This is a genomic window from Pseudoalteromonas sp. NS-SX12, assembly GCF_057367955.1.
On the sequence record NZ_CM170635.1, the window covers coordinates 1153431 to 1384116 of the forward strand.

At 41.2% G+C, this 230686-nt stretch carries 213 protein-coding genes, 2 pseudogenes and 1 riboswitch (2 of these 216 only partly in view); of the genes and pseudogenes, 123 read left to right on the forward strand and 92 right to left on the reverse strand.

Annotation, left to right across the window (positions count from 1 at the left end; translation table 11 throughout):
• Positions 1-447: the 5' portion of a peroxiredoxin-like family protein gene (locus AC2IOM_RS19465; RefSeq protein WP_486359839.1), read on the reverse strand. It extends 204 nt beyond the left edge of the window; only the first 447 of its 651 coding nucleotides appear in the window; its start codon is at positions 445-447; the stop codon falls past the left edge of the window.
• Between the two features lie 106 nt (positions 448-553).
• On the opposite strand from AC2IOM_RS19465, the gene AC2IOM_RS19470 reads away from it, so the two are divergent.
• Complete coding sequence (locus AC2IOM_RS19470) at positions 554-1435, forward strand: LysR family transcriptional regulator (protein WP_486359840.1); 882 nt, start codon at positions 554-556, stop codon at positions 1433-1435.
• A gap of 49 nt (positions 1436-1484) precedes the next feature.
• Here the strand turns inward: AC2IOM_RS19470 and AC2IOM_RS19475 are convergent, their stop codons facing one another.
• The 4 genes from AC2IOM_RS19475 to AC2IOM_RS19490 form a co-directional block, all read right to left on the reverse strand.
• Positions 1485-3134 (reverse strand): NHL repeat-containing protein, encoded by a 1650-nt coding sequence (locus tag AC2IOM_RS19475; protein ID WP_486359841.1) that lies wholly within the window; start codon positions 3132-3134, stop codon positions 1485-1487.
• Positions 3135-3433: 299 nt separating this feature from the next.
• Positions 3434-4696: a peptidoglycan DD-metalloendopeptidase family protein gene (locus tag AC2IOM_RS19480; protein ID WP_486359842.1), complete on the reverse strand. Its 1263-nt coding sequence runs from the start codon at positions 4694-4696 to the stop codon at positions 3434-3436.
• Position 4697: 1 nt separating this feature from the next.
• Positions 4698-6008 carry a M23/M56 family metallopeptidase gene (locus AC2IOM_RS19485; RefSeq protein ID WP_486359843.1) on the reverse strand — a complete coding sequence of 437 codons (1311 nt, stop codon included), beginning with the start codon at positions 6006-6008 and terminating at the stop codon, positions 4698-4700.
• A 3-nt stretch (positions 6009-6011) separates the two neighbouring features.
• Positions 6012-6386 carry a BlaI/MecI/CopY family transcriptional regulator gene (locus AC2IOM_RS19490; protein WP_010558299.1) on the reverse strand — a complete coding sequence of 125 codons (375 nt, stop codon included), beginning with the start codon at positions 6384-6386 and terminating at the stop codon, positions 6012-6014.
• Between the two features lie 382 nt (positions 6387-6768).
• Between AC2IOM_RS19490 and AC2IOM_RS19495 the strand changes: the two genes are divergently transcribed.
• The 3 genes from AC2IOM_RS19495 (at position 6769) to AC2IOM_RS19505 (ending at position 9181) form a co-directional block, all read left to right on the forward strand.
• Positions 6769-7107 (forward strand): hypothetical protein, encoded by a 339-nt coding sequence (locus AC2IOM_RS19495; protein WP_486359844.1) that lies wholly within the window; start codon positions 6769-6771, stop codon positions 7105-7107.
• A gap of 103 nt (positions 7108-7210) precedes the next feature.
• Entirely contained in the window at positions 7211-7663 is a 453-nt protein-coding gene (locus tag AC2IOM_RS19500) for a GNAT family N-acetyltransferase (protein WP_486359845.1), read from the forward strand.
• Between the two features lie 393 nt (positions 7664-8056).
• Positions 8057-9181 carry a hypothetical protein gene (locus AC2IOM_RS19505; protein ID WP_486359846.1) on the forward strand — a complete coding sequence of 375 codons (1125 nt, stop codon included), beginning with the start codon at positions 8057-8059 and terminating at the stop codon, positions 9179-9181.
• A 60-nt stretch (positions 9182-9241) separates the two neighbouring features.
• Here AC2IOM_RS19505 and AC2IOM_RS19510 read toward each other — a convergent pair whose 3' ends face one another.
• Together AC2IOM_RS19510 and AC2IOM_RS19515 are read right to left on the reverse strand one after the other, a co-directional pair.
• Positions 9242-10006 (reverse strand): substrate-binding periplasmic protein, encoded by a 765-nt coding sequence (locus AC2IOM_RS19510; RefSeq protein WP_486359847.1) that lies wholly within the window; start codon positions 10004-10006, stop codon positions 9242-9244.
• A 124-nt stretch (positions 10007-10130) separates the two neighbouring features.
• Positions 10131-10439, reverse strand: a complete 309-nt coding sequence (locus tag AC2IOM_RS19515; protein WP_486359848.1) for a hypothetical protein — start codon at positions 10437-10439, stop codon at positions 10131-10133.
• A gap of 483 nt (positions 10440-10922) precedes the next feature.
• On the opposite strand from AC2IOM_RS19515, the gene AC2IOM_RS19520 reads away from it, so the two are divergent.
• Positions 10923-11981: a zinc-binding metallopeptidase family protein gene (locus AC2IOM_RS19520; protein WP_100914701.1), complete on the forward strand. Its 1059-nt coding sequence runs from the start codon at positions 10923-10925 to the stop codon at positions 11979-11981.
• Positions 11982-12039: 58 nt separating this feature from the next.
• Here the strand turns inward: AC2IOM_RS19520 and AC2IOM_RS19525 are convergent, their stop codons facing one another.
• Positions 12040-13422, reverse strand: coding sequence for a Na+/H+ antiporter NhaC family protein (locus tag AC2IOM_RS19525; RefSeq protein WP_486359849.1), 1383 nt, complete (start codon positions 13420-13422; stop codon positions 12040-12042).
• 392 nt (positions 13423-13814) lie between these two features.
• Between AC2IOM_RS19525 and AC2IOM_RS19530 the strand changes: the two genes are divergently transcribed.
• The 4 genes from AC2IOM_RS19530 to AC2IOM_RS19545 all read left to right on the forward strand — a co-directional run bounded on the left by AC2IOM_RS19530 (position 13815) and on the right by AC2IOM_RS19545 (position 16809).
• Complete coding sequence (locus AC2IOM_RS19530; protein ID WP_486359850.1) at positions 13815-14846, forward strand: NAD(P)H-dependent flavin oxidoreductase; 1032 nt, start codon at positions 13815-13817, stop codon at positions 14844-14846.
• Positions 14843-15418 (forward strand): Crp/Fnr family transcriptional regulator, encoded by a 576-nt coding sequence (locus tag AC2IOM_RS19535; RefSeq protein WP_486359851.1) that lies wholly within the window; start codon positions 14843-14845, stop codon positions 15416-15418. Before AC2IOM_RS19530 ends, AC2IOM_RS19535 begins: the two co-directional genes overlap by 4 nt.
• Positions 15419-15488: 70 nt before the next feature.
• Complete coding sequence (locus AC2IOM_RS19540) at positions 15489-15992, forward strand: YgjV family protein (RefSeq protein WP_486359852.1); 504 nt, start codon at positions 15489-15491, stop codon at positions 15990-15992.
• A gap of 163 nt (positions 15993-16155) precedes the next feature.
• Positions 16156-16809: an XRE family transcriptional regulator gene (locus tag AC2IOM_RS19545; RefSeq protein WP_486359853.1), complete on the forward strand. Its 654-nt coding sequence runs from the start codon at positions 16156-16158 to the stop codon at positions 16807-16809.
• Positions 16810-16817: 8 nt separating this feature from the next.
• On the opposite strand, the gene AC2IOM_RS19550 is transcribed toward AC2IOM_RS19545, so the two are convergent.
• Positions 16818-17594: a substrate-binding periplasmic protein gene (locus tag AC2IOM_RS19550; RefSeq protein WP_486359854.1), complete on the reverse strand. Its 777-nt coding sequence runs from the start codon at positions 17592-17594 to the stop codon at positions 16818-16820.
• A gap of 184 nt (positions 17595-17778) precedes the next feature.
• The gene (locus AC2IOM_RS19555) at positions 17779-18978 is read right to left on the reverse strand and encodes a PQQ-dependent sugar dehydrogenase (protein ID WP_486359855.1); all 1200 of its coding nucleotides are present in this window, start codon (positions 18976-18978) and stop codon (positions 17779-17781) included.
• Here AC2IOM_RS19555 and AC2IOM_RS19560 point away from each other — a divergent pair.
• Positions 18963-19406: a hypothetical protein gene (locus AC2IOM_RS19560; RefSeq protein WP_486359856.1), complete on the forward strand. Its 444-nt coding sequence runs from the start codon at positions 18963-18965 to the stop codon at positions 19404-19406. The genes AC2IOM_RS19555 and AC2IOM_RS19560 overlap by 16 nt on opposite strands.
• 28 nt (positions 19407-19434) lie before the next feature.
• Here AC2IOM_RS19560 and AC2IOM_RS19565 read toward each other — a convergent pair whose 3' ends face one another.
• Positions 19435-19731 (reverse strand): DUF6482 family protein, encoded by a 297-nt coding sequence (locus AC2IOM_RS19565; RefSeq protein WP_394224789.1) that lies wholly within the window; start codon positions 19729-19731, stop codon positions 19435-19437.
• 327 nt (positions 19732-20058) lie between these two features.
• The gene (locus AC2IOM_RS19570) at positions 20059-21303 is read right to left on the reverse strand and encodes a hypothetical protein (protein WP_486359857.1); all 1245 of its coding nucleotides are present in this window, start codon (positions 21301-21303) and stop codon (positions 20059-20061) included.
• 213 nt (positions 21304-21516) lie between these two features.
• On the opposite strand from AC2IOM_RS19570, the gene AC2IOM_RS19575 reads away from it, so the two are divergent.
• From AC2IOM_RS19575 to AC2IOM_RS19640, 14 genes are all read left to right on the forward strand, one after another.
• On the forward strand, positions 21517-22239 hold the full coding sequence (locus AC2IOM_RS19575) for a hypothetical protein (RefSeq protein WP_486359858.1): 723 nt from the start codon (positions 21517-21519) through the stop codon (positions 22237-22239).
• Between the two features lie 125 nt (positions 22240-22364).
• Complete coding sequence (locus AC2IOM_RS19580; protein WP_486359859.1) at positions 22365-23912, forward strand: hypothetical protein; 1548 nt, start codon at positions 22365-22367, stop codon at positions 23910-23912.
• 152 nt (positions 23913-24064) lie between these two features.
• On the forward strand, positions 24065-24895 hold the full coding sequence (locus AC2IOM_RS19585) for a DUF3626 domain-containing protein (protein ID WP_486359860.1): 831 nt from the start codon (positions 24065-24067) through the stop codon (positions 24893-24895).
• An 81-nt stretch (positions 24896-24976) separates the two neighbouring features.
• The gene (locus tag AC2IOM_RS19590) at positions 24977-25822 is read left to right on the forward strand and encodes an alpha/beta hydrolase (RefSeq protein ID WP_486359861.1); all 846 of its coding nucleotides are present in this window, start codon (positions 24977-24979) and stop codon (positions 25820-25822) included.
• Positions 25823-26039: 217 nt separating this feature from the next.
• Positions 26040-26306, forward strand: a complete 267-nt coding sequence (locus AC2IOM_RS19595; RefSeq protein ID WP_486359862.1) for a hypothetical protein — start codon at positions 26040-26042, stop codon at positions 26304-26306.
• A complete protein-coding gene (locus tag AC2IOM_RS19600) occupies positions 26306-26845 on the forward strand; it encodes a hypothetical protein (RefSeq protein ID WP_486359863.1) in 540 nt (179 codons plus the stop codon). Before AC2IOM_RS19595 ends, AC2IOM_RS19600 begins: the two co-directional genes overlap by 1 nt.
• Positions 26846-27489: 644 nt before the next feature.
• Positions 27490-29112: a chitinase gene (locus AC2IOM_RS19605; RefSeq protein ID WP_486359864.1), complete on the forward strand. Its 1623-nt coding sequence runs from the start codon at positions 27490-27492 to the stop codon at positions 29110-29112.
• A gap of 131 nt (positions 29113-29243) precedes the next feature.
• Positions 29244-29732, forward strand: coding sequence for a hypothetical protein (locus AC2IOM_RS19610; RefSeq protein ID WP_486359865.1), 489 nt, complete (start codon positions 29244-29246; stop codon positions 29730-29732).
• 289 nt (positions 29733-30021) lie between these two features.
• Positions 30022-31314: a methyl-accepting chemotaxis protein gene (locus tag AC2IOM_RS19615; protein ID WP_486359866.1), complete on the forward strand. Its 1293-nt coding sequence runs from the start codon at positions 30022-30024 to the stop codon at positions 31312-31314.
• A 491-nt stretch (positions 31315-31805) separates the two neighbouring features.
• Positions 31806-32153, forward strand: coding sequence for a hypothetical protein (locus AC2IOM_RS19620; RefSeq protein ID WP_486359867.1), 348 nt, complete (start codon positions 31806-31808; stop codon positions 32151-32153).
• 147 nt (positions 32154-32300) lie between these two features.
• Positions 32301-32555, forward strand: coding sequence for a hypothetical protein (locus tag AC2IOM_RS19625; protein WP_486359868.1), 255 nt, complete (start codon positions 32301-32303; stop codon positions 32553-32555).
• Between the two features lie 136 nt (positions 32556-32691).
• The gene (locus AC2IOM_RS19630) at positions 32692-33117 is read left to right on the forward strand and encodes a nuclear transport factor 2 family protein (protein ID WP_486359869.1); all 426 of its coding nucleotides are present in this window, start codon (positions 32692-32694) and stop codon (positions 33115-33117) included.
• A gap of 136 nt (positions 33118-33253) precedes the next feature.
• Positions 33254-33610 carry a hypothetical protein gene (locus AC2IOM_RS19635; RefSeq protein ID WP_486359870.1) on the forward strand — a complete coding sequence of 119 codons (357 nt, stop codon included), beginning with the start codon at positions 33254-33256 and terminating at the stop codon, positions 33608-33610.
• Positions 33611-33632: 22 nt separating this feature from the next.
• A complete protein-coding gene (locus tag AC2IOM_RS19640) occupies positions 33633-34004 on the forward strand; it encodes a hypothetical protein (protein WP_486359871.1) in 372 nt (123 codons plus the stop codon).
• 293 nt (positions 34005-34297) lie between these two features.
• Here the strand turns inward: AC2IOM_RS19640 and AC2IOM_RS19645 are convergent, their stop codons facing one another.
• Entirely contained in the window at positions 34298-34747 is a 450-nt protein-coding gene (locus tag AC2IOM_RS19645) for a hypothetical protein (protein ID WP_486359872.1), read from the reverse strand.
• A gap of 137 nt (positions 34748-34884) precedes the next feature.
• The gene (locus AC2IOM_RS19650; protein ID WP_486359873.1) at positions 34885-35655 is read right to left on the reverse strand and encodes a hypothetical protein; all 771 of its coding nucleotides are present in this window, start codon (positions 35653-35655) and stop codon (positions 34885-34887) included.
• 210 nt (positions 35656-35865) lie between these two features.
• On the opposite strand from AC2IOM_RS19650, the gene AC2IOM_RS19655 reads away from it, so the two are divergent.
• Together AC2IOM_RS19655 and AC2IOM_RS19660 are read left to right on the forward strand one after the other, a co-directional pair.
• The gene (locus AC2IOM_RS19655) at positions 35866-36663 is read left to right on the forward strand and encodes an ion transporter (RefSeq protein ID WP_486359874.1); all 798 of its coding nucleotides are present in this window, start codon (positions 35866-35868) and stop codon (positions 36661-36663) included.
• 132 nt (positions 36664-36795) lie between these two features.
• On the forward strand, positions 36796-37263 hold the full coding sequence (locus tag AC2IOM_RS19660; RefSeq protein WP_138630656.1) for a YHS domain-containing (seleno)protein: 468 nt from the start codon (positions 36796-36798) through the stop codon (positions 37261-37263).
• 3 nt (positions 37264-37266) lie between these two features.
• On the opposite strand, the gene AC2IOM_RS19665 is transcribed toward AC2IOM_RS19660, so the two are convergent.
• Positions 37267-38172, reverse strand: a complete 906-nt coding sequence (locus tag AC2IOM_RS19665) for an AraC family transcriptional regulator (RefSeq protein ID WP_486359875.1) — start codon at positions 38170-38172, stop codon at positions 37267-37269.
• Positions 38173-38255: 83 nt separating this feature from the next.
• Here AC2IOM_RS19665 and AC2IOM_RS19670 point away from each other — a divergent pair, with 83 nt between their 5' ends.
• Together AC2IOM_RS19670 and AC2IOM_RS19675 are read left to right on the forward strand one after the other, a co-directional pair.
• Complete coding sequence (locus AC2IOM_RS19670) at positions 38256-38492, forward strand: glutaredoxin domain-containing protein (protein ID WP_486359876.1); 237 nt, start codon at positions 38256-38258, stop codon at positions 38490-38492.
• A gap of 255 nt (positions 38493-38747) precedes the next feature.
• Positions 38748-39806, forward strand: a complete 1059-nt coding sequence (locus tag AC2IOM_RS19675; RefSeq protein WP_486359877.1) for a Kelch repeat-containing protein — start codon at positions 38748-38750, stop codon at positions 39804-39806.
• Positions 39807-39907: 101 nt separating this feature from the next.
• Here the strand turns inward: AC2IOM_RS19675 and AC2IOM_RS19680 are convergent, their stop codons facing one another.
• Positions 39908-41533 (reverse strand): endonuclease, encoded by a 1626-nt coding sequence (locus AC2IOM_RS19680; RefSeq protein WP_486359878.1) that lies wholly within the window; start codon positions 41531-41533, stop codon positions 39908-39910.
• A 193-nt stretch (positions 41534-41726) separates the two neighbouring features.
• Between AC2IOM_RS19680 and AC2IOM_RS19685 the strand changes: the two genes are divergently transcribed.
• From AC2IOM_RS19685 to AC2IOM_RS19700, 4 genes are all read left to right on the forward strand, one after another.
• The gene (locus AC2IOM_RS19685) at positions 41727-42356 is read left to right on the forward strand and encodes a Crp/Fnr family transcriptional regulator (protein WP_486359879.1); all 630 of its coding nucleotides are present in this window, start codon (positions 41727-41729) and stop codon (positions 42354-42356) included.
• Between the two features lie 82 nt (positions 42357-42438).
• On the forward strand, positions 42439-43065 hold the full coding sequence (locus AC2IOM_RS19690) for a nitroreductase family protein (protein ID WP_486359880.1): 627 nt from the start codon (positions 42439-42441) through the stop codon (positions 43063-43065).
• Positions 43062-43514, forward strand: a complete 453-nt coding sequence (locus AC2IOM_RS19695; protein ID WP_010558267.1) for a DMT family transporter — start codon at positions 43062-43064, stop codon at positions 43512-43514. The genes AC2IOM_RS19690 and AC2IOM_RS19695 overlap by 4 nt, the downstream gene beginning before the upstream one ends.
• A 4-nt stretch (positions 43515-43518) precedes the next feature.
• Positions 43519-44172 carry a GNAT family N-acetyltransferase gene (locus AC2IOM_RS19700; RefSeq protein ID WP_486359881.1) on the forward strand — a complete coding sequence of 218 codons (654 nt, stop codon included), beginning with the start codon at positions 43519-43521 and terminating at the stop codon, positions 44170-44172.
• On the opposite strand, the gene AC2IOM_RS19705 is transcribed toward AC2IOM_RS19700, so the two are convergent.
• From AC2IOM_RS19705 to AC2IOM_RS19725, 5 genes are all read right to left on the reverse strand, one after another.
• Positions 44078-44635: a DUF2938 family protein gene (locus AC2IOM_RS19705; protein ID WP_486359882.1), complete on the reverse strand. Its 558-nt coding sequence runs from the start codon at positions 44633-44635 to the stop codon at positions 44078-44080. The genes AC2IOM_RS19700 and AC2IOM_RS19705 overlap by 95 nt on opposite strands.
• A 139-nt stretch (positions 44636-44774) precedes the next feature.
• Positions 44775-46112, reverse strand: a complete 1338-nt coding sequence (locus AC2IOM_RS19710) for a DUF3526 domain-containing protein (RefSeq protein ID WP_486359883.1) — start codon at positions 46110-46112, stop codon at positions 44775-44777.
• Complete coding sequence (locus AC2IOM_RS19715; RefSeq protein ID WP_486359884.1) at positions 46109-47509, reverse strand: DUF3526 domain-containing protein; 1401 nt, start codon at positions 47507-47509, stop codon at positions 46109-46111. The genes AC2IOM_RS19710 and AC2IOM_RS19715 overlap by 4 nt, the downstream gene beginning before the upstream one ends.
• A gap of 3 nt (positions 47510-47512) precedes the next feature.
• Entirely contained in the window at positions 47513-49528 is a 2016-nt protein-coding gene (locus tag AC2IOM_RS19720) for a TonB-dependent receptor (protein ID WP_486359885.1), read from the reverse strand.
• Positions 49529-49550: 22 nt separating this feature from the next.
• Positions 49551-50255: an ABC transporter ATP-binding protein gene (locus tag AC2IOM_RS19725; RefSeq protein ID WP_486359886.1), complete on the reverse strand. Its 705-nt coding sequence runs from the start codon at positions 50253-50255 to the stop codon at positions 49551-49553.
• Positions 50256-50502: 247 nt separating this feature from the next.
• Here AC2IOM_RS19725 and ltaE point away from each other — a divergent pair, with 247 nt between their 5' ends.
• Positions 50503-51504: a low-specificity L-threonine aldolase gene (ltaE, locus tag AC2IOM_RS19730; RefSeq protein WP_486359887.1), complete on the forward strand. Its 1002-nt coding sequence runs from the start codon at positions 50503-50505 to the stop codon at positions 51502-51504.
• A 91-nt stretch (positions 51505-51595) separates the two neighbouring features.
• On the opposite strand, the gene AC2IOM_RS19735 is transcribed toward ltaE, so the two are convergent.
• Positions 51596-52657 carry a hypothetical protein gene (locus AC2IOM_RS19735; protein WP_486359888.1) on the reverse strand — a complete coding sequence of 354 codons (1062 nt, stop codon included), beginning with the start codon at positions 52655-52657 and terminating at the stop codon, positions 51596-51598.
• A 114-nt stretch (positions 52658-52771) separates the two neighbouring features.
• On the opposite strand from AC2IOM_RS19735, the gene AC2IOM_RS19740 reads away from it, so the two are divergent.
• The gene (locus AC2IOM_RS19740; protein ID WP_486359889.1) at positions 52772-54733 is read left to right on the forward strand and encodes a methyl-accepting chemotaxis protein; all 1962 of its coding nucleotides are present in this window, start codon (positions 52772-52774) and stop codon (positions 54731-54733) included.
• Between the two features lie 84 nt (positions 54734-54817).
• On the opposite strand, the gene AC2IOM_RS19745 is transcribed toward AC2IOM_RS19740, so the two are convergent.
• Positions 54818-56011, reverse strand: coding sequence for a helix-turn-helix domain-containing protein (locus AC2IOM_RS19745; RefSeq protein WP_486359890.1), 1194 nt, complete (start codon positions 56009-56011; stop codon positions 54818-54820).
• 148 nt (positions 56012-56159) lie between these two features.
• Here AC2IOM_RS19745 and AC2IOM_RS19750 point away from each other — a divergent pair, with 148 nt between their 5' ends.
• Positions 56160-56828, forward strand: coding sequence for a DUF2306 domain-containing protein (locus AC2IOM_RS19750; protein WP_486359891.1), 669 nt, complete (start codon positions 56160-56162; stop codon positions 56826-56828).
• A gap of 208 nt (positions 56829-57036) precedes the next feature.
• Here AC2IOM_RS19750 and mtnK read toward each other — a convergent pair whose 3' ends face one another.
• A complete protein-coding gene (gene mtnK / locus AC2IOM_RS19755; RefSeq protein ID WP_486359892.1) occupies positions 57037-58239 on the reverse strand; it encodes an S-methyl-5-thioribose kinase in 1203 nt (400 codons plus the stop codon).
• Between the two features lie 121 nt (positions 58240-58360).
• On the opposite strand from mtnK, the gene mtnA reads away from it, so the two are divergent.
• Entirely contained in the window at positions 58361-59383 is a 1023-nt protein-coding gene (mtnA, locus tag AC2IOM_RS19760) for an S-methyl-5-thioribose-1-phosphate isomerase (RefSeq protein WP_486359893.1), read from the forward strand.
• Positions 59384-59409: 26 nt separating this feature from the next.
• On the opposite strand, the gene AC2IOM_RS19765 is transcribed toward mtnA, so the two are convergent.
• The 3 genes from AC2IOM_RS19765 to AC2IOM_RS19775 are packed head-to-tail and all read right to left on the reverse strand — an operon-like array spanning position 59410 to position 61246.
• Positions 59410-59952 (reverse strand): 1,2-dihydroxy-3-keto-5-methylthiopentene dioxygenase, encoded by a 543-nt coding sequence (locus tag AC2IOM_RS19765; RefSeq protein ID WP_486359894.1) that lies wholly within the window; start codon positions 59950-59952, stop codon positions 59410-59412.
• Complete coding sequence (mtnC, locus tag AC2IOM_RS19770; RefSeq protein WP_486359895.1) at positions 59949-60635, reverse strand: acireductone synthase; 687 nt, start codon at positions 60633-60635, stop codon at positions 59949-59951. The genes AC2IOM_RS19765 and mtnC overlap by 4 nt, the downstream gene beginning before the upstream one ends.
• Positions 60632-61246 carry a methylthioribulose 1-phosphate dehydratase gene (locus tag AC2IOM_RS19775; RefSeq protein WP_486359896.1) on the reverse strand — a complete coding sequence of 205 codons (615 nt, stop codon included), beginning with the start codon at positions 61244-61246 and terminating at the stop codon, positions 60632-60634. Before AC2IOM_RS19775 ends, mtnC begins: the two co-directional genes overlap by 4 nt.
• A gap of 154 nt (positions 61247-61400) precedes the next feature.
• Between AC2IOM_RS19775 and AC2IOM_RS19780 the strand changes: the two genes are divergently transcribed.
• The 3 genes from AC2IOM_RS19780 (at position 61401) to AC2IOM_RS19790 (ending at position 63910) form a co-directional block, all read left to right on the forward strand.
• Positions 61401-62495 (forward strand): methionine aminotransferase, encoded by a 1095-nt coding sequence (locus AC2IOM_RS19780; RefSeq protein WP_486360695.1) that lies wholly within the window; start codon positions 61401-61403, stop codon positions 62493-62495.
• A complete protein-coding gene (locus AC2IOM_RS19785) occupies positions 62483-63274 on the forward strand; it encodes an amidohydrolase (RefSeq protein WP_486359897.1) in 792 nt (263 codons plus the stop codon). The genes AC2IOM_RS19780 and AC2IOM_RS19785 overlap by 13 nt, the downstream gene beginning before the upstream one ends.
• Before the next feature lie 105 nt (positions 63275-63379).
• Positions 63380-63910 (forward strand): CIA30 family protein, encoded by a 531-nt coding sequence (locus AC2IOM_RS19790; RefSeq protein ID WP_486359898.1) that lies wholly within the window; start codon positions 63380-63382, stop codon positions 63908-63910.
• A 197-nt stretch (positions 63911-64107) separates the two neighbouring features.
• On the opposite strand, the gene AC2IOM_RS19795 is transcribed toward AC2IOM_RS19790, so the two are convergent.
• The 3 genes from AC2IOM_RS19795 to katG (AC2IOM_RS19805) all read right to left on the reverse strand — a co-directional run bounded on the left by AC2IOM_RS19795 (position 64108) and on the right by katG (AC2IOM_RS19805) (position 69881).
• Positions 64108-66474, reverse strand: coding sequence for an EAL domain-containing protein (locus AC2IOM_RS19795; protein WP_486359899.1), 2367 nt, complete (start codon positions 66472-66474; stop codon positions 64108-64110).
• Positions 66464-67423, reverse strand: coding sequence for an ABC transporter substrate-binding protein (locus AC2IOM_RS19800; protein WP_486359900.1), 960 nt, complete (start codon positions 67421-67423; stop codon positions 66464-66466). Before AC2IOM_RS19800 ends, AC2IOM_RS19795 begins: the two co-directional genes overlap by 11 nt.
• A gap of 190 nt (positions 67424-67613) precedes the next feature.
• Positions 67614-69881, reverse strand: coding sequence for a catalase/peroxidase HPI (gene katG, locus AC2IOM_RS19805; protein ID WP_486359901.1), 2268 nt, complete (start codon positions 69879-69881; stop codon positions 67614-67616).
• Positions 69882-70211: 330 nt separating this feature from the next.
• Here katG (AC2IOM_RS19805) and AC2IOM_RS19810 point away from each other — a divergent pair, with 330 nt between their 5' ends.
• Both AC2IOM_RS19810 and katG (AC2IOM_RS19815) read left to right on the forward strand, forming a co-directional pair.
• Positions 70212-71120, forward strand: coding sequence for a hydrogen peroxide-inducible genes activator (locus tag AC2IOM_RS19810; RefSeq protein WP_105172142.1), 909 nt, complete (start codon positions 70212-70214; stop codon positions 71118-71120).
• 359 nt (positions 71121-71479) lie between these two features.
• A complete protein-coding gene (gene katG / locus AC2IOM_RS19815) occupies positions 71480-73639 on the forward strand; it encodes a catalase/peroxidase HPI (RefSeq protein WP_486359902.1) in 2160 nt (719 codons plus the stop codon).
• 132 nt (positions 73640-73771) lie between these two features.
• Here the strand turns inward: katG (AC2IOM_RS19815) and AC2IOM_RS19820 are convergent, their stop codons facing one another.
• From AC2IOM_RS19820 to AC2IOM_RS19835, 4 genes are all read right to left on the reverse strand, one after another.
• A complete protein-coding gene (locus AC2IOM_RS19820) occupies positions 73772-73906 on the reverse strand; it encodes a hypothetical protein (protein WP_267884436.1) in 135 nt (44 codons plus the stop codon).
• 26 nt (positions 73907-73932) lie between these two features.
• Positions 73933-74073: a hypothetical protein gene (locus tag AC2IOM_RS19825; RefSeq protein ID WP_157813533.1), complete on the reverse strand. Its 141-nt coding sequence runs from the start codon at positions 74071-74073 to the stop codon at positions 73933-73935.
• 955 nt (positions 74074-75028) lie between these two features.
• Positions 75029-75163: a hypothetical protein gene (locus AC2IOM_RS19830; RefSeq protein WP_267884436.1), complete on the reverse strand. Its 135-nt coding sequence runs from the start codon at positions 75161-75163 to the stop codon at positions 75029-75031.
• A gap of 25 nt (positions 75164-75188) precedes the next feature.
• Positions 75189-75329 (reverse strand): hypothetical protein, encoded by a 141-nt coding sequence (locus AC2IOM_RS19835; protein ID WP_157813533.1) that lies wholly within the window; start codon positions 75327-75329, stop codon positions 75189-75191.
• Positions 75330-76218: 889 nt separating this feature from the next.
• Here AC2IOM_RS19835 and AC2IOM_RS19840 point away from each other — a divergent pair.
• Positions 76219-78108 (forward strand): methyl-accepting chemotaxis protein, encoded by a 1890-nt coding sequence (locus tag AC2IOM_RS19840; RefSeq protein ID WP_486359903.1) that lies wholly within the window; start codon positions 76219-76221, stop codon positions 78106-78108.
• A gap of 292 nt (positions 78109-78400) precedes the next feature.
• On the opposite strand, the gene AC2IOM_RS19845 is transcribed toward AC2IOM_RS19840, so the two are convergent.
• From AC2IOM_RS19845 to AC2IOM_RS19880, 8 genes are all read right to left on the reverse strand, one after another.
• Positions 78401-79072, reverse strand: coding sequence for a hypothetical protein (locus tag AC2IOM_RS19845; RefSeq protein WP_395389724.1), 672 nt, complete (start codon positions 79070-79072; stop codon positions 78401-78403).
• 189 nt (positions 79073-79261) lie between these two features.
• The gene (locus AC2IOM_RS19850) at positions 79262-82372 is read right to left on the reverse strand and encodes an efflux RND transporter permease subunit (protein ID WP_486359904.1); all 3111 of its coding nucleotides are present in this window, start codon (positions 82370-82372) and stop codon (positions 79262-79264) included.
• A 16-nt stretch (positions 82373-82388) separates the two neighbouring features.
• Positions 82389-83633 carry an efflux RND transporter periplasmic adaptor subunit gene (locus AC2IOM_RS19855; protein WP_486359905.1) on the reverse strand — a complete coding sequence of 415 codons (1245 nt, stop codon included), beginning with the start codon at positions 83631-83633 and terminating at the stop codon, positions 82389-82391.
• A 7-nt stretch (positions 83634-83640) separates the two neighbouring features.
• A complete protein-coding gene (locus AC2IOM_RS19860; protein ID WP_486359906.1) occupies positions 83641-84918 on the reverse strand; it encodes a TolC family protein in 1278 nt (425 codons plus the stop codon).
• 83 nt (positions 84919-85001) lie between these two features.
• Positions 85002-85964: a M56 family metallopeptidase gene (locus AC2IOM_RS19865; RefSeq protein WP_486359907.1), complete on the reverse strand. Its 963-nt coding sequence runs from the start codon at positions 85962-85964 to the stop codon at positions 85002-85004.
• A 3-nt stretch (positions 85965-85967) separates the two neighbouring features.
• Positions 85968-86354, reverse strand: coding sequence for a BlaI/MecI/CopY family transcriptional regulator (locus AC2IOM_RS19870; protein WP_010558239.1), 387 nt, complete (start codon positions 86352-86354; stop codon positions 85968-85970).
• 157 nt (positions 86355-86511) lie between these two features.
• Entirely contained in the window at positions 86512-86994 is a 483-nt protein-coding gene (locus AC2IOM_RS19875; RefSeq protein ID WP_486359908.1) for a hypothetical protein, read from the reverse strand.
• A gap of 225 nt (positions 86995-87219) precedes the next feature.
• A complete protein-coding gene (locus tag AC2IOM_RS19880; RefSeq protein ID WP_054981094.1) occupies positions 87220-87570 on the reverse strand; it encodes a hypothetical protein in 351 nt (116 codons plus the stop codon).
• Positions 87571-87870: 300 nt separating this feature from the next.
• Here AC2IOM_RS19880 and AC2IOM_RS19885 point away from each other — a divergent pair, with 300 nt between their 5' ends.
• Positions 87871-88386, forward strand: a complete 516-nt coding sequence (locus tag AC2IOM_RS19885) for a M23 family metallopeptidase (protein ID WP_486359909.1) — start codon at positions 87871-87873, stop codon at positions 88384-88386.
• On the opposite strand, the gene AC2IOM_RS19890 is transcribed toward AC2IOM_RS19885, so the two are convergent.
• Positions 88383-90128, reverse strand: coding sequence for an MFS transporter (locus AC2IOM_RS19890; RefSeq protein ID WP_486359910.1), 1746 nt, complete (start codon positions 90126-90128; stop codon positions 88383-88385). The two genes, AC2IOM_RS19885 and AC2IOM_RS19890, sit on opposite strands and share 4 nt — an antisense overlap.
• Positions 90129-90354: 226 nt before the next feature.
• Here AC2IOM_RS19890 and AC2IOM_RS19895 point away from each other — a divergent pair, with 226 nt between their 5' ends.
• The 3 genes from AC2IOM_RS19895 to AC2IOM_RS19905 all read left to right on the forward strand — a co-directional run bounded on the left by AC2IOM_RS19895 (position 90355) and on the right by AC2IOM_RS19905 (position 93287).
• The gene (locus AC2IOM_RS19895; RefSeq protein WP_486359911.1) at positions 90355-91161 is read left to right on the forward strand and encodes a class I SAM-dependent methyltransferase; all 807 of its coding nucleotides are present in this window, start codon (positions 90355-90357) and stop codon (positions 91159-91161) included.
• A 147-nt stretch (positions 91162-91308) separates the two neighbouring features.
• On the forward strand, positions 91309-92829 hold the full coding sequence (locus AC2IOM_RS19900) for a tryptophan halogenase family protein (protein ID WP_486359912.1): 1521 nt from the start codon (positions 91309-91311) through the stop codon (positions 92827-92829).
• Positions 92829-93287, forward strand: a complete 459-nt coding sequence (locus tag AC2IOM_RS19905; protein ID WP_486359913.1) for a GNAT family N-acetyltransferase — start codon at positions 92829-92831, stop codon at positions 93285-93287. The genes AC2IOM_RS19900 and AC2IOM_RS19905 overlap by 1 nt, the downstream gene beginning before the upstream one ends.
• Position 93288: 1 nt before the next feature.
• Here the strand turns inward: AC2IOM_RS19905 and AC2IOM_RS19910 are convergent, their stop codons facing one another.
• The 3 genes from AC2IOM_RS19910 to AC2IOM_RS19920 form a co-directional block, all read right to left on the reverse strand.
• Positions 93289-93534 carry a TIGR03643 family protein gene (locus tag AC2IOM_RS19910; RefSeq protein ID WP_486359914.1) on the reverse strand — a complete coding sequence of 82 codons (246 nt, stop codon included), beginning with the start codon at positions 93532-93534 and terminating at the stop codon, positions 93289-93291.
• A 156-nt stretch (positions 93535-93690) separates the two neighbouring features.
• On the reverse strand, positions 93691-93990 hold the full coding sequence (locus AC2IOM_RS19915; RefSeq protein ID WP_486359915.1) for a hypothetical protein: 300 nt from the start codon (positions 93988-93990) through the stop codon (positions 93691-93693).
• Positions 93991-94106: 116 nt separating this feature from the next.
• On the reverse strand, positions 94107-94460 hold the full coding sequence (locus tag AC2IOM_RS19920) for a MerR family transcriptional regulator (protein WP_486359916.1): 354 nt from the start codon (positions 94458-94460) through the stop codon (positions 94107-94109).
• A 90-nt stretch (positions 94461-94550) separates the two neighbouring features.
• Here AC2IOM_RS19920 and AC2IOM_RS19925 point away from each other — a divergent pair, with 90 nt between their 5' ends.
• The 3 genes and pseudogenes from AC2IOM_RS19925 (at position 94551) to AC2IOM_RS19935 (ending at position 97582) form a co-directional block, all read left to right on the forward strand.
• Positions 94551-95354: an aminotransferase class IV family protein gene (locus AC2IOM_RS19925; RefSeq protein WP_486359917.1), complete on the forward strand. Its 804-nt coding sequence runs from the start codon at positions 94551-94553 to the stop codon at positions 95352-95354.
• 1285 nt (positions 95355-96639) lie between these two features.
• Positions 96640-97211 (forward strand): annotated as a pseudogene (locus AC2IOM_RS19930) (sensor histidine kinase).
• Positions 97212-97333: 122 nt separating this feature from the next.
• Positions 97334-97582, forward strand: coding sequence for a hypothetical protein (locus AC2IOM_RS19935; protein WP_486359918.1), 249 nt, complete (start codon positions 97334-97336; stop codon positions 97580-97582).
• A gap of 62 nt (positions 97583-97644) precedes the next feature.
• Here AC2IOM_RS19935 and AC2IOM_RS19940 read toward each other — a convergent pair whose 3' ends face one another.
• On the reverse strand, positions 97645-98034 hold the full coding sequence (locus AC2IOM_RS19940; RefSeq protein ID WP_486359919.1) for a hypothetical protein: 390 nt from the start codon (positions 98032-98034) through the stop codon (positions 97645-97647).
• A 397-nt stretch (positions 98035-98431) separates the two neighbouring features.
• On the opposite strand from AC2IOM_RS19940, the gene AC2IOM_RS19945 reads away from it, so the two are divergent.
• On the forward strand, positions 98432-99046 hold the full coding sequence (locus AC2IOM_RS19945) for a flavin reductase family protein (protein ID WP_486359920.1): 615 nt from the start codon (positions 98432-98434) through the stop codon (positions 99044-99046).
• Between the two features lie 30 nt (positions 99047-99076).
• On the opposite strand, the gene AC2IOM_RS19950 is transcribed toward AC2IOM_RS19945, so the two are convergent.
• Together AC2IOM_RS19950 and AC2IOM_RS19955 are read right to left on the reverse strand one after the other, a co-directional pair.
• Complete coding sequence (locus AC2IOM_RS19950; protein WP_010558227.1) at positions 99077-99502, reverse strand: response regulator; 426 nt, start codon at positions 99500-99502, stop codon at positions 99077-99079.
• Positions 99503-99537: 35 nt separating this feature from the next.
• Positions 99538-100485, reverse strand: a complete 948-nt coding sequence (locus AC2IOM_RS19955) for a glycosyltransferase family 2 protein (RefSeq protein ID WP_486359921.1) — start codon at positions 100483-100485, stop codon at positions 99538-99540.
• Positions 100486-100683: 198 nt separating this feature from the next.
• Between AC2IOM_RS19955 and AC2IOM_RS19960 the strand changes: the two genes are divergently transcribed.
• From AC2IOM_RS19960 to AC2IOM_RS20035, 16 genes are all read left to right on the forward strand, one after another.
• Positions 100684-101847 (forward strand): glycosyltransferase, encoded by a 1164-nt coding sequence (locus AC2IOM_RS19960; protein ID WP_486359922.1) that lies wholly within the window; start codon positions 100684-100686, stop codon positions 101845-101847.
• Positions 101837-103228, forward strand: coding sequence for a lipopolysaccharide biosynthesis protein (locus AC2IOM_RS19965; RefSeq protein ID WP_486359923.1), 1392 nt, complete (start codon positions 101837-101839; stop codon positions 103226-103228). The genes AC2IOM_RS19960 and AC2IOM_RS19965 overlap by 11 nt, the downstream gene beginning before the upstream one ends.
• Positions 103215-104609 (forward strand): O-antigen ligase family protein, encoded by a 1395-nt coding sequence (locus AC2IOM_RS19970; protein ID WP_138628214.1) that lies wholly within the window; start codon positions 103215-103217, stop codon positions 104607-104609. Before AC2IOM_RS19965 ends, AC2IOM_RS19970 begins: the two co-directional genes overlap by 14 nt.
• Positions 104599-105300, forward strand: coding sequence for an acyltransferase (locus AC2IOM_RS19975; protein WP_138628215.1), 702 nt, complete (start codon positions 104599-104601; stop codon positions 105298-105300). Before AC2IOM_RS19970 ends, AC2IOM_RS19975 begins: the two co-directional genes overlap by 11 nt.
• A 10-nt stretch (positions 105301-105310) precedes the next feature.
• Positions 105311-106420, forward strand: coding sequence for a glycosyltransferase (locus tag AC2IOM_RS19980; protein ID WP_486359924.1), 1110 nt, complete (start codon positions 105311-105313; stop codon positions 106418-106420).
• A 122-nt stretch (positions 106421-106542) separates the two neighbouring features.
• Positions 106543-108579: an LruC domain-containing protein gene (locus AC2IOM_RS19985; protein WP_486359925.1), complete on the forward strand. Its 2037-nt coding sequence runs from the start codon at positions 106543-106545 to the stop codon at positions 108577-108579.
• A 9-nt stretch (positions 108580-108588) separates the two neighbouring features.
• Positions 108589-109026 (forward strand): hypothetical protein, encoded by a 438-nt coding sequence (locus AC2IOM_RS19990; RefSeq protein WP_486359926.1) that lies wholly within the window; start codon positions 108589-108591, stop codon positions 109024-109026.
• A 173-nt stretch (positions 109027-109199) separates the two neighbouring features.
• Positions 109200-110666: a GumC family protein gene (locus AC2IOM_RS19995; protein ID WP_486359927.1), complete on the forward strand. Its 1467-nt coding sequence runs from the start codon at positions 109200-109202 to the stop codon at positions 110664-110666.
• Between the two features lie 11 nt (positions 110667-110677).
• A complete protein-coding gene (locus tag AC2IOM_RS20000; RefSeq protein WP_486359928.1) occupies positions 110678-111754 on the forward strand; it encodes a glycosyltransferase in 1077 nt (358 codons plus the stop codon).
• Between the two features lie 10 nt (positions 111755-111764).
• Entirely contained in the window at positions 111765-113558 is a 1794-nt protein-coding gene (locus AC2IOM_RS20005) for a sugar transferase (protein WP_486359929.1), read from the forward strand.
• A gap of 148 nt (positions 113559-113706) precedes the next feature.
• Complete coding sequence (locus AC2IOM_RS20010) at positions 113707-114030, forward strand: STAS domain-containing protein (protein ID WP_105172114.1); 324 nt, start codon at positions 113707-113709, stop codon at positions 114028-114030.
• 15 nt (positions 114031-114045) lie between these two features.
• The gene (locus AC2IOM_RS20015) at positions 114046-114888 is read left to right on the forward strand and encodes an OmpA family protein (RefSeq protein WP_336436586.1); all 843 of its coding nucleotides are present in this window, start codon (positions 114046-114048) and stop codon (positions 114886-114888) included.
• A 5-nt stretch (positions 114889-114893) separates the two neighbouring features.
• Positions 114894-116981 carry an SLBB domain-containing protein gene (locus tag AC2IOM_RS20020; RefSeq protein ID WP_486359930.1) on the forward strand — a complete coding sequence of 696 codons (2088 nt, stop codon included), beginning with the start codon at positions 114894-114896 and terminating at the stop codon, positions 116979-116981.
• Positions 116978-117688 carry a P-loop NTPase family protein gene (locus tag AC2IOM_RS20025; protein ID WP_105172111.1) on the forward strand — a complete coding sequence of 237 codons (711 nt, stop codon included), beginning with the start codon at positions 116978-116980 and terminating at the stop codon, positions 117686-117688. Before AC2IOM_RS20020 ends, AC2IOM_RS20025 begins: the two co-directional genes overlap by 4 nt.
• 2 nt (positions 117689-117690) lie before the next feature.
• Positions 117691-119160, forward strand: coding sequence for a SpoIIE family protein phosphatase (locus tag AC2IOM_RS20030; protein WP_486359931.1), 1470 nt, complete (start codon positions 117691-117693; stop codon positions 119158-119160).
• A gap of 37 nt (positions 119161-119197) precedes the next feature.
• Positions 119198-120631, forward strand: coding sequence for a sigma-54-dependent transcriptional regulator (locus AC2IOM_RS20035; protein ID WP_486359932.1), 1434 nt, complete (start codon positions 119198-119200; stop codon positions 120629-120631).
• Between the two features lie 17 nt (positions 120632-120648).
• Here the strand turns inward: AC2IOM_RS20035 and AC2IOM_RS20040 are convergent, their stop codons facing one another.
• A complete protein-coding gene (locus AC2IOM_RS20040) occupies positions 120649-121656 on the reverse strand; it encodes a glycosyltransferase family 4 protein (RefSeq protein ID WP_486359933.1) in 1008 nt (335 codons plus the stop codon).
• A 25-nt stretch (positions 121657-121681) separates the two neighbouring features.
• Here AC2IOM_RS20040 and AC2IOM_RS20045 point away from each other — a divergent pair, with 25 nt between their 5' ends.
• A complete protein-coding gene (locus tag AC2IOM_RS20045) occupies positions 121682-121999 on the forward strand; it encodes an Hpt domain-containing protein (RefSeq protein WP_054981063.1) in 318 nt (105 codons plus the stop codon).
• On the opposite strand, the gene AC2IOM_RS20050 is transcribed toward AC2IOM_RS20045, so the two are convergent.
• The gene (locus AC2IOM_RS20050) at positions 121996-122886 is read right to left on the reverse strand and encodes a gluconeogenesis factor YvcK family protein (RefSeq protein WP_105172107.1); all 891 of its coding nucleotides are present in this window, start codon (positions 122884-122886) and stop codon (positions 121996-121998) included. The two genes, AC2IOM_RS20045 and AC2IOM_RS20050, sit on opposite strands and share 4 nt — an antisense overlap.
• Positions 122887-123358: 472 nt before the next feature.
• Between AC2IOM_RS20050 and AC2IOM_RS20055 the strand changes: the two genes are divergently transcribed.
• Positions 123359-125362 carry a response regulator gene (locus AC2IOM_RS20055; RefSeq protein WP_486359934.1) on the forward strand — a complete coding sequence of 668 codons (2004 nt, stop codon included), beginning with the start codon at positions 123359-123361 and terminating at the stop codon, positions 125360-125362.
• A 256-nt stretch (positions 125363-125618) separates the two neighbouring features.
• On the opposite strand, the gene AC2IOM_RS20060 is transcribed toward AC2IOM_RS20055, so the two are convergent.
• The 3 genes from AC2IOM_RS20060 to AC2IOM_RS20070 form a co-directional block, all read right to left on the reverse strand.
• Positions 125619-125831, reverse strand: a complete 213-nt coding sequence (locus AC2IOM_RS20060; RefSeq protein WP_054980830.1) for a hypothetical protein — start codon at positions 125829-125831, stop codon at positions 125619-125621.
• Positions 125832-126010: 179 nt separating this feature from the next.
• The gene (locus AC2IOM_RS20065; protein ID WP_486359935.1) at positions 126011-127519 is read right to left on the reverse strand and encodes a sensor histidine kinase; all 1509 of its coding nucleotides are present in this window, start codon (positions 127517-127519) and stop codon (positions 126011-126013) included.
• Positions 127509-128057: a heme NO-binding domain-containing protein gene (locus tag AC2IOM_RS20070; protein ID WP_010558203.1), complete on the reverse strand. Its 549-nt coding sequence runs from the start codon at positions 128055-128057 to the stop codon at positions 127509-127511. The genes AC2IOM_RS20065 and AC2IOM_RS20070 overlap by 11 nt, the downstream gene beginning before the upstream one ends.
• Before the next feature lie 115 nt (positions 128058-128172).
• On the opposite strand from AC2IOM_RS20070, the gene nosR reads away from it, so the two are divergent.
• The 3 genes from nosR (at position 128173) to AC2IOM_RS20085 (ending at position 133894) form a co-directional block, all read left to right on the forward strand.
• A complete protein-coding gene (gene nosR, locus AC2IOM_RS20075; RefSeq protein ID WP_486359936.1) occupies positions 128173-129459 on the forward strand; it encodes a response regulator c-di-GMP phosphodiesterase, NosR family in 1287 nt (428 codons plus the stop codon).
• 278 nt (positions 129460-129737) lie between these two features.
• Positions 129738-132833, forward strand: coding sequence for an efflux RND transporter permease subunit (locus tag AC2IOM_RS20080; RefSeq protein WP_486359937.1), 3096 nt, complete (start codon positions 129738-129740; stop codon positions 132831-132833).
• 2 nt (positions 132834-132835) lie between these two features.
• The gene (locus AC2IOM_RS20085) at positions 132836-133894 is read left to right on the forward strand and encodes an efflux RND transporter periplasmic adaptor subunit (protein WP_486359938.1); all 1059 of its coding nucleotides are present in this window, start codon (positions 132836-132838) and stop codon (positions 133892-133894) included.
• A gap of 50 nt (positions 133895-133944) precedes the next feature.
• On the opposite strand, the gene AC2IOM_RS20090 is transcribed toward AC2IOM_RS20085, so the two are convergent.
• On the reverse strand, positions 133945-134169 hold the full coding sequence (locus AC2IOM_RS20090; protein ID WP_486359939.1) for a hypothetical protein: 225 nt from the start codon (positions 134167-134169) through the stop codon (positions 133945-133947).
• Between the two features lie 148 nt (positions 134170-134317).
• On the opposite strand from AC2IOM_RS20090, the gene AC2IOM_RS20095 reads away from it, so the two are divergent.
• The 3 genes from AC2IOM_RS20095 to glnD all read left to right on the forward strand — a co-directional run bounded on the left by AC2IOM_RS20095 (position 134318) and on the right by glnD (position 139028).
• Positions 134318-135244 (forward strand): AEC family transporter, encoded by a 927-nt coding sequence (locus tag AC2IOM_RS20095; protein ID WP_486359940.1) that lies wholly within the window; start codon positions 134318-134320, stop codon positions 135242-135244.
• A 354-nt stretch (positions 135245-135598) separates the two neighbouring features.
• Entirely contained in the window at positions 135599-136438 is an 840-nt protein-coding gene (ablB, locus tag AC2IOM_RS20100; RefSeq protein ID WP_010558197.1) for a putative beta-lysine N-acetyltransferase, read from the forward strand.
• 43 nt (positions 136439-136481) lie between these two features.
• Complete coding sequence (gene glnD, locus AC2IOM_RS20105; protein WP_486359941.1) at positions 136482-139028, forward strand: [protein-PII] uridylyltransferase; 2547 nt, start codon at positions 136482-136484, stop codon at positions 139026-139028.
• Here glnD and AC2IOM_RS20110 read toward each other — a convergent pair.
• The gene (locus AC2IOM_RS20110) at positions 139025-139519 is read right to left on the reverse strand and encodes a MarR family winged helix-turn-helix transcriptional regulator (protein ID WP_105172097.1); all 495 of its coding nucleotides are present in this window, start codon (positions 139517-139519) and stop codon (positions 139025-139027) included. The genes glnD and AC2IOM_RS20110 overlap by 4 nt on opposite strands.
• Positions 139520-139756: 237 nt before the next feature.
• On the opposite strand from AC2IOM_RS20110, the gene AC2IOM_RS20115 reads away from it, so the two are divergent.
• From AC2IOM_RS20115 to AC2IOM_RS20130, 4 genes are all read left to right on the forward strand, one after another.
• Positions 139757-140152 (forward strand): DUF2391 family protein, encoded by a 396-nt coding sequence (locus AC2IOM_RS20115; RefSeq protein WP_054980875.1) that lies wholly within the window; start codon positions 139757-139759, stop codon positions 140150-140152.
• A 150-nt stretch (positions 140153-140302) separates the two neighbouring features.
• Positions 140303-142954 carry a PAS domain-containing sensor histidine kinase gene (locus tag AC2IOM_RS20120; RefSeq protein ID WP_486360696.1) on the forward strand — a complete coding sequence of 884 codons (2652 nt, stop codon included), beginning with the start codon at positions 140303-140305 and terminating at the stop codon, positions 142952-142954.
• Positions 142955-142956: 2 nt separating this feature from the next.
• The gene (locus tag AC2IOM_RS20125; RefSeq protein ID WP_105172095.1) at positions 142957-143355 is read left to right on the forward strand and encodes a response regulator; all 399 of its coding nucleotides are present in this window, start codon (positions 142957-142959) and stop codon (positions 143353-143355) included.
• The gene (locus tag AC2IOM_RS20130; protein ID WP_100914800.1) at positions 143352-144263 is read left to right on the forward strand and encodes a two-component system response regulator; all 912 of its coding nucleotides are present in this window, start codon (positions 143352-143354) and stop codon (positions 144261-144263) included. The genes AC2IOM_RS20125 and AC2IOM_RS20130 overlap by 4 nt, the downstream gene beginning before the upstream one ends.
• A gap of 122 nt (positions 144264-144385) precedes the next feature.
• On the opposite strand, the gene AC2IOM_RS20135 is transcribed toward AC2IOM_RS20130, so the two are convergent.
• From AC2IOM_RS20135 to AC2IOM_RS20145, 3 genes are all read right to left on the reverse strand, one after another.
• Positions 144386-144586: a hypothetical protein gene (locus tag AC2IOM_RS20135; protein ID WP_010558190.1), complete on the reverse strand. Its 201-nt coding sequence runs from the start codon at positions 144584-144586 to the stop codon at positions 144386-144388.
• A gap of 64 nt (positions 144587-144650) precedes the next feature.
• On the reverse strand, positions 144651-144962 hold the full coding sequence (maoP, locus tag AC2IOM_RS20140; protein ID WP_010558189.1) for a DUF413 domain-containing protein: 312 nt from the start codon (positions 144960-144962) through the stop codon (positions 144651-144653).
• Positions 144962-145222, reverse strand: a complete 261-nt coding sequence (locus tag AC2IOM_RS20145) for a hypothetical protein (RefSeq protein ID WP_010558188.1) — start codon at positions 145220-145222, stop codon at positions 144962-144964. The genes maoP and AC2IOM_RS20145 overlap by 1 nt, the downstream gene beginning before the upstream one ends.
• Positions 145223-145510: 288 nt before the next feature.
• Between AC2IOM_RS20145 and AC2IOM_RS20150 the strand changes: the two genes are divergently transcribed.
• Positions 145511-146338 carry a LysR family transcriptional regulator gene (locus tag AC2IOM_RS20150; protein ID WP_138628244.1) on the forward strand — a complete coding sequence of 276 codons (828 nt, stop codon included), beginning with the start codon at positions 145511-145513 and terminating at the stop codon, positions 146336-146338.
• Between the two features lie 9 nt (positions 146339-146347).
• Here AC2IOM_RS20150 and AC2IOM_RS20155 read toward each other — a convergent pair whose 3' ends face one another.
• The 5 genes from AC2IOM_RS20155 to rimK form a co-directional block, all read right to left on the reverse strand.
• Positions 146348-147295: a zinc transporter ZntB gene (locus AC2IOM_RS20155; RefSeq protein ID WP_486359942.1), complete on the reverse strand. Its 948-nt coding sequence runs from the start codon at positions 147293-147295 to the stop codon at positions 146348-146350.
• Between the two features lie 14 nt (positions 147296-147309).
• Positions 147310-148191, reverse strand: a complete 882-nt coding sequence (locus AC2IOM_RS20160; RefSeq protein ID WP_105172092.1) for a mechanosensitive ion channel family protein — start codon at positions 148189-148191, stop codon at positions 147310-147312.
• 129 nt (positions 148192-148320) lie between these two features.
• A complete protein-coding gene (locus AC2IOM_RS20165) occupies positions 148321-148752 on the reverse strand; it encodes an ATP-dependent zinc protease family protein (protein ID WP_010558184.1) in 432 nt (143 codons plus the stop codon).
• Complete coding sequence (locus AC2IOM_RS20170) at positions 148749-149783, reverse strand: succinylglutamate desuccinylase/aspartoacylase family protein (protein WP_486359943.1); 1035 nt, start codon at positions 149781-149783, stop codon at positions 148749-148751. Before AC2IOM_RS20170 ends, AC2IOM_RS20165 begins: the two co-directional genes overlap by 4 nt.
• Before the next feature lie 20 nt (positions 149784-149803).
• Entirely contained in the window at positions 149804-150709 is a 906-nt protein-coding gene (gene rimK / locus AC2IOM_RS20175) for a 30S ribosomal protein S6--L-glutamate ligase (RefSeq protein WP_274763026.1), read from the reverse strand.
• 137 nt (positions 150710-150846) lie between these two features.
• On the opposite strand from rimK, the gene AC2IOM_RS20180 reads away from it, so the two are divergent.
• The 4 genes and pseudogenes from AC2IOM_RS20180 (at position 150847) to AC2IOM_RS20195 (ending at position 154169) form a co-directional block, all read left to right on the forward strand.
• Positions 150847-151689: a LysR family transcriptional regulator gene (locus tag AC2IOM_RS20180; RefSeq protein ID WP_486359944.1), complete on the forward strand. Its 843-nt coding sequence runs from the start codon at positions 150847-150849 to the stop codon at positions 151687-151689.
• Positions 151690-151882: 193 nt separating this feature from the next.
• Positions 151883-152764, forward strand: coding sequence for a diguanylate cyclase domain-containing protein (locus AC2IOM_RS20185; RefSeq protein WP_486359945.1), 882 nt, complete (start codon positions 151883-151885; stop codon positions 152762-152764).
• Between the two features lie 577 nt (positions 152765-153341).
• Positions 153342-153713, forward strand: a pseudogene (locus tag AC2IOM_RS20190) (methyl-accepting chemotaxis protein); the annotation flags it as partial.
• 93 nt (positions 153714-153806) lie between these two features.
• Positions 153807-154169, forward strand: a complete 363-nt coding sequence (locus AC2IOM_RS20195; RefSeq protein ID WP_267894220.1) for a CZB domain-containing protein — start codon at positions 153807-153809, stop codon at positions 154167-154169.
• Positions 154170-154231: 62 nt separating this feature from the next.
• On the opposite strand, the gene AC2IOM_RS20200 is transcribed toward AC2IOM_RS20195, so the two are convergent.
• The 7 genes from AC2IOM_RS20200 to AC2IOM_RS20230 are packed head-to-tail and all read right to left on the reverse strand — an operon-like array spanning position 154232 to position 161587.
• Complete coding sequence (locus AC2IOM_RS20200; protein WP_486359946.1) at positions 154232-154837, reverse strand: Tll0287-like domain-containing protein; 606 nt, start codon at positions 154835-154837, stop codon at positions 154232-154234.
• Positions 154838-154849: 12 nt separating this feature from the next.
• Entirely contained in the window at positions 154850-155479 is a 630-nt protein-coding gene (locus tag AC2IOM_RS20205; RefSeq protein WP_486359947.1) for a hypothetical protein, read from the reverse strand.
• Positions 155472-157112, reverse strand: coding sequence for an ATP-binding cassette domain-containing protein (locus AC2IOM_RS20210; RefSeq protein WP_486359948.1), 1641 nt, complete (start codon positions 157110-157112; stop codon positions 155472-155474). Before AC2IOM_RS20210 ends, AC2IOM_RS20205 begins: the two co-directional genes overlap by 8 nt.
• On the reverse strand, positions 157102-158763 hold the full coding sequence (locus tag AC2IOM_RS20215; protein WP_486359949.1) for an ABC transporter transmembrane domain-containing protein: 1662 nt from the start codon (positions 158761-158763) through the stop codon (positions 157102-157104). Before AC2IOM_RS20215 ends, AC2IOM_RS20210 begins: the two co-directional genes overlap by 11 nt.
• Entirely contained in the window at positions 158756-158872 is a 117-nt protein-coding gene (cydX, locus tag AC2IOM_RS20220; protein WP_010603848.1) for a cytochrome bd-I oxidase subunit CydX, read from the reverse strand. The genes AC2IOM_RS20215 and cydX overlap by 8 nt, the downstream gene beginning before the upstream one ends.
• 10 nt (positions 158873-158882) lie before the next feature.
• A complete protein-coding gene (gene cydB, locus AC2IOM_RS20225) occupies positions 158883-160016 on the reverse strand; it encodes a cytochrome d ubiquinol oxidase subunit II (RefSeq protein ID WP_235368478.1) in 1134 nt (377 codons plus the stop codon).
• Positions 160013-161587, reverse strand: a complete 1575-nt coding sequence (locus tag AC2IOM_RS20230; RefSeq protein WP_486359950.1) for a cytochrome ubiquinol oxidase subunit I — start codon at positions 161585-161587, stop codon at positions 160013-160015. Before AC2IOM_RS20230 ends, cydB begins: the two co-directional genes overlap by 4 nt.
• Before the next feature lie 259 nt (positions 161588-161846).
• On the opposite strand from AC2IOM_RS20230, the gene AC2IOM_RS20235 reads away from it, so the two are divergent.
• The 11 genes from AC2IOM_RS20235 to AC2IOM_RS20285 all read left to right on the forward strand — a co-directional run bounded on the left by AC2IOM_RS20235 (position 161847) and on the right by AC2IOM_RS20285 (position 179545).
• Positions 161847-163181, forward strand: coding sequence for a sigma-54 interaction domain-containing protein (locus AC2IOM_RS20235; RefSeq protein WP_486359951.1), 1335 nt, complete (start codon positions 161847-161849; stop codon positions 163179-163181).
• Positions 163182-163875: 694 nt separating this feature from the next.
• Positions 163876-164895, forward strand: a complete 1020-nt coding sequence (gene trpS / locus AC2IOM_RS20240) for a tryptophan--tRNA ligase (RefSeq protein ID WP_486359952.1) — start codon at positions 163876-163878, stop codon at positions 164893-164895.
• Between the two features lie 312 nt (positions 164896-165207).
• Complete coding sequence (locus AC2IOM_RS20245) at positions 165208-165507, forward strand: isoamylase early set domain-containing protein (protein ID WP_010558178.1); 300 nt, start codon at positions 165208-165210, stop codon at positions 165505-165507.
• A 5-nt stretch (positions 165508-165512) separates the two neighbouring features.
• Positions 165513-167519, forward strand: a complete 2007-nt coding sequence (malQ, locus tag AC2IOM_RS20250) for a 4-alpha-glucanotransferase (protein WP_486359953.1) — start codon at positions 165513-165515, stop codon at positions 167517-167519.
• Positions 167506-169704, forward strand: a complete 2199-nt coding sequence (gene glgB, locus AC2IOM_RS20255) for a 1,4-alpha-glucan branching protein GlgB (RefSeq protein ID WP_486359954.1) — start codon at positions 167506-167508, stop codon at positions 169702-169704. The genes malQ and glgB overlap by 14 nt, the downstream gene beginning before the upstream one ends.
• Entirely contained in the window at positions 169704-171830 is a 2127-nt protein-coding gene (glgX, locus tag AC2IOM_RS20260) for a glycogen debranching protein GlgX (protein WP_486359955.1), read from the forward strand. Before glgB ends, glgX begins: the two co-directional genes overlap by 1 nt.
• 1 nt (position 171831) lies before the next feature.
• Positions 171832-174342, forward strand: a complete 2511-nt coding sequence (locus AC2IOM_RS20265; RefSeq protein ID WP_486359956.1) for a glycogen/starch/alpha-glucan phosphorylase — start codon at positions 171832-171834, stop codon at positions 174340-174342.
• Positions 174335-175654, forward strand: a complete 1320-nt coding sequence (glgC, locus tag AC2IOM_RS20270; protein WP_486359957.1) for a glucose-1-phosphate adenylyltransferase — start codon at positions 174335-174337, stop codon at positions 175652-175654. The genes AC2IOM_RS20265 and glgC overlap by 8 nt, the downstream gene beginning before the upstream one ends.
• 9 nt (positions 175655-175663) lie before the next feature.
• Positions 175664-177211 (forward strand): glycogen synthase, encoded by a 1548-nt coding sequence (locus AC2IOM_RS20275; protein ID WP_486359958.1) that lies wholly within the window; start codon positions 175664-175666, stop codon positions 177209-177211.
• 84 nt (positions 177212-177295) lie between these two features.
• On the forward strand, positions 177296-178213 hold the full coding sequence (locus AC2IOM_RS20280) for a polysaccharide deacetylase family protein (protein WP_486359959.1): 918 nt from the start codon (positions 177296-177298) through the stop codon (positions 178211-178213).
• A 147-nt stretch (positions 178214-178360) separates the two neighbouring features.
• Positions 178361-179545, forward strand: coding sequence for a hypothetical protein (locus AC2IOM_RS20285; RefSeq protein ID WP_486359960.1), 1185 nt, complete (start codon positions 178361-178363; stop codon positions 179543-179545).
• A 110-nt stretch (positions 179546-179655) separates the two neighbouring features.
• Here the strand turns inward: AC2IOM_RS20285 and rimI are convergent, their stop codons facing one another.
• The 3 genes from rimI to AC2IOM_RS20300 all read right to left on the reverse strand — a co-directional run bounded on the left by rimI (position 179656) and on the right by AC2IOM_RS20300 (position 183726).
• Entirely contained in the window at positions 179656-180759 is a 1104-nt protein-coding gene (rimI, locus tag AC2IOM_RS20290; protein ID WP_486359961.1) for a ribosomal protein S18-alanine N-acetyltransferase, read from the reverse strand.
• A 2-nt stretch (positions 180760-180761) separates the two neighbouring features.
• On the reverse strand, positions 180762-182204 hold the full coding sequence (locus AC2IOM_RS20295) for a RimK family protein (protein WP_486359962.1): 1443 nt from the start codon (positions 182202-182204) through the stop codon (positions 180762-180764).
• A gap of 325 nt (positions 182205-182529) precedes the next feature.
• On the reverse strand, positions 182530-183726 hold the full coding sequence (locus AC2IOM_RS20300; RefSeq protein WP_486359963.1) for a helix-turn-helix domain-containing protein: 1197 nt from the start codon (positions 183724-183726) through the stop codon (positions 182530-182532).
• Between the two features lie 181 nt (positions 183727-183907).
• Here AC2IOM_RS20300 and AC2IOM_RS20305 point away from each other — a divergent pair, with 181 nt between their 5' ends.
• From AC2IOM_RS20305 to AC2IOM_RS20325, 5 genes are all read left to right on the forward strand, one after another.
• Complete coding sequence (locus tag AC2IOM_RS20305; RefSeq protein WP_486359964.1) at positions 183908-184339, forward strand: DUF6326 family protein; 432 nt, start codon at positions 183908-183910, stop codon at positions 184337-184339.
• Between the two features lie 387 nt (positions 184340-184726).
• Entirely contained in the window at positions 184727-186922 is a 2196-nt protein-coding gene (locus AC2IOM_RS20310) for a TonB-dependent receptor (protein ID WP_486359965.1), read from the forward strand.
• Positions 186923-187742: 820 nt separating this feature from the next.
• Positions 187743-189599, forward strand: a complete 1857-nt coding sequence (locus AC2IOM_RS20315) for a S8 family peptidase (protein ID WP_395387944.1) — start codon at positions 187743-187745, stop codon at positions 189597-189599.
• Positions 189600-189789: 190 nt separating this feature from the next.
• Positions 189790-190029, forward strand: coding sequence for a hypothetical protein (locus AC2IOM_RS20320; RefSeq protein ID WP_336436636.1), 240 nt, complete (start codon positions 189790-189792; stop codon positions 190027-190029).
• 97 nt (positions 190030-190126) lie between these two features.
• On the forward strand, positions 190127-190921 hold the full coding sequence (locus AC2IOM_RS20325; protein WP_486359966.1) for a substrate-binding periplasmic protein: 795 nt from the start codon (positions 190127-190129) through the stop codon (positions 190919-190921).
• Positions 190922-190986: 65 nt separating this feature from the next.
• Here the strand turns inward: AC2IOM_RS20325 and AC2IOM_RS20330 are convergent, their stop codons facing one another.
• Entirely contained in the window at positions 190987-192114 is a 1128-nt protein-coding gene (locus AC2IOM_RS20330) for an MBL fold metallo-hydrolase (RefSeq protein ID WP_486359967.1), read from the reverse strand.
• Between the two features lie 123 nt (positions 192115-192237).
• On the opposite strand from AC2IOM_RS20330, the gene AC2IOM_RS20335 reads away from it, so the two are divergent.
• The 3 genes from AC2IOM_RS20335 (at position 192238) to AC2IOM_RS20345 (ending at position 194073) form a co-directional block, all read left to right on the forward strand.
• On the forward strand, positions 192238-192837 hold the full coding sequence (locus AC2IOM_RS20335) for a TetR/AcrR family transcriptional regulator (protein WP_486359968.1): 600 nt from the start codon (positions 192238-192240) through the stop codon (positions 192835-192837).
• A 75-nt stretch (positions 192838-192912) separates the two neighbouring features.
• On the forward strand, positions 192913-193641 hold the full coding sequence (locus tag AC2IOM_RS20340) for a hypothetical protein (RefSeq protein ID WP_486359969.1): 729 nt from the start codon (positions 192913-192915) through the stop codon (positions 193639-193641).
• Between the two features lie 126 nt (positions 193642-193767).
• Positions 193768-194073: a hypothetical protein gene (locus AC2IOM_RS20345; RefSeq protein WP_394224619.1), complete on the forward strand. Its 306-nt coding sequence runs from the start codon at positions 193768-193770 to the stop codon at positions 194071-194073.
• A gap of 165 nt (positions 194074-194238) precedes the next feature.
• On the opposite strand, the gene AC2IOM_RS20350 is transcribed toward AC2IOM_RS20345, so the two are convergent.
• Together AC2IOM_RS20350 and AC2IOM_RS20355 are read right to left on the reverse strand one after the other, a co-directional pair.
• Positions 194239-195729 (reverse strand): dipeptidase, encoded by a 1491-nt coding sequence (locus tag AC2IOM_RS20350; protein ID WP_486359970.1) that lies wholly within the window; start codon positions 195727-195729, stop codon positions 194239-194241.
• Positions 195730-195807: 78 nt separating this feature from the next.
• Positions 195808-196527 (reverse strand): lipoate--protein ligase family protein, encoded by a 720-nt coding sequence (locus tag AC2IOM_RS20355; protein ID WP_486359971.1) that lies wholly within the window; start codon positions 196525-196527, stop codon positions 195808-195810.
• A 132-nt stretch (positions 196528-196659) separates the two neighbouring features.
• Positions 196660-196849: riboswitch (cobalamin riboswitch) on the forward strand.
• A 184-nt stretch (positions 196850-197033) separates the two neighbouring features.
• Here AC2IOM_RS20355 and AC2IOM_RS20360 point away from each other — a divergent pair.
• The 4 genes from AC2IOM_RS20360 (at position 197034) to astB (ending at position 201278) form a co-directional block, all read left to right on the forward strand.
• Positions 197034-197660 carry a hypothetical protein gene (locus AC2IOM_RS20360; RefSeq protein WP_100914844.1) on the forward strand — a complete coding sequence of 209 codons (627 nt, stop codon included), beginning with the start codon at positions 197034-197036 and terminating at the stop codon, positions 197658-197660.
• Positions 197650-199017, forward strand: a complete 1368-nt coding sequence (locus AC2IOM_RS20365) for a cobyrinic acid a,c-diamide synthase CobB (protein WP_486359972.1) — start codon at positions 197650-197652, stop codon at positions 199015-199017. Before AC2IOM_RS20360 ends, AC2IOM_RS20365 begins: the two co-directional genes overlap by 11 nt.
• Complete coding sequence (locus tag AC2IOM_RS20370; protein WP_237129283.1) at positions 199010-199828, forward strand: cobalamin-binding protein; 819 nt, start codon at positions 199010-199012, stop codon at positions 199826-199828. Before AC2IOM_RS20365 ends, AC2IOM_RS20370 begins: the two co-directional genes overlap by 8 nt.
• Positions 199829-199940: 112 nt before the next feature.
• Complete coding sequence (gene astB / locus AC2IOM_RS20375) at positions 199941-201278, forward strand: N-succinylarginine dihydrolase (RefSeq protein ID WP_486359973.1); 1338 nt, start codon at positions 199941-199943, stop codon at positions 201276-201278.
• A gap of 68 nt (positions 201279-201346) precedes the next feature.
• Here the strand turns inward: astB and ppc are convergent, their stop codons facing one another.
• Complete coding sequence (gene ppc, locus AC2IOM_RS20380) at positions 201347-203908, reverse strand: phosphoenolpyruvate carboxylase (RefSeq protein ID WP_486359974.1); 2562 nt, start codon at positions 203906-203908, stop codon at positions 201347-201349.
• Positions 203909-204071: 163 nt separating this feature from the next.
• Here ppc and AC2IOM_RS20385 point away from each other — a divergent pair, with 163 nt between their 5' ends.
• The 3 genes from AC2IOM_RS20385 to rimJ all read left to right on the forward strand — a co-directional run bounded on the left by AC2IOM_RS20385 (position 204072) and on the right by rimJ (position 206542).
• Positions 204072-205007 (forward strand): LysR family transcriptional regulator, encoded by a 936-nt coding sequence (locus tag AC2IOM_RS20385; protein ID WP_486359975.1) that lies wholly within the window; start codon positions 204072-204074, stop codon positions 205005-205007.
• A 72-nt stretch (positions 205008-205079) separates the two neighbouring features.
• The gene (locus AC2IOM_RS20390) at positions 205080-205994 is read left to right on the forward strand and encodes a hypothetical protein (protein WP_486359976.1); all 915 of its coding nucleotides are present in this window, start codon (positions 205080-205082) and stop codon (positions 205992-205994) included.
• A complete protein-coding gene (gene rimJ / locus AC2IOM_RS20395; protein ID WP_486359977.1) occupies positions 205991-206542 on the forward strand; it encodes a ribosomal protein S5-alanine N-acetyltransferase in 552 nt (183 codons plus the stop codon). Before AC2IOM_RS20390 ends, rimJ begins: the two co-directional genes overlap by 4 nt.
• Positions 206543-206545: 3 nt before the next feature.
• On the opposite strand, the gene AC2IOM_RS20400 is transcribed toward rimJ, so the two are convergent.
• Positions 206546-206950, reverse strand: coding sequence for a hypothetical protein (locus AC2IOM_RS20400; RefSeq protein ID WP_486359978.1), 405 nt, complete (start codon positions 206948-206950; stop codon positions 206546-206548).
• A 262-nt stretch (positions 206951-207212) separates the two neighbouring features.
• Between AC2IOM_RS20400 and AC2IOM_RS20405 the strand changes: the two genes are divergently transcribed.
• Entirely contained in the window at positions 207213-207761 is a 549-nt protein-coding gene (locus tag AC2IOM_RS20405; protein WP_010559542.1) for a YbhB/YbcL family Raf kinase inhibitor-like protein, read from the forward strand.
• Between the two features lie 78 nt (positions 207762-207839).
• Here the strand turns inward: AC2IOM_RS20405 and AC2IOM_RS20410 are convergent, their stop codons facing one another.
• On the reverse strand, positions 207840-209135 hold the full coding sequence (locus AC2IOM_RS20410; RefSeq protein WP_486359979.1) for an MDR family MFS transporter: 1296 nt from the start codon (positions 209133-209135) through the stop codon (positions 207840-207842).
• Between the two features lie 466 nt (positions 209136-209601).
• Here AC2IOM_RS20410 and AC2IOM_RS20415 point away from each other — a divergent pair, with 466 nt between their 5' ends.
• Positions 209602-211095 carry an arylsulfatase gene (locus AC2IOM_RS20415; RefSeq protein ID WP_486359980.1) on the forward strand — a complete coding sequence of 498 codons (1494 nt, stop codon included), beginning with the start codon at positions 209602-209604 and terminating at the stop codon, positions 211093-211095.
• Positions 211096-211197: 102 nt separating this feature from the next.
• Here the strand turns inward: AC2IOM_RS20415 and AC2IOM_RS20420 are convergent, their stop codons facing one another.
• From AC2IOM_RS20420 to AC2IOM_RS20430, 3 genes are all read right to left on the reverse strand, one after another.
• On the reverse strand, positions 211198-211497 hold the full coding sequence (locus AC2IOM_RS20420; RefSeq protein ID WP_486359981.1) for a DUF1330 domain-containing protein: 300 nt from the start codon (positions 211495-211497) through the stop codon (positions 211198-211200).
• Positions 211498-211541: 44 nt separating this feature from the next.
• On the reverse strand, positions 211542-212393 hold the full coding sequence (locus AC2IOM_RS20425) for a hypothetical protein (protein WP_486359982.1): 852 nt from the start codon (positions 212391-212393) through the stop codon (positions 211542-211544).
• Between the two features lie 67 nt (positions 212394-212460).
• Complete coding sequence (locus AC2IOM_RS20430; protein ID WP_486359983.1) at positions 212461-213285, reverse strand: trypsin-like serine protease; 825 nt, start codon at positions 213283-213285, stop codon at positions 212461-212463.
• Between the two features lie 401 nt (positions 213286-213686).
• Between AC2IOM_RS20430 and AC2IOM_RS20435 the strand changes: the two genes are divergently transcribed.
• Positions 213687-214853 (forward strand): GGDEF domain-containing protein, encoded by a 1167-nt coding sequence (locus AC2IOM_RS20435; RefSeq protein WP_486359984.1) that lies wholly within the window; start codon positions 213687-213689, stop codon positions 214851-214853.
• A 36-nt stretch (positions 214854-214889) separates the two neighbouring features.
• Here the strand turns inward: AC2IOM_RS20435 and AC2IOM_RS20440 are convergent, their stop codons facing one another.
• A complete protein-coding gene (locus AC2IOM_RS20440) occupies positions 214890-215966 on the reverse strand; it encodes a type 1 glutamine amidotransferase domain-containing protein (RefSeq protein ID WP_486359985.1) in 1077 nt (358 codons plus the stop codon).
• A 131-nt stretch (positions 215967-216097) separates the two neighbouring features.
• On the opposite strand from AC2IOM_RS20440, the gene AC2IOM_RS20445 reads away from it, so the two are divergent.
• Entirely contained in the window at positions 216098-216532 is a 435-nt protein-coding gene (locus tag AC2IOM_RS20445; protein ID WP_010559535.1) for a GNAT family N-acetyltransferase, read from the forward strand.
• A 22-nt stretch (positions 216533-216554) separates the two neighbouring features.
• Positions 216555-216863, forward strand: coding sequence for a DUF6419 family natural product biosynthesis protein (locus AC2IOM_RS20450; RefSeq protein WP_336436659.1), 309 nt, complete (start codon positions 216555-216557; stop codon positions 216861-216863).
• Here AC2IOM_RS20450 and AC2IOM_RS20455 read toward each other — a convergent pair whose 3' ends face one another.
• A complete protein-coding gene (locus AC2IOM_RS20455; RefSeq protein ID WP_486359986.1) occupies positions 216864-217391 on the reverse strand; it encodes a DUF2799 domain-containing protein in 528 nt (175 codons plus the stop codon).
• Between the two features lie 274 nt (positions 217392-217665).
• On the opposite strand from AC2IOM_RS20455, the gene AC2IOM_RS20460 reads away from it, so the two are divergent.
• The gene (locus AC2IOM_RS20460) at positions 217666-218985 is read left to right on the forward strand and encodes an NAD(P)/FAD-dependent oxidoreductase (protein ID WP_486359987.1); all 1320 of its coding nucleotides are present in this window, start codon (positions 217666-217668) and stop codon (positions 218983-218985) included.
• A gap of 100 nt (positions 218986-219085) precedes the next feature.
• Positions 219086-219337: a DUF2999 family protein gene (locus AC2IOM_RS20465; RefSeq protein WP_054979264.1), complete on the forward strand. Its 252-nt coding sequence runs from the start codon at positions 219086-219088 to the stop codon at positions 219335-219337.
• 257 nt (positions 219338-219594) lie between these two features.
• Here the strand turns inward: AC2IOM_RS20465 and AC2IOM_RS20470 are convergent, their stop codons facing one another.
• The 4 genes from AC2IOM_RS20470 to AC2IOM_RS20485 all read right to left on the reverse strand — a co-directional run bounded on the left by AC2IOM_RS20470 (position 219595) and on the right by AC2IOM_RS20485 (position 222500).
• The gene (locus tag AC2IOM_RS20470) at positions 219595-219921 is read right to left on the reverse strand and encodes an Imm58 family immunity protein (RefSeq protein WP_486359988.1); all 327 of its coding nucleotides are present in this window, start codon (positions 219919-219921) and stop codon (positions 219595-219597) included.
• A 29-nt stretch (positions 219922-219950) separates the two neighbouring features.
• On the reverse strand, positions 219951-220349 hold the full coding sequence (locus tag AC2IOM_RS20475) for a hypothetical protein (protein ID WP_486359989.1): 399 nt from the start codon (positions 220347-220349) through the stop codon (positions 219951-219953).
• A gap of 131 nt (positions 220350-220480) precedes the next feature.
• Positions 220481-221962, reverse strand: coding sequence for a methyl-accepting chemotaxis protein (locus tag AC2IOM_RS20480; protein WP_486359990.1), 1482 nt, complete (start codon positions 221960-221962; stop codon positions 220481-220483).
• A 10-nt stretch (positions 221963-221972) separates the two neighbouring features.
• The gene (locus AC2IOM_RS20485) at positions 221973-222500 is read right to left on the reverse strand and encodes a PAS domain-containing protein (RefSeq protein ID WP_486359991.1); all 528 of its coding nucleotides are present in this window, start codon (positions 222498-222500) and stop codon (positions 221973-221975) included.
• 300 nt (positions 222501-222800) lie between these two features.
• On the opposite strand from AC2IOM_RS20485, the gene AC2IOM_RS20490 reads away from it, so the two are divergent.
• Positions 222801-223136, forward strand: a complete 336-nt coding sequence (locus tag AC2IOM_RS20490) for a zinc ribbon domain-containing protein YjdM (protein ID WP_010559526.1) — start codon at positions 222801-222803, stop codon at positions 223134-223136.
• A gap of 138 nt (positions 223137-223274) precedes the next feature.
• On the opposite strand, the gene AC2IOM_RS20495 is transcribed toward AC2IOM_RS20490, so the two are convergent.
• The 3 genes from AC2IOM_RS20495 to AC2IOM_RS20505 all read right to left on the reverse strand — a co-directional run bounded on the left by AC2IOM_RS20495 (position 223275) and on the right by AC2IOM_RS20505 (position 227084).
• On the reverse strand, positions 223275-225545 hold the full coding sequence (locus AC2IOM_RS20495; RefSeq protein WP_486359992.1) for a tetratricopeptide repeat protein: 2271 nt from the start codon (positions 225543-225545) through the stop codon (positions 223275-223277).
• 255 nt (positions 225546-225800) lie between these two features.
• Positions 225801-226085: a hypothetical protein gene (locus AC2IOM_RS20500; RefSeq protein WP_010559524.1), complete on the reverse strand. Its 285-nt coding sequence runs from the start codon at positions 226083-226085 to the stop codon at positions 225801-225803.
• Positions 226086-226184: 99 nt separating this feature from the next.
• Positions 226185-227084: a LysR substrate-binding domain-containing protein gene (locus AC2IOM_RS20505; RefSeq protein WP_486359993.1), complete on the reverse strand. Its 900-nt coding sequence runs from the start codon at positions 227082-227084 to the stop codon at positions 226185-226187.
• Between the two features lie 173 nt (positions 227085-227257).
• Here AC2IOM_RS20505 and AC2IOM_RS20510 point away from each other — a divergent pair, with 173 nt between their 5' ends.
• The 6 genes from AC2IOM_RS20510 to AC2IOM_RS20535 all read left to right on the forward strand — a co-directional run.
• Positions 227258-227884, forward strand: a complete 627-nt coding sequence (locus AC2IOM_RS20510) for a sortase family protein (RefSeq protein WP_486359994.1) — start codon at positions 227258-227260, stop codon at positions 227882-227884.
• Between the two features lie 39 nt (positions 227885-227923).
• Positions 227924-228337: a hypothetical protein gene (locus AC2IOM_RS20515; protein WP_486359995.1), complete on the forward strand. Its 414-nt coding sequence runs from the start codon at positions 227924-227926 to the stop codon at positions 228335-228337.
• Positions 228338-228343: 6 nt separating this feature from the next.
• Positions 228344-228811: a GNAT family N-acetyltransferase gene (locus AC2IOM_RS20520; protein WP_486359996.1), complete on the forward strand. Its 468-nt coding sequence runs from the start codon at positions 228344-228346 to the stop codon at positions 228809-228811.
• A 118-nt stretch (positions 228812-228929) separates the two neighbouring features.
• The gene (locus AC2IOM_RS20525; protein ID WP_486359997.1) at positions 228930-229283 is read left to right on the forward strand and encodes a GFA family protein; all 354 of its coding nucleotides are present in this window, start codon (positions 228930-228932) and stop codon (positions 229281-229283) included.
• 347 nt (positions 229284-229630) lie between these two features.
• Complete coding sequence (nth, locus tag AC2IOM_RS20530) at positions 229631-230299, forward strand: endonuclease III (protein ID WP_395388553.1); 669 nt, start codon at positions 229631-229633, stop codon at positions 230297-230299.
• A gap of 354 nt (positions 230300-230653) precedes the next feature.
• Positions 230654-230686, forward strand: the 5' portion of a protein-coding gene (locus AC2IOM_RS20535) for a methyl-accepting chemotaxis protein (protein ID WP_486359998.1). It continues 1923 nt past the right edge of the window; the window shows 33 of its 1956 coding nt (coding positions 1-33); it begins with the start codon at positions 230654-230656; the stop codon falls past the right edge of the window.

Sequence of the window (230686 nt, forward strand, 5' to 3'; positions counted from 1 at the left end):
AAGGGTAAATACTAAACCACAGGCTTTTGCTAAGGTATTTTCCACATCCGAAAGTACAGTATACGCAAGCTTATTTTCGTTTTGAGTAGAAAGTGAATTGTCTGGTAACTGTGGAGAAACAGCAACTAACTGTGCGTTATGTGCGGCAAATTCAGCTGAAATTACATTAAGCGCACGAAGCTCTAAATTACAATAAGGGCACCATCCACCGCGATAAAAACTAAGCACCAATGGGCCTTTTTCTAGTAACGCGTGTGAACTTACCAAAGTGCCATCGCTATTCGGTAAGATAAATGCTGGCAGCGTATCACCCACTTTAAGTGCATGCTGGCTTAACTGCGCCGCAATTAGTTTATCTGTAGTGATATCCATTAAATCTAAAATATCGCTGCTAAGGTTGGCTTTCTTTTCGATTTCAAACGCGTCGATTTGGCTTTTTAATGTCATGTGTCTTTCGCTTCTTGAGTAAACAATGTGCTCAGTATAGAGTTTTAATTTTTTAGATATACAATAGAAAAACGAAACCTAAATTCGAAAATATTAAATCAACGCTATGTACAGTTTATGTGATTTAGAAACCTTTATTGCCATTGTTGAAAATCAAGGCGTAGTGGTTGCTGCAAAAGCACAAGGCCTTTCGCCTGCAACGGTCAGTCATCGTTTAAATAAGCTAGAAAAAGCGCTTAATACGGTGCTTATTTTTAGAGATAGTCGGCGTATGCGGTTATCACCTGCTGGAGAGGTGTTTTATTTGCGTGCGGTGGCAATTCTAGAGGCGCTATACGATGCAGAGCATCAAATTGGTGCTAGGGGCTCGGCCATTTCGGGTGTGCTAAGAGTCACTATGCCACCGTGGGTGTTTTCTAAATTTGTATTGCCTGCACTTGCAGCGTTTGAATCACACTACCCCGATTTAAAACTGGATTTTATGATCACTGATCAATTTGTGAATGTAGTGGATGACGCGCAAGATGTGGCGATTCGAGTAGGGCAATTGGCAGACTCTAACTTACTTTCGCGCAAGATTGCCCGTAATTCACGTATTTTGTGTGCATCACCTACTTATTTGGCAAAGCATGGCATACCAAAATCGATAACCGATCTTAGTAATCACCAATGGGTGTGTTTACCATGGCAACGGCAGCTTAAATTTAAAGATAATGACCGCGTTATTAACCACAGTGTAACCACTCAACTGACTATCTCTAACTCAGATAATATGACACAAGCGGCGGTTGCTGGGCTGGGTATTGCGATTAAATCGCGCTTGGCAATTCAGGATGAATTAGCAGCTGGACAATTAATTGAGATTTTACCAAATACGTTAATGGATGATGACGCGCCAGTCTGGTTTTTAAAACCGCAAAACAGTTTAGTTACACGAAAAACGGAGGTGTTTTATGAATTTATGAAGTCGTTGTTTGAAAAAACTTAGGGTATATATTCAACGGCAAGGGCTAGCTGAAATGCTAGCCCTTGGCATGTTAAAGCGGTGAAACGATTAGCCCCTTGGTTAAGCTACTAAAACTGTAGGTTCGACTGCCACCTAATCGTTGCCCCCCGTTTTTAGCGTCGTAATAACCACCTAACTCAAGTGTTGAGCGTTTGCTGCAGTTGAAGCAAGATGCCGAACGGTGACGCACAGTAATTAAATCTCCATTTTGTACGAACCCTGGCGATGTTGTGTAAGGTTCATTATTTATGGAGTATTCGCCTTGTTCAATTGTTGCCATAACTTTGGCACCAGACGTTAAGTCACTTACAGTAAATGGAATAGAGTATGTCCAAGTATTAAGTGCGACAGACATTCGGCGTCCAATTCTTGCTGGACGCGGGGATACATTAAGAGCTGTATCTTCAATAGCTGTCACAGCAAAATTGTTTAAATAAGGGCGTTCGGTAGTGGCTACCTGAATGTGTCCATTTGATTGTAAAACTGAAAAGGCTGCGCCATAAGCATTCACGATTCCGGCAAATGGCGGTTGACCAACGATAGCAACACCGCCGTTTGCAAAGTTTGCTACTGGTTGACCTGAGTTATCAAAGCGTGCGACTAAAAGTTGATGGTTATTATTTTGTTGAATACTTCCTGTAACGATAGGTGCTGAAGTTGGTCTCAATGTAAGACCTAAGCATAGTGACGAACTGCCATTAGGCACAACAACGTTTGCTGCTCCGTTGTTGCCAAAAGAAGTATCTAACATACCATTTGCCGTATATCGTGACAAAACGCAGTTTTTGGTAAGCAATAAAGTGCGGTTATTTACATCGCGCTTTACACTGACTAACTCTTCACCATTTGCAGCGGGTACAATTATATGGCCTGAGTTACCAAAGTTAGTTACGAGGTTTCCGTTAGGATCTAATTGTGTCACTACTTTGGTTGTTACCGCAGTTGATGAACCAGTAAGCACCCAATAGCCATATGTAATAATACCCAGCGGATCTATTTCTAAACTAACAGGCATATGAGGAAATTGGCCACCAAGTGGGTATGAAACGGCCAATACTCCGTTATTTGCAAAGCTATTATCAAGTGTGCCAGATGGCGTAAAGCGCGCAACTAATGTGCCATATAAGCATCTTGTGGCAACCAAAATGTGGTTATTTGCATCAACAGCAAGAGCATAAGGAATTATATGACCTTGACCAGTAAACGGTGCGAAACTTCTTAATGTTAAGGCTCCTACACCATTGGCAAAAGTGCTATCTAAGTTACCGTTTGCATCTAACTTAGCAAGTACGCCATCGCCACCAATAGAGCCAAGGTTATATCCTGTAATAATTGTTTCTTGATTATTGGTGCGCGCCATATCGGTTAAATTGAAGTTACTAATACCGAGTACTGAGGGTAGGTTTATTTCAACATGCCCAGAACTGCCAAAGCTTGCATCCTCAGTTCCGTCACTTAATAGTTGGGTTATTCTAAAGTCGCTCGGATGATGGCCTATTCCTGCAACGATAATCCCATTATTTGAAGTGGCAGATGCAGCAATAACGTTAGCACCCGACGGCGTATGAACTATGCCTCCAACACCATAATTAGTATCAACATCCCCTTGAGCCGCTTTTGCATTCCCAGAGAACAAAAATACAAAAATGATCAGGTGACTTAATAGATTATGTTTTTTCATATTGAATTCCTTTTAATTAATTCCTTGCTCGGGAGTGTCCCGCGTTTAAAAAGTAGTCAATCTGCGCTTCTTTGCGTACAGACAAATGCCTAAAATTGGACGCGTTATCTCTTAAAAATCAGGAGGGATTTGCGATGTTTCAACAAAGCACTAAATACTCTTCTAAAAATTAGTTAGTTACGTTTTTTTATTGCATTTTTAGATTAAAAAGGCACTCCGTTTTTTGAAAAAATCAAAATAAATTTTGTGGTGATAGATAGAGTTGGAACCAGTCAGAATTTACCTGACTGGGTTTTTGATTAGTCTAAAGCGCTTTTATTATTGCTATCGTAAACTAACGCCGCGTAACGTTTTTCAATATCATTAATATGCATTTTGAATGCGTGTAACTCGTCGCTCGTTAATTGAATATTGCTTGGTTGCTTCATTTTTAATGGGTTAATTACCTTACCGTTTTTATGCACTTCATAATGCAGATGGCGTGCGCTAGAAAGCCCTGTATTGCCTAAAAAGCCAATCGTTTGCCCTTGGCTTACACGAGCACCATGCTTGATACCTTTAGCAAAGCCTTTTAAATGTGCATACAAAGTGCGATAGCCGTTGCCGTGTTCAATTAGCACACGATTACCAAAGCTTCTGCTGTAGCTGGCTTTTAGTATTTTGCCTTTACCCGCTGCCATAATTGGCGTACCAATTGGTGCGCTAAAATCAATGCCTTTATGTTGCCTTGTGTAGCCTAAAATAGGGTGTTTTCTTTTCCCAAAGTTTGATGACAATCGCGCGCCATTAAGTGGCGTTTTCATTAAAAAGCTCTGTGCTAGCTTGCCATCTTTAAAGTAAAAAGTGTCTTGGTAATGGTAAAGTTCGTAATGTTTACCTTGATTGATAAAGGAAATCGCAACCAACTGTTGTGGATTACTAAAGGTGCTAAATAAATGTGCATCTTGCGTGAGTTTTACGCTATTAAAATTTAAGGTAATTTGATCGCCTTGTCGAACCTCCCTTTGAAAATCAACAAAATGTGACATCGCTAATATCGCGCTGTTAATCACATTATTGGGTACTTCAGCATCGCTCGCCGCTTGATAAAGGCTGTGATTAATTGCAAAAGAACGACTTATTTTCTCCGTTTGGGTTGTGATTGCATTTTGCGTAATTTCCCAATTTCCTTTTACTAATTTTGCGTTAATTACTTGTGCGAAACTCGCTGCAAATCGAATGGTTTTACTGTTTGGCGTTTCAATTACATCAAACTGAGTGTGCGACTGAATTTTCTTAAAATCATAGAGTGGTTTAATCGCATCGGCTAAGGCGTAAATCTCTGAAAATGAAAACCCCGCCAAACGTAATAAATGGGTCAGTGTATCACCTTTATTTAGGATATAGGTTTGACGTGTTATCTCAGTGTTATGCGTAGCTGTGTTGTCTTTTTCCTGCGAACTTACCTGCCTACGTGTGTCTTCTTTGGTGATGTTTTTGTTTTGCGTTTCATCGTTACATTGGCTTTGTTCATCGCAGCCTACGAGTAATAATGCTACTAAAATAATACGTGAAAAATGCATGTTATTTCTCGTTTAAATAAATGAGTGGATCAACTGTTTGGCCATCTTTTGCTAGTTCAAAATGCAAATGTGTGCCTGTTACCTTGCCGCTATCGCCCATTTTTCCTATCAGCTCGCCGCTTTTAACCCACTGACCTTTAGTAACTGAAATTTCGTCTAAATGCGCGTAGAGCGATTGCCAGCCATTGCTGTGTTGGATCACAATGGTGTTACCAAATGCAGCTGCCATAGTTTTGTTGTCGGCAATAATCACTTTGCCAGTTTTTGCGGCAACAATGGATGAGCCTTTTGCATCAACTAAGTCCACGCCGCGATGAGGCCGGTTTTTGCGAAACGAAGTAACGTGGCCATAATGAGAGCTGATATCGATATTTGCGACCGGATACAGCCACTTATCTTGTCCTGCATATACTTGCGATATTGCGCCTTTTGCCAGTACAACAATTAATAGAGCGCAGCTGAACACATAAAGTGATTTTTTAATTTGGACTGGCGCGTGGCTAAAAATAAACGTAAAGCGTTGCTTGTAGTCGGCTACCTTGATGGTTTGCCCTGTAAAATGAGCAGCAAATGGGTTTAACGCGCCTTGCTGTGATAATTTAATACTGAGCAACAAGGTATTAGCGTAATCTTGCGGCATATAGCGATGGCGCGAGATTGTTTGTAAATCACAGCGTTGTTCCATTGCATTTACATACAATTCGCTGAGACGTTTTATAGCGGGATTAAACCAACAGATTTCAACCAAAACTAACCACAGCCAAGTATGAAAATGATCTCGGTTAGCAATGTGCATCTCTTCGTGGGCGAGAATAATATCCTGCTGCTGTTTGCTCAAATGCATAAAATACTGAGGTAACACAAGCGTAGGTTTATGAAAACCAATAACAAATGGCGATTGATTCATCGGCATCACCATACAAGGCACAGTACTTAAGTGATACGGAGTTCCCGTCGCAATCAAGGCCTTAGCGTTACGATACCGTTTAGTTAGTCTCATTAGGCGATATGCAGATGGGATAAAAAGCCCGCCAAAAAGCAACCAATTAATGTTAAAGCCGTTTTGACTGGTGGTTTGCTTCGCCACTTCACCAACAAATTGCATTTGTTGTTGCGCACTAGAGTTAAGCCAAATAAAGTTGACTTCTGTCACCTTAAAAACGTCGAAATTTGGTAAAAATACGGCACATGGAAGGATGAGTGCAGCCCAACAAAAGAGCGGTGAAAGGCGCTCTTTTTGCGCTATTTTTTTTAATAAAGCAGCAAGTAAAAAGCTAATTACTAGCCAACATAAAAATGAGATTAACCACATAACTTAGTTGTTTTTCTGTTGTTGTAATGTATTTAAATGAGCCTCCAATTCAGAGAGTTCATCTTGTTCAAATAACTGGCTGCCAGAGAACATGGCAACGGGTAAATTGCCGTCTATTTCAAGTACGCGTTCAGAGAAGTCTTTTACAAATGCGGCGAGCGTAGGCACTTTATCAAGTAATGCTGAATAGATTTTTTTATTCCCTTGCGTTTCTACACTGACATAGTTTTTTTGCGCCATGCGCTCTAATGTTTTGCGGGTAGATGAATAACTCCAACCGTAGAGTGACTCCATCCGTTGGTGAATTTCTTTACCCGTTAGCGGCTGTTGCTGCCATAAAGACTTGAGTATTTCGAGTTCTGGGCCGGTAAGTTGCAAAACAGTTTCCTTTTAATGTTTATTCGAATATGGAAAATTACAATGTGTGTGACAGATGTCGCAATTTAACAGTGTTTTTAGTGTGACACAAGTCGCAGTTTTGGTTTTATTTGTTGGCAAACACCAAAATAGGGCTTTTATAGATAAGATGATTCTGCATGTTAGTTGTTTGAATTAATGATTTTTTTTTAAGGAGTTGCTGAGCGTTAGGTGGAGGATAACTTCGGTTTACGTAAAAAACTTGTGATAAATTAGTTGTTAAATATCTGACTAGTAACAATTAATTAATATTGTTATATGTTACGTTAAAATATAAATAGGCGAAGTTACATTAGAAAGAAGGCGGCTTGCCTTTGATTAAGCTGCTAGGTGTCGAGGAAATATGGCTACCATTAAAAGGATTCGAGCAGGTCAATATTTAGTTTCAGATGGCCGGTATATTGTAAAAGATGGCTCGAACTGGTTTGTGTTAAATTGCGACGGCAATCACGACTTCGGTCCATTGCCCACTCTTACTTTAGCCAAAGAGTATGTCACAAATGGTGTAACTACACTTGGTAATAACAATCTTGCATCTAAATATGGCCGTACGCAAAGTAAAAAGGAATTTAATGTATATCTAGCATCCGAAGCGAAAAATGGAAATTATGTGCCAATTATTTTATGGTTTGTCGTTCTGGTTGTTATTACTATTTTTGTGTTGGCTGTACGTGGTTATTAAATTACACCTCAAAAGCAGTGTAAGCGGAAATGGCCAAGCTCAGCCTCATTGTCTTAAAAAGTTGAGCCGAGCATCATCAGCCTTTTTTTGGAGCTAGCTTGATATGCATATTAGAGAGTTTAACGAGAAAGACTTCCCAAGTGTTTTGCAGATTTATGCGAAATCCAAATTGGATGAGCTTCGCTTTGAGCAAAGAGCGTTTAAACTCTTACCGTTAGAGAACGATGAAAAGAGACTGTCAGCGTTAAAAGAATCAAAGATATATGTTTTTGATAATGGTGAGATTCTCGGTTATGGGGCAATATTCGAGTCCGAGATCAGAGCGTTATTTGTGTGCCCTAGTGCAAGAGGAAAGGGAATTGGAAAACAAATTTTCGAATTTCTATTGTCACAAATAAAAGGCAAGGCTAGCCTATTTGTCGCTAAAACAAATGAGCCCGCAAAGGAGCTCTACAAAGCATATGGATTTAAAGTGTCTGCTGAGTTTCTTACTGAATATAATGGTGAGCCAGTGTATGCAAATGAAATGATTCGTAATAAGGTGTCGCGCAAATAAAGCATGGTTACTGACCGACTAATCTATACCTAATCCCATATTTAAATTTCTCTTAACCTGAAATTATTTTCTTATAGAAAAAGTCATACAATGCTTTAAGCAAATTAAGAATTTGATTTATACAGCACTGTCAAAAATTCAAGCATATTCAGTAAGTTAGATTTAACTTGATATGGTTAAAAATGCTAACTTTTGGTTTTTTTGTTTGGTATATTTCACCGTGTATATTATTAAATAACTAAATATCATAGGGTTACACTTTGGTATGCGCCTTGCCTTAAAGCGAATATATTCTAAAAACAATAATGGATTACAATCTTATGCACACATCTCTTTTTAAATCGCTTCACCTTGCAAGCTTAGCTGCCGCCGTTCTTATTGCGTCAGGGTGTAGTGGCGTTCAAAACCAACTCAAATGGCGCAATTACCGAAATTAAAAAAAATTATCAGCAATTTGGTGATGAATATCAGGTTATTACAGAAATTAGCGAACCAATCATCTTAAGCCCAGACGCGGTAACGATAGCAAGTATGAGTGAAGGCAGTTTTGTTAAGATTAAGCATTTCAAATCAGATGACGTTTTGATGATCAGCGAGAAAAATGGTGAAGTGACGTATGGTGATCAAAAAGGAAATACGCCAAGTAAAAACGAAATTGAACAGTTTATGTCAAGCGTGTTTGATAATACTCCATTATTTGCTGTTGAGCGCACGAAGGCGTTAATTGAACAGCAGGGAATATCTGCAGCACTTAACCAAATGGAACGGGCAAATAACGACGATACAAAATCGGCGTATATCACAGCAATTAGCGCCAATAAATTAGACTTACCGGCTCAAAAGCGAGTGTTGACAATACTTGCTCAAATAAATAGTGATTACAGTCAAAGAGTGACGGCAGAGCGTTTTTTAGATAAGCAAAAGCTGCTTCCAGATCAAGCATGGCTTACGTTTTTACGTGGATTAAATGGCATGAGTTCAGATTATGAAACATGTGTTTTGCTCAGCAAGCTAGCACCACAACTGCCTAATACGCAAACGATTCATCAAGCTTATTTTGATGTGTCAAAAACCATTGATAGTGATTATGAAAAATTCAGATTAATAAGTGAAATATCATCACAATCAACACACTTATCAATTGCTGATATGTTTACTGCAAGCGCTGATATTGGTTCAGATTATGAGGCTTATCGCGTCGTAAATGCATTAGCGAGTGAAGTTAAAACACCAAATGATTTTGAAGCGATGCTAACTTTTATGCAGCAAATTGATTCAGATTATGAAATGAAAAGGGCTTTTCTTTCGCTGCCGTATCAAACAATGGACCGCGCAATTACTGCTCAGTCGATTGAATTAGCTAGCAAGTTTATTGACTCCGATTATGAATTAAGCAAAACGCTGATCCATATTTGTCAAAAATCACCTCATAAAGCGCAACTAACTGAAACGGTTAAATTAGCCCTGCAATCTATCGGTAGCGATTCTGATAGAGTGAAAGTGTACGATGTCTTGTAAATAACCTTGGCTCAGGTTAAATCGTTAAAAGGCGCGTATTCACGTAATTATTAAGTGAATTTAATGCGCCTTTTCGTTTAGGTTCCATTTCGCTAACAACATTTGGTATTGCCCATTGTGTTTAATGGCGTTGAGCGAGTTTGTTAGTTTTATCGCGAGCGTATTCTCTAATTTTTTGTTCGCTGTGATATGCAGTTCATTTGGAAAGTCAGGTAAATGCAGTTTTTTCTCAATTTTTGTTGGATCAAGGCCAATACTGGTAAGTTCTTTATCGAGATGTAAGGTGTTAGTTAGCACCAAATCGGTACGATTTTTATAAAGCATTTTCATTAAGCTTTTAGGCTCTGGTGCAAGCACTAAATCGCGTTCAAGTGAAAATCCAGCGTTTTCTAAATAGCGTTGACTAAAATACCCTCGCACTGTGCTAACACGTAACCCTCGTGCACTGTGTAAGTTAAATAACTCAAATTGATTGCTTTTTAAACCAACTAAATAAGCGTGGGCGTTAAATACTGAACCTAGAAATAAGTAATTCTTTTCACGACCGGGCGTTTTAAGCAGCGACATCATAACTACATTCGGCTGCGACTGTAGTTCGCGAAACGCTCTTGCTTGCGGCATGATTTCAATTTTGCCAGCGCACGCGCAGTCTTCAAGTACCGCGTTAACGACATCAACTAAAAAGCCGTCTGGCTGGTTATTTTTATCTTTAAAATGAAGCGGGTACAAGTCTTCAGCGACAAAGCGAAGTTGTGTAGCAGAGCAAGTGACACTGGAAAAAAGAGTGACGATAAGTATGACAGATACAAGAACTGAGTTTTTCATAAAGAACACACAACAATTACAACCCATTGCACACATTGCCTAAATGTATGCGCTTTTTCCAGCCATCTAGCCTGATATTAATCTTGCTTTAATTGTAGCTCAATGCAAATTAGTACCAAGTAGCTTAATCGTCAGGGCCTTTTAAGGTAAACACTAAGTGTTTGCGCATATCTTTTAGCACTACACCTTTTTTTACCAGCGCTGCACTTAAGCGTTTTTGCCAACTGAGCAGATTAGGCTCAGCAGCGGCTAAGGCTTGCTCATTTTCGAATTGAAAGCACAGTAACAGCGAACCTGGAAACAAGTGATATTCAACATCAAACCAGCATTGCACCATGCCAGGAATTTCAGCTAAGGCTTTTGCCTCTAGCGCATCGGCAATACTAAGCACCAAAGCTTGTTGTTTTAGTTGAACTTTTGAGAGTTTTTTCATTGTTTTTTGATGCTCACTACGAAAATATCAAATGGGGAAAGCAGGGCGTTCAGCCTACGAAACGTCAATTATACCAATTCTGTTAAGTATGTGATCAACTACTTAAGTGAATTGGTATTATAACCAAGGATTTAATGGGCTACCAATGTTGAGTATTTTGATTTGCAAGAAGCAGTAATTATGATGCCTAAATGTGCACAAAAAAGCCTTTGCTTTTCGCTACAGCTAGGTAGCTATTCTAAAATTGGGCGATAGATTTTTGTGGCAGAAGTGGGCAGATTACCCCAATAATTTAGTGTTTATTTTGGCTTTGATTTTACTTGCTAGTTTGTAGATTCAGGCAGATACTTGCAGTTAATTCGGTGCTTTAAATTTAGCCATAAAACGCTTGTGCAAAGATATCGAACTAGGCAAAAAATGACGGCTTCTTGCTAGGCTTTTAAACTTAGTAGGGGCTATTTAGCGTGTTTTAGAGTGAAATTAATGAGCACATTAAGCCAAGAGTATATCGATTTATTAAAAGAAATTATTCGTCATCCGAGTGTAGTCGGGGCGGAGCATTCGTTTTTTCGTGTATTGCAGCGCGAGCTTGAAGAGCGAGGAGCCACCGTAACTTGGTACGAAGGACTATTAGTTGCGCAGGGTAAAAAGCCGTTCAGTGCAATGTTTTCTGCACATATCGACCGCCATGGTTTAATTTGCACCGGGCCGAACGAATTTCAATATGCAGCATTTATTGCTGCAAACCGCACTGATTTGCTCAATAACTCAGTGTCTGAAGAACTCATGACTAAAATCACCGAGCGCTATAAGTCTACCCCGGTGTATGCTTATGAACCTTGGTCTGGTGCGTATCGCGGGCAAGGCATGATCAAGCATTCTTATGTGTGTGAGTATCGAAATAACCTTATTTTTGAAATTGACGGCCTTGAAAGTGCCGTTGCCGGAACACCGGTTGCGTTTAAAGACAAACTGCGTATTTCCGAAGAGCGATTAACCGGTCAGCTCGATAATGTGCTGTCGGCGGCAGCGCTCGTGCATTTATTTAGTTTGGGCTTTGAAGGCACAGTGTTTTTCACTGCGCAAGAAGAGGCAGGTAAAAGCTGGCGCTATTTATTGGAATGGTTTCGTCGTTTTGGTGGCTCAACTAACCGCTTATTTGTGGTAGATACTAGTCCGTTTCCCGATGTTGAATCGGCCAATAAACAACATTTAGTGCTGCGAAAAAAAGATGCCAACGCTTCGTTTAATTCAGCGGCAACTAAGTTAGTGGAAAAAATCTGTAAAGAGCAGCAGTTAAGCTACATCTATAAAGATGAATATATGGAAAAAATAAATAAAGAGCTTGCCGCGCGGGGGGAAGCGCCACGCTCTATTGGTAGTACTGAGCTTGGTCGTATTATCGCCAGTTCGAATGGTTTAGTGGATGGTACTACTATTCAAGTGCCAACAACCAGCTACCACACAATGGATGAATCAGGCTCAATCGCATCGGTAGAAGCCTTTTTGAATGTGTTAATGGCCCTCTCTAAAAGAGGCTAATTACCAATAAAAAAGCGCCAGCATATGCTGGCGCTTTTGTTTTATCAGGTTATTGAGTTTATGCCAGTAGCAAAAAGCCAATAAATGCGATTGCAGCTGCAAGCAGTGCGTAAGGTAATTGGGTTACAGCATGGCTGACTAAGTTACAATCTGAGCCTTGCGCTGCCAGTACCGTTGAATCAGAATAAAAACACGCTTGGCTACCAAAAGATGACGCCGATAATAGCGCGCCAATCACCAGCGGAATGTTCGCATCAACCGCAACCGCAAGTGGCATTACAATTGGGATTGTTACTGCAAAAATACCCCAACTCGAACCCGTAGCGAACGCTAAAATAGCCATTGATAAAAACACCATCGCAGGCAGTAATTGTGCTGTCATATACGGGCTTAGCGTGTCCATTACATATTGTGGCAATAGCAATTTGTCACACACATCTTTAAAAATAAATGCAGCGATAACCGTACCAATGGCAGGTAACATGCATTTAAAGCCATCAATCATTTGCTCCAACATATCGGCCAACGGCATTAAACGCTGCGCCATATAAAATGGAATGGTCACAGCCAATGTTGCCAGTAAGCCTTTCCACACATCAATATCAAAGTACACGGTAAAGCCTACAAGGAGCACGATCGGCACTAAAAAGTTGTAGAGCTTACCGCTATTATCGGCATTTTCGAATTCTTGCTCGATTGCTTTTGCAGCGTATTCATCGGGTGTTTGCACTTCGCTTAAATCGACTTGCTCAAGTGCTGGTTTACCCGCTTTTGCTGCAAGTTCGGCTTTTTTCATAGGGCCAAAAAGTGGGATCACCCCTAAAATAACCAATGGCACCATAAACACGGCAACCCAGGCATACAGCATGTAGGGGATCGCGTCGATGTAAACGCTAATGCCTTGTCCTTCTGCGGCAACACCGTTATCAACTAGTAAGCCACCAAAAAACACCGCCCAAGTAGACAGAGGTACCAGCACACAAATAGGTGCGGCGGTTGAATCAACCACATAGGCCAGCATTTCGCGGGAGATTTTAAATTTATCCGTAACGCGGCGCATAGTTTCGCCTACAGTTAAAGCGTTTAGGTAGTCATCAATAAAGATCACCACGCCCAACAAATAGGTCATAAGCAGTGACGACTTGGCGCCTTTGGCAAGTTTGAGTGCGCTGCGACCAAACGCCAGTGCGCCACCAGTTCGCACCAATAGCGCAATAAGTGCACCAAAGCTACCGCATACTAAAATTAGCCAACCTATGGTTTCGTCGGCCATCACTTTTAATGATGCCTCGGCAAAATTACTTAAAATGGTCGTAAAATCAAGCAGGGCTAAGCCTACTAACGCACCTAACACAAGGGCTAAAATAGGACGGCGAAGTACTACAGCAAGAATCAGTACAACAATGGGTGGAATTAAGCTGATAACGCTCGGCTCGGTCATTCAAATGGTTCCAATATTATGGTTACCTTTAAAGGTGTAAATCGCAGCAGTAGGCATGCGGATATCTGCTTAATATTGGGTTGACCAGCGCTTAGTATGGCCCTTCTTGAAACATCAGGGCGAAAATAAACAGGATTGTGTTTTGCGTCAATTTAAAATTTTTGTCTTATCAAAAAATAGTTTTAATCAATGGGTTTAATTATTAAATTTCAATAGGTTATTAACCATTAATTGTGAGTATGCAAAATGTGCTGCTACGGAAGTTTTATTTTTCACTTAACAAAAACAGTGTAATTTAAACACCTTAACGCAAACTCAGTTACTTTAATTTATTTGAATAGCATAATGCGCTAACACTTTGGCTCTTCTTCATTACAACAGGGACTGTAACAATGACAAAAACGTTTTTTAATACTGAGCTTGCGCTTATTCAAGCGCCGATGGCGGGAGTACAAAATGCCAAATTGGCGGTTGCGGTTTGCAATGCAGGAGGGCTTGGGTCGTTGCCATGCGCCATGTTGACAAAAGAGCAGATTATTAGCGAATTAAACTACCTAACCAGCCATACAGATAAGCCCTACAACTTGAACTTTTTTTGCCACACCACGCCAAGTTATAGCAAGCAACAGCAAATGGATTGGCATCAATTACTTTTACCCTATTTTGCCGAGTTTAATATTGATGCATCAGGGTTTTCAACTAGTGCATCGCGCACGCCAATTGATCAAAGTGTATTGGAGATTATCGCGCCATATAAACCGCCAATAGTGAGCTTTCATTTTGGCTTGCCAGCCAAGGAGATTGTGTCGCAAATTAAAAACTGGGGTGGGCAAGTATGGTCATCGGCGACTACGTTTGAAGAAGCGTGTTTTTTAAAAGAAAACGGTGTTGATGCCATTATTGCACAGGGCATTGAAGCCGGTGGTCACCGCGGCCATTTTTTATCGACTAACATCATGCAGCAGCCAACAACCAAGCAATTGGTAAAACAATGTGTCACTTTAGACGTGCCAATTATTGCCGCTGGTGGTATTAGTAAACCTGAAGACGTTACGGCATTTCAGCAGCTAGGTGCTGGTGCGGTACAAATTGGTAGTGCCTATTTATTAAGTAATGAAGCCACAACAAGTGAGCTCCATCGCGCGGCACTAAAAAAGCCGCACCAAACAGTGCTGACGACTATATTTTCTGGTCGCCCTGCGCGCGGAATAGTCAACCGTGCGATAACTGAGCTTGGCAGCATGCCGTCACATGTGCCGCCATTTCCGTTTGCGTCAATTGCGATGACGGCGCTCCGTGCCCGTGCAGAAGCCGCTGGAAAAAGTGATTTTTCGCCACTTTGGTGTGGTCAGCATTTTGTGGTGCGTGATGGCGTAAATGCAAGTGAGATTACTCAATTATTAATGCGAGGTTGGCACAATTGAATACGCCAAAAATCCTTGAGCTAGGTGATAGTTACCAACAACTTGCAAGCTTATTTGAGCAAAAATTAGCGGGGCAATTTGATATTAAAACCTATGCCAAAGGCGAGGTGCTATTACAACAAGGCGAAACGCAACAGGCGGGGTTTTTAATTTTGTCGGGGGTGCTGGGGGCTTTGCATGCAAGTTTCGATGGCGGGCAAAAATGCAAAGAGTTTTATTTTAAAGATGAATTTGCACTTTTGTATGGCAATTGGCTAACGCACAGCCCTGCGCTTTATCAGCTCAAAGTAATACGTCAGGCTCGCGTAATTAAGGTGCCATTATCGTTAATGGAAAATGCAGATTGGCAGCCAATAAAACAACAGCTTATAACCCAACAGTTATTATTTAAAGAAGCCAAAGAGGCCTTTTTATTGCTCAATACGCCCGGACAACGCTATCAATATTTGCTAGACAATAAACCTCATTGGTTAGAAACGCTCAGTTTGAACGAAGTGGCAATGTACTTAGGAGTGTCGGCAATATCATTGTCGCGCATTCGTCGTCGTTTAAATTTAACCAAATCATTTTAGCGGCAATTAACTTAAGTTAAGGTTTTTACATTCGCGCCTGATTAGACTGCCCCTTTTTACAGGAGCCGTTATGTTTATTGTGTCGCAGTGTTTGGTAGCAATCGCTACTTTACTTGATTTAGCCTCGTTTCAATTTAAATCGCGCAGTGCGATTTTAGCCTGCTTATTTACTTCGGTATTGTTTACCGCAGTGCATTTTTTCTTGCTCGATAAAATAAGTGCTGCATGTTTAATGCTGCTGGCAGCATTACGTTATGGCTATTGTATTTTTGCGCGAGATCCACGTGTAATGCTTGGCTTTATGGCGATGAGTATTGCTGCGGTTTATATTACTTGGCATAGCTGGATAAGCCTAATTGCGCTGCTTGCGGCTTTACTGCAAACCTATGCGTCGTTTCAAGCAAATGATTTTACTTTGCGTTGTTTTATGATTGTTGGCACCTTATGTTGGATTTCGCACAATGTCTTGGTGTTTTCGCCAGTAGCTGTACTAATGGAAAGTGTTTTCTTAATGAGTAACCTTATTGGCTTGTGGCGTTTTTATGCCAAAAAGCGATTATCTGCTAGCGCGTAGTTAAGTTGAGGGGATTCGCGTCTAAGCTCAGGTTTATTGACTGCAAATCCAACGATGTGTTTAAAAATAAGGCATACAGCGTAGAGTTTAGCTTGGTTACGTTGAATTTAGTGTGAATATCGGTAAAGTCAGCCTCCACTAAAATTTTGGAGCTGAACTTACCATGAGCACTGCCTTTTCTCGCCGCTTTCTTTCGTTAATTGATCAAATCACAGAAGGCAACAAAAAGCGTTTTGCTGAAGTAACCGGGCGTTCGGCTTCAACTATTTATCGTTTGTGTCGTGGTGGCAGCCGCCCGTCGCTTGCTTATTTAGAACAATTAAGTGAGCAATTTAGCATTGATTTAAATTGGCTAATTACAGGCCAGCGCGCTATTGACGACGTTGCCAATAACACTAAACCCGATATGGTACTTGCACCTAAGTTTGATGTAGAAGCCAGTGCGGGCTTTGGCCAAGTTGGCGCAGGGGAAGAAATTTCTGACCATTTTGGTTTTTCGAAACAGTGGTTATCATCGCAATTAGGTGTGCATTCAGAGCAGTTGGCGTTTGTTTCTGTACGCGGAGACAGCATGCAACCAACCCTAGAACACGGTGATATGATTTTAGTGGATATGTCGCAAAAACAAGCGAATAAAGAAGATATTTATTTAGTACACACCGAAGATGGTTTGCTAACTAAACGCTTAAAACCATTTAGTGGCGGCGTAAAAGTAATAAGTGACAATCCAGAATACCCAAGCTTTGAAATCACCCATGCCACGGGTGAACAAGCACGTATTGTTGGTCAAGTTGTGTGGTTTGGTCGCGATATTTAATTTAACCTTTAGTCGTGTGCTAAGATTTGCTCACGGCTTAATTGCATGTGGTGCCAAAAACGCGCCACATCGTCTTTATTCTTGTTATAAAAATCCCGATTAAACGGCACGTACCAATAGGTGCGTTTTAACACTCCCTGACTGCTGATAACAATGCCTTGTTTGTTGAGTGCTTCAACACGTTTTAACCCTGCGCGTTTTTCAACTACATAACCGTCAAGCCTGCCATTAGCGACTTGGTTGATGCCCAAATCTAAATCATAGTTATCGTTAGCGGCAACGTTATGCTGTTTTAAAAATTGATGTAATACATAGCCTGCGGGTGCTTGTAAGCCAAATTCTTGTATGCGTTTGTAATAATTAAAATTAAACTGACCTTGTTCGTTAAACAGTTTGCCGTTCGATTCGGCACGATGTAGCGGCGAGCCTTTTTTATACAAAATTACATAATCTACTTTATTTAAGTAGTGCTGCTCATTTGTTGGATATGCAAATTGCTCTGTGCGTTTAGGCGTTCTAAGCATTACAAACAAGCCATCATATGTACCATTTTTAACGCCTTGCTTGCAGCGTTTCCATGGACGAGCAACAAAAGCAATCGGTGTATTAGCGTGTTTTGCTGCCCCCGATAACACGTCAATTACAAGCCCTTCAGGCTGAGTGTTTTGCACGGAATTAGTCAGATAAGGCGGGTACTCTTTATCTTCATGACAAAGTCGCCAAGGCTTAGCATTAATACTAAAGCTAACTACAAGCAAAAATGTGAGTAAGGCGTTTAAAAGCATAGTATTTCTTTGTCGTTGAGTAGTGGTAATTATATGTGACTTGCCTGAAATTGCTATGCAAAAAAGCAGCTTACAAAACGCATTTTGGTCAACATTTGGTTAACTGTGTAAAACATAGCTAAGCAATATGTTTTGCGTTGCTAACATCAATCATGTGTGACAATGCCTATCGAATTTAGTTTAGTTACTTAGCCGCAGAAACAAGTAGCAATTTGGCATCTTTACCATCGGTTAAAATGGCGATATTACCGCTATTGCTAACAAATACGTCGCGCAAGCGGCCGGTTATTTCGGGGAATACAGCGGTTTGTTTAAAGCGATTATTGTTAATATCAACTGCGTACAGTTTTCTATCAACGAGCGTGGTAATAAATAGGTGCTTTTGCAGTGATGGGAACGCGCTATCTCGTGTGCCATAGTAAGCCATGCCAGAAGGGGCGATAGAGGGTGTCCAATTAATGCTTGGTTGTTTCATACCCTTGTATTGAGTAAACGGCGAAATTCGCGCTTGTGAATAGTCTTTACCGTAGGTGATCACCGGCCAACCGTAATTTTCTCCAGCGCTTAAAAAATTTAGCTCATCGCCGCCAGCAGGGCCATGTTCATGACTTACAATGCGTTTTGCATCGTAATCGTACACAAGCCCTTGTGCATTGCGATGGCCAAGAGAAAAAACCGCATGAGCGTTTGGGTTTGTGTGATCTTTAAATGGGTTGTCGTTAGGTATGCTGCCATCTAGGTTTATGCGTAGCATTTTTCCTAATTGACTCGTTACAACTTGTGCTTGTTCACGATAATCAAAGCCGTCGCCACTTGAAAACAGCAAGGTATTGTCAGGCAGTATTAGTGCGCGACCAGCATAATGTTGAGGTGTGCCTTTATCGGTAGCCACCGTATACACAATTTGAGGTTTTGAAAATTCTGTGCCATTAAACTGTGCTTTTGCGATGACTAAGCGGTTAGCGCCTAAGTTGCCTTGAGCGTAGGTAAAATAAACGGTGTTTGATTGCACATAATCAGGTGCAAGCAGTATATCAAGTAAGCCGCCTTGCCCTGCAAGGTACAGGCCTTCAAAGTTAACGTTTAGCCGTTTTTGGCTGTTGCCTTTTACCATTACTACATGGCCGTCTCGTTCAGTAATTAGCCAAGTTCCATCGGATAACTCCACCATGCTCCAAGGCGCGTTTAATCCGGTTGCAAGGGTATGTATGTTGTAAGTTTCTAACGGTAAGGTGGTGTCGCTTGCAATGGCGTTTTTTGAAACACCTACAGATGTGACAAAACTAAAGGCGATATAAAGCAACCATTGTTTACAACTTAAGTGTTTGCTAGTGTGAGGGAATATACCTTTGTTGAGTTGCGCTAACCTTGTTATTTTTAACACGTTTATTACCTTCGTTTTTAGTTGCATGGCTGCTGAGCTTTACCATAGCTAGCTTGTTCCATAGCCAATATGTTGTCAATCAGTTAGTAAATGTTGGGGTGGTGGTACCATTAGGTGATCGTCTTAATGTAATGGCGCAAGATTGGCTTGGCATGATCACAACCTATGGCGTGATCATCGCAGTTGCATTAGCAATCGCGTTTACGGTTGCAAATTGGCTTAGCAAAAAATACGCTATTTCGCGCGATGTATGGTTTATCTTTGCAGGTATTGCAGCGCTTGCAACTGTGTTAATCGCGTTTGAACTTATTATGAAAATTAACGTGATTGCGGGCGCAAGAGGCTGGGGATTTTATACCCAATTACTCGCTGGTGCCGCAGGTGGTTTTGTGTTTTCAAAAGTAAGTGCTGCGCTAACACGTAAATAACAAGCTGTTAGCTTTAAAGTAAGCTTATTTAGTACAGCTTATTATCTCCTAGCGACACTTCCATTTCATTACTACCTTTAACTGGGCCGCCAATCATTTCATCGTAGGCGCTGCTTTGACGTACCACCTGTTTTTTAGCTTTGACATTCTGAAAACGCTGTTGTAATGCTAATAAATTATGGTGTTTTATGCGTTCACCTCGCTCGTCAGTAATCATGTATTCCTGCCCTTCAACCACGGCACTTACGTTGTAAAGCGCTAAATCAAGGCTATTAAAAACAAGTTTTTCAACTTCAAAGTACTTTTCTAATTTGCTCAGTTTCATTGTTGTATTCTTATTTAAATCATAACTTTATTTATTACGTAAACTATTTCAAATTAGATTAACTAGTAGCGTTAATTTTTATGTGTTAAACAAGCTAATAGTTTGTTCTATTTACATATTTATTAAAGCCAATAAAATAGGCAAGGCAACAACGGAATCGCCGTTAATTAGAGAAAAACATCACGTGCTTATTTCGAGCAATTTAGTATTGATTTAAATTGGCTTATTACAGGTCAGCGCGTTATCGTTTCGTTAGGTGTGCGTGGTATTTGATATTTATTTGTAAAACGGGCATTAACGCCCGTTTTTTCAAGCAAGCGCAAGCGATTAATAGGTGGCCGTTACTCTAAGGAGCGAGTAGTTAGTGAAGTCAGTGGTTGCTGCTGCTAGGTTAGAGCGTTTTTGTCGCGCAGTTTGTGCGCGCCTAAATTCACTATAGTTGCCATTAAACTGAAATGCGTACATTCGCAGGTTCAGTCTGAACTGATTAGCCTGCAGAGCGTCAATTGCAAAGGTATCGTTAAATTTAAAGTCTGGGATTTGTGCTTTGACAGGTCCTACAATCTGCCAATATACCTCGCCATAATTAGACTCTGGCAGGTATAGTGAAAAATCGACCTGATCAAGCTGCTCTGACACCGAACTAAAATCGTAATCTGCCAAACCGTTTTCATTATTTAACGATTGAGAGAACGCTTGAAACGCATTGCTAAAATTCGCGTCTAAATCCAAAATCGTGAATTCTTCCAGCACACCGTTGTCGGGTACCAATTGGTTCGCTAATGTCAGAAATCTAACCTCAATCCCTGCCTGCGATTGTGATTGATAACGGTAAATTGACGCTATCGACTTTTCAGCGTGGTCGTTAAAACTATAAAGCGGTTCATCATCAAAGGTGTAATTGACAAAGCGTCCTCTGTTTACATTTTTGACAATACCCGACACTTGCTTGGTAAAATCGTCATAAAGATATGGAAACTCAATGAGTGTTGAACGACCTGAAAACATATCCTCGGTCACATCAACCTGTGATGTATTTCTAACATCAATTAATGCACTTCGAATATCGCCAGTTGAATCGTTTGCTAAAATTACATCAACCAGACCTAATTCTTGACAAACTTCGATGGGAAGACCTCCGTTGTCATAACCATTGCGCAAGATGCGATAATCATCATAGCTGGTGGATAAGTTATCAAAATTTAATGTGACATCTGTGCAGCTGCAGCCACTTGGTGCAGCTAGGTAGAACTTACCATAATCGATATCTTCAGCGTTGAGCATTGTGATAATATCAAGTTCTGAATTTGCGTTAGCGCTCATGATACTAAAATGTTGAGCATTTTCTGGTAAAGCGGTTTTTAAAATGCCTTGATTATCGGTTTTATGGTGAGCGATAACATCGCCATTGCTGTTATGAAAGAGTACTTGAGCGTTACTGTATACTTCTTCTTGAAGGCAGCTGGTGTAAGTTTGCAGCTGAAAACTTTCGCTTTTTTCTGCATCATCAGAACTGCCACAGCCAACTAGTACCGTACTCGTTAGCGCGGCTAAAAGCGTTATTTTTTTCATCTTAGTATATCCCTATAATAATTATACAATAAGTATTATAATATTTATTTGTTATATATTTCAATTGGTTGTGCTATTACGTGGATTTCAGATTATTTTCGTAAATTAGCATTATGGATGATGTTGTTTACTTAAATTTGGGAACGAATAAAATAGGCAACAACGGAATGGCCGTTAATCAAAACAACCATCGCTAGAACAAATGGATTTAATATGCGCTCAATTGCAAAGCACTCGCTCGACCTTGATTTAACCGACAAAGATTGGTTTAGATACGCTTCCTTTCAGGGTAAATCATCGCTACAAGCAGATTCAGTAACGCGACTTCAGTCTTTGCCTGCATTAGCTGTGTTATCAGGTTGGGCTGAAGTGTTTTTTGCCCTTTTGGTAATGGCGATTGCGCTATCAAGTTTGTATTTAGTAGAACATTATCCACGCGGCATCGCTTTTTTACTTTGTTTTGGCAGCTTTTTAACGGTATTCATAATTAAGCGCTTAGTGACAATTAAAAAGTATGGTTTTGGCAGTAAAAAAGTAATGACCATTAGCCAAAATCACATCGAAATTGAAGAACTTGCTAAAAAGGTCAAAAAAGGTGGCAGTGAGTTAGTTAATAAAAGCGATATAAGCGAAGTGGTTTTTAACTACACCTATATTCGCAAAAACAAGCACCGAGTCGGTGGCGTTGCCAATAAAACACGTGCTGTTTTGCATACTTGTGATATTCATTTAAACGACGGTAAAACCATCTCCCTCGACGCTATGCGTGTTGGGTTATTTAACGTTTTGTACTTATTAGTATTTCATCAGTACCCATTGAAATTTAGAAACACCTCAGCCGGTGGTATCGGCACCATGTCGATTATTTTACTGCGATTATTCGCACTCGGCGCAATTGGCAATGCGTTAATTTTGTTGGGTAATAAGTTGTTTTAACTTATTAATATTTCACATTGATTTACATTTACTACAATGAATATAGATATTTTGATTGCAGGGTATTTACATTCAAAATAAAGTCGCGGGCGATAATTATAATAAAACTCGCTTAAGGAAAAAGAGTGAACTTAAAACACCTATTTTGCGTTGCAATCATCTTCTTTTTGGTTGGTTGTCAAAGTACACAGAAAGACCAAAACGCCCAATTTCTCTCAAACTCACATGGTTATTTAGTTGTAAATTTGCCACGTTTTCATCCCAATGTGGAAGTTACAAATATAGCTACTAAAAAGAAGTACACTCTCACCACGCGTATCAATAACACTTCAGGTTTATGGCTACCTGAGGGTGAATATGCTATTAGCAAAATGGGTATGCAGTCCAAGATAAAAGGGTTTCCAACAATTAACGTAAAAACAGGTACGTTAACTGATATGGGTTCTTTGATTTACTTTGATTTAGGGGACGATCAAGAAATTTGGATTCCAAAGCGTTTAGGTAACGAAGAACAATTAATAGCCCCACATATTGCAAAATATTCTCCTTACTTGTCGAACCAAAATAGTATTGTTTGGCAACCAAAAAAAATGCCTTTACCTAGCAAAAGTGTAATGACAAGTTCAGGACAAGGCTTAGTGGTTGATCTTATAAGTGTTTATGTACACAGTGTTCAAGAAGGTGCGTTAAAGATAGGTTTGTCAGATGAATTGGATGCTGATCAATTTTATAATTTAGCAATCAAAGCGTTACCACCAATACAGTCGCAAATTCCGGCAAGTGATAATAATCAAAACTTATATTATGGTGCCGAGCTGGGTGTAATCAAAAAGCGTGATGCAAAAGGGCAATGGGACATTATTCAAACAAATCAAGTGAGCGATATTCATATTGTTCGAACGCTTTCAAATGGAAAGCTATTAGCGGCAAATGAAGCGCAGCAAATAATTGTTGAAGCGCCAGAACAATGGCAAGTGGTAAGCCAGTTTGAAAACAATGAAAAAATTCAAGATATCGATATTTTAGGCGACAAAGTTTATGTAATCACAGCTGATTATGAAGATGTAAACTATATCCCATTCGGTGGTAATAACTATACATTAAAAGTTTATGAGTTTGACGCTGGCAATTTCGCATCCAAAAAAGAAATTTATTCTAATTTTAGAAAATGGGGTGCAAGAGCACACGGCAAAATTTCAAACAATAAATACTATATTGGCTTATCGCCAGAGCTACTCGATGTTATCGACTTGAATACGCATCAGTTAGAAAATTTAAACGTGCCTCAAAAATTCACAAATTTTAATGTGTTAGGTGAAGTAATTACGCTATACAACCAACAAGGTGCATTTTCTGATTTATTTGTTTCAAAAAATTTAGGGCAAACATGGCAAGAACTTAGCACACCACCATACACCATTGGCAGTATTTTGTTCGAATCACCAACTAATGGAACAGCATACCGCATTGCTGCTAATTTAGCTGATGTGAGCTTTTTCTTGCAAAAATATGATGCGCAAAAGAACAAATGGCATAACTTTTCTGAAGCGCCACGTGAGTGTAAATTTATATTACACGATGCAGAATATTTCCCTCGTTTTTGTGTGACTAAATCAGATGAAATTATGTCATTCCAGAATAAGCAATGGGTAAAAGAATCCAGCTTTCTTTAACCCACTATTTTCCAAATAAAGTACCCTTGCTGAAAATGAGTAAGGGTACTGCCTTTTTTAGGGAAGTATTGTATTTGCTGCCTCTTAATCTATTGTTTCTATTAATAATCCGTTAGAGTGGTAACAGTTATTTTTAGCCAAAGTAATTAATTATGGAAAATGCTGTTGAACAAGCAATTGAAAATATTCGCTTAAAGTCAAAAGGGGGGTTGAGCGTTGTTGACTGCCCCGTGACGATTAATTTTCACCCAGATCGTTTTACTAATCGAAATGAACCGCTGTTGCTCGCAATGCAAAAAGCAGGTCACTTACAATCGCAATTTGAAACAGGCACCAGTAATGGCGGTTTAACAGCGTATGCTGGCGGAGAACGCTGGCTTTGGGAGCAGCGCGTATTTGATGGCGCATACGATAACGCTGCAAACACATTAAGGCCAAAGTATGGCGCGCTTAACTTTCGCAAGTATGAATTTGGTGCATCACCGCGTTTTGGCTCTGCGTATTTTCAGTTAAAACCACATATACTCACCCGCACTACTTTCTGTTATCCAGATAGTTATTTTGAACCTGAAGACTTTGCCGTATTTAGTCATGTTCAATCACTAATAGATAAAGCAACAGTAGCAAGTGAAGACTTACTTGATGACTACATTGAAGCGCATATTCATGGTGAAATTTCGCTACAAGACGATGTTGAATGTGTGGTACTCGATCCTATCTTTCGCGGTACTGAAATTGAGCTGCAAGCAAACGCATTATATGTGCCTGTAAAGTGGCACCAAGGTTTTTCGCTTAGTATAGAGGCGATGCAGCAATACCCAGATTATCGCGGCTTGCAGTTTATTGAATTGGCAAAACGGCTTGCTATAAACGGCAAAATTAATGCAAAAATAGTGGGCGAAGCAGTAACAAAACTTGGTTATGATGAACAAGATATCAAAAAAATATGGCACTATTTAGCAAGGTTTGGTTATCCGTCGTGATGTTTTAATTAAATACTTTTGACTCATTTTTATAAATTACTTTAGCTCGCTAAAACTAGAACAAAAACCAGGGAAGTGAAAATGAAAAGCGTAATTTCGATTATCTTAATGCTTTTGTTGCAAGCATCAGTATATGCTTCGGAAATCATCGAGTTAGGTATTGCGACATCTATAAAATCTGAGGTGATGAATGAAAATAGACCTTACATGGTTTATTTGCCGCCTTCGTATGAAAAAAACAGTAATACTTATCCGGTTATTTATCTTTTAGATGGTGATATTCATAGGTTTAAAGGTTTTGTTGGAGTACTTGAATCGCTAAGTAGCCAAACGTTAGACAATCAAGTCAAAGAAGCCATCGTAGTTGCAATACCTAATACAAATCGCTCACGAGACCTTACACCTTCTACTTTAAAGAAGTGGACGTTCAAAGGCCGCGTTTTAGATGCGTTTGAACAAACTGGTAATGCGATTAACTTTACTACTTTTCTTAAAACAGAGTTTATCCCGCATATTGAAAAAACATATCGAGCGTCTGAAAAACGTGTGTTAGTGGGAGAGTCATTTGGTGGTTTATTTGCATCTAATGTGATTGTATTTACGCCAACTATGTTTAGCGATTATTTAATTATTGACCCTACCGCGCTTTGGGATAACGACTATTTAAATAGAGCTTATTTAGCTAATCCTAAAAGTACAAAGCTTGATATCAATGTGTTTTTTGCTTTTGCAAATAATAGCCACCTTGGTGATATAGGCTTAACAAATTATGCGTGGGGTTCAGCCTTTGCCACTTCAATAATTAAGCATTCAAATGGTATTGCTAAGCAGCAGTATTTTGAAAGCGAAACCCATGGCACTGTTGCTTTGCTGGCTTGGTACAATGGCCTTAAAACGCTTTTACCATCAGAAAAAAATGAGCATTAGATAAGTATCATATTAAAAGCTTGTTACAAAGTAAGGAAGAACAAAAGCTGGAGTAAGTTGACATAACTTACAACACGTCTTAGCATGCGGTTAAGGTTTTAGAGACGCCTTCTCCGCTAAAGACGATGTCACTCTCATCAAAATACATTCAAACATTCGAAACAAATAAGTTTGGTAATCGCGGAACACCAAAAGAACTTAGGAGTTTTGATTTGTTATGAATCTGCAATCTTACCCCCGTAATTTTGGGTTGTTATCTGCCAAGTTACATGAATCTTTTCGAGCAGCACTGCCGTTAGCGGTATTACTATTTTATATTTATTCCTTTAATTACTTTGGCTTTGTGGCGTTTTTAGAATTGCCATTTGTCACTTTATTTTCAATATTAAGTGATTATGGCCTTACATTTTTAGTGTTTTTAACGGCTGTTTTAGGCGCGATGACGATTTGCCAAATGGCGCAAGCTCGCAAGGAGGTGCTTTAATGGAATATGCATTAAAACACGCCAAATCATTAGCGAAAACGCTGCTAAAAGAGGCAAAAAGTGGTAACACAAATGTATTAAAACGGCTAAAAAAGTATTACAGGTTAGATGAAAATCACCCGACAGAGTTAAAGCTAAAAATGTGTCAGCACCTAGTTGCGAAAGACGCGGGGCTATTTGATTGGCAACAGCTGCATCAGTTGTTATCGGCAGAAATCGCTGATAATACTGGGCAAACTAATTTTGGTAGTGTGTTGCATTCAAGTGCATGCGACCGTTTTTTAAATAAATGGTTTGCAAGTTACCAAGAGGCGCAGCAGGCATTAACGAAACACAGTTATTTAGTGCCGTTTAAGCATCAATTTATGGTGGTAAAAGGTCATTATTTCGCTGAAATAGGTATTAGCAATATGCCAGAACTTAGAGAATTTAATAATGACTTGGTAAAAGCGTATCCAAGTGAAACATGGGATAAACTGGTAGCGCAGGTATTTGCCGCTAAGCGCTCAAAGTTGAAGCAAACAGCTAACCAAACTTAGTTTGTTAACTGCCAGCACTGAAATTAAGTGAGAGACATAAAACACTCATGTGTAATTTGCATGAGTGTTTTTTATGGTATTTTTAGCTGTTGATTATGAATTCCCTATAATCAAACAAGGTACCTTTTCAAAACGCATACCTTATTGTTTATTAATTACTTTTTAACGCTGTTACCTTATGCGCTTTTGCTGCAGCGCGAAAACCCAAAACTAACAATGTTGCGTGTAACTGCCCATACTCATTTTACCGTTCGTGATAACGATAAGGCTTGCCCGAGTCTGTAAGCCTTTTTTATGGTTTTGCTAAACCAATACTACTGATAAGGCCCTTATTAAAAACAGCGTTTGACAACGCTGTCAAAAAGTACCAGTATTCGGTACGTTAATTTATTGTTAACGTTTCCAAGAATAACTAATCTCAGGCTCAGATAACAAATAGTGAAAGTACATAAGTTTGAAATAGATAAAGTCGTTTTAATGCGCTTGCGACAAGTGTTTTCAAAGTTCAAGGTATAGCCCTTGAAACAATAGCGCGCATTAAGAGTGAATTTATTGCCAACACCTTTTACGGTTAAGCCAGTAAAAGTAACCGTTAGAAGCACATTCGTTATCTCCACTTGAGGTTAACCAATAAGGGCAGAAAAATGAAAAGAACACAGTTAGCGTTGGCGCTAAATTTAGCGCTGTTAACGCCACTTGCGACGCACGCACTTAATGTGCAACCCGACCCACAAAACCCCAATGGTTATGTGCTATTAAAAAGCGAAGTAGCGACTGCGGCACAAACTAAAACCGCAAATCCAATGTACGCAATTTGGTCAGATGCGCTGCGCACCGCTGATAACACGTTAGTTGAGGCGATTGTGCCAAATGCCGCTAGCAACCCCGCCAATGTAAAGCGTGCAGAGCGGGTTTTTGGTCAAGCGCAATGGGACTTTTTAACTCAAATGGCTGCACCTGAGTATACCTACACGCGTTTTTTACGCGCAATTGGTAAGTTCCCAGCGTTTTGTGGTGATTATAGCGATGAACGTGATGCCGATGCGATTTGTCAACGATCAATCGTTACCGCATTTGCCCACTTTGCCCAAGAAACGGGCGGCCATATTGCAAAAGATAATACCTCAGATAACCCGCAAGGCTTGGAAGAATGGCAACAAGCGCTTGTACACGTAAGAGAAATGGGCTGGTCTGAGGGGCAACCTGGTTACACCACGGGCTGTGGTCAAAATGACTGGCAAAATCGCCGCTGGCCATGTGCACCAAATCAAGGGTATTTTGGTCGCGGGGCAAAACAGCTGTCGTATCATTTTAACTATGGCGCTTTCTCTGAAGCAATGTTTGATGGTGATGCCACGGTATTGTTAAATAACCCAGCACTGGTTGCAGACTCATGGTTAAACTTAGCCTCGGCGATTTGGTTTTTCTTAACGCCACAAGCACCCAAACCGGCAATGTTACATGTGATAGATCGCACATGGACGCCGTCAGAGCGCGAAACATCTGCAGGGATCGGGTACGGTTTTGGCACTACCATCAATATTATTAATGGTGGCATTGAATGTGGTGCACAAAATAAAAATAAAGGCCAGCCGGTAAATCGTATTCGCTACTGGGAAGGGCTTTCAGCGCATTATCAAATACCGATTGAAATGGATGAAGAAAATACGTGTTGGCAACAAACCCCGTATGGCAGCTTAAATTTAGAAGGCGCAACCGACGTGCTTTACACTAACTGGGAAGGCGACTGGGCGTATTACGCAGATAGACCCGGTGGTTATGCATTTGAGTGTAAATTAGTGGCATATCAAACGGCGTATTCGGCGTTGGTACCGGGCGATTATGAAAAATGCGTTACTAATTTCTATGCCTCACACGCAAATTGGCCTGAAGTAAGGTTAGTTGATACCTTGCCCGATCCCGTCGAACCGCCATCAACAGGCAACGCTTGGTCTGCGGATAAGGTTTATGTGCAAGGCGATAAAGTGGTGTATCAAAACGCTGAATACCAAGCAAAATGGTGGACACAAGGTGATATACCAAACGCGGGTGGTCCATGGCAATTAATTGGAGAGGTAACTCCGCCAACAGAGCCACCTAGCGAACCGCCTGCTGAGCCGCCAGTCGAGCCACCAACAACGGTTGCACAGTGGCAATCAACAGCAGTTTATGTTGGCGGCGATAAAGCGGTGTTTGAAGGCAAAACCTACATGGCAAAATGGTGGAATCAGGGCGAACAACCAAATACCAGTAATGCATGGCAGTAATTAAACCGGCTTGTAAGCAATTAGCCGATTTAAATTAACCACAAATGAAAAAGCGCACATACATGAGTGCGCTTTTTTTGTTCACATGGCGAAGGGGTAATTAATTTGGCTTTGATGCGTCAGAAGGAGCGATGATCACTGCGTTTTTTACGACACAAGCAGAGCGCTTTTCTCCACAAGTGTATATTTCAAATGCCGATGGCTTGGTTATCGATAGCTATGTTATGAAGCCCTTTTCAAAAGATGGCACTTATGTTGTTCACTTTCAATTGTTTAAAGCGGGTCGTTATCAGCTAAGCGTAATGGATAACAACTATGCGGGTGGCGATGATTTAAGCTATAAAATTACCGTATTCCACGACACGGATGTCGATGCCTTTGACGACCGAAAAGAGCGCAGGCTATTGAGCGATGTAAATAAAAACGACCAAGATAACGATGGCATTATTGATGGCTTAGAGTATTTGTTAGCGCGCTCAGTAAAGCTGCTTGATGCTGATAATGATGGCCAATTTAACTGGCAAGATGACGACTCAGACGGCGACGGCACTGCCGACAAGCAAGAAGGTAAACAAGATAAAAATAATAACGGCCAACCAGACTTTTTAGAGAAAAATTAACACCAATTCGCAATAACACCTAACTGTTTCAAGGGATTGATATGGAATATCTGCTCAGACAGTTTAGGCTAATAGGTTTAAATGTCCCTGACAAACCAATATGAGCGTTTAAGAGGCGGTAAGTAGACTCCTTAGTTTTTATTACATTGTTTCAAATCAGGCTTATTTCTACCTTAGAACACGTTAAAAAATTTTGCTTAATATATAAACGATAGAAAAGGCTTAAAAAAATAAAATGCTGCTAATATTAAGTTAACCAGTTTGATCCTAACTTATTATAGGGAACTATATGTTTTGGAACAAAAAAGAAAAAGCCAAACAAACTAACATTACGCCAACTTACCAACATGACTTTAATGTTATGACGTCAATTAAACGAGTGTTTGCCTATATTGAGTTTACCCCGCAAGGTAAGATCATTACTGCTAACGAGCTATTTTTATCTACTCTTGGCTACGAGCTGAGCGAAGTTGTTGACCAGCACCACCGTATGTTTTGTTCACCTAACGAAGTCAGCTCAAACGAGTATCGAGAATTCTGGGATAAATTAGCACGAGGCGAATCATCTTCAAATAGATTCGAGCGCATAAAAAAAGATGGCAGTTCAGTATGGATTGAAGCTTCTTATACTCCCGTTTTAGATGGACAAGGTAAAGTTACAAGTGTAGTTAAGTTAGCGACTGATATTACAGAGCTACAAAAAGCGGAAATGAAAAAAGCAGGGTTATTAGAAGCGATAGAGAGAGCGATGGCAGGGATCTCTTTTGATGTAAACGGCCACATACTAGAAGTAACAGAGGCTTTTTTAAATGTTGTTGGATATCGCGAGCAAGACATAATTGGTAAACACCATCAAATATTTTGTCCCAAATCAATTAGCTCATCGCCAGAATACAAGCAGTTTTGGAACGAGTTAAGAGAAGGTAAAATTCAACGTGGGTTGTACGAGCGTGTAGATTCTAATGGAAACACCCTTTGGTTAGAAGGCGCTTATCACCCAATATTCAATAGGGATGGTAGTGTCAACAGGGTTGTTAAATTTGTGTCAGATGTAACCCAACAAACTCAAAGTATTAAAGATACAATTGAAGCAGTTCAATCAACATCTACAGAAACTGAACAAGTTAGCGCCGAAGCGACGCAAATGTTACAGCAAACCGTTGTTACAATGGACGATATTTCTAACGATATCGATGTCGTCTTCATTGATATAAAAGAACTTAATAATGAGTCTGAAAAAATTAATGCGATTGTGAGCACTATATCCGCTATTGCAGAGCAAACCAATTTACTAGCACTTAACGCAGCGATTGAGGCGGCTCGTGCTGGAGAACAAGGAAGAGGTTTTGCGGTAGTAGCTGATGAAGTTCGCACTCTTGCTGCTAGAACATCTAACTCCACCTCAGAAATCGCCAATGTAGTAAAAAGTAATACAGAGTTAACCCTCCGTTTGAGTGATAACATCGAAGCAGCACAAGAAAAATCCAAAAAAGGTGTTCAACTTATTAGCAGTGTAGATGGCATATTTAAAGAAATAAACCAGGGAATGTCTGGAATAGTTGAAGTGGTCAAACGCTTGTAGCTGTAAGGTAATACTATTTGGTTGAAGCAAAAAATAACGTCGTCGCGTCGAGGACTTTTAGCTAACCTTTGTCGTAAATATGAGTTCGATTAAAGCCTATTATTTAGGCTTTATTGGCAATTTTAAACCGTAGCAGAATCACTCAAGTTAGTACTTAGCAGAAGCAGCCCTTTGAACTTAATCATGTACTCGGTAGCAATGAGCGAACAACGGCCGTTGAATTACTTACTCCATGCACATATCAAACTCTTCGTTTTTAGAAGTAAAAATTATGCGTATTTCATTTATTAATAATTATTCCCCCTTAATTTAATTAACAGGCAATTTGCCTGTTTTCTGCAACTTATAAAATGTTAATTTCCAAATAACTACCTGACTAGTAACAACTAATTATTAGTGTTATAAATTGCTTTAGAATGTAAACAGGCGATGTTGCGGTAGAAAAAGAGGCAACTTGCCTCTTAATAAACTGTTAGCATTCAGGGAAGTTTGTGAGAATAATTCTAGTTTTGGTGGCACTAACTCTCATTGGTTGCTCCCCAGTTTGGGAAGAACCGCCGTATGAAGTCTATTACATTGATGGTGCAAAAACGTTAGGCTATAGCATTGGTGAAGGTTCATATATTGGGCGTATTGATGAGCCTGTAAATATGAATGCTAATAAAAAGTACATATCAGTTTATGCTTGCCCATATAAAACGTGTTCTTTTTATTACATCGATAAAACCAAAGACCATAAGTTTGCTGAGCACGACGAATTTGTGTTTGGGCCATATACAAAAGAACAGTTTACAACGTTAGTTAAAAAGTTAGGTTTACCGAGTGTTAGCTCGGAGTAAGCTGAATGCTAACAAACGCTTTAACCAAGGGACGCAAAACAGCAGGCTTGCGCTCCTTCGTCGCTAATTTTAGCCTGCTATTTTGCGCCGGTTAAGCGAGGCGTTAGGTATAAAATCAAATTTTGTCACAATTAAAAGGAGTTAAAATTGAAAATTCAAAAACCTCATTTCGTAGAACTACCTAAAGGCTATTCAGTGGAAGTTGTCGGCCACAAAAAGAAAATATGGATTAAGCCAAGTGGTATTCACATGACCTATGATTCCTCAAGTGCTTATATACAATACGGCGGTGAAGATGCAGATAAATCATATGCAAAGATTGAAGTTCCGTCAGACCCTGATTTTTTAAGAAAATTATCTAGAAAAATAAATAAAATGGCTAAAGAAATCGAGGGTAAATAAATTTATACCTAACAAGTGCATTAATGAATGGACGTCAAAAACTTGGCTGACGCTCATTCTTCGCTATTATAGCCAAGCTTTATCCGCCCATTATGCGGGCGTTATGCGTCAGAGTAATATGGATGTAAGAATAATTATGGAACAAGACGATTTAGTAGAGCTAGTAGTTAAGTATTTCGAGAAAGTAGATGCGGGTGATCCTAGTTATCTGGATCTATTTTCAGAGGATGTTGATTTTTTCTTTCCTAAATTTGGACAGGCGAAAGGAAAGAATGCCTTAGTGGAGTTTGGTAATAGAATTGGTAGCTCATTGAACAGTATCTGGCACGACATAGACGGTTTTCAAATAACAACAGCTGGAAACAAGGTAATTGTTGAAGGACAGGAAGGAGGTGTAATGAGTGACGGTACTTCCTGGCCGGACAATAATGTATCCACTGGTCGTTTTTGTAGTGTATTTGAGTTTAGTGGAAAATTAATAAGTCGCATGTACGTGTATGTAGATCCTGATTTCCCGAGCAGAGATTTACAAAGAATTTCTGTGCTGTCAGAGGTAAAGTAACGCATAACAAACTGTTCAAGAGGGATTCGCAACGCGTGACATTTTTACCATGCGTTGAGTTCAGTGTTTAAGGTGGTGTGCGGCGGCTTCGGCATTGCGTTGCTCACCCCTTAACAGGGCGTTATATGGCACAAATATGGTTCGGTGTTTATTTTTCATCATAGTGTTCTTTTCAACTCAAATTGACGCAAATGAAATTTGTGATACTGAGTCTGGAAAATGTGGAAAAGTTGGTACTGGTGGAGCCTGGATGCTATCGATAATTGAAACATCTGTAATTCCTTGTGGTAACCCAACTGAAATTACAAACTGGTTAGCCGAGCATGACTGGTTACTTGATAGAGTTAAAGCTAAATCAACAGAATATGATCACTTATTAAAAATGCAAAAAAGGTTATTTTGGAATGCTGAGAATAAAGATAAAACTCAACATTGCTCAAAACTCATTACATTAATAAAAAATGGCAACCCGTTAAATTCAAATCTAAGGTAAGTGCCATATAACAAACGCATTAATGAATGGACGTCAAACGCTTGGCTGGCGCTCATTCTTCGCTAATTATAGGCAAGCATTATCCGCATTTTATGCGGGCTTTAGGGTTACATCGAGAATCATCATAATGAGCAAATTTAAGAGGTTTATTTCAATTGTCACATTAATTTGTGTCGCCGTTGTAAGCTCTCTTACGATAACCCTATGTGGCGGTACATTTACTCAGAATAATTTAGGAACTGGTGCATGTTCTTTTGCACAAAATAGCTTTAATGGTTTTGGGCGTTTTAACCAACTACATCTAGAGCTTGGATCTGTATTTATTATTGTTGTTTTAATCGCACTTTTGTTGTCTTGCCTGTGGGCAATTAATAAATTCATTTTCAAAAAGTAACCCTAACAAGTTACTTAAAAGGACGCTAAACGCTTGGCTTGTGTTCCTTCGTCGCTAATTTTAGCCAAGCATTTATGCGCCAATTAGTAAGGCGTTACGAATGACAGCTTGTGGCACATATGCAACTGTCAGAATTGATTTTATTATCTTATTCTAGGCAAATAGGCCAAGTGAAGGCTTAGTTAGACAATTGATTTTTATTGCTCTCAAATACAACACGTTACCAGGCGGGCTGACTTAATTCGCCGGAATAAAAACGGATAAACCTTTGCTTTAAACTCGGTTAATTTTTGTTATGAGTTTATGGCGCTTGGTAAATTTAGCTTTTGGCTTATCTCAGCGATGTGTTGTTCGATAATGGCTATGTTCTTTTTGCTAAACGACATAAGCGGTATTTTCTCGTTTACAGGTTCTTCGTGTTTAATATGGGTGAAATGTAATTCTTTAAGGCCAGTATCGGTTTCAACTACTTTTGCACTGCGTAAATCCGCATGATTTATTCTAATACGCTTTGATATAACACTCTTTTTCAGCTCAAAAGCGTCAGCGTAAAAATGCCATGCATTAAAACAGTAGCTAATCATGCACATGGCGATGAATATTAAGCCCCATACAGCAACCTCCATTTTAAGATAATAAATACCCAAGCCTATCAGTAAAGAGCCTAGCAGCATGGTGGGAATCTGTTTTACTATGCTAACTTTTATACTGTGTTGTGGCTTGTCCGTAAGCGTATTTGTCACCGTTACTATCCTTAGTTGGTTTTGTATAGGTTAGGGGTATCAACCTTGTGCGAGCCGCAGTAATTCCTTTAAAGCGACTTAATTTTGTTTATAGAGCTGGGCCAAACTATGCGTTGGCCCTTTCGCTGCCTGATTCTCTAAAGTTGAGCTGGCTTTGCTGCTGCAAGTTTGCTCTCTAAGCGTTGCAATTGCTCTGCGAGTGTATTTTGCGTCATTTCTAATTCAGCTATGCTGCCACCAATTTCAACTTGTTTGGCGTCGCGGCCTTGTGATTTAGACTTTATTTGGTCAAGTTCGGTATTCACTGCAGCTAATTGATTTTTAAGTGCTTTAGTTGCTTGCTGCTGCTCTTCAAGTACCGAAAGCTTTAATGTGAGTTCAGTATGGTTTTGCGACAGTGTTTTAAGCTCAGAGCTAACATTTGCTTGCGCTGTTTTTTGGTTTTTAGTGATGTCGCTAGCTTGATCTTTTAACTGTTTAATTTCAGATTGGTTGCGTCGCCACGCAGATGCCCAAAGCTTGTCCATTTGTGTCCAAAGTTCGTCGGTACGCTTACTAAGTGCGCTTACCTTGGCTTTAATGGCGCCTGCCGATTCACCCATTTCTTCGCCTGTTGCTGAAAGTGCGCTTTCTAATTCAGCAATGCGTTGATTTGATGCAGCAAGCTGAGCTTGGGTTGCAAGATTTTGTTGGTAAAGTGTGTATCCACCTGCTGCTAACGCAATGATGGAAATAGCACCCAGCCAGGTAAATACATTGGTACTTTTTTTAACGGCAGGTGTGTCAGGTACGTTTTGCGGCGCGCTTGGCGCTTGCTTACTCGATTGTGCAATCGGCTCTTTTGATTGCGCAACCTGACCTAGGTCGGGCGTACTACCAAATAGTTCAGGTTCAATTCGTTTATTCAACACGTACTCCTAATGTTGTTACTTATTTCTGGCGTTGAAGCAGCTTACTGCAAAATGCTGAAAGATGGAATTACTATACCTAAAATGTTCGGCATACTTAAGCTGGTGGCAATGGTTGTATTTGTTTGTTATTGCTAGATTGAGGCTTGAAAAACGTCTTTTAAAACCAGATTATGCAAATCATAAATTAGTTTATAAATTTACACTTAAATGGAATCAACAAATCCCTTTCTTTCTAAGTTAACAACCTTAGTTGAAAATAAGCTGTTCAATAACTTTTTAGTGGCGGTTATTTTATTTAATGCCGTTACGTTAGGTTTGGAAACCACACAATTTGGTAAGCAAAACGCAAACATACTGCACGCGTTAGATTTTATTATTTTAATCATATTCACCATAGAGCTGGCACTTAAACTGATTGTGTATCGGCTGCGCTTTTTTAAATCCGGCTGGAATTGGTTTGACTTCTTAATTGTGGCCATTTCGTGGGCGCCAACCAGTGGGGCGTTATCGGTACTGCGTGCGTTTAGGATTTTACGGGTTTTAAGGCTGTTTTCGGTGGTGCCACAAATGCGCCGTGTAATTGGTGCGTTGGGTCACTCACTGCCTGGTATGGCGTCGGTAATTGGTGTACTGGGTATTATCTTTTATGTTTACGCGGTACTTGCTACTAAGCTGTTTGGCCAACACCCAGATGCGAACATGCAAGAATGGTTTGGCAGTATTGGTGCGTCGGCGTACACCTTGTTTCAAGTAATGACGTTAGAAAGCTGGTCTATGGGGATTGTGCGCCCAACTATGGAGCTGTTCCCGCAATCTTGGCTGTTCTTTGTGCCGTTTATTATTATCACCAGCTTTGCGGTGCTTAACTTGTTTATTGGTATTATTGTTGATGCAATGCAAGTAATGCACGAAGAAGAAGGCAAGCCAGAGCAAACCTTTGCCACTAAAGAAGATATATTGCGCCTTGAGGCAAAAATTGATGCCTTAATCAACAATAAACAGTAACCACCCGCCAAAAAAGCTGAAAGTGAGGTTCGGATTTTCGGACATAATTTCAGTTTTTTTGGATATAGTTTGACTAAATGAGTGCACGTATCATTTCTATGCATTAACAAAAACGCATTAGGAGCACGTGTTATGACATTTTCTCATTCATTAAAAACTATTTTGGCGGTGGCTTTTATTGGCCTTTCTGGCTTTGCTGAAGCAGGCTACGACACAGAAACTGACAAAAACGGCGTAATTTTAGCGGGTCACGATGTGATTGGTTATTTTACTGAAGGCAAGCCGGTATTAGGTAGCGCCGATTTTACAGCCGTTTATAACGATGCAATTTATCGTTTTAAATCTGCCGAAAATCGTGATTTATTTACACAAAACCCAGAAAAATACGCACCACAATATGGTGGTTTTTGTGCCTACGGCATGACCTTTGGTAAAAAGTTTGAAATAGACGGAAAGGCATTTGAAATTGTTGATGGCAAATTGTTTGTAAATAAAAACCAAGATGTTTACAAAGCATGGGCGAAAGCCGTACCTAAACATATTTCCGAAGCGAATAATTTATGGCCAACGGTTGAACTAACTAACCCTAGTGAGCTGTAATCGTTAATGGGCACCACTTCGCACACTGCCAGGTGCGTGCCCTTGATGTTGTTTATACGCTTTACGAAATGCGGCTTCCGATTCATAGCCGCTTTGCTCTGCAATTTGGGCAATGGTCAAATCGCTCGTGATCAGTAATTTTCGCGCGTTGATCATCCGCCATTTTATTAAATAATTCATCGGGCTACTGCCTACTAACTTGCTAAACTTATCGGCAAAATTAGAGCGACTCATGGCGGCTTTTTCTGCAAGCTGTGCCAAATTCCAGTTATACTCTGGCTGTTGGTGAATAGCGTTTAATGCGTTACCAATACGTGAGTCAAAAAGCGCAACCAATAAGCCGCTTTGCAGTTTGTCGCTTTCTACTTGTACGCGTAACACTTCAACAAACAATAAATAGGCAAGCTGATCAACAACCGTGTAGCAGCCAGCGCGTGATTCACTTAATTCAACAATCATTAAATCAATGAGGGCAAGGGCTTTACTGTTATTGGGTGTTGCAGGCAAGTGAATAACACTTGGCATTGCATCTAATAATGGATTAATAAGGCTGTTTTTAAACTCGAAAAAACCGCACACCATATTGGTGGTTTCGCCATCATTACTCATTGGCGCATTGATTAAATGCGGCTGAGGTTTTGCTGCACTGTTGGCAATAATATGCTGATGATCATGAGGAAAAATAACCAAATCGCGGGCGTTTAACTTGTGCTTTTCATCGCCCATATGTAGCCACGCTTCACCTTTACCAATCAGGTGAAATGGTATTCGCCGACTGCCTGATGTATCGACCGCCCACGTGCCACAAAAATCACCGTTTACATACACTTCGGCGTTTAACGACAAACGCTTTAGCAATACGCTGAGCGGATCGGGATCATTTAGGTAAATATTCGGACTTTCAGACATAAATTAAATCAGATGCGACATGTTCTTAGAGTAAGCCTCTATTTAAACTTGGTATTGAAATTTAATCAAACAGGAATCCTCCAATGAACAAGATTAAGATTTATGCAAAAGATTATTGTCCCTACTGTAAAACGGCGAAATCATTGATGGATGGTTTAAATTGGCAATATGAAGAGATTGATGTCACTCACAATTCGCATGAGTTTAAGCAAATGGTGTTGTTAAGTGGTCGTAAAACGGTTCCCCAAATTTTTATTGATGGTGAGCATATTGGCGGTTGTGATGACTTTAAAGTCTATCTTACTAAACACGCGTTGTAGGTTAATGTGTAATTGGACGGCAATATTAGTGAGCTTCGCACTCGCTAATATTGCCGTTTTTGTGTTTATTGAGTACCTAACTGATGACCTTTCTTTAGTGGGTTTAGATTTAGCTAGATCTCAATTACGGCTTAATATAAAGTGACAAATATCTGTATTTTAATAACTAATTCTAGTTATTAATCATTTGATTACAGATGAACTTGTAGTTGGTTGCTTACGTACAAACTACAGAATACTTTTTAAGGAATTTAGATGCGTCTTTTTTCTGCCGGTCACATGTTATTACTACTTACTTCTATGGCTTTATTTAGCAGTTCACTTGCTGCAAACCAAGCCGATTCTCCAACTGGAACTACGCAGCAAATACAGTGGCTTGATGCGCCTGAATTACCGATTGCGTTACAAGAAATTTATCCCGCGGTATTTGAAGAACGTATTGTGGTTGGCGGCGGTTTTACGCCTTCTAAAACACCCTCTTTTTTTGGTTTAGGGCCAAGTGATAAGGTATTTATTTTAAATCCTGCTCGAGCGCGTTGGCAAAATGCCCCAGATTTACCTGAGCCCAGACATCACCTCGGTATGGTAAGTAATCATCATTACTTATATGCCATTGGTGGTTTTACTGGCAATAAAGAAAACGCTTGGCAAATTCAGAGCTCGGTATTTCGCCTAGATGGTAACTTGCAGCGTTGGCGCAAGAGTGCGTCACTGCCGATCCCATTGGCTGAGTCGGTTTATGCTAATGTTTCGCAAAATATTCATGTAATTGGTGGTAAAACGCTGTCACCTGACACTGGCAAACACATCAATAGCACATCGCATTACGTGTTAGTGAGTAATGCGTATTGGCGACAAGCAAAACCGCCCACGATAGCCAGAAATTCGGCCGCAAGCGCGGTAATTGGCGATAGAATTTATGTGATTGGTGGGCGTACTTCAGGGCAAGATGCGAAAGCACTAAGTAATGTAGAAGTTTACGACGCAAGCACCGATTTGTGGTCTGAGGTCGCGCCGTTACCCGTTGCTGCTGCTGGGCTTTCGGCAAGTGTGGTAGATGATAAAATTATTGTTACAGGTGGTGAAGTCTTTGCAAATAATGGTGATTGGCGCGCTGGCAAGGCGCTCGATTCTGTATGGCAATACGACCCAGCTCTTGATAGGTGGACGGCGCTTGCTAGCTTACCGAACACACTTCATGGACACGGTAGCGTTACGCTAAAAGGTAATCTCTACATTCTTGGTGGTGCAGCAAATGTTGGGCCACAAGAAACAACAAATAAAGTGATGACAGCAGTGCCTGTAGTGCAGTAAAAGCGGCGGATGCAAGCTGCTAGTGCTCATACTTTAAAGAAAAAAGCTAACGGAATACGTTAGCTTTTTTTGCTTTTACTTGTTGCGTGAAAAATGGCGTTTTACCAAATCATATCAACAAATTCAGGGTGGTCGACAAATGGGTTGCGGTTACCTTGGTAATCATAAGCCGCTTGGTTGCGGTCGCGCTCAAGTTGGCTTACAGGGTCATTGTTGTGCCATTTTAATAAAAGTGCCACTACCCAGTTTTCAAATACCTGATTAGTCGTACCATTTAGCACATCATTGGCGCTGCTGCTATTTCCTTGCCATGAGCCAATCACGTTTTGATAACGCGTTGCCATGTAAAAATAGGCGCGTGCAAAGTCACCTTTAAATTCGTCAATCGGTTCAAACACAGTACCGTTATAGCCTGTTGATGAGGCTGCGCTACCGAGTTTACTGCCATTGTTTGACACAAAACTAGCGCTACTGACTTCACCAAATGGATAGCTGCCACGTTTTGCGTTGACATAACCATCGGTTGCAAAAATATGGTGAATATCCGAATTCATTGGCTCTACTTTGCCACCAAACCAGCTTTTCGGGAAAGAGTGTTCGCGGTTGTAGCAATCGGCTTCGCTATTGTAGGTGCCGCATTGATTGGTAACAGCAATGTAATTGTAGCTATCTTGCCCAGTTGGGTTTTCTGAGTATCTATCGAGAATGGTGTTGTCGTTCTCGAAATATTTATCGCGTGATGCGCTATCGTAAAATCCCCAAATAGCTGAGTAGCCACGTGAATTATGATTTTTGATAATATTGTGTAGCTCGGTTTTTAGCGCAAAACCTGTTAGCCCTTGGGTTGATGCATAATAACCTGTTGGCGTTGTTGGAGGTTCAGGGTCGGTTGAGCCGCCAAGTGTAAACGCTGTTGTTTGTGAACTTTGAAAGCTTGCGCCACTTGCTAACACAGTATTTGCATTGGTTAAACTGTAACTGCCGCTACCGTGGTTGCAGCAAATGCCATCGCCATAGCTATCAAAAATGGTGAAGCTGTAGTCGCCTGATGCTAAACACATATCTTGGTTGTATTGGGTGTTTGCTTGATACCCGTTACCAGATTCAACTACATTGTTTTGGCTATTGGTAATTTGCCAGCTTGTTTCTTCACCGTAACTGTCGGTTTGTAGCGACAGTGACACGCTATGATCATTACAGCCAGTACTTGGTGGCGGTGTGCTGCCTGAAGAAGGTAAAAAGGCATCAACATAAACCACTTCGCTGCCATCGAACCCGCTTACATCATAAAAACGCAAACCCACATCAATGTTTGTGGTTGTTGATGCAGTATATTGGTAGCTTATTTGCTGCCATTGTTGTGTAACGGCTGCATTAGAATAATTTTGATATCCATCAACAACTAAGCGTGCTTTTATGCCGCCTTCAGTGTGATAAACCCAAGTAGAAAATTGATAGGTTTGACCCGCTTCAACAGCAACGCTTTGACGTATATCTGTGCTACTTTGCGATGCGGTATTTACCGTTACTTTTGCGGCATAACTGCCCGATTTTACAATATTGCTTTCTGGTGCAAGTGTAATACCGCTATCAATAGTAGACCAAGCACTTGGTGTGTTACTTGTCCAAGTTTCAAAATCACCATTGTTTACAGTAGCGAAACTCGCCCCTGTAACACTCATTAGGCTACTTGCAAGCAGTAGCTTTTGCCATTTTCCGTAAATCATAGTGTGTCCTTTAAACGTGTTTTTGACGATAAATCAACCAGCAGTATAAGCTAAATGAAATTTGTTACAATAATGTTAAGAGTGGCGTTGGGGAGTGATGCGAATTGAGATGGTTTAATGCATTGCTAACAAGTAACGGAACCACAAATAAATAAGCGTCATTTATTTATAAACAATGGCTTAACGCTCTAGTGTGAGTGCGTTAAACTGGCGTTACTATTTCGATTTGGCTGTATTTGTTTTGGATGCAATATCTCACCTTAAAACCACGTTAAACAACTATTATCCTCTTAGCGAAGAAGCGTTTTTAGCTTATAAAAATTGCACGCGATTACGCACGGTAGAAAAGGGCGAAGTATTGTATGAAATTGGCCAAACTCCTAGCCACTTTGCGTTTTTGCACCGTGGCTTGATGCGCGCATATGTTATTGACGAGCAAGGCAATGCATTTAATAAAACCTTTTTTGCTGAAGGGCGCTTTCCCGGCAGTATGACGGCTTTACTTACTAATAAGCCAAGCTTTATGGCAATTGATGCCCTCGAAAAAAGCGAGATTTTAGAAATAGGCTTTAAGCAGTTTCGTCAGGCGCTATTTGAAAATAATGAGTTGATGGCATTTCATATTAATTACCTTGAAACCCATTGGTTACTTGAAAAAGAGCCAAAAGAAATCGGCTATTTGCAATTTGAAGCAAAACAACGTTACTTAAATTTCTTGGAAGAGTTTAACCCAATAATCAACCGCTTAACGCAGTATCATATCGCCAGTTACTTAGGTATTACGCCGACTCAGCTAAGCCGCATTAAAAAAGATTTAAAATAATGATGGGTTATCAACATATGTAAAGGAGATAAGAATAAAGAGAGCGTAACCTCGCCTTATCAATTTAAACAAGGGCAAGGCAATGGACTTTATTAATTCACTCAATTGGCGTTACGCGGTCAATAAATTTTCTTCACAACAACTCTCACAAGCGCAGTTGCAACCACTTATCGATAGCGTACATTTAAGCGCTAGTTCTTATGGTATGCAGCCCTATGAGTTACTTGTGATAAGCAAGGAACACATTAAACAACAGTTAGTGCCGTTTAGTTACGGGCAAGATAAAATTGCACAGTGCTCACATTTATTGGTGTTAGCAAACCGTGTTACCACTTCACAGCATGATATTGATAGCTATATTTCGGCGCTGGCAGAAAATCAGCAAATTGATGTTGAAAAACTAGCGGGCTACAAGCAAACCATTAGTGGTGATTTGCTATCGCTCTCACCATCTGAGCAACAAAAATGGAGTGCCAACCAATGTTATATCGCGCTTGGCAAATTGCTTAGTTGTGCTGCAATCAATCACATTGATGCGTGCCCAATGACAGGCTTTGATCAAAAAGCAGTAAGTGATGCCCTTGGGCTGACAAAGCGTGGGTTAAACGCTGAAATATTATGCCCTGTAGGCATTCGTAGCATAGACGACCACAGTGCGCTGAGAGCAAAATATCGTAAGCCAATAAATCAATTAGTGAGTCTATTATGAACGCCCTTTGGCCTGTCGCTTTTATCGCAGGCGCGTGTATTGCAATGCAAGCTGCGATGAATGCGCGCTTAGGGCAACTATTAAAAAGCTCATGGTTGGCAACGAGTTATGCTTTTTTAACCAGTTTTATTTTGGTTTCGCTGGTGCTTTTGGTTATCAATGCAAAAACGCTCTCGGTCACGTTGCAAAATGTACAACTGAGCAATGTGCCTTGGTACTTGTGGGGGTCATGTGTATTAAGTGTTTTAGGCGTTGGTAGCATGTATTGGCTTATTCCCAAAATGGGCGTAGGCAATTTAATGAGTTACGCGTTAACCGGGCAAATTATCTTCGCTATGTTAATTAGCCACTTTGGCTTATTTGATAGCCCACAAAAGCTCATTAGTATTACCAAAGCGTTGGGCACAGTGTTGTTGATTGCTGGCATTGTATTGATAAATAAGGATTAAATTGATGACGTTATTAGATAGGAACCTCGCAAACTTACACCAGTTTTGGTCAACATTAGCGCATACTAAAGCTTCGAATGTGCATCGTCACACTAGCTGGCCAAATAAAGTATGGCGCAGCGATTTTAAGGCAATTGACCAAAATGCGTGGCAGCAACATGTATGTGTAACCATTGAACCTAATGATTTTCAACGTGAGAACTACCGTAATAAACTGATTGCCATGGGTCTTGAAGGTACGCAAAAACTCGCTATCTCGAATAAGTATATTGAACGCATAACGTCAGAAGAGAGTTTAAAACAGTGGGCCAACATATGCGGTGAGGCTTTTGGTTATTTGATTGATTATAAAACCTTACGGCCATTACTTTGTGATAGCAATGCAACAATTTTCGCCTACATTGAAAATGGTGAAATTTGCGGAACAGCCATCGCCTATATCACTAATCACACGCTAGGTGTTCATCAAGTTGGCGTGCCAAAACGTTACCAAGGCAAAGGCATTGGCAAGGCAATAATGCAGCACTTACTGTGGTTTGCAGAGCAAAATAGTTGCGATTTTATTAGTTTGCAGGCCTCGCAAGCTGGCCTGCCAATGTATCTGTCAATGGGGTTTCTAGAGTTAGGTGCTTGCTACCATTTAGCCGAGCAGCAATAAGAGCATAATGTAAAGCCCAGCACCAAATGACAAATGTGCAAGCAGGCAGTCTGACTTGCAGCGGGTGTGGTGTTTTACTGGCAGCGATGCCAAAACCAAAACACGGTTGCATAATAAAAAAGGGCATTACCAGTGTTGAGAGCGTAAACAGTAATAATAACGCTATATTACTAGTGTTAAGCGTGAGTATGTTCGCCAGTATCAAATACATATATGCGTAAATAATCCCAATTGCATAATGGCAAAACCAACCAATGGCAAATTCATGCTTTTCACTTGGTGATGCCATAATCGGATTATGACGCAGTTTTCCACGCGTGATACCGATTAACCAACGCCCGACAAAAGCAAAATTTAATGGCTGAATAGCGAATAATCGCAAACATAACCAAGCGGCTAAGTCCATTACAAGCGTAGCGCCTACACCAATTATCAGGCTATTTAATAATATTGAAGTCATCATTTTATCCCTAATTTTCAACAAAAAAGGAATTTTGCAACTTCAAGTCAGCTTTAAGTCAAGGTTTAAGTGCAATAAAAAAAGGAAGCAAATGCTTCCTTTGGGTGTGACAACAGAATCCAATTTTTGGCTAGAATTGGAACTAGGATTTGCGTTTGTAACTTAGCGCAATTAAACACGCAGTAAGTAACAACAACCACAGCAATTGCAGCGCATCTTTAGCTGTATTTGCCAAATAGCTAAACTTTGGTGCATCGGTAATGGCTTGTGGCGAATACGTTTTATTAAAAAATAGGTAAGGGTACCAGTGGTCTTTTAGTGCGTTATACCAATCGGTTACTTGCGCTTTCATATCTAAATCACTTTGCCTATCGGTATTGGCAAGGCGGGTTAGCAATAAATCCACATTCAGCACAGGCGATAGAGCCCTAAAAACAGGCGCTTTGTTGGCGTTTTCAATATGGGTTAGATAATCATTTGCCATTGGTTTGGCGGCATCGTCACTTAACGTTTGCATGGCGTAATACCATTTCCAGTCGAATGCTTCGCCTAGCTTACTGGTTTCTTGCCATTTTGGATAAGCCGCTAAAAAGGTATCGAGATCTGCTTGCTTATCTCGGTCCCAGCTATCGTTAATACTTTGGCGCTGCGTCATTAATAGTGATACGCCAGTATTACTTTGGCTTACGTCTAGCTGGCTTGAAAAGCGCGCAGAAGGTATGGCAATTGCGAGTACCAGCCAGCTCACAACAAAAGCCAACACCGATAAATTAGCTTGTTTTACCAACTTGCTAATGAAATAACTGACACTTGCCCAAAACAGCATATAGCAAAACAAAATGGTCAGTAACCACACGGTATCGAGCGATAGCGTAATATCCGTAAAAGCAGTAGCCGCTAATAGTACCAATACATTTAAGATAAACAGCACACTTACGCTAATAGCGATACGTGTTATTAATAATTTACTGCCAGTTGATAGGTTGGCAGAAAATAACTGCCAGCGCCCAGTTTGTTTATCTTCAGCAAGTCGCGTTACGGTGATAAAGCCAATCAGCAATGGCAATAAATAAACCCATACAAAGCCTAAATCTAACCATGTAAGACGCAAATGTTCGCTGTTATTTATTGGTTCGTTGTAGAGCTGCCCTTGCAGTGCTAATAAACGAATGCGATTGATGGTGAGTAACTCTTGGCTTTCACCTTTAAATAAAATTGACCATGGGCTCGGTGTTTTAACCGCAGGGCTATGTAAATAGTAACCAAGTCCACCTGGTGTTGCTTTATCGCCAGCGGCTTGCCACTGAGCTATGTCTGCCGCAGCAAACAGATGTTGTTTTTCGATTTCGCTAAGTTGCTTGTTGTAATGATTAAAGCCAATGACAACCGCACCAAGCGATAAAACAAGGTATACCGCCAGTTGCAAAAGAAATCCACGATTTCTAAATAGCAGCTTTAGTTCTAAGTTAACTAAATTCATGATTGCTTTGCTCCTACACGGTAAAACAGGCCAGCGATAAGCACTAGCCAGACTAAAAACGGCAGTAAGTTTATAAGCGGGAGCTGAGCAGGTTTCATTTCAAACTCAAACAGCGCCATATCACGCCATACATCGCCACTTATTTTTTGCGCGCGATCGTTATGGTGATCAATTTGCTCAGTATGTACTTTATTGAGCGCTTGGATCAGTGATAAACGATAGGCCTCGGCTTGTTTTGCAAACTCATCAATACTGGCGCGGTCGTTACCGCTTAGTAATACCGATACTTTGCTTAACACTAGGGTAGGAGAAAGCCATGATAACCATTGATGGGTGCGTTCATGTTCTGCGAAGGTTTGCTCTAACGTGTGTAAATGACGCTGGTAAATATCGCTTGTGATGCGTTCGCCCTCGGCCATGACTAAACCGTTGTAATTAACGGGCAGTTCTTCAATCGTCTCTACGCCATATTGATCAAGTACGGATTGTTTAAAACTATTGAAATATGGGTCGTTTGGATTGTGTGAGTCGCCGACTGCCTTAACATCTTTTTTCAGCTGACTGACAAAGTTAACGTGCTCAGGAACAGGTGCTAAGCTTTGCCCAATTGGTGCAGCCATTTTTGGCACGAGCACACAAATAAATAGCCAAACTGCTAAGCTGCTTAACAAGCTTTGCAGGTTGTTTTTGGCAACTGCCGACACAGTAACGATGATCAGCACCCACATAATGCTGTATAACCAAAAACTTACCATCATTGCTGCAAAAGAGAACCAATGCTGGGCAGATACATGTACGGTTAATGCAATAAACAGTGCAGCAACACAGGCAATAAACGCCACAATAATCGTGCTTAATACGATGTAAAACACCGCTTTGGCAGACATTAATGTACGTTTTGTGAGGCCAAGGCTTAACAGCCAAGTGTAGCGATTCATTTGTTTTTCGTCGCTAATTGCGCCGTACGCCAAGATAATTAATACCAATGGCCATACAAACCAAAAGAAGGTGGCAACAGACGGAAAACCTATTGCGAGGCTAGAGGCGTTTACCGGGTAACTTTTGATTGCGCTGGCATTTTGTTTGTGTGCTTCTAAAAATAAGAAGTTGCCATTAAATGGCGCTACACCAACATCGAGAAAGCTAAGCGGTGCGTGTTCGCGAAATACCACGTGGCCATAGTGTGCAACGCGGTGCGGATGGCGCTCAGGTTGTGCTTGCCAAAATTCATCGGCGGTTTGCTGCCATGTTTGTTGTGCATCAATGGCATTTTGTTGTAGTTGCCAATGACTCAGTACGATGACACTTACCAATACAACAACCAGAGTTAACACGGCTTGTGCTAAACGGTGGCGACGTAATCGCCGCCATTCTTGTTTGACTATTGTTGTTAACATAATTTAGAAACTCATAGAGAGGGAAAGGCTGGCATTACGGCCATCGCCAGGTGAATGAACGGTGTCAGTTTGGTACACGCCGTTGCTATCTACACCACCAAAATCGTATACATATTCGTAGTACTCATCAGTGAGGTTATTAAGCTGCAATTTAATGGTGGCCCAATCTAGGTGGTAATCGGCGCTGGCATTGAGCAAAGTGTAATCACCGTATTTTTTGCCGGCATTTTCTTCATTAACGTAATAATCGCCTTGGGCATCTAAGTGAACGCGTAAAACGAGTTTTTCTGTGGCGTCGAAACTTGCGCCAAGCGATGCGGTAAAATCAGGAATACTTCTTAATTGATTGCCTTTAGTTACGTTTGCGGTATCACTTGGCGTGACAATTTCAGTATCGATATACGAGTAGTTTGCCCATACGGTAAATGCGTTAGATACCTGCCAGTTACCTGCTAAATCAATACCGTTTCGCGTTGTTTCGCCAACGTTCTTTTGCTCGCCATCGATTAATACAAACTCGTTTTTGGCTTTTTGCACCCAATACGATGCGCGTAGTTCAACAGCATCTACACTCCACTGCGAGCCGATTTCTGCACCGTCATTGTGTGTCATTTCGCGGGCGTTAATATCGCCACTGGTAAACGCGGCTTTACCAGTTGGGTGTTGAAAGCTTCTGCCAGTATTGAAAAATACCGCTGTGTTATCGGTAAGTGCGTAAATCACATTAAGCTTAGGTTGGACAACTAGGCCAAAATCATACATTTCACGGTCGCTGCGTGTTCCATCGGCGGCAAACTCGCTGTAATCACCCGAAAGGTCATCAACACGTAATGCTATATTCCAGTTTAGTTTATCGTTTGGCTGATGCTGAAGTTGCAGGTAACTGCCTTTTGTGTCGTAACTAAACTGACGGTTACGCTTAACAACTTGATCATCACGCTCTCGCGTTTGACCAACTGTGCCAAAACGTTGTTCAATAATCTCTTCGTTTTGTAGGTCAACGCCCCATAGCAGCGCCCAATTTGGGTCAATTTGCCATGTTAACGTTGAAATTGCGCCGAGCATATCTTGATCATCAAAGCGGTTTTGAATATCACTGTGCGCTGAAAAACGAACCCAACGATTACGCTGAAAGTTTTGGCTATAAACTTTTACTGCCCAATCAACTTGGTTGTTAATGGCGGTATCGTAATGCAGGCTAATGTGATGATTTTCTTTAACGCCACCATCTTGGCTCGCATAATCAGCCGACATGGTTGGGTTATCTCTTGCTTCTTGTTCGCTCAAATAACCTGGAGCCGAACCTTCATATCGGCTATAGCGCGCGATTGCGCCAAGTGTTGAATCGCTATTTAATTGCCAGTCCCACCGGCCCGAAATAGCTTTTTTGGTAATATCGGTATGGTCACGATAGCCTTCATTTTTACGATAACCTAATGAGTAGCTATGTGATAACGTATCACCTTCTTGGCCAAAATAACCTTGAATTTCACGGGTATTAAAGCTGCCTAGAGTCAGCTCTAGGTCGGCACTGCTGTCGCTACGCGATTTTACTTGATAGTTACCGGCAATATTAAATAATCCATAACGGGGATCGCTGGTGGCACGAAACATTTCGATATGATCAATGGCAATCGGGAATAACTGATCGAGTTCACCGTAACCTGCGTGCATATTTGCTGGAATGCCGTCGATCAATAATTTAGCGTGAGGACTGGCTCCGTCTCCGGCAAAACCACGAATTGATAAAATGGTATTCACAATGCCTTGGTTAAAACGCGACAGATAAACTCCTGGCACTTTGGTAAATAATTCTTTTAAATCATCAATATGTTGATAACTAATTTCTTCACGGCCCATATAATCAAATGAACCCGCAAGGTTAGATGAGCTAACCGATGACGATTTACCAATTACCACAATTGATTCAAGTGACTTGTCTTGATTTGCTACAGCGAATTGAGCGCAAAGTGCAATCGATATAGCGCTCAGAGATAAAGGAAGGCGGCTGATTTTCACAAACTACTCCGAAAATAAACAGTTAAACAAGGGATAAATAGGTGCTTTCAAGTGACTCGAACGATTCGCTTTGCGGCAGTTCGGCAACTTGTTTACCTTGGTGCAAAATACTGATGCGATCTGCAAGTAAATGAGCACAACTGAGATCGTGTGTGATCATCACGGTCATTACCCCTTGTTCGCCAAGTTGTTTAATTAAGGCGACAAATTCGCGCGTAGCAACCGGATCAAGGCCGCTAGTTGGTTCATCAAGTAGCATTAGGTTGGCATTTTTTAATAGCGCCAATGCGATAGCGGTTTTTTGGCGCATGCCTTTTGAGTAAAAACGCGTTGGTCTATCGAGCGCTTCTTGATTTAAGCCACATTGGATAAGTGCATCGCACAGGGTGCGGTCATCAACATCAAGCGATGCTAATGAGGCAAGGTATGCAAGATTTTCTACTGCTGAAAACTCTGGGTATAAACTAACGTTTTCAGGTAGATAAAAGATATGCTGATCTAATTTGAAATTGCTGGCAAAAATTGAGTCGCCGTTAAGCAGCACTTCACCTGCATCGGGATGAGTATTGCCCAAAAGCATATTAAATGTTGTTGTTTTACCGGCGCCGTTGGAACCAAGCAGGCAGTAAACCTCGCCTGAATGTAAGTTAAAGCTTAACTCGCTCACTGCGGTTTTGTTGCCAAACTGCTTGGTTAAGGCCGAAACACTAAGAGTGTTGTTTTGCATAATGCTTGTACAACCAAAAGTTATTAATGAATGAAACAGCACTAAAACGGGACTGAAGATAACAAGTGTTTTAGTGTTACTGAGAAAAATCTAGGTATGTTATATTATAACATTAAAGTAAAGTAAACATTTGTGCGATGAGAATCGCTCGCATTACGCTTTGTGTGATTAGCGCAATGTAATTGTCTTTGTTGTGTTGCCACGCTACAGTGAAGCCTTCTCTAAACCAGTTTAAAGCAATGAAAATATGATAGATTTACGCAGTGATACCGTAACCACACCGTGTGCAACAATGCGCGAACTGATGGCCAGTGCTCCTGTGGGTGACGATGTGTTTGGTGACGACCCAACGGTAAATGCGTTGCAGCAAAAAGCCGCAGAATTAACCGGCCACGAGGCCGCATTATTTGCGCCAAGTGGCACGCAAAGTAATTTATTGGCTCTTATGGCCCATTGTCAGCGTGGTGATGAATACATTGTTGGTCAAGACGCCCATACCTATAAATATGAAGGTGGCGGTGCAGCAGTGCTTGGCAGCATTCAGCCACAGCCAATAGAGTTTGAAAAAGATGGCAGCTTGTCACTCGAATTAGTTAAACGAAGAATTAAGCCGAACGATCACCATTACGCGCGCACGCGTCTTTTGTCGATTGAAAATACGGTTTCGGGTCAACCGCTGCCAATGGCTTATTTATCTGACGCCCGCAAGTTTTGTGACGAACATGGTTTAGGTTTGCACTTAGATGGCGCGCGGGTATTTAACGCTGCGGTACATCATCAAGTTGCGATTAAAGACATTACCTCGCAAATGGACTCGGTATCGATTTGCCTATCGAAAGGCCTCGGAGCGCCGCTTGGTAGTGTGCTTTGTGGTTCAAAAGCCTTTATTCATGAAGCACATAAGTGGCGTAAAATGCTTGGTGGCGGCATGCGCCAAGCAGGTATTGTTGCAGCTGCAGGTTTGTATGCCCTAGAAAACAATATTGACCGTTTGGTTGAAGATCATAAAAACGCCGAGTTCTTAGCAACAGAGCTGTCTGATATCGACGGTATAAGTGTTGTTTTGCAAGCAACCAATATGGTGTTTTTGCAATATCAGGCAAGTAAGCCAGTTACTGAATTTGCCGACGCGCTTTATCGTCAAGGCGTTAATATTTGCCCTGGTGAGCAAATTCGTTTGGTACTTCATAAAAATGTGACACGTGAAGATTGTGTTTCAGTGGTTGCCGCAATAAAGAACGCACTTTAGTTTTATTTGCATTGAATTGTTAAAATAAACGCTGAGGCAGATATTGGTTATCTGCCTTGGTGTAATTTGGTACTAAGTTACGCTCTAGTATTTACCAGTAGTAATCGAAGGTGAGGTACCACGCCGCAAAGTCCCCTTGATTGATTTGCATATTGCGGTCGAAATACGCATCTTGATTTAGGTATTCAAGGTACAGCCATCCCGGGCCATAGTCGTAGCGCACGCCCGGCGCAAACGCATAAACTGTGTCACTGTCTACACCATTGGTGTTTGATTTAGCTAAGGTCACATCTATTACAAAATACCAATCACCCAACGTATAACCAAGTTCACCTGCGTAACGGGTGTTGTCGATTGTGCTAGCGACATCGGGATTTGCCGCAAGATAGGCTTGTGGCAAATCGCGCTTACCGTCAATGTAACTGAGCTTAGTAGTAAGCTGGTCAAATTGGCCTTGGTAATAAATTACATAAGCGCTGTGATCGCCATCGGTACGTCGGTCTCCTGTGATAAGCTCCTCTAATTTACCGTTTTGGTAGGAGGCGGCAAAGGTGTGTTGTTTGTTAAACGTGTAAGAAAAATCAACAACGGCGGTGTCTACCTTTCGGTAGGTTGAGCTGCTGCCCCAGTGGCGGTTGTCATCGGTGCTGTCGGTTGATTTACTTGCCCAGTCATCAGCCAAATAATAGGCAAGTTGGTAATTGAATTGGTTAACGCCGCCTTGGTATTTTACGCCGACATCCATTTGGTCGCCGTAAGCGGCTAAAAACATATCCCCTGGCCAAAAATTAGCGGTTTTCCAGCCAAATGGCACTTGGCTTTTGCCAAAGGTCAGTGAGTTATTGTCATCGATAGCATAACCTAGCCATGCTTTGTGCATCACGTATTTTTGCCCGCTTGAATTGTTATCAACGTCGGTAAAACTGCCGGGCCCTAGGCGAAATTCTGCAGAGTAAAACCAAGGTGACTGATCTGATTTTGCACCATCCAAGTAACCAATAATTGCTTGGTCGCCAAAGTCGGTTTCGTGGGTGTCTTCGTTAAAGCTATAGTTAACCCAAAAGCCGCCTGCCAATGAGGGCGATGCTGCGAGCTGCGTTGAAATTGTAAGTGCAAACAGCGAGGTAAATAAAAGGGGTTTAGAGTTCAACATAAATACCGTGTAAATAGATGACTTTAAAATAGCTTAGACCATAACTTATGAAGTTGACTAGCACTAGATTGCAAACCATATTTAATTCAATACTAGCCATATGTTGTTAGCTCAATGTCCATTTCAAAAAAACTCATCATTGCCTTTTTAGTCACTATGACACTGCCAATTATTGTGATTGCAGTGATCATGATTAACCAGACCCGCAATTTAGCGCACGATAATTTTACTATTGCCAATACGCGAGAAGTTACGCAGATAGATAAAGCGATTTCGCTTTTTTTCGAGGAGATCAGTAAAGACGTTGTGTACATAGCGAAACACCCCGATTTAGTGGCGGCCAAAAGCGGTATTAAAACATATATGAATAGCGCATCCGCCAGTCAAATTACGCCAGAACAAAACGACGTAATTGAACAACGGGTATTCGATTTGTTTTCGCAATTTGGTGAATCACACGAGGGCATTTCTTATATCTACATGGGTAATCAACAAGGTGGTTATACACAATGGCCAAAAGGCAGTGTAAGCGCCAACTACGACCCACGACCGCGTCCTTGGTTTAAAACAGGCACAGGCGCGACAACTAAACCGATTCGTACTCAAGCGTATTATTGGGAGCCAGATGACGCGGTTATTGTTTCCACCGTAATGTCTATTAAAGATAGTGCGGGTAGCAATTTTGGTGTAACGGGCATGGATGTGTCGTTAAAAGGGTTAACGAGCATGATCCAAAATATCAAAATGGGTGAGTCGGGCTTTTTAATGTTAATAGAAGATTCCGGCAAAATTTTGGTTGATGCCAAACACCCTGAAAATAATTTTAAAGAATTTGCGAGTGTTAAAAGCAATCTATACGCTGGATTAAGCCGCATAGAATCTGGCGATACCACCATTGAAATTGATGGCGATGTTTATCTTGCCAATGTGTATACCTCGCCCAAACTCAATTGGAAGTTTATCGGCCTGCTTAAAAAATCGGAAGTAATGGCGAAAGCAAATACGCTGATGGTGATAATTATTGTGGTGAGCTTAATTCTGATTGGTACCTTCTCCGTACTCTCGGTGTATATTTCAAAATTAATATCTCGTCCGATTGTTGAGGTGACCCGTGGTCTTGAAGATATTTCGCAAGGTGAAGGCGATTTAACCCAACGTTTAAAAATTCGTACGCAAGACGAAACTGGACAACTGGCTAATAGCTTTAATCAATTTTTAAATTCGATTGCTGATTTGGTGCGTGAGATTAATGGTTCTTCTGCTAATGTAAGCAACGCATCGGAAATTAGCTCACGTTTAGTTACGTCGATGAATTCATCGTTAATGACGCAACAATTAGCACTTGAGCAAGCTTCTACCGCTATCAATGAAATGGCGGCAACCGCCAACGAAGTTGCATCAAGTTGCGCATCGGCAGCAGATTCAGCCAATTCAACTAAACAATCAGCTATTGAAGGGCAATCGTTAATTAATAAAACGGTATCAAGTGTGTCGGGACTGTCAGACACTATCGCAAGTACAGAGCAAAATGTGCGTGATTTAGACAGTGAAAGTGAAAGCATTACCACAATTTTAGATGTGATCCGTGGCATTGCTGAGCAAACAAATTTGTTAGCACTTAATGCCGCAATTGAGGCAGCGCGCGCAGGCGAGCAAGGCAGAGGCTTTTCGGTGGTAGCAGACGAAGTACGGGCGCTTTCACAACGTACATCCGAATCAACAGAAGAAATTGCACAGCAACTTGGTAAGCTTAGAAATATGACCCAAGCGATTTCAAAAGAGATGTCACAAAGCCTCGATATATCCTCGCAAACCGTTGAGTTCACAAAACAAGCGCAAGCCAGTTTTGATTCCATTACGCATTCGGTTGACCTTATTAGTGATATGAACTCGCAAATAGCGACCGCAGCAGAAGAGCAGCAACATGTAGCGGAAGAGATTAATCGCAACGTTGTGGATATTAAAACCGGTGCGGATGAAATTTCAGGGCTTGCTAATGACGCCGATGAAAATGCCAATAGCCTGGCATCGCTTTCAGCCGCTTTAACTGCGTTGGTTAAAAAGTTTAAAACCTAATGCTTGTTTGTCAGTTATGGTGAGAAGGGCAGCAGCGGGTGGTAAAATAGCACGAGCTAATCTAAGCACTACAGCCTCGATGCGTTAGAGGCTAGTGTGCTGCTTGCGATATTGCATTGGAGTGCTCCCGGTGTATTTTTTAAAGGCGGTGTAAAACGCCGACTTAGAGTTAAAACCTGCATCCATTGCAATATCGAGTACCGTTTTATTGCTGTTTGTGAGTTCATTCTTAGCGTGTTTTACACGGTAGCCATTTACATAATCAAAAAAATTTACTTTTAAACGCTCGTTCAATGTTTGAGAAATATAGTTGGAAGAAGTATTGATACTTTTTGCAAGTATAGGCAGTGACAAGGCGGCGTTTAAATAGATTTGCTCTTGCTGCATTGCGTTTTCCAATTTGTTTGCAATGTGCTGTAAATTATCTTCACTTAATGCCGAGGTTTTATATTTATTCTGCGTTGCTGACAACACTCTAGGTTCATCATCTTTATTATCATCAAATATTTCTTCAAAACCGGGCTTTTGGCGAAGCGCCCAAGTCGCTAAAAAGGTTACTGTAATCAGTAATAATAAACTTGAAAAAGGCGTATACATTTCACTTGGGAACAGCAAATTATTGAGTGTTAAATTGATGGCAAATAATCCCCAAGGAATACCTACTAAAAGTGCTAGCGCTGTAAGCCAACCCATTTCTTTTTGTTCTGTTGTAGCAAAGATGTCTTTCAAATGTGTGCGGTAGCGGTTTAAACGAACGATGGTTTTAACCACATAAAATGCCGATTGTAATACCCAGCCTATCACCAATAAAAAGGTGATAATTAGCCCAGCATACACACTATATCGCAAGAAGGGTGATGCGCTTTTAAGCACCACATCATCACCGTCGACCAAAAGTCCGTGTTGAATTTCGTTAGGTAAAACTAATGTGAAAAGTGAAATAAATAGTCCGATTGCGGGCAGTGCAAAATGCCATTTGTCGTGTTTGGTAAGCGTCCATTTTGATTCTGCTGTGAGGCTTTTAATGTAAAACCAAAAGCTTGGGGCGATCATTAATAATGCAGGTAACGATACGATAAGTTGCGTTTGCCGCCACTCTGGCGCGAGCAATTTTAAGCTGGGTTGGCATATCACAATTGCAATGGCAATAAAGCAGCAAGAAAGGGAAAAATAGCCGAAATTTTGGCCTTTTTTAGTAATAAGTAAACTTGCGTTAAAGCCTAATAAGGTCATTGTTGCAATGTTAATCGCAAATAAGCAAATCTCTGATGGTTGCAAGTTAAATCCTTTTATTTCTTTATAAACAATATCTTATTTGTTTTTGTTGTTTCTTTTTGGTTCTGCTCAACAGATTAGAACGATATTGCTTTAGGTATTTTACATAATCGTTTCTAACTTAACTAGCGTATGGCGTAAGGATTAAAAAATGACATACCAAAATGCAATGATGATAGAACCAAATGAATTAAAAACACCATTTAATTGGGCTGGCGTTAGCTTTTTACTCATTATGATAGGTATTCCTGCAATACCAGCAGTATTTATTGTTGCCTTAGTTGTAATGGGTAGTGGTGTTGAATCACCGCTCAGTGAAATAATTAACGCGCGCTATTTTGATTTGCCACTTGTGATTATTTGCCATGGCATATCAGGTATTGTATTTTTTTTAACAATGCCATTTCAGTTTTCACCAAAGTTAAGACAAGCAAAACCGCGCTATCATAAAATTAATGGCTACTTTGCTTTTGTTTCTGCGTGTGTGATGGCGGCGTCTGGCGTGTGGATGCATCATGTATTTTCGCCTAGTGAATTTGGCGCGCGCTATGTGAGTTTGGTGATAGTTGCGATAGCTATTTTCTTAACGTTTGTTATTGCTGTTAAGTATGCAATTAAAAAGGATTTCAAACAGCATCAGCGTTGGGTGTATTTTGCAGCAGCTGCTAGTTTAGCGGTTGTTAGCCCACTATTTTTAGAAATTATTGCGATGTTAATGGGTAATGTGGGAGCTGAACTTATGCACGGTTATGGGCGTTTAATCGGCTTGGTTTTGAATCTTCAAATTGCACATTGGTTATTTAAAAAGAACCATAGCTAGCGATTATTTGGTAAACGTTGAGGTATTTAAGGAACATGAAGATGTTTAGAGTTAGGTACTAAAGTGTGAAGATACATCAATTAAAGCAGTTTAGAAAAAAGCCAGTAACACGGTTACTGGCTTTTTAGGCTGAAATTTATAGAGCTGATTTTATTACAGCTAGTTTACTACGCTTAGTTTATTAGGCTTATTTTCACTGAGCTTCTTTTTACTGAACGAGGCTAATGATCAGATTAAATGCTGATTCTTTATCGTGAGCGGTCTCGGCATGTAAAATAAGTTGCTCACCCAGTATTAATGTTTGCTGCTGGACTTGCAGTCGTGCAGCATCATCTTCAATACCATCAATATCTGACACATGGGCAAGGCCAATGGTGCGGCGAACAAGCTCAGTGCCGGCAAAACCAAGTGCATCTTTAATGATTTGGTTTACAAAATACTCTGCATAGCCTGGTGCCTGAAGCGATAAATCACGGGTTTGCTCTTTAGCAAGTGACAGCCAAGATTCTGCAAATTCGTTGATCACTTGCTGAATCGTCGTCAGCAAGTAGGTTTGCATTTGGCGGCGTTTAGGAATTTCACTAATACGGGCATTTTGCGCACAATAATTAAGTAAAAAGTTACCGATAAACGAGCCTAAATCAAAACCAATTGGGCCAAAAAAGCCAAACTCTGGGTCGATCACCTTAGTTGATTGCGCATCAACAAAAATACTACCTGAATGCACATCACCGTGTAATAAGCTTTGTGGCGACGATAAAAATAGTTGCTTTAATTTAGCCACTTTAATGTGAAGTTCGGTGTTTTGCTGAAGCTTCTCTACCTCACCTTCAAGTGTCGCCGGGTAGTTATTGCGCAGAGATGTGCGGTACGGATCATCAAAGAATAAGTCTTCAGTGATGGCGCACAGCTCAGGGTTTGTGAACTCAATGACCAAGGCTTTCTTTGCTGCAGGTGTTAAATAAAAGTCTGAGTAATAAAAGCTGGTGGTTGCCAGGTAGTTTGCAAGTTGGCTGCCTAAATTTGGAAAGGTTGTTGCCTGGTTTAGTTCACCACGCAAAATCGTCATATGGCCTAAATCTTCCAAAATGGTTAGGGCAAGTTCGGTATTTTTGTGCAGCACTTTTGCTGTGTATGGTTCGCACACCGCACCATGTTTTTCAAGCACCGCCGCTTCAATGCGCGCTCTATCAAGGGTTAAAGGCCACGACTCACCAACACAACGGGCATAGGGTAATGCCTGCTTTAAAATAATGCTGTTACCGTTTTCATCAGCAATGCGAAAGACTAAATTGAGATTGCCATCACCAAACTCATTACAGGTTAATTGAGCATTAGGGGCAAAAAATTCGTTTAACTGTGCAACATAGTTAAGTGCACGCTCATTATCAAAAGCAATATAGTCAGCCATGGTGTTCGCTATTCAAAAATACAGATAATTACGGAATTCTATACCGATGAATGTTTAGATGTCTATACTTCTTTGTGTCTTGGTGTAAAATGATCGCGTTAATAGTTTGGAGTTTCACAGCATGCAAAATTTGCTCGCACGCAGTCTTAAATATCAAGGCGGACAGTTATTCGTTTTAGATCAGTACCTTTTACCACACCAGCAGCATTGGCATGTGTGTAACAGTGTACCTGAGATGCAAGAATTGATTTTGACGTTAAAAGTGCGTGGGGCGCCGCTAATTGGTTTAGCTGCAACCCTGCTAGTTGCTCATTTAGCTGAGCAAGGTCTATCGCATAGCCAACTTGCAGAGGCAATAAATGATTTAGAGGCAACGCGTCCAACTGCGGTTAATTTAATGCACTGCATGAAGCGTATGCGCCAAGCATTAGCTCAAGATAATTTTGTTGACGCATTAGTAGTAACTGCAGAGCAGCTATTTAATGAAGATGTTGCGCTGTGTGAATCCATGGCAACCCTAGGTGCTGCGCTTGTAAAACCGGGCGATAATATTTTAACTCACTGTAATACGGGTGCATTAGCAACAGCAGGGGTGGGTACAGCACTGGGTGTTATACACCACGCCCATCAAAAATACGGTGATATTCATGTTTGGGTGGATGAAACACGCCCATTACTGCAAGGCGGTCGTTTAACGGCATTTGAGCTTGAAAGTTGGCAAATTCCGTACACCCTTATTTGTGACAATATGGCCGCAAGTTTAATGGCTGCGGGTAAAGTCGATAAGATTTTTGTGGGTGCAGATCGCATTGCAGCTAATGGTGATTTCGCCAACAAAGTTGGTACCTATAATTTAGCTGTGCTGGCACATTTTCATAATGTAGAGTTTTATGTGGTTGCGCCAATCACCACCTTAGATATTGACTGTGAAAGTGGCCAACATATCCCAATTGAAGAGCGTGCTGATGCTGAAGTAAAAGGTGTCAGTGGCAGCTTTGGTGAGTGTCAATGGGCACCAAACAATGCCAAGGTATTTAACCCTGCCTTTGATGTAACGCCAGCACAGCTAGTAACTGGTTGGGTACTTGATACGGGCGTTTACAATTTACAGCAAGTAAAAGATGGCGCGTTAAAAGCGCTCTAAATATAAGAAGAGCACCATTCGGTGCTCTATTCCAATATTGGAAATTCATTGGCAATTTTGCTTTCGGTGCTTTGTGCCACCCAACCCGCTTCGTTATTGAAAAAACGAATTGCGGTAAACTCAGGATCGCTGCCCATATCAAACCAATGCTTAGTGTTAGCCGGCACTGAAATTAAATCACCTTGCTGGCAAAGCACTTGATACACTTTGTCGTCTAAATGCAGGCAGAATAAGCCTTGGCCCTTTACAAAAAAGCGTACTTCGTCTTCGCTATGCGTATGCTCAAATAAAAATTTCTGTCTTAATTCAGCCGCCGCTGGATTACCTTTAGCAAGTGAAATTACATCCACCGTTTGGTAGCCGCCGTCGTGCTGCACACGTTTAATATCGGCGTCATAGGCGTTTAAAATATCATCTGAACTGTGGCTTGCGTCAATTTCAAATGCTGCTTGCCAGTTCTCAAATACCACACCTACTTGATTAAGTTGTTGCTGAATTTCAGTAAAGTTTTCGCTCTGTAGCAGCGTGCTTACTGCATCGTCGTGACGGTAAATAGTTAGTTTGCTCATACAAATAATGCTTCATCAAATTGGTTAAAATCGTCAATTGCTGGGTGTTGGTCGCTTTTTTCTTGGTTATCACGCCATAACTGCAAGGTGTGCATGCCCGCACTTTTAGCGGCATCAAGCTCTTCAACGATGTCGCTTAAAAACAACACCTCAGAGCCTGCAAAACTAATCTTTTCTAGAATATTGGTGTACGAACTTGCGTCTTTTTTACCGCCAACATGGGTATCAAAATAATCGCTGAACAGTGGGCGAATATCACCATAGTCAGAATGTTCAAACAACAAATGCTGTGCTTTTACCGAGCCAGACGAATAAACAAAAAGGCTTATGCCCACGTCTTTTTGCTGGTTTAAAAAATCATAGGCATCTGGGTAAATGTGGCCTGTAAAATCACCTTGTTGATAACCCGTTTGCCATATTAGGCCTTGCAATTGTTTAAGTGGGGTAATTTTTTGATCCGTTGCAATCCAATGTTGCAGCGCATCTATGACCTCAGTAAGGTTGGCATCTGGCTTGGCAATTTCCGCTTTTACTGCATCAATTTGCGCTTTTACCGTGGCATCGTTTTGGTTTTCTTCAACAAACGCAGCAATATGTTTTGCCGCATACGGAAACAAAATATCTTTTACAAATGAAATGCGGGTAATTGTGCCTTCAATGTCGGTAATGATGGCTTTAATCATAGTGATGACTCCAACTTAATGCGCTCAAGCTCGCATGCGAATAAAAACTCCAACCCTTCAATGTGGCGACGTGTTTCAGCCACACTGTTGCCCATAGCATATAAACCATGACCGCGAATAAGTACACCGTGAATCACTGGCTCTTGTTCGTGGCGTTTTGCAACAAGCTCTGCCAAGCGGTCAATATCTTGGTCATTATCAAAAATGGCAATAGTAAGCGTACTTTCGTGACTGGTGATGCCGCGTAATGATTTTTGCATTTCATAGCCTTGAATTGCCAAGGTATCAGCTTTTATAAAACGCGATAATACCGTGGCGGCAACAGAGTGAGTATGTAATACACATTCAGTGCTTGGCTGAAGTTGGTACAATTTTAAATGAAGTGCCGTTTCGGCAGATGGCTTTCCTTGACCTTTGCAAATAGCGCCTTGCTGATCGAGCTCTAAAAAGTGTTCAGGGGCAAGGTATCCTTTATCATGGCCACTTGCGGTGACAACAAAACCTGTGTCTGTTTTAATTGAAAAATTACCACCCGTTGCTGGTACCCAGCCTTTATCGCTGACCCAACGACCCGCTTCAATCAATGCACTTTTTGCGGCATCATTATGCATAATAGGTTACTCAAAAATAAAAACTCAAAACATTTAGACGGCTATACATCCGTTTTGGGCAATGATAGCATCGCTTTTGTCAAAGCACCATCAAGATTAGAGGTATCGTGTGCAAAGTAAATTACCAAATTTAGGTGTCAGTATTTTTTCGCAAATGACCGCATTGGCAAATGAGCACCAAGCGCTTAATTTATCACAAGGTTTTCCTGAGTTTGATACGCCTGAAGCGCTAAAAAACAAACTTAACTTTTACAGTGCACAAGGGTTTAACCAATATTCGCCATCCAGTGGTGTACCCGCATTACAACAACAAATTGCTGATTTGGTATTGCGTAAATACGCTTTAACTATTTCACCAGAGGCATCGGTAACCGTTACATCAGGTGCAACAGAGGCGCTTTATGTCGCAATTCAAGCACTTGTAAGCCCAAATGATGAAGTGATTGTGTTTGACCCTGCGTATGATTCTTACCAGCCAGCGATTGAACTTGCTGGTGGTAAAGCGGTTCATATCGCATTAACGGCACCCAATTACCAAATAGATTGGCAGCAAGTCGCCAACGCAATTACCGATAAAACCAAAGCGATTATTATTAATTCGCCACATAATCCAAGTACTAAAACGCTAAAACAAGCAGACATTAATGCGTTAAAGCTACTGCTTGAACAGCATGATTTGTATCTCATCAGCGATGAAGTGTACGAGCATATTTGCTTTGATGGTGCCACACATTTAAGCGCACTTGGCGATGACGCACTGTTTGCCCGCAGTTTTGTGGTATCGAGTTTTGGTAAAACCTTCCACTGCACGGGGTGGAAAATGGGTTACTGTGTTGCCCCTGAAAAGCTGATGGTGGAGTTTCGTAAAATTCACCAGTATGTGACGTTTTCTAGCTTTACACCTGCGCAATTAGCATTAGCCGATATGCTTAAAGAGCAGCCAAACCATGTTGATGAATTAAGTGCGTTTTATCAGCACAAGCGCGATGTGTTAAGTAATGCATTAGCAAATAGTCGTTTTACAGTGTTACCAAGTGAAGGTACCTATTTTTTACTGCTTGATTATTCCACCATTTCTGAATTAGATGATGTGGCATTTTGCGAGTATTTAGTAAAAGAGGTTGGCGTTGCTGCCATTCCTCTTAGCGTGTTTTATGAAAATGCCCCTGGCGACCGTGTGATTCGTTTATGTTTTGCTAAGGAAGACGTCACCCTAATCACTGCTGCGGAGAAGTTATGTCAGTTATAAATAGCAGCTTAAAAGTCGCCTTAGTGCAAAGTGATATTGCATGGCTAGACGTTAATAAAAATTTAAATAGCTTAAGCGAACAGCTGAGCAATCTAGATTCGGTTGATTTAATTTTACTGCCTGAAACATTTGCTACTGGTTTTGCCATTAATTTAGACGTGGCAGAGCCAAAGAAAGGGCCAATTTTAGATTGGATGTTGGCACAAGCAAAACGCTTAAATGCGGTAGTAGCGGGCTCAGTGTTAGTGAACCAACAAGGCAAAAAAGCGAATCGCTTTTACTGGTGTTGGCCAAATGGCACGGTGGAATTCTACGATAAACGCCATCTGTTTTGTTTAGGTAATGAAGGCGATTTTGTAAATGCGGGTGTTGAGCGCAAAATCATTACAATAAATGGTTTTAGGTTTTTACCTCAGGTGTGCTACGACTTACGTTTTCCAGTATTTCAACGAAGTCGCAACGATTATGATGTGATGGTTAATGTGGCAAATTGGCCTGCGGCACGCCGCCGCATTTGGGATACCTTATTGCAGGCGAGGGCAATTGAAAATCAATGCTATGTGCTTGCTGCTAATCGGGTGGGTGATGATGGCAATGGTGTTGCTCATAACGGCGGTACAGCTGCCTATGATTTTACGGGTGAAACGCTCGTTGCCGCCGAGGATAACCAAGCGCAAATAATCACAGTTGAACTGACGAAATCGGCGTTAACTCAGTTTAAAGAAAAGTTTCCAGCCCATCTCGATGCGGACCAATTTACACTGCCTAATATCAAATAGACAAATTTAGCTTGGTTACTTCTTGCTAGGTAATGTTTGTTTTATTAAACCTAAAAGCTGTTTTAAGCGTATTACTATTTACCCTTAAAACAGCTTAGGTGTTTAATGAAATCGTCTCTTGTTACTGGTTTGTTTGTTATGGCAGCAAACGCTCACGCTAATATTAATCTTAACCAACTTGAATGGATGGTGATAAACGACTCAGTAATGGGAGGCGTTTCAAATAGCCGAGTTATTGTTGGTGATAACAACTTAACCTTTACGGGTGAGGTATCACTTGCCAACAATGGCGGTTTTGCATCATTTCGAGCGCCTATTTCGTTTGAAAATACTAATACAGATTTACTCAGCTTTAAGGTTGTAGGTGATGGCAAACAATACCAACTGCGCTTGCGAGTGGATGGGTATTATGATGGTCCTGCGTTTGTTTATCACTTTAAAACTGAGGCAGGTATTGAGCATACCTTTAATTTATCTGAACAAGACTTTGTTTTAATGTTTCGCGGTAGGCAGTTTGAGTCGGACTATCAATTTCGTTTTGATGATGTGCGCTCGCTTGGTTTTATGATTAGTAATAAACAAGCGGGTGATTTTAGTCTGCAGGTAAAGCACATAGCACTATTACAAAAAGTGTAGTGATCGGAGAGCCGTTAATTTTAGGTTAAGTTTACTATCGGCATACTAGCCCCAACTTCAACGAATTGTTTTTTAGAATTTGTTCAAAGTTAGTTTTCCCAAGTAGTTGTTTTACACAAGTACACTATTTGCCCACAACCTTTTGTGGGCTTTTTTTTGGCTTATAAAAACGTATTGGCTTGAAATAGGGTTAGGTATTACCTTTGCAATATCGTTGTATTAGCTTTTTCACTGTCACAGATTAACGCTTCAAACGCTTCGAGAGGCAATGGTTTAGAAAGTAAAAAACCTTGAATATCATCGCATTGTGCTTCTTTCACGTAGTCCAGTTGCTCTTGGTTTTCTACTCCTTCTGCGGTGGTTTTTACTTTTAACGACTTGGCTAATGAGAAGATGTTTTCGAGTACCACTTTGCCTTTATCTGTTTTCATACCGAGTTTAATAAAGCTTTGGTCAATTTTAAGGTGTTTGATCGGCAGCGATAATACGGTTTCTAAGTTGGCGTTGCCTGTACCATAGTCATCAATCGCCACCTCTATGCCTGCTTGCTCTAATCGCATCATATTGATAGCTGTTTTTTTGTAGTCTTTTATAAGCCCGTACTCAGTAACTTCTATCTCAAGAAAGTTATGAGGAATATCAAATTCGCCCACTTTTTGAAAAATGTAAGCGATGGTAGTCTGCTCAAATAAATGGCGCGCCGATAAGTTTATTGAAATGGGCACTATGGGTTTACCAAGGTTTATCCAGCTGCGGATCTGTTTGCACACGCTGTGAATAACGTATCTATCGACTAATGGCATTAGCCCTTTTTTCTCGGCAATTGGAATAAACTCGGCGGGTGAAATAAAGTTGCCGTCGAGTGTCCATCGGATCAAGGCTTCCGCTGATTTTATTTTAAGGGTCTTAGCGTCAAATTTAGGTTGATATTGAAAGTATAAACCGTCGTTTTCAAGCGCATTTATCAGCTCGCGTTTTAACGTTGCTTCTCGTTTTACGTTTTTATGGAATTCTGGGTCGATTCTTACTACTTTGTTTACTTCACCATTGGCGCCTCGCAGCGATAGCTCGGATTGTTCGACAATTGAATCAAAACTGTCGGCACAATCTAGCGAACTAATACAGCGATTAAATTTGGCTTTTAGCACCATATTTTGAATCACTAGTTCTTTATTAATTAAACTACGCATTTGCTTTATTTCTTCTTTGCCACCGGCGTGATGGCATACGAGAAATTTAGATGTGCCTATTCGTGCAAGTTGCATATTATCAAGCGCTATTTCTTTTAATGCTTTTGTAAATGCTTGCAAATAGCAATCGCCAATATGCTGTCCGTGAATATCATTAATATCGCGAAGGTACAGTAATTCAATTACGCTAATTTGCATTGGAAAGTAGGCACTTTTTAGATGTGCTTTTATGCCATTGCGATTGTAAAGCTCAGTAAGCTGGTCAAAATAGGCAAGATGTTCGATCGCTTCTTTATCGGCAAACTCTTGGGTTCTATCGCGAATAAATGCAACAAAGTGATTGTTTTTTAACGTGTGATAGCGCGAAATGGTAATTTCTACAGGAAATACAGTGCCGTTTTGTCGCATTGCTTCTACATTGCGAATAGTTTTGAGTACTGATTCTAAATTATGCGATTGCATAAATGAATCATGGTGCATTTTTTGATACTTAGGAGGAATAAAGATCGCGATATTTTGGTCAATAAGCTCTTCTTTGGTGTTGTAACCAAACAAAGACAAACAGCTATTATTAACTTTTATGATAGTACCTTGTTCGTTGGTTTCAATTACCGCATCAGGTGCAAGATCACTTACTAAATTTGCTAAATTAGCCTTTTCGTCAAGCATTTCACCTAAATGCTCATTTAGTGCAAATGAGTCATTGAGTGTGCAGGCTAAACGATAAAAAATATCTTTATCTTCACTAATTCGAATTGCGGTTTTTCCATCGTTAAAGCCCGTAATTGCGGCGCAAAATTGTTTAAGTTTAAAAATGTAGCCGTTGCGCATCACAACAAAATAGGAGGTTGAAAAAACTAAAAAAATGATTGTTGCGATTAAGGTTGTGTATTGCACCTGCACGGCGAAATGATGCAGCTCAGGGTAAATGTATTTTTTTAACACTAAATAGTGCGATGCGTTTTTAGTGCCTTTTTCAAGCACTGGCGCAGCTAAGTACAACACATAATCCTCAATTTTATACAGCTTATCGCTACCTAGAAAAATAAACGTGGCGCTATCAATATCGAGCAATTGCTGTCCTTCGTGCGAAATCGTATTTGATGCAATAACCGCTTTGTCGTGTGAGACAACATAAGTCGAACGTACATTTTGCAGCTCTGCGGTTAATGTAGCCCAGTTTTTTACTTGTTCAATGTCGCCATGACTCAGGTTTGATGCCATCAGTTCAGCCTGATGTTCTAGTAAGGCTTGCTCTTGTTCTACTATGTTCTTAATTGCCACTTTCTCAACAACGGTAAGAAAAAATATGCCAACGACTAGCATCGAAACTGCAATGCCGATTAATGCAAATAACCAGAGTTTAATTCTCATTTAACACCTGTTTAGCATAATCTGGATTGATTAATGTGCGGCAATGACACGGCTTGTCGATTTTTCCTTGTGTAAGCAACACTGAATTGTAGCTACTAATGAGTTGTTGATGTTTGTCTTTGTCTTCCAACCAATCAATGACGTCTTGCCCATAGAGTAATGAAATGCCCGAATAACCTTGAATGAGCTGTGTTTCACTTAAATGAAGTCGTTGGTTTAAGGAGTTGATATAGGGCATGATATCTTTACTGATATGCATCACTGTGCGGTTGTTTAAGGTTAAAAACGAGTTTAAATAGCGCTTTTTTTCTTCAGATATCGTACTTTTGTTTAATACTAATACATCAACTATTTCGCCTGGTATTTGGCTGCTATCAAATAATTTATTTGCGCCTAATTCGAGTAACTTACTGCTGCTGGGTTCAAAGGTAAAAACCGCATCAATTTCATTGTTTTGATAGGCTTGCACATGACGATTAGCCTCTAAGTTAACAATGTCGATATCATTAATTGTTAAGTTGTTAAGCTCTAAAAAACGAGATAGAAAATACAACCCCAACGCGGATGTTTCGGCACCAATGCGTTTACCGCGTAATTGATTTACATTGGTAATGCTTGGTTTAGCAATCAAAGTATCTGCGCCATTGGAATAATCGACTATCCAAATCACTTCAATATCAAAGCCGAGCGCTTTTATTTTAACGGCTTCATCTAACGTAACAGCCGCTACGTCTATCGAGTTATTAATAATGCCATTAAGCACTTGAGACGCATTGCGGTATTCAATGAGTTTAATGTGCTTCATTAGATCTGGGTATTTATGACGTGTGATGTAAAAAGGCTCGTAGCCTAACCAAATATTGGTGCCAATTCGCAGTATTTGCGTATTTTGTTCGTGGCAAGAAACTAAGAAAACGCAAATTGAAAATATTAGTGCTAACCGTTTCATTGTAAGTAGAATTTTATAGCTCGTTACATTTGAGTTTAGCCATATTTATTAAATTTGCTGAGTAAGGTAAAAAATATCTTTAAGTCGTTATATTTAAAAATCCATAGGGGCTGTGTTGTTATCAGAATCCTGTATTTTAAGCATGAAAAAAGGCGCTAAATGCGCCTTTGTTTGATTGTAGCTTCACTCGTTATTTAATATCAAAACGGTCAAGTTGCATTACTTTTGTCCATGCTTTTACAAAGTCGTTTACAAAACGTTCTTTTGAATTATCAAACGCATATACTTCAGCAACAGCACGTAACTCAGATGAAGAACCAAAGATTAAATCAACCGGTGTTGCTGTGTATTTTAAAGCGCCAGTTTTACGGTCTTTACCTTGGTACACATCGCCTGCTTTTTGCCACTGAGTAGACATATCAAGCAAGTTGACAAAAAAGTCATTGGTTAAAGTGTCTTTCTTATCTGTAAATACACCGTTGCTTGAGCCATCTGTATTGGTATTTAACACGCGCATACCGCCAATTAACACCGTCATTTCAGGCACCGTTAGAGCGAGTTGATCTGCTTTATCAACCAAAGCGTCGGTTGGTGATTTGTAATAACCTTTTTCATAGTAGTTTCTAAAACCGTCAGCACTTGGTTTTAGTAGCGAAAATGAGTTTACATCTGTTTGTGCTTGGGTCGCATCACCACGCCCCGCAACAAATGGTACGCTTACTTTAACCCCAGCATTTTTAGCTGCTTTTTCAACTGCAGCTGCGCCGCCGAGTACTATCATATCAGCAAGTGAAATTTTGCTGCGACCAAAAGTACGGTCATTAAATTCATCTTTAATTTCAGTCAGTTTGGCAATAACTTTCGCAGTTTGTGCTGGATTATTTACTTGCCAATCTTTTTGTGGCGCCAGTGCGATACGTGCACCGTTTGCACCGCCGCGCATATCAGAATCACGGTAGCTTGATGCTGACGCCCATGCTGTTGCGACGAGTTCAGATACTGAAAGACCTGAATCTAAAATTTGCGCTTTTAGCTTTTTAACGTCTTTATCACTTACTAGCTTGTAATCTGGCTTGTCGATAGGATCTTGCCAAATATGCGCTTGTTTTGGATATTCGTCACCTAAGTAATTATCAAGTGGACCCATATCGCGGTGGGTTAATTTAAACCATGCTTTGGCAAATGCAAGGCGGTACTCTTCAGGATCTGCCAAGAAGCGCTCTGCAATTTTGCGATATTCTGGGTCAAATTTTAAAGCCAAATCTGCCGTATTCATCACAGGTGGATTGTACTTGCCCTTAACGTGCGCATCCGGAACTGATTTATGTAACGACTCATCGGTAGGTACCCAAATAATCGCACCAGCAGGGCTACGTGATTGTTTCCACTCAAAATTAAGTAAGTTTGATAGGTATAGTGATGTCCATTTGGTTGGCGCTTGTGTCCACGCACCTTCTAATCCACTGGTAACTGTGTCTTCTGAATGGCCTTTACCGCATTTGTTTTTCCAGCCAAAACCTTGTTGCTCAATTGGCGCTGCACCTGGTTCTTTCTCTAAACACTTATTCGCTTTGTGAGCGCCGTGCATTTTACCAAAGGTGTGGCCACCTGCGATAAGTGCAAGTGTTTCTTCATCGTTCATTGCCATACGTGCAAATGATTCGCGAATATTTTTAGCTGAGCCAAGAGGATCGGGTACGCCACCTGGGCCTTCAGGGTTTACGTAAATTAAGCCCATATGAACTGCAGCCAGTGGGCGCTTTAATTTGCCATCGCTATCGCGACGATCGCTAGCTAGCATTTCAACTTCTGGACCCCAATAAACCATATCAGGTTCCCAGTCATCATCACGACCGGCTGCAAAACCGTAAGTTTTGAAACCCATGTTTTCTAATGCTACGTTACCCGCAAGTACAATTAAGTCACCCCAAGAGATAAGCTCACCGTATTTTTGTTTAACAGGCCACAGTAAGCGACGTGCTTTATCTAGGTTACCGTTATCTGGCCAGCTGTTTAATGGGTTGAAGCGTTGTTGACCACCGCCCGCGCCACCTCGGCCATCAAGCGTGCGGTAAGTGCCTGCGGCATGCCACGTCATACGAATAAAAAATGGGCCATAGTTACCCCAGTCGGCAGGCCACCATTCTTGTGAGTCAGTAAGCACAAAATCGATGTCTTTTTTAAGCGCATCCATATCAAGCTGTGTAAACGCTTTTTTATAATTAAAGTCTTCACCTAATGGGTTTGAGCGTACATCGTGATCGCGAAGTGGTGTTAAATCGAGTTGGTTTGGCCACCAAAATAGGTTTGATTTCGCTTGGTTAGGCATTACTTTGCCCATGCCAATCGCGCCTTTTGGCTTACTCATTGTGTCTTTAGCGATTGCAGATGTTGCGCCTAAAGATAGTGCTACAACAGCGGCAATAGAAGTATATTTTAATATCTGAACGGATTTCATTTTTGAATTCCCCTTATGATTTATGGGTGTATTAACGCAGCTAAGTATAGAAGGGAATTTAAATAACTAAATTTGATAATAACTAAGTTGATATTCGTTTTTTTAGATTGTTGTTATGTAGACATTTTTCCTGCCATATTGGCTATGAAAACGCTAATCAAAAAAACATATGATCACCATCGGTATTTTTGAATAATAGCTTAAACTTTTGATTTTTAATTGCTTTTATTCTTATTTGGTAGTGAGTGAAGGAAACGACTGAGTGAGTGATATGGTCATTTCGTATAAATTGATTATTATTAAAAAAACATTCGATTTATAAGAACTATAATGATTTCACTAAAACAGCTTCATTACGCCTTAGCCGTTGAAAAAACGCTTCATTTTAAAAAGGCCGCAGACAATTGCCATGTTTCGCAATCAACGCTTAGTACCGCGGTACATGAGCTAGAAAAACAATTAGGTGTGGCTATTTTTGAGCGTAACAATAAACATGTGTTTATTACTGACGAAGGCAAGCTAATTCTTGAAAAAGCCAAGCGCATTAAGCTTGAAGTAGACGAACTGACGTTGCTGGCAAAGTCCAATAAAGCGCCGCTAGCAAGCCCAATGACAATTGGTGTAATACCGACAATTGGCCCTTTTTTACTGCCAAAGGTATTGCCGAAAGTGCGCACTGAATATAGCGACTTTAAGCTGAAAATCGTTGAAGACCAATCACATGTATTGGTTGAAAAACTGCGAGAAGGTGAGCTTGACGCAGCAATTTTAGCCCTGCCATACGATATTGATGGTTTAATGGCGTTTAATTTTTGGCAAGAAGACTTTTACTGGGTGAGCCACAAAGACGAATGTGCACTAAATTTGCGTGAAATTACCACCAATGAGTTCGATCTCGACAAATTAATGCTGCTTAAAGATGGTCACTGCTTAAAAGAGCATGCGCTTGCTGCTTGTAAATTAGAAAATACCAACAATGACAATCAATTAGACTCAGCCAGTTTACACACATTAATTCAAATGGTTGCCGGCAAACTAGGTACAACCTTAGTACCACAGATGGCACTTGATCAACTCGTTAAAAATGAAGGTGAGCTTGCTGCGGTACATTTAAATGAGCCAGGCCCACATCGCACCATAGCGCTTGTGGTTCGGCCGAATTATGTAAGAACCAATGATATTGTGTTGCTACAGCAGCTTTTTGAAAATGAATTAAAAGACAAGTGCTATGCGGGTTAAGGCCGTAATTTAAGTATTTGCTAGATTATGAATTTTGATGTTTTTTTGATCTTGGCACTGCAAAACAGCATTTGATCCTGTATAACTAATTGAGCGTATAAATATTTTTACGTTCACCGACATGAATTGTTAACTGATTTTAACGAGCGAAATAAAGTCATTTTGATGCGTTTAATTGAGGTATGAGTGGTTCGGTTATCTCAATTAAGAATGCTTCCCCTGCATTCTTGCCTAGCACTTTTTCATATAGGCAATTGGCACACAGTTTCTTTTAAGCGTGAAAAAAACGCTGCTCGTTAGTCGTTTTAATAAAAAATGTCGTCTCAATGAACCCGTCAGACAAACAAAGGAGATGCGCGATGTCATCAAGTAAATGCCCATTTACATCAGGAAGTATTACGCAAACTGGAAAATCGAACACAGATTGGTGGCCTAATACCCTCAATCTCGATATTTTGCATCAACATGATTCAAAAACTAACCCACTCGGTAGCGACTATGATTACCGCGAACAATTAAAGCAGCTTGATTTTGCTGCACTGAAAGCCGATTTAACCGCACTTATGACTGACAGCCAAGATTGGTGGCCTGCTGATTGGGGCCACTATGGCGGTTTAATGATCCGTATGACATGGCATGCTGCGGGAAGTTATCGCGTTGCCGATGGTCGCGGTGGTGCGGGTACTGGTAATTTGCGTTTTTCACCGCTTAATTCATGGCCAGATAATACCAACCTAGACAAAGCGCGCCGTTTACTTTGGCCTATTAAGAAAAAGTACGGTAATAAGTTAAGCTGGGCAGATTTAATTGCGTATGCTGGAACCATTGCATATGAGTCGATGGGACTTAAAACCTATGGCTTTGCGTTTGGCCGCGAAGATATTTGGCACCCAGAAAAAGATACCTACTGGGGCGCTGAGAAAGAATGGCTTGCTCCATCAGAAAATGACAACAGTCGTTATTCAGGTGAGCGCGACTTAGAAAACCCATTAGCCGCAGTAATGATGGGCTTAATTTATGTTAACCCTGAAGGGGTTGATGGTAAGCCAGATCCACAAAAAACAGCCCACGATGTACGTGAAACCTTCGCCCGTATGGCAATGAATGATGAAGAAACTGTGGCGCTTACCGCAGGTGGTCATACCGTAGGTAAATGTCATGGTAATGGCGATGCCGCGAAACTTGGCCCTGAACCAGAAGCTGCTGATATTAATGAACAAGGCCTTGGTTGGAATCATCAAGAAGGTAATGGCTTAGGTGCAGATGCAATAACCAGTGGCCTTGAAGGTGCATGGACAACTAATCCTACTCAGTGGGATAACGGCTATTTCGAATTACTACTCAACCATGAGTGGGAGCTTAAAAAGAGCCCAGCAGGCGCATGGCAATGGGAACCTGTCGCGATTAAAGAAGAGGATAAGCCGCTCGCGGTTGATGGCAACGGCAAACGCAATAATCCCATTATGACCGATGCTGATATGGCGATGAAGGTTGACCCAGAATATCGCAAAATTTCAGAGCGATTTTATAACGACCCAGCTTATTTTTCTGAGGTGTTTGCACGTGCATGGTTTAAATTAACACACCGTGATATGGGGCCAAAAGCTTGTTATATCGGCCCTGATGTGCCAAAAGAAGATTTAACATGGCAAGATCCAATTCCAGCTGGCAATACGGCTTATGATGAACAAGCGGTAAAAACGGCAATTAAAGCCAGCGGTTTATCTATTGCTGAAATGGCAACAACGGCGTGGGATAGTGCGCGCACTTTCCGTCATTCTGATAAGCGGGGTGGTGCAAATGGTGCACATATTCGCTTGGCACCAGCAAATAATTGGCAAGGCAACGAGCCTGAAAAACTTGCTAAGGTGCTAAGCGTGTATCAAGCAATATCAGATGAACATAATGTGAGTGTTGCTGATGTGATTGTACTTGCGGGTAATGTTGCAATTGAACAGGCGGCAAGTGCAGCCGGCTTTACAGCAAGTCTAACCTTTAACAAAGGCCGTGGTGATGCATCTCAAGAGATGACCGAAGTAGATTCGTTTGCTTATTTAGAGCCTGTACATGACGGTTTTAGAAATTGGCAGCAGCAAAAATTTGCAGCAAGCCCAGAAGAGTTATTACTTGAACGTGCTCAACTACTCGGATTAACAGCACCAGAAATGACGGTATTGGTGGGCGGTTTACGGGTATTAGGCTGTAATTATGGTGATTCTCAAGCCGGTGTGTTCACCGATCGCGTTGGACAACTTACTACCGACTTTTTTGTCAATCTAACAGACATGCGTTATGAGTGGCAGCCAACAGGCGATAATCAATACGTACTGCGTGATAGAGCGACTAAAGAAGATGCTTGGCAAGCTACGCGCGTTGATTTAGTGTTTGGCTCAAACTCAATTTTGCGTGCGTATGCAGAAGTGTATGCACAAGATGATAATGGTCAGAAGTTTGTAGATGACTTTGTAACGGCATGGAATAAGGTAATGAATGCCGATCGCTTTGATTTAGCAAGCTAGCATTTCGCCAAATAAAAAAGCCTTTCTATTTAATTGAATAGAAAGGCTATTTTAATTGTTTTTTGAAGATATAAATTAACTTTTTTGTTTTTACCATAGGCATGTTTCCTTAAATTTTGGTTTCACTTTATTTTATTTAAATAACAAGTAGCTTCCACCTACAGCAACACCCGTTACAATCGCCGCTGTCATACCTGCGGTTACTAAACCAACTACCACAAACGCGGTTAAAGCTGCTGTCATTACAATATCAAATACGTTGTTCATTTTTTTATCTCCGAGTAGTTTTAAAGTTATTTAGTTAACATGTATGTGCCGCCAATTGCTGCACCTGCCATAATTGCGGTTGTCATGCCTGCTGTTACAAGACCAGCTACTACAAATGTTGTTAAACCAGCTGCCATTAAAATCTCGATTGCGTTTGATGTATTCATTGTTCAATTTCCTTTAAGTTTGAGTAAAGCGTGTTGCTTGAGTTAAATAATAGGCAATTGAGGAGAGGATTCTTTTGCTTTGTGATGTTTGGTCAATCGCGGTGATATTTGGTTTTATTAAGTGATGAATGATTTTGAATTGAAGGAGAGTTGCTATGTTGCGATACTTTTTCAAAAGGCAAGTCACAATAAAAAGGTGCTCTAAAGCACCTTGTTGCGTTTTATAATTGCGCTAAACGTAGTTAGTTTTAGGTTCATTCAAGCATGCTCGCCAGCCACGGAGGTTGCGAGTGCCAGTGATATGTTATTTTTATGTGGCGTTAGACCGCTTTTATGTTTTTTGTTTATTAACGCATTGCAAAGTTTACAAACACGGCTGTTAGCATAAACCCCACACCGACAAAAAAGCCTATTAACGTAGCTTTTACTAAGGTCGACTTTTTGTTTTCTTCTGTTTTATCGCTCATAGTTACATTCCCTATTTAAATTAAAAATGTAGTGTTAGGTGTTTTAGTATTTATTTGAGTGTAAAGATCAACACGTTCTAAAAATCATCAATATTTTGTACACGATTTTGTGTGTTTTGTAACCTAGCATATGCTGCTTTTTCAACTTTTTGTATCGGGTTTTAAAGCGAATGAAGGTTAAGTTTTGCTTTATGGAAGAGAGACAACTCTTATGGTTAAAAACAGGCCGTCCGCAGTTTAGTTAACGTGACACCTTACCAAATCGCATCCGTGTATTTAAATTAACAATGATAAAACAATTGCTCAGTGAATCATCTCACATGGTTTCACTTATCAGCTTGCGCTTTTACGTTCGGAAAAAGCAAACAAAATAGCCTTTCTATGTAATTGTATAGAAAGGCTATTTTGTTTGCTTTTTGAAGGTATAGAACATTATTTGGGTTTTTGTCATAGGCAAATATCCTTTAATTATTATGGCTTAGATTAAATTACTTAAATAATAAGTAACTACCACCCACAGCAACACCCGTTACAATCGCCGCTGTCATACCTGCGGTTACTAAACCAACTACCACAAACGCGGTTAAAGCTGCTGTCATTACAATATCAAATACGTTGTTCATTTTTTATCTCCGAGTAGTTTTAAAGTTATTTAGTTAACATGTATGTGCCGCCAATTGCTGCACCTGCCATAATTGCGGTTGTCATGCCTGCTGTTACAAGACCAGCTACTACAAATGTTGTTAAACCAGCTGCCATTAAAATCTCGATTGCGTTTGATGTATTCATTGTTCAATTTCCTAGTTAATACCAATTCACTTAAGTAGCTGATCATCCTAGCGGACTAAATATCATGCTAACTGCGTTAGAATTTATCAATGTAGAACAACTACATAAGAAAAATTCCGCCTTGTTACCATTTCATTTATCCAGCGCTATCCCTGATCACATACTTAACAGAATTGGTATAAGTTTGAGTAAAGTGTGTTGCTTGAGTTAAATAATAGGCAATTGAGGAGAGGATTCTTTTGCTTTGTGATGTTTGGTCAATCGCGGTGATTTTTGGCGTTATTTAGGGATGAATGTTGAGAGTTTTGCAGATGAATTGCAGGCATTACCTGAGATTACAATCAATGATACTGAATCTGTGTCTTTATTTGCATTCGTTTTTAATTACTTCGATAAGCGTTATTAAGTAATAATGTTGAGTACTGTTAGTGAATAAGTGCATCAAGTCCTAGTCTGTTAAAAGTTACATTTAAGCCAATAAAACGTATGTATTAGTTTGTTTTTTAACACAAACTTTATTTCTTATTTCTTATTTCTTATTTCTTATTTCTTATTTCTTGCTTTTAAGCATATTTATGATTTTTAGACTTTAAAGTACTAACTTACTTGTTCACTCTTACAGATACAATATTCACTTATAAGAAATAATTGCATTCCTTGATTTAAAACAATAAATACAAACTCAACCCATCAAAAGAGGTCTAACCATCTGATTTAAAATGGATTGGAACGTTCTTATTTGATATCTTCCAAACCGTTTTAAACCGCGAGCATCGAATTTTATTGAGTTTATTAAAATTGTTTTTATTTAAGGTTTGGTGCTTTTCTCCTCTGTTTTATTAATCAGTATTTAAAACGGAATTTACTTTTTCAAATACAAGAAGGTTTTATGAGTGCTAGAAATAAATTGCTAGTGTTAATTGGCATTTTGATCTCATCAATCGTATTTTTAATTTCCATTTTTGGTTACAACCAGCTTAATACTTATTCCACCTCTGATTATCGAAATCGTATGTCAAATCAAACCTTCCTCGTGTCAAAAGCATTGGAAGAGAAAGTTGAGCGATACTTTACCGCGCTAGAAGGAACTTCATTGATTTTAAACATCGATAAAAATCAAATTTTACTTGATGCAAAAACGTATGCTCATTTGGCTGATTTACAAGACAAAATGAAGAGCCTAAATGTGTTTGTCGGCCTTCCTGATGGCTCAACATTTGATACGCAAAACGTTGGGAAAATACCTAATTTCAATGCTAAGCAAAGTAATCGAGAATGGTTTGTTAAGGGAATGTCGGGACAAAATCGTATTGTAACGACTCCCTTTATGGCAACAACAGGTGACTTAAGTATGGTGTTGGCGATTCCTATACGACATCAAAGCAGCGTCGTAGGTGTGCTATCTATGAGCCTAAAAGTGAGTGATATTAGCGACTATGTTAAAGCGCTGACAAACAAAGATAATGTGTATGTTTCCCGTCAAGATGGTTTTTTAATGGCGGCAAGCTCCGATGATTTGGTGGGGGAGAATGTATTTTCTTTGTACCCGAGTTATCAACCTTATGCACGCAGTATTAAAAGTGAACACACGTTCACATCGGAACTTGGTAAAGAATTCTTTGTAGTGTCGAATAAAATTGAGGGATTGAACTGGTCTGTGTGGGCTTGGACAAGCCTGGATAATATTCACAAAATTTCTAATGCAGCAGTTAAAACTAACTTAGTTGTAGGACTAATATTTATAATTGTGGGCATTGTTATTACGTATTACCTAATTACCAAACTTATGTATTTCCCGATTGGTGGTGAGCCTAAAAAAATAGAAGCGTTAGTTAATACAATTGCTAACGGGAATCTGACCCAAATACCCAAACTAGATAATACCAGCACTGGGATCTACCGTTCGATAATGCAAATGGCGCATAAGCTTAGAGATGTAATTACTGAAATAAATCATTCATCTAATGAGTTGCTAAATGTATCTAAGAAACTAGGCTGCGCGTCAGAGCAGGTTGCACGTTCTTCGAATGAGCAAACTGTTCAGCTAGAGCAAGTTGCAACAGCAATGAATGAAATGACAACAACTGTTTCTGAAGTGGCAAGGCATGCAGTTGAAGCGTCAATTTCATCGAATGGCGCAACTAAAAGCTCTCAAAGTGGCTTAGATGTAGTAGCCCAGATGAATGATAATATTACTAATCTTGTTGAAAACATTAACCAAGTTCAACAGGTAATTACTGGTGTTTCAAACGAAGCAGAAAATGTTGGTGGTATTTTAGATGTTATTAGAGGCATTGCTGATCAAACTAACTTATTAGCGTTGAATGCAGCGATTGAAGCGGCAAGAGCGGGTGAAAATGGTAGAGGCTTTGCGGTAGTTGCAGATGAAGTAAGGACATTGGCATTGAAAACGCAAGAAAGCACAAATGAAATTCAATCGATGATCGAAGCGTTACAATCGCAAGCAAATCGCTCTGTGATTTTAATGAAGGAAAATGCATTAAGCGCAGATTTGACGTTAGAAAAGTCGGATGAAGCACGCGCATCACTAGTGCAAATTGAACAAGAGATAAGCTCGATTGAAGATATGAATACGCAAATTGCAACGGCAGCTGAAGAGCAATCACAAGTGTCAGGCGATATTAATCAAAATATTGTAACGATAAATGACCTAGCGATTGATAACGCGGAAAGTGTTAAGAGTAATTCTGAAACAGCGGAGCAGTTAAATGAAATGGCGGTTAAACTGAGTCGGGTAGTGCATACGTTTAAAATTTAGTATTGCGCGAGAGTATGTGATTTCTGTGCGCGGTTAGCGCTAAAGTGTAAGCTTTAAGAAACGCCATGTGATGACTGGACGTTTTAGTTAGTAATCAATATATGGGAGCTTTTACGTGTCTTATGCGTGAAATTATTGTGTACTTATCACTGCCTATTTAATTAAGGCATCACTACTTTCGATGGCGGCACTTGCCATACGTGCGGTTACTAAACCTGCTACTTTAAATGTTGTATCAATTAAAAACCGATGCGGGTGCATCGGTTTTTTCAGCGCTTATTTATTCGCGTCGTTATTCTTCGACTAAAACTTGCTTGCCTTCGCTATTTACAACCAGTAAGTAAGACTCACCAAAGTCGCCGGTGCATAAATCGATTGCGCGGCCATTAATGGTTAAATCTAGGGCACAGTTATCAAGAGTTAAAAAGTCAGATACTTTGCCGCGTTCAGTGGTCATCACTTGGCTACCTTTTAATGTAACGGGGTAAACACCATTAGCGAAAATGCGTACGTTGAAGGTGTTGGCGTTATCACGTTCTTTTTTCTTAAGTAAGGTGATGTGTTTTTCAACACCATTTTGCCAAGCAATAACCCAATGTTCGTCATCGTCGCTTAGTGTTGTATGCATTTTTACTTCATTTTGACTGCTCATAGCTGAGCGCATACCAATGTTTACCATGTTCATTACCGCTGGGAAGTCATAGTTGTATTCGCTTGAATAACCATTAACTTGAACATTACCAGCCACGCGGTTTTTACTATCAAATAAGCCGCTTGAACCTGCGGTGATGGTGCGTTTTTGCAAATGAAAGTCGACACTGTAATCCATTGCATTGATAAACGAAAACTCTGCTTCATGGGTTAATGCATCGTCTAAATCATCTGTGATTGAATCACTACAGCCAATTGCGCCAAAACACAGCGCACTTACAATAAGTGCTACCTTCCCTGAATTTTTAATCATAATATGCCTACTTTCAATCTACCCCAAAAAAATCTAGCGCGATAATAACATAGTACTAGTTTAAAAAGCGTGAAGATGGCAATAAACACGTTAGTCTTGTGTAAGAAAGTATTTAAATTTATTACAGATTCTTACGTTTATAGGCTAGGCGCAAAGATGCCCCCAATAGAGGGCATAGCATATTTATAGTCAGTCCTTGTTGTGCAATATGCGATAAAGCGCTGGCAAAACAAAAAGTGTTAGCAAGGTGGATGAAATCACCCCGCCAATAACCACAGTCGCAAGCGGCCTTTGCACTTCTGAGCCAATGCCAGTGTTTAGAGCCATTGGAATAAAGCCAAGTGAGGCAACAAGGGCGGTGGTAAGTACCGGGCGTAATCGCGTTAGCGCCCCGGTAATAATGGCGTCATTTAAGCCAAGTTGATTGGCTCTTAATTCACGAATAAACGATACCATTACTAAGCCATTTAAAATCGCAATACCAGACAGGGCAATAAAGCCCACAGCAGCCGAGATTGAAAATGGAATATCTCTAAGGAATAGCGCGAAAATACCGCCCGTAAGCGCCAGTGGTACACCGCTGAAGATAATCATTGAGTCTTTAAATGAGCCAAGAGCGATTAACAACAGCGCCACAATAATCGCCAAGGTTAACGGTACAACTAAGGTTAAACGTTTGGTTGCTGATTGCAGTTTTTGGTAAGTACCGCCGTATTCTACCCAGTAACCTGCGGGAATATCTGCATTTTGTTCAATCGCCATTTGCACATCTTTAACAAATCCGCCCAAATCGCGGCCACGCACATTGGCTGTTACCACAATGCGGCGTTTACCATTTTCACGATTAACCTGATTTGCCGAGTTAACTTTTTCAATGCTTGCTACTTCTGACAACGGAACATAATCGCCGTTAGCTAAGGTTATTGGTAGGTGTTTTAGGTTATCGATATCACGGCGTTTATCATCGGGTAAACGCACAACTATATCAAAACGGCGATCGCCTTGATAAAACTTACCAACATCCACCCCGCCCATGCTAATGGCGATTTGCTGTTGTAAATCGGCCTTGGTTAAAGCATAACGCGCTAACATGTGATCAATTGGATTGATGGTTAAAATGGGCAAGCCTTTAATTTTTTCAACTTGCACATCGCGAATACCAGCAACGCTTTCAATTGCACTTTCAATGCGCTGGCCAACAATCGCAAGGGTATCAAAGTCATCGCCAAAAACCTTAATCGCAAGCTCTGAACGTACCCCTGAGAGCAGTTCATTAAAGCGCATTTGAATCGGTTGCAAAAACTCATAACGGTTACCTGGAATGGTTTCAACTAGTTGCTCAAGCTCTGTTACCAATTGGTTTTTTGGCTTAGTTGGGTTTGGCCATTCAGCACGCGGTTTTAGCATAATGAAGACGTCCGCAACGCTTGGTGGCATAGGATCGGTGGCCACATCGGGTGTGCCAATCTTTGAAAATACACTTAACACTTCGGCTTTTTCAGCAATTTTTTGCTCTAGTAGTTCTTGCATTTTTATCGATTGAGTAAGCGAGGTGCCTGGTATGCGCATCGCATGCATAGCAATATCACCTTCATCTAAATTAGGCACAAATTCACTGCCGAGTTTGGTACTCATAGCGCCAGCAATTGCCATTAGCGCAATGGCTACAGCAACAACTAACCAGCGCATTTTTAGCACAAAGGTTAAGATTGGCTGATAAAGTGCAGTGCTTGCCTTCATTACGATATTTTCTTTTTCTTGTACCGGCTTTTTAAATAACAGAGCAATACATGCAGGCACAAACGTAATTGATAAAACCATGGCACTCACTAGGGCAATTACGACTGTCATTGCCATCGGGTGGAACATTTTGCCTTCCACGCCGGTTAGGGCAAAAATCGGTAAATACACTGCGGTTATTATAAAAACACCAAACAGGGCAGGGCGGATCACTTCACGGGTGGCATCAAATACCAAGGCTAAACGCTCGTTTAATGGCAAGGTTTGCGCTTGGTTTTGACTTTTATGAGCTTGGCTTAAGCGGCGCATACAGTTTTCTACGATAATAATTGCGCCATCAACCAGTAGGCCAAAATCGAGCGCGCCTAAACTCATTAAGTTAGCACTTACTTTACTTTGTACCATGCCTGTAATGGTCATTAACATGGCAAATGGGATTACCATCGCGGTGATAAGTGCTGCTCTAAAATTACCGAGCAATAAAAACAAAATCACAATGACGAGCAGTGCGCCTTCAAGCAAATTGGTTTTAACGGTATCGAGGGTTTTATTCACCAGTTTTGTGCGATCGTACGCAGGGTTAATCACCACCCCTTGCGGTAAACTTTTACTTATTTCTGTTAAGCGTGCGCCTACCTCTTTTGCCACTTTTTGACTGTTTTCACCAATTAACATAAAGACGGTACTGAGCACCACTTCATGGCCATTTTGCGTTGCTGCACCTGAGCGTAACTCTTTACCTTCAATCACATCTGCCACATCTTTAATGCGGATCACCGCACCTTGCAAATTCGTAACGGGTACATTTTCAAGCTGGGTTAAATCGCTTAATTGCCCAGGAATGCGCACTAGCCACTGCGAACCATCACGTTCAATAAAACCCGCGCCTCGGTTTTGGTTATGGCTACCAATAGCATCAATCACATCTTGTTGTGATATGCCAAATGCCAACAGTTTTTCAGGTTTTATGGCAATTTGAATTTCGCGCTCAAAGCCGCCAATGGGGTTTACTTCGACAACGCCTTCTACTTGCACAAGTTGTGGGCGAATGATCCAGTCGTGCACGGTGCGTAAATCGGTTGCGGTGATTGGGCTACCATCGGGGTTAGTTGCACCTGGCAAGGCATCAACCGTAAACATAAAAATTTCCCCCAGCCCAGTTGAAATCGGGCCAAGCTCTGGCTCTACACCAAAGGGCAACTCTGATTTTGCCGAAACCAAGCGCTCATTTACTAATTGGCGGGCAAAATAGATATCGGTGTCATCACTGAATATGGCAACCACTTGCGATAAACCATAACGTGAAATAGAACGTGTGTAACTTAAGTTGGGCACGCCAGCCAGTGCGGTTTCAAGCACGTAAGTAACGCGTTGCTCTACTTCCAGCGGAGTGTAACCGGGCACTTCGGTATTGATAACGACTTGAACATTGGTAATGTCGGGCACGGCATCGATGGGCAGTTTGGTAAACTGCCAAGCCCCTAGTGCTGCAACTAACATTACTGTGGCAAGTACTAACTTACTTCGCTCAATCGCGAATTTTAAAATGGACTCTAGCATAAGTAATTACTCACTTTTAGTGGTCGTGTGACGCGCCTGACTTTTCAATGTCGGCTTTTAAGATATAACTGTTGTCGGTGGCATATTCGCTGCCTACATCAATGCCACTTAACACTTCAACCCACTCACCGCTGCTGCGTCCAAGGGTCAACATGCGAACCTCAAATTGGTCGCCAAATTTGGCAAACACCACATTAAAATCACGAAATGCATGCAGTGCTTTTTTCTCAATTGCCATTGGTACTGTAAAGCTTTCAAGGGTGATGTCGGCGCTAACAAATTGGCCTACTTGCAGTTGGTTATTGGGGTTGGGGATGAAGGCGCGATAGGTTTTTGCTTGATTGCCTGCAACTGAAAAAAGGCTGTCTTTAATGGTGGTATTTATTGGCGTATTTAAGCCATTTACATTAACGCTTACTGCTGCGCCTTGGCTGATATTTGCTGCGTCGTTTGGAAAAACCTGTAACTCGGCAACAAGCTCAGTCATATCGGTAATTTCTATTAAGCTGCGCCCAGCCGTTTGCTCACCAAGCCCAACGTTTTGTTTAGTTACAATGCCATTAATCGGGGAAATAACGCGGTAGCTTTGTAAGCTGTCGTTACTTTGAATGGTCATTATGTGCTGACCTTTTTTCACCTGCATACCCAATAGCGCAGTGAGTTTGGTAATTTCACCATCAAAACGCGCGCTTATTTGGCGCTTAGCTCCTGCTGGCAGGGCGAGTTTGCCATACACCGTCAAAGTTTTTGTCAGGGTTTTTGCTTGCACGGTATTGGTGTTAATGCCCAGTTGCTTAACAATGGGGGCAGCAATTTGAGTGCGTCCTTCAAAATTATCAAAATGCCACTCATAGACTTCACCTTGATAAGTGGCGCTTATTTCAACGCTAAATGAGTGAGGTTCGTTAATCGGTGACGTACCCTGTAAAAAGGCGCCATTTGGTTTAAATGAAATGGTGTCTTTTTTGCCACCTAGTCGGCTAAGGGTAACGGTAACGTCTACATTAAAGGGTGCGACTGTTTTTTCGCGATCTTTTACAAATACGCGGTATTCGGGTGCTGTTCCTTGTTCAACAAGTTGCAGTTCCAAAGAGAAGTCACCTGTTTTGAAAAGTCGTCCACCGTTTGGCCCCGTAGCTGCATCGTTGTGCTCGCTATCATCTTGCTGGTGATCGTGGTCGCTTCCGGCAACCGCATCAAAATTTGGCACAATGAGTAATAGGCTCACTAAAAATGCATTTAATAGATTTGATAATTTCATCGCAATCTCACTTAATTGTTAGGCTCGCGCCGGTTAAGCGCTCAAGTTCAACATTGAATCGTTGAATATTGGTATAGGCTTGTATCAGCTCCAATCGGGCTTGTAATAACTCTTGTTTTACTGCGTACCAATCGGTGTATCGGTAGCGCCCCTGCTGGTAGGCAAGCTCGGCTTGTTTACTTGCGGTTTCGAGGGCGGGAAGTGATTCTTTCACAAGCGCATTGGCAATATGGGTATTGTGGGTTAGCTTGTGGTTAAGCAGTAACGCTTGGGTTTGGGTGCGCGCAAGCCAGGCTTTTGCCTCGGCTGCTTGCTGCTGTTTACTGGCGTTAAGCGATGCAATTTTGCCTTCGCTACGAGACATCCCCCCTAAAGGAATTGAAACGCCAGCACTTAGTGAAAAGTCATTAAGCGCTTGGTCGCGCGTAATGCCCGTATTGATTTGCCAAGCGGGTTTGCTCTCAGCTTGTGATAGTGCAATTTCTGATGAGATTACCCGCTGTTTTGATGCAAAGAGTGAAAAACGCGGTGTGTTTTTTAATTTTGCTTTGGCATCTTCCAGTGAAAGGGCATTTGGTAATTGGGTTAAATCGCCCGTGACATCAAATTCAGTAGTGCCTTGCCATTGGGCTGCCAACTGTGATTTTGTTGCTTCAATTTCAAAGTAAAGATCTTCAACTACTAATGTTTGCTTTGCTAAATCGGCCTTTGCGCGGTATTTATCAATACTGTTTACGCGGCCTGCTTCGACGCGTTTGGTAATCTCTGATAGGGCTTTTTTGGCTTGTTTTTCAGCCAGAGTTGCCAGTTTTAACTGGGCTTGCTGCGCTAATAAGGTAATAAACAAATTGGCCGTTTCGGCAGCTAAATCGAGCGCTTTGGCCTCTTTTTCAACAGCATAAATCAACCTTTGCTGTTTGGCGAGATCCACTCTTGCATCCACTTGCTCACCATCGAGCAGCCACGCAATACTCAAGCTTGTTTGGCTATTGGAAAAGCCTTGATAATCGCCAGTGCCAAGTGCATCTTCAACGCTTACATCAAGGGTAACTGGGCTTGCAACCCCAGCTTGTTGAATAAGCCCTTGATTTGCTTGTTGCAAATAAATTAGCGGCGTTAAGTCAGGGTGGCTTTGTATGGTCTTATTGATGGCGGTTTTTAAAGTTATGACTTCGTTTGCGCTAGCACCCTGTGGTGCGAGCAATAGACTCGCAACGACAAGGTTTAACCCTATCAATAACCGACTGTTAATCGGTTTTCTTTGTGTGACAAATTTTATAAGCATATATTTACTCCTAAAATTTAGGCTTTATACCGATTGTTAATCGGTTTTTTGAATTTGCAGAAATACCTTTAAAGTCCATGATATTAATGACTCGTAAAGGTTTCGATAAAGTGGTGGATGCTATCGACTGAGGTCAAGCATAGGAAAAATGCGGCAATTGCGAGCAGCATCATAAGCAAGTGATTAACCGGTTTTAGCGATAATTGCCCAAGTAAAAAATACACACGTTGCTCTAGCACATCGGCGCCAAAGTTAGCCACCATGTCGGTATTTTTAAGGGTACGGCCAGTGGCATTTAGCCTTGCTACTTTTACAAGGGTGCCCGCAATATCGAGCGATGATGTGGTGTTTGATACCACGGCGTTATCTGCATCTTGCTCCATTGCTAAGGTCATATGCAGGACTAAACGCTGTTTAATGTTTGGTATAAAAAACGCCGCGAGCAGGGCAAATAACCATTTTTTAAATGGATCACGCTTGTTTGCATGGGCAAGTTCGTGCTGCATTACTATGTGGTATTCAGTTTCACTAATTTGTTCGCGCATGCCTTTAGTAACAAAGCACTTAGGGCTGATAAAACCTGCAGTAAATGCTGCGGCATCATTTGAATCGATTTCGAAGGTATTGTTATCAAGCTTACGGGAAAGCGCCATTAAGCTTTTAATTTCATGCTGATGGGCACGCAGTTTTAACAATCTTGAGCTAATTACATATGCCAAAAAGCCAAGTGCGCATGCAGTCACTGCGCCGTGCCAACTGAGCCATGAAAAACTGTCGATATGATGCCAGTGATCCATACTTGAGGCGCTTTCAAACGGTGACAGGCCATTGGCAGCATAAACAAAATAGGCGGCGGTTGAAAAGGCGCTAAACCAGGGTAAGGTTGCTAAAAACCACAAGGTGATTTTGCGAGATTTAACCTGTAACTTTAAAAATCGCGTACTCAATAATGTGACAAACGCAGACACCGCAATGTTGTGTAGCACAAAGCACACAACGGCAATGGCTAATACATTTAATAATAAAGTGAAGGGTTCTGCGCTCATAACTTAGCCTTGTTGCTTAAGTTTTAATTTTTGCTGTTCGATCAGCGATTCTAATTTGTCCAGTTGTTCAACGTTGAACTCTGACGACATCGAACTAAATGCGGCAATTAGGCTACTGCCATCGTCTTCACCAACAAAGTCAGTGGTTACTGATTTTATCAGTTGGCCTATTAGCTCGTGGCGCTCAACGCGTGCTTTATAATGAAAAGCGTGGCCCTCTTTATGACGCGATAACAAACCTTTTTTGTAGAGGCGCTCAAGGGTGCTTTGGTAGGTATTTAAACTGCCACCGCGGGTATTTTCAAAGTGAGCAAAAACGGTTTTTACGTCAGAGCAACCGTGTTGCCAAAGGTAGTGTAAAAGCAACTTTTCTAAATCGCCGAGTTTCATTGTGATCACCTTAAACTAAAAACCGATTAACAGTCGGTATAATAGGTTTAATAAAACCGATTTGCAATAGGTTTTAATTTTACAGCTAAAAGACGGGCAGCAATAAGTCTAACTAAAATGCCGTCAGGCTGTTTAATTGAAGCGAATTTATTAAATTTTATACGCTTTGGTGAGTTGAAGATTGAAAACGATGCAGCGAAACAAAGCCTATTGCAAAACAGCAACCTACATAGAGCCAAACGCTACTGACAACGAGTTGCCAAAGGTCGATTTGTGTTGCTTTAATGACAATTGTAAAACCGAGTAAACCACGCAGTATGCATATTATAGCAATAACAACTAACGCAGATTTTAAAAAAGGAACTCTACGAATAATGCCCATTGCTGAGAATGCAAATATCGCACATGCACTCATTAACAATGCAACTACTGTAGTTGCAATAGGTGCAAGCAGGGTGTGTTGTTTTGATGATGCGATTATAAATTCAGGCGCACGCGCAAACAGATACCAGGTCGGACCGCCCATACCAATTCTGTTAAGTATGTGATCAGAGCTAGCGCGGGATAAATGAAATGATAACAAGGCGGAATTTTTCTTATGTAGTTGTTCTACATTGATAAATTCAAACGCAGTTAGCATGATATTTAACCCGCTAGAATGATCAGCTATTTAACTGAATTGGTATAATGCAGAGCAAATGCCAAGCGGCAGCAGCTAATGCAATTATGCCAGCACTGAACAGTAATTTTGAGCTCACAGGAGCGTGTATAATCTGTCGATTTAAATGCAGCAAATGAAGTTACCTATCTGCCCTAAATTGATAACATTTTGTTGTTTTCATCTTATCTGCTGTTTTAATACGCTTTAGTCAATACCGACACAGGCTGTGTAGCGTTTGGCGATTTTAACGACCTTGTCTTTAGATTCGATAATTTCATTATCGTTTTTGAAAATACGCTGTTCACACATGCCACGCATGTTCGCGTATGTTTTTAAGCACTCTTTTACGCTTTTTCCGCCCGATGTTTGGTATGACTCATCGTTGCAAAATTGTAATGCGAGTAAGTTAGAACCGAGTTTGATTTCACCTAAGCTAACATCGCTGGTTTCAGCTTTTGCCAAAAGGTCTTGGTAGTTGGCGATATGTTGTGAGCTTGCATTGCTATAAAAATACATTCCGCCTAAAAATAGGCCTAGAAGTACAATAAACTTCATAATCATTCCCTTGATATTGTTTTTATTGAATTTAAATCGGTGACGTTAAATTTAGCGCATTACGTTACCGCTTTTTTGGTTGAAAAGCGAACAGTTTTTAAAGCGCTTCAATTTAATTCACCTTAATAGTGTTATTTTATGCAATTGTTCTTATCTAAAGTATTCATCTTAATGAACTTATGGTTACGTTTTGTGTTCTGATTGGTATAAGCAGTAAAACCGCTATAACAACCTAGTAAGCATCTTATTAAAGCCAGGAGAAAAACGAGAGCGCAAAGGTCAACACGCTCTAGATGAGTTATGACGAAAACCAAAGTAAGCGTATTAATACTAGCCGGATTGTTTTTTGGCATTCTATTTATGCCCGTATCTCAAATAATCCCGGTTCAAGGTGCAACACACAATGATTGGCATGCAAAAACCTTTTGGTATGAGCCGTGGGGCAGCTCAGGGGTACATAAAGGTATCGATATTTTCGGCAAAAAAGGAACGCCCGTTATCGCGTCTACGGCAGGAATTGTGATTTATTCTGGCACTTTGCCTAAAGGCGGTAAGGTTGCCGTGATTTTAGGACCAAAATGGCGAGTTCATTATTATGCGCATTTAGAGCAAAACCATAGTAGAACAGGTCGGTTAGTTGCGAAGGGAGAAGTTATTGGTACTTTGGGCGATTCGGGAAATGCCAAAGGTAAGCCTGCACATATCCACTATTCGGTCGTTACATTAATACCTTACCCGTGGCGGTTTACCACAGAAACGCAGGGTTATAAGAAAATGTTTTACTTAAACCCTGCCGAATTAATCACACATCACTAAGCTAAATTATTAACAAGCTTTGAATTATGCTGTGATTGCTCTAATTTTTCAGCGGCAAAACTATTAAATAGCCAAAGAGCTAGCGCGGTTACAAAGGCAATTGCGGCGCATAATAGCCAAAAATTCGCGGGCTCATTAGCTTCAACAGCCCATTTGTTGTAACCCCAACCAGAGAGCTTGCCTGCAAACAAAAAGCCAATGGCAGATGCTGTGTAAAGATAGCCTTGATACATGGCTGCTTTGTCTTTTGGCATTACTGAGGCTACATACTCTTGTTGTTTTGGCGATGCCATCATTTCACCGAGCGAAAAGATAAGTAAAGCCGCTACCGCAAGCGCGCCACTTACAATTGCTCCAGCCTCTGAATTTGCCAGTAATAAATAACTGCTGGCAATCATTAGAGCGCCAGCAATAATTACATAAAAGGTTTTAAAACGTGCGCTCATTGCTGATACCAATACTTGTAATAGTACAATAGAGCCAAAGTTTACCGCAGCAATGTATTCAGGTTTAAACTGACGATAATCACTTGCCCACTGGGTTGCGAGTGTGCTGATTTCAGCTTGAGACAGTGCACTTAAGTTTGGTAAATGAGCTTGTAATACGTCTTTTGGAATGCGCACATTGTAGTTAGTTAATTCAAGGTAGGCTTTATGAAAGCTGTTTGCTTGGCTGTAATCAAATTGGCTTGCAAGGGCAGTGATTGCAGTTGTTAGCTGGGGCACATTAACAAACGAAGCGGCTTCGCCAAAGCCGGCATGAATTGAATTCGCAAACATCACTAAATCACTGCTATCAACGTAGTCGCGAATAAAAAGCGGAAGGGTGATAAAAATTTGCATATAAACCAGCCAAAACCCGCTCAGGATCAAAATAAGTAACAAAAAAGGTTTATTACCCATTTTTATTTTGCTGCTATACCAATGTGTTCCAGCTTTTGGCGCTAATATGTGCCAGACTAAGTTTAAACCTAACCAACCTGCAATAAACCCGTAAGCGAGTGATTCAGAAATTAATTTTGTACCGGGTAACATAAACGCAATGAGGATTGGAAAAACAAGCAACGCAAAGCGACCATTGCCCAGAACTTCACGCATTTCAATCATAATATCTTTTAATGGTTTGGCTGGCGTGTTTTTACGAATTTCAGCAGTTGGGTCGCGATAAAATAAGGTGACAGGGATAAAGTTAATGGCTATCCACACTGCGGCCATAATAAACACCATATCCCAGCTTGTGTCTCGCATAATACCGGCAATAACAGGCCCTAAAAAGCCACCCACATTGACCATCATATAAAATACGCCAAAGCCTAAACTGCGATTGCTATCGTTGGTTGCATGAGTCACCGTGCCGGTGATCAATGGTTTGAAAATGCCAGCACCAATTGCAACACCCATAAAGGCTAGGAAAAACGCGCTATAGCTTGATACTTGACCTAGCAAGTAATAACACGGGGTCATCATGGCAAAGGCAAGTAACAGCATTTTTTTGTAGCCGTAACGATCGCCTAATGCCCCAGTTAATGCGGGCAACAAGTAGATGCAAAATGGCACAAGCCCTTGTAAAAAACCGCGTTGCTCATCACTAAACCCCATACCGCCTTGTAGCACTGGGCTGGTCATATAAAGGGACGATACGGTAAAAAAACCGTACCATGCTAATCGTTCAAATATCTCCATAATATTAGCAATGTAAAAGCTACTGCCAAATGGACTGCGCACAGGCTTGTGTGTTGTCATAACATTCTTTCTTTTTATTTTGAATATTGTATGCAATATATCAGAGGTGGTTTTTTTAGCAACAATGATGCGATTTTCTGTGTTTAATAAGGAATATTTGATTAGGTAAATTTAAATTAAATATGTGCTAACTCATTAATAAAATGAAATATATTTCGCAAAAGTGAGCGGTTTATGTAAAAAATCTGTATAACAGAAACATTGTTTATTAATTGAGTAATTTAAAATGAATTATAAAAACACATTACTACCCCTTTCACTTATCGCTGCCGCGGTTTTCTCTTTCTCTACCGTTGCCAGTGCACCTGCAGGTATTGATAACAGCCACCGTAGTGAAACAAATCAAGCACGCGATACATTTCGTAAGCCATACCAAACGCTTGAGTTTTTTGGTGTTAAAGCTGATTCAAAAGTGGTTGAGATTATGCCAGGTGGTGGCTGGTACACAGAAGTACTTGCGCCAATGCTTGCAGCAGAGGGGCAGCTTGTCGCAGCGCACTACCCAATTACAACAAGTTCAAAATACCGTAAACGCTCACGTGAAAACTTTGAGAAAAAATTAAGCGATAACAAAAAGGTATACGGCAATGTTGTTATCGCTGATTTTGATCCAAATGCGTCAATTGATGAGAAAACAAAAAACGCAGATGTAGTTTTAACCTTTAGAGGCTTGCACGGTTTACAAAATGGCAATCAGTTAGCGGCTGCATTTAGTCAGTTTAATCAGATGCTTAAACAAGGTGGCAAATTAGGCGTCGTACAGCATCAAGCACCTGAAGGCTTTGACCCAGTAGCAACAGCGAAAAAAGGTTACTTGCCAAAATCACATGTAATTGCAGTGGCAAAAGCCGCTGGATTTGACTTAGAAGCTGAGGCGTATTTCCACAACAACGCAAAAGACCGCATTATTATCGATAATGTTGAAGCGGGTGTATGGGCGCTGCCGCCTTCACTTAATGCAAAAGAAAATAAAGAGCAGTACCAGTCAGTTGGTGAATCTAACCGTATGACGTTACTTTTCAAAAAGCGTTAATTGAATAAGGCCTAAACCTTTAAAAAGGGTTGAGAGCTAATACAAATCACGCATTTAGGGCTTAAAAATTGGCCACTATTGGCTTAGTTTTTCAAGCCCGTTTAGTTTATATTGAAAACAATAAAAATAAGCATAAGAAGACGAAACGTGGCACAAGCAGTTAAAAAAATCGTTATTGTTGGTGGGGGCACAACGGGGTGGATGGCAGCGGCAAGTTTATCGCGCTACATTCAAGACAAAGACATGTCGCTCACGCTAATCGAATCACCTAACATTAATACAGTTGGAGTAGGCGAAGCAACGATTCCTAATTTTGTTGATTTTAACCGCAATTTAGGCATTAACGATGCTGATTTAATTAAAGCCACACAAGCGACATTTAAACTTGGTATTGAATTTGAAGAATGGTCGCAAAAAGGCGAGCGTTTTTTCCATCCTTTTGCAGCCTATGGCGCACCCATCGAAAACTTAGATTTTCACCAATATATCAACAAGCTCAATGCAGAAGGTAAACAGCTTGATATTGAAGATTATAGCTTCCCAATTCAGCTTGCCAAAAAAGGCGGATTTGCCCAGCCAAACCCCAATCAAAACAACCCACTAGCACAATATTCTTACGCCTATCATATTGATGCTGTGTTATATGCGAAGTTTTTAACGGAGTTTTCAATAAAACGCGGTGTAAACCATATTTTAGCGAATGTGAGCGAAGTTAAACTCAATGCTGATAACGGGTTTATCCAAGCACTTACCCTTGATAATGGCACGTATATCGAGGGCGATTTATTTATTGATTGCTCTGGTTTTAAAGGCGTATTAATTGAAGGTGCAATGGGTATTGGCCTTGATGATTTGAGTCATTTGCTACCATGTGACAGCGCTGTCGCAGTGCAAACAGAACTGGTGGGTGAACCCACGCCGTATACCCGCGCAATTGCAAAAGAAGCTGGGTGGCAATGGTGTATTCCGCTGCAGCACCGTATGGGCAATGGCTATATTTATTCAAGCAAATTCACGACAGATGAAGAGGCGAAACAAAGCCTGCTCGATAGTGTAAAAGGGCGCACAATTACCGATGTAAAAACCTTTAAATTCCCACTTGGCAGGCGCAAAGTAAGTTGGCATAAAAACTGTTTTGCCCTTGGTTTAGCTGCTGGCTTTTTAGAGCCGTTAGAGTCACTTGGCATTTCGTTAATTCAAACCGCGCTTGCTAAGCTGTTGACTTTCTTCCCAGATATGTCTTTTAATCAAGCTGATATTGATGAAGTTAACCGTTTGCATAATGATGAGTTAGATCGCATTGTTGATTTTTTACTAGTGCACTACAAATTAACGCAGCGCACCGACACCGCTTTTTGGCGCTATTGCCAAGAGATGCCCATTCCAAAAACACTTGAGCACAAAATTGCCATGTATAAAAATCGCGGCTATGTGGTGATGTATGATAACGAGTCTTTCCAACAAGCAAGTTGGCTTTCAATGTTCTATGGCTTTAATGTCACTCCTTCACGTTACGATGTTCGTTTGGATCACTTTAATTCAAGCGCGATTGCTGAAAACTTGGCACAAATGAAAGCGCAAATTGCTGCGGCTGCGAATAATTGTTTGAGTCATCAGGCATTTATTGATAAACATTGTAAAGCAAATAATGATGTGAAAAATCAATAATGTTAGTACCGTTTACAAAAGCCCACATAGAACAGCTAGCGAGCTGGTTTAAAGATGAAGTTAGCCTTGCGAAGTGGTCAGGCCCGGGATTCCGTTACCCTTTTACAGAAGACACTTTCTTTCAAGATTTAAACACAGAGAAGCTAGCTTCATTTTGCTTGCTTTGCGAACAAGGTGAGTTTGTTGCGTTTGGACAATTTTATAATCGCCTAGATCGAATTCACCTTGCGCGCTTGGTGGTAAACCCAGCGTTTCGTGGTAAAGGCATCGCAGAGCGTTTAATTAATAGTTTGATTCAAAAAGGGAAAGCTCAACTTCAGTTAAATAGCGCTTCATTGTTTGTTTTGTCGGATAATTTACCTGCAGTTGCGGCCTATCAAAAATCGGGTTTTATTAAAGCGCAGTACCCAACGCGCATATCGTTAGAAAACTGCGAATACATGGTTAAAACTTGTTAACTTAGCGATGTTTGTACTGGGTTTTGCAATATCCACGTGAAATGCCCGGGTTTCGCAGCTTTAAATGCTTAGTGTTGCGGCCAGTTACACGCGCTCGCCATAAACGGAAGCTGGCGGGTTTTAACGCGCTGCGCATTAATTTAATTACGTTTTTCTCAGATAACCCATAGAGTGTTTCGATGGCTTCAAATGGGGTTCTGTCTTCCCATGCCATTTCGATAATGCGTGATTGCTCAGATTCAGTCATTGGTGTGTAAATTTATAAAATGAATATTTTGAGTACGCAGATAAAAGCGTATTTGATCAGTTGCTAAGGCAATTCGCTGGAAAGTCGTTTCAAAATGAGATTAAAGGAAAAGTATTTCAGCAGCTAAAGCAAAGGCGCTGCTGAAATATGTTAATGCTAGTTCGAGAGTAAATTCACCCACTCATCAGGATTACTGATGATAAATTCATAGGTTTCATTGTTTGTGCACGTAATGCGAATTGCATCTGAGGTAATAGGTAAAATGCCAGCCCCTTTGCCAACGCACTTTTCTACTTTAGCGATTGAAGCTCGTTCAACGTTATACGGGCCTAAACCTAATTTCTCGTTAAATGGTTTAAAACAAATACCGTATTGTGACACTGAAAACTGGCCATCAGCTCTTGTCACACCATTTTGAATGGTTGCCGTTGATGATTTTAAGGTACTTTGTTGCATCTCACTTACTCCATGTAACCTAAATACACGTTAAAACTAAATTTAACTTAAATTTGGTTTATTACCTTAAGCGTAGAACTCACTTCAAACAAGTTAAAAAGTGTTAAAATCAAAGGCTAAGCATTTTCAATTTCGGTTAAGAACTCGCTAAGAATGGCTTTGCTTTTTGCAAGCTCTTTCATTTTGCTATTGGTTGTCGAAATTTGCTGTTGTAACACTGTACGCAGTTCATCGCATGGCTCAAAAATTGGACGTTCAGCGCGAATACAAGGTAAAAATAGCAACATTGTTTTTAATGTCATACCTGCTGCGCTAAGTAATTTTACACGTTCAATGGTTTGGTAATCTTGCTGCGAATAGACTCGGTACCCAGTATCTGTGCGCTTAGGCGTTAAAATGCCTTGCTCTTCGTAATAGCGCAGCATGCGTACGCTGACATTTGTTTTCTTTGCCAATTCACTTATTTTCAACTTACACCTTGACCTTAACAGTACTGTGAGGGTTTATGCTAGCGGCTCATTGTTACCTTTTCAATATTAAATAGCTGATGGAGACGATACATGAGCAAGGCATTTTTTAACGGTCAATTAATTGAACAATCAGAAATTAGCGATTTGGCGTTTGCAGGATTTGCCCATTTTACCGCAATGCAAGTGCGTAATAAGGCTGTAAAAGGGCTCGATTTACATTTGGCGCGATTACGCGACGCATCGAAACTGTTATTTAACAATCATCTTGCGGATGAGGATATTATCAATGGGTTAACCAGTGTGCTTGCCCATTCAGATAGCGATTTATCATTAACCATTACTATGTATTCTCCGAAAGGTGAATTTAATACAGCAAGTATGAACGTTACGCCAAACATGCTGATAAGAACAAATGCGCCGTCAAATGGACCAATTGGGCCACTCACCTTAGCTGCGATTGAACATCAGCGCACGTTAGCAAACATAAAACATGTAGGCGAAATAGCGAAAACACACTGTTTACATTTAGCAAAACAGCAAGGATTTGATGATGCTGTTTTTATCAACCAATCCGGCGTGTTGAGTGAAGCAACTATTTGGAATTTAGCTTTTTGGGATGGTGAAAGTGTTATTTGGCCAAAAGCCGATATGCTCAAAGGCACTATGATGGGCATTATCCAAAGGCAATTAACGGCACTCAATATACCGCAAAAAGCCATGACTATTTCATTGCACACTTTGCGTAATTTTACGGGCGCTGTCGTTATGAACTCTTGGACACCCGCAGTGAGTGTTAACAAAATTGCCAATATGCAATTTTCACAGTCTCAAGCATTTCAAAAGTTGCTGCATAATGCATATGAAAATGAACCGTTTACCTATCTCAATCGGTAAACGCGAAAGAAATGTGCGTAAGCTTAACTGCTTACGCTTTTAGTGTGATAAATAGATTGAAGTAACACTGGCTTGTGAGTTGTTACAAATCCAGAGTTGTTACCACGTTAATAAATAGAGTAACCACTCAAAATAGCTACTTCTTGACTATACTCAATTGCAGTGTGTTTTTGCTGTTCGAGGTAACTGAGTGGCGTTTAGCAAAGCAGAAGAAATTTTTAAAATAGTTGAATCCAACAGTGCTAATTTACTCAGCAAATCAAAATGGTTATTTATACTCGTTATTGTATTAATCCTAATTACCGGATTATCAGCGTATTATACCTTTTTATCTCTATCGACACTTGAGAAAACCGAGCAGCAGCGCTATGAAATGTTACAGCTGAGCAATCAATTACGTTTAAGCTCCGATAACCTAACGCTAATGGCGCGCGCTTATGCCGCAACTGGAAAAACCAAATACCTTACCTTCTTTAACCAAATTTTAGCGATCCGTAATGGTGAACACCCAAGGCCGAAACACTATGGACGTGTTTACTGGGATTTTTTGATGCCTGAACATGGGCTTGCGCCAAGTGAAAACGGCAAGGCGATCTCGTTAAAAACGATGCTGCAAAATGCAGGCATTACAGAAAGTGAACGGCAAATGCTGAATGAAGCACAAGCGGCATCTGATAAGCTGGTTGAAATTGAGCAAAAGGCATTCGCTTTAGTTGAGAGAGGGTTAACACAAACGCCTAACTACAACCAAAGTGAGCAACGTTTAGCGGCGCTAGATTTACTTTATAGCGAAACTTACTTGCAAGCTAAGGCGAATATAATGGCGAAAGTAAACACATTTTTGCAGCTGCAAGGTCAGCGAACTGAAGCGGCCATGCGCGATGCAGGTAAAGTGAACAAGGTTGCGACGTTATTTGTGCTGCTAAGCTTTGTAACGCTTTTTTTCGCTGTTATTGCATATGCCTATTTTAGGCAGCTGTATAGCAAACGGCTTATTAATTTGTTGAAAGAATCGGTAGATGGTCAATTTGATTTATTGACGCAAAAAAATGAGATTTTGGCTGAAAATGCCAAAGTAATGAAAGACACATTTGAACAATTAGTCGAAGCCGAAAAAATGGCATCGCTTGGCAGTTTGGTTTCGGGGGTTGCTCATGAGGTAAATACACCGCTTGGTATTGCAGTAACGGCTGGAGATTACATCGCAAATGAAACCCGTACTATAGAAACACAGTTTGGCAACGAGACTCTGTCGCGAGATGATATTATACGTTATTTTTCAAATATGAGCGAATCGGTGCGGCTTTTAACAACAAGCTTGCAGCGTGCCGCAGGGCTTATTCAGTCGTTTAAACAAGTGGCGGTTGATCAATCTCATCAGGATATACGCACTATTAACCTTAAATCGTACCTTGATGATGTATTTGCGTCGCTTACACCGCTATTTAAAAATAAAGGCATTACTATTCGCAATTTGATCCGCGATGATCTGTTATTGCAGGTTGAAGTTGGATCAATCGGGCAGATTTTTACAAATCTTGTTAATAATTCAATTATTCATGGTTTTGAGCAAGGTAATCGTGATGGTGAAATCGCCATTTCTGCCACCGATAATGAGCAACAGGATGTGATCTCTTTTCGTGATAATGGGGTTGGAATGAGCGAGTCTGTTTTGAGCAAGGTTTTTACACCGCCAATCGCAGTAATGGTGGCAGTGGCCTTGGAATGAGCATTGTCTACAATTTAGTAACAGCAAAATTGCACGGCTCAATTGAATGCACTAGTGAGGTAAATGCGTTTACTGAATTTACCATCACATTACCTAAAGCGCTTACAACGACTAACCCGAATAACTGATGTAATGTATTTGCACTGGTTTGTATGTTAATTGTTCAAGTATTGCTTGTGAGCCTTTATGTAATTTCACCTGATGCACAAACCTGTTACCCTACGCGCATTGATACTCTAGAGCAGCAAACATGATTAAAGATAACGAACTGATTAATACATTAGACGAGCTAGAAGCGTTTTTACTGTTAGTTGAAAATGGTGGCTTAGGCCTTAAAAATGTTGAAGGTGTGGCACTTGCTACAAATAACAGTGATGGTCGCCCATTTATTGCGGTGTTAGATGATAAGCATCAATTATTGCTAGGTCGTTGGGTATCCCAAGAAGTGTATGAGAATGGTAAAGATATGGTGCGTTACGGAGTGAAGAAAACGCATTAATACGCTTTACTAATATAAAAAAGCCAAACATGTGTTTGGCTTTTAACGACTCAACTTGAATTTTATTCTTTTTCTTCTGTTTGAGCATGCCAAGACCAAGGGCTTAACTCAAAAATCTTGTCTGAATCGGTATTGCCATTATCACATACATTGTCATAGCCAATTATCCTTACAGGTAACTGATCGACAAATGACTTTTTAATGATGTCATATTGGAATGTGGCTACAGGCGATGACAAATCTAACGCCCAAGTAAGGGTGTTGCCATCCACTATACAGCTTTCAAATGATGAATTCTCGCTGATTACGTTTAAGCGAAAATAAAGTGATGTATCACCACTATCACCAGAACGGGTGATTAACTCACTTACCGTACCGTATACGTCATTTGCTGCATTAGCTGACACTGATAGTAGCGATAATGCGCCAAGTACTAAACTTTTAACTCTCATTGTTATTCCTTTTATGAGATGAGTAAATAATCTAACTTTATGCGTTTAAACGCAAAGTTATAGTTTAATCAGCGTAATTATTGTCTAATTTTCTTGTTAAGTAAATTGGTACAACCAGTTGGCGTATTGCTTATTGGAGCTATATTGTATTGAAATGTAAACAAATTGAACGGTGATGTCTGCTCGCTGTGGCTAGACTGTTTATATACATTACGATAGAAGCGTAAATAAAGCAGCTAATTGCCCTTTATATTTAGCCAGTCACGGATAATTGAACGAATGGGGCCTAAATTAGCGCCAAAGCGTCAATGGTCACGCGTAATTGCTACTTACTCTTTTGTCGCTCTATTATTTATGGCACCATCCAAGATTACTTAACCTAATTTAAAGCCTTGTTATGAATCTTAATTTTTCTGACTTTTCACCAGCGCAAATTTACCACTTAATGACGCAAACCATTATTCCGCGTCCAATTGCATGGGTTATGACTGATTCGGGCGAAAGTAATTTTAATTTAGCGCCATTTTCTTATTTTACGGCCGTATCGAGTAACCCACCTTTAATGATGTTTTCAGTTGGCAAAAAGCCGACGGGTGAAGTAAAAGATACCGTTAAAAACATTATCGAAACGGGGCAGTGTGTGATCTATATTGCGTCAGTAGATGATGCCAATTTGGTAACGCAAACCGCAGCAACTTTAGATCATGGGCAGTCAGAAGTCGCAATTAATGATATTGCGCTGTGTGAATTTGAAGGCTTTTCTATGCCGCGGGTGGCAGGTTGTAATATTGCCTATGGTTGCGAGCTTTATGAAATTAAAGAAATGGGCGACGTGCCACAAACGTTAGTGTTTGTTGAAATTAAAACCCTATTTTTAGGCGATGAAGTTGTATCGCTTGATCATAAGAAGCGCATTAAAGTTGACGCCGATAAGGTAAATCCATTGGCGCGTTTAGGGGGCGGCGAATACTCTGGCATTACATCAGCATTTGGCATCGAGCGCCCAGAATAACATAAACGTTTACAGTGAGCGTACGTGCGCTCACTGTGATGTTAGGCTAAGTTGATTGAGTTTTTGCCTAAGCTCGGTATTTTCTTTTTGTAACTGACGTGCGTTCAGTACTAAGCGCAGTACGTTTTTTAGCTCAAAGTTGTCCCATGGTTTTGCCAAAATAATTGACGCAATATCATCAGTTATCGCACGTTGGCAAAGCTCCATATCCGAATACCCCGAGAGCAGCACACGGCCTATATCAGGATCATATGCTTTTACTTGTGACAGTAGCTCTACGCCATCAATCACTGGCATACGAATATCAGACAGCACTAAATCAATGTCATTTTGCTTTACAATTTCAAGTGCGTTTTCTGGCTCGCTACATTTTGTGATGGTGTAGTCTTTACGCAGTAAACGCGCAATTGCATTGGTTACTTCTGGTTCATCGTCTACCAGTAAAATATGGGCCATACATCACTCCTTCCTATTAATAATAAAACACTTTTTTATACTTGGCACAATGCATTCACGCGTAAAATCGCCAACCGTTTGAGATCAGAACACAGATGTTTTAAATGGCGTTTATGTGGATACTGTTTAAACGCCTTATACGAAAATGAAATCGCAGTGGTTAAATCGCCATTCTCTCGATGCATTTCACCGTACGACTCCAATAAACGGGCATTGGCTTTACGGCGAACGGTTTGGCTGACATTTCCTAAGGTACAGGTGCGTTCGGTGATTTCGGCCATTGCATCAATGCGATTTTGTTTATTGGCGGTGATTGAGTTGGGTCGCATCAGGTAATCCATCGTGATGTCTTCACTAAATCCAACCTCGCTAATCAGCGCGATACGAAGCCAACAATCCCAATCACTGGCACTACGAAGACTCGGGTCAAACCCGCCTGCACGTTCGATAATGTCTTTATTAACCATGACACACGATGTGCCAATTACGTTGGCAATTAATAGCAATCCAAGGGCATCGTGCAAAGGCTGATAATCACCATTGTTTTGAGTACGATGGGCTGCAAATTCAGGCCAATATGAGTAACAATCAATGATTTCTTGGTATTGAGTATCAACGTGCTGGTAGTTGGTGAAAGTTAGCCCGCAGTTGGGGTTCGCTAGCATATAGTCTACTTGCTTGCGCAGCTTGTTGGGGTACCAGTAATCATCTGCATCTAAAAACGCGATAAACTGACCATTCGCTTTTTTAATTGCCCGATTACGTGCAGCGATAACACCCTGATTAGGCTGGGTTAAAACGCGTAACTGATTGTATTTTTGCTCAGCTGCTTTTAACCATTCAAGCGAACCATCAGTCGAACCGTCATCCACCACAATCAGTTCAAAACGCACATTTTGTTGCTGCAACACACTGTCTATGGCTTTTGGTAAATACTCTAAACAATTGTAGTTAGGCATGATAATCGACACTTCTTTACACATAACAAATCCTCCATAGTATGGAGTACTTACGCAAAGTGTGTGCCGCGCTAAACAGGGTCAAAATGCACGCAAAAAGCAAAATTGCTTTGCAAAATGCGAATGGTTGATTGCAAATCGGAAATTTAGTGGGGTTAATATGGTATTTTTATCGGCATAAAGATTGCGATGTGCTCTTTACATAGATGTGAGGAGAGCGTTATGAAACACATTGCTATTTATGTCCCACAGTTTCCGGTCGCGTCTGAAACCTTTGTGGTCACCGAAATTGAGGCGTTGCGTGCTGCAGGTCACAAAGTTAGCGTGATCACGATGGAGCATTTAGACCATGAGAGTGACTTTGATTTTGACGTATTCGAACTAAAGCGCGAGCGCATTACAACCACACTTAAAGGGTTATGTTGCACTAGTATTCAAGGGGTGGCGAATGCGTACAAAGCTGCCTCAAGTCAGCACGCGATACGCAATTTATCACTGCTTTATTTTGGTCTTCAGATTAATTATCTGATTAAAAAACAGCAAATCTCACATATTCATTGCCATTTTATGCACAGCAGTTTGGCGTACGGCATTGTTGCTGCCAAGTACGCAGGAATTAGTGTGTCGAGTGTCGGACATGGACATGATGTATATGTAAACGCGAACGACCTGAACGCTAAGCTGGCGTTTTGCGATTTTAATGTGGCGGTTTGCCAAGATATGTACAACCTGCTGCAAAATATTAAAACCCATTCTGTGCACTTGTTGCATTGCGGTGTAGACGTTAACAAGTTTCAGCATTATGACAACCCAAACAACAGCACGGTAAAACTGCTATTTGTTGGCCGCTTGGTTGATAAAAAAGGCATTGAGTTTGCACTTAATGCGCTTTCTGATATTCCACCTTCGAAACGACCACAACTTGATATTATTGGCAGCGGGCCCAAGCTGGCGGAGTTAGTTGGTTTGGTGAATCAATTGCATCTTAACAATTGGGTGCGCTTTTTAGGGCAGCGTACATCAAGCGAAATTATCGCGCTTTCAAAGCAATATGATGCGTTTATTGCGCCTTTTTGTATTGCTGATAATGGCGATAAAGATACCGGCCCGGTGGTACTCAAAGAAGCTATGGCTATGGGGTTACCTACAATTACAACCAATATTATGGGATGTACTGAAATTGTCGATGGTAGCTGTGGCTACACTGTACCAAGTAGAGATAGCGATGCGTTAAAACAAGCCATCTTAACCTTTTGCCAACTGCCTGAAAACGAGCGTATAAAAATGCGCAATGCTGCACGAGACCGTGTTAACAGGCATTTTAATGCAATAAAACAAGGTGTTAAGTTATCGCGCTTAATTGAGCAGGTGGCGTATGAAAGTTAATGCTGCGTTTGTTCATTACGGTATCGCTATTGCTGGGCTAAAAGGGATCAGCCTACTGATGTTGCCGATAGTGACGCGCTTTTTGGCGCCAGATAGCTACGGCATGCTTAACTTTCTCGTCAGCATTGGCGCCATGTTGAGTATTTTCTTGGGTTTTGGCATGGCTGAAGTGATTTTTCGCTTTGCCGTAAAGCTGCCAAACGAGATGCTTGACTCATTTATTGCCAGTAGTATTAAGTTTACGTTTTTGGTGAGTTGTGTGTTTCTGCTCTTTGCAATCATTGGCGCGGATATCTGGTTGGCTCTAATGCCGCTGCCAATCGACAAGTCGTACTTTTGCCTGTTGATGTTTAATTTGGCGCTCACTACATTGCAGGCCATTTACTTAACGCGCTATCGCGTATTGCAGCAATCAAAACCCTACATGTATGTTGCCCTTGCCCAAGGCGTTGTGCAAGCACTGCTTACTTACACCTTATTGTTAAATGATTACGGTATTTTAGGTGTACTAATAAGTGGTTGTGTCACCAGTTTTATTATTACCTTAGCTTTAGTGATTTACCATCGTTCGCTGTTATTGCTAAAACAGCAGCCATTAACAGGCGAACATATTCGTTACGGCGGCTTTATTGCGTTGTCAGCACTTTGTTTATACGGGCTCGGTGGCGCTGAAAATTGGTTTATTGCGAGCTATTTAGGATCATCGCAGCTGGCATATTATTTTATTGCAACGCAATTTTCATTGGCATTGTCGTTAGCGTTTGAGCCATTTCGCTTATGGTGGTTCCCAATCCGCTTCAAACGTTACTTTGAAAATACAGAATTAGCAGCGAGTGGGGCTGTTACAGGGTGCTTTATCATCACTATTCTGGCACTAGCAATGATGATATTTGCCCCTTACCTTATTAGTTGGTTGTTACCAGAAAGCTATCACAACAGCAGCCAATACATTGGGTTGCTGTGCATTTTGTTGGTTATTAAAAGTTATGCGGAGTTGCTGAATTTAGGCTGTTATCTAGATAAAAACGCGCAATACGTACCACTTATAAACGGCATATGTGCCACAGTAGCAATATTAATTATAGCGTTTTTGACCCCAAGCCAAGGCATTAGCGGCGTGTTTGCAGGGCTTTTTGTTGGGCACACACTGCGATTTTTAGCGTTCTATATTATTAGTCAGCGTATCGCGCCGCTCAAATATCATCTCGGTACGGTGTTATTTGGTTTTGGCTTATTGCTACTGCAAATCGGTATTGTGGGCAATGCGATTTGGCTAAATGTAATCTTGCTAATTGTCGCATTACTGCTGTCATTTAAATATGCAATAAAGTGCGGCGCGATAAAGCCCAATAAATTGGGAGGCAAGTATGGATACTCTTAGCCAACAGCACTTATCAAAATCGCCGATTAAACTCGCGCTGCTCGGCATTTTAATCAGTGTCACCATAATCGGGCTGTTTAAAGTTGCGGGGCCTGCAGCACCTTTTGCTCTATTGATGCTGCCGTTCGCGCTGTATTTCACCGTGCGATTTAGCGTTATTTTTGTCATTTTATTTATTCTATTTAGCTATTTTCGTATTCACGAAGCATTCCCGGTATTAATGCCGCTCAAGATCCCAAAATTATTGGCTTTGGCGTCACTGTTCGGCATTGCGTGGCATTTGTTTTTAAGTAAAAAGCTCACACCGTTTTGGCACCCAGCTCACAGTGCGTTTATGTTCTTTTTTGCTTGGTTAACCTTATGCGTAATGATGGCGACAAATCGTGGTATGGCGATTGAGTATTGGAGTTCAACCCTAACCAAAGTATTGATTATGGTGTTTGTTATAAGCTGGTGGATCAATACGCCAAAAGCGTTCGGCATTGCCCGGCTTGGTATTATGGTGAGTGGGGCGTTAATTGCTTGTGTTGCTGTCTCTAACAAGCTTAATGGTATTGGCTTAGTAGAAGGTTCACGGGTTACGATTTCGCGTCATTTACAATCACAAATTGGCGACCCAAACGATCTTTCCTTGGTGCTCTTGTTTCCGGTCTCGTTTTTGTGTGCCGAGCTTTTTAACAAAGAAAGTAAAACGATTTACCGTGTATTTGCGTTTATTGCACTGTGCTTAGTGGTGTACGGCATTATTGCAACACAAAGCCGAGGCGGATTATTAGGCGTAATGGCGATTGTTGCATACTTTTTGGCGCGTACCATCAAAAACCCCGTGGTATTAGTGTCTATTTTAGGGTTTGGTTTAGCGGTGCTCTTGGTCGCTGCGGGGATCAGCGATAGACAAAGTGGCGGTGCAGCAGAAAGCGGTATTGATGAATCAGCCATGGGACGGATTTATGCGTGGCAGGCGGCAATCAACATGGCGCTATCAAACCCATTCACCGGCGTAGGGGTAAACAACTTTTACGTTAACTACTTCTTTTACAGTCCGCACTGGGATGGCAAAAATCACGCGGTGCACAGTACCTGGTTTCAAGTGCTTGGTGAAACCGGATTTGTCGGAATTTCGCTTTTTGCAACGCTAATCGCAACGATTTATCGCACATTGAAGCGCAGTGGCTCCAAAGTGAAGTTTTGTCATCAAGCTAATTTGCTTGTTAACGTACAAGCGCTAAAGGCGGGATTAATTGGCTTTGTGGTGTCTGGCACCTTTTTAACTCAGGCGTTTACCTGGCCTATCTACATTATTTTATCGCTCAGTATTGCTTTGGAACAAATGCTGCAAACGTTAAGTAAAGATACGCAGGAGAGTCGTCATGATAGCTGATGTTAAAAATTGGGTGAAAAGCAGTGACTCAGGCTTTGGCAAATTTTGTCGCGGTAGCTTTTATGCAATTAAGCATATTGAAATGCCGGTTGTGCCAGTACTTTACAAAATACTGTTTGCACTTCATCGAAGCAGTAAAACGATTTGGCACAATACACTGCAGTTTATTTATTTTACGCCCATGTTTAAAAGCCAAGTAAGCGGCAGTAAAAAGCGCTTAACCTTACAGTGCGGTATGCCACAAGTTATTGGTGCACTTGCAATTAGCTTAGGTGACGATGTCAGAATGTCGGGCATTGCAACCTTTTGTGGCCGCTATCACTCAGGTCGTATAGCAAAGCTAATTATTGGCAATAATGTGGATGTGGGTTGGCAAAACGCCTTTTCCGTAGGCACAAAAATAGAGTTACAAGATGATGTGCGCTTAGCTGGAAAAGTATTTTTAGCAGGCTTTCCTGGTCACCCGTTAAATTGTGCCGAGCGCGCCAAAGGTAAACCCGATTTACCAGAGCAAGCGGGCGATATCATTATTAAACAAGGTGCTTGGATTGGCACCGGTGCAACGGTTTTGGCAGGCGTTACTGTTGGCAAAGGAGCAATAGTTGCTGCAAATGCGGTCGTCACCAAAGATGTAGCCGACTTTACACTTGTTGCTGGCAATCCGGCCAAAGTGATTAAGCGTGTAGATTAAGGAGCAAGCTATGAAATTTGTCGTATTTGCAGAAGACTGGGGGCGTCATCCAAGCAGTACCCAGCATATTTTTAAAGTGATTGCCGAGCGATACGATGTAACTTGGTTTAACTCCGTAGGCATGCGCAAACCTAAAATTAATTTTACCGATATTAAGCGTGTGTTGGGTAAGGTTAAATTGATGATGGCTGGAAACGTTAAAGCACCGAGCGACAAACTTCCGGTTGAAGCGTGTAACCCCCTAATTTTGCCTTGGCATGATAACAAGTGGGCGACGCGTTTTAATAAGCGTCAAGTTGCCAAAACTCTCGACTTGTCGTCACATGAACCAATTATCTATTGGGTCAGTGTGCCTACCGCCATTAATATGATTCAACTGCGCCCACAAGACCGCTTAATTTATTATTGTGGCGATGATTTTTCCAGCTTGGCAGGAGTCGATTATGACTTGGTAAAAGCCAGCGAAGAGCGCCTTATTCACATGGCACATAATATTTATGTGGTAAGTAAGGTGCTGCTCGATAAAATGCCCAAACATAAAACGCAAATGCTCGAACACGGCGTTGATTATGATTTATTTAGTGATATCAAAAAGCCACATTCACAACTTCATAACTTGAGTAATGTAATTGGTTTTTATGGCTCAATCTCAAAGTGGCTAGATGTCGATTTGTTAATAAAACTTGCCAAAGCGAGGCCAAATTATCATTTGGTACTGATTGGAAAGGCTGACATTGATATTAGCGCGCTCGTTGCTTTACCGAATGTAACTTATATTTCGCAAATTGCTCACCATCAATTAGCGAGCTTTTCTCAGCATTGGCAAGTATCGCTGTTACCGTTTTTAGATAATGGTCAAATTAAAGCGTGTAACCCACTAAAATTAAAAGAATATTTAGCCGCTGGCAAACCGATTGTATCAACCCATTTTCCCGCAGTTGAACGCTATAAAGACATGGTGCTCATTGCGAAAGATCACGCTGGGTTTATTGCCCGAGTTGATCACGCGATGGTGATATCTAAAAACCCATTTCTCGATTGGCGCACACCGTCACAGCAGCACGTCGCAAGACACAGCTGGCAACAAAAAGCTGCATTTGTGTTGGAGCAACTGGATTAAAGCGTTGCATATTGCAACGCTTTTTGTTTTCCCTTTTGTTTTTTTCTATATAAATCAATTTATTAATTCTGGTTTCTAAATTGCAGCTCAACGTTCAGTAGGTTCAAAGTTAGGAGTCATAAATGAAAAGCTCAATTGTTAGTTTATTATTTATTGCCGCAGGAAGTAGCGCGGCACCGTTTGATACCTGTCCGTCAAAAGCATTTTTAGTTCAAGGCACTACAGCAACTATTTTTGGCGTGAATCTAGTATCAGGCTCGTACAACAGATTTGCAGATAATGTAGGCACAAATCAAAAAGTAAATGGGTTTGGCTTTAGTGTTCACGACAGGTATTTATATGGCTGGGATTATAGCCGAGGCAATATTGGTCGCATTGGTAAAGATTATGCGTTAGAGCCGCTGAACGCGTCGGGTTTGCCAAACACAAACTTTTACGTAGGTGATGTGTCTGTGCAACAAAATGCGTATTACGTTTATCGAAAAGGAGCAGATTATGGTTTATATCGAATAGTACTCGATGAAAACGACAGTGATTATCTTGTTGCGTCAAAGGTTATTGACGGTAGTAGCCTTAATCTGAATATTTTTGACCTAGCGTTTCATCCTGATGAAAATCTTGCATATAGTGTCGATAACCGAGGCAACTTGATTGCCATTGATGTGATTTTTGGTAACAGCACTAACCTGGGATTTACTGGCGTAACAGGTACATTTGGAGCGGTTTATTTTGATGTAGAAGGTTACTTGTATATTAGCCGCAATAGTGATGGACATATCTTTCGTATTGATATTAGCGACCCAACTTCAACAACCTTATTTGCATACGGACCAAGCTCAGGCAATAACGATGGTGCCCGTTGTGCTACTGCGCCAATAATTGACGAAAGCGAAGCACCAACCCTTGATTATGGTGATGCACCCGATACTTATGCAACGTCTATAAGTGCCAATGGCGCACGCCATGGAAAAGGGAATCTGTACTTTGGTAATGGCGTAAGTGCTGAGCACACACCTAATCAGTTTGATGACGATGACGGTGTTAATTTTGTAACAGGACTTGAAACCGGCTTAGATACCTTAGTTTCTTATCGCCTTTCAGCGCCTGGCTATGTAAATGCGTGGGTTGACTGGAACGGCAATGGCCAATTTGATGAATCTGAACAAATCATTACAGAGCACCTAGGCACTGTGGGTGAAAATCGTGTCTTAGTCGAAGTACCAATAGATGCAAGAGAAGGAACAACTTGGGCACGTTTTAGAGTATCAAATACCCCATCAATCTCTCCTTTAGGTGGTGTTGATAGTGGGGAGGTCGAAGATATAAGCGTGTCAATTGTCGCCAGTGGTGTTGTCGAAACAACAACTGCATGGCAAACAGCTGCATTTGAAGATTTATGGCCGCAACAAGGTGACTATGACTTTAATGACGTAGTGGTGAAATACCGTATTTTCAAAAGCCAGATAGGCAACCAAGTGGTGCGTTTAAAAATTGATGGAGAGTTACTTGCGGTTGGAGCAAGCTATCATAATGCGTTTGCATTTCGCTTTGCGAATATTGCGCGAAACCAGGTAGATGAACCGCTTGTTCGTTTAACAATTAATGGCCAGCAAATTGCTAAAAACCCATTAGAAGCAGGACGCAATGAAGCGATATTAATAGCGCTTGATGACACCAAAGTGATTGCAAATACGCAATCTGGATGTAAGTACTTTAGAACGGAATCGGGTTGCTTGAACCAACAACCTATTCCATTTAGCGTTACCTTACCGTTCAAAAATACTGTCACTGACAGTGCCTCACTGATAAGTGGAGTTAGCCCTTTTATCTTTGCCGTAAATGGTTTTGACCATGGGCCGTTCGTTGATAGTAATAATGCACGTGCATGGGAAGTACATCTCAAAAACCACACACCAACAGAAGCCTTTAACACCGGTTACTTTGACCAAGGCGATGATATGTCGAGCACCTATGGTAATTTTCAAACTGCTAATGGCTTGCCTTGGGCATTGATTATTGGTACCAGCTGGAACCACCCTAAAGAAAGCACTGATATGTTACTGGCATATCCCGAGTTTGGCGGGTTTGCAGAAAGTGCGGGCAGTGCCAATACAAATTGGTTTCGTTCAGCAGTTGGTCAACACTCGGTTCAGAATTAGGAGAATGATATGAAACAGTTATTAGTGTTATCAATTGCTTTTATTTTAACTGGATGTGGTGGAGGTGGTGATAGTACATCTGTGACGCCGCCAGCTGCGACAGCTAATTCAGATGATAACGAAGCTCAGGGAACTGCAGCACTCAATGTGGCGCCAGAGTTTGACTTTAAAACAGATGTAAATGTAGCGCTTAATGTTGCAGCAAACTTAGTAAATGAAAGAGCGTTTATAAATATTTGCCAAGCAGATGCCTTGTTAATTAATGCCGATACCTGCTTTGTAAGAGCACCACTTGATAGCGAAGGGCTGGATCTTTCGTTTGTAGTACCCCATCAGGATCAGAAGCTAAAAGCGCAAATTTGGTTTTACGATACGAGCATGGCACCGCTTAACTATGAATGGCAGTTTGATGAAAGCCAATCACAGCAAAGCTGGTTAATTAACTAAATATTCAATTTACTCCCTCGATTTTAGCGCCAATATGGCGCTTTTTTTATGTTTGCCAATAGTTGGCGCTGAACTTGCGATAGTTATATCAAAGGGGTGAAAAAACGGTGTTTTTCACATTTTGATATAGCAAATCGCTAAATTGCGTTGCAATTTGCGAATTAGGATTAGAAATGGTTTTTACGATTGCGCAAATTAAAAAGCTTATCTACCTAGCCTTATACACCATGTATGAGCGCTGGCAGCTTATTGCGTTACCGATGATCATTGTGCCGATTGCTGTGATTGCAATTTCACTTAGCAGTGAAAAGCAATATACCAATCACGCGACTATTTTGATTGAAGAGTCTGCGTTGTTAAATCCTTTCTTAGATGAGCTTGAGTTCTCATTTGAATTATCGGCCCGTATGGATGCGCTACGCACTTTGGTACTGAGTCGTAAAAATTTAACTGAAGTAGTAAAAGAGGTTGGTTTAGTGGATGACTTAACCAATCAACTTGAAGTTGAAAAAATGCAGCAAAAATTAGCCAGTGCCATTTCAATTTCACTGGTGGGCGATGAGTTAGTGCGTATTCACTTTAAATGGAACAAACGCGAACAAATGAAGCCAGTACTTGAAGCACTGGTAGAGAAATTTATTGAGCGTTTGTTAGCACCAACCAAAGCATCCCTTGATACGTCAGAAACATTTTTGAAAAACCAACTTGAAGAGCTGCGCCTGCAACTTGAACTCGCTGAAGATAAATTAGCAAAGTTTAAGCGTGATAACCGTGAAGCGCTGCCTGAGTTATTAAATGTGAACCAAGATACCCTGGCGCGTTTAGAGCAAGAAAAACAGCAAAAACTAGTTGATCTAAGTGGCGCAAAAGCACGCCTAGCAACACTCAAAAAGCAACTTGCCAAAGCGAATCCAGTTAAGGGTCGCTTAGTTGATAGCATTATGCGTATTGAGGCAGATATTGCGCTATTGCGCACCCGTTACACAGACCAGCACAGCAAGGTTCAGGCAAAATTACGCGAACTCGAAACCTTACAAATTCGCAAGCAAGAAATGGAGAGTCAAGCAAAGCCATTTGAAGAGGCTGATTTAGATTCACTGTGGCAAATCGCCAACAGTCTACCGTTAGGTGCTAACGCCAAAGACAGCGCATTACTGGTTGCGCAACTTATTACCTTGGAAGAAGCTGAAAATAATGTCGCACAGCTAAATAATGAAATTGAGATGCTAAGCGAACAGTTATCGGTTGTCTCAACACGTCTTTCAAGTTCAAGCGAAATTGATAAAGCACTGCGCCAACTGCAACGGGATTATCAAGTGAAGCAAACCTTGTATTCCGAAATGCTTGAGCGTTATGAAATGTCAAAAGTGACAGGGCAATTAGTACGCTATGAGGGCCCTGATAAAGTAAAAACCATTGAACGCGCATACAGCCCAACATCACCGATTAATCAGTCGTTGGTGGTAAGCATCATTCTGGGCATTGTACTTGGCCTATTTAGCGCTGCGGCACTCACATTTGTCGCCATGATCACCGATTTACGTGTACGCGATGAAGCAACGATAGAAACGATTGCAGGGCAACGCGTATTAACCAAAATACCCATTGTGAACGATGTCACTGTACATCGAATCGACTAATTGGAGGCATTATGAATAACATTATTCAACTGATTCAGCACCCACAGGTGGGCGGGCTTGAAAAAATGGCATTTGGCCTGTGCTGTAGTGAAATAACAAATTCAAAAATGTTTTTAGTAGCGATGGAAGGCACTAAAAAAGGGGCGATTAAAGCATGGCCTCAACTCGAAGAATTAAACAACTTTTACTGTTTAAATAAAGCGCCGGGCGTGAGTTGGCAAACAGTTAAAAAGCTCGTTGCTCTTATTGATAAGTTTGATATTAACGTAATTCACAGCCACCATATTGGCCCCATGTTGTACGCCAGTTTAGCCAAAATGCTGAGACCTAAAATACAGCATATTCATACCCTTCATGATGCTTGGTATTTAACGGATTTCAAATACCGCATGTTCACTAAAGTGATTGGCAAATGTACTCCAATTACCATAGTGGCAGATGCAAAAGCGGTCGCAGAGCTTGCTCAAAAACAGGCCAAAATTAAACCAGATCATGTGGTGCACAATGGTATTGATACAGACTACTTTACGCCAATCTCTCGTTACAGCGCTCGTAACAAATTAGGGCTGCCACATAATTACACGCTAATTGGCTGTGCCGCCCGTGTTGAAGAGGGCAAAGGCCATAAGTCCATGTTGCGAACGCTCACAACGCTACCTTATAAGGTACATATGGTGTTTGCCGGTGGCGGCAGTCAACTTGAGAAAATGAAAGCGTATGCGGAACAACTAGGTGTTGCAGATAGGGTTTACTGGCTTGGGTGTGTATCAGATATGCCAAGCTTTTACTCGGCCATTGATGTGTTTTGCTTGTACTCAGAGCGTGAAGGGTTGCCACTATCGATTTTAGAAGCGATGGCTTGTAATCGCCCCGTGGTTGCCAGTGATGTGGGGGGGATTAGCGAGGTTGTGAATACACCACATGGGTTTGTATTACCTATAAATGAAGAACAGTTACTTGCGCCAAATTTATTAAAAGCACTTTCACTGAATTATGGCACTCGTATTCGTCAATATGCGTTATCACAAGCAACACTAAAAGTGATGGCAAATCGTTACAACAAAATCTATCAACACGCGATGGTATAAGGAGTTCGTTATGCTTTGGTTTATCATAATATTTGTTGCTGTTTTATTTGTTTATCATCATTTTATTTATCCTAAGTTGCTGGCGATGTTGGCGGCAAAAGCGCCGCAACAGGTGGTTGACGACACGCCGCTTAGCCATCGAGAAACGCCGTCGATTGGGGTTTTTATCGCGGCCTACAATGAGGCCGATTACATCGAAGAAAAACTGCATAATTTGGCTTCGCAGCTTTATCCAAATGATAAAATGGGCATTCATATTGTCGGTGATGGCTGCACTGATGCAACGGCTGATGTTGTAAAACGTGTTAGCGCGCATTTACACGAGCAATTTATTTATTGTACATACGATGAAATTGCCGTGAACGCGGGTAAAGTGAATGCGCTCAATACCCTAATAAAACGTTATCGCGATGAGTACGACATTATTGTTTTCACTGATGTAAGCGCATTGATGAGTGTTAACTGCCTTGAGCAAGTGGCTAAATCAATGGTTAATAAAGACGTTGTTGCGGTTTCAGGTAACTATTTACCAAAGAGTTCAGCGCATGGCTGTTTAGATAAGTACTGGCAATATCAAAACGCCGTACGTCGACTTGAAGGGCAACTTGGTGCAGTGAATGGGTTTGCTGGAGCCATGTTCGCCATGCGTGCAGACAAGGTTACACCACTTTTATCAAAAACCATTAACGATGACTTTGTGCAGTTGGTGTCAGCGCTTGGTAAAGAGCAATGCGCCAGTTTTAACGATCAGATTGCCATAATCGAATGCGAACAAGACAATCAAACACAAGATTTCAGCCGTCGTATTCGTATTGGCGCGGGAAATTGGCAGCAATTAAACACCATATTCAAGCGTGTAAACCAGTTTAGTTTGGCGCAAACATTCAGCTTTTTTTCTAACAAAGTACTGCGTGGAGTCATGCCTGTAATGCTGTTTGGCGCACTTGCCGCATTAACTATGTTAGCTGTGTTAGGTGATATCGCGGCGCAGCTGCTGCTTGGTAGCATGCTGTTTATCAACCTAATTGGAGTGATAAAAGCGATGTTTAAATGGCGTACAGCCTTACCATTAATTGATTCCGTTAACTATGTAATAACCAGTTACTTAGCGGGCTTGATTGGCATTGTGTCACTTTCTCGATACAAAACAGCTTGGCGCAGAGTGTCGTCATCTAAACCGGGAGTTTCAATGATTGCGTTTTGCAAACGCAGTATTGATATTCTCGGAGCAGTGGTTGGTTTAACCTTATTCTCGCCAATTATATTGCTTGCTGGTATTGCGATTAAACTCGATTCAAAAGGAGGCGTAATTTACAAGCAATTACGTGTCGGGCGTATTAACGAAGATAGAACTGATTTAATCTATGTTTACAAGCTACGCAGCATGCGTTTTGACGCCGAAAAAGCAACCGGTGCCGTATGGGCTCAGGGTAACGATCCTCGTATTACGCGTGTTGGTCGCTTTTTAAGAAAAACCCGCATTGATGAATTACCACAATTTTGGAATGTACTCAAAGGTGATATGTCGCTGATTGGCCCGCGTCCAGAACGCCCGAGCTTTTACACTAAATTAGAACGTGAAATTCCGTATTTTATTCAGCGTACCTATGGCATTAAACCTGGTATTTCGGGGCTTGCTCAAGTAATGAATGGCTATGATGAAAGTGTAGAAGATGTACGCAACAAAATTGCGTGGGATTATTCGTACGTTTTATCAATGTCGCGGTTTTCAACCTGGCTTAAAATGGAATGCGACATCTTATTTAAAACCATTAAGGTAGTGGTACTCGGTAAAGGACAATAGCATTGCAAAATGCAACGGGCCGCATCTAGCTTGTTGCATTTTGCTATTTTAAATATTTTTTAAAACTTAACCTGCTGAAATTTAAGTAAATAAATTTTGGCATTCTATTTGGTTGTTATTAGTCATAGTCTCAAAAGAGGATATGATTATGAACAACTTACTTCCCACTAAAGAGCAAAACAACACCTTAACGGTTGAGCTTCCGCATGATTTTTCGGGCTTAAATGTAGATAAATATCGCGAGCATTTTGAGTGTTTTGCTGCGACACAACATGATTCGGTGGTGCTTGATTTTGGTAACACCGAATTTATCGATTCGTCAGGTATTGGTGCCATGGTGTTTTTGTTCAAACGCATTGAACAGCGCGGCATTTCAATGTTGCTGCTTGATGTGTCAGGTCAACCGGAAAAGCTAATGAAGCTGTTACGTGTTGACGCCACCATTCCATTTATTAGCTCAGCTGCTGCTTAAATAAGGAATGCCATTATGGATAAGTTACTGCCTATTGCCTGTGTTGTTGGTATTTGTTCTGGATGTACTACATGGCCTGAAGAAGGTCGAGGTGGCTGGGCAGAACTTTACCATCCTGATGCACCACAAAATATTGATGGTTTTGAAAATGCGCTGCCATTTCAAGTGATGAATGAATTCGAGCACCTTTCTTTAAAGCTCGACTGGCTAAAAAGTCGTGGTATCAAGCACTGTATGCCAGGGCAGCTGTATCAGGCAGAGTTAATGTTGACGCGAATTAACCGCACAATAGCTGCGGATATGTATTCGCAAGCGCAATTAGATATGCGTACCTTTTATCATCAGTTACAACAGCTAGAGAATCACTTTGAGCGTGTTATCAGCAATACGCATTGTATTGCTGAAAGCAAAAATGATGACCCAAAACTATTAACGAAATTGGAAGATTTGCTTAATAGCGATAATCAGTTCGCTTTTGACAGTTTTGAAGTGACCCCAAAATACCGTGTGCGATTAGCGCAAAGTGCTGAATTATTGAAAATGTTACCTGCGACACAAGTGTTACTGGTGGGTCACACCGATATTAAAGGCAGCAAAGTAAGTAATTTTGAATTGGCATACAAACGTGCTGAAAGCGTAAAAAGCTGGTTAACTCTTTATGGTGTGAATCCTGAACAGGTCAATACGTTAGCGCAAGGTGCACAAGTGCCATTTAGTAACGAGGGTGAATCAGTGCAAAAGCAGCACTCAGATCGTCGTGTAAATGCCTATATTCTTGCAACCTCGGCAAAAGCCGCAGAACTCACTAAGGTAAAGCCTTTGACCGAATGGACAAGCGCTTTGGAAGATAAGGAGTGATCGTCATGAAATTCACTATTTATTTAATGCTACTGTGTTGGTTTTTAAGCTTTTCGATTGCTGCTAACGACGACGAAGCGGTAATCGAAGTAGGTAATAAAATCTATTTTAATGTACCGGGTGAAGTTGAATTTGAGAGCACCTTTGAAGTTGACGATAAAGGCTTTGTTGAACTGCCTGAAATTGGCAAAGTAAAACTTGCTGGTAAAACGCCTAAACGCGCTGAATCAGAAGTTAAACTTAAGCTTGCTGGTGTGTACAAAGCGCTTGGTAAGTTTTATTTAGAAGTGCGTTCACGTGATTTACTGGTTACCGTGCTTGGCTATGTAAATAACCCGTCGCAAGTAAGTATTCCAGCTAATGGTAATATTCAAATGGTGATTGCGAAAGCCGATGGCATTAAGCCAGGTGCCCAGCTTAATAAACTGCAAATTCGCCGTGATGACACCACTACAACGTTCGATTACAAAGCGTATCTTGATAGCGGAGATGTAGCCTTATTACCTAAATTACGCTCAGGCGATACCGTGTTTGTACCTGTGTCACCGCTTTTAGGTAATGTGCAAATAGACTTTGATGCGCAAACACTTTCAAGCGCAGGTGATGCCGACGGCCAAGGTCAAGCAGTAACATTATTTGGAGAACTGCACAGCCCTGGTAGTTTTTCGTATAAACCAGATATGAATATTATTGATGCGTTAATGCGTGCTGAGGGCGTAACGCGTTACGCCGATGTAACTAAAATTCGCGTTATTCAAAACAACACGCCAACTATCTTTGATTTGAAGCAGTACTTGGATTCAGGTGATACTAGCTTGCTGCCAAAAATTGGCGCGGGCACCACTATTTTTGTGCCGATTATGGTAGATGATGTTAACACCACAGCGCGCACCGTTTACATTATGGGCGAAGTGCAAAAACCCGGTGCGTATGAGGCAAGTAATCAAATTGGCTTTTTAGATATTCTCGCCAATGCTGGTGGTCCAACGCGGTTTGCGGAAACCCGCCAAATCAAAATATTAACCCCAGCAGGTAATAATATTCTGTTCGACTTACAAGCTTATAGCGAAGGTTATCAAACTGTGTCGATCCCTGATATTGCACCTGGAGACGTGATCTTTGTGCCCGAGAAAACCGACTTAAATGAAAAGAGTTGGCTAAAAGTAGCGCCGACCCGCGCAGTGAAAATTATGGGCGCAATTCATCACCCTGGTCGTTACGAATGGAGTGACGAGATGGACTTTACCGATTTATTTGCCCATGCAGGGGGGCCAACAAAAGGTGCTAATGTAAACGATATTAAAATCATTCGCCAAGGCCAGCTGTTACAGCGCTTTAGTTTAGATGAATATGCAAATAGCGACGGTGACAGCTACCCACTACCAACCATTATTGCTGGCGATACCATTATTGTTGAAGAGTTACCACACGACCCGAAAGATAATAAGTCGCAGTGGGTGCGTCAAGATGCGAAAAGTTCTATTTATGTGTTAGGACAGGTTGGCGCGCCGGGTCGCTATGCATTTGATAAGTCTTTACATTTTCTTGATATTATCTCAGCGGCAGATGGCCCTACGGATGATGCCGACTTACGTAATATTCGTGTGACGCATCGCAACGGTACGCAATCGCGCGTGAGTAAACTTAACTTAGCACTATACTTTGAAACTGGTGACGAAACCTTGTTCCCTCGCGTATTACCGGGCGATACGATTTTCGTACCGGAAAAAAGCAAAGACTGGTTACGTCAACCAAAAGACCAAGTAGTACGCATTATGGGCGCGATTAAACAGCCAGGTCGCTATAGCTTTGATGATTCAATGTCATTGCTTGACGTATTAGCCGAGGCAGGTGGACCGACTTCCGATGCCTTAATCAGTAAAATTGTGGTAATTAACCATGGCTGTTGCAAAGAGCAATCGCGCCGCTTCGATTTAGAGAAGTTTATCAAACAGCCTAATTCAGCGAATATTCCGCTGCTGCGCGCAGGTGATACGGTATATATTCCAGATCAAGGTCAAGATTTTACTCAGCGTGCTAAAAACTCATTAGTCGACATTTTAACAGTAATTGCATTGGCGGTGAGCTTATGAGAATTATTCCAAAACAGTATCAAGAACTTGAGCTTATTTTTGAGTCCATTAATAGTGAAAAAGCGCGTTGTATTGCATTTGCATCACCTAATGGTCACTCAGGTGCCACGTCTTTGGCAATCAGTGTGGCGAAACGTTTAAGCGGGCGTAATGAACGGGTTTTGGTGATTGATCTGAATACCTGTAACCCACTAACAGGGAAAGATCTTGTTAGTATGCCAAATGCATTAGCCAAATGGTCATTTGGTGATATTAGCTGTCAGCTAAATGCGCAATCGATAGATGACTTTTATTTTTTAAGCATCACGCAATTACAAGACTTAGCGCTAGTGCGCGAAAAAGACGTGTTTGATATGGCGATTCTGATGTTGAAACAAGAGTTCGACTATATTTTGTTTGATATGTCGCCAATTTGTAAACGCAATCACGCGAATTTTCCGCTTCACTTATTAATGTCGGTAACCGATTTATTGCTGTTAGATATTGCCCTTGGTAAAACAACACAAGAGACACTCGATGCGGTAATTAGTGAATTAAAATCAGCCCACTGCAGGCGCTTTGAAATAGTGGTGAGTCAAATGTATATGCCACCACTTGGGGAGCGTTTGATTGATAGCATCAATCGTCGCTTTAGACGATTACCTAAAGTGAAACATCGTTTGATCAATATCGTTAATCGTCAGCAGTGGCTGTTTCAAGGGGTGTAATAATGAATGTATTGTTTTACAGGCGCTTTAACTTAATTTGGTCGACCTTACATTCAGTGCGTGAAATTTTACTCACCTTGCTTGCAACTATGGATGTTGAAAACGACGATATTGATAACACCGGCCTTGTTGTCACCGAATATTTAACTAATCTTATTCGTCACAGTGAAGGGGAAGACGAAGCGGTTACTTTAGTCATAGGGCGCACGCTCAACAGTATTAAAATTGAGTTAATCGATCCAACTAGTTATTTTCACCCAGCTAATTCAAAAGGCCAACATACCGACCTCGCAGATGGCGAACTGCGCGAGGGGGGAATGGGACTTGCGTTAATCGAACATTACTTTCCTGATTTTCGTTATTTTGAAAAACACGGTAAAAATCATTTTAGCTTTGCCTTACCGCTTAAAAAAGTGAAAAACCGTGTCGTGATTATTGATGATGAACACGCCAGCTTACAGCTAGTAAACGCCTATTTAGAGCGTGATTATGACTGTCACGCTTTTACGGACGAGCATCAAGCGTATCAATATTTGATGGCGCATAACGTTGATTTGCTATTAATTGATATGAACTTAAACGCCATGTTGGCCGATGAATTTATCTCTAATATTAAACAGCTTAGCCACCTAAACAATATTGGTATTGTGGTGATTTCGGGCGATGGTAGTCGAGAGACCATGCTAAAGGCCCATTTATGTGGTGTTGATGACTATTTAGTTAAGCCTGTAAAAAAAGAGCAATTAGAAATTGTTTGTGAGCGAGTTAAAAGCCGTTGTGTCTCGCGTTCGGTTAATGTTTCAAAAGACGAGTTGGCAGCCCACAAAGATCAATTTGAGCTCGGAGCGCTATCGGCAATTTCATTTGGCAATGTTGCCGCAGGTAGTGGCGGTGATGTTTTAGTATCGGTAAACAAACAAGATCGCAGCTATGTGTTCTTTGGCGATGTTATGGGCCATGGCGAAAGTGCAAACCGCGTTGCGCTGCAACTAAAAGGGTACATACTGGGTTTACTTAACTGCCCATTTGATTCACTTGCTGATTTTGTAAACGGATTGGCAAAGAGCTTACCTAACCAAGATTTTATGCAGCAGAGTCTTGTCACGTTTATCGCATTGGAGATTAGCGAGCGGCATATTTCACTGATTAACGCAGGGCATCCGTTACCGATTGTATTATCTCAGCAGCAAATAGTAGCAAACATCGGCAACAGCCAACCCTTACTTGGGCTCGACCGAGACTATGAATATCACAGCGAATGTTATCAGCTCGAGCACGGCCATTCACTGGTAATGGCAACTGATGGTTTGTTTGAAAATCATGAAAATTGCTTTGAGCTACAGCAGTTAGTTGAGGCGATTAACACTGCCAATATAAGCGCAATAGGCACTGATTTAAGTCAACTTTGGTATAAATGTTTGCCAAGATTATCAAAAGAAATTGACGATTCGTCTCTACTAGTACTTAATTAGAATAAGGAAATACTTAAATGTGATCAGGAGTTTGCCTATGCCAAATAAGATCTTAATTGTCGAAGATACGGAATCGTTAGCGCTGTTGTACCAGTCATACCTTATTCCCACTGGCATGCACAGCGATGTAGCGTACACAGGGCAAGAGGCCTTAGATTATTTAGCAAGCAACAAACCTGATCTGATCATGCTAGATGTTATGCTGCCCGATATGAGCGGTATGGACATTTTAGCGCAACTTCCCGTTAACGATAGACCAAAAGTCGTGGTGCTAACCGCCCATGCCAGTAAAGAAATAGCAGTTGATGCTATTCGCTACGGCGCCGCCGATTTTATTGAAAAGCCCGTTGATGCTGAGCGTTTTCGCATCACAGTTAATAACGCATTAAAGCTTAACTCGCTAAGTGAAACCGTTGAAAAATACCAATCACGTTTTGAAAACGGTCGATTTTGTGAATTGATTGGCAGCTCAGCGCCAATGCAATCGGTTTATCAAATCATCAGCAATGCCGCTAACAGCAAAGCGACGGTATTTATCACAGGTGAAAGTGGTACCGGTAAAGAGCTATGCGCGCGCGCGGTTCATCAATGCAGTGAACGCAGTAAAAAACCATTTATCGCGATAAACTGTGCGGCGATTCCAAAAGATTTGATTGAAAGTGAAATTTTTGGTCATGTAAAAGGCGCGTTTACCGGTGCAACAAACTCTCGAGAAGGTGCCGCAGGCATGGCCGACGGTGGCACCCTGTTTCTTGATGAATTGTGTGAAATGGATCTCAATTTACAAAGTAAATTGCTGCGTTTTATTCAAACTGGCTGCTTTCAAAAGGTCGGCAGTGAGCAACAACAACAGGTTGATGTAAGATTTGTCTGCGCAACCAATCGCGACCCATGGCTTGAAGTGCAGGCAGGGCGTTTTCGCGAAGACTTGTATTATCGACTTTATGTGATCCCTGTTCAGTTGCCGCCACTGCGTCAGCGCGGTACTGATGTGATTCAAATAGCCGAGGCGTTGTTTTCACGTATTGCTAAAGAAGAAGGTCAAACGTTCGAAGGGCTAAGTGATGATGCTAAACGACATTTAATGGCCTACAGTTGGCCTGGCAATGTACGTCAGCTTGAAAATATGATCCGCAACACCGTGGTACTGAATAGCGAACCATGGATAGAAAAGCGCATGTTTCCGCCATTTCCACAAAGTAGTATGTCAACAGAGCCAGTGGTTGCTGCGCAGCCAATGGCAAATATGACGCCGCAATCAACTGCCGCGAGTATCGAAACCACTAACCTTTTACGCAGCTCCGATATTGAACCTTTGTGGATAGTTGAAAAGCGTTATATCGAAAAAGCGATAGCCTCGTGCAACGATAATGTGCCAAAAGCCGCAGCGCTTTTAGATATTAGCCCTTCCACCATCTACCGAAAAATGAAAACTTGGGAGCAAATGGAAGAGCAAGGTGTTATTAGTTAACGAGAACGAGTTGACCTTTACGGTTTGAAATACAATTTACTGAGTTGAGTAAATTGCTCGCGACCTGAGTAAAAGCGGTGCAATTTGCTGGTGGCATTTTTAATTAAGTAATTACGTTCTTGTTGCGACATAAACAATAAGGTTTTTAAGCGATTAACCAGTGCGACTTGGGTTTGGTCATCGGTTAACAGCCCGGTTTGATTATGAGCAATTACGCTGTCGATGGCGCCTACTCGGTTAGCAATACACACTATTTTATTGTCCATGGCTTCTAACAGCACCATTGGTAACCCTTCTTCACGTGAACAAATAACCAATACATCAATTGATTGCCAAAGTGACTTATCACTTTGATGACCGTGAAACTGTATGTTCTTTGGTGCATTACGTTTAAGCTCAGACGCCATATCGCCGTCACCATAGACATGAAATTGTAAACGCGGTTGCTGAGTGAAATGTTGCGCCAGTGCGACAAAACGGTCAGGTCCTTTTTCATATGATAGCCGGCCAACAAAGGCAATATTCAATACGCTATTGGACTGTTTAAGTTTAGGGTTGTTTGGCACGATAAAATTAGCAATAAATTCACTGTTTTTAACCGTGTTTTTAAGATGTTGGGCAACAACTAGATTTTGCGAAAAGCCACTGGTGAGATGATCAAGCCAATTGTATAGCCTTACTCGGCCTGCGCCTTTTTCACCGGCATGATATGTTGAAATACATAAGTTTCCGGTTACTTTGCAAGTAAGTCTACCAATAATGCCCGCTTTGTAACCATGGGTATGCAACACTGTGTTGCTGTGCTGTTTTAAATAATGATGCAAGCTAAGTGGTTTGCCATCTAAACATTGGTAAGCGCAATTTAAGGCTTCAAGTAATTTATAGAGTTGCATATTGTGATGATCTTGGTAAAACAGTACTGACACAGGTACGTTGTTACGCTGCATTAGTTTCACTAATTCAACAATATGCGATTCAATGCCGCCAAATAGGCTAGAATCTAAGAAGAGCACAAGATTTCGCATAAATACCTCCCCAATAAGGAATGCTATGTTTAATCAAACAACTGTAAAACAACTTGAAGCCGACGTTGGTAAAGATGTTTTAGGCCAACTTTTCGCAGTATTTAAAAGTGAAGCAACCAAACTCACCGAACAGATTATGGCCGTTACTACCCTCGATAACGACGCTGTGCGTTTTAGCCACAGTTTAAAAAGCTGTGCTCGTTCTTACGGTGCAGACCAACTTGGTGCCCTTGCAGAAACCCTTGAGGCCCATGCAAAAAATAATGACACTGCCTTTTTTGCTGAGCGTGCATTACTACCCGAAATACACAGTGCCACCATGGCTGCAATACCCATTTCCTAATGCACTTTAATACTGTAGTTCGGCTGTGTGTCATCTTGATACGGCAGTAATTGCTCAATAATGTGTTTTAACTGCGACTTATTATGTGTGCTACTGTGCTGTTCTTTTTCAATTGCTCTTAAGTCCATCGCTTCAAATGCGTCCGGGGTTAAGCACACATCAAAAAACTTGTAACCAAGAATTTCCACGGCTTTCGTTACTTGTTCATTTGCCGGAATTGAGTCAACAGCGCTGTGTTCAGGTACCAAATTTTCAATAAAAATACGACAGCCAGAAGTGCGACATAACGCGTCACGAATATCGCTCAGTAAAAGCGGAGGCATAACACTTGTTAATAAGCTACCAGGGCCGAGTAAAATTAAATCTGCGTGAAGAATTGCCTCTACCGCTTGTTGATTGGCAACCACAGCTTTAGACAAACTTAAGTGCTTAGGAAAGGTTGAAAGCGCATCGACGTGGCACTCGCCAAAAACACGCTCGCCACTTTCACTTGTTGCCACTAAATCTACTGGGCCGTTAGCCATGGGTAAAATGGTGTGTTTTACCCCCAGCATGGCACAAAAAATCTTGATGGCGTCGCTGGTGTTATGCGTGACTTGGCTTAGCGCGCTTAATAATATATTGCCAAAACTGTGACCATTTAAGTCGTTGTTTTGTTCAAAACGTTGTTCGCTCAAAATAGTGAGCATATTTTCAGGGTTGCCAAGTGTTTCAGCGCAGCGACGAATATCGCCAAAGGCAATTTGGCTTGGGTCTTGACGCAGTCGGCCTGTGCTTCCGCCGTTATCTGTTGTAGTTACAATTGCTGTGAGTTCACATGGCATATTTTTTAGCGCATCGAGCACCTGTGAAAGACCGTGACCACCACCTATACATACAATTTTCATAATACGCCCTCGCCAAATTCTCTACAGAAAGTGATACAAGTTATGTACCAGCCAAAAATGGGTGAAAATATGACTTTATTTGCATTTTGCAATGCAGCTTGCAGGTACTTTCGCTAAACTGAATAACATAAGGGTCTGTTGACCTTTCAAGTTTGTTTTTGCAGCAGTTTGATTGGGTTTTATACAAGGCAGAGGCTGCGTGGTATAGTTATTCTATGCGAGTCAGCCGATAACACAGTAGAAAACCCAATCAAGCGCTGTCGAACGGTTCTTTTGAGCGCACTTTTCTCATTGTTGCTTATATGGATGTAGGTAAGGGGCGTGAGCAGGACGCGGAAGCTTTGCTCGATATTGGCTTAGATTGCTAGGCCGCACATCGAGCGCCGCGATAAAAGCACGCTCAAAAAGAACAAAAATAGAACAGCGAAGCTCAACAGACCCTAAGCAAATTAATTTGTTTTAAAGAGGTGTCATGGAAAGACTAAATGCGAACGACATGCTGCGAGTGGTTAACGAACTACTAAGCAGCAAAAACGCAGCTGAATTATTAGTGAAACTGCAATTAGGTTTAAAGCCAATTGCTGAAATTAGCGATATTTTGGTACTAACCCAAGACGCAAACCAGTTATGTGCGTTAACCAGCACCTTTGAACCATTATGCGGTGTGTGCCTACTTGAGCCCTCCTTTGTTAAAAAGGTGTTCGAGCGTAACGTTTATGCCGCTAATATTTGCCAGCTCCCAAATGATTGGATACTACCTAGCCACTGCCACGAAACGGTTATTTTTGTTGCTAATAACTTTGCAGAACGAAAAGGTGTTTTTGTTCTGTTTATTAAAGATGGTGATGATATTGGGCAAATGGAAAATGCATTGAGTTCAGTCGATACTTTGTTTCGCCAAGCATTTTTACAACTTGATCAGCAGCATCAAATGTCACAAATGTTGTTAGACCGCACTTATGCGTTAACGCAAAGCCAGCAGCGCTTTCAAGCCTACGCAGAGCTTGCATCAGACTGGTTTTGGGAAACTGATGAAAGCATGTGCTTTACCTATTTGTCGTTTTTAGAACAAACCAAACCAAGCAATTTCTCACACTTTTTGCACAAAAGCCCGTTAAATATTCGTAGCGACAGTGAAAGCACGCAATTTAAAAAGTGGGAGCATTTCTTACACCTTGTGAGGCAGCACAGTGAAATTCACGAATTTGAGTTTGAAGCGATTGATAATCAGGGACATCGCGTTTGGGTGTCAATTAGCGGCAAAGCGAAGTTTAACGCAGACAACAGCTTTGCTGGATATTTAGGCATTGCAAAAGACATTAGCTTTGCTAAGCAGCGTGAATATGATCTAAAACTTGCAAAAGAAAAAGCCGAGAGCGCCAATAAAGCAAAATCGCACTTTTTAGCCGTGATGTCTCATGAAATTCGTACCCCAATGAATGCTATTTTAGGCATTTTAGAGTTGTTAGAAGATACTCAGCCGAATGAAAAACAGCTTGAGTTAATCGATTTTATGCGAGATAGCGCCAAGTTGTTGCAAGGAGTGATCAGCGATACCTTAGATTTTGCCAAAATTGAATCTGGCACCTTAGCCCTTGAGAATAGTAATATTAATTTGCATAAGCTGATTAAAAATTTAGTCCAACAATTTGAAACTCAGGCAGTTAAAAAAGGCATTCATTTTAACGCTATTTTAGGTGGTGGCGTGCCGGAGCAGATTAATACTGATGGTGTGCGCTTGTCGCAGGTTTTGCTTAACTTACTCGGTAATGCATTTAAGTTTACCTTAGAAGGCGAGGTAAGTTTGTTGGTAAACCGCAGTGATACTGAACTGTTTATAACAGTTAAAGATACTGGGGTAGGTATTGATGAAGCGCATATTCACACCCTATTTGAGCCATTTTCACAATTGCATGATAAACAAGTTGGTAGGCAACAAGGTGTTGGGCTGGGGCTCAGCATTACCAAGCGTTTGTTGGAATTAATGGAAGGTAAAATTGAATGCGCTAGTGAAATTGGTGTTGGCACCGAGTTTGTTGTCACTATTCCACTGATCCCACTAATCAGCGCTGATGGACATGTGAAAGACGCGGAAATTGAAAATAGCATTCCCAGTTATCGCATTTTGGTTGCGGAAGATAACCCCGCAAACCAGTTTATAATTAAAGCGATTTTGGAAAAGCGAAATCATATGGTTGTACTTGCTGATAATGGTGAAAGTGCTGTTGCGGCAGTGAAAAAATCCCGTTTTGATTTAGTTTTAATGGATATGGTAATGCCCGTAATGGATGGGGTTACTGCTGCGCGAACAATTCGCACTGAGCTTGGCGAATTAGCGCCGCCTATTATTGCACTAACCGCCAATGCAGGCCTTGCTGATAAAACCAAATGTTTAAATGCGGGTATGCAAGATGTGCTAACAAAGCCACTTAATAGTGCATTGCTTGATGAGAAGATCAAAGCCTTGTTTTCATAATTCCCCTGAGTTTGGGATAATAATTTACTTTTTGACAGCTACTTGTACTTATTAAAACGTTAAATTTGTTTGCAATAGGTGCTATAGACGCACAAATTTGCCTTGTTACTGTGAAAAACTATCAAGCTAGCAGGTATCAATTAACATAGCTTATATATTTCAGGTATTTAGTTAACTTTTGAACACGAGTTAGGTGAGTTAAAAAGCTCGGTTGGACGTTTTGAAACAGGGATCCAACCGAGTCAAGTTGCCAACATTAGTTGTACCCAAGAACACAATCATAATCTTCACGTACGCTTGGCTCAGCAAATTCGTCTTTCAGTTGTTGCAGAGCGCGTTCTTGCTCTTTAAAGCTAAAAATCACTTTGCGGCGATAATCAATTGAGCGATTAAACAACTCGAGGTCGATATAAGGTCTCATCGCTTGCAGCTTTTGGTCAATTGAGAATGGTTGGTTACCGTTTCGCATAATGTTTCTCCAAATGTTTGCTCACTAACATTACAGCAAGATACAAACCAAATTTAATATATTGAAATTTATGCGAAAGTTAATAGCATCCGGGTTGTTGATGAAAATTGCGTTGCAAAATGCGAAGTGGTTTGGCGTGAAATAAGTCGTATGCCTTAGCGCGTAATATAAACATTGACTCAAATTGATTCATAAAACGCAATTTCAAATTCAGTACCTACGCCAACTTCACTATGTACTTTCACTTTGGCATTGTGTTGCTGCAAAATGCCATAAGAGATAGCGAGGCCTAAGCCGGTACCTTCACCGGGCGCTTTAGTGGTAAAAAATGGCGTAAAAATATCGGCGAGATGGTCTTTTTCAATCCCATGTCCTTGATCTTTCACCCGCACAATAATTTTATTACGGTCTTTTTCACAGCTAATGGTCAGTGCGCCGCCATTTGGCATGGCGTGTTTTGCATTAACAAATAAGTTAATAAACACTTGTTGTAATTTACCAGCATTACCAAGAATATTTGCTTCGGGTAGTAAGTGTTTTATTACTTCATGGTGATATTTGAACTCGTTACTGACCACGTTCAATGATTTTTCAATCACTACATTTAGATCAATACTATCAAGTTCGTCATTATCCATGCGTGAGAAGGTGCTAAGATCTGACACTATGTCTTTAACGCGTTCAAGCCCCTGTACTGACGACGTTAATATTTCTTGGCTGTCATCAAACAAGAAATCCCCATCTAATGACTGCCACTTGGCTTGCATCGCAACAACTTTTTCCTGTTCAGATATGTTGTCTGCGTTGAGTGGCGCCATAATTTCAGCAAAATCAGAAAAGTACTCTCGCATTGTATCTAGGTTACTTAATACAAAGCCAACAGGGTTATTTATCTCGTGTGCTACACCCGCCGCAAGCTGACCAAGTGATGCCAATTTTTCTTGTTGCACAAGTTGTTGTTGTGTTTGTTCCAGCATTTTATTACTGGTTTCAAGGTCGGCAAGACGTTCTTGTAGCGCTTTTTCTGCGCGTTTACGTTCAATTGCAACTGATAACATACTGCGCGATGATTCAAGTGTTTGCAGCTTAACGATATTGATGTCGTCTTGTGATTCATACAATAAGATGGCAATCCCCACACCTTTACCCGAGGGCAAATCTAAACTGTACAAGGGCACTAAAACGCAATCACTAAACTGTGCATCGGCACTGTTACTAATGCTTTCGATTTCAAAAATTTGTGATTCGGATTCACTGCTTACTTGCTGATACAGCTCATCACGTTTAAATTGACGCAATACTTGCTTATAAGAATCGGGCAAAGTTGAAGCATGCTGTTTTGTGCTTTGGCAGTAGTATTGAAATTGGTGATATGACAAATCTGCGTGTATTTCGACAAACAGATTATGGGCGTTAGTCATAAAGTTATTGGTGCGCTCAAGGTAATTTGCGACAATTTTATTTAAGCTAGGTTGGCGCCAAGTTTCTGCTAATAAGCCCGTAAGGAATTCAAGCTGTCCTTGTTGGGTTGCCACTTCTTGTTGCGTTTGGTTAACCGCCTCTTCCTGCTGGTAGAGCTCACGGGTGTAGTCCTCTAGCTGTTTTTCCGCTTCTTTTCGCGCCAAGCGCTCACGGGCTAAAATACGTTCTAGCGCTGCCAATTTGGCAAGTGTTTCATTATTTTCCATTGAAAACGACTTCTATCTCGCAGTGCTCGCCACCTTGATGCATACACACGGGTTGAGAAAGGCTTACGGTTTCACCAAAATGTTGCGCCGCACCTAAAATTAATCCTTCCGATAAAAAGCATAATTTGCGTGGTGATTGGTAAATCATGGTTAGTTTGTCATCAATATGGTCGTCGTAGCTAAAATCGGGTAGTTGTGCGTCTTTATAAAGCTTTTTAACTTCAACGTGAATGAGTTCGTCTACCATCATTAAAAATGCACGTAACGAAGGCGCATTTTGCGCTTCTTGTGGCGCTTGCGGCATTAATAATGGAAATAAGAAAACGCCAAAAGCACGTACTAAATCCGGAATTGGCACCTCTAAGCGCTCAGATAAGTAGCCTACTATCGTAAATAATTCGCTGTCATCATATTGTTTTGTGGATGTGTAAATGCCGTGCGAGGGCAGAGTGTTATTACTGAGTGCGTCGTCCCAAACTTGGTATCCGTGCCCTTGCTCAACAAATTCTTGTAATGCATTAAATATCGCGCCTTTCATAACCGCTTCCTTTTTTACACATAATCAGGTTGATCTATTTAAAAAATAGTGTCACTTTTTAGTTAAGGCAATGTTTTTAGAGTAAATAGCGTATTGGCTTCGTTCGAGGATTACTATGACAGATAAGTTAAAATTAATGATCGTCGATGATGAAATGGAAGTGCTTAATGCACTGAAAAGGCTATTCAGAAAAGACTTTGAGGTTGAGTCATTTAGTGATCCAGAAGCTGCAGCACAACAGTTATCTGAATCTACTTATAGTGTGATTATTTCAGATATGAAAATGCCTAAAATGAGTGGCGCTGAGCTGCTTTCTAAGGCGTTTGACGTTTGCCCCGACACCCCCCGCATCTTATTGACCGGTTATTCAGATATCGATTCTACTGCGATGGCGATAAACCAAGGTAAGATTAATAATTACGTGAGTAAGCCATGGAGCAACGACGAGCTTAAAAATGTGGTATTGCAAGCATCTGAGCAGTTTCAATTGAAGCAATCCGTAATGCGTTTGGAAAATGAGTTGCAACTTAAAAACGAATTACTACGTAAGCAAAACCAAGATCTTGAAAGCAAAGTGCAAGCGCGCACACAATCATTATCAAAACTCAACGATAAGTTAAAATCAGCCAACAACCGCCAACGTAGCTTGTTTTATGATGTCATCGAAATGATCAACTTGATCATTGAAGACACAACCGGAGGCGGTGAAGGTCATGTAAAACGTGTTGCTAGTCATTGTCGAACGCTCGCAACAGCCATGGGACTTGAGAAGAACCAAGTTACGCAAGTGTACCTTGCAGGCTTGATGCATGAGATTGGTAAGGTCTCGCTGTCAGATACGCTAGCAAAAAGTATTGAAAATGAATTATCTCGGGCAGAACTGGTAGAAAAACAAACCCATGCAGTAAAAGGCGCTGAAATATTACAGACGGTACCGCATTTAAAAGCGATTGGCACGGCGGTAAAGCATCAGTACGAGCGCTTTGATGGCAGCGGTGTGCCAGATCATTTAATTGGCACCAATATTCCGATTGCGTCGCGCATTCTAACCGTAGTAAATGAATTTGATAAGTTGGTGCTAGGGCGAATTAGTGAACAAAAACTTTCACAGCAGCAAGCTATTGATTTTCTTAAAAAGGAAAGTAAAACTTATTTTGACCCAGAGGTCGTAAAAGCCTATGTAAATCTGCTCAATAGTGAAATTTCGCTCGATCAGCACAATATTGATCTATGCCTCGGTGTCAATATGTTGGAACCGGGCATGCATTTGAGTCAAGACTTACTGAACAAACAAGGTGCAGTGGTATTAACACAAGGCACTGAAATTACCCCAACACTTATCGAGAAGTTAAAATCCTACGAAAAAGAATGGCGTTATATCTTTAACGTATTCGTTCACTGATCTTGTTGCGAAATATGTTGATGATAAAGCGCCTAACTGGGCGCTTTATCGCAATTATTTGTTAGTTTACCTAATGTGATACATTTAAATTTCTTATGGTTAACAATTGAGCAACTTGGTGTGTCAAAATGTGACCAAAAACACACTTACTTACCTAAAAAGCCTATTTTGCAGCCCGTCTTGTTTCTTTGAGGGTTAAACTATTTCCCACTTTCTTGCGACTAATTTCTAACTATAGTCAAGCACGTTGTTTGCGAAAAAATAAAATAGGGAACGCAATGAACATTACAACTCGGGCTTTAAAAAATCCGGCGGGGGTGGCAATTTTTGTAACCCTGTGCTTGGTGTTAGGGGTAGTGAGCTTTACTAAACTGCCTATTCAACTCTTTCCAGATATTGAACGACCTCAGATTACTATTTTCACTAGCTGGCGACAGGCGTCACCAGCCGAAATGGAATCAGAAATCTTAGAACCTCAAGAAGACGTACTGCAGGGGCTGCCAGGGCTCACCAGTTTACGCACCTTTGCAAATTCAGGTTCATCGTTTATCAATCTTACATTTACGCTTGATACCGACATGGATAAAACCCTGATCGAAGTGATCAGCCGTATGAATCGGGTACCGCCATTACCACGCGATGTAAATCCACCGGTGATAAGTCTCGGTGGCTTTAATGGTGGAGCACCGGCCCTGACCTATTTTTTCTTACAAGCGTTGCCGGGCAATGAAAAACCGATCGGCGAATATGCAACATTTTTCGATGACACCATTCGCCCTCGGTTAGAGAGTATTCCGGGGGTTGCTCGCGTGCAATTGCAAACGGGTAACTCGCGTGAGCAATTACAAATCGAATTTGATGCCTACCGCGCAGCAGAACTTGGCATTAATTTAACACGGGTAAGCAATTTAATTGGTTCAGCAAATGATGCATCGGGTGGGTACGCCGATATTGGTCGTCGCCGTTATACGCTGCGCTTTGCTGGTCGTTTCGACCCTACTCAGCTTGGCAATTTGGTACTGGAATGGCGTGACGGCAAACCAATTAAACTCAGTGATATTGCCGAGATTAAAGTCACTCGCGATTCAGACAATGGTAGTGCGGTGCAAAATGGTAATCCGGCAATGTCGGTGCGCATAGACCGTGAAAGTGGCGCCAATGTGTTAGCAACGCTTGAGCGTGTTAAAGCTGAGGTCGACAAAATTCGCAGCCAAGTGCTTGAACCACAGCAACTGACAATGCACCAATCGTTTGATGCCTCAGTATTTATTTATCGTGCAATTAACCTTGTTTCGAGCAACTTAGTACTTGGGATCCTGCTTGCTGTAGGCGTACTTTGGTGGTTCTTACGCCAGCGCCGCGCGACCTTAATTGTGGCAATGGCGATACCTATTTCAATTATGACCACCTTTATTGTGTTGAATATCACAGGCCGTTCGCTTAACGTGATTTCACTTGCTGGATTGGCATTTGCCACAGGCATGGTGCTTGATGCGGCAATTGTGGTGCTTGAAAATATTGTTAGGCTGAAAACCCAGGGCTTGCGTGCTGATAAAGCAGCTGCGAAAGGCACACAGTTGGTGTCGGGCGCGTTGATGGCCTCTACTGCCACGACCATTGCGATTTTTATTCCGGTGATATTTTTACGCGATGTGGCAGGGCAATTTTTTGCGGACTTAGCGCTGACCATCGCCATTGCAGTATTTATCTCCTTGCTGGTGGCTCTGACTATTTTACCTGTGGCTGCGAAAATGTGGCTAAACCAAACAGTTGAAGAAGATAGATTAGAGGGCCTTTGGCAAACAATCACGCGCAAAATAATGGTGTTGACTAACTCAGGTAAAAAACGCCTTGCGGTGATTTTCACCTTGATGGCGGCACCAGTTGCCTTGACTGTGTGGTTGTTACCCCCGCTTGACTACTTACCACCCGTAAAACGTGACGCAGTCGATGCATTTGTGCGTTTACCAACGGGCTCAAACCAAGAATTTGTTGAGCGCGAGTATATTAAGCCTTTGGTTGAGCGTTTACAGCCCTATATGGATGGCACGAAACAACCAGCGCTTAAAAATTACTATATTTTATCATTTCCTGGCAACGCAAACTTAGGTGTGCGCGCTAAAGATCAATCACAAGTGAAAGAACTTGAACGCGTAATGCGTGAAGAGATTTTGGTTGATTTACCTGATACCCGCGTGTTCTCACAGCAAGGTAATTTATTTGGCGGCTTAGGCTCAGGTCGCAGTATTCAAATTCATTTACAAAGCCGCGATACGCGCGCCATGGCTGATGTGGCCGATAAAACACGTGAAATCTTACAAGCGCGTTTTGAAGACAGTAACATTAATATCAATCCCGGCACTCAAGATGCAGAGCCTGAACTACGCTTATTGCCAAATGACCGTCGCATGATGGAAGTTGGCTTTAATCGCCGTGATTTAGCACAACTTACCCGAGCAATGGGCACAGGCCTATATGTTGGCGAATATTTCGATGGTAATAAACGTCTTGATATGATTTTCAAAGCTGAAGGATGGCAAAACCCTGAAGAATTGTCGGCAATGCCGATTACTACCCCAAGCGGCACTGTAGTGCAGTTAGGTGAGTTAGTTGATGTTACGCGAACGGTTGGCCCATCACGTATTCAGCGAATTGACCGTCGTAGAACTATTACAGTTAATGTGAACCCACCTGAGGGTATGTCGTTACAGCAAGCAATGGCTATCATTGAAACTGAGATTGAACCACAAATTCAAGCGCTTATGCCTGCCGATGGTTCGATTAATTATGGCGGCAGTGCCGACAGCTTAAAACAATCGATTAAAACCATGGGGCAAAATTTTATTTTGGCGCTAGGGCTACTTTTTATTCTGATGGCTGGTCTTTTTAAATCGTTAAAAGACAGCTTAATGGTAACGCTATCCATTCCACTGGCAACCGTTGGTGGTGTTGTGGCATTGCAGTTAATGAACCTTATTCAATTTCAGCCGCTCGATTTATTAACCATGATTGGCTTTATTATTTTACTTGGATTGGTTGTAAATAATGCGATTTTATTAGTCGACCAAACTCGCCAGGGTGAGCGCGAAGGGTTAAGCCGCGAAATGGCTGTAGAGCAGGCACTTAAACTGCGCTTACGCCCTATTTTTATGAGTACATTAACCAGTATTTTTGGCATGTTGCCGCTACTTATTATGCCAGGCGAAGGCAGTATTATTTATCGCGGTCTTGCTGCGGTTATTGTTGGCGGTATGGTGTTTTCAACCTTATTTACTTTGGTACTGCTCCCGGCATTACTAAAACAATTTTCAACGCGTAAAAGTGTTCAACCAACCCCTGTTACTTCTACTCAAACGCAACTGGAAGGGAATTAGTTATGAGATACGTTATTTCGACAATTATATGTGCTGTGCTGACATTACTTAGTTGTTTTGCAACAGCCAATGAACGCCCAGATCCTTTGGTTGCTCTAAGTGATGTAGAGCAAGCTGAAATCGCTGAACAAATGTGGGTGCCAGGTACTGTGGTGAGTCGTTTTGATTCGCGTTTAACCACTGAAGTTTCGGGCGTTGTAAAGCGCATTGCAGAAGTTGGTGAGCGCTTTAAAAAAGGCGATACGATTTTACTGTTGGACGATGCGTTTTTACAGCTAGAAAAACAACAAGCCAGTGCCAGCATAAAAAGCTTTAGCACGCGCGTTAGCTTGCTTGAACGCCAACTTACTCGTATTGAAAAATTGGGCAAAAACGCCTCGTTAGATGCTCTTGAAGCAAAAGAAGCGGAGTTAATGATGGCAATGCAAGAGCTTGAACAGGCAAAGATCAGTTTACAGCGCATTGTATTGCAACTTGATAAAACAAAGTTAATCGCACCCTTTGATGGCACCATTGTTGAGCGCTACAAGCAAGTGGGTGAATTTAGTCAAACAAACTCACCTGCAGTACGGTTAGTGAGTTTAGATGACTTGGAAGTACGTGCAAATGCACCGCTATCCCATACGCAATTTAATAAAGTGGGTGATAGTGTATTAATTGCCAATAAAGATATGCGTTTTAGTTCAACGCTACGTGCTTTGGTACCTGTAGGAGACGAGTTAAGCCGCACTATGGAAGTACGCGCGTCGTTAACTGAGCAATCTTTACCTATCGGCAGTGCGGTAAGAGTGAGCCTTGCAAGTAGCGCTAAGCATAATGCGTTAACGGTTCATCGCGATGCGTTAATTTTACGCCAAGATAAAGTATACGTGAATGTAGTAACCGATGACTTAACCGTAAAACAAGTGACGGTAGTCCCCGGCAGCGGTTTCAATGACTTTATTGAAGTGAAAGGTGAACTTGCGCTAGGTGAAAAAGTGGCAATACGCGGCAGTGAAATGCTAAAAGAAGGTGCAAAAGTACGTGTTAAACCAACTGAACAGTTATTTGCAGTACGTTAGAAGCATTAGTTAAGAAAAAGGCGCGACCAAGTTACTTGGTAGCGCCTTTTTTATCTGATATTGATCTCTGGATTAACAGCAACATCGCCAAACTGGTCAATTGTTGCAACGCTTTCGCCTTGGGTTAGTACTGCAAGTTTGCCTTGCGCTGTAGTACGCACAAACGCCAAATCATAGCCAAAGTTATAGAGATCATACATAGCGATCCGCTGTTCATCACTCAGTAAACTCATGTGCTCATTGAAGCTGGGTGTATGATGTCTGCGTTCAAACATAACGAGGTCCTGCAAAAATCCTGCATGCTTTAACTATAGTGTGCTCTGTTGGTTGTGTAAAATTTGTACAGCCAAGGCGCGCCAAACGGTTGCTGTTTTGCACGTAATTGATTACAGTCTCGACACTTTTTATCGCATGACTCAATCCATGTTTTCGTCTCTTTTTCCGTTAGTCATAGTGGCCTTGCTTGGTTATTTTGCGCTTCGCAGCCATTATGTGTCTGCCCAAACCATTGGTGATCTTAGTAAAATTACCTTTAGTTTACTGTTTCCTTTATTTCTATTTATTAATATCGCGCAAGCCGATTTATCGGGTATTGTTTCGTATTCAGTGTTTTTAACGTTTTATGCCGTTGTTATATCGACCTTTATAATAACGACTTTGCTCGCACCGCGACTTTTCAAGATGCAGTCTGCTGGTGGCGCTGTATTTGCGCTAGGCAGTACGTATTCAAATACCATTATTGTTGGTTTGCCTGTGTTAATCAGTGTGTTGTCGCCGTCTGTTGCGGCGCTGGTGTTTTTAATCATCAGCTTTCATAGTGCTGTTTTATTTGGCGCGACCAGTATTTTTTCGAGTTTTGCGACGGGCAATTCGTTTCAATTGACGCGCTTTTGTAAAGGATTGCTAAAAAATCCATTATTAATCGGGATCTACAGTGGGTTAATGGTGAATATGTTGGGTATTGATGTACCTGGTTTTATCGCAAGTACCTTACATTTAATTACCCAAGGTGCATTAGCGCTTGCGCTATTTATTTTGGGTGCCAACCTGTATCAATACCGCTTGGCTGGTAATTATCAGCAAATTGTAAGTGCCACGATTATTAAACTGATTGTATTGCCTTTGGCGGTATTGTTAGTGGCGCGTTTGGGTTTTCATTTAAGTGATGAAATAACGTTTATTTTGGTTGTGCTGACAGCATGCCCAACTGGCGTAAATGCATACATTGTTGCTTGTCAGCAAAACAGTGGGCAAAGCCTAGTTGCAGGAACCGTGGTACTCAGCACATTAATGAGTGTTGTAACTATTCCGCTATGGATTTATATCTTGCAAACCCGCTTGTTTAGCTAGCTGCCAACTTCACTCCCGTTTTTACATTTCTACTCATTTTATCTTTACTAAACCACGATTTGGCATGCGCCTTATCGTGCGTGGCTGTGATCTGCTGTTTGACAAATGTTCAGTTAATTGATTAGTGCTCTAACTAATGTTATATTGATTAGAATTCTAATTATTTTTGAAGTGGTTTGTTTTGTATAGAACAATCAATCGTTCTAATAACTTGATTTTATTGAGTCAGTCCCGCCTATGAAACGATATTTATATTGCTATCAACTCTAAATATACAGTGCCTTTTAGAATAAATTTTAATAAAGCACAGATTGAATAATATTTTTATACGAATTAACAGCAAGGATATAAATCATGCAAGCGACGCAATTTGATAGTGAAACTACCCTAACAGGTAACACTATCCGTTTCGGAAAATTAAATGACCGTGTTTACATTACCGATGCCACAATTGAAGTACCAAACACCTTTCATAATGAAGTAGAAAGCTTTGCTAAAGAAGGCGGTTACAGCAAGATAATCGCCAAAGTAAAAGACGCACAAGTATTGCCATTTTTAAAACGCGGATACCAAATTGAGGCGACTGTGCCTGGTTATTTTGGTTTGCAAGACGCTATTTTTATTTCTCGATTTTTCGACGAAGAGCGTGCTTCGTGCGATCACATGGATTTAAGCGACGGTATTATCAACGAAGTACAAAATGTTGATTCGTGGGAGCCCGGTTCGTTTGCTCAGCCAGTGTTGTTTCGCAAGTGTAATCAAAGCGATGTGCGTGCGTTATCTAAACTTTATCAACTCGCATTTTCAAGTTATGGCTCGCCAATCGGTGATGAAAACTACATTAAAAACAGTATTGACAGCGGCGTTGACTATTTTTGTGTTGAATACATGAATGCGATTGTTGCCTGTGTGCGTATTGAATATGAGAAAGATGCACCAAATGCAAGGCTTTACGATACCGTTGTATTAAGCCAATTTCGCAATGAAGGGATTGCCTCAGCGCTTATTTTTGAAGCGAGCAAATACCTAAAAAATAACGATGTACAGTTTATTTATTCGGTTTGTCGCGCGTCGTCTTTTGCCATAAATAAGGTATTTGCGCGATTAGGCTTTGAATATGGTGGCAGACTAATCAATAATAACTTAGTCAATAACAAGTTGGTGTCAATGAATGTGTGGTCTCAAAAGCTTTGATATCAGTTTAATTAAACGTAATTAATCTGAGAGGAAGCAAGGAATGAGAACGATATACAAAGATCAATTAGATAAACTAACCAGTTCGCAAAATGAGCGTTTTTTTTCTAGCTCTATCAGTTCGTTGTTACATGAACGTGCAGATGAATTGGATAAAATGCTAATTGATATGTGGCGTGAATGTGGCTTAGTTAATTCGTCTTGCTCACTCAATGCCGTTGGCGGTTATGGCCGTGCAACATTACACCCTTATTCCGATATTGATATTGCGATTATCACGCCAGATGATGCGAGTGAATTTCCCGAAGATAAAGTTAGGCAGTTTGTTACTGGGCTTTGGGATCTAGGATTGGATATTGGCCATTCCGTTCGCAATTTAGCAGAAGCTAAACGTTTCGCTACCGAAGATATTACCATAGCGACTAATTTACTTGATATTCGCTGTTTATATGGCAATAAGCAGCATGCAGAGTCGTTACTAAACTTTTTGTACGATGAAAGCACACTCAGCGATTTTGACTTTTTTCAGGCAAAGCTCGCAGAGCAACAAGCCCGCCATGAAAAGGCACTCAACACCGCACTCTACCTTGAACCAAATATAAAAACTAACCCCGGTGGGTTACGTGACTTTCAAACCATTATCTGGGTTGCGCGCAAACATTTAAAGTTATCAAGTGCTGGTTTATTTGAGCATGGCAAACTGCTGCAAGAAGATGAACAGTTTGAGCTAATTGAAGCCCACGACTTTATTTGCCGTATTCGCTGGGCGCTGCACTGTGTGGCTAATCGCCCGCAAGAATTATTATTATTCGAATACCAAGCTGATGTTGCGGAATTTCTAAAGTTTGGTCGTGGAGACAGCGCACAGCAAGCAATCGAACGCATGATGCGGCAACTATTTCGTGCCATGACCCGCTTGCAAGAGCTTAATCAAATTCTCTGTGAGAATGTGAGCCTATGTATTTCGCGCGATAGCGAAAAAGAAGTACTGCAAGTTAACGAAAATTTTGCCATTGTTGATGGCTTAGTCGATGTAAACTCATCAAGTGTGTTTATTGATAAGTCTCAAGTGATTAAGTTATTTGGCTTATTGGCAAATCACCCTAAAGCCAAAGGGGTATCGTCAAATACTTTGAAGTTGCTGCGAAAAGTAAGGCATCGTTTATTGGGTGAATTACAAGATTATCAAAGTTGCCGCGAAGAATTTATTCGCCTGTTTGAACAACCTAAAACCCTTAAAAAAGTGCTGGGTTTAATGCACCGTTACGGGGTTTTAGAAATGTATGCGACGCAATGGGCGCAAACCGAAGGGCGTATGCAATTTGATATTCATAATGCCTACACGGTTGACGAACATGTGTATAAAACGGTGTCGTATATTTCTGACTTTGCAAATCATCAAGGTGATCACGAAACCTATCATATTGCTTATGGCCGTGTGCAAAATAAATTAGCGTTATCGCTTGCTGCGTTTTGTCATCATTTAGCCGGTTCACAGGACAGTGAAAGTCATAGCACCAGCGCGATTTTGGCGAGAGAGTTTGCCGCATTCCACAATTTAAAAAATGCGTCGGTGGAGTTGATTGAGTGGTTGATTGAAAACCAAGAGTTGCTAATTAACACCAGTCGCACTTTAGATATTTACGACCCGCGCACAATTCGCAGTTTAAACAAACAGGTTAAATCGTTAGAGCGCTTAAATGCCCTGTATACGCTTACGGTAGCAGATATTATGGCGACTAATGAGGATGCTTGGAACGACTGGCAAGCCGCCATATTAGAACAACTTTACTTAGCAAGTCGCGAAGCATTTAAAACCGATGGGCAAAGTATTTTCGAGCAGCGAACAGTGATCCGCGAAAATAAAGCGCAGGCACAAACTATTCTATCTAACAGTGATGTTGCACTTGAGGATGTCACTCAGTTTTGGTCAACCTTGCCTAATAGTTTTTTCACATTTACCAGTGCCAAAGAGCTCTCTGAAATTACTGCTAAAGTTGTTAATGCCAGTCAATTTCCTTTGGTATTTTTAACGCAAAGTGAGCAAATTGGGTGTTCAACCTTGGTGGTGTATACACCCAATAGGCAAAAACTGTTTGTTGATATTTTTAACACGCTTACTCAAGCGAAAGTGAACGTTAAAGATGCAGAGCTGTTAGAAACCAAAGACGGCAACGTGCTTGAAGTTTTTCGAGTGCTTGATGTAAACGATGAACAGTTGAGTGAAAGCTACCGCATTAAACGGGTTATTAGCCAAATCGAACGTGTTATCGAATCTGGTCATAAAAGCTGTAAATTACCGGTTGCTAAAAAGATTAAAAGCTTTGATTCAGAGCCTATGGTGGAGTTTATTCCAACACCAAAACGCGATAGAACACTGCTCAAAGTCACGACGCTTAATAACCCGACTTACGTTGATAAAATTTGTTCGGTGTTTCGCAACTTAACCTTGTCTATTCATTCAGCAAAGGTGACTACGTTAGGCGAAAGTTTAGAGAGTGTGTTTTTGCTTTCAGATAGCAATAATGAATGTTTAAAAGAGGATTTGCGTAGCCAAGTGATCGATGCATTTGGCTACAAATTAAGTTAATTCTTATTTTCGCCTTCAGAACTTACTGTCATCGGGGCAATTTCAAGTACTGGCGCTGCATCAAGGTCAGTTGCATCCATCATGCTAGCAATACGTTGCATTGAAGAAAGCAGCAGGCTTTGTTCCCATTGCTCAAGTGCACAGAAATTTTGAATAAAGTGTTCTTGCAGAGGTTGCGGTGCATCAATTAATGATGTTTTGCCTTTGTTGGTTAAAAACAGACTAACGCGACGTTTATCTTCACTGCTGCGCACACGCTCAATTAAATCACGGGATTCTAGACGGTCTAATATATTCGTTACAGTGGCGGCACTTAGGTTAATCTCTTTTGCAACAGCACTTGCGGTAATACCTTTTACGCGGGCAATTTCTTGCATAATAAGCAGCTGCGGGCCGGTTAATCCAGACGATTTATTAAGTTGTTTAGAGTGTAAATCAATAGCTCGAATCACTTTACGGATTGACACTAACAGTTCTTCGTATTTTTCCATGGCTAAAGTAGTAACTCGCGTTTTGAACGGGAAATTTAAATTATTGGGTGATGGTATCAAAAATGCCACGTGCAAAACATAGCTTTAAACAGATGGCTGAAAATAACATTGCAATTGCTCATAAAAAACACAAATTACGTTTACAGCAGACAGGTTTCCCTTGCTATCTGTATATGAGTTATTTACTTTGAACTTAAGCGTATAGAATTACCATTAAACAGCAGCGATAAAACAATGATGAAAAGCAGTTTTAATTTTGAAGATATTATTCAGATTTGTGTCGGGGCATTTGCACTTGCAGTGCCGATTTCATTTTCAGAGGAAGCGTGGCAGCTTGCACAAACATTACCGTTTACCAATTTATTGTTGCTTTTGAGTTTATCGTTTCTATTTCTAAGTTTATATACGTTTGAAAGCGTATTTCAACGCAATATCCGAACGCGACGCTTACTGTTTGTGTCGCGTATTATCTTTGCCTATGTCATTACGTTTTTTATTGTGGCACTAGTACTTTTAAGCATTAACAAACTGCCACTTCTTACAGAACCCCTTGTTGCCCTCAAACGCATTGTGGTGATTTCAATGCCAGCGTCAATGGGCGCGATTATCGTTGATAGTTTTGATAAGGAATAAGCGTTTATAACAACATTTTCGCTTCGCTTTACAGTTAATTTAACCCTTGATTTAACGTATAAAAACCCGCCTTCAAATTGTATTTGTAAGGCTATCTGCCATACTCAAATGTAAACCTACTGCAAATGTAAGGGATTTCCGTTGAGCACGATGACAGAGCAGTTTTTTCGCGGTGATTACATGCCTCATGGTCACTGTTATTTATGGCAACCTCATATTTTATGGACCCATGTCGTTTCTGATTTACTAATAGCGACCGCCTATTTTTCAATTCCCGTTGCACTCGTTATCTTTATGAAAAAGCGCAATGATATTGGCTATAACAATGTGTTTTTACTGTTCTCATTATTTATTTTATTTTGCGGTATCACTCATTTATTTGGCATTTGGACTATCTGGCAAGGGGTGTATGGCTATCATGGCATGGCAAAAGCGGTGACGGCAGTAGTGTCGATGACCACTGCGTTTTATCTGTACAAACTGTTACCTGAACTACTTAAAGTACCCACTATTTCGCAATACGAAGGCATTAAGTCGGAGTATGGTTATTCCCGCCAAGAAAACAAAAAATTAACGAGTTTACTCGAAGGTCATATTCAAACGAAATGGATGCTGGATTCGCTGCCGCTTAATTTTTTATTGGCAAATGAGCAGGGTGATGTGGTGTTTGCAAATGAGTATTTTAAATCAGAGTTTGGCGGTATAAATGGCAAGCTCAGTACTTATTTAAAAGCAAATAGCCAAGAATTTGAAACCATTATCCAATCGAGTGGCAAAACCCTTGAGCTTAACGAAAATGCTAGCTTTGTTGGCCAAATCAAAACGGACAAGAAAAACCAAATTGTTGAAATTATTCTGACCAAAAAAGAGTATGCAGGTGAAGTGCAGCTGTTCATTACTTTAAAAGATTTAAAAGAAGTGGCGGCATTAAAACAACAATTAGTTGAGTCAAATGCGCTTTTTGCGCGAGCGACCTCAGCCACTAATGATGGTATTTGGGATTGGAATATTCAAACCGGCAAGCAAGTGTGGTCGCCAAAACTATTTGAGTTAATCGGTGTGCCTGAAAACCAAGAGGCGAATTATGAAACTTGGTTTAATCACGTTCACCCCGATTTTCAAGAAATAGTTCAAAACGCTGTAGACGCGCACTTAGAAAAAAAAGAACGTTATGAAGTTGAATACCTAGGTCGTGATGCTAAAGGTGAGTACAGTTGGTTTTTAACGCGCGGGGATTCCATTTGTGATAGTACCGGCACTCCAATCACTATGTCGGGTGCGCTTAGAAATATTGACGAGCAGAAAAAAGCGCAGCGTTTACTTGATGAGCGCACACAATTCTTAGATGCCTTATACATGGGCACAAATCATGGCATTTGGGTGGTTGAATACATAGATAACGACTTTAAATTCACTACCTATAATAATACCGCACTTAAATGGACGGGAATTTCGCAACAGCAGATTTTAAATAAACGACTATCAGAAATCACCTTCTTCCCTGATGAAGTTAAGCAGCATTTACACACAAAATATTTAACCTGTGTTGAGCAAGACGCGCCGCTCGAATATGTCGAGCATATTCCATTTGAGGGGGATGCGCGCTGGTTTAAAACCTCGCTTTATCCGGTTAAAAAAACCGGAGAAAAACGCAGTACATATCTTATTGGTAGTGCGGTAGATATTACTTCGGAAAAAGAAGCACAGCGTCAGCTCGCTGACAGTCATAACTTTTTAGAGAGCTTATTAGATGGTTCTGTGTGTGGTTTTTATATTTTTAATTTAGACACGCTGCAAAATGAGCGAATTAATAAAACCTACACAGAATTACTCGGCTACGAGTTAAATGATTTTGCAAATGATATTGATTTGATGGAAAAGTTTCACCCAGACGATCGTGCGAGCATGATCGAACATATGGAACTGATTGCCCAATCAACCAGCAATGAAAAGTACTTTTTAGAATACCGTTTTCGCCATAAAAATGGTCATTGGGTATGGTGCTATTCGGTTGATTCTGTATTGGAGCGAGATGAGTTTGGCAAGCCAAAACGTATGCTAGGTACATTTGTTGATGTAAGCGACAAAAATGAGTTCTTAGGTAAATTAAAAGCATCAAACGAATATTTAGAGCAGTTTGCTTTCATTGCATCACACGATTTACAAGAGCCGCTGAGAAAAATATCGGCATTTAGCGAGTCGATTTATCAGCGATTGCAAGGTCAATTCAAATCGGACCCAGACAGTGAATTTGAACTTGAGCGATTGCAGTTAGCTGCTAAACGGTTAAGCAAAATGATTGAAGATTTGCTCAAACTATCGCGCATTAACACTAATGCTTTGTCGCTTGAAACCGTGTCATTTAATACGGTGTTAACACCAGTACTTGAAAACCTTGAGTTGAGTATTTTTCGAACCAAAGCAGAGATTGAGTGTGACAACCCAGAGCAATTAATTACCGCTGACGTGGGATTATTTGAACAGGTACTGCAAAACTTAATCGCTAATGCAATTAAGTTTACTAAGCCAGATAACATACCTGAAATCAATATTCGGTTAACTGCGCGTGAATCGTCAGTTGAAATTAGTATTGAAGATAAGGGCATTGGCCTTGATCCAAGCCACGCAAAACGCATTTTTGAACCGTTTAAACGGCTGCATACGCGAGAACAATATGAGGGCAGTGGTATTGGTCTTGCGATTGTTGCGCAAATAATCAAAGTGCATAACGCGCAAATTCGCTGTGAGAGCATTGAGGGAATGGGCACCCAGTTTATTATTAATTTGCCGAGAGAAGTGTAGTAATGCTGAATTTAATTTTAATTGATGATGATCCCGATGAGGCTTACATCATGCGTCAGGCGCTAAAAAAGGTCGATGATGACAAAACACTTACGCATTTTGATGATGGTAGAGAGTTTGTTGCATCCATTGACGCTTTTGCAAATACAAACAGCTTAGTGTTACTCGATTTGAATATGCCGCAATGCGGCGGCTTTGACGTACTAAAGTTAATTAAACAAAATAAACACGCGACTAATTTACCGGTAGTGATATATTCTAATTCAAATAGCCCTCATGATATTGAATTGTCGTATCAGTATGGCGCTAATTCCTACGTTCGAAAGCCACAAGGCTTAAATGAAACCATTGAATTCTTAAGCTCGCTGTTGAATTACTGGCAAAGGATCAATAAAACATGAATGATCAACAAAAGTATAAATCTAATCATCTGATTTACTTGCTTGAAGATGATAGCGATGATGCTTACCTGATTAGGAATGCATTAAAGAGTGATAAAATTATTAGTCACTCAATTATGACTTTTGATTCACTGACGAAACTAGTTCAAGCGCTCGAAAACTTTAAACCAGACCTAATTATTATGGATTTGAACGTCACGGACAGTGATGGTTTTAATACCATGTTAACGGTAAAACACAGCGCACAAGCTGTGCCCATTGTGGTGGTGACTGGTGTGGCCGATGAAGCCATGGGCGACCGTTTGATTCAACTTGGGGCGCAAGATTATGTGCCTAAATCAGAGCTTACATCGTCGCTATTGCAGCGCGTAATTCGCTTTTCTAAAGAACGTCATCACCTTTTACAAATACTTGAAAATTCAGCAAATCGTGATGCACTAACCAAATTATATAGCCGTAAAGCACTCGATTTAAAACTTGAAGAGCTGGTTGAACACGCACAGCGTTACGGTGAAATGTTCGCCATTTTATTTATCGATCTGGATAACTTTAAACCCATTAATGATGAGTTTGGCCATGATGCGGGCGACCAGTTGTTGCAGCATGTCGCTAATCGCTTAACGCTATTTAGTCGCTCCACAGATTTTGTTGCGCGCTTCGGTGGCGATGAATTTGTTACTTTGCTGCCGCACGTTAAAAGCACTGCTGATGCTGAGCAAGCAAGCCAACAGCAACTCAATGCCATTTGTGATGAGTTTTATATTACTGACGTTGATGGTCAGGCACAAAAGGTTGCACTTTCTGCGAGTATTGGTTTTGCCTTGTATGAGCAAGATGGCTACACCGTTGCTGAGCTTATTAAAGCTGCGGACACCGCGATGTATAAAAATAAACGTAAGCACGATTAATTAAAGTGCTTGCTGATGGGTCAGAAATAAACGGTAAATAACCGCCAAGGTGACGCTCTACTGATAAAACGTCAGTCTTGGAGGTTAGTTGTTAATTACCTAGAACGTATTGCTAATTCAATTTAATCGTAATAATCAAAGTGGCTATCGGCAATTTGCTTGTTGAGCCTAGCTTCGTCTTTTAATAATTCTATACGCTGCCAAGGTGATAACCGTTTTTTACGGTGCACTTTCATTGGCGCTGGTTTACCCGATGTGTAGGAGATTTGATATTTAACTTCCAACTCATCATCATAGTCAAAATCAGATACGTCAATATCCATTTTTTACTACCTTCTATCTCATTGCTTCGTGTTTGTTAACAACGATTAAGGTTGATAATACCGGCTAAAAAGCCGCTTTTTTACTTGGCGATAAACTGTAAAAGCTATTGCTTTTTGTAATCGCCAATAGAAATTTTTTCCATAACTTTACAGCGTCAAGGGTGGCGGTTTCATCGCTGTTTAATTCTGCGACAAACATCGCCTCTTCGGCATTTTCTGGCGATAACAAGCCGTTATGCAGGCCATATAAGGTATCACCGTATTTAATCAGCTCTTCTGATTCGCCAATACTGAAATAGCCGCTGCGTGACAAACCATAAGGAAATGTGTCGCTGGCATAAAACGGTATTTTGCCTTGTCGGATTGCCGTTTCCATTAGTCTTCACCTAAACCCACATACGCGAGTAATTCACTGTATGTGGCGAATGTGTCAAATCCTGACCCTTCAAGCTCGGTATTCACACAGTTCAATAAGTTAGTCTCATGCTCGCCGTCATTTTCCGCTAGAATATCTTGGCAATATTCCAAGTAATTTAACGCAATTGAAGGCGGTGCCTTTGTGCTATTTTCAGCGATAACAAACGTCGAGCTAAGTGATACAATCAAACCGAGCGCGACCATTTTAGTGAGTTTCATTGCCAGTCCTCTGGGTTAACTTCTGCGCTAAATTTAGGGCTTGTTAAGGGAAATGAAAAGCAAATAATTATTGTCGATATAACAAAAAATCTTTAAATTGTTGGCTGCGGTTTTAATACTAATTTGCTTAATTAATAACGCTGTTTTGCGGCAATAAAATATCGTTGATGTAACGACTTTTATTTTGTTATCTATTTGTTTTTAATGTAAATTTTAAATCAAGTGGCTGCGGGTTTTATCTCTCTAAGAGATTAAGTGTTAGTGCGAATTGGTTTACTAGGTGAAAGTATGGATATTAAGGTTTTTAAGACGTTTATCGCGGTTGCGGAAAACAGACATTTTGGCAAAGCATCTGAGCAGTTATACATTACCCAAGCTGCTGTGAGTGCACGCATAAAACAACTTGAAGAATTTTATGCCACGCCGTTATTTATTCGCGATAAAAATAATCTAAGCTTAACGCCTGCGGGTAATGCGTTACTGCCTTATGCTCATCTGGTGATTGAGCAAATCGCACAATCAAAAGCTATGGTGGGCTTAGCCAGTGAGCAAAAAACGGTATTTAATATCGCAGCAACACCCAATGTATGGGATGCATATTTGTGTTCTCGTATGAATGAAATGAACACGGTATTTGACTCGGTTGTGGTCGGTACGGAAATTTCAGTGCGAGAGGCAATCCAACGTAAACTTGATGATAAAAGTTTGCAGCTTGCTTTTTTAACAGACCCCATTAAAGACAGTGATTTTATTAATACCCATGTTGGTGATTTTGATATTTCGCTGGTTGGCAGTTGTGCTGAATTCAGTGAAACATGCGACAATTATATTTATGTTGATTGGGGCATTACGTTTGCCAAAGAGCATGCTGCTCAGCATAAAGTGCAACCGAGTCATCGCACCTCAGCAGCAACCATAGCGTTAGATTTGATGTTGGCCAATGGTGGTTTTGCGTATTTACCGAGTGATCTAGTCAAACCCTATATCGTAGAAGGGCGTTTATTTAATATAGACAGCGCCATGCAGTTAAAGCGACCAGTTTATTTAACCTATAAAAAATCAGCGCCACATTCGGCGCTGACAGATGAACTTTGTAATTTACTCGCAAATAGCTAAGCGTATTAGCTATAGGAATTTCCAACGGCGAAACATCACTAATGCAACAACACCAATGCCTGTTAACACACCGCAAAACCAATAAAAGGCATGAGGGTTATCAACGCCAGGCATGCCGCCCACATTAATGCCGAACAACCCGGTTAAAAAACCAAGTGGTAAGAAAATGCCGGCGATAATCGACAGCATGTAGGTATTGCGGTTCATCACTTCACTGTTAATTTGCGCAATACGATTGTTAATTACGTCGATTTGCGCAATGTAGAAATCGATGGTGTCGACAATACGAGACAAGGTATCAAGCTCGGTCGCAAGCTCTACATGATAGTCATTAAATGCCGCCACATTGTTTTTACTCAATGCTGATAGCGCATACAATTGCGGCTTTAAAAAGCGATTTAAACGCAGTAATTTACGGTGCTTAACACTTATTTCAGCAATGGCGTCTGAGCTAAACGCATCGTTATCTTGTGCGTTAATAAATTGCTCAATGGGCTCAATTACAGATTCAATTTTGGCATTTAGTTGACTTAATAGCTCAATTACCAAAGATTCAAGGGTATCGGGTCCTTTATTCTTCTTTAATTGAGATGCTACCGCTTCAATTGCACGTAAGCGCTGAATGCTACACGTAACAACACGCTCTGGCGTGTAAAGCAAACGTACAGTTAACATATCGTCTGGCTCTTTTCCGGCATTTAGGTTTACACCTCTTAAAATAAGGAAAAAGCTGTTCTGATCAATTTGCTGAAAACGCGGTCTTGTATCGGTGGCAAGCAGTGATTCAATAATTGATTCATCAAAACCAAGGGACTCTAACCAATGCTCAAATTCAGCCGATGAGCGATCACAGTGCACCCAATAATTTTGCTCTGCTAGTTGCTGTTCTGACGTGACAGCATTAGGTCTGTCGTTATGATTGAGTTGCCAACCTTCAATTATAAAATCATGCTTCATGGTTATTTCCTAAGTTAGCTGTTAGTTTTGTTAGTCGTATTAACAATATTAAGCGTGCCATCAAGGTGAATATCACGCTGCGGGAATGCAATCGTAATATCTGCTGCTTTAAACGCTTCGTCTAATTCAAATCGAATATTGCTGGCAACTAATCGTAAGCCACCTTCAACTTGCGAGTTAATCCAAAAATACACTTCAAAAAGCAGTGAGTTATCGCCAAAGTCTTGGAAAAAAACTAACGGTGCACGGCCATCTTCGTTTAGTGTTTCTGGTTGCGCGTTGGCGACTTCTAACATAATACGTTTTACACTTTGACAATCAGTGCCATAGGCAACACCCACAGCTACGGTGCCACGCACTAATTTGTCGCGTAAGGTCCAGTTAGTCACCGTGTTTTCTAATAGCTTGCTATTAGGGATCAGCATGTGAACGCCATCAACACGGCGAATACGTGTTGAGCGGGTATTAATTTCTTCAACCACACCCTTTACGCCTTCAACTTCTAAAAAATCACCAATGCGGATTGGCTTTTCGCCCATTAAAATCCAACCACTAATAAAGTTATTGATAATGTTTTGTGCCCCAAAACCAAAACCAATCGCGATTGCACCTGATAAAAACGCAAATGCAGTGATCGGTACATTGATCATCGAAAGGGTTGTCATAAAAATAATCGCGAGCGCCACCACATACAAAATACGCTGTACTAAGTGAATAATATTAGGATCTTTATTTTTCTTAGTAAGGCGTTTACCAATCATTTTTATAATGAAGTGGGAAAGCCAAACACTGGCGATTAACCAAAGCGGAACGGCGAGCACTTCAATCAGTGTGACAACACGCTCATTAAATTTAAATAGTGGGAAATTGAGCCAATATTTAACTTGTTCTAACATTAATAAGTCCTTGTTAGGGGGAGTTTTTTGCTATTTTACAGTAATCAGTATGCACAGGAAAATTTACAATCCGTGTTGCTTGCAGCTAGCACGCAGCGCCACAGGCGCATACTTCTAACTGCATTACTGTTAACTTTGCGAGGCGACAAAGCCGTTTGCAGGATCAATGAAAAAGTGATCGCCCATCGCTTGTCGACCTAATAACATTAGATAGGTCATATCTGAGCGATCGGTCAATGTTATTTCAATATTCCATTTATGTTCGCCAAGTATCGCAGGCGTTTTAATTACATAGCGCTGTTCGGTCATGCCATTCGATGACTTTACTTTGCGAATATCATGCAAAATAGCGGTACAGCGTACGGTTTTGTCTACGTTATGAATTTCAGGGTGAATATCAAACGATACCGCTGGCTTTTTATCCAATTTAGTTCGTTGAATATTATCAACATGCAACGATGACGTTTGTGCGCCTGTGTCTACGCGCACTGTCATTTGCGTAATGCCTAAATCGGGTAGATCAATATTTTCTACATGGCCGATAATTATTCTGTTATTCATAGCAATCCTTCACTGTTTACAATATGGTTCACAAGTTCTTCTTCAACACTGCCAATATGTTCGGCAATCTCTTCATCATCTTCTTTAAAGTAAGCAATGTGGTACATGGCTTCGCCTTCTTGCACCAAGGGTATATTTTGTTTACCTATGATGACGCCACTTTTGTTTGCCAGCACTTCAGTTAAAATCTCGCCATAGGGGCTACCGATCTCAGCAAGCACTTGGCCTTTTTTAACTTGGTCACCCAAGTTAAATAAATGGGTGACAATGCCACTGCTGGTTGCGCGTACCCAACCACTGTTATTGGCGACAAATTGGCTAACCGTTTTTTTGCGTGCTCTGCCTTTTGGAGTCATTTTCAAATGGCGCAGCACATTAACGATGCCTTTAATGCCGGCGCGAATTGAAAACTCATCAAATCGTAGTGCTTCTCCCGCTTCGTATAACAACACCTTGGTACCATTATCAACCGCAGCATCACGCAATGAACCATCGATTATTTCCGAATTTAAAATTACAGGTGCACCGAATGCGTTAGCAAGTGCTAAGGTTTCTTCATCCGCTAGCTGCGCTCTAATTTGTGGCAAGTTTGAACGGTGAATAGCACCTGTATGCAAATCAATACCATAATCACAGTGGCTAACAATTTCTGTTAAGAAAATATTAGCGACACGTGCTGCCAAAGAGCCTTTCGCCGAACCTGGAAAGCTGCGGTTAAGATCACGTCTATCAGGCATATAGCGGCTTTGGTTGATCACCCCGTATACATTCACCATAGGCACAGCAATCAAGGTGCCTGCTGAAATTTTAAAGCCTTTTAAATTGATAAGGCGTCTGATGATTTCAATGCCGTTCAGTTCATCACCATGCACCGCGGCACTGATGAACATTGTTGGGCCTGCTTTTTTACCGCGAATAATATGTACCGGTAAGTGCACATCAGCATCGGTGTACAATTTGGCTACTGGCAAATCAATTTTCTTTGTTTCGCCAGGCATAATTGTGTGTTCACCAATAATCAATTCGTTCATAACTGTTCCAATCGCGTTAATTAACCTTGTCCTTTGGTTTTTGTTGAACCAGACTTAGCTGTCTTTTCAATAAACTCAATGAGCTTACCTGCTACGTCTAATCCCGTTGCGTTTTCAATGCCTTCAAGGCCTGGAGATGAATTTACTTCCATTACCATAGGGCCATTATGTGAGCGCAGTAAGTCGACACCGCAGAAGTTAAGTCCCATTACCTTGGCAGCGTTAACCGCAGTTGCACGTTCTTCTTTGGTTAATTTAACAAGTTCAGCACTGCCACCACGGTGTAAGTTTGAACGAAATTCACCTTCTGCACCTTGGCGTTTCATCGCTGCAACAACACGGCCACCAACAACTAAACAGCGAATATCAGCACCGCCAGCTTCTTTAATATACTCTTGCACGAGAATGTTAGCTTTTAAGCCCATAAACGCTTCAATAATGCTTTCTGCTGCTTTTGCTGTATCAGCGAGTACGACACCAATACCTTGGGTACCTTCTAGTAGTTTGATTACTAAAGGCGCACCACCCACATTTTTAATTAAGTCTTTAATGTTGTCTGGCTTGCTTGCAAATCCTGTGCGTGGCAGACCAATTCCTTTACGCGACAGTAACTGTAGTGAGCGTAATTTGTCGCGAGAGCGGCTAATCGCTACCGATTCATTCACGTTAAATGTACCCATCATTTCAAACTGACGCGCAACCGCAGTGCCATAAAACGTAACTGATGCACCAATACGCGGAATAATCGCATCGTATTTTGGTAGCTCTTGGCCGTGATAACGCACCGCAGGGCGGCTACTGGTGATATCCATGTAGCAATGTAATGTGTCGATAATGTCAACCTCGTGGCCACGTGCGATACACGCTTCTTTTAAGCGGCGGGTTGAATATAGGTTTTCATTTCGAGATAAAATAGCAATTTTCATAATTTGGCATCCTTATTTTGGCGTTTATTTGTCCAATCAAATTTATGTTAGGAAAATTAGTTGAAAATATCTAAAAAGAAAAACAAAATAAAAATTACAAGTTGATAAAATAATTTTATTAAAAGGGGTTTTTTCGAATGAAAATCGAGCTTTTAACGACGTTTTTGGAAGTGAGCCAAACCTTACATGTGCGAGTCGCAGCCGATAACTTATACCTAACGCAAGCCGCTGTTAGTAGCCGTATTAAACAGTTAGAAGAAGAGCTCGGTGTGCAGTTATTTGATCGCACACAAAAACGTTTAAAGCTTACCGCAGAAGGCCACCGCCTTGTTAAACATGCCAATGAAATGCTAATTATGTGGCAAAAGTTGAAACAAGATGTCGGCGTTGCTCAGCCTAACGCTTATCAATTGTTTGTTGGTTCAATGATGTCAATCTGGGACATTGTACTGCAGGATTGGCTGCAAAAAATTCATCGTAATCTAGACGATGTTCACTTATTTACACAAACATACTCACCGTTAGAGCTTAGAAAACAAGTGGTTAGCCGACTAGTTGATATTGCCTTTTTGTTTGAACCACCGTTTATTCAAGATATCGTAAATGAAAAAGTAGCTACAGTGCCTTTGCAGTTAGTGTCGACTGACCGCGATGTTACGCAAGACAATATTGAAAATATGGTTATGGTTGATTATGGTGAGTCGGTAAATAGTCAAATTTTACGTGATTACAGTGAGTTAAATGCTATTCGCCATCATATGAGTCAACCGCGGATCGCGCTAAACTTTATTTTAGAGGCATCAGGTTGTGCCTACCTACCAAAACAAATGTGCTTTGAGCATATTCGCAAAGGTAAACTACATGCGGTTGAGGGTGCACCTGAATATAGCCGTGATATCTATGCTATTTACCTTGCGAAAAGTCATAAGAAGCAGTTGGTGCAAGATGCGCTTATGTTATTCCCATACGTGCGCAACTAATTTGTAAGCTGGAATGTTCAATAAATTTAATTTATTAAAAATCAGATATTGAAAATTTATTTTTATTGTTGCCTGTAAGTTAACCGTTTTAAAGTCAAAATTTTGAAGATTTTTTTCATCTTATTTTTTTCGTAGGCAATGTTTTGTTTTTATTTAATAATGAGCAAAAACAAAAATCGTTTTTAACGTCTTTATGAATAATCCTAAAATCCGTCAAGTGGGTATTTTTACCGAGTCAGAAGAAATAACCCATTGGTTAGAGTGCACACTCAAGCTTACAACGCTGTCGTTTGATAGTATATGTATTCTCAATAAATCGAGTGATATTGCGAAAAATAGCCCGTCGCTGATCATTGTTACCGAGCGTAAATTCAGAGCGCTTTACAATTATTTGAATAAAGCAAACACCTTACTGCCTGTGCTGGTAGTAACGCGCGACTTTAATGGTTTTAGCGTGCCAAACGCCAATCGTCTAACTATCGATTTGTTGCCATTACCTGCAGCTACTATTGGTTTGCTTGAACATAGTATTAAAGCCGTGTTTCAAGACTTTAAGCTCAATCAAGATCTAACAAAGCTTGCCCACTATGATGCATTAACGGGCGCTGCAAATCGGTTATTATTTCAAGACCGCTGCAAGCAAGCGCTTAAAATGGCAAAGCGCAATAAGCGAGCGGTTAGTTTATTGTATTTTGATCTCGATGATTTTAAACCGATTAATGATACTTACGGCCACGATATAGGTGATGAGCTATTAAAGCGATTTGTTAAAATTGTTTCTTCGGTTAGCCGAGAAACTGATACGTTAGCGCGACTTGGCGGTGATGAATTTGCCTTGTTGCTGCCGGATACCCCAGAATCTGAGCTGACGCAGTTTTGTCAAAAAGTGGTGCAGTGTTTAGCGCAGCCGCAGCAACTAAATGAACAGTTAATTGAAATAAAATGTTCAATAGGCGCTGTCTCGACCTCAAAAGAAGAGCATGTAACCTTAATCCCGCAAAAGCTTATCAAGAAAGCAGACCAAGCAGTTTATCGAGCAAAAGAAATACAAGGCACTAGCTTTGTTATTGTTTAAACGTGTTTTTTTTGTGATTGTCGACTAGAATTTTGTTATGGCCTAGACACGAATTGTGCATCTTGTTGCTTGAAAACGGCAACGCATCTTAAATGTGCTTGCTAAAACTAATAAACTGTTCCTAATATAGTGGCGTTTTATTTTTATATGCCGATAACTAGGTTCTTTACACGCTGCGTGAGTTAGCTTTAAACAGTGTAATGCGCAATAGCATGCATTATTTTGAGGCTCGCAGTGTTTATCTGTTCATTATTAAACGAGGTGCTTAATGTTTTTAAATTGGGTGAACAAAAGCGAACTAGAAAAACTACAACAAGAAAACCAACGCCTAAAACAAGAAAACGCCGAATTAAACCAAGTGATAGCACGTTCTGAACAGGACAGTTTGGGAATCACCAGTGATTTAGACATGCTATCGGAGCGCGCGCAACATCAAGAATCTTTGTGTAAATTGTCGCTGCAATCAGGTGAATTACTCAGTCAAATTCGTGAAAGTTTAGCGGCTTCTTCAGCCGAATTAATCGCACACCGCGATGACTTTAACGCATCGCAACAATTATTTGGTCAAATAAAAGACATGCTGGCTTCGACCATTAGTGCGACTTCGGTGATTTCTAATGACTCACAGCATGCGTCAAATTCAGTAGACGAATTAAATGAAGTGACCAAAGGCATTAATGATTTCGTTAATATTATTAAAGGGATCTCTGATCAAACGAACTTGTTAGCACTCAATGCCGCAATTGAAGCCGCACGCGCGGGCGAACAGGGGCGAGGTTTCGCCGTTGTTGCGGATGAAGTGAGAACCCTTGCCCAGCGCTCTGCCGAAGCCTCAAACGAAATTTCAGTATTGATTGAACAAGTAAACAGTCAAATGAAAGATGTAGTGACTAGCATTAGCGGTGTTGGTGAAAAGAGTATCAAAATCAAAGACAGTACAGGGTGTATTGATAAAACTGCTAACCGTATTGTTGAGTTTTCGCAAAATATGTACACCGTTATTACCAATTCAACCGCCGATGCATTTTTACAAACAGTAAAAATGGATCATGTTGTATGGAAAATGGACGTGTACCAAGTAATGTTAGGGTTATCTAATAAATCACCAGAGGATTTTGCGGATCATACTATGTGTCGTTTAGGAAAATGGTACTACGAAGGTGAGGGTAAGAGTAAGTACACTGACTTTTCGGCATTTAAAAAACTCGAAAAGCCCCATGCTGAAGTGCATCAAAATGGTCTAGCTGCACTAAATGCAAATCTTAAAGGCGATAAAAGTACCGCTGCTCACCATCTTGCTCTAATGGAATCAGCAAGCTTTGAAGTGGTTGAACAATTAACGCAACTGTCTCATCAGGTGGCAGGTGAGGTTACTTTAATAAAAGATCATACTGAATTGTTTTAATCCAGCCTTTGCTTTGGCGGAACAATAATTTTGCCGCCAAAGTAAAATAATAACACGACAAATTACTGCGCGTTTGAAGCGTTAAAATACACGTTAAACGCGCCTCTTAACTCGCCAAGTTTAAAGCCTGTGGCGCTATCTTTTGGGTAATGCGCTCTGATTTTTGCCTGTAAGTCATCGCTAATGTTTTCGCCATGGCAAGCAAGGCACACTTGCCCGGTTGGAATGGCTTTCATAAATTGGTATTCACCGCTTTGTGGGTTTAAGTTTGAATAGAACACTGTTTTTGCAGGCTCACCGCTGGCCAAGCGCTTAGCAAAATCTTGTAATATCGCCATCTCGTCAATATTGGGGGTATTCTGACTATTGCGAGTTTTCAAACTTGTGCGGCTGATTTGCCAACCGTGACTCGAGTATTTTTTGGCAATTTCAGGGGCTTGCTCTTGGCATACCTCAACACCAGCAGATAGCCCGCCTTTTGCTACTGCTGCCATTAAAGTGGTTTTTAGCTCGCTTGCAAATGCATTGGTGATCTTATTGGCTTGCATATCGAGCTGTGCTTTTTGCGCGATTGCATCATTAGCATGAACGGACCCTGCAAATACTGTTAAAGATATTACACAGGCATTAATCGCTGTTTGTATTGTTGAATGGTTGGTTTCGGTCATCTTGCTACCTATCTAATTTTTTAAAGTGTCGGTTAAGTTATTATGGCTTAGCAGGGTTTCGAGTTGCCAAAAAGTGCGCTTTGAGGTCGATAAAGGCTGTTCTGCTGTGAACGTAGGGCAGTAAATCTCACTGAATTTATCCCACTTTATACTGCTTTGTTTAAGCACCTTGCCCATGCAAGCGGCTGAAAATTCAAGTACATTAGATGGCAAACAGAACACCGTGTTTTCACAAACAAGTAGCGATACTTTCGAGCTATTTGCTTTGACATATTTGATGGTGAGCATGAGATGACCTAAGTGCAGCATCTCATTATGCTCAAGCATGTCACCATTACTTAAATCTAGCGCGGTATCGTTTGGTGTATTTTTTAGATACGCTTTTGCTAGCATCAATTGCCCTGTAAATCGCTGTACTAACTGGTTCACCCACCTCAGTTGTGTGTTGGCATCGCAAGCGATTAACCACCACTGTGTTTCGCACGGGCAGTTTTCAAGTCGCTCAACCATATAGTCGTGTTTTTTCTGATCTGAAATACCTAATGCAATCACCGCACAATAAGGCGTTAACGTATCTCTAATTAGATAGGCAATTAGCTGGTTATCATAAACTATCTCAATTACACCTAATGACTCAGCCATAGCACTTTTCCTTAGCGCCATTTTCTTCATAAAATACACGATCGTTCTCAATATCAATACGCTGATTTAGCATTAATGTTTGCGGCACAATATGGCTAGCAATCAGCACAATACAGGTTTTGCTCAATTGATTAATAAGCCGAACCATAAGTGCAATATTGTGCTCGTCGAGCGCTTCAAATGGTTCATCTAGTAGCACCACATCGGGCTTAAATAACAATGCCCTTGCAAGGTTCAGGCGTTGTCTTTCTCCACCAGAGAGCTGTCTGCCACCTGATCCTAGCCATTGCGTTAATGCGCCTAGGTAAGACAAATTAACGTCATTGAGTACCTGCGGTAGTGTGTCTTGCTCTATTTTATGACCTAAAGAAAGGTTCTCAGCCAACGTGCCATCTAATACGGGTGCTGATTGGCCGCAGTACACAATGCGCTCATGTAGTTTGCCAAATTGTTGGACGATGGATTGTTGATTAAACGAAATATCGCCCTGAAATGGCTGAAGCCCTGCAATTGCTTTTAATAACGAAGACTTACCAGCTCCTGAGCTGCCCTCAAATAAATAGCAACCAGCATTATTTATTTCGATTGAAATGGGCAATCGTTGCACGCTGCAAGCGGTTACAGTATTAAGGCTCAACGCATGAATTGCTTGACTATGTCGGGTAATTTTTGGTGACAATGACTGCGCTTGTTGCTGCGCCTTTTTATTGACCGCATTGATAAGAGCTTTTTCCGCACCACCTTGTTTGGCTTGAATAAAATCTACTAGCCCAGATTGTGAATGCAGTAGCTTGCCAAGCCAATCGTTAATGCTTAGCAATAACATGGGCGCTAAAATAAACAATGCATTTTGCGATGCCGCGCCAGCATACTGCGTAAAAAGCAGATACAAAGCTAAAATGGCGAAAAGCTGCAAACAGAGTTGGCCGTAAAAAACCGCCTTTTGCTGTGATTGTTGCGCGTTTAACAGCTGAGAGGTTGATGCGAATTGACTGTATTTTTGTTGTATATGTTTGTCTAAAAACTCAGTTTGAAGATGCCAAAGTGGTGAGCTGTGTAACTTATCGTCGAATTCAGTGACAAAGCGCTCTTTTTGTTTGGCAATTTTGACCGCTTGTTTTAAGCCAAACACAATGAGCAGCCCGTAAACTAAAATAAAAGCAAATGTTACACACAACACATAAATAAGATGACTTGGAATAAGCAAGTAAACACTGATATTTAGCAGCAGCAAGGTGATAAACATCGCAGCATTTTGATTTACCCAAGCAATCCAAAGCGCAGCTTGTTGCTCTGTGGTGGTGCTCATCGTCTCAACCTGCGCGCTGCTTTTAACTTGCTCAAGCAAGCTTAAGTTATTCAAACTGGTTGCAAATAGCGCCATGCGTTTGGTTTGTAACGATTTGAAAAAGCCACTATGGCCAACCAACAAAGCTGCATAACCCGATGCAATGCGAATAAGCGCTAAGGCCCGAATAATAACGGCGGGTAACATGTAATTTAAGCTGCTGCCCATCACACTTGCCGCTGCAATAAACCAACTTGAAACCAGCAATAACCCCATTGCCGCTAGGCTATAAGCCACACTCAGTAGCAGCGCCAATAAGTTGGTTTTTAATGTATTAGTTTGCATGACAAAGCACCTCGCCAAGCTCATTGATGTGCCAAATATAACTAAACCAGCGCTCTGACTGCGGCTTATGACACGCCCAAATAACGGTTTTATCTTTTAAAACCGTTTCAATTAAACGGCAGAGACGCTGATGTTGCGCGTCACTTAAAAACGCGGTGGGTTCGTCGAGTAAATACAGGTCGGCATCGCACAGTAATAACCTTGCTAAACTTAAGCGCTGCTTTTCACCGCCAGAAAGTGGCGGACACTCATCCATCGGCGTGTTAAGCCCTTGTTTTAAATTTTTACACCAAGCCATTAGCTCAACTTTTTCTAACATTGCAAAAAGCGCTTTATCAGAGAGTGGGTTATTGAGTGCTAAGTTGTCGCGCACAGTGCCGCGCAAAATACAGGGAGATTGTGTCAGCAGCGCTACTTTTTGTGTGGTTTCATGGCTTGCTTGTCGCTGTTTGCTAAGCGCTTCAAATAACAGCGTTTTACCGGCACCTGAGGGGGCGCTTAGCCAAATATGCTGGCCATCTTCTACAAATAAATGTTTTGCAAATACCGCGGTATTTGCAACCCGAAAGTCATGCCAATCTATACTAGGAGATTGCTGTACATCAGCACTTTGTTGACTGTTACAAAGCACAATAGCCAGCTCTGATGCTGCAACCTGAGCTGCGGCTTTTTGGTGGTATAAATTGCCCAACTGTTTAAGTTCGCTAAACACCATAGGCACAGCGATGAGTAAAAATAAGCCATCGGCAAACACCAGTTTGGGCCCTAAATTTATTTCTTCTAACAGGTTAAACCCGACATAAACGGCAATTAGCGCCATCGACAGCGTTGAAAAAAAATCTAACACAGTTTGGTTTAAAAAGGCCACTTGAAGCACTTTCATGGTGCTGGAATTAAGCGTATTTGAACTTTGCTCAAGCCGCAGTGTTTGTTGCCTGTTGGCAGAAAATACATTGATCAATTCAATGTTGCTAAGGCGATTGGCAAACATACTGCCTAAACGCTCAAATGCCACAAAATAAGTGTTATGTAAGTGCTTTGTGCCTTTGCCTATGATGACCATAAATAGCGGTACCACAGGCAAACACACTAATAAAATAATAAATACAAACCAGTTCACATAAGCAATCACGCCAAGCAATAACAAAGGCGTAACCACCGCAAGCCATTTTTGCAATTGAAATTCACTGATAAATTTCACCATCGCATGAAGGTGCTCGGTGCTTAGTTGCTGCCAGTAAAAATGACCATGTTGACGAACCAACGCGTGTTGCCCTTGTTTAAAAGCGCCATGTAATTGCGCTTCTAAATCGGCCAAGCTGCTTGCCTGTAACGCCATTAGGCGGTTATGAGCAAAAAGGTTCAGTATTAAGCTTGAAACCAGTGCCCCAACTAAAACATTGAGCGTCCATTCATAGTGTGTGTTTGCGCTAAAAAAATGACTCATAACCAGACTACTTGCATCACTTGCGAGCAATCTGGCCACTAAAAAGCTAAATGCTGCGAAAGCCGTCAGCTGGCATAAAAAAGCACCGCTTTTAAAAGCTAACACACCCAGCAGCGCATTTTTTACTTTGTGCTGCTGGCTATGTAACAGCTCGGTAGCGGCGACCTCCATGTCGCCAGTTACTGCGTGATTGTGTTTAATCATCGCTGGTGTCGTCTCTGTCCATGTCTTCGGTGGCTTCTAGCCACATCGCATTAATAATGCCGAAAGAACACGCTAATAAAACACCTAAAATCCAAGTGAAATACCACATAAGCCACTCCTTAATAAATTGTGTGTGGTTTATCTAAATCTTGCGCTTTAATACGCCCGCGCATCACATAAAAGCTGTATGCGGTGTAACTCAATACAATTGGCACAAAAATACAGGCAACGATAAACATGGTTTTGAGCGTTAAATAACTCGATGTGGCATCCCACACTGTTAAACTCGCGTTTGGCATGCTGCTACTTGGCATAAGGAATGGGAACATGGCAGCGCCTGCGGTTAAAATAATGCCTGCCATCATCAATGACGACATTAAAAACGCCCAGCCACCGCGCTGTTGTTTGCTAAACCATGCAGAGCCAAGCCCCGCAAATATGCCAAGTACAGGCGCAATTAGCATCCACGAGTAAGTGCTGTAATTGTTAAGCCACGCCCCGGATACTGCTTCAACCGTTTTGGTCAGTGGGTTTGATGTTGCTAAAGGGTCAACGCTTGAGGTGATCACATAACCGTCAATATTGGCAACGACCACACCCGCTAACATAAAGAGCAACACAGTCACTAATGACAAATAGAACGACACAATGCGTGCGCGAGCGAGTAAATTCCCCTCGGTTTTAAGTTGCAACCAGTTAGCGCCATGGGTCAGCAACATAGCGACCGATACCAGCCCTGCTAAAATGGCAAACGGATTAAGCAAGCCAAAAAAGCTGCCGGTGTAAGTCGGACGCAAGGTGTTATCAAATTCAAAGGGTACGCCTAGTAGTAAATTACCGAACGCCACACCAAAGATAAGCGCAGGTACTAAACCGCCACAAAATAGTGCCCAGTCCCACGCTGTGCGCCAGGTTTTATTGGGCAATTTACTGCGGTAGTCAAAGCCGATTGGGCGCATCCATAAGGCAATGAGTGTCAGCGCTAAAGCGATATAAAACCCCGAAAATGCCGCTGCATAAATCAGCGGCCAAGCCGCAAAAATTGCGCCGCCAGCAGTAATAAACCACACTTGGTTACCATCCCAATGAGGGCCGATTGTATTGATCATCACGCGACGGTCTTCATCGCTTTTTCCAACTAACGTAAGCAGTGCACCTACGCCTAAATCAAACCCGTCGGTAATGGCAAAGCCAATCAGCAATACACCTACTAAACCCCACCACACTAAGCGTAAAAATTCATAATCAATCATGATTGTGCTCCTTCAGCCGATAGTTGCGCATTGCCATCGAAAGGCGTGCTTTGCTTTTCTGGTACAGGCCCTTTTTTGGCGTATTTCTTCATCAAGTAGAAGCCAATAACAAACATCACTGCATAAAAACTGGTGTAAGCAATTAAGGTAAACCACACTTCACCCACGGTTAAGTTTGATACCGAAGCATGCACAGGTAGTACCTCGGCAATTGACCACGGCTGGCGACCAAATTCTGCGACAAACCAACCCGCTTCAGAGGCAACCCAAGGCAGAGGTAAAGAGAACAGCGACAGTTTTAACAGCCATTTTGGTTTGGTGATTTGATGTTTAGTGCTGTAGTAAAATGCAGCGGCAAAAACGAATAGCATAATAAAGCCCGAGAACACCATAATTCTGAAACTCCAGAAAAGGGGTGCAACAGGTGGAATGCTGTAGTTGACCGCTTTTTCGATGGCTTCTTCACTTGGATTCACAAAATCATTGGTGAATGGCTCTAATAACATGGCATAGCCCAAATCTTTTTTATGTGCTTCAAACTTTGCCATTTGTGCTTCTGTTGCGTTACCACTGCGCACCGTATCGAGTAAGTTTTTAGCAACCAATCCAGATAAAATACGCTCACGATGCAGCGCTTTGTGCTCTTTAATGCCCATCACTTCTTCATCAAGCGAGCGCGTCGCGATAATACCCATCAGCCAAGGAATGCGAACCGCATATTCGGCTTCTTCTTTTTCATCATTGGGGATAGCAAAAAGCGTAAATGGTGCAGGTGCAGGATGGGTATCGTATTCGGCTTCAACTGCTGCGAGTTTTACTTTTTGTACATCGCCAAGTTCATAGCCACTTTCATCACCTAGCACAATCACCGATAAAATTGACGCTAAACCAAAGCTTGCTGCAATCGCAAATGAGCGACGCGCAAAGGCAATATGCTTATGTTTTAACAGGTAATAGCTTGAGATGGCTAACACAAACATTGCGCCTGTGACATAACCTGCAGATACGGTATGCACAAATTTAACTTGGGCAACGGGGTTAAACATTACCTCAGCAAAACTGGTCATTTCCATGCGCATCGACTCAAAGTTAAATTCTGCACCTACAGGGTGCTGCATCCAACCATTGGCAATTAAGATCCAAAGCGCCGAAAAGTTAGAACCTAACGCCACAAGCCAAGTTGCCATAAGGTGCCTGACCTTTGACATTTTATCCCAGCCAAAAAAGAACAAGCCAACGAACGTAGACTCTAAGAAAAACGCCATTAACCCTTCAATTGCCAGCGGTGCGCCAAAAATATCACCGACATAATGCGAGTAATACGCCCAGTTCATACCAAACTGGAACTCCATGGTTAAACCCGTAGCCACACCAAGGGCGAAGTTAATACCAAATAACTTCCCCCAAAACTTAGTCATGGTTTTATAGATTTCTTTGCCCGTCATCACATATACCGATTCCATAATGGCCAGCATAAAGCTCAGGCCCAAGGTCAGCGGTACAAATATGAAGTGGAACATGGCGGTAAGTGCAAATTGCCAACGTGACAATTCGACCAATGCTTCATTCATTTCGAACTCCTTTAGATTAGGTTACTTCCTGTTATCGCAGAAAACATACCAACCTTAGTTGTAGTCGATAAATAAAATAAAGCATTGTTTTTAATCGTTAATTTTACATTTCAAAAATTCATTCGATAAAAACAATAATCATTAATTGACATTTTTGACAGACAAAATGAGATTAAAAGACGCTTTTGTCACAGCTGTATTTTTGCAGTACACTCGCTTTAGTTAAACGGTAACAAACTAATTTGGGCAAGTGTGCAATATGGCAAATTCGGTGATCCAAGGTTTAATCAATATTATTGATAAACCAGCAATTTTTATTGACCTAAACTATGCCATTGTGGCGGTGAATAACGCCTATCGCGATACCTATCAAACCCCAATTGAGCTGGGTAAAAGTACCTGCTTTGCCATATCGCATAAGGCAAATAAACCCTGCGATCAAATGGGGGAAGCTTGCCCCATGCTCGAGTGCAAAAAAACTAATAAGCCCACCAGTGTCGTGCATATTCACGACACCCATTTAGGTAAGCAATATTGCGATATTGTGATGAAGCCTATTTTTGACGAAAACGATGTTTTAATGGGCTTTGTTGAGATCCTCGATAAAATCGACTTTGCCTCAGTAAAAGCGCAAAAGAATAAAATGCTCGGTCAGTCTGATGCCTTTAAAGCGCTGATCAATAAAGTAAACCGCGCGGCGAAAACTGAAATCTCAGTATTATTACAAGGCGAAACCGGCACAGGTAAAGAGTTGGTGGCTCGCGCGTTGCACGATGCAAGTAGGCGTAAAGATAAGCCGTTTATTGTTATTGAATGCTCGGGTTTACCCGAGCAGTTATTCGAGTCTGAGTTATTTGGTCACGAAAAAGGCGCGTTTACTGGCGCCACAAGCCAAAAGAAAGGCTTGGTCGAAATTGTCGAAGGCGGCACCCTCTTTTTTGATGAGATAGGTGATGTACCGCTTAATATGCAAGTAAAATTGCTGCGATTAATTGAAACACAAAGCTTTCGTGCAGTGGGCAGCTTAAGACAAAAACGCACCGATTTTCGCTTAGTCTGCGCAAGCCATAAAAACCTGTTAGAAATGGTTGAAAAAGGCGAGTTTAGAAAAGATTTATATTATCGAGTTGCCACTTTTCCCATAAATTTACCGTCACTGAAAAGCCGCCAAGCTGACATTGCATTGCTAGCTAAGTTCTTTTTAAAACACTCTGAATTTAAAGAGAAACAATTTAGTGAAGCGGCACTTAAAAAGCTCGCGCAATATGCCTACCCCGGTAATATTCGAGAGCTAAAGAGCATCGTATTGCAAGCAGCTATTTTGGCCGATGACGATGTAATTTACGACACCGACATTCCTTTCGAAAACATAGCTAATTTGCAGCATACAGTAGAACCTAACGCAGATTTGGCACAGCCAAATTATGACGAGGTATTTGAAGTACTATCGCTAGAGCAAACCGAGAAAAACTACTTAGCAAAGGCCGTTGAACAGTTCCAAGGTAGTACCGAAGAGTTGGCCCTTAAACTCGGTGTCAGTAGCCGTACTTTGTATCGCAAACTCACTAAATATGGTTTGTCGCTTACAAAATAACTAGGGTCTGTTGACCTTTCAAGTTCGTTTTTGCAGCAGTTTGATTGGGTTTTATACAAGGCAGAGGCTGCGTGGCATAGTTATTCTATGTGAGCCAGCCGATAACACAGTAGAAAAGCCAATCAAGCGCTGCCAAACGGTTCTTTTGAGCGCACTTTTCTCATTGTTGCCTATATGGATGTAGGTAAGGGGCGTGAGCAGGACGCGGAAGCTTTGCTCGATATTCGCTTAGATTACTAGGCCACACATCGAGCGCCGCGATAAAAGCACGCTCAAACAGAACAAAAATAGAACAGCAAAGATCAACAGACCCTAATACCAATTCACTTAAATAGCTGATCATCCTAGCGGGCTAAATATTATGCTAACTGCGTTAGAATTTATCAATGTAGAACAACTACATAAGAAAAATTCAGCCTTGTTAGCATTTCATTTATCCAGCGCTATCTGTGATCACATACTTAACAGAATTGGTATAAACAAAATCTTTGATTGTGAAATTTGTAGAGGTTTGCTAACGTGTTGGCGTTATGAAAAATACATTACATATTTCTACTATCACATCATTTACATCTTGGTGGCGCTCACAATAGAGCGGCGCAGGATTTTTACATTCTTAAGCTGCTGGTAGGTAGCTTAAGCAACGTGTCTTTTTTGTATCTCCAGTAGCGATTTTTTATCTTGGAGATACACAATGAAACAGACAACATCACAGCAAAAAGAAATAATTTTAACCGGCGACAGAGCCACAGGCCCTTTGCATTTAGGGCATTATGTTGGCTCATTAAAAGAGCGCACCCAGCTGCAACATCTGCACGAGCAAACCATTTTAGTCGCCGATATGCAGGGCCTAACCGATAACGCCCACACCCCTAAAAAAGTCAGCGAAAACATTTTAAATGTGGTGGCTGATTATTTAGCGGTGGGGATCGATCCTGTTAAAACCACTATTTGCTTGCAATCAAAACTGCCAGCACTTGCCGAACTCACCATGTTTTACAGTAATTTAGTTACTATTTCACGCTTAGAGCGCAATCCTACAGTGAAAAGTGAGATTCAAAGCAAAGCCTTTAATCGCAGTGTACCTGCGGGGTTTTTAACGTACCCAATTTCACAAGCAGCAGATATCACCGCGTTTAACGCCACGCTTATTCCGGTGGGTGATGATCAACTGCCAATGCTTGAGCAAACTAATGAAATAGTAAGAAAAATCAATTCACTTGCGGGCAAACCGATTTTAAATGAATGCCTTGCATTATTAAGTAATGCGCCGCGCTTACCAAGTACCGACGGGAAAAACAAAATGTCTAAAACCATGGGCAACACCATTAATTTAGGCGCAAGCGAAAAAGACATTCGTACTGCGGTGAAGTCCATGTACACCGATCCAAATCACTTGCGTGTAGAAGACCCTGGGCAAGTTGAGGGCAATGTGGTTTTTACCTACCTTGATGCGTTTCACCCAGACGCCGCCTATGTTGCTGGGCTTAAACAGCAATATCAACAAGGTGGTTTAGGCGATGGTACAACCAAAAAGATTTTAGAAGATTGCTTGCAAACTCTCATTACCCCTATTCGTGAAAAACGGGCGATGTATTTAAACGATAAAGCCCAACTGATTGATATTTTACGTAAAGGCAGCGAACACGCCGACCGTAAAACGCAGCAGGTTTTGTTTGATGTAAAAGAGGTGTTTGGCTTGAATTTGTTTTAACCCATTTGTTAACTGTGAAGCGATGATCGCTCACAGTTAACTTGTTTATTAATATATGAAATTAATTCACATTCGCATTAGTTTTATTCGCTTGTACCTTTATTAATAACTTCTATACTCAATTGGCTTATATTTTGCGTTAAAAGGATATATAGCGAATATTTCGTCTTATTTGAGATTGTCTGCATCAATTTTGTGCATAAAAAGTTTTTTATGCACTGTCACGAAGCGTAAATATTCCTATGTTTAGATAATCACAGTTTATACGCTGGGCAGTTTGAAGCGTGTTAGTTAAATGGAAAGGAAAAAACAATGTTAACTAAACGATTTTTTAAGACCAAGCAAGAAGCAGAAGTAACATTTGAATTTGCAGCAGAAGCTGACACCCATGTGTCGTTGGCGGGCGAATTTAACGACTGGCAACCTGTTAGTATGAAGTACGTTAAAAAGGATCAGGTTTTTCGTACCAAACTTCGCTTACCTATAGAGCAAGACTTTCAGTTTAAATACCTCATTAATGAGCAGGAATGGCAAAATGACCATGCTGCAGACCACTATTTACTAAACGAGTTCGGCACTGATAATTCAGTTGTTTCTACAACACGAGCTTAACGTGCGTGAATGAAGTAGAACAATTGTGCTATCTACAAGGGGTAGCACTCGATTATGTCGACTATTACGGCCAACAAAAGCGTATTGACGATAACGTAAGGCGCGCCATTCTTACGGCATGTGGTCACCATGTGCACGATAACGAGTATGTCCGCGATAAAAATCGTAAATTGGATGGTTTACCTTGGCAGCAGGTGTTGAGCGAGTTTCAAGTTACATCATCAGAAAACGCGTTTTTGACAGTACGTGCACAGACGTTTGAGCCTGAAAAGCAACTCGAATTAGTAATTGCAGACAACCAACAAGAGTGCTGCCGTTTATCGGTATCACTTAACGATAGTATGGAAGAGGGCAATTACGTATTAGATGGTGTGCGCTATTCTCAGTACCGCATTAAGTTGCCAAAACTAACGCCTAATTATTATCAGGTTGAGTTAATTTATCGCTCTAACATAACCACATCGCAAGCTTTTAATGGCACGCTGGCAGTTGCTCCTGTGAGTTGTTACTCATTGACTGAGCAGCAAAAGGTGTGGGGCATTTCGTGTCAGCTTTATACCCTTCGTGATAAACGAGAAAGTGGCTTTGGCGATTTTTCGTCGTTGAAAGAGCTTATTCAGCGCAGTAGTGAAAAAGGCGCGGATTATATTTTGCTTAATCCACTGCACAAACTGTTTGTCACTGAACCAGAGCGGGCTAGCCCTTATAGCCCAAGTGACCGCAACCAAATTAATCCACTTTATATCAGCCCAAGGCTTTGCGTTGATTACTCATTGCCAAACGGTGAGTATCGAAGTAATGCAACGCACATCGATTATCGCCAAGCAACCACCCATAAATTTAAATGCTTTAAAGTGATGTATTTAAATTTCTGCGAATTGGAATTAGCAAACGCAACGCAACGAGCGAACGAGTTCCGCGAGTTTGTTGATCGCTATCAAACCTGGCAGCTTTCTGAATTTGAATATTATTTGCAGTGGGTTGCCAAAGAGCAACTGGATTACTGTCAGCGCTATGCCAAAACCAAAGGCATGACGATCGGGCTTATTTTAGATCTAGCCGTAGGCTGTACCCGCGATGGCGAAGAGTATAAGCGTAATCAAGCGCTGTTTGTGGAACATGCAAATATTGGTGCGCCGCCTGATCCATGGGCCCTTGATGGGCAAGATTGGGGATTGGCTGTGCCCGACCCGTTGAAACTAAAAGAAACTAATTTTGCCCACTTTATTAGTTTAATTCGCGCCAATATGACCGCCGGCGGCCTGCGTATTGATCATGTTATGGGGTTATTGCGGCTTTGGTGGTGTGTCACTGTCGATGAGCAACCAGCAGGCTGTTATGTGTATTATCCATTTAATGAGTTACTGGCGATTTTATGCTTAGAAAGTCATCTAAATCAATGTGTTGTAATTGGTGAAGATTTGGGGGTTGTGCCACAGCAGATTAAGCAAAGCTTAGACAAGGCGCATGTTTATGGTAATGATATTTTTTATTTTGAAAAAGATCAGAACGGGCAATTTATCGCGCCACAAGCGCATCGCAAACATGCAATGTTGATGATAGCAAATCACGATGTCGCGCCATTTTATGCGTGGTGGCAACAGCGTGATATCGAAACACGAAAATCGTTTTCACTTTACTCAAACCCTGAACAATTTGGCTACGATATAACGCAGCGTGAGCAAGATAAATTAGCCTTGCGCGAATGGCTAAAAGCGGCAAACACATTACCAAATACAGATGATGCGAGTGCTATTTATGCCGCAGTTGTTGCGACACTGAGCGCATCAAACTCGCAATTTTTATGTTTACAACTGGATGATCTTAGTGGCGAAACCTTCGCAGTCAATATTCCAGGAACCGATCAAGAATACCCTAACTGGCGACGTCGCCTATCACGCAATTTGCTTACTATTTTTGGCCCAATGTCCCATGAAGAGCAACACACCAGCGTGCAACAACAGCGATTTTGGCAGTTGCTAAATGCTAGGAGAAATAATGTCAGTAGCTAACTTTGCTTCGTTCAATGAACTTAACGAAGCACACAACACGTTAGAAAAAGCACATTCGCTGCACCGTGGCGATTTTATCGATGCGTTTAGCTTTTTGGGTAAACACACTATTAATAATGAATTAGCGGTAGTTCGCTGTTATATACCAGGCGCTAAAAAAGTCGCGATTTGTAGTGAAAATCAACAATTAGCTTTAGAAAAGTATCAAGATACCGCGCTTTTTCAGTTGGTAGTAAGTCACAATAAAGTCGCCGAGCCAATTAAACTTGATATCGATTATGGTGATTGTCAGGTGCAGCGTTACCATGCATATAGTTTTGAATCGAGCCTTGATAACGAAGCAATGTATTTGTTTAATCAAGGCACGTTGGCACATGCATATCGTCACTTTGGAGCACATTTTGTAACCCAGCAAGGGGTTAAAGGCACGCGTTTTTCCGTGTGGGCACCCAATGCAAAAGCGGTGTCAGTAATTGGTGATTTTAATCATTGGGATGCCAGTTGCTACCCAATGCGCTTTCACCCAGCATCTGGGGTGTGGGAAATTTTTATCGGGGAAGATTTAAGCGATAAAAATTACAAATACAGCCTGCTAACCGAGCACGACCAACGCATAGAAAAAGCCGACCCATTCGCGCTGCAAATGCAGTTGCCGCCCCATACGGCCTCGCGGGTAGCTAGCTTACCAAAAGCTCCTGCGCCAATTTCGCCAATTAATAAATTCAATCAAGCAATTAGTATTTATGAAGTGCACTTAGGTTCGTGGCGTCGCAATGTTGAGCAAGGTAACGGTTATTTGAGCTACCAACAACTTGCCGAACAATTGATCCCGTATGTGTTAGATCTTGGTTTTACCCATATCCAATTAATGCCAATCAGTGAATTTCCATTCGATGGCTCGTGGGGCTATCAACCCGTTGGCCTTTATGCGCCAACCAGTCGCTTTGGCGATATTAATGAATTTGCCGAGTTTATTCGTCAAATTAAAGCCGCGGGACTAGGCGTATTGATTGATTGGGTGCCGGGGCATTTTCCAAATGATCCGCATGGCTTGGCCATGTTTGATGGCACTCATTTATATGAACATGCCGATAAACGCCAAGGCTACCACCCTGATTGGAATACCCATATTTATAATTACGACCGTGCTGAAGTGCGCAGCTTTTTGCTGTCAAACGCCACATATTGGCTAACAGAGTTTGGTATTGATGGTATTCGTGTCGATGCAGTGGCATCGATGCTGTACCTTGATTACAGCCGCGAAGAAGGGCAGTGGGTAGCAAATTGTTATGGCGGCCGCGAAAACCTCGGAGCCATTAGTTTACTGCAGCAAATTAATGCCAGTGTCTATGGCGAAAACCCAAATATTGTCACGGTTGCTGAAGAGTCTACTGCATGGCCGGGGGTGACCAAACCCACTGACCAATCGGGTTTAGGTTTTGGTTTTAAATGGAATATGGGTTGGATGAATGACAGCCTAGAGTATATGAAAAAAGATCCCATATACCGCCGCCATCACCATAACGAGATGACCTTTTCATTAGTCTATGCGTTTAGCGAAAATTATATTCTGCCGCTATCGCACGATGAAGTGGTGCACGGTAAAGGCTCACTAATTAATAAAATGCCGGGCGATGACTGGCAAAAGTTTGCGAACTTACGTGCATTTTATGGCTTTATGTGGGCACATCCAGGTAAAAAACTACTGTTTATGGGCGGTGAATTTGCTCAATATGATGAGTGGGATCATGATAAGAGCCTAGACTGGCATTTACTTAATGAGGCTAAACATCAAGGTATTTCTAACCTTATAAAAGCGTTAAACACAACCTATAAAGCCACTGCGTCACTATACGAAAAAGATAATAGCGGCGAGGGCTTTCGCTGGATTGATGGCGGCAACACCGATCAAAGCGTATTTAGTTTTATTCGTAAAAGTAGCAGCGAACCAAATGTAATAGCGATATGCAATTTTACGCCCGAGGTGCATAAAAACTTTAAATTAGGTGTACCAAAAGCAAAACGGTATCAGTTGGTATTAAATACCGACGACACGCAATTTGGTGGCAGTGGCGTATTAGTTGAAAACGAATTACCCGTAATCAAAGAAGATAATCATGGCTTCGAATACAGTATATCGTTAACGCTTGCGCCACTTGCGACCTATTATTTGGTGGCAAAATAATGGTCTCAGCCCGTTTTGCAATTCGCCCGGGAAACACCTCGCCACTGGGTGCAACCCCAAGTGAAAACGGCACTAACTTTGCTATTTTTTCTGAACGCGCAACTAAGGTTGAGCTGTGCTTGTTCGATCAAAGTGGTCACAGCGAGATAGCGCGTATTCCACTTTATCGCGATGAGCAAGATATTTGGCATATTTTTATTCGCGGTGTGGGACAAGATCAGCTCTACGGTTACCGAGTTTATGGCAAATACAACCCGAAAAAAGGATGTTACTTTAATCCCAACAAACTGCTGTTAGATCCTTATGCAAAATCATTGTTTGGTGAGTTTAGCTGGGGCAATGCGCACAGTGCAGATGAAGTGTTTTGGCAACTTGATTCGGCAATGGATATGCCAAAATGTAAAGTATCAACACTGCCTTATTACACGGGTACTAAACCGAATATTCCGTGGCATAAAACGGTTATTTATGAATGCCATGCCAAAGGCGCCACTAAACAATATACCTCTATTCCCGAGGAATTACGCGGTACTTACTTGGGTTTAGCTCACCCCAACTTTATTTGGCATCTAAAAAGTTTAGGCATTACAGCCATCGAGTTGTTACCAGTGCATAGTTTTATTAGTGAAGCGTTTTTACCAGAAAGAGGCCTTAGTAACTATTGGGGTTACAACACCCTTAACTTTTTTACGCCGCATTTAGCTTATGCCCATACTAAGCAAGAACGAGAGTTCCAGCAAATGGTATCGGTACTACACGAAGCGGGTATTGAAGTTATTATTGATGTGGTTTTTAACCATACCGCTGAGGGTAACGAGCAAGGGCCAACCTTGTCACTTCGCGGCATTGATAACCAAACTTACTATCGATTGCAGCAAAATAATTTTGCCTATTATGTAAATGATACTGGTTGCGGTAACACGCTAAATATTTCACACCCTAAAAGTTTACAGCTGGTAATGGATAGCTTGCGCTATTGGGTGCAAGTGTATGGGGTTGATGGTTTTCGCTTTGATTTAGCCAGTATTTTAGGCCGTGACCAAGATGGCTTTAAAAAACACCACACTTTCTTTCAAACCCTCGCGCAAGATCCCGTATTAAAAGGCATTAAGCTTATCGCAGAGCCTTGGGATTTAGCGATTGATGGTTATCAACTCGGTAATTATGTTGCTCCGTGGCGTGAGTGGAACGACCAATACCGTGACACAGTGCGCAGCTTTTGGCGTGGTGATACCAGCATGCTGCCTGAGTTTGCTCGTTTCTTTCACGGCTCAAGCCATTTGTTTGAGAAAAAAGGACGTTCGGTTACCTCTAGTATTAACTTTATTACCGCCCACGATGGCTTCACCTTGGCCGACTTAGTCAGCTATACCAATAAACATAATCTAGCCAATCAAGAAGAAAACCGCGATGGTCACGATCATAATTTATCGACCAATTGGGGCGTTGAAGGGCAAACCGAAAACAGTGAAATCAATGCATTGCGTTTGCGTGCGCAAAAAAACCTGCTGTTAACCTTATGTTTATCTAACGGTGTGCCAATGCTGTGTGGCGGCAGTGAAGTGGCACATTCGCAAGGTGGCAACAACAACGCCTATTGCCAAGATAACGAAATAAGCTGGATTGATTGGCACGCTAACGGGTTAGACGAGCCGCAACAGCATCCGCTGTATCAGTTTATTAGTCGCGCTCTAAAACTACGCAGTGAATTTTCGTTGTATCGCCAGAGCCACTTTATTCACGATGATGACCCGCGATTTAGTGTTACCTGGTTAAACGAACACGGTGCGCTAATGCAAGACAGTGATTGGCATAACCCAGACGGCCATTGCCTTGGTTATTTAATGGAAGATATTCAAGACGATAAAGCACTTTTACTGCTGTTTAATGCATCCAGCAATAACGTAATGTTTAAGTTGCCGGAGCAAGAAGCGCATCATTGTTGGCGTATTCGACTGTCATCGCATTCAAACGAACGGGATGATGAATGCGTAAGCCCAGGACAAATGCTCACCCTGAGTAGCTACAGCGCATGGGTGCTTTCAAGCCACATTAAAATGCCCGCCAATAAGCAGCATGCAACAGATACATCCCAAACGTTCAATTTAACTAAGCAAGGAGTTTAGTGTGAACAAGCAATCAAATTTAGCCGATAAAAAAACGCCTTTACCTTCAAGCATTATTGAAAATTCAGATCTGAGCGAAGACTTATATCGCCATTTTTATTACACCTTAGGACGCGATCAGGTCAATAAATCGCAGCGTTATTTGTATCAAGCGCTAGCACTTACCATTCGTGATAGGTTGGTGGCAAAGTGCCGCCAAACCAACCAACAGCGCGATAGCGCACCACATAAACAAGTGGCGTATTTATCGCTCGAGTTTTTAATGGGTCGTGCGCTAAATAACGCGATTTTAAATTTAGATTTAGCACCTGAAGTAACCGAGGCGCTTACCCAATATGGCAGTGAACTTGAGCAAGTTGCTGCGGCTGAACATGACGCAGGCCTTGGCAATGGTGGTTTAGGACGTTTAGCGGCGTGCTTTTTAGATAGCTGCGCAACACTAAAACTACCTGTGGTTGGCTACGGCTTACGCTATGAATATGGCATGTTTAATCAATCACTTGAGCAAGGGCGTCAGGTTGAACAGCCCGATCACTGGCTACATGAAGGTCATCCGTGGGAAATAGCTGCACCAGAGCAAAGCCAGCGAGTGAAATTCTTTGGTCATGTGGAAGTGTATAAAGACAAACATGGCCGCGAGCATCGCAACTGGGTAAATACCCAAGATGTGTTAGCTGTGCCCTATGATGTGCCGATCCCAGGTTATCGCAATGATGTGGTTAATCGCCTACGTCTTTGGAAAAGCGAAGCAACAGAAGAATTTGATTTAAGAGAGTTTAATGCGGGCAGTTACCCAGAAGCGGTAGCCAAGAAGAACCAAGCTGAACAAATCACTATGGTGCTTTACCCGAACGATGCCAGCGAAAACGGCAAAGAGCTGCGTTTACGTCAGCAATACTTTTTATCAAGCGCAACACTGCAAGACATCATCGCAAAATGGGTAAAACAATACGGAGAAGATTTCCATAACTTCCCGAAATACCATGTTTTCCAATTAAACGATACACACCCAAGCATAGCAGTGGCAGAGCTGATGCGTATTTTACTTGATGATCATCAGCTTGATTGGGATAAAGCATGGCAAATTACCTCAAGTACCATGGCATACACCAATCACACTTTGTTACCGGAAGCATTAGAAAAATGGCCAGTCAGGTTATTTGAGCGTTTACTGCCTCGTTTACTTGAAATTATTTACGAAATTAATGCGCGTTTTTTACAGCAAGTGGCCACCTGCTGGCCGGGTGATACGCAAAAACAACGCGATATGTCGCTAATTGAAGAAGGGCCAGAGCCCAAAGTACGTATGGCATATTTGGCCATTGTTGGTTCGTTTTCGGTAAATGGTGTGGCAGCGCTTCATACCGAGCTACTCACTAGCGGCTTATTTAGCGATTTTTATGCGCTGTGGCCAGAGCGCTTTAATAACAAAACTAATGGGGTAACACCAAGACGTTGGTTGTCGCATTGTAACCCTAAATTAGCGCACCTAATTAACCAACAAATTGGCGACGAATGGGTCAGCGATTTTAGTAAAATTAATGCGTTACGTGCAAAATTTGATAACAAAACGCTGCATAAAAAATGGCAACAAGTAAAGTTTGAAAACAAGCAAGCGCTGGTGGATTTAGTAAAACGTGAAACTGGCGTGGAGTTTGATGCAACCATGCTGTTTGATGTGCAAGTAAAGCGTATTCATGAATATAAGCGCCAGTTACTCAATATTTTGCATGTTATTCACCTTTATGAACGCATTCGCGAAGGGGAACTTGAAGGGTTTACACCACGCTGTGTGTTATTTGGTGGTAAAGCAGCGCCTGGTTATTTTATGGCGAAGCTGATTATTCGCTTAATCAATCATGTGGCGGATGCCATTAACAATGACCCAGCTGCCAAACCTTATTTGCGTGTCGCATTCTTGCCTAATTATAACGTTACGGCGATGGAAACCATCTGCCCTGCAACCGACCTCTCAGAGCAAATTTCGACGACTGGCAAAGAAGCGTCGGGCACTGGCAATATGAAGTTTATGATGAATGGAGCACTGACCATTGGCACATTAGATGGTGCAAATATTGAGATTTCAGAGGCTGTAGGCCTTGATAACTTCTTCTTATTTGGTGCCAAAGCTGAGCAATTAGCGCAAATTCGTGAGCATTATAACCCCAATGACATCATTGCAAATTCACCAAACTTATCACGTGTGATTACATTGATTGAAAGTGGTCATTTTAACTTATTTGACCCAGACTTATTTCAGCCGCTGATCAACTCAATCCGTGATAACCATGAACAATGGCTCACTGCTTACGACTTTGACAGTTACGTTAAGGCGCAAGAAGCCGCAGCTGCACTGTACCAAGACCAAAGTGCTTGGACCCAAAAAAGTATTTTAAATACGGCCGCATCAGGTATGTTTTCGAGCGACCGCACCATAAGCCAATACAACTCAGATATTTGGCAAGTTAAGGCAATCGAATTCAACAAGGCACAAGGAGAACGTAATGCCTAATTCCGCAAATCGTTATATAAGTAACCTTACCCGCGACACCTATGCACTGATTTTAGCTGGTGGCCGGGGCTCGCGTTTAAAAGAATTAACCGATTGGCGCGCAAAGCCTGCGGTGTATTTTGGCGGTAAGTTTCGCATCATTGATTTTCCGCTGTCGAATTGCATTAACTCGGGCGTGCGCAAAGTAGGCATAGCAACACAATATAAATCCCATAGCTTAATTCGCCATGTTAATCGCGCGTGGGGTCACTTTAAAAAGGAACTAGGTGATTCAGTTGAGATTTTACCAGCATCACAGCGTTACAGTGACGATTGGTATTGCGGCACGGCCGATGCGGTGTATCAAAATATGGATATTATTCGCCACGATTTACCAAAGTACGTAATGATTTTATCGGGTGACCATGTTTATCGTATGGACTATGGTGAGTTGATTGCTAAGCACGTAGAAACGGGCGCGGATATGACGGTATGTTGTTTAGAAGTGCCCGTGGAAGAAGCGGCAGGCGCGTTTGGTGTAATGGCCGTAAACAACGAAAAACGTGTTCAACGATTTGAAGAAAAACCAGCGAATCCTGCGCCATTACCGAACGACCCAACTAAATGTTTAGCGTCGATGGGTAATTACGTATTTAATACTGAGTTTTTATTTGAACAATTGAAAAAAGACGCGCAAAACAGCTGTTCTGGCCGCGATTTTGGCCACGATATCATCCCATCTATCATTGAAGAGCATAATGTGTATGCGTACCCATTTAGAGATACCCGCCAAGGAGGCACACCATACTGGCGCGATGTTGGTACACTAGATTCGTTCTGGGAAGCCAATATGGAGCTAGTGTCACCAACACCTTCACTTGATTTATATGATAGAAACTGGCCAATTTGGACTTACCAAGAACAGTTACCGCCCGCTAAATTTATTTTTGATGACGAAACACGTCGCGGCATGGCAGTGGATTCAACAGTGTCAGGTGGTTGTATTATATCAGGCTCAACCATTCGCAAATCACTGCTTTTTTCAAATGTGCATGTGCATTCGTATTGCACAGTGGAAGAAACCGTTGTGTTACCGGGCGTTGTGATTAACCGAAACTGCGTCATTAAAAAAGCCATTATTGATCGTAGCTGTGTTATTCCTGAAGGGTTAAGCATCGGCGTTGACCACAAACAAGATGAAGCCAATGGCTTTAGAATTTCAAGTGGCGGTGTGGTACTTGTTACGCGCGATATGATTGCTGCGCTTGCAAAAAAGTCGCAAGAAGCAGATACCGAAACGAATAAATCTTCAAGCCAAGCGGCGATTGCATAAGAGGACTGTATGCGAATTTTGATGTTAGCGGCCGAAAACGATTGTATTTCGGGCGCGAAAGTTGGCGGTGTCGCCGATGTAATTCGTGATGTGCCAAAGGCACTTGCAGAGCATAATATTAATGTGGATGTGGTGATCCCCGATTATGGTTATTACCACAGCCATTACAACGGCGAGTGTGTCGCAGAAGCGAGCTTTTCATTCGCTCACCAGCAGCACATTGCTTATCTTTATAAATTGCACGCAATCTCAAGCGACAAAGTAACCCAGTATGTAGTGGTGCATCCGCTCTTTCAACAAGCTGGAGAAAGCCGGGTTTATTGTCATGATGAAGATAACCGACCATTTGCCAAAGATGCCACCAAGTTTGCGCTTTTTTGTAATGTTATTGCCGAGTGTATTTTACAAGGGCATTTAGCGGCAGACATTTTTCATTTGCATGATTGGCATGCGGCAACTTTAGCTGTGCTTTTGAAGTTTGATACACGCTATCGCGACTTTACCAATACTAAGCTGGTATACACAGTACATAATTTAGCGCTACAAGGTACGCGACCATTTAACGGCGATGATTCAAGCTTAGAGGCGTGGTTTCCAAGTTTAAGCTACGACGGCCAACAATTATGTGACCCGCGTTATCCGTTTTGTTATAACCCAATGCGCGCAGCAATCAGTTTGGTTGATAAAGTACACTTTGTATCAGACAGTTATGCCGAAGAGGTGCTAAGTGCTAGCGACCATCAAAATGGCATTTATGGCGGCGAAGGGCTTGAACAGGTACTTGCAGACAATAGCGACAAACTGGTAGGCATTTTAAACGGGTGTGAATACAGCAATGAGCCTGAGCCTAAGGTCACGCTCGATTGCTTTTTACGCAGTAGTAAAACTTGCCTTCGAAACTGGATGAGTCGTTTTGAGCAATTAAAAACCGTGCATTACCTTGCCAATGAGCAAATTTCACTATGGCAAGATAGCCCTCAGTTTAAAGGCCCCATTGTTTCGAGTATTGGCAGGTTAACTGAGCAAAAAGTGCGTTTATTACTTGAACGCGCTGATGGTGAAGTGGCACTAAGTACAATGCTTAATCACTTAAGCGAAAAAGGCGGTCGTTTTATTATGCTTGGCAGTGGCGACAGCCATTACGAGTTTTTGTTAATGCAGCTTATGGCAAAGCATAGTAACTTTTTGTTTTTAAATGGCTATGGGCAAAGTTTGTCGGACGATCTATATCTACTTGGCGATCTTTTCTTAATGCCGAGCTCGTTTGAACCATGTGGCATAAGCCAAATGCTTGCGTTAAAAGCAGGGCAGCCGTGTATTGTACATGGAGTAGGCGGTTTAAAAGATACGGTCAAACACCGCGAAAATGGTTTTGTGTTTGAGGGCAATACCATTAGTGAGCAAGTACACTCGCTGCAAAGCGTATTTAACGAGGCACTAAACTGTTACATGAACGACACCACACAATGGCAAACTCTGGTGCACACCGCTAAAGCCAGCCGCTTTAGTTGGCAAAGCAGTATCGAGCAGTATTTAACTAAACTGTATAACCACTAATGTTATAAATAACAGTTAGTTGCATTGTTTAAATTAAATACCAATGTTAGGGTGACTAAATAACACTAGTCACCTTTTTTATTTATGAAGCCTTTTTTATTAATCACATCTATTGTTGTTACTTTGTTATTTTCAAACAGCGTAAGCGCAAAGCAAATCGCCTTTACATTTGATGACGCACCGAGGCAAGCAACTGGCTATTTTGATGGGCCAACGCGCGCGAAAACACTGATTAAAGAACTAAACGATCACGGCATAAAACAAGCGGCATTTTTTGCAACCACACGCCATTTAAATAAAGAGGGTAAAGCGCGATTAAGAGCATACGCCAATGCCGGGCATATTATTGCCAATCACACCCATACCCATCCTGATATCAACAAAACCAGCTTAGTAGATTATTTGCAGGAAATTACAACCGCCCATAACCAGATTAAAGACTACCCAAACTTTAAAGCTTGGTTTCGCTTCCCCTATTTGCGAGAAGGTGACACCCAACAAAAGCGTGACGGAGTACGTGCTTATTTAGCTAAAAATGATTACAGCAATGCATATATCACACTTAATAACTACGACTGGTACATTGAAAACTTATTTCAAGATGCGCTAAAAAATGGCAAAGAAGTCGACTTTGATAAACTAAAAGAGTTTTACATTGATGTAATTGTACAAGGCGCACAATACTACGATGAATTGGCAATAAAATACCTTGGTCACTCGCCAAAACACGTTATTTTGCTGCATGAAATGGATATTACCGCCCTGTTTGTTGGTGATTTAGCAGATGCTTTTCGCGAAAAAGGATGGCAAGTTATCTCGCCAGAAAAAGCCTACCAAGACCCAATTGCCAGCTACCAAACCGAGCGCACTATGAAATACAACCCCGGTCGCATTGGCGAAATTGCAAAAGACAAAGGGCAAACTAAACAGCTTTGGCACAACACCTTAGATGAAACGTATTTAAAAGCGCGCTTTGACAAGGAAGTGGTGAAAAGTAAATAAAGGTCAAAACGTATTTATAATGGGTGGCTTTGTTGGCTATAGCGCGGTTATCTTAATTGTGGGGTTGTTGGTGATTGTAGCTAACCCTTTTTGTTTGTTACTCTGATATAGAATACATCAATTAAAAATATGCATTTAAGGGAATAAATGTCACCACTAAAGTTAATCATAATCGTATTATGTCTGACAGCTTGTCAGCTAGTTGCTTTTGAAGTACGCGAGTCTGTACCCGGATCTGCATTTCAAAAAGAAGCCATTGAACAAGAACGAAATGTACTCGCTCCTTTCACAAATTCTAAACAGCAAAATAAGCTTATTGATGCATACGTAAAAAGCTATAGTGCAGAACTTAGGCATAAAGCATTGCCAATTCTAAAAGAGCTAGCAGCAAACAATAATATATCCGCGATTCGTTTGTTAGCGTTATTAGAAAGTAACGGTGATTTAGGCTATGTATCATATGCCATTTTCGATAACCATAAAGCGCTGTTGCAAAGATATTTCCCCGAAACGACAAAGACAATTCTGCAGCCTAATCAAGTGTGGAGCCCTGTAGTAAAGTCAAAATTAGAAATGCTCGATAACATCTATCAAACGTACTTACCTGTGTGTGAGCAACCACTTGAAAACATGCCCGTTACACTAATTGGTGAGGAAAAAGCAACACTTTACATGGGATATCTTGAACGGTGTTTGCATCGTTATACTTTTTCTAATCCAAGCTTAAGACTTATCGGTTTGTCGGAAATATATGGCATCCATTGTGAGTTTGAGAGTGTAAAAACACCTTGTTTAAAAAGTGGCTATATGTCCCTCGCTACAGGAAAGATGAATAAAAACAATCTGGCTTCAATTGCTTATGCACTGTTTAATGAATACGTGGCACGATATCAGCTTATGCGTCCCAAAAAAGATAAGCCTAAAAAATCCTTAACTCAAGAAGCAGCCCACGATATAGCATATGTGCTGAAATTTTATCAAAATAATGATGTTGAGAGTACTTTAGCTGAACTCGACAAATTGGTTAAGCAACCCAAATTAGCCGAGCAGGATCGCGCTTACTACAAGTTTATTCTTGTGCAGTTACTTTATGTTGAGAATAAACAGTCGGCTCGCGTTGATGAGCTATTTAATTCTTTGATTGCTTCAAGCTACCTTCCTTTTGATGAGTACTGGACCATCTTCGATAGTTATACACAAATACTGTTCAATGAAAAAAGATATGAGACTGTGATTAGGCTATTGGCCAATGAGTTCTTAAAACACGATAAAAACAACAATGCGTTATCTCAAACACACTTAAAGAGTATTTTGGCAAGTTTACCTAAGTAATTGTCCGTAAAACAACTAAGTAAGGTCTATTCATTTTGATTTAGAGAAAAATAACGAATATACCTACTTTATTTTGTGAAATGTGTTTTCGCTTTTATAAGTTCAGTGTATTACTTTTGATTTGACACAACTACCGCTGTTTTAAGACGTTGGCTGCCAAAGGCGGCCATTGATTGAAATGCCTCGATGGCAACGGGTAAATGTTGGCAATCAATATCGCTTTGAATAGGTTCGTTTACATCAGGGTCGTGCACATAAACGCATTCATCGTCGATGCCTGTAACCAATACCCAATGGGGCGCTTTCATACCGTCAAATCGGTAGGTGCTAATGAGTACAATCACCGCATGCCCTTGCTGTAATTGCGCTTGCAACCACTCAAAATTGAGCTCTTGATAACTTATATTAATGCCTAATTGTTGGCAGTCGCTTAGCATTTCATAGTGAACCCGTTCAATCACCTGTTTTTTTGTGAAATCGCGAACGCTGTCAATAAATAGCGGTGCATTGGTATTTACCATAACTTGGCTGATAAACCCGCGTTTATGCGCCGCAAGCGCTAAACCAAATGGGTGGCAGCCGCCATGCCCTGAGGTCATAAAAATGGTGGTGGCTTCACGCCAAATTGCCAGTTCTTGCTCGACCCAATTTTTGTTATTTGGCGCCAGCGCTGACATTGCCATAATTAGGCTTGCTGGGCCGCAAGTAAACTCTGTGGTCTGTCTAAACCAAGGCGCAGCTAAGTGCGCCCCTTGCTCGGTATTGGCGCGAATGCGTTTTTGCATTCTGAGTGCATCACTGCTGTCAGCATAATAGGCTGCAAACCGGCCAAACACACGGTAGCCAAGCTTTTCATACAAATTAATAGCCGCTTGGTTCTCTGCTGCGACTTCAAGGCGAATGTAAAAGCGCTTGTGTGCCTTAGCAAGGCTTTCAATCGCCGTTAATAATTGCTCAGCAATGCCTTTCCCGCGCATTTCAGGTAATACCGCTAACGAATAAATGCGCCCGAGGCGGGTGCCTTTGTGTAGCCAAATTAATACGTAGCCAACGACTAAGTTGTCGTTTTCTGCAACTAATAATTTACTGTGCTCCGACACTAAATAGCGTTTAAAGCTGCGCCGACTGATTTTATCACTATCGAAACAGCGGTTTTCAATGGCAAGTAATGCAGTAAGGTCGTTACTTACTGCATCACGAATACGGCATGCCATGGTTATTTGCCTCGGCTTTCTAAACGGCGTAAAAACTCCGACATAATTTGCATATACAGCTCTTCGCCGAGGTATTTATCTTCAACACCATGGTCGATGCTTGGATTGTCGTTTACTTCAAGTACAAAGGCTTTGCCATCGACTTCTTTAATATCAATGCCATAAAAACCATCGCCAATTACCGCAGCTGCTTTTAATGCGCTACTTAGCACTGCTTTAGGCACTTCAAATGTCGGTAAACTATCAAACGCGCCTGAAAAGTTGCGTTTTGATTTATGGTTATAAATTTGCCAGTGATTGCGCGCCATATAATAGCGGCAAGCATACAGTGCTCGGCCATTAATGACGCCAATGCGCCAATCGTAATCGGTAAACATAAACTCTTGCGCCAGCACCAGCGCTGATTCTGCAAATAATTCGGCTAAACGTGTTTTTAGTTCGTCATGGGTTTTAACCTTAAATACCCCTTTAGAAAACGAACCTTCAGGCATTTTAAGCACTAATGGGTAGCCAAAAGTGCTCTCGAGCATAGCGATAGTATTGGGGCTTTGATCTGCCAAAATATGTGTTTTTAAGCTTGGCACTTTTTGGTAGTTAAACGCATCGTGTAAAAACACTTTATTGCAGCAACGTAAAATAGACGTTGGGTCGTCCATAACCACTAGGCCAAGTTTTTCGGCGTGTTGCGCTAAGCGATAAGTATGGTGATCAATACCTGTGGTTTCACGGATAAATAAGCCATCGTAATGTGCTAAATTCACGCCGCTGCTAGCTTCCACTGTATGTACTGCAATGCCGAGCTTTTCGCCTGCTTTAATAAAACGACTTAACGCACCTTTGTTACTCGGCGCTGATGCTTCTTGTTGATTAACCAACATAGCAACATCCCAACGCATTTTTTTAATGCCTTGGCGTTTTTTCCACGCAGTGTTTGCAAGCTCGCTTACCACGCTATTAAAAAACTCTTTTTCTGTGTCGCTTAAAACGGAAAAGCTCAGCATTTCAATGGTGAGTGTGAGCTGCTCTGCACCACATTTAATGGCAACACGTAGAACCGGCACCGGGTATTCTTGATAAACCAACGCTGCCAGTTTTTGCATTTTTTCATCTTGCATACGACCAAAACAAATTAACAGCGAACAGGTTTCGCCGTCGTGACAAACGGTTTTATCTAGGTACTTTCTCGATACTAAAATTTGGGTTGGCGCGCGCAAGTTATTAAGCGTTTTTACACTCGGTAAAACGTCGTGGCCACGGGCTTCTGCTAATAATGAGCAGTAGTAGCCTTGGCTTAAATAGCGGCTGCTTTCGCAAAGGTTTATAACACGCGTTTTAGGCTCATCACGCTTCGGATAGTCTTTTAGGTAAGTTGCAAAATCAATTGCTTTAATATCGTTATGTGATGTGGTTTGAGTGTCATCAACCACAATTAAGGTTTTCACCATGGATCATTCCAAGTAGTGTGGATGATGCTTTGGCACATCAAAACTGACGGTTGCAGCACACCACTTATTTTAAAAAATAGGGTGCGAATAGAATTATTTATGCGCACTGAAGTCTTGCAAAAATTTTCGTGAGTGTGTCATGGCAAACGGGGCTCAGCAAGCAATATAGGTGGGATTTATCACGATTTATTTTTGTTGTAATGACAAACATTTTTATTGGAATATCAAAAGTGTAAAGGTCAACATACGCTAGCTGTTTCTTGATGAAAAACAGCTCTTACATTCTCTTAATTCTTGCTGCCAAATTAAACCCAATTGCTAATAGTTAAGCGATGGCGTTTTGCTTTCTAAATTCACTCGGTGTTACCCCAGTTTGTTGTTTGAATGCTTTGTAAAAAGAAGAACGCGCGTTAAACCCCGCTGCTAAGGCAATATCGAGCACCGAACTTTGGTTTGCAATAATGTGTGGTTTTGCAGCCTCAATGCGCCATTGGTTTACATAATCAAAAAAATTAAGGCCTAACGTTTCATTCAATGTTTGTGAAATGTAATTGGGCGAAATAGCAGTATGCTTAGCCAGCTTTTGTAAAGATAAGCTTGAGTCTAAGTAAAGCTGCTCATTTTCCATTACCGCATTTATTTTTTCGGCAATACGTGCTGATTGCGCTTGGCTAAGTGCAGAGCGTTGGTATTTTTGCTGGCAGTTATCGCCTTGATGTGGTTTTTGGTTTTGTTGGTCTTTGATTTCTGCTGTGGCATCGCCTAACACAAACGCGTTTTCACCTATCAGTGCGGGTTTTTGTTGTAAGCCAAAGTGCGCCAAACTCCAAAGTAAAAGGAGCGATAGCAGCGCCTCAACTCTGGCATTAAACAGCACATTATTAAATAAGCTTGATGCAAATAATGTGGTGAGAGAAAAAAGCCAAACGCACAGTGCGCTAAAGAGCAGCCAATTTACCCATTTTAACTCTTTGTTTTCATTGTTAGAAAAAACATTTTTTAGCTCTTTTCGATAATCGCTCAAACGGCGAACAATACAATACAAGGTATAAACGCAGTGCAATAGCCAAAGCACCATCATAATCAACATGGTGGTAAACAATGTGCCAACAAGCGGGTGATTTGCAGTTACATCGTCAATAAAAATAGCGCGGTGAACATCGCTTGGCAGCATTAATATCATCACTGAAACCACCAGTGCGGGAATAACTAACACACCGTGCACAGCATGTTTTTTAGTGAATTTCCATGGGGTATTGCAGGTGATCCCCTCAATATAAAACCAAAGTGACGGGCAAAGTACAAAAAGGGTGGGGAATACCAATGCGGTATAAATCAAATACGCACTTTCAAACAGGGTTGCCACAATAGAATTCATAGCAAGTAATCCGCATGCTAATAAAAATACTGCTAAAGGCATAAAAGTGGCGTTAGCGTGACAGCGAGAAACTAATAGTGGCACACTTAAACTAATTTGCCCCACCATTATGATGGTGAGCACTAGTACTATTGGGTCGGTCACTGTTTACTTCCTTTTATTGAAAAATATCCATTTTTACAGCAAAAAAGTGTCCGCGCTTTTAGTCTCGGACGACTTAACCCTTTATAAATTATATTGTTTATTTCAGTCAAGCGAGGGGCAACGCAATAAGAACAACACGCGTCCATAAAAATGGGCGCAATAAATTAATAATGGAGTAAGCATGAGTAAAACTAACCAGATGCCAAGTGGTTTGGTAAACGACACCATAAATGTAAAGCTTAAATTAGCAGCACTTTGGGCTGCTGTGATGTTTTGTTATGTTTATGGTGATTACATCGAGGTGTATGTGCCTGGGGTTATGTCTAACGCGATGGCGGTAAGTGCCAATAGTGAAGGGCTACAAGCAAAATTTTTTGCAGTAGCGTTTTTAATGTCTATTCCAAGTGTGATGGTATTTTTATCGTTAGTCTTAAAACCCACTGTTAACCGCTGGTTAAATATTATTATTCCCGCATTATTTGTGCTTTTATTAATAGGGCTAAACCTAGAAACTACGTGGATTTTTTACCTTTATTTAACAGCGTTAGAAATTATATTGTCGCTTGCGACCATTTGGTTTGCATGGCGATGGCCTAAAAATGACGCGTCTTGATCTGCTTTAAATTGATAGCTGTGGCGCCAATTAACTTGTTTTTCATAATCGTTTTGGCGCTATTTTCTACACAAACAAGCATCCGTTTTATAGATAACCCATCCTAATGGCGAGAAATAATCACGAAATTTATTTAACTTTTGCGATATTTTTATGAAATAAATGCTAATATTGCTTTTTGTGTATTAATCGTTTGGTAACGCAGCTGTTAACTGTTTGATTTACCAAGATTACATATTAATTCGATATTGCAAAATAATGATGTGGTTAAAATACAACCCCTTATTGTTGCGCAAAATTGAAGCGAAACGATTATAAATTACCGATTAACTGTCGTGCTAATCCATTATTAGCAATTACTCGGTATGAGCAAAAAGGCGCTACTTAATGACAACATCCAATTCTTTCTTGCGTTTTAGCAAGTTAAATTCAATCACCCTTTCTTTGATTGCAGCTTCAAGCTTTGCCACTGTGGCGAATGAAGCAAACGAAACGCAAACAGCTAAAAAAGATATCGAAGCGATTACGGTAACAGCTACCAAGCGCTCGCAGGTTATTTATGAAGTGCCTATTGCGATGAGTGCGTTTAGTGGCGATAAACTAGCTGAACAAGGTATCTCTGAAATTACTGATGTAGGTAAATTTGTTCCTAACCTAAACATCACTGGTTTTTCAGCAGGTCATAACTCATCGGCTAACCCGTTTATTCGTGGTATTGGTTTACAAGACCACCTGATCACAACGGATCCTGGCGTAAGTGTTTATGTAGATGGTGTTTATTTAGGTCGCCAAGTAGGTCAAAACTGGAACCTAGCAAACATTGAACGTATTGAGGTATTACGCGGCCCGCAGGGTACGCTTTATGGTCGTAACTCAATTGGCGGTGCGATTAACATCATCACCAAACAAGCAAACAGCGAGTCGGTTACTAAACTTTCGGCTGAAGTGGGTACGCGCGAACGTGTTAAAGGTGATGTATTTATTAACCGTGGTCTTACTGACAACTTAGCTTTTAACTTTAACGCAGGCTACAACCAACGCGGTGGCTTAGGTGAGTTTATTAATTTGCCAGAAGCAAAATACGATGTAGGTGAAAACCGCGAGTTCCACGGACGTGTATCGGTTAAGTACGATGCAACCGATGATTTAAGCTTTGTGGTAACAGCTGATGCAAATGATGCAGAAGGCGGCCTTCGCCCGTACACGACATTAATTGATGAAATGCCAAATGGCGCATATTACACAGGCATGCGTTTTGGCAGCCCAACACCAACGGGTCCATTACGTAACTCTGATGTAGCAGCAGACCCATACGACAACGCAACAGGCTCGATTGAAGTAACGGAAGTAACCAATAAAGCAAACGGCGTGTCGCTTACCACTAATTACGACATTTCAAACGACCTTGGTGCGAAATTTATTTTAAGCAAACGCTCGTCTGAATATAAAGCGGGCCTTGATGATGACAGTACAATTTATGCACTTGATCATTACCCAGAGCGCGGTGAAGCTGACCAAACATCTGTTGAGCTACAGCTAAATGGTTATTTAGGTCAGTTTGATTTTGTATCGGGCCTATATTGGTTTGAAGAAGAAGGAAGCAACCGTCAAGGTGCTGATTCACGCTTCAATGGCGGTGCAAACTTACTTGAGCTAGACCAAACAACAACAAGTAAAGCGGTATTTGTGAATGTTGGCTACGACATGACAGACGATTTACGTGTATCGGGCGGTTTGCGCTATACCCAAGATGAAAAAGAAGCAACGGCAAATGTAGGTATTGGTCCAACGTATGCGGAAGATGATTGGAGCCAAGTAAGCTACGATTTATCGGCTAATTACACCCTTGAAAATGGCTTAAACGTGTACGGTAGCATTCAAAGTGGTTACCAAGGTGGTCAGTTCCCAGCGCGTCCTTACTGTTTATTCGGTGATGCAAGCTGTTTTGTTGCGACTGACAATATTACTGCGGTTAACTACGAAGTGGGTTTAAAAGGTCAAGTTACAAGCAACTTTAGCATGAGTGTTGCGTTATTTAACACTAACTACGATGACTTACCTTACCAAGTTAGCACGACTTCGGAAGGTGGTTTTGATACGCGAAACTTAGTGGTTTCACAAACGTCACGCGGTATCGAGTGGGAAGGTACCGCTTATATCACTGATAACTTTAGCATACACACTAGCTTAGGTTATATGGATGTTGATGTAGATGAACAAGACGGTGTGAAACCTGTTGCACCACTTACACCTGATTTAACGGCGTCAATTAGCCCAAGCTATGAGTTTGCGCTGTCTGATGGGTCAATAATCAATACACGTATTGATTACTCTTACCGCAGCGACATGTATGGTGAGCCGAGCTCAGATCCAAATCGTTTAACTGAAGTTGAAGCGCGTAGCCTAGTTAACTTTACCGTGGGCTACTCTCCGGCAAATGCAAACTGGCGCGTTGACCTATATGGTCGTAACATCTTTGACGAACGTTACGATGATGCGCGTTTAAATACTGGCGATTACGTATTAGTAATTAAGAGTAATGACGCAAGCGAATTTGGTGTACGTTACTCAATGACATTCTAATTATTACGTGATTAACCTTTTGGTTAGAAATATTGGTTGTGCTTACGCTGTAACGTTAACTCGGTAACAGCGCATTGCGAAAAGTATTTCTAACTCAAACCTAAGGTTACGTAAAAAGCAAAGATAAAAGGCGCTTAGGCGCCTTTTTTGTGTTGTTACATCAATAAATTCAGTTAACCACATCATTTAGTTACGCTGTTTAGAGCAGCCGCTTTCGCTTTTATAACAAGCAAAAACAACAGGCATGGATCAGTCAAAATTAACAAGACCTACAGTTACCTACTTTTTGTGATTTGAATAAAACGTGAGTGAATATAAGGGTTTTAGACTAAAGCTCATGTTTACTTGCTTGAATATATAAATACGCATATGAAATGATTATTTAGTTAATTTACATTTTGTTTACATTCGGGTTTTAATTGATTTGCAAAAAATGGGCGCTGCATATCGCAATATAAATGTGGTTTTCGACTTGATCAGCAATGTAAGGCAAAATCGGGGTTTTTAGTTAACCTTACTGCATCGTAAATTTATAAAGCAAAAGGTATTGTTTTTTAAGTTTTTTCACTCATTCTTTTTTATTATTTTGTTTCCTCGGTTACAAACTTTTACAAAGCATAAACTATTTAGAAATAATTACCATTTAGATTTTTGTATCTAATATTTGTGATTAGTAATCTTATTTAAGTATAAATAATTCATCATGCAACACCCTTTTATCGGTACAAATGTTAATAAAATGAAAATGAAGCTTTGATGTGTTTGTTTTTTGAGCTAGGTTTTTTAGCAGTACTTAACCCCAAAGCAACAAGGAAACGTCATGTTTAAATATTCAAAAACAATGTTACTCATAGCAACGGTGTGTTCTGCTAATTTTGCCCATGCAAATAGCGATAAGTTGATTCAAGTAAATGCCAGTAAACAAGTACCAAACAAGTATGTTGTAGTATTTAACTCAGTACCAAAAAGTCTAGCGAGTGGCGGTATCGCTGAACAAGCTAAAGAAAATGTCGACAAAATTCGTGGTAAATATGGCGTTAATGCCAATAAATTGTTTGGTAATACCCTAAACGGCGCACAGTATACGCTGTCGAAAGGTCAGCTAAAACAGTTATTAAAAGAAGATCTTGTTCAATTTATCGAGCCTGAGCAAATTATCTCGGTTGACCCAATCGTATCTAGCAATGCAAACCAATCAAATGCGATTTGGGGTTTAGATCGCATTGATCAGCGTGATTTACCATTGGATAGCAATTATTCATACAACTTTGATGGCTCAGGTGTGACTGCTTACGTAATTGATACTGGTGTTCGTAATACGCATAACGAATTTGGTAACCGTGCAAGCAGTGGTTGGGACTTTGTAGATAATGACTCGGATGCATCTGACTGTAATGGTCATGGTACGCACGTAGCTGGCACCATTGGTGGTCAAAACTATGGTGTTGCAAAGAACGTTAACATTGTGGGTGTTCGCGTATTAGGCTGTAACGGCTCAGGTAGTACGTCGGGCGTTATTGATGGTATTAACTGGGTGAAAAACAACGCTAGCGGCCCGTCGGTTGCGAATATGAGTTTAGGTGGCGGGGCATCATCGGCAATTGACCAAGCGGTTGAGGCGGCGGTGGCTTCGGGCGTAAGCTTTGTGGTTGCAGCGGGTAATGATAACAGCAATGCCTGTAACTATTCTCCTGCACGTGCAACAACGGCGATTACTGTTGGCTCGACTACGTCAAGTGATAGTCGTTCAAGTTTCTCAAACTATGGCACATGCTTAGATATTTATGCGCCGGGTTCGAGTATCAAATCAGCGTGGTATAACTCAGACTCATCTGAGAATACTATCAGTGGTACATCAATGGCATCGCCACATGTTGCGGGTGTGGTGGCACTTTACCTTGATGAAGACAATAGCTTAACGCCAGCGCAAATCGACAGTAAACTTTCAGCTGGTGCTAGCAAAAACAAAGTATCGGATGCTAAATCGGGTTCACCTAACGAGTTGTTATATGCGCTTGAAGGCACAGTTGACCCAGAGCCGCCGGTTGTAACAGAATTGATTAAAGATCAAGCCGTATCGGCTGCAGGTGCTGCGGGCAGTGAAACCAGCTACTTTGTTGACGTGCCAGCGGGACAATCGAGTTTATCTATTTCACTTTCGGGTGGTCAGGGCGATGCAGATCTCTATGTGAAACAAGGCTCAGCTGCCACCACAGGTAACTATGATTGTCGCCCATATAAAAACGGCAATAACGAAAGTTGTGAGTTTAACACCCCAGCGGCTGGCAAATATTACGTGATGCTTCAAGGTTACTCTGCATATTCAGGCGCAAGTTTAGTCGCTACGTATAGTGCTGATGGTGGTTGTACGGATTGCCTAGATAACGGCGTACCGATGGCAAACTTATCGGGCGATGCCAACAGTCAAGTATTCTTCAAAATTGAAGTACCAGCAAACCAAACACTTACGGTAACCACAGCGGATGGTAGCGGCGACGTAGATCTGTACGTGAAAAAAGGTGCTCAACCAACGACAACTGATTATGAATGTCGTCCTTATCGCTGGGGCAATAATGAGTCATGTAGTTTAAGCAGTGGTGCAACGGGTGGAACCTACCACATCTTACTTAACGCTTACTCTGCATACGCAGGCGTTACGCTAACAGCAAGTTATTAAACATTAAGTTCTCTGAAGTTAAGCCAGCGTATTCGCTGGCTTTTTTATGAGCTGACGTTTCAGATGAAGACACTGTAATTGGTTTGTGTTTATCGGAGTATATGAAATAAATAGTTGTTTATATTGTAATTAGCCTCATACCTTGCCAGTATAATTCTCTTCAAATTAACACGTTACTGTATGGATGCAGATGCCACCGCTTATTAAAAACGCAAAAGCGCCAACACTTGGCTGGGTGATTATCATTATGTTGCTCTTTCTCATTCCCACTATTTTTTATATTGAAAGCGGCGCTATTCCTGCGGGGCGAAGCGGTGAGGCAATTTTACGAGAAGAGTCTCCGGTATCATTTTGGTTCCATATAATTGGTGCGAATACGATTTGGCTATTTATGCTTTATCTTTATATAAAAGCACGTAAAAAATCGTAGATTTAAATCATCTCAACTTGCCAATAAAGGCGATTAGGGTTACTGTTTTGTACCTGTTTTGGTTTTTATGGTTCAGGCGTGTTAGCTTGATAAAAATGTGACCACTTCTTTAAAACTGATAGCGTGTATATTGATTGCCATGTGCTTGTTGGCTATGCCATGCCAAGCAAAAACTCTGAGCATTGCTATCGGCGAATATCCGCCTTATTCAACCCGTGCCAAAGGCGAGTTTAATTTCGTACCTGCGCTTATTCGCGCCGCATTTCAAACACAAGGTTATCGCGTAAAATTTAGTTATTTCCCGTGGGGACGCAGTTTTGTAGAAGTGCAAAAAGGTCATTTCGATGTTGCTGCCTATTGGTTTTGCACCGAGGAAAAACAACAAGAATTTTATTGCAGTGAAGCACTTTACACCGAAACTACCTACCTTTTTTACAATACCAAAAATCCGCTGGTGGATTGGCAAAACATTGATGATTTGACAGGCAAGTTAATTGGCGTTACAACTGGCTATAGCTATACCAAAGAATTATTAGCCGCGGGAAATGAATCAAAGCTCACACTCGATTGGGCGAATACCGATAAACAAAATTTAGCGCGATTAATAAAAGGTCGGATTGATGCTTTTCCAATGTCGCTTATTCCCGCTAACTACATGTTGAAAAAAGAGTTTTCTAAACGTCAACGTAAGCGACTGGCCTATCGCAAAAAACCGCTGCGCAGCGACACCACCCATTTACTGTTTAAAAAAGATCGCGAAGCGTCATCCGAGTATCTAAACGCATTTAATAAAGGCTTGGCTGAAATAAAACGAAATGGGGTTTTTGATAAGTTAGTCAGTCAATTGCCGTCAAACAGTAAACAATCAACTGACAAACAGGGTAAGAATTAAACGCTATTTATCGCTGTTTGTTATTTAAGCGCGCAGTGCGCTATTAAATAACAAAACATCACAGTCTAGTTCGTTGCAACGAGAGTTGTTGGCTTGGTAGATGGCATATAATCTTGCCACCACGCGTGCGTATTGGCCGCTTGTCCGAGCTGCTGAATTTCACCCACTATTGGCGTGTTTAAACTAACAGCATGCTGTGTTGCTTGGGTTAAGATCCGCTCTAGTGGTTCGTACCATGCGTGAAACGCTAAATCGAATGTGCCATTATGGATTGGCGTCATTATCTTGCCGTTTAAATCAAGGTGCGCTTGCAGACTTTGCTCTGGTGTCATGTGCACATCTGGCCAATCTTTATCGTAGGCACCTGTTTCAATAAAGGTCATATCAAATGGGCCATAGCGCTCGCCAATGTCTTTAAAGCCTGAGAAATAACCAGAGTCACCGCTAAAATATAAGGTTTTAGCGTTAGCCGAAATTACCCAAGAACCCCATAAGCTTTTGTTGCCATCATTCAGTGCTCTGCCTGAAAAATGCTTAGTGGGCGTAAAGGCAATAAAACCGTGTGTCGTTGCTAACTCTTGCCACCAATCAAACTCTTTTACTTTTGTTGGGCTGATCCCCCATTTTGCTAAATCACCCGCAACACCCAGTGGCACTAAAAATTGTTTAGTTTTATCTGCAAGCAGCTTCACACTGTGTTTATCGAGATGATCATAATGATTATGGGAAATTAGTACCTTATCGATAGGAGGAAGCGCTTCTATCGAAATTGGTGTTGGGTGAAAACGCTTTGGCCCCATAAATGTAAAGGGTGATGCGCGCTCTGCAAATACAGGGTCGAGTAGCCAAAATTCACCATATACTTTAAGCAAAATAGATGAGTGACCAAGTTTTACAATATGGATCTCGTTATCGCCAAGTAATTCAAGTTGTTCGCGCGAAACGGTGTTCATCGGTAGTGGCTGTTCTGGTATTGCATTGAGCTTTTTCTCCGTAAAGTAACGGACAAAAATACCGGCAACTTTGCGCAAACTATTAGGCGTCATGGTGTCGGCGTTATAGAACTTACCATTTTTGTATAGGCTTTGATTGGGCGCTTTTTTCGTGCCCTCAGTTGCTAAGTTATTGTTCACAGTGCAGGCTCCAATAAATAAAATAATGAGTAAAAGGCTTAACCACTTAATCGTTTTCATCGAGTTTTTCTAAAAATGTAAACTACACGGTGTAGTTTTTCATTAAATGATAAAAAAGTAAACTGTGTAGTGCAGTTTTTTTTAATTAAGTTTAAAATGAGCGAGACTGTTAATGAGAAAACTATGAAATTATCTGAGCAAAAACGCATTCACATTCTAGATGCTGCAGAGCAGCTGTTTTTTGAAAATGGGGTAGCGAATACCAGTATGGATGAAGTGGCTAAAACGGCTGCGGTATCTAAACGTACTGTGTACAACCATTTTGAAACAAAAGATGCGCTTTTTTACGCCATTATTGAACGCATGATGGGGCAACTTAATAATATTCAAACAGTTATATTTGATGAAAATAAGTCGCTCAAAGCACAGCTTTTAACTATCGCGGAGCATGAAGTTTCGCTGTTTCGTTCCGACAACTTTTTACGTGTTGCTAAAATCGCTTTTTTGCAAATGTTGCAAGCGCCCGAGTTTGCAAAACAACTGAGCGCCAATTCAATTGGCTGTATGACGTATTTAGAACAGTTTTTAACTGATGCAGTGTCAGCACATAAAATGCAGATTGATGACAACGAACTCGCGGCGAAGCAGTTTGTTTATCAGCTGAAATCTCATATCTTTTACCCACGCTTATACGGTTTCGATGTGCCCAGTGAACAACAAGAAGCCTATTTAATTGAACAAACCGTCGAACTGTTTTTAGCGCGCTATGGCTGTGGGCAATAATAAAAGTAGCTACTGCACAATTACAAAATTTATCTATACTTTCTTGATATTGGTTTAATAAACAAACTGGGTTTTATGCGTTTTATTGTTTATATAATCTGCCTTATCTCTTTGTTAGGTGCATTACCTACAAAAGCCGAACAAATCACTGTTGCAGCGGCGCATTGGCGCGAATTCTCAGAGCCAGGAGGTGAGGGTGTTTACCTTGAATTGGTTAAGCAAACTTTAGCAGGTAAGCAGTTAAAATTTGATGTTGGTAGCTATGCACGCGCCAAGCGTCTGTTTAAAAATCACAAAGCGGATGTGTTAGTAGGTGTCTACAAAAATGATAAAACGTTGCTGGGGGACGTAACTTATCCTAAATATTATTTGGATATGGAATTTCCGATAGTTGCTATCTACAACCCGCGCACGACAAAACTTCGCCACAGTGAAGACTTTAAAGATTTAACTGTTGGGTGGTTTGAAGAATATGCGTATAACCGTTACGTGCCAGAGCATGCGCAGAGCTATCGTTTTACTGATATTCATAAAGCGCTTATGTTACTGGAATCAGGTAAAGTGGATGTAGTTGTAGACCATATTTATAACCTTAGCGAACGGCAAAAACTGATGTTTGAAACCCTTGAGTTGCAAGGAAAAACACCAATTTGGTTGGTTTTTCATGACAATGAACGGGGGCGCTTACTTAAAAATCAGTTTGAACTGGCGTTTGAACAACTTTATCACTCAAAGGCGTTAGCTGAGTTGTTTGGTGAGCATTATGAGCATGCTAATTTCCCGAGTCTATTTCTCAACAAATAACACGAAAAGTAATCCAACTTAATGGTAACACCATATAACGAATGTGAGATCGGATTAATCAGTTAACTTACCATTTTAAACCCGAACTCAGGTTTTTTACTAAAGGTTAATTAAGAGAAGTAATACGTGTCATTAGGTCGCCCTCGCAAGGAAAAAGCACATCCGCAACAGCAGCAATACTTAAAATCAGTGATCGCCGCGCTGCAAGCTGAGCCCGAGAAACTCAATATCATTAAGCAGAATATTGCGCATTATCAAAGCCAAGCATATTTAAAACGTGGTTTTTTGCGTGCACTGGAGCGAATGGAATGGCTTTTTGAAGCAAACCTAACCATTGATGAGTTTTGCCAACAAATAATGGCAGATGATTACATTGGTAACCGCATAAGACGTTACCCACTAATCTTTAAAGGGGTATTAGATAAGGCGTAAATACGAATGGTAGTTGGGTATCAAGGTTATCCCCAGAAATGGTGTGTAAGTCTGTTTAAAAGTGCTACTTTTTAAATGCAATCAAGGTACTAAGGAACGTCATACTTTTGTCACAAAGCATAACGTCGCCTCATTATAAATTATGGTTGTTCTAAATTTGGCCGTTTACATATTGCCAAGTTTCACCATCATGGCGGTATACATTTTTAAGTTAAGCGCCATTTGCTCTGGTGTTAAATACTCGTGCTCAGAATGACCTGTGTATTTTTTGCCTGGCATAGACGGGCCAAACGACACGGCGTTATCAAATAGCTTAGCATTAGTGCCTCCACCAATCGAAACAAAGCTTGCATCTTCATCGCCAGTAAAATGCTTAAAGATATCTAAAAGCGCTTCAGCGTGCGGTGCATCATCAAGCAGCATTGGCGTGCCAATATGAATTTCCACATTGTTTAAAGTCACATTGTTGTTAGCTTGCCAATTGTTAAGCGCGGTATCAATTTGTGATTTTAATAGTGCCTCTGTTTTGCCAACTGGGCGACGTAAATTAACCGATAATTTAAGACCCTCTTCGCTGCGTTTTAGCAGTGTTGGCGCGACAGTCATTGGCCCCATAAAATCGTGACGGTAGGCAATATCACCAAATTTCGCGCCGTATAAATCAAGGCCGATAAGTTGATTAATAAATTCAATGGCCTGACCATCGCAGTTATTCTCTAGATCAATACCTTTGAACACTTCTGCCAAGTGAGCGATGGCATTGTGTCCTGCTTCTGGCTCAGATGAGTGCGCTGATTCCCCTTTAACACTAACAAGCACGCTATCGCCTTTTGTCGTAAGTGTTACTTGCACATCTTTCAGTGCATTTATGTTTTGCTTAAGTATGTTAAACGCTTGCGCATCCGCATTATGCAGGACCACACTGGCATCTTCAGGTATTTGGCTAACAAATGCACCGCCTTTTAATTCGCTAACATAAACACCGGTTTGTGGTGATGAACCTGTAAATGTCGGGGCAATTAAGCTCCAGCCTTTTTCAGCAACAACCACAGGGTAAGATGCATCAATAGTTATTGCATACTTTGGCTGCTGGTAGGTTTTCATAAAGCGCTTTAGTGGTTCCCAGTCTGATTCTTCAGCAAGGTACACCATCAGTTCAATACGATTGTTTAGCGTAACATTATTATCTTTTAGCGCTTTCATAGCATAAAGAGCTGTTGAAATTGCGCCTTTGTCGTCTTCGGTACCACGGCCAATTAATTTACCTGGCTCTGAGGTGCTATCAAGTACAAATGGGCTTTGCTGCCATTTTGTTGGGTCTGCCGGTTGCACATCGCCATGGGTTACTATGGTTACTTTCTCTTGTTGTTCACCCATGCCAATTAATACGGTGTGCCCAAAATCTTGATAATCAAAACCAAGCTCCGCCGCTTTAATTTTTAATAGCGATTTAAAGCCAATAAAGTCCGGATTTTGCGGTGTATCGATGTCTTTGTTATTAACGGTTGGAAACGACACCATATTGGCTAACGTATGTATTTGCGCATTTTGGTATTCTGCTACGGCGTATTGTGCCAACTCATCGGTTGATGGGCTAACAGATGCAAACGCATGGCTTGCCAGTAACGCGGCGCATGGAAGAAGAGCGAATTTCAAGGGAGCACTCCGAGGTAATTAAAGGTGAAATAAGTCCCAAGTGTAACACCACTGAACACTAAAAAAAGGGTTTTACGGTCAGCTCGATTTATGTTTTTGATGATTTATAAAACTGGTAAATAAGCGCTGAAATAATTCGTCGATATCGGGTCGCTCTTGGGTGTGTTCAAACAAGCTGGTATGCACATCGGCTATTGCACGATCACCTTGCTGATGATGTTCGTAACATAAATTTACAGGTGAAACTAAGGTTGGCATATTTGCATTTACTAAAATGCAGGCCTGCGCCAGTACAATTTTACCACCGCCTTTTTTTAGTAATACACGCTGGGCTGTGCCGACGATTTTCTTATTTTTAATATTAAGATTGTAATCACCATCGCAATAGCTGCCAGGGGTGGCATGAGTTTCAACCTTAATATTAAACTGCTCAAAAAAAGAAGATAAAATAGCGCAAAAGTCTTTGTAGGCGTTTGGAATAGAGTAGGGAATATGTTCTTCTAACACATACATATAAGATACATTAATTACCCCTTCACATTGTGGCACAGGGGCGCCGCCAGTTTTGCGGGCGTGTAGTTGCCAACCGGTTTTCTTTAGCTTTGATTCGAGCGCTTCAGTTTGTTGCCATTTATTACCCGACGGTAAAACCAAAGTTGGCTTATCGCTTTGCCAAAGTAACAGTGCTTGGTCTAAATTGCCGTTTTGCAGTTGGCTAATTAATTCATTTTCTTTTTCAAAAACTGCTTCAACTGAGATTTGCTTGAAACGAAGTACTTTGGCTTTTACTTTTGACATTGCTAATTAAAGATTAACTTTTTGCTTAGCATACCGCAGTTTGTAATTTTTGGCAGTGCCTCGTTATATCAACAAACAAAAAGTTTTAATAAGAATAATGTCTTAGCTTGATTTAACAATGCTAGCTGACATATATTTGCGTTGTAATTAGGTGACTATTGTTTTTTTATAAACAATGTTTAAACGGGAATCCAGTTAAAATCTGGAACTGCCCCCGCAACGGTAACTGTGAGCGACAACCACCACTGTCTGTTTATGATGGGAAGGTGCTGTCAAAGCGATGATCAGGAGTCCGGAGACCGGCCTAGTTCACTCGAGTACTGCGGTGGGCGGTGAGCAACGAGAACACAATCGCTTTTATATCAATTACAGTAATTTGTGGTCGCGACAATGGATCATCTAATTACCTGAATGATATTGTTATTCCTTGCTGTAACAGGCAAAGGAGTGTGCCTTGTATCTTGTCATTTCCTATCGCATCAATTCTAGTATGCGGAAACATTATAATGACAGATCGTTCAAGTTTATTTACCCCAATCAAAGTGCAGCAATTCTCGTTGCTGATTTACGCGTTGTTAGCGCTATTGATGATAGCCACCCGACCGTATCACTTTGCGTCTGCGCTCCATTTGCCAAGTGCCAGTACAGCAATTTTCTTTATTTTAGGCTTGCTGGCGTCTAAGCACCGTACTTTTGCCGTATTTGTGGTACTAAGTGTGTCGATTGATTTAACCAGCAGCTATTATCGCGGTGATTTTGGCGATTGTATTACGCGTTCATACCCATTTTTATTTGTTGGCTACTATGTGCTGTGGTGGGCGGGTCATAAAAGTTTGCAACTAAAGCTCGATGAAACAAAGTGTGTGGTTGCTGCAAAAACGGTAATGGCACTGGTTAACTTATGGCTTGCAAGCTCAATTGCATTTTTAACCTCAAACGCGAGCTATTATTGGCTATCGGGTAAATTTAGCGATATGTCGTTAAGTACTTACTCAGAGCGTGTAGCACAGTATTACGCGCCATATGTTACTAGCCCGTTTGGCTACGTGGCGATTGCGTTGGCATTGTACCTTGCCTGTTATTACTTAAAACCACACACCAGCATTTTAAAAACAACCCATCATGGCCGTTAATTCTCCGGTATTTTGCCCTGCACTTGTAATTAGTGCGCCAAATTCGGGGGCGGGCAAAACCACAGTAACCGCCGCTATGGCACGCTATTTTACCAATATGGGCAAAACGGTTCAGGTATTTAAAACTGGGCCCGATTTTATTGATCCCATGATTTTAGAAGCGGCATCAAACCGTCCTGTATATCAATTGGATCTGTGGATGGTGGGTGAAAGTGAATGTCAGCGCATGCTTTACCAAGCAGCTATCGTTGCAGATCTTATTTTGATTGAAGGCGTAATGGGGCTGTTTGATGGCACCCCAAATACTGCCGATTTAAGCGACCTATTTGGTATTCCGATTTTGGCGGTGATTGATGGCTCAGCCATGGCACAAAGTTTTGGTGCCTTGGTTCATGGCTTAGTAAATTACCAACCAAGCCTTAATTTTTACGGTGTGATAGCCAATAAGATCGCAGGTAAAGGACATGGCGAAATGGTTTTGCAATCCATAAACGAAAAGGCATTAACGCAAGACTATTTTTTACGAAATTCCCATATTAGTTTGCCTGAGCGCCACCTTGGTATTATGCAAGCAGGTGAGTTACAAAATATCAACGTGTATTTAGAACAAGCCGCACAGCAATTTGCTAACTCACACTTTAATCAACTACCCAAAGATGTGGTGTTTTGGCCCTCAAAAGAGGGAGATGATGCAAAGCAATACGCAGATTTTAAACGTGCTAAACCACTTAAAGGGCAACGTATTTTGGTTGCCAAAGACAATGCGTTTTCGTTTTTGTATCGTGCCAATTTGGCGATGTTGGCAGATTTTGGCGCAGAGCTAAGCTACATTTCGCCATTACAGGATAAAACCTTGCCAGAGGGAGATGCGCTCTATATTCCAGGTGGGTACCCTGAGCTTTATGCGCAGCAATTAAGCCAAAATAATGCGTTTAAACAAGCCGTAAAACAGTTTGCTAAAAGCAATAAACCGGTCTTAGCGGAGTGTGGCGGTATGCTCTACTTATTGGATGAATTAATAAGTGAAAACACACACTTCACTATGTGTGGCGTGTTAAACGGCAAAGCCACAATGAATAAAACCCTCTCTAGCATTGGTCAACAATATGTCGATTTAAGTGCTGTTTATCCAAATATTGCTGCACCTTGTGAAGTGCGAGGGCACAGCTTTCATTATTCTAGCGCCGAAATTAACCTTACCGCTTTAGCGTATTCACAGTTTTACCCGCGTCACACGCAAGCTGAGGCAATTTATGCATGTGACAAAATACTCGCATCTTATATGCATTGGTATTTTCCTAGCAATATGGCGTTTTTTGTTAGGTTTTTTAATGGAGAAATAACACGGGATGAGTGATTTTAAAACAGCAAAATGGCCTGAGCGCATAATTTGTTTAACGGAAGAAACCACAGAAGCGCTTTATTTAATGGGCGAGCAACACCGTATTGTTGGCATCTCTGCTTATACTGTGCGCCCCGAAAGAGCCAAACGTGAAAAACCTAAAGTTTCGGCGTTTGTAAGCGCTCGCATTGATAAAATTATGTCGTTAGAGCCCGATTTAGTATTGGCGTTTTCTGATCTTCAAGCTGATATTGTGCGTGATTTAATAAAACAAGGCGTCAATGTGCACTGTTTTAATCACCGCAGTATTCAAGAGGTGTTGCAAATGATCCGAACGCTGTCGGCATTGATTGGCGAGCCACAAAAAGGCGAAAAACTAGTTAACCAATTGGTGGATAATCTAAACACGATTAAAGCAAGTGCAGCTCAGCTTACAGTAAAACCTAAGGTGTATTTTGAAGAGTGGTTTGATCCACTTATTACTGGCATTACTTGGGTCAGTGAATTGGTAGAAATCGCCGGTGGCATTGATTGTTACAAGGAATTTGCCAGTGAAAGCCTTGCCAAAAATCGCATTATTAAAGACCCATGCGACGTAATCGAAAAAGCGCCGGATATTATTTTTGCAGCTTGGTGTGGTCGCCCTTTTGTGCCTGAGAAAATGTTATCGCGCGACGGCTGGCAAACCATTCCAGCAGTGATAAACAAACATGTTTATGAAATTAATTCGAGCGATATTCTGCAGCCAGGTCCGGCCGCGCTAACGGATGGCATAAATCAAATTCATCGTATTATTAAAAACTGGAGCACACAGCACTCAACTTAATTTTTAGTATCTGGCATGTATTTAGCAACTCAGCTTTGTATTCACGTTTTTTTGGTTTTAAACACGAAAAACGCCTAATAAAAGTGCAACCTTGCACTAAAAGGATGCAAAGATGACAGTGTACGAAGTGAATTTTGATGGGTTGGTCGGCCCAACCCATAACTACAGCGGCTTATCGTTTGGTAACGTCGCATCTAAAAATAACGCAAAGCAAACCGCCAATCCGAAAAAAGCTGCGCTACAAGGCCTTGAAAAAATGCTGGCGATGACAAAGCTTGGCTTAAAGCAGGGTATTTTACCGCCTCAGGTTCGCCCAGATACTTACACGTTACGAAAATTAGGTTTCTCAGGTAGCGATAAAAATGTAATTACAAAAGCAGCCAAAAACGCGCCGCAGTTTTTAAAAGCCTGTTATTCTGCATCATCCATGTGGTCGGCAAATGCGGCAACAGTATCGAACAGTTTGGATTGTGACGATGGCAAAGTGCACTTCACACCCGCCAATTTAAGTAACAAACTACACCGCGCCATAGAAGCCGAGCAAACAAGCCGTACCCTTAAAGCCATTTTTAACAATGCACAGTATTTTACCCATCATTCGCCACTACCACATCATCCATTATTGGGCGATGAAGGAGCGGCAAATCACACTCGTTTAGCCAACTCGCACAACGAAAAAGGGTTATCGCTCTTTGTTTATGGTGAAGATGCATTATCAGATATCAAACCAAAGATTTACCCTGCCAGACAAACCTTAGCTGCCAGCGAGGCCGTTGCTCGCGCACATGGTCTAAGTGAATCAAACTGCTTATTTGTGCAGCAAAACCCTGACGTTATCGATCAAGGTGTATTTCATAATGATGTAATTGCAATTGGTAACGAAAATGTGCTGCTATACCATGAAATGGCATTTTATCACTCCGCACATGCGGTTGAAGCTATAAACACAAAATACCAAGGTGATAAACCACTTCACTTAATTGAAGTCAGCAGCGATTATGTGAGTGTTGAAGATGCAGTTTCAAGCTACATTTTTAACAGTCAGTTAATTACATTACCAAACGGCACAATGGCCATTGTAGCCCCCACTGAATGCCAGAATAACGATAAAGTGGCGACTTATCTTGCGACCCTTCGTGAGGCGAGTAACCCTATTTCTCAGGTCATTTATTTTGACTTGCAACAAAGCATGAAAAATGGCGGTGGTCCAGCGTGTTTACGTCTTCGCGTGCCACTAAATGAGTTAGAATTAAGCGCCGTTGCCCCTGAATGTTTAATGGATGAAGCGAAATACCACACCTTAACAGCCTGGGTTGAAAAGCATTATCGAGATGCGATTTCAGAAGATGATTTAGCCGACCCAAGCTTACTTGTAGAAAGCCAAACAGCCCTTGACGAACTAAGCCAAATTTTAAAGCTTGGTTCAATTTACCCATTTCAAATGGACTGAACGTGAGAAGAAACAAAAAGGCGAGGGTAACCTCGCCTTTTTTTTGCACTAAATAGTTGGTATCGACATTACCCTGTATTTCGCATTCCCGTAGCAATACCTGCCATGGTGACCATAAGCACTTGCTCGCTTTCAGGGTGCTCAGGCTTATTGCGTAAGCGTTTTAATGCCTCAATTTGTAACAAGTGTAGAGGCACTAAGTAAGGCTGACGTAACCTAAATGAGCTTAAGTTCCAAGGATCACTCTCAAGTGTGTGTGCTTGGTTAAGCAAAGTCAGTACTGCTTGTTCGTCTTGCTGTAATTGGCTACGCAGTTGCTCACCTAAGCCTTGTAGCTCAGGTTCAACAAGGGCTGCGTCATACAGTGCTGATAGCTCTGGATCGGACTTTAAATACACCATTTCAGTCAATGAAATACGGGCTTTAAAATACGGCCAGTTTTCCAGCATTTCGTTCATCAGCGCGGCATTTTCTTGATAAAACGCTTTAATCGCCTGGCCTAGGCCCAACCAACTTGGTAAAACTAAACGGTTTTGGCTCCACGCAAATATCCATGGAATTGCGCGCAGTGATTCAATGCCACCATCTGAGCGGCGCTTGCTTGGGCGTGAGCCAAGTGGCAATGATGATAACTCTTGCTCTGGCGTTGCTTGACGGAAATAGCGCACAAAATTTGGTTCTTCGCGGATATAACTGCGGTAAATTTCACAACTAAGCGATGCCATATTGTTCATAAGCTCTCGCCATGATGCGGGTGGCACAGGTTGTGGGTGAATTAAGCTTTCTAAAATCGCACTGGCATACAAGTGTAAACTACGCACAGCAAGGTTTGGCAAACCAAACTTATAGCGAATGGTTTCACCTTGTTCGGTGACACGTAAGCCACCATCGAGTGTGCCCGGCGGTTGCGATGCAATTGCATCGTGTGCAGGACCGCCCCCGCGACCAATGGTACCGCCACGGCCGTGGAACAATTTTAGCTCGACCTCAAATTGTTTAAATACTTGCACGAGTGCTTCTTGCGCTTGGTATTGCGCCCATGTGGCCGCTAACACGCCCGCATCTTTTGCCGAATCACTGTAGCCTATCATCACGTACTGCTGCTTTTTACAGCGCGTTAAATATTGCTCTATATTTAGCAAGTCGCCCATCACTTTTGGCGCGTTATTTAAATCATCCAATGTTTCAAAGAGCGGTGCAATTGGCATATCCCAATTAAAACTTGTAGCTTTCATTAACAGGTTTACCGCCAGGACATCGCTTACTTTGCTCGCCATTGAGATAATATAAATACCTAGCACTTCGCGCGGTTGCTTAGCCACCATTGCAAAAGTATCGAGCACTTCTTGGGTGTTTTCACTCCAAGTGACATTTGGTAATAACGGGCGTGGGTTATTTATTTCGCCGAGTAAGAACTCAACACGGCGTGTTTCATCCCAAGTATTGTAGTCGCCTAAATTGAGCGCGCTAACAATCTCGCCAATGGCTTCATCGTGACGTTCACTGTGCTGGCGAATGTCCAGTTTTACCAGTGAAATACCGAAACATTGCACCTTGCGAATTAAGTCGAGCACTTGTGAATTAGCAACGCGGGTAAGACCGACTGCTAATAAGCTATTGCGGCATGCTTTTAATGGTGTAAGTAAATCTTCTGAAGATGAAATTGCACCTTTAGTTTTGCCATCACGTAGCAGTGTAATTGATTCTTTAAATTCGTTAATTAACTGTGTGATCACCGCGCGGTATGGGCCAATATTATTAATATCCGCTTCAATTAAATCATCGGTTGCTTTGTGCATCGATAATTCTAAATAAAGTGATTCAAAGTCAGTTAAGTAGAGCTCTGCCGCAATTAATCGCGCTTGTAAAATGGCTTGTTTACTGAGTTTAGCGGTAACAAACGGGTTACCGTCTCTGTCGCCTGCCATCCAGCTGGCCATAGTTATTGGCACTATATCTTCAGCCAGCGGTTCGCCAATCAAGTTTTGTGAAAGCTCATCTAATTCGCGTACAAATTGTGGTACCGCATGCCATAAACTATCGGTAATGGCATGTAAGCCCCAGCGTGATTCGTCAAGTGGTGTGGGGCGCTGCTGCCTAATTTCATTGGTGTGCCACGCTTGTTCTATGATTTCTTGCACGCGTTCGCTCAGGGGGGCTTCGCCTTTACTGAGTTCATCGGCCACTTCGTTGTATTTATGTATAAAAGTGCGGCGGTTAACTTCGGTTGGGTGTGCAGTTAGCACCAGCTCGATATGCAGTTTTTTAAGCGCTTGTTTAAACGCGTTTGCATCAATACCGGTTAATTTTTCTGACAGTGAATCAAGCGGATGCGGCAAATCAAGCTCTGCTAAGCCTTGCTCACTGGTTGTGTGTTGTTGCTCTGCCACATTTGCGAGGTTTAAAAACTGGCTAAATGCACGAGCATGAATTAATAAATCTTGCTCGTTACTATTTGCAAAAATTGTTTGTAGGTCTTCAACGGCATGGTTTTCACCTGCCACAATGCGCTTGCCTAAAAGGCGTACCTCTTCAATTTTATCAACCCAACCATCGCCCTTGTCTTCGGCAATTGTTTGGCCAAGTACTTCACCTAACGCACGCACATTATTTGATATGGTTTCTAACATAACTTCCTCATTCCCCAATACAAAGCGTCACCACCTGCGTTGTTGTTCTGAGATGCAGGTTGTATTTTATGCATTTATAAGACAAAAATTAGTCTATGCGCGCAGTTAAGTAAACGCTAATATATATTTTTATAAATATTTATAAATAAAAATCTATATCATTATGCGTCTACCCACAGTTAGGCAGTTACAGCTTTTAAAAGCGCTTGATCAATACAAAAGTATTTCTTTGGTGGCGCAGCAGTTACATGTATCGCAACCCTCGGTGTCGATTCAGTTAAAGCAATTAAGCGAAACGGTGGATATGCCGGTGTATCGCCAGCATGGCAAAACCATTGTGCTTACCGATGCGGGAAAAGCGCTACTAACATGCGCCAATGAGGTATTTACTAGCTTTCATAATTTGTCGGTATCGATTGATGAGCTTAAAAGCGTGACATCGGGCTCGCTTAATTTATGTGTAGTTTCAACTGCTAAGTATTTCTTGCCGCTAATTTTAGGGGCGTTTTGTAAAAAGCACCCAAAAGTTGATATCAATTTAAAAATAGGTAACCGCCAAGAAGTAAAAGAGCGCATAGAAGCCAACGAAGATGATTTTTACTTTTTTAGTCAGTGCCCTGAGCGCCCCGAAATTATTAAAACACCGTTACTCGATAACGAACTGGTGGTAATTGCTCCTGCCAGGCATGAATTGCACTTACAACAAGAAGTCAGCTTAAACCGTTTATCGCATTACCCGTTTATAATGCGTGAAAAAGGCTCGGGTACACGTAATTTAATTGAGCAATTTTGCAAAGAGCAACAATTAACCTTGAATGAAAAAATGACCATCGAAAGTAACGAAGCGATAAAATACGCTGTTGCCTCAGGTTTAGGCTTATCTATTTTAAGCCGTCATGCGCTCGATTATGGCGAAGTACCGGGATTGGTAAAATTAGATGTAAAAGGTTTTCCTATTCGTAGTACGTGGTTTTTAGCGAAACGCCAAGACAGAAAGCAAAGTTTGCTTGCTAGTGCGTTTGAAGCCTTTATGAAAGAGCAAGGCGTGGCCATTTTAGAGCGCTCGCAAGTGAGTGCTAAAAGTGCATTATCAAGCTAGAGTTTTAGTGGTTTTTTCTGCTACTATCCGGCTCAGAATAAATAATTAGAATTAATGGATTTGAGGCAGTAGGTGTCTGAATTTGATAAGGAAAATAGCAATCCTTTTAATGGGTTAAGCACGGCGCAAAGTAAGCAGTTACATACTTGGTATCTTAATGAGATAAATACTCAATTAACTGCGCTACTAAAAGGCAGCCAGTCAGGCCAAATTTTAGAAAAAAAATTAAACCAAGCGCTTACCAAAGCAGCCAGACCTTTAGTAACTCAAACCACAAAGCACAGTACGCATAATTTAAACTTCAAGATTAAAAATGGCAGTGTGCTACAAGAGCTTAAAGACACTCGCGATGTATTACAAAGCGCCCAATCGCGTATTGCACAATTGCAAAAACAGCAGCTTGAAAAAGGCGAAAATGAACTTGCGTTAGAAGCCGAAGTGAGCCGTTTAAAAGCAGAGAACCGCAGTTATCGTAAGCGTTTAAGTAATTTGCTACAAAGCGCAGATAACCAAGGTGGCAGCTATTTAAAAGTACATTTTGTTGGGCGTATTTTTGTCCATGCGCTTAAATCAAGTTTTGCCGATTGGCAGCAAACCGAAAAAGGCAAAGCGTTTCAAAATAAAGATTTTTACAGCTTATTTCCGCGCGTATTGTATCGCGGATTATTGAAAGAATTAGAGTTGCTTATTGGTCAAAGTGATTACTCTCGGATCAACCAAACTCTTTCTAATTATGTATATCAAACCAAAGGCGTACCTGTAGAAAATTGGCCTGATGAAGACCCAATTTATAACACACGACTCATAAACCAAAAGCAAAATGAACTATTGTTTACGCTTCGCACTCATCACGATAAGCGAAAGAACTTTGCTAATTACCTTGAGAAAAAGCTCGAAAAAACCGGTTTTACCCCAATGCATGGTCGGTTATTGGTCAATTTAATTCAGCATGCCACCGACAAACAAGCACTTGACCAAAGGCAATGATACTCAAAACCAAACGTACACTGATTGACGTGCCAAACAGTAATGATACACAAGCCCTGCTCTCGTTTATTACCGAGAACAAAGCACACTTAACACCGTGGGAGCCAACGCTCGATAAGCACTATTACACTAAAGTGAATGTGCAGAATCTAACTAATGGTTATCAAACGCACCTTAATAATCAAAGTGCGTATCATTTTGCCGCTTTTGATTTTGAGCGCCGCGAAATAATGGCAATGTGTAACTTTACTAATGTGGTGCGTGGGCCATTTCAAGCGTGCTATCTAGGTTATTGTGTTGCTGAAAAATATCAAGGGCAGGGCATTATGACTGAGGTAGTAGAGGCTGGGCTCGATTATGTCTTTAATGAGTTAAAGTTGCACCGTGTGATGGCAAACTATATGCCACATAATACAAAAAGTGCCCAGTTATTAACGCGTTTAGGTTTTGAAAAAGAAGGGCTGGCTAAACGCTATCTAAAAATAAACGGCACATGGCAAGATCACGTTCTCACCGCCAAAATTAATCCTCACTTTATTGATGACTAGAGTTTACCTCCATTGTGTTGCAGGGGCTTTTAGGTAATGGGTTATTAAATAGCCCCATGGCAGAACGAGTGGTGTAAGAATCACCCCCATAGCACACGCAAGTACAAGCTCTTGTGCGTATTCATCTAGAGAGTGATTTAAATACATAGGTAAGGCATAAACTAAAAGCCAAAATACTTTCCAAATAAGCTCAAGCAACAGTACGGGTAACATTTTAAGTGGGTACTTTACGCCGAGCAGTGAGAGAAGACAAAACCCCATTAATATGGCATTGATAACAGTATCTGAATCGGCAGATTGACCTGAACCAGAAACTATATCGGGCAAAGTGGTGACACCTAAACCAAACGCAATAAATGCATACATTGCCCTTAACAGGTAAATTCTAACTTTACCGACTTCATCCATAATTTTAGTTTCCTAGTTTTTTATGCCGAATTTAGGTTACTTAATATCTTTATCTCAGGTTTTATTTGTAACAGATATTTTATAATAGAACCATTACAGTTCTTGTGTAAGTGGTCTAATTATAACAACAACACACATAGTTAAATTAACGCCTTGTTTCTTAAATTAACAAATCAGATAAAACAATCACCCACTTTAAAACACTATGATTTTAAACGTGTTTATGATTAAGATGGGGCAACAATCAAAAAAGGGACAAATCATGTTGAAACAAATTATAGGCGGTACTTTATTGTTATCAGCCGCGCAACTTTGGGCTAACACCTTTACACTTACCAGTAATGATATTGCGAACGGTGAAATGCTTTCAACTAAGCATGTTTTTAATGGCTTTGGTTGTGAAGGGGAAAATATCTCGCCGCATTTAGCGTGGAGCGGTGCACCTAAAGAAACCAAAGCGTTTGCTGTTTTTGCCTATGATCCTGATGCGCCAACTGGCAGCGGCTGGTGGCATTGGCAGGTTACAGATCTACCCGCGAACACTTCTGAACTAGCTGCTGGTGCGGGCAATAGTTCAAGTTCAAAACTGCCAGAAGGTGCAGTACAAATTAATAACGATTTTGGGGTAAATGGCTTTGGTGGCGCGTGTCCACCAAAAGGGCACGGTATTCATCGTTATCAATTTACGGTGTTTGCGTTAGCAAAGCCGCTTGGTTTAAAAGAAAATACCAAAAGCGCGGTGGCAGGGTATATGGTAAATGCCAATACACTAGCAAAAGCAACGATCGAGGCGGTGTATAAACGCGATTAACGTATTTAAGTTGTTAAGTAAAAAGCCTGCATGTGAATGCTGGCTTTTTTTGTTTTGACTGTAAAAAAACAAAGATGCTTACGCTGTTTTAGCCGTTTGTTCAGTTGCAAGCTGCTCTGTAATAAATGCTGGGCGTTTTAATTTATCCATAATGAGGTAAAGTAAAAATACCACAACAGCAATGGCGCTACAGACTAAAAACAAGGTGCGACCGTCAAACATATCAAGCAGTAAACCACCGCCAATGGGCGCAAAGGCATAGCCTAAATCGTAAAATGCGGTTGCGCCAAAATATGCGCCGCGAAGGTTAGTTGGCGCAATGCGGTCAACATGTACGCTCATGGTAGGAAATAAAATGGCCTCGGCAAGGCTCATAATTACAACCGCACCTAACCAACCTGCAAAAAAGGTAAGTGGATTAAAAGCAAACCAGATTTGCGAGATGATAAGTAGCACCAAGCCAAAACGAATACGCACTAAAATTGGCCGCGACGCCATTAATTTAAGCAGTAAAAATTGGCAGGTAATGATCACTAACGCGTTGGTAAAGATCATTGATGAAATAAGTTCGAGCAAGTTATTTGCGCCCGCACGGGTGAGGTATTGCACCAGTGAACTATCCATTTGACCATAAATAAAAAAGCACAAAATGTTCGCCAAAATAAGGCACTGTAACAGTTTATCTTGGACTAGCACGCTAAAGGTTTGTTTAAAGCCCGTTTTTGTTTCAGGAGTTTCGGTGCTGGGTGCACTCTTTTGGTTATCTATATCTACTTTTGTGTGGCTTTTATCTTGATGCTTAAACCCCCAGGTTAGTAACACAAGTAAAAAGGCAAAGGCGTAAACAGTAATAAAAAAGCTCGATTGCTCGCCAGTTAAGCCAAGCCAAACCCCTAGCATTGGGCCTACCGCACAGCCAACATTAACTGCAAAATAGAGCGATTGCATCGCAAGTTCGCGAGTTGCTTTTTCTGGAATAATATCGCCGATTAAAGCCGATGCCAGCGGCCGCCAAAGTGAAGTGGCAATAGAGCAGAGCGTAATCACAATGGTAAACGTTAAGATTGTGTCGGCGATGGCAAGTAAACTAAACGAGACAATATAAAGCACACCTGTGGCGTACATCATAGGCTTGCGACCAAGTTTATCTGACAGGGTGCTACCAACAAAACTGACAAACACCGAAATAACCGCAGCGAGCGACAATACCGAACCGACTTCAGTTGCCGAAAGAGCAAATTTTTTATACAGAATCACTGCCAAAAATGGCCACACCATATAAAAGCTGCCACGCGTTATAAATGAGCCAAATAACATAATCCACATTAATGGCGGAAACTGCTTTAAGCGAGAAGTTGAAATATCACTGTTCATTATTTTGTTCTTATTGCTGTGAAAAATGGCATGCTAAAACCTCAAGTTTGGTTTAGGTCAAGCCGGTTTTTAATAAACCTTGCATTATTGTGCTGGTTATATTTAACGCGCAGGTTTATTGTTTCGCTCGAGTTCAGTGGATAACGTAAAATTACATGGGCAATGCGCAATATTTAATAATACGAGTTTAGCGGTTATATCGCACTGGCTTTTTTAAATAAAAACGTCAGCGGGTTAATAGTAATGTGTAGCGTAATTTACTGTGCTTGTTCCTGATTTTCTTGTAAGGTAGAAATTGAGAAATGCTTGGAAAGTGAGCATTTAATCTTGGTTAGTTACAAAAATGGTGTTTATTTTTGGATGTTAAACATCTGCCCATGCTGGCTTTTCGTAATCAAGGTTTACTGTGTGAGTGCTTTTAAGAAACAAATTCAACTTATACTTCAATAATCTACAAGGAGAAGTAATGAAATTACCATTAGTCAGTGTGTTAGCTGGGCTACTTTCGTTGTCGGCCCATGCGAAAGACCCAAACGTTCTCGCCATTATGGTGGATGATGTGGCGCAGGTTTCTTTAAGTGCCTATTCACATGGCATGACCTACAACACCCCCAATATCGACCGAATTGCCAACGAAGGCGCCTTATTTACCGACCATTATGCCCAGCCAAGTTGTACCGCAGGACGCGCTGCGTTTTTAATGGGGCAGTTGCCAGTGCGCACAGGGCTGACAACTGTGGGTCAGCCCGGCAACCCTTTGGGTATTAAAGAAGCCGACCCAACGATTGCTGAGTTTTTAAAAGACAAAGGCTACATGACAGCGCAATTTGGTAAAAACCATTTAGGCGACCTTGATGAGCACTTGCCAACGCGCCATGGTTTTGATGAGTTTTATGGCAATTTGTATCATCTGAATGTGTCAGAAGAACCTGAGCAGGAAGACTACCCAAAAACAAAAGAGTTTAAGAAAAAGTTTGGCCCGCGCGGTGTGATTGAAGCATACGCCGATGGCCGCATCATTGATACAGGCCCGCTAACGCGTAAACGCATGGAAACATTCGATGAAGAAGTGTTGGCGCGAAGCCTAGATTTTATGGAGCGCGCGGTTAAAGCAGATAAACCCTTCTTTATTTGGCATGCGCCAAGTCGTATGCATGTTTACACGCGCTTGAAACCAGAGAGCCGTCATCTTGCGACTCATATTAGCTCTGAAGAAGATGTTTTTGGTAGCGGTTTATTAGAGCACGATGGTCATGTAGGGCAGCTTCTCGATAAACTCGATGAGCTAAAAGTTGCTGACAATACGATTGTAATCTACACCACAGATAACGGCCCTGAGCAAAGTTCGTGGCCTGATGCGGGTACAACCAAATTCCGCGGCGAAAAAATGACGACATGGGAAGGCGGTGTGCGTGTGCCGTTTATGGTGCGTTGGCCTAAGAAAATTCCAGCAGGATTAAAGCTGAACGGTATTTCCTCGCATGAAGATGTATTCCCAACTATTGCTGCAGCAGTGGGTGAGAAAAACTTACGTAAAGCAATGGAAAAAGAGTTTAAAGTTTATATCGATGGTGAAAACAACCTTGATTATTGGCGTGGCAAAAGCAAGAAATCTGCACGTAATCACTTCTTTTATTATTACGAGTCGCAGTTAACTGCAATTCGGGTTGGCCCTTGGAAAATGCACTTTGCATCAAAACCAGGTGGTCGTTATTACGAAGATTTGGTTACCCATACCATGCCTAAACTGTTTAACTTACGTAAAGATCCAATGGAACATTACGATGGCGTAACAGGCTTTCATCAAATCATGAAAAAGAGCTGGGTATTTCAACCTGCAATTGCGATGCTAACGGAGCATATTAAAACATTTGAAAAGTTCCCACCGCGCCAAGAAGCAGCGTCGCTAAATATTAATGAAGCGATTAAAAAAGCAAAATCGGTATCGACAACACGATAATTAAATAAACCCACTTGGCGTTTGCTAAGTGGGTTTACCTTTTCGATATAATCGGAATGCGCAAGTCTAGCGTGCCGTAAAAGTGACGATTAGCGGCTATTCTTACGCCTTTTCATAACCGGCAATAATCGTGGCATGCGCAACAGAAGAATCAAAATATTCGGCTTTTACCGCTAAGTACGAGTCGTCCGAGAAGAACCTATCAGCGCTTTGTTTTGTTGGAAAAAAAATGGTAAACACGCGATTAATCGGCACATCTACTGCGGACTTTAAAACCTCAGATACCACAAAGTCGTAACCAAACCCGCCGCCATACTGCTTAAGTATGGGCGTCATCGCATTTCGATACTGCGTATACATTTGGTTGTTAGTTACTTCTAATCCAACTAAATACTCGAACATCTAATGACTCCTTTTGCTTTGGGCTGATAAAAAATACACGAATATCAAAGCTGATGTTGGATAGTTACAATGCGTATGTGTACGGGTTCCATCGCGGGTACTGTGTATTTTTCACGTTTCATTAAGGTAAGTGCACTTTGCCAGTCTGCAATATTATTATTGTGAATACCGCTAATGAGCTTTGCTGTAATTTCTGTTGGTGTTGTGAACGGTGGGTTACTTTCAACTGTGGCAATAAAGCGGTCGAGATCGCTTTTGTCTTGGCTGTTCACCGTAATTTTAATGGCTTTCTCGTCGTTTGATTCGTAATATTCAAACCCCGATTTACTGCGAATAATCACTGCATTTCGATTTTTAATTTTTATCGCACCAATCACATCTTCTGGCATCATAAACGACTTAATTGTCAGTAATGTTGACCATGAAACTTGTTCATTTAAGTTTTTACGTAGGTCCTTTGGAGAGCTAGTGTCATAGTTGCATTTAATGCTTTCTGGTGACAAATCGAGCGATTCTTTTAACACAGTCACTATATTTGTCTGTTTAGTAACGTCGGTATGTTGTTGGTAGGTTTTGTGAGCGTATAGGTCGACTTTTTGCCACGTGTTTGCTTTTTCTTCCTCAGCGTAGTTGAACACTAACAATGGATGCAGGCCCAATAGGTCAACGGTAACTTGTTTATCATTTTTAAGCACAACGGGCGCGCCAAAACCGTTTGCGTTTATTTGCTTAAAGGGAGTTGCAGCGCCAGCTGAGTAGTTTTGCCACGTTGTTGCAGTGTGAGGTTGCTTGTTGAAGATTTCTTTCACTTCTAAGCATTTGGCGGTTAAATCAAAGGCCAAGCTAGTGTGAGTAGTCGTCAATAACGCTAGTGCTAAGATGTAATTTCGTTTCATAAGATCCCTCTTTTGTTTGAAATGTAAGGTGATACGGCACATTTATATGTGCCGTACTAGAATTGTTTTATTTAATACGAATGTCGTTACAGACACGTGGCAAAATGTCTTCTGTTAACCCTGCAGGCAACTGCTTCAACTTGGCGTCTGAAAGCGCGTCTATGTTCTTGCCATTTATAATATTGTTTATCCAAGGCGCAAAAAATGATGTTCGGCTGTAAACCTCGCTAACACCGTATTTGCCAATATTACCGCCCTCGACGCGTGAACTAATACCATAAATAACGCCTGTATCATTTTGAAATGTGTATGCGGGGCCGCCGCTGTCACCACCACCGGATACGCCCTCAAGGGCCAGCGCGTTATCGCCTTTATCGAAGGTGAACTTTAACAGCGGACCTTGTGCCAATGTCACTGTGTTTTGTGCTTTGCGCATTTGGCCTTTGTTTTCAAAATTATCAACTGTTTGACCCGTTAGCCCATTTCCTGTGCCGCCGATACCAATAAACCACAGGTTTTTGTTTAACTCATCAGATTTTGTGTTGAGTGAGAAAGGCGTTACGCCTAAAACAGGTTGCTGTAATTCAATTAAGGCAATATCGTGGCTTCGCCCAGGAGTGTAATCTTTATGAACATAAACACGCTTAACCGTGTGGTGTTTTGCGTTAAGGCGTATTGAGGAGTTAGGCTTTACGCAAAATGTCGCATGGGCTGCTGTTAATACCCAAGTTGGCGCTATAAGCGTGCCGTGTGCGCCGTCAAAATAAAATGTTGCTAATTGAGGTAACTCAGTGCTTGGTACTTTGTATTGTGCATCAGCAACATCGTGCCTAATGATTATTGCTTGAGCGGAAACGGATATGCTTAAAAGTAAGGTTAACAGGTATTTCATTCGCGCTCCTTGCAAGTATTGCGTTACAAACAATGATTCAAATGCCGTTGTGCTTTTTACACTGTGTAAATGGCAGCAATCCCTGTGTAATTAGCTAGCTTTAACAATTTATAGTTGTACCAGATATTGCAACGTACTGCTACCGCTCAATTTTATCGCTTTTGTAAGAGATTGTAAGCTTGCGTTAAAGTGCATTTTATACTTAGCAAATTCTTGCATTCGTTTACCCCTAGGGGTGTATTAAATTAAAGGCTAAGTGTTTAATTTCGGTACTATGTTTACTGTGTTTTTATTGATCTAGAATAATCACGTAAATGTGCTCAACGGTTAAACTTGCTTCGAATTGATGATTATTGCGTCAACATTATTTGGCGTTGTAATAGACGTAAGTGAGACTAAGTATGAAGCCAACCGCACTAAGCGAGCCGTATAGTGACAAAAAAGAGCCCTTATCTAAGTTTAAATCGCTACAACTCAAAACCTACCTTCGTTTAGAAAACAATCCTCTCGTCGAGCTTATTTCATCGCATTCCCATTCAACTGATTTTACGCATAAACGGTCGGATTATATTCGTAGACGTTTATGGATTATGTGTTTGTTTTTCGCATTTTCGGTGCCCTTATTTGGCTTTTTTGATTTTCTAACACTCCCGCAAGCACATGCACAAACCTTACTTGTCGCGCGTATTTCGCTCTCGGTGGCACTGTTTATTATGGCTTATCGCGTAAAACGGTCGTCTTCGGTGAGTTTAATAAAACATGTGATTGCACTGTCGTTTTTGTGTCCGTCGTTGTTTTATTTGTACATTATGCTGACGTTTAACAGCCTTGATAGTGTGCCGTTAATTTTTACCATGATGCCGTATTTAACATTGGCGATGATCGGGTTATTTCCACTGACTATTCGCGGTGGTGTGATTTTAATTAGCCTGATTTTTATTCCATTTATGCTCGTACAAGCGCACTTTTTTAACGGTGATTATTGGCATTTGTTTAATGGCGTTTGGCTATTTGGTTTGTTTGCCGGTATTAGCCTGTGGCTGCAAATTGCACAGCTTTCAATGTTGATGAATTTGTATCGTGAATCAACGGTTGATCCGCTAACAAAACTGATTAATCGGCGTGTCATGTTGCGTCGTATTGAACAACTTAAACAGCAAAATATTGGCTTTAGTGTGGTGATGTTTGACCTCGATCGCTTTAAACGAATTAACGATACTTATGGGCATCTTGCAGGCGATAATGTGTTAAAGGTGGCGTCGTACATTATTAAAAGCAAATTAACACGTAATGATATTGTTGCACGTTATGGCGGCGAAGAGTTTGTGGCAATTTTACCGAATACACAAACCACACAAGCAATTAGATGTGCTGAGCAAATTGCATTGGCGCTAAAAGCAGAGCCGATAAAAATGAGTGATGAAAACAGCATTACAATCACATCGAGTATTGGTGTTACCCAATACCAACGCGGTGAAGCAATTGAAATGATGTTTAAACGTGTTGACGATTTGCTTTACGACGCCAAAGAACTTGGGCGTGATAGAGTAGTATCGGACATAACGTAACCCCACTTTTAGTGAAGGGTTACGTTACTAAGCAATTTAAGCATGTTGCGCTTTAATTGCTTTGGCGAGGCTCAATAAATCAAATCCTTTACCTATATCTAGCTGCATAAACGCCAATATTGCATGCATTACAACTAATATTTGTTGGTGTGCTTTTGGGTTATTTGCGATATCTGCTTTCGCTGCGGCTAAGCCATTTTGTTGATAGGTTTTTAACAGCCTAACGGAGTGCTCCTCACCAGTGAGCACTCTTGGTTTGGGTGTATAGCCTAATTCAGCAACTACGCGCTCAGCCAAGGTCCACACTGACCATGGATTCTGCCCCGTTATAAGTTTGCCATCTTGCACCACTTGCTCTAGATATTGCGGGCCTGGCTGAAATGTTGCGCCACGTGCAATCAGCTTATCTTCGAGCAAAAACGGAAAGAGGGTTTTTGCATCGGGAATTAAAAATAACTCTTCTTCATTGGTAAAGCCCGATACCGTTTTGCCTTCAAGTAAATGCGAGCCATCGTCCAAGGTAACATTTACCAGTGCCGCAGGGCCGTGACATACAGCACTTACAACCTTGTTGTTTTGATACAAGGCTTTGGTGATCCGTTTCACATCGCTGTTATTGGGAAAATCAAACATAGTGCCTTTACCACCAACAAAATAAACCGCTTGATAATCATTTGGGTCAACTTGTGATAGTAACAAGGTATTTGCTACCTGTGCTTGAATGGTTTTATCGTTTAAAAATGCGTAATCGTAAGCCCCCATATCCTCACCATCAATAACCACTGGCGGCTTACCACCTTTAGGGCTTGCAATATCTACCTCAAAACCGTTGGCAGTAAACACCCAATAGGCTCTGGCAAGCTCGGTATGCTCGTAGCCAGTTGGTTTATTTTGCCCCATTTTGTCAGTGCTGGTGACAACTGCGAGGATTTTTCCGCGATAGGGCGCTGGGTTTTCGGTGATATAAGGTAAATCAGTGACTTGCGTATTTTTTAGCGCCGTAAAGTGGGCTTTATCCGGCAGTAAGCTTTTAAGCCAAGTTTTGGTGCCGTAAAGTGAAGCAATACCAATCGCGGCAATGACAGCTATTGTAATGACTAATTTTTTAATCATAGTTTTAGTTCCTGTTGCGTTGTTTGTCGTTACACTAACGTGCCAGATGTGAAAAAAGCGTGAAGGAAGATCGATTCAGATTTTTAAATTCTCTATACTGGCGGCAGTTTAAAGCCAAATAAGCAAGAACTATGTATACAATTGAAATTGGGCAACTTGAGCAAATGGTGCAAATCGAGCAGGCGATTCCTGAATTTTCATCGCCAAAAAAACTCGCCGATATTAAATTACGCCTTGCTGATAAACGCCATTTATTGCTTATCGCCTATCACGATGGCGAACCGATAGGTTATAAACTCGGTTATGCATTAAACGATACAACGTTTTACAGCTGGTTAGGTGCTGTGGTGCCAAATCATCGCGGTCAAGGTCTTGCACAAAAAATGCTATTGCAGCAAGAGAGTTGGCTACAACAACATGGGTTTACTGCTGTTCAGGTAAAAACCATGAATCGTTTTCGTGCGATGTTGGCAATGCTTGTCAAAAACAACTATGCAATAATTGATCTTGAAAAAGCGCCAAGTTTTCAAGATCATAAAATTCGATTTGAAAAATTACTTGGTTAAAAAAATATGCACGGAGGCAAAGATGTATAAAATCGTAATCGGGTTGGTAATAGCGCTTTCTTTGGTAGTTGGGGTGATTGCTGCTGCGGCGTTTACGCCAGCGCTTGGTTTTACCTTTTTGTTTTTGATATTTGCCGGTGTAATTGGCTATCAAGGCTATTTGCTCTCAGCGTTGATGTTGGTATTTATTAACACATTAGCCATTTTGGCAAGTCCGGGCATCGCTAACGCCACGCTATCGTCGTTGGCAATGCTGGCAGGCATTTTTAGCGTGGCATTTGGTGGTGTGATGCTAGGTGTTAAAAAGCAGTTAGCACTTGCTTCATCGTAACTAAAATACGACTTGGTAAATGACTTGTGGAATGCGCAAACGATCAATTTCGCGTTCTAAATCACGAATATCATGGCGAATTTCGCGCTTAATATCATCGTTTGTTTCATTGCGATATTGCTCTTTGAGGCGGTATAAGCGGTCTTCTAGCTGTTTGATTTCCTCGTCGATATCATATTGTCGTTTACCTTTGTTGTAGTTTTTAACGAACGACTCGTTTAAACACACTCCGTTGTATGTTTGTCCGGCGCGACCAATGCGATAACCGTTTTCTGACGTGCAGTACACTTGGTTGCCTTGTTCGTACCCTTGTTGCCATTTTTTGGTATTTACATCTATGTTTACTTCCGCGCAGGCTTGGCGATATTCATTGACCCGACTGCGCTTATAGCCGCTCTGACCATCACTGTACCCGAGGTTATACCAATCAGCGGTTTTACATTTTTCTGGTGAAATAGCTGCGCAAGCGCTAAGTGATACATAAATAACGGCGAGACTCGCTGTTTTATAAAGTGTTGATAAGGTCATAATCTTTCACAGTTTTGGGTAATTGTTTCAAACATAGAAAATACGCCATGAATATTAACTGAATACGCTGTCACGCGTACGACATATTTTGCAATACTTTATGGCTTTCACTTAGGTACGTTGCGGCGTAACATAAAGATATTGTGTCAGGTTATAATGACCTGAATGCCTGATGATACCCATTTTTATTGATTATGCGGCTCTGATAGCCAACCTAATAACCACGATAAAAATCTATGTATTCAGCTCTTTATAACTTTTAAAGGGCACAATTATGATTAACACACATCCTAATATCGTTATTATTGGCGGTGGCGCAGGCGGTCTTGAGCTTGCAAGTAAGTTAGGACAAAAATTAGGAAAGTCACAACGCGCAAACATTACGTTAATTGATAAAAACCGCACACACATATGGAAACCCTTGCTACACGAAGTAGCAACAGGCTCGCTCGACACCAGTTTAGATGGCGTGTCGTATTCAGCTCACGCAGCAACTCATGGTTTTCAATTCATTTTGGGCGAGTTTATAAAACTCGATACCAACGACCAAACTATCAGTTTAAAACAACACAATGATGATAACGGCAAAGTATTATTGCCTGAACGTACCCTTCATTACGATAAACTCATTATTGCAATTGGTAGCATTAGTAACGATTTTAATACCCCAGGTGTTGCCGAACATTGCTACTTTTTGGACTCTCAACAGCAAGCAGAACGTTTTCAGCATGCGCTGCTAAATAGCTTTACGCGTGTTCATCAAAACTCAAGTGGTGAACAAAGCTCCCAGTCAAACTCACTTTCAATTGCTATTGTCGGTGGTGGCGCAACTGGAGTTGAGTTGAGCGCTGAACTTATTCATGTTTCTGGTTTGTTAAAGCACTATGGCTTAAGCGAATTTAAAAGTACGCAGTTACGCATTCATCTAATCGAAGCTGGGCCAACTATTTTACCCGCGCTGCCAAAACGCATCAGTGATGCAGCGAGACGTGAATTACTCAATTTAGGCATTCAGGTGCTTGAAAACACACGTATTAGCGAAGCCAATCAGCATGGTTTTGTCACCGCGGAGGGCGAGGAGATTGCGGCTGATCTAATGCTGTGGGCAGCGGGTGTAAAAGTGGCTGATTTTATAAAAAGCATCGACGGACTAGAGTTTAACCGGAGCAACCAAGTGCTGGTTGATCCGTATTTGCAAGCCAAAGGAGTAGAGCATGTTTATGTACTTGGGGATGCGTCGGCATGTGAGCAATCTGATGGTAGTTTTGTGCCGCCGCGTGCACAAGCAGCGCATCAAATGGCAAGTAATTTGGCGGTTAATATTCTTGCAGAGCTTAACGGCAAAGCCAAAACACCGTTTAAGTACAAGGATCATGGTTCGCTAGTGAATTTATCGCGCTTTAGTGCGGTAGGCAGTTTAATGGGTAATTTAACCAATAACAGTATGTTTATTGAGGGCAAATTAGCACGCTTAATGTACGTGTCTTTGTATCGCATGCATCAAAATGCCATTCACGGACCTTTAAAAACCATGGCGCTTTGGCTGTGTGAAAAGCTAATGCGTAGCGTCAGGCCAAAAATGAAACTACATTAGAACAACAGCGCAGAGTCTATTAGATTTTTAGCTTGGTGATTAACAGCATGTTAATCACCTGCTACACTGCAACACAAATAATGTTATTCAAGGTAGTAGAATGAATCCAATTATTGCACTGTTAAAAGAAAACAACATTAGCGATGAGCGTATTAATGAAATTTTTCAGGTGCTTACTGAAAACCCAATGGCTGCAATGCTAACCATTAGTCAACTAGGCTTACCGCAAGATAAACTGCAACTAGTGATGGGGCAGGTGATGCAAAACCCTGCACTTATTAAAGAAGCGGTCGCAGAACTAGGCCTTGATTTTTCTAAGGTTGAAGCCGCAAAAGAGCAGCTTAACAAGTAACAGAACAGTACTTATCAGTGGTTTCATCGCTGAGTTAATTGCTATGCCCAATAGCAAACGAATAAAAGGCCAGAGTAATCTGGCCTTTTTAATTTATCTTGTATTTTGCTAAGACAAACTCAGTTTGAGAGTTGATGATTCTGGCGAATTACATACCCAGTTAATGGGAATAATATTTATTATTTTAGAACAACGCGTTAAAAAGTATTTTTTGGCAATGCTTAATATATCTAACGCTATGATTGCCAACAGACTGATTAAAATTGGGATTGTTTGATGGCGACCAGTTGGTTGTTGTTAAACGTAAATGTCGCAAACTCAGTAGTGATGGTATTGTCACTTTCGCTAATCAACATATTGGACTCAGCTTGCCTGAGCAAATGAAGTATATCGCTTTTACTGTATTGCGCGCTGCCTTTCACGATTAAAGTGCTTAAGTGGTCAATAGTGTGGTTTGCATCTTGATATGATTGACTTAAATAGGTGTAGCTTACACCTTGATCAATCACCACATAGAGCCAAAACAGGTTGCTTGTAAATAGCACGAACAAGGTTGTAAAAAACAGCACTTTCCATTTTTTCATAAACACGTCCTTATGGTGAAGTTTGTGGTTTATTGTGAGTTGGGTTTTACGGCCTCTGCATACCAAGTGAACTGGGTTGAATGCGTGATCACTTTACCGACCAGCCGATCATTGATGAGCTTTACCTTGTGCACTGGCATCCAAGAGTTGGCATGTTTAGTTACACCACAACCGATTAATAACAGCTCATTACCAGCATTGATTAATTCGATTAAGGAAAAGTTGCACTCATAGCCATATTGGTCGTGATACAGCCCGCTAAGTTGTCCGTTTTGCTGAGTTAACTCAAAGTGTTTAGGGTATTTAATTTCACCAAAGTAAGTGTTTGGTGTTTCAACTTTAGTAACATGCCATTTGCCTAAAAATGGGTTTGCATAAAGAGGGCTTGCAGCGAGTAACAGTGATGTAACGAGAAAGAAAAAACGCATGATTGTCCTTATTCAGCATTGTTTGTAATACAAAAACCTCACCTAAGTGAAGTTTTTGTATGTTACATCAATATGATGCGGCGTTATAGCAATAAGCCACACGGCCTTTAAAAACGCGTCGTTGGCTTTGATTATTGTGCGTGTTTTTGTAACACCAGTTCATTTAAGCAATGTACCACATTGCCACTTGCCACTTCCGCTTGCTCGAAATGATGTATGATGCCGTCAAAAATACCATCGTCTCTAAGCCAGTCTTGCTGCACCAATTCTATCGCTTGGCGTACATGCTGATGCACCGTTTTATGGTGTTTATCAAGCGCTTTAAATGAAGCTAGACGCGAGAATACAGCGTTGCCTTCCCCGTGATGATACCACTGACCAAGACGGCACTCAGTGTGAGATTCTTGCACGGCATCAGATTCTGCACCAAGCCCGCCTTTTTCAGCGCCAATGTAGCCATTTTGCATGTAGATGATGTGATCAATTTTAACCAGTGAGGCGAATGCACGATCTTTGGTTTGGCCCACAACATTGATAGTGCGCTCGGCCGATGTGGCTATAGTGTCAAATTCGGCCGAGAAGGTCGTCATTTCATCGCCAATTTGTTTCGCGCTGTTGCTCACTTCATAGGTTTGCTGCACCATGCTTTCTACGCGTGACGTTAGCCCTGAAATAATTGCAGTAATTTCGTCGGTTGATTCACGTGTTTTTACCGCTAAATGACGCACTTCATCGGCAACTACAGCAAATCCGCGGCCTGATTCACCAGCACGTGCGGCTTCAATTGCTGCGTTTAACGCCAATAAGTTGGTTTGTTCAGAAATATCGCTAATTAATCGTATTGTTTGCTCGATACGGCTACTGTCGTTCGCTAATACATTGGCGGTTTCTTCTACCGTATGCATGCGCTCGTTAACTTGCTCTATGGCATGCTTTAATTCTGCCACGGTTTTATGGCTAAAATCAGCGCCTTGCTTACTTTCGATAGCCATCGCCGCAACATCGTCCATATCGGTTGATAATGCCGCCATTTGGTGTTGCGTGTCTTTTAAGTTATCAAGTAAATTGCTGGTGTTAAGGTGGTGCATTTCGCTTAGCAGGCGATTTTGTCTTGCAAAGTTATCGGCTTGTTCCATTGCTTCAATCGCCACATTAACATTATTCATGATGTAAGCGAATTCTCCGGGCAAGCCCTGCACTAATCCCTTGCGATGAAATTCGCGTTTTCCGGCGCGCGAAAAACTGTTCGAAAACTCTTTAAAATTGGTCTCTACGATATCGAGAAAATCATTTAGCTGCCATGCAACTTGACCAATTTCACCAAGCCCTTTGGTGCGAGTTACTCGCACATGTGTTTTGCCTGCAATTGCTTCAGTGAGAGTAAGATGTATTGCTTTTAACGCGTTAAGTGGGCGTTTTTGGTCTTGGTAAGCAAAAAAGGCAAACACCATGGCCAGTAGCGGCGACAAAATATTAATTAAGCTGATGCCACTGGTGACTATGCTATTAATGGCAACCAGTAAATTTAAGGCGACAAAGGTTACGCAGGCAATAAACAGTTTTTGGCTCAAAAAAGGGATGTTTTTGCTTACATTGCTTGTATGATTTGGCATAAAAATCTCCTTATTCTGCGGCGTAAAGATCTAATACAAAGGCTTCATAACTGGTGTTGTGCTGGGTTTGCAAATAATCATTTAACCAACACCATGCGCCGTTTGCCCCATCACGTTTGCCGTGTTGTGCTTCTACTTGCTGCATTTTTTGATACACCTCGCTAATTGTTTTTATTGCGGCGTCAGGCGGAGAACGCCTTACAGAAAAGAAGCCTTGTATTTCGCCGTTAACCAGATCAGGTGTGACATTTGCAAATACCCAATAATAATCGCCATCGGCGGTGAGGTTTTTAACAAAACCAAAGAATTCTTGCTTGGCTTTTAGGGTTTTCCACATGCCGTAATACACACCTCTTGGCATATCTGGGTGACGAATAATGTTATGTGGTTGGCCAATGAGTTTTGATTCAGGAAAGTTACTTACCCGCATAAAGGTGCGATTGGCGTAAGTAATATTTCCACGTATATCGGTTTTGCTAATGATAAGTTCGTCTTCAGCAAAATGAATTTGCTGTGAAGCGCTTGCTAATTTGGTCACGACGGGTGTTCCAACAAATTGATTTAATGACGATATTTTATGTTTGTTGGCAAGCGCTAAAACTGCACTAAATCAAAAAATCAGTGCATTTATAAAACTTTGATTGTGAAAAGCGTATTTTTTATGTGTTTGATCAAGTTATTTCCACATAATTATTTAACTAATTTTTTAAATGAGAATTATTATTCTAAATTGGATTGGTATTAGCTAAAAAAAACTTAAATGTTAATTAAAAGCCCCTCGCTTAATAGGGTTAAATCAATTAAAATATCGCAAATTTTTTCGCAGTAGTGAGTTGTTATGTCGTTACCTCCATGTCCTAGTTGTAAATCAGAATATGTATATCAAGATCAAGATAATCTTGTTTGTCCAGAGTGCGCGTTTGAGTGGAACCCTGAGGAGCAAGCAAAAGAGGACCTTATCGAGGTAAAAGATGCGAACGGCGCATTATTGGTTGAAGGTGATAAAGTTACCGTAATTAAAGACCTAAAAATCAAAGGCAGTTCGCAAGTGATTAAAATTGGCACCAAAGCACAAGTTCGTCGCGTGTTCGATAAAAAGGATCACGAGCTTGACTGTAAAGTTGATGGTGTTGGCGAAATGATGGTAACCGCGAAGTTCGTTAAAAAAGCATAATCGCGTTTCACAATATTCATAAAAAACGGCAGGCGTAACAGCTTGCCGTTTTTTTATAGCGTTTCAATTCAGTTTGAGCAATTTTTCTCTAGCCTCTTAAACGGTACTCTTCCATTAGCCTTTGCTTGAGCTCAAAAGTTAGTTAACCCCTTGCATCATTCTTAGCTGATTAACCATTTGCGCTATTTGCCGGTCGTTCGGCAGTAAACGTGCAAGGTTTTCGGCATAAAATAACGCTTGCTTAAACTGGTTTAATGCAATGTAACTTTGCGTCAGGCTATAACTAATATCCGGATTTGTCGGGGTAATCGCATAGGCCTTTTCAAAATAACGAATTGCTTGGTGAATATTCTTTTGGTCTTGTAGCAATAACGCGTAAGTGTATAAGTAACTTGCATTTTCAGGGGCAAACAGAGTGGCATTTTCTAGGCTTTTAAGTGCATTTTGTTTTTCATTACTGCGTATTTGGCTCATTGCTAATGCGTAGTACACATCGCTTGCCTCATGATTGACACTAAGTGCCTGCTTAAGAATATTTTGCGCTTTTGATTCATCACCTTGCTGGCGATATAAATCCGCAAGGTTAACATACGCTGGCATAAAAATAGGCTCAACTTTTATCGCATCGAAATAGTGCATTTCTGCGGCTTTAGGCTCGGCCATCTCAAGCGCTAACAAGGCTAGGTTAGTGTGTGAAAATCCACGTTCTGCGTTAAATTCTTGGCTTTTTATGTAATCGTTTAGTGCGGCGTTTAAACGTGTCTTATCTTGCTTTGACAGCTCATTTGGAAAGGGCGCGTTCAACATGCCGGCTAGTGAGCGAGCAGCCTCAATACGCACACTGTGGTGAGTCGAATCTAATAAAACATTAAAAAGACGCCAGCGGTCGGTCACTGGATAGGGCGTAGCAGCATTAATTGCGGCGATGTGTTTGAGTGGCGATGGGTCTTTTACCGCCCGCGCAATCGCAACTAACGCGTTATTGCCGGGGGTATTGCGCATACGTGCAAGTGCTGAAGCACTAACAATGGTCGAGTACTGTTTATCTTGCGCTATACGGGTTAGCAATTCAGCTGCGTTTGGCGCACGCTCGTCGGCGCGGTGAAAGCTGGTGGCAAAGTGTGCTTTGCCAATATGTTTACTATTTGGGTGCCACGTTTTAATTTGCGAAACCGCCCAGCTTGCCGTTTGATCTTGGTGACATTGGTTACACGCATTACTGACACCCGTTTTAATCGTTAAATCGGGTCTTGGCACTTTAAAACTGTGGTCGCGACGGGCATCAACTTGCATATAGGTCGTGGTGGGCATATGGCAATCAACACATTGGCTGCCAACTTCATTTGTTGTGTGGCCATGATGTTTTGGTGTATCAAAAGTGGTGCTTGCATGGCATTGGGTGCAGGTTAAATTACCTTGCAGTTTTAACTTACCACTGTGCGGGTTATGGCAGTTAGTGCAGGTGACACCTGCTTGGTACATTTTACTTTGCACAAATGAGCCCCAAACATAATTTTCATCCCATACTTGACCATCTACTTGGTAGAGTTCTGGGGTTAATAATGCAGGTTGAAATGCATTGAAAAAGTCATGGGGTCCTTGGCGGTCAGCCAAATTTGAACGTCGGCCGTGGCAGGTGGCACACATAGTAACTTGTTTGGATTCTTTTAAAGGCGACACGCTTTTCATCGTGCCATCAGCCTGGCTTTGAAATAGCGGGGTTTTTTGCCCAATAGCATGGGTAAAGCCTTTGTTTTTAATTTTGTTATTACCACTCGCCCACTTTAAGTGTTGTTCACTGTCGCCGTGACATGCGTTGCAGCTAACATTAATAGCGGAAAACGTTGAGTTAAAGGTGTTACTTTTAAAATCGAAGTTCTTTTGAAAGTCAGTGGAGTGACAATCGGCGCACATATGGTTCCAATTTTGCCCTTTTTGGCTCCAGTGAAAGGCGTCTGTTTCAGTTTGCTCAGGATGAAGCACGAACCAGCGTTGACCCCCTTGCTGTTTACTTCGGCTGTCCCATGCAAATGGAAAAAACTGGTAATGACCGTTACCAAAATCAAACATATATTGTTGCAAAGGGTGATAGCCAAAGGTATATGTCACCGCGTAAGTTGTTAATTCGCCAGTAAGGTTTGGCATTTCAATATAAAAACCACTGTCTTTTTTAAAAAAGCGTGCTGTTTGGTTTTGATACGCTAAGCTTGCGTTGTCAAAGTTACCTAAAATTGACGAGTCGCTGGCGACTTCCATGGCATGAAAGTGGTGTGAAGTCTGCCAATCTGCAACTTGGCTTTGGTGGCACGTTGTACATACCTGTTCGGGCTTTTGCGTTGGTAACGCATGAGTAAAGGTACAAAATACGCTGTAACTTAGAATAAAAAAAGCGAGCCAAGCCTTAGACATAATCCATTATCTTTTTATTGTTTTTCAACCTTATAACAAGTTGTAGCTGCAAACGCAAAGGCTTAACCTGCACTCGGGTTAAGGTGTAATGCCCACAGGCACCTATGAGCTATGTTGTTTTATAGCGCTAGCTTGATCGTTTTTCTTAGCAAAAGGCAAATTTGTGCGTCAAAAGCGAGTCTACTGCATCAAGTTTAATGCAGTAATATGTAAAAAGTGCTGCTAGAGAGTAATTTGTGATTTCGAGCTAAGGACTTAATGTTTCAAACAACATTGTTTGCTTTTAAAACGTGAGAGTAATGGAGCATGTGTGAATTTAAGTGTTGTTTTTTTTAATAGCGATTGTTTGCGTCGCGCGGCGTAAAAGTCGACTACTTTACTATCAAAGTAAATCGCTAAAACCAGTGCAACTATCGTTAAAGAGGGGGCATAGACAAGTGATGCAATCACATCACCTTTAATGGTTAAGTTGATCATTAATGGCGTTAAAACGACCAATGTAGCAAGTAAACGATAGAAAATTAGAAATATCTGAAACATGGTAATGGCTCTGTGTATAGCTGTTTGCGTAATTGCTACTTTAGAGCCAAAAAATGGTCATGACAAAAGGATAATATTCACTCTATAGGTGAATATCATTCATCTATTTTCGGCGTAGAGCTCAGGTGATGTAGTTAGCCAATTTATAAAGCACTGAATATCGTGACGACCTTCGTCTTCTTCTCGGTACACGGCGTAAAGACCACGTTCAAAAGGAACAAATTCATTAAACGGTGCAATCAATGATTTGTTTTCCAGTCGTTGATTTTCAAGTGGGAAAATGGCCAACGCCATACCTAATCCCTGAGTTGCCGCATTAATTGAAGAGTCGTAATCATTAAAGGTAAGCACGCGTTTTGTGTTGGATAAAGTAATGCCCACGGCGCGAGACCATTGCTGCCATACATCGTCCATGTAGGCTAAATCAATTAACGGCAACTGGTTAACATGCGCTAATTTATTGATTTTATGTTGAGCAAAAAATGGCGCCGAGCAAACCGCAGATACTGATAGGTCAAGTAGTTTTTGGTGTGTGGTATTGGGCCAATTACCTTGGCCAATGCGAATTGCTAAGTCAATATCGTCGTAGCGTAAATCAGCGACGTGGTTACCGGTTTCTATTCTAAGTTCAATGTCTGGGTGTTTTGCTTGAAATGCGCCTAATTTTGGAATAATGATGCTACTTGCTAGGGTTGTAAAACACGAGATTTTTAATGCTTGCGATGAAAACCGGTTGCGGGTTTTACGCGTACCAAGTTCAAAGCAATCAAGCCCTTGTTGCACGTAATTTAAGTACATTTCTCCTGCAGCGTTTAGTTCAACACCACGGCTTTTGCGTTGAAATAAACTAAACCCTAATTGCTGCTCAAGCGCTTTTATTTGATGACTTACCGCAGAGGGCGTAATGCATAGCTCATTACTGGCCGCTTTAAAGTTTTGGTGACGTGCCGCTGCTTCAAAAATACTCAGTAGATGAAGCGGCGGGTATTTATGTTTCATCGAAAACACCATGTGAACGTATTGATTAGCACAATTAATTTACGCTTAAGGTGAATTGTATTCAACCTTTTAATTACAGTCTCTATTTCTTGCCTGAGCAAATCATGGCTTTAGTTTAAAAACTCGGTACAATAAAAACATGATAAATTTTAATGAGTTGTAAAATGAGCGCTGTGAGAAAAATAATAAGTAAGGTGGCGTTTGAGTTAATTGTGATCACCTTAGGTGTGTTGGTCGCACTTGGCATTAACGCTTGGTATAACACTTATCAACAACGACAACAAGCTGAAGTGTTATTGGGTAAAATTGCTTATGAACTAACGCAAAACATAGAGCGATTAGAAAATGCTGCAAGTGCTTATAACGATAACATTATTAAGTCGCAGCGTTATGTTGCTGAGCTCGAAGAAACCGGTGAATCGCCAAGGTTTGAGTTTGTATTAAAAATGCTCAACGTTGATCAAGGCGCATGGCGTTTTTCACAAAGTCGTGAGGAGTTAAATACCTTACCTGTTGAGCTGTTAATCGCACTTGATCTTGCCAATCGTAGTAATACCGAAGCTAAACATATGGTGAACACCTTTATTTTTGAAGGCCATGACGATTTGAGTGAATTCTCAGATAGCGATTTAAATGAACGTTACTTAGACGGTGTAGAGCGCGAATTTAAACAAATTAAGTTTTATGTAGATTATGCGTTAATGAGTTCACAGCAAGCGCTTTCGCGCTTAAAAGAATACCGCGCTACTGGCAAATTAGTCGCTCGTAAAGAGAATGTAACCCTCTCGACAGAATTGTAGTACGTGAAAGTACTTTTCGATATTGATAAGGATATCACTTTGAAAAATTGGGTATGTGCATTGGCTGTAACTATGTTAGCTGGATGTGGTTATTTCGGTGCACCCGTGCGCGAATTTGATTCTACGGATAAACAGCTAAATTTAGCCAATGTCGTTGAAGGGTCGTGGCAGCGGGTTTGTTTTATTACGCCATACACTGATAATCAACGAGCGCGCAAGGTGTTAGGGTTTAGGTTTGATGTTGCAAAACGAACCCGTATCAAAACTAATGACGGCGTGACACTGTTAGTTTTTATTAAGGACAACCAAGTAGAACGTTATTTTGAAACACCACGCGGCAATATTGATTTTACGAGCGTTACGCCTACATGTATTGATCGTGAAAATGCCTATTTAAAATTAGAAAGTAACAGCAACTGGACTCGAGCGGTTCATAGCGGCAAAAGAGAGTAAAGCCAAATGGTTTCAATCGAAACGTTAAACCAAACCCATCTTAATCGACTTGCTAACGTAACATTGGCAAGTGAGCAATTAAAGTTTGCTTGCAGTGCTAAGGAGTTTATTCAAGAAGTCGATCCAGCGGTGCATTTACATGTAATTAAACAAGATGATGAGATCATTGGCTTTTTTAAACTCGATACCCATTACAGCAAGCATTACGATTTTTGCCCAACTGACGGTTTAGGGCTGAGATCGTTTGTAATTGATGAGAAGCAACAAGGAAATGGCTTAGGTAAGCAGGCGATTGCTGCATTACTTAAATATTTAACGCAGAACTACGGCGATTATAATTGGCTTTACCTAACCGTTAATTGTAAAAATGACATTGCACAACGTTGCTATCAAAAAAGCGGCTTTATTGAGGCTGAATCCCTTTATTTAGGTGGTCCTGTTGGCCCGCAACACATTATGTATAAAGCGCTATAAGCAACCAAAAATTAGTTTCACGTTAACGCGTTACAACAATATTTACAGATTAATCTGTAAAAATCGCTTTCTATTTTAACTGGTCAGATATACAGTAAAAAATAAAAGGAATGCGATTATGAAATATACAGGTAGTTGTCACTGCAAAGCGGTGCAATTTGAATTTGAAAGTCCACCTATTACAGATGCGTTGCAATGCAATTGCTCAATTTGCATTCGTAAAAATGCCATAATGTCTAAACATTACGTTAGCGCGCAGCAGTTTACATTGCTTTCTGGCAAGGATGATTTGAACACCTATCACTGGGGTGATCACGATGTAAATCATCATTTTTGTAAACACTGCGGCATTTATCCGTTCCACGACACCCTATACCAACCGGGCGAGTATCGTTTGAACTTGGGTTGTGTTGATAATCTTGAACCGCGTGAATTAACAATTACCTATTTTGATGGTCGCAATGAATTGTAGCGAGACGGGTTATTGAGTTTTATTTTTGATTGATAAAAGTGAACGTAAAGTTCGTATTAATTAATTTTATTGTTAGCGGCGAATTGCTCATAATAGCCTTGTTACTTAGATAACACTGGAGAACAAAATGAGTACATTAATCAATTCGTTAAAACAAGCTCTGACGCAACCAGCGACGGCACCAAAGCAGGTATGCAATTACCCGAACAATTACTACGGCGACCAATGTTGTAAATAATCGCTTAACTGAAAATTGCGACAATATAATGCACTGCTTACGCTGGCAGCCAGCTGCAAAGCAGTGTATTTTACCCCTTTTATTTTAGATCGTTAGGGATGTTGTCATTGTGACGCAAAAAAATTTATTAAAAGCTGAACGTGTCGCGTTTATTTTAGATGAACTTGAAAAGCGTTACCCAAATCCTCCAATCCCACTTGATCACAGCGATCCTTATACCTTATTAGTTGCAGTTCTTTTGTCGGCGCAATGTACCGATGAACGAGTTAATCAAGTCACGCCAAAACTATGGCAACTAGCCGATAACCCGTTTGATATGGCAATGCAAACGGTTGAGGATATTCAAGCAATTATAAGACCTTGTGGGCTATCGCCGCAAAAGTCCAAAGCCATTAAAGTGCTGTCTGAAATGCTTGTTGCAAATCACAATGGGCAAGTGCCACAAGATATGGCTATTTTAGAAACGCTGCCAGGAGTGGGCCATAAAACAGCGGGTGTTGTAATGGCGCAGGCATTTGGTGTTCCATCGTTTCCAGTCGACACACATATTCACCGCCTTGCACAACGTTGGGGGCTAACCAATGGTAAAAATGTGGCGCAAACCGAAAAAGATTTAAAACGACTTTTCCCGAAAGAGCGCTGGAACGATTTGCATCTGCAAATTATCTATTATGGACGTGAATTTTGCACAGCCCGTGGGTGCCACGGTTTAGTATGCCCGATCTGCACAACTTGTTATCCTAATCGAAAGCACGCGAAAGCGATTAAAAAACCTTAAGGTTTGAATAATAGTGTAGCTTTACCCCCGAGGGCAATGGTGATTTCCTCCCTTGCCTGTATTGGAATTTCATTGATTTGGAGCAGCAAACCATACTCATTCTGTTTCGTTAATAGAATAAATCATCAATGCTTAAAATATCAATAAAGATAAGCAGTCCCCCAGTACTTCATATCAATTCGTTTGCTGCATTGCTAATACATAAATCGTAATGCAATCGTTTGCTCTAATATTTATTTATTGAATGTTATGTTCAGGTGTAAATATCGTTAACATTTTGAGTGTTAATACCGATACCAAATAGGTATATTAAATTTGTAACCTGTTATACAAAACAATAATAAAGGCAGTATTATGAAAATGCGCACCAAGTTAATTGCGGGATTC

Coding starts and splice junctions, on each gene's coding strand:
- AC2IOM_RS19470 (WP_486359840.1), top strand. CDS start 554: ATGTACAGTTTATGTGATTTAGAAACCTTTATTGCCATTGTTGAAAAT.
- AC2IOM_RS19475 (WP_486359841.1), bottom strand. CDS start 3,134: ATGAAAAAACATAATCTATTAAGTCACCTGATCATTTTTGTATTTTTG.
- AC2IOM_RS19480 (WP_486359842.1), bottom strand. CDS start 4,696: ATGCATTTTTCACGTATTATTTTAGTAGCATTATTACTCGTAGGCTGC.
- AC2IOM_RS19485 (WP_486359843.1), bottom strand. CDS start 6,008: ATGTGGTTAATCTCATTTTTATGTTGGCTAGTAATTAGCTTTTTACTT.
- AC2IOM_RS19495 (WP_486359844.1), top strand. CDS start 6,769: ATGGCTACCATTAAAAGGATTCGAGCAGGTCAATATTTAGTTTCAGAT.
- AC2IOM_RS19500 (WP_486359845.1), top strand. CDS start 7,211: ATGCATATTAGAGAGTTTAACGAGAAAGACTTCCCAAGTGTTTTGCAG.
- AC2IOM_RS19510 (WP_486359847.1), bottom strand. CDS start 10,006: ATGAAAAACTCAGTTCTTGTATCTGTCATACTTATCGTCACTCTTTTT.
- AC2IOM_RS19515 (WP_486359848.1), bottom strand. CDS start 10,439: ATGAAAAAACTCTCAAAAGTTCAACTAAAACAACAAGCTTTGGTGCTT.
- AC2IOM_RS19520 (WP_100914701.1), top strand. CDS start 10,923: ATGAGCACATTAAGCCAAGAGTATATCGATTTATTAAAAGAAATTATT.
- AC2IOM_RS19525 (WP_486359849.1), bottom strand. CDS start 13,422: ATGACCGAGCCGAGCGTTATCAGCTTAATTCCACCCATTGTTGTACTG.
- AC2IOM_RS19530 (WP_486359850.1), top strand. CDS start 13,815: ATGACAAAAACGTTTTTTAATACTGAGCTTGCGCTTATTCAAGCGCCG.
- AC2IOM_RS19540 (WP_486359852.1), top strand. CDS start 15,489: ATGTTTATTGTGTCGCAGTGTTTGGTAGCAATCGCTACTTTACTTGAT.
- AC2IOM_RS19545 (WP_486359853.1), top strand. CDS start 16,156: ATGAGCACTGCCTTTTCTCGCCGCTTTCTTTCGTTAATTGATCAAATC.
- AC2IOM_RS19550 (WP_486359854.1), bottom strand. CDS start 17,594: ATGCTTTTAAACGCCTTACTCACATTTTTGCTTGTAGTTAGCTTTAGT.
- AC2IOM_RS19565 (WP_394224789.1), bottom strand. CDS start 19,731: ATGAAACTGAGCAAATTAGAAAAGTACTTTGAAGTTGAAAAACTTGTT.
- AC2IOM_RS19570 (WP_486359857.1), bottom strand. CDS start 21,303: ATGAAAAAAATAACGCTTTTAGCCGCGCTAACGAGTACGGTACTAGTT.
- AC2IOM_RS19575 (WP_486359858.1), top strand. CDS start 21,517: ATGCGCTCAATTGCAAAGCACTCGCTCGACCTTGATTTAACCGACAAA.
- AC2IOM_RS19585 (WP_486359860.1), top strand. CDS start 24,065: ATGGAAAATGCTGTTGAACAAGCAATTGAAAATATTCGCTTAAAGTCA.
- AC2IOM_RS19590 (WP_486359861.1), top strand. CDS start 24,977: ATGAAAAGCGTAATTTCGATTATCTTAATGCTTTTGTTGCAAGCATCA.
- AC2IOM_RS19595 (WP_486359862.1), top strand. CDS start 26,040: ATGAATCTGCAATCTTACCCCCGTAATTTTGGGTTGTTATCTGCCAAG.
- AC2IOM_RS19600 (WP_486359863.1), top strand. CDS start 26,306: ATGGAATATGCATTAAAACACGCCAAATCATTAGCGAAAACGCTGCTA.
- AC2IOM_RS19605 (WP_486359864.1), top strand. CDS start 27,490: ATGAAAAGAACACAGTTAGCGTTGGCGCTAAATTTAGCGCTGTTAACG.
- AC2IOM_RS19610 (WP_486359865.1), top strand. CDS start 29,244: ATGATCACTGCGTTTTTTACGACACAAGCAGAGCGCTTTTCTCCACAA.
- AC2IOM_RS19615 (WP_486359866.1), top strand. CDS start 30,022: ATGTTTTGGAACAAAAAAGAAAAAGCCAAACAAACTAACATTACGCCA.
- AC2IOM_RS19630 (WP_486359869.1), top strand. CDS start 32,692: ATGGAACAAGACGATTTAGTAGAGCTAGTAGTTAAGTATTTCGAGAAA.
- AC2IOM_RS19635 (WP_486359870.1), top strand. CDS start 33,254: ATGGTTCGGTGTTTATTTTTCATCATAGTGTTCTTTTCAACTCAAATT.
- AC2IOM_RS19640 (WP_486359871.1), top strand. CDS start 33,633: ATGAATGGACGTCAAACGCTTGGCTGGCGCTCATTCTTCGCTAATTAT.
- AC2IOM_RS19655 (WP_486359874.1), top strand. CDS start 35,866: ATGGAATCAACAAATCCCTTTCTTTCTAAGTTAACAACCTTAGTTGAA.
- AC2IOM_RS19660 (WP_138630656.1), top strand. CDS start 36,796: ATGACATTTTCTCATTCATTAAAAACTATTTTGGCGGTGGCTTTTATT.
- AC2IOM_RS19665 (WP_486359875.1), bottom strand. CDS start 38,172: ATGTCTGAAAGTCCGAATATTTACCTAAATGATCCCGATCCGCTCAGC.
- AC2IOM_RS19670 (WP_486359876.1), top strand. CDS start 38,256: ATGAACAAGATTAAGATTTATGCAAAAGATTATTGTCCCTACTGTAAA.
- AC2IOM_RS19675 (WP_486359877.1), top strand. CDS start 38,748: ATGCGTCTTTTTTCTGCCGGTCACATGTTATTACTACTTACTTCTATG.
- AC2IOM_RS19680 (WP_486359878.1), bottom strand. CDS start 41,533: ATGATTTACGGAAAATGGCAAAAGCTACTGCTTGCAAGTAGCCTAATG.
- AC2IOM_RS19690 (WP_486359880.1), top strand. CDS start 42,439: ATGGACTTTATTAATTCACTCAATTGGCGTTACGCGGTCAATAAATTT.
- AC2IOM_RS19695 (WP_010558267.1), top strand. CDS start 43,062: ATGAACGCCCTTTGGCCTGTCGCTTTTATCGCAGGCGCGTGTATTGCA.
- AC2IOM_RS19700 (WP_486359881.1), top strand. CDS start 43,519: ATGACGTTATTAGATAGGAACCTCGCAAACTTACACCAGTTTTGGTCA.
- AC2IOM_RS19705 (WP_486359882.1), bottom strand. CDS start 44,635: ATGATGACTTCAATATTATTAAATAGCCTGATAATTGGTGTAGGCGCT.
- AC2IOM_RS19710 (WP_486359883.1), bottom strand. CDS start 46,112: ATGAATTTAGTTAACTTAGAACTAAAGCTGCTATTTAGAAATCGTGGA.
- AC2IOM_RS19715 (WP_486359884.1), bottom strand. CDS start 47,509: ATGTTAACAACAATAGTCAAACAAGAATGGCGGCGATTACGTCGCCAC.
- AC2IOM_RS19725 (WP_486359886.1), bottom strand. CDS start 50,255: ATGCAAAACAACACTCTTAGTGTTTCGGCCTTAACCAAGCAGTTTGGC.
- ltaE (WP_486359887.1), top strand. CDS start 50,503: ATGATAGATTTACGCAGTGATACCGTAACCACACCGTGTGCAACAATG.
- AC2IOM_RS19735 (WP_486359888.1), bottom strand. CDS start 52,657: ATGTTGAACTCTAAACCCCTTTTATTTACCTCGCTGTTTGCACTTACA.
- AC2IOM_RS19740 (WP_486359889.1), top strand. CDS start 52,772: ATGTCCATTTCAAAAAAACTCATCATTGCCTTTTTAGTCACTATGACA.
- AC2IOM_RS19750 (WP_486359891.1), top strand. CDS start 56,160: ATGACATACCAAAATGCAATGATGATAGAACCAAATGAATTAAAAACA.
- mtnK (WP_486359892.1), bottom strand. CDS start 58,239: ATGGCTGACTATATTGCTTTTGATAATGAGCGTGCACTTAACTATGTT.
- mtnA (WP_486359893.1), top strand. CDS start 58,361: ATGCAAAATTTGCTCGCACGCAGTCTTAAATATCAAGGCGGACAGTTA.
- AC2IOM_RS19765 (WP_486359894.1), bottom strand. CDS start 59,952: ATGAGCAAACTAACTATTTACCGTCACGACGATGCAGTAAGCACGCTG.
- mtnC (WP_486359895.1), bottom strand. CDS start 60,635: ATGATTAAAGCCATCATTACCGACATTGAAGGCACAATTACCCGCATT.
- AC2IOM_RS19775 (WP_486359896.1), bottom strand. CDS start 61,246: ATGCATAATGATGCCGCAAAAAGTGCATTGATTGAAGCGGGTCGTTGG.
- AC2IOM_RS19780 (WP_486360695.1), top strand. CDS start 61,401: ATGACCGCATTGGCAAATGAGCACCAAGCGCTTAATTTATCACAAGGT.
- AC2IOM_RS19785 (WP_486359897.1), top strand. CDS start 62,483: ATGTCAGTTATAAATAGCAGCTTAAAAGTCGCCTTAGTGCAAAGTGAT.
- AC2IOM_RS19790 (WP_486359898.1), top strand. CDS start 63,380: ATGAAATCGTCTCTTGTTACTGGTTTGTTTGTTATGGCAGCAAACGCT.
- AC2IOM_RS19795 (WP_486359899.1), bottom strand. CDS start 66,474: ATGAGAATTAAACTCTGGTTATTTGCATTAATCGGCATTGCAGTTTCG.
- AC2IOM_RS19800 (WP_486359900.1), bottom strand. CDS start 67,423: ATGAAACGGTTAGCACTAATATTTTCAATTTGCGTTTTCTTAGTTTCT.
- katG (WP_486359901.1), bottom strand. CDS start 69,881: ATGAAATCCGTTCAGATATTAAAATATACTTCTATTGCCGCTGTTGTA.
- AC2IOM_RS19810 (WP_105172142.1), top strand. CDS start 70,212: ATGATTTCACTAAAACAGCTTCATTACGCCTTAGCCGTTGAAAAAACG.
- katG (WP_486359902.1), top strand. CDS start 71,480: ATGTCATCAAGTAAATGCCCATTTACATCAGGAAGTATTACGCAAACT.
- AC2IOM_RS19820 (WP_267884436.1), bottom strand. CDS start 73,906: ATGAACAACGTATTTGATATTGTAATGACAGCAGCTTTAACCGCGTTT.
- AC2IOM_RS19825 (WP_157813533.1), bottom strand. CDS start 74,073: ATGAATACATCAAACGCAATCGAGATTTTAATGGCAGCTGGTTTAACA.
- AC2IOM_RS19830 (WP_267884436.1), bottom strand. CDS start 75,163: ATGAACAACGTATTTGATATTGTAATGACAGCAGCTTTAACCGCGTTT.
- AC2IOM_RS19835 (WP_157813533.1), bottom strand. CDS start 75,329: ATGAATACATCAAACGCAATCGAGATTTTAATGGCAGCTGGTTTAACA.
- AC2IOM_RS19840 (WP_486359903.1), top strand. CDS start 76,219: ATGAGTGCTAGAAATAAATTGCTAGTGTTAATTGGCATTTTGATCTCA.
- AC2IOM_RS19845 (WP_395389724.1), bottom strand. CDS start 79,072: ATGATTAAAAATTCAGGGAAGGTAGCACTTATTGTAAGTGCGCTGTGT.
- AC2IOM_RS19850 (WP_486359904.1), bottom strand. CDS start 82,372: ATGCTAGAGTCCATTTTAAAATTCGCGATTGAGCGAAGTAAGTTAGTA.
- AC2IOM_RS19855 (WP_486359905.1), bottom strand. CDS start 83,633: ATGAAATTATCAAATCTATTAAATGCATTTTTAGTGAGCCTATTACTC.
- AC2IOM_RS19860 (WP_486359906.1), bottom strand. CDS start 84,918: ATGCTTATAAAATTTGTCACACAAAGAAAACCGATTAACAGTCGGTTA.
- AC2IOM_RS19865 (WP_486359907.1), bottom strand. CDS start 85,964: ATGAGCGCAGAACCCTTCACTTTATTATTAAATGTATTAGCCATTGCC.
- AC2IOM_RS19870 (WP_010558239.1), bottom strand. CDS start 86,354: ATGAAACTCGGCGATTTAGAAAAGTTGCTTTTACACTACCTTTGGCAA.
- AC2IOM_RS19875 (WP_486359908.1), bottom strand. CDS start 86,994: ATGCTAACTGCGTTTGAATTTATCAATGTAGAACAACTACATAAGAAA.
- AC2IOM_RS19880 (WP_054981094.1), bottom strand. CDS start 87,570: ATGAAGTTTATTGTACTTCTAGGCCTATTTTTAGGCGGAATGTATTTT.
- AC2IOM_RS19885 (WP_486359909.1), top strand. CDS start 87,871: ATGACGAAAACCAAAGTAAGCGTATTAATACTAGCCGGATTGTTTTTT.
- AC2IOM_RS19890 (WP_486359910.1), bottom strand. CDS start 90,128: ATGACAACACACAAGCCTGTGCGCAGTCCATTTGGCAGTAGCTTTTAC.
- AC2IOM_RS19895 (WP_486359911.1), top strand. CDS start 90,355: ATGAATTATAAAAACACATTACTACCCCTTTCACTTATCGCTGCCGCG.
- AC2IOM_RS19905 (WP_486359913.1), top strand. CDS start 92,829: ATGTTAGTACCGTTTACAAAAGCCCACATAGAACAGCTAGCGAGCTGG.
- AC2IOM_RS19910 (WP_486359914.1), bottom strand. CDS start 93,534: ATGACTGAATCTGAGCAATCACGCATTATCGAAATGGCATGGGAAGAC.
- AC2IOM_RS19915 (WP_486359915.1), bottom strand. CDS start 93,990: ATGCAACAAAGTACCTTAAAATCATCAACGGCAACCATTCAAAATGGT.
- AC2IOM_RS19925 (WP_486359917.1), top strand. CDS start 94,551: ATGAGCAAGGCATTTTTTAACGGTCAATTAATTGAACAATCAGAAATT.
- AC2IOM_RS19935 (WP_486359918.1), top strand. CDS start 97,334: ATGATTAAAGATAACGAACTGATTAATACATTAGACGAGCTAGAAGCG.
- AC2IOM_RS19940 (WP_486359919.1), bottom strand. CDS start 98,034: ATGAGAGTTAAAAGTTTAGTACTTGGCGCATTATCGCTACTATCAGTG.
- AC2IOM_RS19945 (WP_486359920.1), top strand. CDS start 98,432: ATGAATCTTAATTTTTCTGACTTTTCACCAGCGCAAATTTACCACTTA.
- AC2IOM_RS19950 (WP_010558227.1), bottom strand. CDS start 99,502: ATGGCCCATATTTTACTGGTAGACGATGAACCAGAAGTAACCAATGCA.
- AC2IOM_RS19955 (WP_486359921.1), bottom strand. CDS start 100,485: ATGTGTAAAGAAGTGTCGATTATCATGCCTAACTACAATTGTTTAGAG.
- AC2IOM_RS19960 (WP_486359922.1), top strand. CDS start 100,684: ATGAAACACATTGCTATTTATGTCCCACAGTTTCCGGTCGCGTCTGAA.
- AC2IOM_RS19965 (WP_486359923.1), top strand. CDS start 101,837: ATGAAAGTTAATGCTGCGTTTGTTCATTACGGTATCGCTATTGCTGGG.
- AC2IOM_RS19970 (WP_138628214.1), top strand. CDS start 103,215: ATGGATACTCTTAGCCAACAGCACTTATCAAAATCGCCGATTAAACTC.
- AC2IOM_RS19975 (WP_138628215.1), top strand. CDS start 104,599: ATGATAGCTGATGTTAAAAATTGGGTGAAAAGCAGTGACTCAGGCTTT.
- AC2IOM_RS19980 (WP_486359924.1), top strand. CDS start 105,311: ATGAAATTTGTCGTATTTGCAGAAGACTGGGGGCGTCATCCAAGCAGT.
- AC2IOM_RS19985 (WP_486359925.1), top strand. CDS start 106,543: ATGAAAAGCTCAATTGTTAGTTTATTATTTATTGCCGCAGGAAGTAGC.
- AC2IOM_RS19990 (WP_486359926.1), top strand. CDS start 108,589: ATGAAACAGTTATTAGTGTTATCAATTGCTTTTATTTTAACTGGATGT.
- AC2IOM_RS19995 (WP_486359927.1), top strand. CDS start 109,200: ATGGTTTTTACGATTGCGCAAATTAAAAAGCTTATCTACCTAGCCTTA.
- AC2IOM_RS20000 (WP_486359928.1), top strand. CDS start 110,678: ATGAATAACATTATTCAACTGATTCAGCACCCACAGGTGGGCGGGCTT.
- AC2IOM_RS20005 (WP_486359929.1), top strand. CDS start 111,765: ATGCTTTGGTTTATCATAATATTTGTTGCTGTTTTATTTGTTTATCAT.
- AC2IOM_RS20010 (WP_105172114.1), top strand. CDS start 113,707: ATGAACAACTTACTTCCCACTAAAGAGCAAAACAACACCTTAACGGTT.
- AC2IOM_RS20015 (WP_336436586.1), top strand. CDS start 114,046: ATGGATAAGTTACTGCCTATTGCCTGTGTTGTTGGTATTTGTTCTGGA.
- AC2IOM_RS20020 (WP_486359930.1), top strand. CDS start 114,894: ATGAAATTCACTATTTATTTAATGCTACTGTGTTGGTTTTTAAGCTTT.
- AC2IOM_RS20025 (WP_105172111.1), top strand. CDS start 116,978: ATGAGAATTATTCCAAAACAGTATCAAGAACTTGAGCTTATTTTTGAG.
- AC2IOM_RS20030 (WP_486359931.1), top strand. CDS start 117,691: ATGAATGTATTGTTTTACAGGCGCTTTAACTTAATTTGGTCGACCTTA.
- AC2IOM_RS20035 (WP_486359932.1), top strand. CDS start 119,198: ATGCCAAATAAGATCTTAATTGTCGAAGATACGGAATCGTTAGCGCTG.
- AC2IOM_RS20040 (WP_486359933.1), bottom strand. CDS start 121,656: ATGCGAAATCTTGTGCTCTTCTTAGATTCTAGCCTATTTGGCGGCATT.
- AC2IOM_RS20045 (WP_054981063.1), top strand. CDS start 121,682: ATGTTTAATCAAACAACTGTAAAACAACTTGAAGCCGACGTTGGTAAA.
- AC2IOM_RS20050 (WP_105172107.1), bottom strand. CDS start 122,886: ATGAAAATTGTATGTATAGGTGGTGGTCACGGTCTTTCACAGGTGCTC.
- AC2IOM_RS20055 (WP_486359934.1), top strand. CDS start 123,359: ATGGAAAGACTAAATGCGAACGACATGCTGCGAGTGGTTAACGAACTA.
- AC2IOM_RS20060 (WP_054980830.1), bottom strand. CDS start 125,831: ATGCGAAACGGTAACCAACCATTCTCAATTGACCAAAAGCTGCAAGCG.
- AC2IOM_RS20065 (WP_486359935.1), bottom strand. CDS start 127,519: ATGGAAAATAATGAAACACTTGCCAAATTGGCAGCGCTAGAACGTATT.
- AC2IOM_RS20070 (WP_010558203.1), bottom strand. CDS start 128,057: ATGAAAGGCGCGATATTTAATGCATTACAAGAATTTGTTGAGCAAGGG.
- nosR (WP_486359936.1), top strand. CDS start 128,173: ATGACAGATAAGTTAAAATTAATGATCGTCGATGATGAAATGGAAGTG.
- AC2IOM_RS20080 (WP_486359937.1), top strand. CDS start 129,738: ATGAACATTACAACTCGGGCTTTAAAAAATCCGGCGGGGGTGGCAATT.
- AC2IOM_RS20085 (WP_486359938.1), top strand. CDS start 132,836: ATGAGATACGTTATTTCGACAATTATATGTGCTGTGCTGACATTACTT.
- AC2IOM_RS20090 (WP_486359939.1), bottom strand. CDS start 134,169: ATGTTTGAACGCAGACATCATACACCCAGCTTCAATGAGCACATGAGT.
- AC2IOM_RS20095 (WP_486359940.1), top strand. CDS start 134,318: ATGTTTTCGTCTCTTTTTCCGTTAGTCATAGTGGCCTTGCTTGGTTAT.
- ablB (WP_010558197.1), top strand. CDS start 135,599: ATGCAAGCGACGCAATTTGATAGTGAAACTACCCTAACAGGTAACACT.
- glnD (WP_486359941.1), top strand. CDS start 136,482: ATGAGAACGATATACAAAGATCAATTAGATAAACTAACCAGTTCGCAA.
- AC2IOM_RS20110 (WP_105172097.1), bottom strand. CDS start 139,519: ATGGAAAAATACGAAGAACTGTTAGTGTCAATCCGTAAAGTGATTCGA.
- AC2IOM_RS20115 (WP_054980875.1), top strand. CDS start 139,757: ATGAAAAGCAGTTTTAATTTTGAAGATATTATTCAGATTTGTGTCGGG.
- AC2IOM_RS20120 (WP_486360696.1), top strand. CDS start 140,303: ATGACAGAGCAGTTTTTTCGCGGTGATTACATGCCTCATGGTCACTGT.
- AC2IOM_RS20125 (WP_105172095.1), top strand. CDS start 142,957: ATGCTGAATTTAATTTTAATTGATGATGATCCCGATGAGGCTTACATC.
- AC2IOM_RS20130 (WP_100914800.1), top strand. CDS start 143,352: ATGAATGATCAACAAAAGTATAAATCTAATCATCTGATTTACTTGCTT.
- AC2IOM_RS20135 (WP_010558190.1), bottom strand. CDS start 144,586: ATGGATATTGACGTATCTGATTTTGACTATGATGATGAGTTGGAAGTT.
- maoP (WP_010558189.1), bottom strand. CDS start 144,962: ATGGAAACGGCAATCCGACAAGGCAAAATACCGTTTTATGCCAGCGAC.
- AC2IOM_RS20145 (WP_010558188.1), bottom strand. CDS start 145,222: ATGAAACTCACTAAAATGGTCGCGCTCGGTTTGATTGTATCACTTAGC.
- AC2IOM_RS20150 (WP_138628244.1), top strand. CDS start 145,511: ATGGATATTAAGGTTTTTAAGACGTTTATCGCGGTTGCGGAAAACAGA.
- AC2IOM_RS20155 (WP_486359942.1), bottom strand. CDS start 147,295: ATGAAGCATGATTTTATAATTGAAGGTTGGCAACTCAATCATAACGAC.
- AC2IOM_RS20160 (WP_105172092.1), bottom strand. CDS start 148,191: ATGTTAGAACAAGTTAAATATTGGCTCAATTTCCCACTATTTAAATTT.
- AC2IOM_RS20165 (WP_010558184.1), bottom strand. CDS start 148,752: ATGAATAACAGAATAATTATCGGCCATGTAGAAAATATTGATCTACCC.
- AC2IOM_RS20170 (WP_486359943.1), bottom strand. CDS start 149,783: ATGAACGAATTGATTATTGGTGAACACACAATTATGCCTGGCGAAACA.
- rimK (WP_274763026.1), bottom strand. CDS start 150,709: ATGAAAATTGCTATTTTATCTCGAAATGAAAACCTATATTCAACCCGC.
- AC2IOM_RS20180 (WP_486359944.1), top strand. CDS start 150,847: ATGAAAATCGAGCTTTTAACGACGTTTTTGGAAGTGAGCCAAACCTTA.
- AC2IOM_RS20185 (WP_486359945.1), top strand. CDS start 151,883: ATGAATAATCCTAAAATCCGTCAAGTGGGTATTTTTACCGAGTCAGAA.
- AC2IOM_RS20195 (WP_267894220.1), top strand. CDS start 153,807: ATGGATCATGTTGTATGGAAAATGGACGTGTACCAAGTAATGTTAGGG.
- AC2IOM_RS20200 (WP_486359946.1), bottom strand. CDS start 154,837: ATGACCGAAACCAACCATTCAACAATACAAACAGCGATTAATGCCTGT.
- AC2IOM_RS20205 (WP_486359947.1), bottom strand. CDS start 155,479: ATGGCTGAGTCATTAGGTGTAATTGAGATAGTTTATGATAACCAGCTA.
- AC2IOM_RS20210 (WP_486359948.1), bottom strand. CDS start 157,112: ATGCAAACTAATACATTAAAAACCAACTTATTGGCGCTGCTACTGAGT.
- AC2IOM_RS20215 (WP_486359949.1), bottom strand. CDS start 158,763: ATGATTAAACACAATCACGCAGTAACTGGCGACATGGAGGTCGCCGCT.
- cydX (WP_010603848.1), bottom strand. CDS start 158,872: ATGTGGTATTTCACTTGGATTTTAGGTGTTTTATTAGCGTGTTCTTTC.
- cydB (WP_235368478.1), bottom strand. CDS start 160,016: ATGATTGATTATGAATTTTTACGCTTAGTGTGGTGGGGTTTAGTAGGT.
- AC2IOM_RS20230 (WP_486359950.1), bottom strand. CDS start 161,587: ATGAATGAAGCATTGGTCGAATTGTCACGTTGGCAATTTGCACTTACC.
- AC2IOM_RS20235 (WP_486359951.1), top strand. CDS start 161,847: ATGGCAAATTCGGTGATCCAAGGTTTAATCAATATTATTGATAAACCA.
- trpS (WP_486359952.1), top strand. CDS start 163,876: ATGAAACAGACAACATCACAGCAAAAAGAAATAATTTTAACCGGCGAC.
- AC2IOM_RS20245 (WP_010558178.1), top strand. CDS start 165,208: ATGTTAACTAAACGATTTTTTAAGACCAAGCAAGAAGCAGAAGTAACA.
- glgB (WP_486359954.1), top strand. CDS start 167,506: ATGTCAGTAGCTAACTTTGCTTCGTTCAATGAACTTAACGAAGCACAC.
- glgX (WP_486359955.1), top strand. CDS start 169,704: ATGGTCTCAGCCCGTTTTGCAATTCGCCCGGGAAACACCTCGCCACTG.
- glgC (WP_486359957.1), top strand. CDS start 174,335: ATGCCTAATTCCGCAAATCGTTATATAAGTAACCTTACCCGCGACACC.
- AC2IOM_RS20275 (WP_486359958.1), top strand. CDS start 175,664: ATGCGAATTTTGATGTTAGCGGCCGAAAACGATTGTATTTCGGGCGCG.
- AC2IOM_RS20280 (WP_486359959.1), top strand. CDS start 177,296: ATGAAGCCTTTTTTATTAATCACATCTATTGTTGTTACTTTGTTATTT.
- AC2IOM_RS20285 (WP_486359960.1), top strand. CDS start 178,361: ATGTCACCACTAAAGTTAATCATAATCGTATTATGTCTGACAGCTTGT.
- rimI (WP_486359961.1), bottom strand. CDS start 180,759: ATGGCATGCCGTATTCGTGATGCAGTAAGTAACGACCTTACTGCATTA.
- AC2IOM_RS20295 (WP_486359962.1), bottom strand. CDS start 182,204: ATGGTGAAAACCTTAATTGTGGTTGATGACACTCAAACCACATCACAT.
- AC2IOM_RS20305 (WP_486359964.1), top strand. CDS start 183,908: ATGAGTAAAACTAACCAGATGCCAAGTGGTTTGGTAAACGACACCATA.
- AC2IOM_RS20310 (WP_486359965.1), top strand. CDS start 184,727: ATGACAACATCCAATTCTTTCTTGCGTTTTAGCAAGTTAAATTCAATC.
- AC2IOM_RS20315 (WP_395387944.1), top strand. CDS start 187,743: ATGTTTAAATATTCAAAAACAATGTTACTCATAGCAACGGTGTGTTCT.
- AC2IOM_RS20320 (WP_336436636.1), top strand. CDS start 189,790: ATGCCACCGCTTATTAAAAACGCAAAAGCGCCAACACTTGGCTGGGTG.
- AC2IOM_RS20330 (WP_486359967.1), bottom strand. CDS start 192,114: ATGAAAACGATTAAGTGGTTAAGCCTTTTACTCATTATTTTATTTATT.
- AC2IOM_RS20335 (WP_486359968.1), top strand. CDS start 192,238: ATGAAATTATCTGAGCAAAAACGCATTCACATTCTAGATGCTGCAGAG.
- AC2IOM_RS20340 (WP_486359969.1), top strand. CDS start 192,913: ATGCGTTTTATTGTTTATATAATCTGCCTTATCTCTTTGTTAGGTGCA.
- AC2IOM_RS20355 (WP_486359971.1), bottom strand. CDS start 196,527: ATGTCAAAAGTAAAAGCCAAAGTACTTCGTTTCAAGCAAATCTCAGTT.
- AC2IOM_RS20360 (WP_100914844.1), top strand. CDS start 197,034: ATGACAGATCGTTCAAGTTTATTTACCCCAATCAAAGTGCAGCAATTC.
- AC2IOM_RS20365 (WP_486359972.1), top strand. CDS start 197,650: ATGGCCGTTAATTCTCCGGTATTTTGCCCTGCACTTGTAATTAGTGCG.
- AC2IOM_RS20370 (WP_237129283.1), top strand. CDS start 199,010: ATGAGTGATTTTAAAACAGCAAAATGGCCTGAGCGCATAATTTGTTTA.
- astB (WP_486359973.1), top strand. CDS start 199,941: ATGACAGTGTACGAAGTGAATTTTGATGGGTTGGTCGGCCCAACCCAT.
- ppc (WP_486359974.1), bottom strand. CDS start 203,908: ATGTTAGAAACCATATCAAATAATGTGCGTGCGTTAGGTGAAGTACTT.
- AC2IOM_RS20385 (WP_486359975.1), top strand. CDS start 204,072: ATGCGTCTACCCACAGTTAGGCAGTTACAGCTTTTAAAAGCGCTTGAT.
- rimJ (WP_486359977.1), top strand. CDS start 205,991: ATGATACTCAAAACCAAACGTACACTGATTGACGTGCCAAACAGTAAT.
- AC2IOM_RS20400 (WP_486359978.1), bottom strand. CDS start 206,950: ATGGATGAAGTCGGTAAAGTTAGAATTTACCTGTTAAGGGCAATGTAT.
- AC2IOM_RS20405 (WP_010559542.1), top strand. CDS start 207,213: ATGTTGAAACAAATTATAGGCGGTACTTTATTGTTATCAGCCGCGCAA.
- AC2IOM_RS20410 (WP_486359979.1), bottom strand. CDS start 209,135: ATGAACAGTGATATTTCAACTTCTCGCTTAAAGCAGTTTCCGCCATTA.
- AC2IOM_RS20415 (WP_486359980.1), top strand. CDS start 209,602: ATGAAATTACCATTAGTCAGTGTGTTAGCTGGGCTACTTTCGTTGTCG.
- AC2IOM_RS20420 (WP_486359981.1), bottom strand. CDS start 211,497: ATGTTCGAGTATTTAGTTGGATTAGAAGTAACTAACAACCAAATGTAT.
- AC2IOM_RS20425 (WP_486359982.1), bottom strand. CDS start 212,393: ATGAAACGAAATTACATCTTAGCACTAGCGTTATTGACGACTACTCAC.
- AC2IOM_RS20430 (WP_486359983.1), bottom strand. CDS start 213,285: ATGAAATACCTGTTAACCTTACTTTTAAGCATATCCGTTTCCGCTCAA.
- AC2IOM_RS20435 (WP_486359984.1), top strand. CDS start 213,687: ATGAAGCCAACCGCACTAAGCGAGCCGTATAGTGACAAAAAAGAGCCC.
- AC2IOM_RS20440 (WP_486359985.1), bottom strand. CDS start 215,966: ATGATTAAAAAATTAGTCATTACAATAGCTGTCATTGCCGCGATTGGT.
- AC2IOM_RS20445 (WP_010559535.1), top strand. CDS start 216,098: ATGTATACAATTGAAATTGGGCAACTTGAGCAAATGGTGCAAATCGAG.
- AC2IOM_RS20450 (WP_336436659.1), top strand. CDS start 216,555: ATGTATAAAATCGTAATCGGGTTGGTAATAGCGCTTTCTTTGGTAGTT.
- AC2IOM_RS20455 (WP_486359986.1), bottom strand. CDS start 217,391: ATGACCTTATCAACACTTTATAAAACAGCGAGTCTCGCCGTTATTTAT.
- AC2IOM_RS20460 (WP_486359987.1), top strand. CDS start 217,666: ATGATTAACACACATCCTAATATCGTTATTATTGGCGGTGGCGCAGGC.
- AC2IOM_RS20465 (WP_054979264.1), top strand. CDS start 219,086: ATGAATCCAATTATTGCACTGTTAAAAGAAAACAACATTAGCGATGAG.
- AC2IOM_RS20470 (WP_486359988.1), bottom strand. CDS start 219,921: ATGAAAAAATGGAAAGTGCTGTTTTTTACAACCTTGTTCGTGCTATTT.
- AC2IOM_RS20475 (WP_486359989.1), bottom strand. CDS start 220,349: ATGCGTTTTTTCTTTCTCGTTACATCACTGTTACTCGCTGCAAGCCCT.
- AC2IOM_RS20480 (WP_486359990.1), bottom strand. CDS start 221,962: ATGCCAAATCATACAAGCAATGTAAGCAAAAACATCCCTTTTTTGAGC.
- AC2IOM_RS20490 (WP_010559526.1), top strand. CDS start 222,801: ATGTCGTTACCTCCATGTCCTAGTTGTAAATCAGAATATGTATATCAA.
- AC2IOM_RS20495 (WP_486359992.1), bottom strand. CDS start 225,545: ATGTCTAAGGCTTGGCTCGCTTTTTTTATTCTAAGTTACAGCGTATTT.
- AC2IOM_RS20500 (WP_010559524.1), bottom strand. CDS start 226,085: ATGTTTCAGATATTTCTAATTTTCTATCGTTTACTTGCTACATTGGTC.
- AC2IOM_RS20505 (WP_486359993.1), bottom strand. CDS start 227,084: ATGAAACATAAATACCCGCCGCTTCATCTACTGAGTATTTTTGAAGCA.
- AC2IOM_RS20520 (WP_486359996.1), top strand. CDS start 228,344: ATGGTTTCAATCGAAACGTTAAACCAAACCCATCTTAATCGACTTGCT.
- AC2IOM_RS20525 (WP_486359997.1), top strand. CDS start 228,930: ATGAAATATACAGGTAGTTGTCACTGCAAAGCGGTGCAATTTGAATTT.